This is a genomic window from Celerinatantimonas diazotrophica (genome assembly GCF_004339545.1).
GTDB classification, from domain to species: Bacteria; Pseudomonadota; Gammaproteobacteria; order Enterobacterales; family Celerinatantimonadaceae; genus Celerinatantimonas; species Celerinatantimonas diazotrophica.
This window is the reverse complement of record NZ_SMGD01000011.1, coordinates 1-230686: the sequence shown is the minus strand read 5'-3', so window position 1 is coordinate 230686 and position 230686 is coordinate 1. Positions and strand designations below refer to the sequence as shown.

The following is a 230686-nucleotide window of genomic DNA, read 5'->3' as shown; positions in this document are numbered from 1 at the left end:
TTAATCCTTTCACAACTGCAAGAAGCTGCCTCAGTCTTAGACCATTTTTTAAATGATCCGAGCAATATTGAAGCGATAGAAAATGCGGCCACTGTCATTGCTGATAGTTTTAAACAAGGTGGTAAAGTTATCTCTTGTGGCAACGGTGGTTCTCACTGTGACGCCATGCATTTTGCTGAGGAGTTAACGGGGCGTTATCGGGATAACCGTCCGGCTTATCCTGCGATTGCGATTTCAGATCCGAGTCATATTTCTTGTGTGGGGAATGACTACGGATTTAATGATATATTTTCTCGTTATTTAGAAGGCTTGGGAAACTCTGGTGATGTCCTCTTAGGTATTAGTACTAGTGGTAACTCAGCGAATATTATCAAAGCGATTGAAGTTGCACGTAAGCAGTCAATGAAAGTTGTAATTCTCACGGGTAAAGATGCTGGTAAAATGGCTGGTTTGGCTGATTGCGAAATTTGCGTGAAACACTTTGGATATGCAGACCGAATTCAGGAAATTCATATTAAAGTGATTCATATCTTAATCCAGCTGATTGAACAGAAAATGGCCGCTTAGGAGGTTTGCAGTTCGTGTGTGAGTTGTTAGGTATGAGTGCCAATGTGCCGACTGATATTTGTTTTTCGCTGACGGGGTTAGTGCAGCGTGGTGGTCATACTGGGCCTCACCGAGATGGCTGGGGCGTTACTTTTTATGAAGGTAAAGGGTGTCGGAGTTTTAAGGATCCGGCGCCTAGTGCCGAGTCCATTATTGCCAAAATGGTGTTGGATTATCCCATAAAGAGTTGTGCGGTTATTAGTCATATTCGCCAAGCTAATCGTGGTGGCGTTAGTTTAGAAAATACCCATCCATTTACCCGAGAGTTGTGGGGCCAAAATTGGACCTACGCTCATAATGGTCAACTGCGTGGCTATAAAAAACTTGATACAGGCTTTTATCGGCCTATCGGACAAACCGATAGTGAATGGGTCTTTTGTTGGATATTAGAGCAGTTGCGCAAGCGTTATTCTCGCCGACCAGGGCAGATGAATGCGGTTTTTTCATTTGTTGCTTCCTTAGCCGACGAGCTCAGAGCGCTGGGGGTTTTCAATATGCTATTGAGTAATGGTGATTACGTTATGGCATATTGCTCAAATAACTTGCATTGGATTACCCGTCGAGCGCCTTTTGGGCAAGCGCGTTTACAGGATGCGGATGTAACGGTTGATTTTCAAACCCAGACTACACCCGATGATGTTGTCACAGTTGTGGCAACGCAACCTCTGACGTGTAATGAAAATTGGCATAAAATGGTGCCAGGTGAGTTTGCATTGTTTCGCTTGGGCGAATTATGTCTTAGTCGGGTGATGAATTAACATTTAAGGCAAGGATGCCCTGAAATTAAATTTCAGGGCATTGATTTATTCAGCAGCGTATCCGTTTGGGCCTAAAGGATGATTGTCCAACCATGCTTTTTTATCGCGCATAATAAGCCTGTTTTCACAAAACCATTTGACCACTAATGGATAACTAGTGAGTTCTTGGCTGTTGACTCTTTGCGCTATTCGTTCAGCATCATCATCGGCGAAAATTGGCACTTTTGCTTGCAATATGATCGGACCACCGTCCAGCTCATCTGTGACAAAATGAATACTACAGCCACTCTCTTTATCACCATTATCCAAGGCTCGCTGATGAGTATTCAGTCCTGGATATTTAGGTAATAATGATGGGTGGATATTGAGCATTCGGCCATGATAAGTATTGACAAAATCAGTGCTCAAAATGCGCATAAATCCGGCCAATACCACCAAATCAACTGAGTAGTCGGCCAATAAATCTGCTAAAGCACGATCATAATCGATGCGTTCAGGATATTCTTGAGCACGGATAACAGCTGTATCGATTCCTGCTTCAGCTGCACGGGTTAAACCTTTTACCCGTGCTTTATTACTAACAACCAGGACGATTTCAGCATTGATATAGCAATGGTTGCAGGCATCAATTAGTGCCTGCAAATTACTGCCAAATCCTGAAATCAAAACAGCGATACGTTTGCTCGGTATCGGGTTAGGCAAAGACAACTTGTGCCTCTTCTTCGGCTTCTAAAGCTTGTATTTCACCTAATACCCAAGCTTTTTCGCCAGCTGCATGCAATGTGTCGATAGTTTGTTGAACTTTCGTTTGGGCAACGGCAACCACTAAACCTACACCGCAGTTAAAAGTGCGATACATCTCTTCTCGAGAAATATTGCCGTTTTCTTGCAGCCAGTTAAAGATTTCAGGCCATTGCCAGCTAGATTCATCAATCACTGCTTTGCAATTTTTGGGTAATACTCTGGGGATATTTTCCCAAAAGCCGCCACCGGTGATGTGCGAGAAAGCATGCACGTCAACTTGTTTAATCAAAGCTAATGCTGATTTGACATAAATGCGGGTGGGAGTAAGTAGCGTTTCGCCTAACGTAGTTTCACCAAAACTTTGAAGAGGATCTGCTCCGGAAACTTCCAGAATTTTTCGGATCAAAGAAAATCCGTTGGAATGAGGCCCACTTGAACCCAGCGCGATTAGAGCATCACCTGAGGCAACTTTAGAACCATCAATAATGTTTTCTTTTTCCACGACCCCTACACAAAAACCTGCAATATCATAGTCTTCACCATGGTACATCCCTGGCATTTCTGCAGTTTCACCACCAATCAAGGCGCATCCTGACTGTTTACAGCCGTTGCCAATTCCAGTGACTACGTCGGCTGCTGCATCGACATCCAATTTACCAGTGGCGTAATAATCTAAAAAGAATAGTGGTTCAGCCCCTTGGACAATCAGGTCGTTGACGCACATTGCGACTAGATCGATTCCGACGCTGTCGTGTTTCTTAAGGTCCATGGCCAGTCGTAGTTTGGTACCGACACCATCAGTACCTGCAACTAATACGGGCTCTTTATAACGAGCGGGGATCTGGCACAATGCGCCAAAGCCACCTAATCCACCCATGACTTCCGGGCGTGAGGTGGCTTTGCTGACACCTTTAATTCGCTCAACTAAAGCATTCCCTGCGTCAATATCGACGCCGGCATCCTTGTAACTTAGGGGGGGAGTTTGCTTACTCACAAAATTACCTGCTGCTTAGGGTTAGAATCTGGGGGTATTTTAGCAATGTTGTAAGGTCTAGAACAGTCATGGACGATTAACAGCGACATTTTCCTGTTTTCCTGTAAAATTAAACGGAATAATTAGATATTTAATGGGAGAGAAAGGATGAAGGTCGTCGAGGTTAAGCATCCCCTGATTCGACATAAACTGGGTTTAATGCGTGAAGCCGATATTAGCACGAAGCGGTTTCGTGAATTAGCAAAGGAAGTCGCCAGTCTGCTCACTTATGAAGCAACTTCAGATTTGGTCATGGAGCAGGTGACAATTGACGGTTGGGCTGGACCGGTCAATGTGGAGCAGATCCAGGGGAAAAAAGCGACCGTCGTGCCGATTTTACGTGCAGGGTTGGGGATGATGGATGGTGTGCTTGAGCATATGCCGTCAGCAAAAGTAAGCGTTGTCGGTATGTATCGTAATGAAGAAACGCTTGAGCCTGTTCCTTACTTTGAAAAATTAGTGGGACAACTTGACGAACGTTTGGCTTTGGTTGTTGACCCGATGCTAGCAACAGGTGGTTCTATGATTGCTACCATTGACCTATTAAAAGATAAAGGATGTAAAAAAATCCGGGTATTAGTCTTAGTTGCAGCGCCTGAAGGACTAAAAGCGTTAGAACAAGCTCATCCTGATATTGAGCTTTATACTGCCTCGATTGATGAAAAGTTAAATGCAGACGGTTATATTATGCCTGGGCTTGGAGATGCGGGTGATAAAATCTTCGGGACTAAATAATTTTTTATAACCATGAAAGAGGGCCGTATGCACGCGATGAAAAAAATCCTGTTTGTTTTGTTTGGATTCTGTTTAAGCCATGCGGCCTTTGCGATGCAATCTGTTGATCCATATCAGGTTACTGTTCCCGCTAGCGGTCAGTTAAGCCAAGATCAGCAAGCTGCATTTAAGCTTTTGATTGAACGTTTAACCGGTAATGATAAGGCCTTATCGAATCAAGCTATCGCAGATGCCCAATCTCACGCAGGGGATTATTTACAACAATATTCTTATCAAAATTCTCAAACACATCAACAGTTACAGGCCACCTTTAATCGCTCGCAAATAGAGACGTTGTTAACCCAATCAGGGGTTGCTTTCTGGGCTCAAGACAGGCCTATTATCTTGGTTTGGTTCGCGAGTGAACAGCAAAACCAGCGTCACATTGAGGCAGATGGTAGTGCCAGTGCGGTCGCTTTGCAAAAACAAGCAAAAGATTTGGCATTGCCGATGATTTTCCCAATTATGGATTTAGATGACTCAATGGCCGTGTCTGTCTCCGATATATGGGGGGAGTTTAATCAGCCTATCATTAAAGCGAGCCGTCGTTATGGCGCGGATATTGCGTTAACTGTTAAAAGCTATTCTGATAATGGTAGTATGCATTTAAATTGGCAAATTCTCGATGTGCATCAGGGTCAGCTGATTAATAGTGGCGAGCTCAGCGGTGATCTGTCAACGGATAGTGAGTCAAACCTGACCCATCAGATGCTTGAGCAGATAGCTAGCCAATTAGCATCACGCTATGCCGTTGTGCGGTCGGTCAAATCGGATAGTCATGTTATTTTAAGTTTTGCTCATATTGATAATTTCACCCAATATCAGCATCTCTATAGATTTTTGATGAGCCAGCCCAGCGTTGACGCAGCAAATCTGCAACAGGTGAAGGCTGATGATTACCAGTTTGAGGTACATTTAGTTGGCCCCTGGAAGTCACTCCAGTCGGCTTTGGAACTTGATGATCATTATACTTCGGTAGTCGGTGTGCCGTATCATTATGATGTCCAATAGAAATACCTAGCTGTTGTTTCTATCATGATGCCATGGTTATAATAATGAAGAATTGTTTAGAGTTGCTATTATCTGTTGACTAAATCACCACAGTTATCTCTGCCGGTTCATCTTCCTGATGATGAGCGGTTCGCAAGTTTCTATGCCGGCGAGAATTCACAGTTGCTTTCAGCGCTTCAGAACTTAGCGTTGGATCAGGGCGAGCGGATGCTCTATATCTGGGGAGCACCTGACTCTGGCCGGTCTCATTTACTTCATGCCAGTTGTGCTGAAATGAATAGTTGTAATATGGCAACAGCTTACCTTCCTTTAGATATGCATGCGATGATGGCTCCGGCTTATTTAGAAGGCTTAGAGTCTATGGCATTGGTGTGCCTAGATAATATTGATGCTGTTGCTGGCCATAAAGATTGGGAAACCGCTATTTTTGATTTCTATAATCGGCGTAAAGAGTTAGATGATTCAACGCGTTTGATTGTGACTGCCAATGCTCCGGCTAATCAGTTGGAGTGGGCTCTACCTGATCTGGCTTCGCGTTTGAGTTGGGGGGTGACTTATCGTCTGATTGAATTGTCTGATGCCCAAAAATTAAGTGCCCTGCAGCTGCGAGCTGAGTTGCGAGGTTTACGAATGCCCCTAGAGGTTGCTCGATTTTTAATCAAACGGATTTCCCGCGATATGCCGACGTTGCTCTCTACATTAGATAAGCTTGATCGAGCCTCTATTACCGAGCAACGCAAGCTTACGATCCCCTTTGTTAAAGAGACATTAGGATTATAGCCATCATCCTAATGTTGCGTTGGCTAGCTAAATAGCGTGTGAATGTTCTCAGGAGGACGGCCAATAACAGCTTTCTCACCATTGACAACTATGGGACGTTCTATCAGTTTGGGATGTTTGGCTAACACTTCAATCCATTGCTGTTCATTGAGAGTTTGGTTGGCTAATCCCAATTCTTTAAATAACTGTTCTTTACGTCTGACTAAGTCTTGTGCTGGAATTGCCAGTTTTGCCAATATCTCCTTGAGCATTGTACTATTGGGAGGTGTTTTTAAGTATTCAACAATGGCAATGTCCTGAGTGTGTTCTTTTAAAAGCTCTAACGTCTGACGTGATTTAGAGCAGCGTGGATTATGATAAATTGTGACGGTCATGGGTTCACCTTTGATTACAAATGTTGTAACTGTTCAAGTTGTTTTTGACTGGCTTTAAACTCTTTTATTCGGGCTTTTATCCGCGCTTTAGCTAAAGGATTAGAGGTCGTTCTCAGCGCATTTCTCAACTCATTAATTCCCTGAGTGTACTGGCCTCGCAGGGCAAAATATTCCCCACGGGCTTGCTGCATTTTGGCTGTTAAATGCTGGTGTTGATAGGCTTCAATGAGTGTTTGCCATCCCAACAGATCATTTTGATGTTCTCTTAAATAGCGATCCAACAGTTGTGATGCTTTAGCATCCTGTTTATTCGCCATATAGGCAGCAGCCAGGTTGATAATCACAATACGATTATCTGGATAACGTTGATAGGCATTCTGCAATCGTTTTACCGCTTTAGCTGTTTTTTTCATTGCAATATCGATATCAGATTGGGTATCGAGTATATACATACTTTGCGGATGCTTTTTAGCCAATTTTTCAATCAGTTCGTGTGCTTTTTCGTATCTTTTCTGGGCAAACAATGCCAAAGTGAGCCCGTATAAAGCTGCATCCTTGAGTCTATAATTATGATTTTCTAGCTGGTTATGAAACAAGCTGTATGCCTGATCCGGGTCTAGATCATCAAAACGAACCTGTATACGAGCCTTTGCCATCTGAAAATCGAGACTTGGCGCAATGTACTTATTTGGATATTGACTTGCTCTTGACTGAGCATCGGCAATACGCTGTGAGGTTAAAGGATGATCAACAAGCCAAGCAGGCGGCTTGCTGGAATAGCGATACTTGGATGCAAGCAAGCTAAAGAAATCGACCATCGCATGTGGGTTGAAACCACTACGATGTAAGACCTGCATTCCGATATGATCGGCTTCATATTCGTTCTGGCGGGTATAATTAATCTGATGCTGAATGCTGGCTGCCATGGTGGTTTGCATGGCTGCAATCCCCGCCATTGGATTGGCAATTGCGACAATAAATGAGCCGAGTAATCCAGCTAGGGTTAAGTGGCTGGCGGCAGCTGATTTTTCTAAGCTTCGGGCAATGTGACGTTGTGTTACATGGCTAATTTCGTGAGCCATAACCGATGCCAGCTGACTTTGAGTTTGGGCCATTACCACTGTTCCGGTATTGACCTTAACATAACCACCTAAAAAAGCGGCTGCATTAATACTACTGTCATTGACTAAAAAGAAATGAAAAGGCAGAAGGACGTTATCGGCATGGGCTACCAAGCGATGCCCTAGTTGGTTGATATAGTTTTCAAGCAGAGGGTCTTGTACAATCTGTGTACTGGCGCGCATAGCCCGCATGTAGGCGTCACCGTATTGCTTTTCTTGAGCAATGGAAAGTGCCTGGGAACCAACAATGCCAATCTCTGGCAGCGATGTGCTGTCTGCCCAGCTTTGCAGCGAAATGATGAACACCAATAATCCCAAGAATAGCTCTCTGGCTAAACCTCGAGCATGCTCACGATAAAATGTTGTGACGATCTTTATTCACCTTAATTCATAATATCAATTGCTTAATCATAACGAAATTAGTCTCAGCCGGACACTGCCATTCAAGCGTCTCGAGCTATCTCACTGATAGTATCACAAGCCAGCCGTGCCATCCGGTTAGGCCGGAGAAAATATTTATTGCTCAAAATCAGCGTGTGGCCTGTATTTTTTGCTATAAAAGAAATCAATGAGCAAAAATTTTCAGATATTCTAATACAATTAAATGATTGGTTAAAATATCCAATTTACTAGGGACTGTTGACCTTTGGTGGTTGAATTTTATTCAAATTAAACGCATTTTGAACGCGGCGCACCCTGCGTCGCTTAATGAGTGAAGCAAGCAGGGGGCAACAAAGTTCAGGATGCGTTTAAATGAACCCCAAGGGCAGTATCTGAGAGGAATTTATCCAGCGTTAAACGTTCTTTGTGGAGAATAACGACACGGCACAACGTTTGCCTTGCCTAAATCCCTCTCAGATTTCTGCAAAACTAATCACGAAAGGTCAACAGTCCCTAGATAGTGATGGTATAAATTCATACAGCGATGAAGGTCAAGCTATGGTAGTCTACGCCTTCTACTTTTGTTGAAAGGGTTATCAACTGCCTATGTTTAGCCTTTTTAAAGGTTGGTATCAGCGTAAATTCTCGGATCCGGAAGCCGTAGCGCTGGTATTTATATTGGTTGTGGGATTTTTAGTACTCTATTTTATGGGACACTTGTTAGCCCCATTGTTAGTTGCCGTGATCCTTGCATACCTTCTTGATTGGCCAATTATTCGTTTAGAAAAATTAGGTTTGGGTCGACGATGGGCCACATCACTGGTCATATTGGCTTTTGGTATTTTAGTGGTGGTGGCTGTGGTTCGGATTTTACCGACGGTCTGGACGCAGGGGGCTAATCTGATTACTGAGCTACCGACCATGTTTAACAAAGCTCAAACTTTTATGGATTCTCTGCCACAACGTTATCCCGATTTAATTGATCCAGCTTTCGTTGATACGGTCACTAAGGCTATTCAGCATCGCTTTTTAGGGATGGGTGAAAAAATGGTGCAGGCCTCCATCAGTTCGCTGATTAGTCTAGCAACACTCGCTATTTATTGTATTTTAGTGCCACTGATGCTGTTCTTTTTATTGGCTGATAAACACCGCCTGATCCGTTCAGCTTCGCGGTTTTTACCTAAAAATCGTATTTTGGTTGGTCAGGTTTGGCATGAGATGCACCAGCAAATTACCAATTATTTGCGAGGAAAAGTCATTGAGATCATTGTTGTTGGACTGGCTACCTACTTAGTTTTCTTTGTGATGGGGATGCGCTATTCAGCTCTGTTAGGCGTTGCGGTAGGGGTATCCGTACTTATCCCGTATATCGGGGCATTTGTGGTGACCGTCCCGGTGACGATGGTCGCGCTATTTCAGTGGGGACCCACTGCTGATTTTGGTTATCTGATGCTCGGGTATCTGATCGTTCAGGGGCTGGATGGTAACTTACTGGTACCATTGCTCTTTTCTGAAGCCGTTAATTTGCATCCATTAGCAATTATTATTGCCGTGATATTGTTTGGCGGTTTATGGGGATTTTGGGGAGTCTTTTTTGCCATTCCTCTGGCGACATTGGTCAAAGCTGTCCTTAATGCTTGGCCGTCAGATACGGGGAATAATGATCAACAGCTTCTAGAATAACAAGCAGGGCGTGCTCACTCACGCCCTGATTGCTTAATCGTATGTTTAACATACTTGGATTAGTTGTTATTTATGACTTCATGATGATCTTTGGTTTTGAATTTATTAGATATATGTTCGATTTTACCTGATTCATCGATTAAGAAACTGATTCGAACCACACCTATATTTTCTTTACCCATGAAGCCCACTCTTGGAAATATGCTAAGACATAAATTTTGACAATTATTAATAAAATCTATTTTTAACAGTGAGTTAGGTTAATAAATTCCTTTTTTTTTAACTCTAATTACAGCCGTTGTCATATTTTTTGGTAAATTAGACTAATTTTGACGCTTTTCCAAGTGCGAACTTGTCATAAAAAGTTTAGGCGATGTTATAAGATGAAGCTGATTATCATTGCGACAAAATAGCTCGGTGATCACAAGCATAACTTTGAGCCTGTAACTCATTTGTGGACAGAAGTTGCTTAGAGTTTCTACATAAATCAGAGAAAAAAGTATTATTTAAAATATGGTAAATACTGATATTCTTAGCTAGTTGCTATCTTTATTTATACGTTGTGACAAGAACTCAACAAATTTCTTCAACTGAGCTGGGATATATTTAGATTGAGGATATTGAGCTATCAGCTTGCCTTGATAATTACCCTCAATATGCCAGTTATCAAATAGTTCTATAACTTCTCCTGACTCCACATATTCACGTATCGAAAACTCTGGAAAGACAGAAATCCCTATCCCGCGCAAAACTGCCTCTCGTCTAATTTCACTATGATTTACATGTAATGTTCCTTGGACATGCACTGAGCATATTTGATCATTGAGTGTGAACTTCCAATATCTATCTTTTGGTTCTTCTCCCAAACACAAACAGTTGTGGTTACTTAAATCATTCGGATGAAGGGGAACACCTCGATTATCAAGGTATTTGGGGGTAGCACACATTATCAGTTTGCATTCAGTAAATATTCTTCCAACCAAAGACTCTATGGGGTGCTCTGTAATGTGAACTAATAAATCAATATCATCACGAATAACATCAACGTAGTTATCGGTCACTTTAAGTTGCAGTTCCACCTCTGGGTATTGAACCATAAAATCGAGAATTATTGGCGTCAAAATTTGCCTTGATAATGCTTTGGGCGCAGCTACTCTCAATTGACCTCTTACCTTCGAATCATCACTTTTAGCCATGCTTGATACACAGTTAGCCGCCGCCATTATGTTGTTACAAACCTGATAAATTTCATTCCCTTTGTTCGTTACTCGCATGTTTCTAGTTGTGCGCTCAAGCAATTTTAACTCTAAAGCACTTTCTAATCTCGACACTGAGCGACTGATTGAAGACGGAGAGACGCCGAGCTCTGTCGCTGTTTTAGTGAAGCTTTGTGATTCTACTACATGGACAAATATTGCCATTTCTGGCAGCAGAGAAATAATTTCATTCGTGTTCAAAACGCAAAAGTCCTTTGCATAATTAGCTAATTGTTTATTTGAGAATACTTTTAGATACTTTTCCGGTCAATTAACAAGTGGAATTAGCTAACAATGAACAAAAAAATTAGAAGTATTGATGATCCCGAATTTGTAGCAGAGTCGGTACACGATCTATTAACGATAATTTAGCTCACCGAGATGTACTTGTTATAGCGTTTACCCTGATGGAGGAATAAGTATGGAAGTGAGCAGAGTCCAAAGGAAATCCACAAGATTATCGATAACAGAACCTATGTTACTCCTAGTGGCTATTTTTTGGGGAACAAGTTATGGCCTCACGAAAGAAGCTTTACTCTTCACTAGTGTATTTCTATTTATCGCCATACGTTTTTCGCTAACTTTTATATTAATGCTACCAATATTAATCAATGACTTTCGACAGGGATTAAACAGGGATTGGAGAGTTGCTGTACCTACGGGAGTTATTTTGTCAGCAATATTTTTTTGTGAAGTTCTTGGTGTTTCGCAAACAACCGCCTCAAATGCCGCTTTTTTAATAAGCTTGTCAGTTATTTTAACTGCACTATTAGAAGTCATCATAAATAAACGAAATGTATCCATCTTGTTATATGTCCTAGCTATAGCGAGCATCACTGGCGTATTTATGCTTACAAGGAATACAAAAGAACAATTTTCTTTAAATACTGGAGACTATTTCATATTAATCGCAGCATGTCTTCGTGCAATTATGGTCACGACAACAAAACGTCTGGTGGTAAACAGAGAAATAGCGACAACAAGTCTTACAGCACTTCAATCTTTAATAGTTGCACTATCATCTTTAGTAATAACAGGGTTCTACTTACCTCTAGAAGATATCCATATCCCGAATAAGGTAGAATTTTGGTTTATAATTATGTATCTCGTCATATTCTGCACGTTATTCGCTTTCTTCGCGCAAAACTATGCAGTTCGACGAACGTCTCCAACGAGAGTATCACTATTGATGGGAAGCGAACCTTTATTTGGAGCATTATTTGCAGTAATTTGGTTACAAGAGTCGCTAAGCTTTATTCAAATGCTAGGAGGAGTCATTATAGTCGTTTGCGTTATTACAACTTCTTTGAAAGTAAAGTCGTAGATAATATTCATCTGATGCAAATGAAGTTTGTTTAATAATTTAAAAATCGAACGGCTTGCTACATTAGCGGCAGTAAGCGCCCCATAAACTCACGAGGCGCATACTACGCGACCATAAGGAGAAGTAAGGCAAACTAGGCTTGCTATGAGAACATGTCCACCTGAAATTTAGCTTGTTTGTTATGAAGCCCACGGGCTTCCAACCAAGTGTAGAATCGACTTCGAGAAATCGATACACCACGTTCGTTTAGTTGCCTAAGAACTTCAGTTTTGGAGGTCTTGGTGTCGAGAGGGTTCAATATAAACGCTGTATGCTAAATGTAGCTCACCATATGAGGCTATTTGGCCAATGGCACCTACTCACTCCATAGCTTTATGGCGACCCAACCGAGTGATATCTGATACAATGATGTTTTGTTGAGCGGAAATAACTTCCGCTCACTCAACTCTGTCTTGTGCAGACACGTGCTCTGCTATCCAATCCGTTATTTGTATGCCACTTATAGCAGCATACGCTTGATAGCTTCTTGGGGATTCGCCATCGGCTCTTCGTGAATCTGATACTCGAATGTCCCCAAGTTAACAGTTAATTGCTCATGGAAGCTTATTTGTTGTTTAGGTAGTTTAATACGACTTCATGATGATCTTTGGTTTTGAATTTATCAAATATATGTTCGATTTTACCCGATTCATCGATTAAGAAACTGGTGCGAACCACACCCATATTTTCTTTACCCATGAATTTTTTAAGTTGCCATACGCCATATTGTTCACAGACAAAGTGGTCTTCATCAGCTAACAGTGTAAAGTTTAAATTTTGTTTGTTGATGAAGTTGGTTAAGCGCTTAGGGCTGTCAGGGCTAATTCCTAAGACTACTACGCCTAAGTCATCCAGTTGTTCTTTGCTGTCTCTAAGACCGCATGCCTGAGTTGTGCACCCTGGAGTGGAGGCTTTGGGATAAAAATAGACCAATACTTTTTGTCCCTTGAAATCAGCCAAACTGACGCTTTTACTTTCCTGATTTAATAGCGTAAATTCTGGTGCCTTTTCACCTTCTTTAATCGTCGTCATATTCAAACTCCTTAAGGTTTGGGACTTTCTGCTCACTGTGGATAAATTTGTAACTCAGCCGATTCAGTGCAAAGTTTATGGCAGAGTGTTTCAAATTGTTCTCGCATTTTTTGGGGGGGAATGGTTTGCTCATCACTAATATAAGCGATCATTTCTAGCTCTAGTATCTGATGGTTTAACTGTGATCGTAATGACACCAGAGCTAAACCATGATCAGATATAAATTGAGTAAATTGACGAATAATTCCAGCACTATCGTTAATCTTAATTTTGAAATGAGCTCGTGCTGAATAGTTAGGTTGTTCATGTTCTGTGGTGCGTTTTACCACCGTAACCAGTTCTAACTCCTGACTTTTAAGTGGGAGACTTGTTTCGATACGGGTAATGGCATTCCAGTTGCCCGAAAGTAACATAATCAGCGTAAATTCCGCACCATATAAAGCCAGACGGCTATCAACAATATTGCAGCCGCAATCGCTAACGTGGCGAGTGAGTTGATTGACAATATTAGGTCGATCACGACCAACTGCTGTTACGACTAAATGATGCTCCATATATTTAAAAATCTATTGCCCTTATATGAAATTGAGCATACTCGTAACGATAGGGGATTTCCAGCTTTGCACAAGGGTGAACTCTGTTGGGAATAGAGTCATTATTCGCGATAAGCCCTCGAGCTTTAGCGTTCAAACCTTGAGTTTATTGCACTGGGTCAGTAGACTACTGGCCAGATTATAAATTCTTGATTGGAGCGTCGGCCCCTTGTTTGTTTCTTCTCGAGTTCGATTATTGATCGTTGGCAGCGTATCAGTATGGTTATCCGCATGTTCTTCTAATAGTCATCCTGGTCGAGCATTACATGGATTTGATTATTTAAATGCCAAAACTTCGGCTCCTCTGGTGGTTCCAGCACCGTATCCTAAGCCGCAAATAGCTCGAGATTATGAGATCCCAGCACTTAAACCGAACTATCGATATACTCAGTGGGTTGGTAGTAAAGTAAATATTCAACCGCCAGAGCAGATTATTGATCTGGTATCGGGTGAACTTCAGGTTCACAACCAGCAGCCTGCTTATATGTTTGAGCACTCATCCGCTCAATCGAAAGCTCAGACACAGCAATGGTTTATCACCATATTAAGAGCGTACACTCGACATTTTGGTGGGAACCTTGTTCAGCAGAAGGCTGATCCTCTGACATTTAGCTCTGGAATGCTCACAGAGAAACGTCATATTGATAATGGCTTTTTTGACAGCAAAGATATTGTCTTCAAGAGCAAATTCACTTATGAGGTGAACGTTTCACAAAGTGGTCGATCTGTGACATTGACACCACATCTGCTGTATTATCGACGCGACCCTCGTGAATATGAGCAATTGACGAATCAAATTAAACATCGCCTTGAGATTAAAGAGCTTAACCGTGTTATTGCCTTTGTGGCTAATTATCAACACACCCACAAAGCACGCACTATGCAATCAAAAGCAATGAGTGTCGCGATGAGATCCATAGATTTGCAGATGCAAAATAATGAAGGTGTTGCGACCTTAATTGCTAAAGCGAGTGTGCCTGAAACGATTCGGGCATTAGAAAAAGCATTGTCGGTTTTGGGCTTTAAAATTACAGCGTTTGTCTCTGAGGCCGGTAAAATGACCGTTGATTATGACCAGCCGTCAAGCAGTAAGCTTGCAGACTATGGCGTGAAACCCGTACAACTTGGGGAAGATAAATATTATCTGACGATTGGGGGAAATGATGGCAATACGCAAATTACTATCAGCGATGATGATGGTGTGCTAAGCCCTGCAAGACTCAATAAAATCTATCCGGCGTTGAAACATTTGCTCGCGACTATGAGTAAACCTCAATCGTAACTATTTTCTCATCTTTGATGGCAACCTGCTTAGGTTGCCATCATGACAACTCAAAATACGCCCGTTATGAATCATGTGAAATTAGTTCGTCGTCCAACTGTTGCGGCGACTGAATTAGGCAAGCTCCCTCAGGAAATACCACAAATCATTCGTCAAATTTATTTAAGCCGAGGAGTGAGCGTTAGTGATGAACTGGAGCGTAATTTAAGAGCATTACTCCCTTGGCAGCATCTTAATGGTTTAGATTCTGCTGTGGCGTTATTACTCGCTTATCAGCAACGCCGGATTATTATTGTCGGGGATTTTGATTGTGATGGCGCGACCAGTACTGCCCTGATGTTGCGCGGGCTCAAGTCTATGGGCTTTACTCAAGTCGATTTTTTGGTGCCAAATCGGTTCGAATATGGTTACGGTTTAAGTCCTGAAATTGTCAAGTTGGCTCAAGAGCGTCAGGGGGAATTAATTGTTACTGTTGATAATGGCATCTCTTCTATCAGTGGTGTGGCAGCCGCTGGAGATGCGGGTATCCCGGTTATTGTGACGGATCACCATTTACCTGGGCATGAACTACCTGATGCGGCTGCAATTGTGAATCCAAATTTAGCAGAGTGTGACTTCCCTAGTAAAAATTTAGCTGGTGTTGGTGTTGCGTTTTATCTGTTATGCGCGCTACGAGCAAAATTGCGTGAAAATGGTTTCTTTGCTAATTATCCTGAACCTAATCTGGCGCATTATCTTGATTTAGTAGCGTTGGGTACGGTGGCTGATGTGGTGGTACTTGATCACAACAACAGAGTATTAGTTCATCAAGGCTTATCACGCATTCGTGCTGGACGATGCTGTGCTGGGATTCAAGCGTTGATCGAAATCTCGGGTAAAAATCAGTCATCACTGACAGCCAGTGATCTTGGCTTTGCGTTGGGGCCGCGTTTGAACGCGGTTGGGCGCTTGGATGATATGAGCCTAGGGATCCAGTGTTTAGTCAGTGATGACCTGTTTCAGGCCCGACCAATGGCCTCGACGATGGACGAGCTCAATCGTGAACGAAAAGCAATCGAGCTAAGCATGCAGCAAGAAGCTGAGCAAAGTGTGGCTAAACTCTCTTTTGAACACCAAACCCTGCCTAACGCATTGGCTCTTTATCAAAGCGACTGGCATCAGGGTGTCGTCGGACTTGTTGCGTCACGAATTAAAGAAAAATATTATCGCCCTGTATTCGCTTTTGCCGATAGTGATGAACAAACGATTAAAGGCTCGGGACGTTCGATCAGTGGTGTACATATGCGAGATTTACTGGAGCGCATCGATACCCTAAATCCCGGATTAATTGATAAATTTGGAGGCCATGCAATGGCCGCGGGGCTCTCTTTGGCAAAAGCTAATTTTCCGATTTTTGCAGAGCAGTTAGAAAAAGTTGCCAGCGAGTGGATTCAGCCGGCACAGTTGACAGGATCATTACTCTCTGATGGTGAACTCTCAGGCGATTTATTGTCGCTAGAATTTGCGCAGTTATTACAAAAATCGGGACCGTGGGGGCAGGGGTTTAGTGAGCCTTTGTTTGATGGTTTATTTTGGTTATTAGATCAGCGTATTGTGGGGCAAAACCATCTAAAAATGACAGTGCAACCTGTTGCTGGTGGGCCAACATTAGATGCGATTGCATTTCACATTGATCGGAATTGCTGGCCTGATCAAAGCGTTCGCCAGGTGCAACTGGCTTATAAATTGGATATCAACGAGTTTCGTGGCCGTCGGAGTGTGCAGCTTTTGGTTCAGTTGTTAAACAAACAGGATATCAAGAGTGAATAATTGCCAGCATAATTCATCTAAGTATGTTTATTTCCCGCACAATTAGGTAAAATTAGCGCCCTTTAGTAAATCCTAATGACAGGTGAAAGCAATCATGTTTGAAGTCAATGCAATTCATCATATCCTCGCCGATATTAAAGAGCGTAGCGAACTGCTTCGGGGGTATCTTTGACTACGACAGTAAGAATGAGCGTTTAGAAGAGGTTACCCGGGAACTTGAACAACCAGAGATCTGGAATGAGCCGGAACGAGCTCAGAAACTGGGTAAGGAACGTGCGGCGTTAGAAGAAGTCGTTAATACCATTAATACCCTGGACCAAGGGATTGATGATGTGGAAGGATTGGTTGAGTTAGCTGTTGAAGCCGACGATGAAGAGACCTTCCAAGAGGCTGAGTCTGAAGCATCGGAGCTTTTAAAACAGCTGGAAAAATTAGAGTTTCATCGGATGTTCTCTGGTGAAATGGATCAAAGTGACTGTTATATCGATATTCAATCTGGTTCTGGTGGCACTGAAGCGCAAGACTGGGCAGCGATGTTGCTCAGGATGTATTTGCGCTGGTGTGAAGCGCATCATTTTAAAGCCGAAGTCATAGAAGAATCAGCCGGTGAAGTAGCTGGAATAAAAAGCGCCACAGTTAAAGTTCTGGGTGAATATGCATACGGCTGGTTACGTACCGAAACTGGCGTACATCGGTTAGTTCGTAAATCACCATTTGATTCCGGCGGGCGGCGTCACACCTCGTTTGCATCGGCATTTGTTTATCCTGAGATTGATGACAGCATTGAAGTCGATATTAATCCGGCCGATCTACGTATTGATGTGTATCGCGCATCTGGAGCCGGTGGTCAGCATGTAAACCGAACTGAATCTGCCGTGCGAATTACCCATTTGCCAACTAATACGGTTGTTCAATGCCAGAATGATCGCTCGCAGCACAAGAACAAAGATCAAGCGATGCGTCAGTTGAAAGCGAAGTTATATGAGCTTGAGCTGCAGAAGAAAAATGCTGAAAAACAGGCCAAAGAAGAAACTAAATCAGATATTGGTTGGGGCAGTCAGATCCGTTCATATGTGCTAGATGATTCACGGATTAAAGATTTGCGCACAGGAGTCGAGAATCGCAATACGCAAGCAGTATTGGATGGCGATTTAGATAAATTTATTGAAGCTAGCCTGAAATCAGGGCTGTAAAGAGAAGATAAAGGTTAAAGAATGACTGAACAGGTACATGACGAGAACAAGCTAATTGCTGAACGTCGAGCCAAATTGACCGAGTTACGTAAATTAGGTAAATCGAACGGCTATCCTAACGATTTTCGCCGGGATAGTTACGCTGCAGACTTAGAAGAAAAGCACGGCGATAAGACCACCGAAGAGCTCGAAGAACTGGGATTAGTGGTTAGTATCGCGGGGCGGGTCATGGCTAAGCGCGGTCCGTTCATTGTCATTCAGGATATGACCAGTCAGATCCAAGCCTATGCTTCCAAAGAGACGCAAAAAGCACTTAAAGCACTCGGTGGGCTTGATATTGGTGACATTATTGGCGTAAAAGGTGCTCTGCATAAATCAGGTCGTGGTGCTTTGTATGTGATGATGGATCATTTTGAGCTGTTGACGAAATCTTTGCGTCCGTTACCTGAAAAATTCCATGGATTGGCTGATCAAGAACAACGTTATCGCCAACGTTATGTTGACTTGATTGTCAATGAACAGTCTCGTCAGACATTTAAAGTCCGCTCGCAGGTGATGGCGGCAATTCGCCAATTTATGACACAACGTGATTTTATCGAAGTTGAAACCCCGATGATGCAGACGATTCCAGGGGGCGCTTCAGCACGGCCGTTTATCACCCATCATAATGCCTTAGATATTGATATGTACCTGCGTATTGCGCCTGAGTTATATCTCAAACGTTTGGTAGTAGGCGGGTTTGAACGTGTGTTTGAAATTAACCGCAATTTCCGTAATGAAGGTTTATCCCCTCGGCATAACCCAGAATTCACGATGATGGAATTCTACATGGCATATGCTGATTATCATGATCTTATGGATTTAACCGAAGCGTTGCTTAAATCGGTCACAGAGCAGGTTCTGGGTAGTAGTCTTGTCAAATATGGTGAAGAAGAGTTTGATTTTGGCTGCACTTATGCGCGACTTTCCATGCTTGATTCAGTGAAACAATTTAATCCTGATAATGAAGCTATTCAGCAGCTTGATCATGATAAAGTTCAGGATCGCTCTATCATGGAGCCTATTGCTAAAGCGATGGGCATTGAAATTGAATCGTATTGGGGTGCAGGTAAACTATTGACTGAAATCTTCGAAGAAACTGTTGAACATCGCCTGATTCAGCCCACGTTTATCACCCAGTATCCGGCTGAAGTGTCACCACTGGCTCGACGCAACGATGAAAATCCATTTATTACTGATCGCTTTGAATTCTTTGTCGGTGGACGTGAGATAGCGAATGGCTTCTCAGAACTGAATGATGCTGAAGATCAGGCTGAACGCTTTAAAGCGCAGGTTGCGGCAAAAGATTCTGGTGATGATGAAGCGATGTTCTATGACGATGACTATATCACTGCTTTAGAACATGGATTGCCTCCAACAGCGGGTCAGGGAATTGGGATAGATCGTTTGGTTATGCTATTTACTGATAGCCATACCATTCGTGATGTCGTCTTGTTTCCAGCATTGCGTCCGCAAAGTAAAGAGAGTTAAGTTTTCCTTTATTCGTTTTTTTGATATGACAACCGAGGCTATGATGCCTCGGTTTTTTTTATAAATGCTTTCAGTGCAACTGTTTTATGAGCAGTTGGAAAAGTTTATAGCTATAGTTGTTATTAACAGTAGTCCGCGAGCAGAGTTAAAACAATGAAGGTTATCGATGGAGATCTAATCACACTCGCTGAGCAAGGCTCATTTGATGTGATTGTACACGGTTGTAATTGCTTCAATGATATGAGCCAAGGAATTGCTGCAATGATAAAGGAGCATTTTCCTGAGGCATACATGGCTGATCAGAATACAATTCCAGGTGATCGCAATAAGCTTGGCACATTTACCAGTGCTTTGGTTGAGCGCAACGGCCACCGTTTTACAGTTGTGAACGCTTATACCCAATATGGACATGTAGGAGATGGTAATGTTGATTACGAAGCGCTGCATGTTGTTTTGGCACTGGTGAAGCAGCATTTTCATAACTTACGCATTGCTTACCCACTGATCGGCGCCGGAAGGGGAGGCGGTGACTGGGCATTACTTAAGAAAATTATCGAACAGCAGCTCGAAGGGGAAGATCACACTTTGATTCGCTATGCGTCAGCTTGATATAAACGAACGCAATTGCGTCCTTCGTCCTTAGCTTGGTAAAGGGCGTAATCGGCTTTTTCGATACCTTCTTCAAAGGTCTGAACGGACTCCGACAACTGTGCTAGTCCGATACTGACCGTGATAAACAGATGCTGATCTTCAACTATAATCGGGTGTTTACTGATCGTTTCTAGTGTACGATTGGCCCAAGTTAGTGCTTGTTCTGGTGTCTGATCTGGCATTAACACCAGAAATTCTTCGCCACCAAAGCGGGCAACTAAATCGCTCCTTCGTGTAATTGAGCTAATTAATTCAGCTATGACTCGTAATACCTGATCGCCGATCAGATGTCCGTGTTGATCGTTTACTTTTTTGAAGTAGTCAATATCAATCAGTGCTAAAAACGCATGGGGATGAATGCTACGCATGGTCTGATCCGCATATTCATACATCCCGCGGCGGTTGTATAAGCCAGTCACTTCATCGTGATTTGCATACTGCTGTATTTGATTTTGGAGTTTCTGTGCGGCGATGGCAGGAATAAATACGGCTGCTGTAAACAGATAAATTGTATCGAGAATAACTAGTGAAAGATTTGTCCAGTTATCGGCTTCAATAAATTGACTGTGTTGAGTCATGACATTTAAAAAAGTCCGAATCATCAACCCTAAAAATATAATACTAAATAAGATTGCCCAAAATTTTCTGGCGCTTTCAAAGTTTTCTAAACGCATGAAACCTAAATAAATCGTAATAAAAAGCTGCGCCAAGATAATAATATCAATTATGAATACTCGCTGTGTAAATGACGCATCATTTAGCAGGGCGACAATAATGACAAAGAAGGTAATAATGGGGAAACTGAAAATGAGTACAGCGAGTTTTGGGATATCTAATGAATGATAACGGTAAAAACCAAATGTGGTTAAGGCAATCGCAAGGCTGATTATGGTATTGCCAAACAGAATACTCACAGGCAGTGGGATCCAGAATCTGGTAAAGAGAAAAAGTAACCCAATCGCAATGCACCAATGACCTATTCCCCATAATATGACACCATGACATTGTTTTATAGAACGCAATAATAGTGTCAGAATCAAGCTGGAAACAATGCCAAGAGCAATGTCCATTATTAACAGAGTTGGTATATCAATGGGCAGCAAATTGAGGGCCTATTATAAGTAATGCCAGTCTTGACTAAAATAAGATTATTTTAGACACATTTAGTGAAATTTATTTTATATTTTTATATAAAATAACGATTAATAAAAATCATATTATAACTTCATATTTTAGCTGCAATTATGAAAAGTTGCTCCTAATTCCAGGAAAACTTCGAGTTAGGTGACGAGTCTGATCGATAAAATTCTCGGTCCATGGTTGCGACTTCTGTCGATAAGCTAAATACATGGTACGCCATAACCCTTGATTTCCCAAAGCAAGCATTTTGAGATCCAATGCCTGTCCGAGTTCTTGGACGACCCAACGGGGAAGAGCGGCGAGTGCGTCGCTTTGACTAACCTGTTGAAGCATCATTAATGGGTGACGAGTGTAATGAACGGTTGCAGGTTTAACTCCTGCTGGCTGAAGAAACTCACTGAATACATCGAGACGCTGTTCGGCGATCGGATAGGTAATAAGATGTGCTTGGCTTAGATGACTGGGTTGAAGATAGGGCTCTTTAGCCAGTGGATGGTGACTGCTGCATACGACTACCGTTTCATAATGAAAAAGAGGGGCATAATTTATCTGCTCGGTTGTTTGAGGATTGGCGCTCAAGACCCATTGTAATTCACCACTTTGCAGTGCACTTAGTGCATCAAAAGGGTGTTCATTAATCAGTTCCACATGAATTTCGGGCCATTGTTTGGAAAAGGCTTTTAATACTGGCAAAAGCCACAGATAACAGCTGTGACACTCTAAGGCGAGCGCTAATTCATTCGGAGGGATATCGGTGCGGTTACCCAGCCGTTGCTCCGCTTGATAGATTTTAGGGAGAATATCGCCTGCCAGTTCTAAAAGAATGCGGCCTGATTCAGTAAATTTTAGTGGCGTTGTTTTACGAATGAATAGCGTGCAACCCAGTCGCTGTTCCAACTCTTTGAGTTGATGTGATAAGGCTGATTGGCTGATATAGAGCTGTTCAGCAGCCCGACTAACCGAACCTGATTGGGCTAGTGACTGCAGTGTTCGAAGGTGGCGAATTTCTATCATCAATTTTACTCATGTTAATTATGAAAAAAATGATTTTTAATCATGTTAGCATGATGTCATATTTGTAGCCATCTAAACATCTATCCATCTAAAGAGGGCGTTATGGCTACACTGCACAACTTAGGTTATCCACGAATTGGTGAAGATCGCGAATTAAAGCGCGCCATTGAGAAATTCTGGCAAGGGAAAATTGACGAAGATGAACTGAAAAATATTGGGCAACAGTTACGTCGGCAAAATTATCAGACCCAACAATCGGCAGGTATTGATCTACTGCCTGTAGGCGATTTTGCTTGGTATGATCATATTCTGCAGTTAGCGCTGACATTTGGGGCTGTGCCTTCACGTCATCGCGGCAGCGGAAACTCTTCAGAGCTGACCAAGTTATTTAGTTTAGCGCGAGGCCACAGTGACGAACAAGGTAACCATGCCGCTTTGGAGATGACTAAATGGTTTGATACGAATTATCATTATTTGGTTCCTGAGTTTGAAGCCGAACAACAATTTGAGTTGGGCCACAGCCCGTTACTGGAACAAATCGACGAAGCTAACGCTCAATCGTTACCGGTGAAAGCTGTGCTGACTGGGCCATTAACATTTCTCTATCTCGGGCGGTTTGAGGGCCAGCAAAAATTATCGCTATTGCCCGCTTTGCTCAAAGGATATCAGCAACTACTGGCTAAGATTGCGGATAAGGGGATCGATTGGGTGCAGATTGATGAACCCATTTTAGCATTAGAATTAGATCCTGTTTGGCAACAAGCTTTTGCGGATACCTACCAGCAATTGGGACAGAACCCAGTTCAATTATTACTGACTAGCTACTTTGGCTCTTTATCTATTCCTTTATCTGATATTGCGCAATGGCCAGTTAGCGGTATTCATCTGGATTTGGTGCGCGCTCCATGGCAGTTGGAGGGAGCGGTAAACGAATGGCCAACTGACAAAGTGCTATCGCTTGGGGTCATTGATGGGCGAAATATCTGGCGCAGCGATTTAGACTACTGGTTTGATATTCTGCAGCCGGTGAATCAGGTGCGTGGCGATAGGCTCTGGCTTGCCCCATCTTGCAGCTTGTTACATGTTCCGGTTAACTTAGAACGCGAGGGCAAGCTTGATGCAGAATTAAAAAATTGGTTGAGCTTCGCCAAGCAGAAACTTTCAGAGTTAGTGGCGCTGGGCCATCAGCTGGATAACGAAGTGAGCGAAAAAGACCGTCATTATCTGTCACTAAGCAGACAGGTCGTCGTGAGTCGTAATCAATCGCTGCGTATTAATAACCCAGCGGTTCGCGCTCGAGTGGATGGGTTAACTGAAGATGATTTTCATCGTTCCAGTGAGTATGCTGAACGAGCAAAGATTCAGCGGCAAAGTCTAAAATTACCTTTACTGCCCACGACCACGATCGGTTCATTTCCGCAGACGTCGGATATTCGTGCAACCCGATCTGCTTTTGTCAAAGGCGATATTACTCAAACTGAATATGATGTATTTATAGCCGAACAGATTGATGAAGTGATTCAGCGTCAGGAGCAACTTGGTCTCGATGTCTTAGTACATGGTGAACCAGAGCGTAATGATATGGTGGAGTATTTTGCGCCTTATCTGAGGGGTGTGGAGCAGACGCAATATGGTTGGGTGCAAAGTTATGGAACTCGCTGTGTTAAGCCCCCCATTATTTACGGCGACGTCTGTCGAGCTGAACCGATGACGATTCATTGGAGTACATATGCACAATCACGCTCGAATAAACCAGTTAAAGGGATGCTCACCGGTCCACAGACCATTTTAGGTTGGTCATTTGTTCGCAGTGATATTCCGCGTGCAGATGTTGCTGAACAGATTGCCTTGGCTCTGCGTGATGAGGTTGATGATCTACAAAAAGCTGGAATTAGCATTATTCAGATTGATGAACCAGCATTACGTGAAGGATTACCTTTAAAACAAAGCCAGTGGCCGGAATATCTGAATCGAGCCGTGCGTGCTTTTCGTTTATGTGCCAGCGTTGCTGATGATGCCACGCAGATTCATACCCACATGTGCTACAGCCAGTTCAATGATATTATTGCTTCGATCGCACAGATGGATGCCGATGTGATTACCATCGAAACTTCTCGTTCGGCAATGAAACTGTTGGATGCCTTTCAAGATTTTAATTATCCAAATGAGATTGGTCCTGGTGTTTATGATATTCATTCGCCGGTTGTTCCTAGTTCTCAGTGGATAGAAAAATTGCTCGTGTTAGCCAGCGAGAAAATTCCACTTGAGCGGTTGTGGGTGAACCCAGACTGCGGACTGAAAACACGAGACTGGCCAGAAACCCTTGCGGCCTTGCAGGTTATGGTCGACGTTGCGCGCAAGCTGCGAGACAAGTTTAAAAATACAATTAACTAAACTTCGATTCCCCTGCATAGGGTGTAGGGGAGTTACTTCATTCGGCAAAGCTATCAGCTAAAGGGCGATTAGCCAGCACGACTCAAACATTAACTAAGAGAACTGTGTTTTTAATCGCGTCATAAAACCATGAAATGAGCGATCACGTTTTGCTGAAGTAGCGGATTTATTTTTTTATCAATTGGATGGTCAAGAATAAGCGTGGCTGGGCTATTTAAAGACTCAAATTTTCAGAAACTTTCTGAAAAAGGGTTGAGCTTAGCGCCAATTTCGGGAATCATTCATACTTCTAGAAATAACGGTGTCGCTAGGCAAGGATGCGATGCCATAAAATATTTCATTAAAGAGATATCCCCATGATTTTTGAAAGAGCCAGGAGAAACTGATGCTTAAGCGCGATATGAATATTGCTGATTATGATGAGGAGCTTTGGCAAGCCATGTCTGCAGAAGTTCGTCGTCAGGAAGAACATGTAGAATTAATCGCCTCGGAAAACTACACTAGCCCGCGAGTGATGCAAGCTCAAGGGTCTCAGTTAACCAATAAATACGCAGAAGGGTATCCTGGAAAACGTTATTATGGCGGCTGTGAATACGTTGATATCGTGGAAACTCTTGCGATTGAGCGGGCTAAAGAGCTGTTTAATGCTGATTATGCCAACGTTCAGCCTCATTCAGGCTCGCAGGCAAACGCGGCGGTATTCCAGGCGCTACTTGAACCTGGTGATACGGTACTGGGGATGAGTCTTGCCCATGGTGGACATCTGACCCACGGCGCAAAAGTTAGCTTCTCAGGTAAAATTTATAACTCTGTTCAGTATGGCATTAAGTCGGATACTGGAGAGCTTGACTATGAAGAAGTGGAAGCTCTGGCAAAAGAACACCAGCCTAAAATGATTATTGCTGGCTTCTCAGCATATTCAGGTATTGTTGACTGGCAGCGTTTTCGTGAGATTGCTGATGCTGTTGGTGCTTATCTGTTTGTTGATATGGCACATGTGGCTGGATTGGTTGCTGCAGGCTTGTATCCCAACCCGGTGCAAATTGCGGATGTTACCACCACTACGACGCATAAAACTTTAGCAGGCCCTAGAGGCGGTTTGATCCTTGCTAAAGCAAACCCTGAAATCGAGAAAAAACTGAATTCAGCGGTGTTCCCAGGGGGACAAGGTGGCCCGTTGATGCATGTGATTGCAGCGAAGGCTGTTGCTTTTAAAGAAGCAATGGAACCAGAGTTTAAAAGCTATCAACAGCGCATTTTAGATAATGCCAAAGCAATGGTGAAAGTTTTCCAAGAACGTGGTTATAAAGTGGTTTCAAATGGTACTGAGAATCATCTGTTTTTGCTTGATTTGATCGATAAAGACATTACCGGTAAGGATGCCGATGCTGCATTAGGTCAAGCGAATATTACGGTCAATAAAAACTCAGTTCCGAATGATCCTCGCTCACCATTTGTCACTTCAGGACTGCGTATTGGGACTCCGGCCATGACTCGCCGTGGTTTTACAGTTAAGGAAGCCGAATATCTCACAGGCCTTATTTGTGATGTGTTAGATGATTTGGAAAATGCAGAGAACATCAATTCAGTAAAAGCAAAAGTGATTGAATTGTGTAAAAAATTTCCAGTTTATGCTTAATTTAAGTCATTAAGCGACTGAATAAAAACGCAGCCATTGGCTGCGTTTTTTACTCTGGAGGTGAAAACACCAACTCAATATCTGAGTGATCGACCCAAAGAGGTAGTGGGCAGATTGACAACCAACACTAGTGAGCACTCACTGATCAAATCAGTTATTTAGTTAAATATCGGTCAATCGCCAGACAACCTGAACCGCTTACTATTAATGATGCACAAACGGCTAATAAGGCTAATGCATATTCAAAACCACCGTTCGATAGGAATAACCCGTGGCTGATGTGCACAGAAAAAATGGCAACCAGCATGGTAAATCCGGTAAAAAAAGCAGCTGGACGAGTCAGCAGGCCTAAAAATAAGAGCAATCCACCAAAGAATTCAGCACTACCCGAGAGTGTCGCCATTAGCAAACCAGGTTCTAATCCGACAGAAGCCATGAATTTAGCGGTACCGTGTAAGCCATAACCACCAAACCAACCAAATAGTTTTTGGCTACCGTGAGCCATAAAAATAATGCCTACTGGCAGACGTAACAAAAGTTGTGCGATACCAGCGTTGCTTTGCAACAGAGTCTTATACAAGGTCATGTCATTTTCTCTTTAATTTAGTATTTCTTGCTGTTATCTCTGTCGGACAAGAATAATGACAGAGTGCGTGTACTGAGATGCAGAATTTGACAAATTCCTCATAACTGAACAAGCTCATTGTCACTAAAAACATTGTTTAATAATATTTAACTATTCTTAGGTTGAATGTGTTTTTTGTGAACACAATTTGTGCTGGAATGGCGCTTGGCCTGCCTAAAATTGGGTAAAATTTCTGTAAACATCGACAGATAGCGCCGTTTCTAGGTAAAATGAACTCATTATTGAAACTAAATCGAGAACTCCCGTGCGTTGCCCTTTTTGTAATACCAATGATACGAAGGTGATCGATTCACGTTTAGTGAGTGAAGGTCACCAAGTTCGTCGTCGTCGTGAATGCGTGAATTGTCACGAACGTTTTACGACCTTTGAAACGGCTGAATTAGTCATGCCGAAAGTGATTAAAAGTAATGGCTCCAGAGAGCCGTTTAACGAAGATAAAATGCGTGCAGGCATGGCCCGTGCGCTAGAAAAAAGACCCGTTAGTGTTGAGGCGATTGAGCAAAGCGTCAACCATATAAAATCCCAGTTACGCGCTACGGGTGAACGAGAAGTACAAGCAAAATTGATTGGTCAGCTCGTCATGGAAGCGCTGAAAAAATTAGATAAAGTTGCATATATTCGATTTGCTTCTGTTTATCGGGCCTTTGGCGACATTCGTGAATTCGGCGAAGAGATTGCTCGTTTGGAGAAACCTTGAACAGAGTTTGTAATGGATGATTTTTCCGCGTTAGATTATGTGTATATGGCCCGTGCGATGAGACTGGCTGCAAAAGGGCGCTATACCACTCCGCCGAATCCCAATGTTGGTTGTGTATTTGTCAAAAACCAGCAGATTATTGGCGAAGGATTTCACTCTAAAGCCGGGCAAGGCCATGCTGAGGTGAATGCTATGGCTGATGCTCGGGCCAAAGGATACTCGCTTGAAGGGTCAACTTGTTATGTTACTTTAGAGCCTTGTTGTCATTATGGTCGTACACCTCCTTGTGCTCAAGCGCTGAGTGACGCGAAGGTTGCTCGAGTAGTCATGGCTATGCGTGATCCAAATCCGAAAGTGGCTGGTGGTGGCAAGTCGATGCTTGAGCAGGCTGGCATTACGGTACAAACCGGTTTGTTAGCCACGCAGGCAGAACAGCTTAATCCAGGATTTTTACTACGGATGCGTTTGGGGCGCCCGCGAGTTCGACTCAAAATTGCGATCTCTTTGGATGGTCGCACCGCACTGGCCAATGGTCAAAGCCAGTGGATTACAGGTGCGTTGGCTCGCTCTGACGTGCAACGTGAAAGAGCAGTAAGCCATGCAATATTATCAACTGCTCAAACAGTCTTAGCTGATAATGCTTCGTTAAATGTTCGTGTTAATGAATTGGGCTCTTTGGCAGAACAATTAGCTGTACCGCTGCGTCAGCCGATTCGAGTGATCATTGATCGTCGCCAACAATTAAGCGGTAATGAGCCACTGTTTCGACTATCGGGTCGAGTGATTCGGGTGATTGACCGTCCTGCTACCCACACTGTAGGCGAAACGCTACTTGTTAAGCAATGTGACAACTGGTTAGAAAAGGTGCTTTATGCATTGGCTCAACTTGAGATTAACGATCTTTGGGTCGAAGCGGGGGCGACTATGAGTGGGGCGCTATTAAGTGCTGGGCTAGTGGATGAGCTCATCGTTTACCAAGCCGCTGTGACTTTAGGTGACCAAGCCCGGGCGATGTTGCAACTTGATGATTTAACTGAATTGTCTGCAGCAAAACGTTGGGTTTTGACGTCTCAGTGCCAAGTTGGTCATGATCTGAAATTCGTATATCAGCCCAAAGAGGCCATATTGTAATGTTTACTGGAATCATTGAAGCGCGAGGAACGATTCAGGCGTTACGCAGACGCTCTGTCGATGTGCAGCTTAAAGTCGCCACTCATACACTTGATATGAGCGATGTCCATATTGGCGACAGCATTGCTGTCAATGGGGTCTGCTTAACCGTAGTTGAGTATTCTCAAGACCATTTTTGTGCTGATGTCTCCCATGAAACGTTGTCTCGCTCCAGCCTTGGGAAACTCAAGGTGGGTTCAAATGTTAACCTGGAAAAAGCGATGGCCGCCAATGGCCGTTTTGGTGGCCATATGGTCAGTGGTCATGTAGATGGTCTGGCCACGGTGAAGTCAGTGAGTCATCAGGGGCTCGGGATTGATATTTGGCTGGAATTTCCGGCTGAGCTAGGTAAATATATCGCTGAAAAAGGCTCGATTACATTAGATGGTATTAGTCTAACCGTGAATGAGCTTCGGCAAAGTCAGTTTCGTCTGACGATTATTCCACATAGCGCTGAACAAACGACTATTAGTGAGTGGCGAAAAGGTAGCCAAATCAATTTAGAAGTCGACGTTGTGGCCCGCTATTTAGAGCGTTTACTACAAAGTCCTAATTCAACGCATACTCGCAGTGATACGCTAAGCGAAGAAAAGCTTGCTGAATGTGGCTTTTTATCATTATCTCGAGGGTTATAACACTATGGCACTGAGTCCGATTAAAGACATTATTGATGATATTGCCGCAGGAAAATTTGTGGTTCTAATGGATGATGAAGATCGCGAAAATGAAGGTGATCTTATTATAGCAGCGGAAAAGATCACGCCCGCTGCTATTAATTTTATGGCACGTTATGGACGGGGCCTTATCTGTTTATCACTCACTGAGCAGCGTTGCCAGCAGTTAAATCTGCCATTGATGGTGAGCCACAATAGCGAGAAATTTGCTACTGCATTTACTGTTTCAATTGAGGCTGCGGAAGGGGTGACTACGGGAATTTCGGCAGCTGATCGAGCAACTACGGTTCAGGCCGCTGTCAAAGCAGATGCTAGTGCGGATGATATTGTGATGCCTGGTCATGTGTTTCCACTCATGGCTAGAGAAGGTGGCGTGTTAAGTCGGGCTGGACATACTGAAGCGGGGATTGATCTGGCCCGCTTAGCCGGTTTTGAACCAGCTGCTGTCATTGTTGAGATCTTAAATGAAGATGGCTCTATGGCACGCCGTGATGATCTGGAAAAGTTCTGCCAGCAGCATGAGATCAAATTAGGCACGATTGCTGATTTAATTGAGTATCGCAATATTCAAGAAACAACCATTGAAAAGGTTCAACAGTGTCAGTTGCCGACCAAATATGGCGATTTTGTATTAACGGCTTATCGTGACACTATCGCCGGGCAGATCCATTATGCACTGCGGCATGGCAATATTGACCCGCAACAACCTACTTTGGTCCGTGTTCATTTACATGATCCATTATACGATTTGTTTGGAAGTACGCGTGATGGACAGATGAGTTGGCCGATTGATCAAGCGCTCAGTCAACTGGGAAAAGAAGGCGGGGTTTTGGTACTGATCAATGAAACGGACCCGCAACAGGCGGTGCTAAATCGACTAGCGCATTATACTCAGGAAGAGCAGGGACTCACTCCAAAAATGAGACAGAACCAACGAGCTTCACGTAATGTTGGGATTGGATCGCAAATTTTGATTAGCGAGGGTGTGCAGAAGATGCGCTTGATGAGTTCCCCTAAACGCTATCATGCGTTGTCTGGATTTGGTCTAGAGGTCGTCGAGTTAGTCAGCCATTAACTTACAACCTTCCTGTAGTGTGTTAGAATAACGCGCTTTTTTATTATTTGGGATAGTTAGGGTAAATTATGAACGTGATCGAAGGAGTGGTACCGGCCCCTGAAGCCAAAATCGCCATTGTGATCGCCCGCTTTAATAGCTTTATTAATGAGAGTCTGTTAGCTGGTTCGATTGATACATTAAAACGTCAAGGTCAGGTTAAAGACGAGAATATCACTGTTGTTAAAGTCCCTGGTGCAGTGGAAATCCCGCTGGTGGCACAACAACTTGCCAAATCTGGTCAAGTCGATGCCATTATTGCCTTAGGTACAGTCATCCGGGGCGGCACTTATCATTTTGAACTTGTCTCTAATGAGTGCCACAAAGGATTGGGCCATATTATGCTTGAATATAATGTGCCAATTGCGTTCGGTGTTTTAACAACTGAATCGATCGAGCAGGCGGTAGAGCGAGCCGGAACCAAAGCCGGTAATAAGGGTACAGAGGCTGCATTAAGTGCCTTGGAAATGATTAACGTCATGAAAGAGATTGGTTAAGGAGTCTCAGTTTTGAAACCATCAGCGCGCCGGAAAGCCCGGCAGTTTGCCACCCAGGCCATCTATCAGTGGCAGATGACTGGCGATCATATCGATAATATTGAGCATCAGTTTTTAACCGAACAAGATATGAGTAAAGCCGACGTTAGCTATTTTAAACAGCTGATTGAAGGTATTGCTGTCCATCATGAAAAGCTGGATCAAATGATGTCTTCCTGCTTGGCTCGTCGTTTAGATGAGTTAGATTTAGTGGATCACGCCATTTTATTGATCGGTATGTATGAATTGACTCAGTGCAAAGATTTACCTCCTAAAGTTGCGATCAATGAAGCGATTGAGTTGGCAAAAATTTTTGCAGCTGATGACAGCCACAAGTTTGTAAATGGTGTCTTAGATAAATATTTCCATCTACAAGAGTTGAAAAAGTAATTTTTAATGGGCGAATTTGAGCTTATAGAGCGTTTTTTTGCAAAATCAGCAAAAAGATCCGATGTTGTTTTGGGAATAGGTGATGATGCTGCTTTGCTTACACCTCCTGACAATCATCAGCTCGTTGTTACAACGGATACGTTGGTTGAAGGGATTCACTTTTTCGCGGATATTCCTGCCAATGCCTTAGGGCATAAATCACTAGCGGTTAATTTAAGTGATCTCGCTGCCATGGGGGCTGAGCCTCGTTGGGCGACGTTGGCAATTACGTTGCCTTCGGCTCGTATGTCTTGGATGGAGCAGTTTTGTGAAGGCTTTTTTGAACTAGCTGAATACTATAATGTCACTCTCGTTGGAGGCGATACGACTCGAGGGCCATTGAGTTTAACAATTACTGCCCAAGGAGTTGTACCCAACGGACAAGCGTTGACTCGTTCTCATGGTCAGATTGGTGATTGGGTCTATGTGACTGGTTTTTTAGGGGGCTCGGCTCTGGGCCTAAAACATTTGCAAGGGCAGCAAAAATTAACCAGTGAGCAGCGAAGTACGTTGTTAAATCTTCATTATTATCCGCAGCCTCGGGTTCTTAGTGGCTATGGTCTGCGCGGTGTGGCTAGCAGTTGTATTGATATTTCTGATGGCTTGTTGGCAGATTTGGGGCATTTGGCGAAAGCTTCTGGATGTAGTGCCAAAATTCAGGTGGAACAACTTCCTGTTCATCCTCTGGTCGAATCATTATGTTCACCTGAAGAAGCTATTGCTCTGGCATTGTGTGGCGGTGAAGATTACGAACTATGTTTTAGTGTCTCGGAAGAAAATAAAGGGGCGCTGGAAGTTGCACTCTCATATAGCGGGGTGCACTATCATTGTATAGGTCAACTGGTTGCGGGCGATGAACCTGTTCGTCTTTATCAGGGAAAAGAAGACTACCATCTTTCTGGGTTTCGTAGCTGGGATCATTTTTACTCGAGCTAAAGGTCATTTATGGATCACTATTTGAAACGTTTATCAATGACTAACCCTATGCATCTGTTAGCGGTCGGTTTTGGTAGTGGGTTGGCTCCCAAAGCTCCGGGGACTTTCGGCTCTTTAGCTGCATTACCACTGGTGGTGTTATTGTCATGGTGGTTGCCACTATGGGGATATTTGTGCTTTTTAGTCATTGGTTTTGGCATCGGTGTGTACAGTTGCCAAGTTGCAAGTCGTGCGATGGGAATTCATGATCATGGCGGGATCGTCTGGGATGAATTTATTGGTATGGGCATTACCATGATTGCTGTTCCAATCAGTTGGCCATCAGCGCTTGTTGGATTTGTTTTATTCCGTCTTTTCGATATTACCAAACCATGGCCAATTCGTTGGTTGGATCAACATGTTAAAGGCGGCTTTGGCATTATGATCGACGATGTTTTAGCTGGAATTATGGCGTGGATTGTTCAGCTAATCTTATTTTCTTACTTGTAGTTTCCTGCTAACTGAGCCTGTTCTATCTTGTCGTTATAGTACGGCTACATCTTTGTTTTATTAATGTTGCATTAAGAATGTGACTTTTCGATAAAATAGTTTTTTTTAAATAAAAACTGTTCAATTATTCTGTTTCTTAAAATTTTATATAGATAATGTGCTGCATCCCCTTTACAGATTTGGTTAAACGTAATAATTTAGCCACTACTACTAAATTGTCTTTTTATTGATACTTTAGTTGTTAAAAATAGGGATATGCGGATTATCAGTACACGTGATCAAACGTCAATTAATTATAAAGATAATTTCGCTCACTACTACACAACATTTTGAACGGACAACGGTTTCAATCAACCGTTACTGACAGTGATGTTCAATGGAGCTAATATGAATAAAGGATTAGGACTCTTGTCCATAGCCCTTCTTGCAAGTGCTGTGGCAACTGGTGTACAGGCTAAAACCGAGACTTTGGTTTATTGTTCAGAAGCCAGCCCTGAAGGATTCAACCCGCAGTTATTCACCACTGGAACAACCTTTGATGCAAGTTCTCAAACTATTTTTGACCGTCTAGTCGAATTTAAACGCGGTACCACTGAAATTGAGCCGGGTCTTGCAACAAGCTGGGATGTCTCTGCCGATGGTAAAACGTATACATTCCATCTGCGCAAGGGTGTGAAATTCCAAACTATTAAAGGGAAGTTTACCCCAACTCGTGATTTTGATGCGGACGATGTTGTCTTTAGTTTTGAAAGGATGTTAGATAAAAAGAATCCATATCATGATGTCTCTGGCGGAAGCTATGAGTACTTTGATGGTATGGGGATGCCCAAATTGATCAAAAAAATCACTAAAGTTGATAAATATACGGTCAAATTTGAGTTGAGCCAACCCAATGCTCCTTTCCTTGCTGATTTAGCAATGGACTTTGCGTCAATTTTCTCAGCAGAACAGGCCAATCAGTTTTTAAAAGAAGGTAGACCAGAGCTGTTAGATCAAGATCCTTCTGGTACTGGTCCATTTATTAAAGTGGCTTATCGTAAAGATTCGGTTATTCGCTACATCGCGAATAAATCATACTGGCGAGGCGCTCCTAAAATTGATCGTTTAGTTTTCTCTATCACACCAGATGCGTCGGTGCGTTATGCGAAGCTTAAGGCAAACGAATGTCAGGTTATGCCTTTCCCTAACCCTGCCGATTTGAAAGAGATGGCCAAAGATCCAAATATCAAACTGATGCATCAGGCGGGTTTGAATGTAGGGTATCTGGCATTTAACGTTACTCACAAGCCATTCGGTAAGTTAAAAGTTCGCCAGGCTCTGAATCTTGCTATTAATAAAAAAGCGATTATTGACGCAATTTACCAGGGGGCTGGCGAAGTCGCTAAAAACCCAATCCCACCGACTATGTGGTCTTATAACAATAAAGTTAAAGACTATCCATATGATCCAGCCAAAGCGAAAGAACTGTTAAAAGAAGCAGGTGAGAGTCACTTTAATACCACGATTTGGGCAATGCCAGTACAGCGTCCGTATAATCCGAATGCGCGTCGTATGGCCGAGATGATTCAGGCCGACTGGAAAAAAGTGGGTGTTAACGCCAAAATCAAAAGTTATGAATGGGGGGAATACCTCAAACGTGCTCGTCAAGGTGAAGCTGATACGATTCTGATGGGTTGGACGGGTGATAATGGTGACCCAGATAACTTCCTAAATGTGCTGCTTAGTTGTGAAGCGGTTGGTAACTCAAACTATGCGCGTTGGTGTTACAAACCATTTGATGCAATCGTGCAAAAAGCTGCGCGTATTTCAAACAAAGCTGAACGCACCAAACTGTACGAAAAAGCACAAGTTATCTTTAAACAACAAGCGCCTTGGGTGACGATTGCGCACTCAGTTGTTTATGAACCTATTCGTAAAGAAGTGCATGGCTATAAAGTAGACCCATTTGGCAAACACATTTTCTATGGTGTTTCTTTAGGTAACTAATTCGTCAATTTTTTCAGGGCTTCGTTTCTTTCGGAGCCCTCCTATCAGGGGCTTTAGCCTAGACTTATAATTTATGTTGCAGTTCATTTTTAGAAGACTGATAGCGGTAGTGCCTACCTTTATCGGTATTACACTTTTGACGTTCGCGCTGATTCATGCAATCCCGGGTGATCCGATTGAAATCATGGCCGGGGAGCGTGGGATTTCAGCGGCTAGACATGCCCAAATGATGCATCAGTTGGGACTTGATCAGCCATTATATCTTCAGTATTTCCATTACGTGATTGGTATTTTTCATGGAGACTTAGGATTCTCTTTGGTCAATCATCAGCCGGTTTTAAGTGAGTTTGCATCACGATTTCCAGCCACAATGGAGCTTTCTATTTTTGCAGCGATTTTTGCGGTTGTCATCGGTTTGCCTTTCGGCATCATTGCAGCGGTAAAACGCGGTACTATTTTTGATCATGGTGTCATTGCGGTTGCTCAAGCGGGATATTCAATGCCAATTTTTTGGTGGGCATTGTTATTAATATTGTTTTTCTCTGTTCACTTGGGATGGACGCCTGTCTCTGGCCGTCTGGATGAGGCTCGATTCTGGATTGATCAGCCGACTGGATTTATGATGATTGATACGCTGCTTTCTGGGCAGCCGGGGGCATTTTTAGATGCATTACGCCACTTAATTTTGCCAGCAATTGTGCTGGGAACAATTCCCATGGCTGTGATCGCTCGTATGACTCGCTCATCAATGCTTGAAGTGCTTGGCGAAGATTATATTCGTACAGCACGGGCTAAAGGGATGGCCCCTTGGCGGGTGATTATTATCCATGCATTACGTAATGCGTTAATTCCAGTGGTTACTGTGTTTGGGTTACAGGTCGGGATTATGCTTTCAGGAGCAATTTTGACGGAAACTATTTTCTCTTGGCCTGGAATTGGCAAATGGCTGATTGATGCGATTTCACGTCGCGATTATCCAGTCGTTCAGGGAAGTATATTGCTAATTGCTACTATTATTATCGTGGTGAACTTGTTGGTCGATATTATCTACGGCATTGTGAATCCTCGAATTCGACATACCCGATAACTAGGAACCGAATTCATGTCTGAAGAACAAACTCTAATTCAGGATAATAGCCCTAAACCGATGTCACCGTTGCAAGAGTTTTGGTTTTATTTTCGCCAAAATAAGGGAGCGGTTGCTGGGCTTTTATATATCATCATTATCATTTTATTCGCATTGTTTGCTGAAGTGATTGCGCCGCATTCACCGATTCAACAGTTTCAGAATGCGTTTTTAACTCCACCATCTTGGCAGACTGGTGGTTCGACTAAATTTTTGCTTGGAACAGATGATGTCGGCCGAGATATTTTTTCGCGACTGATTTATGGGGCAAGATTGTCACTGGTTATTGGAACCATGGTAGTGACCATTAGCTTAAGCTGTGGTGTTTTATTGGGATTGATTGCCGGTTATACGCGCGGCATCCTTGATACAATTATTATGCGTATCGCCGATATTATGTTGGCCGTACCAAGCTTATTATTCGCGATTGCGATTGTTGCTATTTTAGGGCCAAGTTTGGTGAATGCGTCGGTGGCGATTGCTATTGTGTCTATCCCTCACTTCATTCGTTTAACGCGAGCTTCTGTGATTGCAGAAACCAGCCGTGATTATGTAACAGCTTCGCAGGTTGTTGGTGCAGGAGCGCTGCGTTTAATGTTTTTGACTATCTTGCCTAATTGTCTAGCTCCGTTGATTATTCAGGCAACATTAGGTTTTTCATCAGCGCTTCTTGATATGGCAGCGCTTGGTTTCCTTGGGATGGGAGCCCAACCCCCAACTCCAGAATGGGGGAGTATGTTGGCGAATGCTCGCCAGTATGTAACTCGAGCTTGGTGGGTTGTCACTTTTCCAGGAATTATGATTTTAACCACGGTATTAGCATTTAACCTGATGGGCGATGGCCTCAGGGATGCTCTAGATCCGAAGATGAAACGCTAATTAGGGCGAGATGAATTATGGCTTTATTAGAAGTAAATAACTTAAGCGTTGAGTTCGGTGATGAGGAGCGTCCGTTTCGAGCGGTTGATAACATTAGCTACCACGTTGAAAGAGGCGAGGTTGTTGGGATTGTCGGCGAATCGGGCTCAGGTAAAAGTGTTAGTTCGCTAGCAATTATGGGGCTGATAGATTACCCCGGACGAGTCGGGGCTGAGGCACTTGAACTTAACGGTCAAAAATTGCTTGAAATGTCAGATTCTAAACGCCGGAAAATTACTGGCTCAGATATTTCGATGATCTTTCAAGATCCGATGACAAGTTTAAACCCGTGCTATACAGTTGGTTTTCAGTTAACTGAAGCACTTAAGATTCATAATCACGAATTAAGTAAAAAAGAACTGCGTCAGCGTGTGATTGAATTGCTGAAGCAGGTTGGTATTCCAGCGCCTGAATCACGTATTAAATCTTATCCTCATCAGCTTTCTGGCGGGATGAGTCAGCGGGTCATGATTGCGATGGCAGTGGCTTGTAATCCAAAATTATTAATTGCGGATGAGCCAACCACAGCTCTGGATGTGACCATTCAAGCTCAGATCGTGGATTTGCTTTTGGAGCTGCAACAGCAAAAAAATATGGGGATGGTTCTCATTACGCATGATTTGGCATTGGTTGCAGAAGCAGCTGACCGAGTGATCGTGATGTACGCCGGACAAATTGTCGAAACGGGTCCCGCATCGGAAATTTTTAAACATCCGAAACATCCGTATACGCAGGCATTACTCGCTTCATTGCCAGAATCTTCCTCACATTCTGATCGATTACACGCATTGCCTGGAGTGGTTCCTGGCGCGTATGACCGCCCTAAAGGATGTTTGCTTAATCCGCGCTGCCCTTATGCGAGTGAACGGTGTCAGAATGAAGCTCCGGAGTCTATCGGACCCCGTGAGCGGCAGGTCAAATGCTTTTGGCCATTAGATGAAGCAGGGAGGCCAACTAAGTGAGTGAAGCGAAAAATAACATTTTATTTCAGGCGCATGAGTTAAGAAAACACTACCCGATCAAAGGTGGGATGTTTAAGGAAGACCAGCTTGTCAAAGCTTTGGATGGCGTTTCTTTTCAGCTGGAAAAAGGTAAAACGCTGGCGGTTGTTGGCGAGTCTGGCTGTGGCAAATCGACACTCGCTAGAAGCTTGACGCTAATCGAACCCCCAACCTCGGGAGAACTTCGTTTTGATGGTGAAGATATCCTTTCGCTGGGTCAGCATGCAGCTAAAGAACTCCGTAAACGTATTCAAATTGTGTTTCAAAACCCTTATGGCTCGCTGAATCCACGCAAAAAAGTCGGTCAGCTTCTCGAAGAGCCGTTAGTGATTAATACCGATTTGACTCGCTCTCAACGAGCTGAAAAAGCTCGGGCTATGATGGCATTGGTTGGGCTTCGCCCTGAACATTATGACCGTTATCCACATATGTTTTCAGGGGGGCAGCGCCAGCGTATTGCTATTGCTCGCGGGTTAATGCTAGATCCTGATATTTTGATTGCCGATGAGCCGGTGTCGGCACTGGATGTTTCTGTTCAGGCGCAGGTACTGAATTTGATGATGGACTTACAACAGGAGTTTGGTTTAAGTTATATCTTCATTTCGCATGATCTTTCAGTGGTTGAGCATATTGCGGATCAGGTTATTGTGATGTATTTGGGCAAAGTGGTTGAATATGGTAGTAAAGAGGAGATATTTGGGAATCCTCGTCATCCATATACAACGGCTTTACTCTCAAGTACACCGCGGCTAAATCCTGATAAACGGATTGAAAAAATTAAGCTTAAGGGTGAATTGCCATCGCCGCTTAATCCGCCATCCGGGTGTGCTTTTCACAATCGCTGTCGTTTTGCTAATGATCGTTGTACAGCACAAGTGCCAGAGCTTAAGTGGTATCAAGATACTCAAATAGCGTGTCACGCAGTTGAAGAAGACCGGATTTAGTCAGTTGATTGATTAATCCGCTACTTTTATCAAAGCCCCGTGGTTAAAACGGGGTTTTTTTCGTAACTTCTGCGTTAAGTTCTGGATTGCTATACTAGTGGTTTATCTTTTCGTCAGCGGTTATCGCTATGTTGCGTTCGTTTTTCATACTTTTTTTATTATGTAGTTGCTTACCGGTAAAGGCGCAATCCATTATTTGGGGGAGTTCCGAGGTCGTACGGTTTCACCAATTGCCCAAGGATCTTTCGTTATCAAGCCTTGCTGTTGGCAATTTACTGTATGATTCGTTATTTCGCATGGATAATTCCGGGCACCCTAAGCCGTGGTTAGTGAAAAGTTATCGGCAAGTTTCTGCTCGTCGTTATCAGTTTAATTTAAATCCGGGCGTTTCGTTTTCATCAGGTAATCCCCTAAATGCTCAAGATGTTGTCTGGAGTTTTGATAAGCTGCGCCAGCATCGCGCGTTCGCACAATTGTTTTCTGGCATCCAATCGGTCAAAGCGCTCTCCGCTGAACGCTTTGAAATTACTTTAACGCATCCCTATCAAGGGCTATTGTCTCAGCTCGCTTATTGGTTTGTTTTTGATAAGCGGTGGCTACTTGGTATGGGAAAAGGTCAAAAAGAGCTCGTTTCAGGTTCAGGTCCTTATCAAATTAGTGAAGATATTTCTGGCGTGAGGGCTGTGTTAAAACTTAAACCGCATTATTGGCGAAAGAGCCATGATGAAGGAAATGTAACTGAGTTAGAAGTCGTGCCTATTTTGCACGAACAAACCCGCTATAGCGCCCTACAGGGTAACGATGTGGATATTATCGATCATGTTTCACCGAGCCATATTGCAGCGCTAAATGCTTCATCTAATTTGGCCGCGGTGCGTATGACCGATATGGCTTGGCTTGGTATTATATTTAATCAGCAACATTCTTGGCTTACACAGAAAAAAGCGCGGGAGGCTTTATCTGTGGGCATTAACAACGCGATGCTCTATAGTTTGGTTTATGCTCCGTTAGGGCAGCTTTCCAGTCAGTTGGTGAGTGAAAAGTTTTATGACCGTTTAATATCCAAGAAAAATCAGTTTCTGAAGGCTTATCAATTACTACAGTCAGTGCGTTCTAATGATCAACCTTTGCGTTTAACGCTTGTTAGCCGCAAAGATAATCGATTCGATTTGGCTCAGACGTTAGCGATATTAAAAACAATGTTTGCCCGTATGGATATTGATCTAAAAGTGAAAGTCCTTTCTAGTGAAGATTTTGATCAGTCTTTAGCACACTGCAGTGCCAATTTATATTTAGTTTCAATTCGCCCTCAGCCAAATGACTTATCAGGTTTTTTAAAAGCAATGCTTAGTTCTTATCATGGTCATGTTGCGCGGCTACATTGTGCATTGGATAGGCACAATCTGAAAAGCCAATTTGCTCACATTAATACGCTTTCTGGTCATTCGCAAAAATCAGCTTATCAAGCTTTCCTATATCATTTGTCAAATCAATATGCTTTTAAGCCTTTATTTTGGCTTGATCAAATATGGGCTGTTAATCAAAAGATTTCATTAAAGGTGGTGCGTAATCGGCTGGGACTGATTTACTTTGATGAACTTAAAATCAATCGTAGCCGATAAGGCTAAGGCAACATTGTTGTTGCCGTGGCCTTTAATTGCTTAATCGTTGCTCAATTCCGGTACTGTCTAAGCCTAATTCAGCATAAACTTCGGCTTGAGTTCCTTGAGCAATAAATTGATCGGGCAATCCAAGCTGAATGAGTCTTGGGTGAGTTTCTCTTTGTACGAGGTGTTGGGCAACCGCTGAACCGGCTCCACCCGCAATTGCGTTATCTTCTAATGTCACTAGATATTGGTGCGTTTTTGCGAGTTCGTCAATGCAATCGGTATCAAGTGGTTTGATAAAGCGCATATCAACCACAGTGGCATCTAATGTCTCTGCAGCTTTTAAAGCCTCATATAGTAGTGGCCCAAAACACAAGATAGCCGTTTTTTGACCTTTTCGTCGGATCTTCGCTTTACCGATAGGCAAAACCTGAAGGGGTTGATCACATGGAGCATTGATTGCTCCACCGCGAGGATAACGCACAGCCGCCGGAGAGCCTAGTTTATATCCGGTGTACAACATTTGTCGGCATTCACTTTCATCAGAAGGTGCCATAATTGTTAAATTAGGGACACAGCGCAAAAAACTTAAATCAAATGCGCCTTGATGCGTTTGTCCATCCGCTCCGACCACGCCTGCCCGATCAATGGCTAGTAGAACAGGTAAGTTTTGAATAGCAATGTCGTGAATGAGCTGGTCATAGGCACGCTGCAAAAAAGTACTGTAAATCGCCACAACCGGATGTAAGCCAGCAATCGCTAGACCTGCGGCAAAAGTTAATGCGTGTTGTTCGGCAATCGCAACATCTACATATTGTTTAGGGAATCGTTTGGAGAATTCAACCATTCCCGAGCCTTCACGCATGGCTGGCGTGATCCCCATTAGTTTCTTATCTTGCTGGGCTATTTCACAGAGCCAGTTCCCAAACACTTTAGAGAAGGTTGTGGTGGTTTTCTTGGGCAGATTATCCTGAGAGGGATCGAATTTTGAAACAGCATGATAGCCAATTGGATCTTGCTCTGCTGGCAGATAACCTTTGCCTTTTTTAGTTAAAACATGTAGAAACTGCGGTCCCTTACGAGCTCGCATGTTTTTAAGTGTTTGAACCAGCGCTATCACGTCGTGGCCATCTACAGGCCCAATATAATTAAAGCCAAATTCTTCAAACAATGTTCCTGGTGGTGCAACCATCCCCTTGAGATGTTCTTCAGTGCGCTTCGCTAGTTCTTTAATTGGGGAGGGAGCTGAGTCCAATAATTTTTTACCACCTTCGCGAAACGAGGAATATGTTTGTCCCGACATCAATTTTGCCAGCGAATTGTTGAGTGCACCGACATTTTCAGAGATAGACATATCATTGTCATTTAATATCACTAATAGATCATCGGAGCAGGTTCCCCCATGATTAAGTGCTTCAAATGCCATCCCTGCCGTTAATGCACCATCTCCGATCACTGCTGCAACTTTTCGTCCTTTTTGTTCCTTGCTTGCTGCAACAGCCATCCCTAAGGCCGCACCAATTGAAGTGCTAGAGTGGCCGACACTTAGTGTGTCGTATTCGCTTTCGCCACGCCAAGGAAATGGATGTAATCCACCTTTTTGGCGAATGGTTGCCATCTGCTCTCGCCGCCCAGTTAGAATTTTATGGGGATAGGCCTGATGTCCAACATCCCAAACCAATTGGTCAAAGGGGGTTTGATAGACATAATGCAAAGCGACGGTTAACTCAACAACGCCAAGTCCCGATGCTAAGTGTCCACTCGATTGGCTCACTGTTTTTAACAAAAAAGAGCGCAGCTCTTGGCAGAGCTCGGGCAGTTTCGATAATGGCAACTGTCGCAGATCTGATGGATAATCAGCGAGAGCTAATAATGGATAATCACGAATATTTAGAGTCATAAATTGATTTTTGGCAACAGCTATTTATTGCGCTGAATAATGAAATCGGCAAGCGCAGCAAGTTTGTTTGTATTGTAGGGTAATGTGTCCAACTCGTGTAGTGCTTGATGTCTAAGATTTTGGCATTTCTGCTCAGCCTGGGCTAATCCTAATAGTCCCGGATAGGTACTTTTGTGGTGTTCAATGTCCGATCCTTGCGGTTTACCCAAGGTTTCGGTATCGGCAATGACATCCAAAATATCATCTCGTACCTGAAAAGCGAGACCAATGGCCGCTCCGTAGTTATCTAAAGCTTGTCGTTCGGCTGGTTTACTAATCCCTGCGGCTTGAGCTCCTAATTGAATTGCGGCTCTGATCAAAGCGCCAGTTTTGAGCCGATGCATTTGTTCCAGCTCTTCGAGTGACTGACGTTGGCCAGTTGCCATAATATCGATAGATTGCCCGGCACACATTCCTTGCAGACCAGCCGCTTGAGATAACGTCTGGACCATCGTTAGGCGTGTGTGAGCAGGAATTTGCTGCGCTTGGGTGAGTAAAGTAAAGGCCCACGATTGCAGAGCATCCCCAGCTAATATCGCGGTGGCTTCATCAAAGGCAATATGGCAGGTGGGTTGACCACGACGAAGCTTATCGTCATCCATTGCTGGTAGGTCATCATGAATTAACGAATACGCATGAATCGCCTCGACTGCGGCGGCGACATAATCGACTTGTTGAGTCGGGGCCTGATTCAGTTCTGCCGTTAAATAAACCAATACTGGACGAATTCGTTTGCCTCCCAAAACGAGAGAATAACGCATTGCATCACGTAAAACCGGGGCATTTGCTTCTAGTGAATTGAGTTGCTGAAGAATAAAAGTATCGACACGTTCACGATAGCTTTCTAAGATTGTTTGTAAACATTCACTCACAAAGCATCCCCTTTTGATAGCTCATCTAATGGTGCTTCAGGGGTATTTTCACGTAAGACTTTAATCTGTTGTTCAGCACTTGAGAGTTTTTGTTGACCGGCATTCGCCAGTGCAATGCCTCGTTCAAAATGTTTCATGGCTTGCTCTAAGGGCAGATCTCCCTGCTCAAGTTCTTTGACCAATTGCTCCAGTTCACTTAGTGATTCTTCAAAGCTCATATTTTCTGGTTTTTTGGCTGCCATTGAATCTCCTGAAAATTGACTAAAATTATGAATCGCGGCACAAGTAAAATTATCGCGTGTCTTCGTGCTAAGAATCAATGTGAATTTTACTTAGGTCAAATTCATGATGGTGCAATCAGAGCGGATCATAATGACATAAGCGACTAGCATTAAAGTATTTATTTTCTTAACCGATAGCTATTGTAGATTATTGTTCATAATGTATAAATGAGTTCGTTCAAATGTATGGGCGTGAATAACACTAAAGATCTTTAGAAAAGGAAGGGCGCTGTGGATTTAGCTACGCTAGTGGGCCTGTTAGGGAGTTTTGCTTTCGTACTGATGGCAATGGTGATGGGCGGCGACATAAGTGCGTTTGTGGATGTTCCATCTATTCTGATTGTGATCTGTGGGTCACTGTTTGTGGTCTTAATGAAATATAACCTTGGGCAATTTCTGGGTGCTGCAAAGATCGCTGCCAAAGCATTTTTATTTAAAGCTGATAAACCCAATGAGCTCATTCAAAAATCTGTCGAATTAGCTGACTCTGCCCGTAAGGGGGGATTTTTGGCCCTAGAAGAAGCGGAGATCCCCAATGCATTTATGGCCAAAGGGGTGGGGATGCTTGTTGATGGTTATGATGCCGAAGTGGTCCGTAGTACATTGAAAAAAGATATTGCATTAACGGTTGAGCGCCACGAAGTCGGCTCTAGTATCTTTAAAGCGATTGGTGATGTGGCACCTGCAATGGGGATGATTGGTACATTGATTGGTCTGGTTGCAATGCTCTCGAACATGTCTGACCCTAAGGCAATTGGTCCGGCAATGGCCGTGGCACTGTTAACTACATTGTATGGGGCAATTATGGCCAATATGGTGGCAATCCCTATTGCCAATAAATTGGATCTCCGTTCCGCTGAAGAGGCACTTAATCGCGCGTTAATTGTGGATGCGGTACTCGGTATTCAGGATGGACTGAACCCTAGGGTCATTGAAGGATTGCTGAAAAACTATTTGCAGTCCTCTAAGCGTGAAGTATCTGCAGAGTAATGAGGGGGTTTTATGGATGATGACGAGCAAGAGTGCAAATGTCCCCCCGGTTTACCTGCGTGGATGGCTACTTTTTCTGATTTGATGTCGCTGTTGTTATGTTTTTTTGTATTACTTCTGTCATTTTCAGAAATGGATGTGCTTAAGTTTAAGCAGATTGCTGGGTCAATGAAATATGCCTTTGGTGTACAAAATCAGCTGGAAGTGAAAGATATCCCTAAAGGGACTTCGGTAATCGCGATGAATTTTCGTCCAGGCCGACCTGAGCCAACACCGATTGAAACCATTATGCAACAAACGGTTGACATGACTCAGACCGAACTGGATTTTCAAAAAGGTGATGATGCTAAATCCGGTGGGAATGAGCGAACTTCTGCTAAGCAGGATGGTGGCCGGACACCACAGACGGATAAACGCCCTATTCCGGAAGCAACACAGTCTCAAAATGAGATGGCAAAACGGATTGCGGTTCAATTAAAAACAGAAATCAAAGAAGGGGCGTTAGAAGTTGAGTCGCTTGGCCAACAGATTATCATTCGGATACGAGAAAAAGGTTCGTTTCCTTCAGGGTCAGCCTTCTTACAGCCACAATTTCGGCCGATCATCCGTAAAATTGCGGAGGTGATTAAAGATATTCCTGGGATCGTCACCGTTTCTGGAAACACCGATAATCAACCTGCAGATTCTGAGTTGTATCGTTCTAACTGGGATCTCTCGGCACAACGAGCTGTATCGGTAGCGCAGGTGATGATTCAAGTCAAAGGGTTCAATCAGAATCGGTTGGTGGTGCGAGGTTTGGCGGATACTGATCCACTGGTCAAAAATGACACACCTGCTCATCGGGCTGAAAATCGCCGGGTTGAAATTAGTATTATGCAAGGTAAACCGAAAGTGTCTCGTCAGTTGCAGGTGACTCCGCTAAGCGATGATTAGTGCTAAGGGCATTAGCTAAAATGCAGGGATAGGCTAATGCGCATACACATTCTGAGTTGAGCAGTGTATAATCGGCGCGAATTTTTTAGCGCCGTAACCATCATGAAATTTATTATCAAACTATTCCCTGAAATTACTATAAAAAGCCGACCTGTCCGTCAGCGTTTTAGTAAAATGCTGCAGGGTAATATTCGCAATGTGCTCAATCAAATCGATGAAAATATCCGTGTTAGCCGCGATTGGGATCATCTGGTTGTCACAAGTCGTGAACCGGATAAACGTGATGCTTTAGTAGAAGCATTGAAAAGCACTCCTGGTATTCAGCATTTTTTGGAAGTGAGTAGTTTTGAGTTTACCGATCTGCATAATGCTTATGAATTAACCCATCAAGTATGGAAAGATAAACTTGCGGGTAAAACATTTTGTGTTCGGGTACGTCGGGTAGGTGAGCATGACTTCACCTCCGTTGAGGCTGAGCGTTATATCGGTGGTGGGCTAAATCAGTTTACCGATGCCGCTGGAGTGAAACTTAAACAGCCAGACGTAACGGTTCGACTTGAGATTGAAAATCAACATTTGTATGTGGTGACTCATCAGCATCAAGGTATTGGCGGTTTCCCTATTGCTACTCAGGAAAGTGTGTTGTCGCTGATTTCTGGGGGCTTTGATTCTGGGGTTTCCAGTTATGAATTGATTCGTCGTGGTTCACGTGTTCATTATTGTTTTTTCAATCTGGGGGGCGCAGCTCATGAGATTGGTGTCAAACAGATGGCGCACTACCTATGGCAAAAATATGGTTCATCACATCGAGTTAAATTTGTCACGATCGATTTTGAGCCAGTTGTCGCTGAGATCCTCACTAAAGTAGACGATTCCCAGATGGGGGTGGTTTTAAAACGAATGATGATGCGTGCTGCCGCGAAAGTTGCGCAACACTATGATATCCCGGCATTGGTTACGGGCGAAGCGGTAGGGCAGGTTTCAAGTCAGACCTTGACCAACTTATCGATGATTGACAAAGTTACAGAAACGCTCATTTTGCGCCCACTTATTGCTCGCGATAAGCAGGATATTATTGATAGTGCCAGACGTATTGGGACTGCCGATATTGCGGAGACAATGCCCGAATATTGTGGGGTGATCTCACGTAAACCAACGGTAAAAGCGGTTGAAAGTAAATTGTTAGCTGAAGAAGCTCATTTCGATACAACCATACTTGAGCAAGTGGTAGCGCAGGCTCGAATGGTTGATATTCGCGATATCGGTCGGCAAAGTAATGCTGAAGTGGTTGAGGTTGATACGGTTAATGAAGTTTCATCTGAGCAGATTGTAATTGATATTCGCTCCGATGAGGAAACCGAAAATAAACCTTTGGAAATAGATGGTGCGCAGATCTTGCATATCCCATTTTTTAAATTGGGAACAAAATTCCTCGAATTAGAGAAAGATAAACATTACTTACTCTATTGTGAGCGCGGTGTCATGAGTAAATTGCAGGCCTTGTACCTTAAAGAACAAGGCCATAGTAATGTTGGCGTTTATCGGAATCGTTGATCAATTCCCGCACATAGCATTGGCTCGGCAACTTGCCGGGCCAGCTCCTCACTGCCTAATTGGGCAAGCAATTCTAGAGCAAATTCAATCGCCGTTCCCGGTCCACGACTAGTAATTACGCGATGTTTGTGATCAACGACAACACGTTGTTCACTGCGATATTTTTCATCCAGATCAGAAAAGAAAGAAGGGTGGCTCGTCATAGTTGCTTGCGGGCAAATTCGATTAGCATGCAATACCAATGCAGGGGCTGCACAGATTGCGGCAATATATTTCGGGGGTTGGTAAAAGTCTTTAATAAACTCGATAAATTCTGGCGTATTACGCATAAATTCACTACCGCCAGCTCCGCCTGGTATCACTAAAAGCTGGTAATCATCAATATTGACATCGGTGAGTAATTTATCCGCGATGAGCCTAACACCTCGTGAGCAGGTGATTTCAAGCTCATCCCCTACACTGACTAAATCTACGATAAATTCTCCACGACGAAGCGTATCGACTAAACTAACTGTCTCTATCTCTTCGCTTCCCGGAGCTAGGGCTACCATGACATTAACCATCAGAACTCTCCTGTTGTTAGGTTCTTAACAAGATGCCTATTAAATGGAACATCCAGATTATAACGCTTGGCCATCTCTACAATATAACCATTAATCAGCTTAATTTCGGTTGGGCGGCGATAATAGACATCTTGCGCCATTGACGAATGATTCTTGGCTGTCTGTTTACAAACTTGTTGCACCAGTTGTTCTATTTCGCCACAGCTTAATGGTATTTGGCAAGCATTTGCAACTTGACTGATTTCATAACACAATTCGCGAATAACAGGTTGATAACTGGGGCTTAGAAGTTCGCCATTTAAACATTGGTCAATAGCCGTTAATGGATTAATAACACAGTTAATGGCTAGTTTACGCCAAAGGGCAATTTCTATGTTTTCATCGAAGATAACCTCTGGTAAGGCGTTGTTCAGATCGTCTAGCCAAGTCGGGCAGGGGGCCGTATGGTGATTTTTCGGATAACGTCCAATGGTAGTGATACCACTGCCATGATGAATAATATGGTTACTTTGGCGTTTAGCACCATGAGTCGTTGTGCCAGCCCAAAGAGAGTGGTCTGGATAACGATTCAGGATCTTCTGCTGAGGCCCCATGCCGTTATGCAGTGTGAGTAACTCACAGTTTTGAGTCAGATGAATGGTTTGCAGCGCGTCTAGAACTTGATAGCTTTTGGTGCAAATGAGCAATATATCGCAGTGATCTGTGGTCTGTTCAATCGGTAATTCAGCTTGATAATGGGTTTGCTCGTTTTCATAGGTCAGCTGCCGGAATGATTGCCCTTGTGAAAACTCGTTGCTCATCACGAGCGTCACTGGATATCCAGCATGGTAGAGAGACATGGCATATAATCCCCCAATTGCACCATCTCCTAAAATGCCCCAATGCATCATCCTCTCCTCTGTGCTGATGTCAGTGCTCATATAGAGAATAACCATTCAGCGATTTTAGCGGTAGCCATATTTTTATGGATAACATAATTAATATTAAAAATTAGTATTATTATGCTTGGTTTTTGAACGATGAATTGATGAAGGTCGCCACTATGAGTCAAGCCTTCAATGCTGTCATGTGAATGCTGTTAATGGCTTCGTGATGCTATTCGTTGTGCATTACTACTTCTGTTAACCGTCGTTGGTCATTGAATGTTAGTTGGGGGGAGACAAACAGAGAGTATAGCGGAGTCAGGTGATTAAACCTTATGTGAGTACTGTGATTAAAACTACTTACCCAATTGATTGCGATAATTTGCTGGCTCTACGAGAACTCGTTTTTATTCAGCAGCCATGGTCTAATGATTACTCATGTTATCCCAAGCTATTTTGATGTTAGTGATAGGCCTCCATCAACGACTAGTGTATGACCCACTATATAACTGGCCTGGTCAGATAATAGAAAGTCTACTGCGTTAACAATTTCTTCAATTTTCCCAAAACGTTTGATAGGGACAGCTTCTGATACGTCATCGCGGATATTAGGTGTTTTAAGTTGTCTTTCTTCCCAACGAGGTGTCCACGTGACTCCGGGAGCAACCGCATTAATTCGGATGCCAGAGCGAATACTTTCTAAAGCGACAGACCGAGTTAGTCCTTCAAGAGCATGTTTAGAAGCGCTATACATTGCTGCATTTGGGGTTGGTCTAACCCCATTAACGGAGCTGATATTGACGATGGATGCGCCAGATCCCATTAATTTTAGCTCAGATCTCAAGCATAAGACTTGACACCAGAAATCTACATGAAGCGTTTCTTTCAGTAGTGAGACTTCAACCTGAGGTAAATAACCACATGACACAATAGCCGGTGAGGCGTTATTGACTGCCATGTCTAATTTTTCGTAGTGTTCACGAATATAGTCAAATAGCCTTGCTAGTTGTTGCTCATCGGCAATATCTGTGCTCTGGTAGTCAACAACATTCAGCTCTGGAAATTCGTTAATCGAATTCAACCAGTTCTCTTTTGCGCGAGAACAAGTTACTACTTTAATTCCTTGCCTGACAAGCCGAAGCACCACGTGTAAACCGATGCCTTTAGAACCGCCAGTTACCAATGCCACTTTCAATTTAAGGTTCCTTTTTATTTATTATTGTAGTTATCTCAAAGAACTATCGCTGCATTTAAATACGATATTGCTGGCTTTGATGTCTGACCATTAGGGTTCGTATGTTGTTCATCATACTTAGGCTCAATATATGGCTTAATTGTTATCTCTTGGCGCCGAAGCCGGATGGTATTTGGCCAGAATTGGAATAAGAATTAAAGCGGGGATCCCAAGGATGGCGGTAAAAGTAAAGAAGTGACTGTAGCCCATCCAGTCGACCAAGTAGCCGGAAAACCCGGCTAAGAATTTAGGGAATAACAGCATGATTGAACTTAACAAAGCATATTGGGTGGCTGAGAATGCAACATTAGTTAAGGAAGACAAATAAGTTATGAAAGCAGCAGTTGCGATCCCTGCACCTAAATTATCGGCACTAATCACCACTGTCAGTAAACTGAGTGATGGTGGTTGTGTTGACATATAACTGTAGAGTAGGTTGGTACTCGCTGTGAGTAGGGCTCCGACAAAAAGAATACGCATGGTTCCAAGTCGATTGACCAAAATACCGCCTATACCCGTCCCGAGTAGGGTCATTATCACGCCAAAAACTTTGGATATACTGGCGACTTCATCTTTGCTGAATCCCATATCGACGTAGAATGTGTTTGCCATAACCCCCATGACAACATCAGCAATCCGATAGGTACTGATTAACGCTAAAATTAACACGGCAATCCAGTGATAGCGACGCCAGAAATCGATAAATGGTTCACAAAGAGCGGTGTAACTCCAGGCAATGAATCCGGCGAATTTCAAAGGGTAACCCCGGCGATGAAACTGACGGATCATGGTGATTGATGTTAATTTTCGATAAGGAACCTCTGGTTCTTTTGCTATTAGGCAACTTAATACGCCTACCCCCATTAACACAGCCATGCACAAATAGGTCAGTTGCCAAGCATGTGGCTGATAGCCTGCAGATGTACTAAATAATGCGGCCAGCCATAAAGCCCCTGCACCAGATGTGATCATGGCAAGGCGGTAGCCCGTCATGTAGGCAGCAGCCATCGCGGCTTGCAGGCGCTCCGGAGCCGATTCAATGCGAAAGGCATCGATAGCTATGTCTTGGGTTGCCGAACTAAAAGATACCATTAAAGCAAACAAACTCACTGCCATGAGGGAGTTTTGTGGGTTTAGCGTAGACATGCCGATCAGGCCAAGAATTATTCCTGCTTGCGCCAGCAACATCCAACTGCGACGCCGCCCTAAATGCCGACTGAGCCAAGGAATAGGCAGACGATCAACTAAGGGAGACCAAATCCATTTTAGGCCATAAAATAAGGCAACCCAGCTGATAAAACCAATTTCGGTGCGGCTGATTCCAGCTTCTCTTAACCAGAATGAGAATGTAGCAAAAATCAGCAAATAAGGCAGCCCGGATGAAAATCCGAAACTGAGCATCAGTAAAACTGGTTTTTTACAGTATAATTTTAAACTGCTTGTCCAGCTTTCTTTACTACTTATTTGATCCATCAGTCTTTAGGATCTTAATTGATTTGATGACGATTGGTTGAATGGGAACGTTTTTAAACTCTAGTTTATGGTCAAAATGGGTGGGGGTTCGTGATATTTTCATGACTACCTTCATGCCTTTGGTGACTTTACCAAAAACGGCATAGCCCGGCTGGTCATCATGGCCGTCTAAAAATATATTATCATGCACATTGATATAAAACTGGCGTGTTGCAGAGTCAGGGGCACTGGTGCGCGCCATTGCAATCGTTCCGGTTAAATTAGATAAACCATTATTGGATTCATTTGCGATTGGGGCAAATTCGCTGAGTTTTTCCCCTTGCTTATTGTATCCGCCCCCCTGAATCATAAAACCTTTAATGACCCGATGAAAAATGCTGCCGTCATAACTGCCATTTTTAACGTAGCGTAAAAAATTCCGACAGGTTAGTGGGGCTTTTTCACAATTTAGGGCAACATTAAAGTCGCCCATAGTCGTGGAAAATCGTACGGTTTCAGCTTGAACGCTTAAGCAGGTGAGTGCCAATGCTAATGTGAAATAGATGGGTTTCATGAGTTGTCCTGATCAAGCAGTTTATGGTCGGTAAGTAAGCCGGTTAATACAGCATTAAGAGTTTGATTTAACTGATTTTGCTGCTGGCTAATATCGACTTCAAGGCTGCCGCTGCTGCGTCGACTGGCGGTATATTGACGGACGACTTTACGATGTGCTGATTTAAATGTTGCTTTAAGAATAACTTGATCAATAGCGACATAACTGAATGGTTTTTGCTCAGCTTTACTACGTAGCGCCATGATATCGATCGTCAGATCGTTTGGGGCATTATCACTCAGTTTAATGCCACGATCCTCAAGATTGGTTTCGACCGCCTTATAAATGGCCTGGCGGACATTGTTGGCACTGGTGATGAGTTCTGCTTGTTCTTTACCTTCGTGGTGAATTGAGAGCAAAAAGCGTTGCGCGCGCAGGTCATTGACGCTCAGATGCAAACTAACTCCTGGCATCGGGCGGGCGCTCCCGGCCGAAGGATTTGGATCTAAATAAATTTGAGTCGGCTTAGATTCCTGGCTTGGCTGCGGCTTCTCTTTTGATTGAGTCGGCGTCGCGGACTTTGCTTGATGAGTCGTTTGCGTTACTGGCGCTCCGGAGTTGCTTTGTCTGGGTGTACTGCAGCCTGATAACAGCAAACTGAAAGCAGCAGCCATAATCCAAAAGACGGAGATTTTTGACAAAGACATGAGAACCTCAAATATTATTTAGTTGCTATCAGGATAACAAATTTTGCATTGGAAGCGAGAATCTTCACCGTCTGGAAGCTTTTTTTTAGCATTGGCCAATAAGGTAAATGGCGATTGGCTATCACGCAGAGTTGTCCTTGAGGAGTTAAACAGCGTTTTGCATCCGTAAACATTTGTCTGGCAATTGCTGTCGAGATAGTCTGCTGCTGGTGAAATGGCGGATTACATAAGATGAGATCGGCACATTCATTGGGTTGTTGACTCAGGCAGTGATCGGCCAACACCTGATAGCGGGGTGGCTGTTCTGGGAAATTACGCTTAAGGTTAGTTCGCGTGCTTTCTGTTGCCATCAATGATTCATCACAGCATGTGATATGTGCCTGTGGCCAACGGTCAAGGGCTGCTAGGCTTAAAAGTCCATTACCACAGCCTAAATCGATAATCTGTTTAAACTCGCCCTCAGGCATATGTTCTAATAAAAAGCGAGTACCGATATCGAGTTTGCCAAGGCAAAATACATTGGCATGATCGCTTAATTGCCATGGATAAGGGAGCGCTTGCCAGCTGCGGGGGTAAGGGCTCGGAGTGGGGGTTTTACTCAGTTGGGTAAAAATCAATCTGGCTTTGTATTTGGCCAATGATGTCGAAAGAGGCCCCAAATAGCGCTCGATTAATTTGAAAGTCCCTTTATTGAGATATTTGACCATTGCAGAAAGAATAATAGGTTGGTCTTTGTGAGCTTGCTCAGAGATGGTTGCGAGCTGATGCTCCAAATGCGATAGTGATTTGGGAATTTTAATCAGCCAGACATCGCAGTCTTGTTGCACCGCCATAGTTGAATAAGTGGTAATGGGGGATAAATGATTATCAGCACGATTACTCTGGACGCCTTGATGAGCAAGATAGGAGTCGCTATACCAAACTTGTTGATAGTCATCCAGAGCACAACTGAGAGCGCCAAATTCATCATTAAAAATGGCGACTGTTTGTGATGGATTAATATGTTGGATGACATGTTCTACTAATAGCGTATCTGCGCCATTCCAACCCTTAAGAGAATCATGACGTTGTTTGGGATAGCGTGAGATACTTAGGGTTGGTACAAATTGCTGATTGTCTATCGGGTTCATGGAATGTGTCTGAAATTTTTCGCAAATTTTAGCTGAACCTGTTGGATAATGCGAATATAAAAGCCTGGAACTTAAGTAATGTATCAGACTAAAAATAACACTCCAGAGCCAGAACGAATTGAGCTGAATCACGAAAGCTATCTACTCATCTATCCAAACTGGTCGCAACTTAACTACCAACTCCTGCGTAACAGTATTGCTTGGCAACAACATAGCATTCGCTTGTTTGGTAAACAGGTCAATGAACCTAGATTATCCGCTTGGATGGGGGATCCACAATGTGCCTATCGCTATAGCCAGCAATTACGTTTGCCAATCCCTTGGTGTGAGCCACTTAAAGAACTTCGTCAACAACTTAATCGTGAGCTGGGGACCTACTTTAATAGTGTCCTGGCTAATCTTTATCGCGATGGCGGCGATGCGATGGGCTGGCACAGTGATGACGAACCAGAGCTATTGAAAAATGCCATGATTGCATCACTGAGTTTTGGGTGTGAAAGGCGCTTCTTAATCCGTGAAAAAAAATCTCGAACTAAAGTTGGTGAGTGGGCACTGGGCAATGGTACTCTGCTGATCATGGCAGCCAAGACGCAGCAATATTATGAGCACTCGATTGCTCGGACAAAAAAAACGGTAGGTGAACGGATCAACTTAACATTTAGGCAGATTCATATTTCAGCTCAATAGATTGAAGCCTATTCCTGACAAATGAACGTTCTGTATTTATAATGCAGTCGATATTTACCTATGGAGCATTGTATGTCAGTTGCTGAACTTCTTGAAAATAAACTCCGTGAGCAATTTTGCGTTAATTTCTTGCAGGTCGTTAATGAAAGTCATCGTCATCACGTGCCACGTGGCAGCGAAAGTCATTTTAAGGTCACACTTGTTTCTGAGGCGTTTGCGGGGCAAAAGTTAATTGCCCGCCACCGGTTAGTCAATGAATGCTTAAACGAGCTTTTAGAAGGGCCTATTCACGCTTTAGCTTTGCATACATACACGCCAGAAGAATGGCAAAAACGCGCGGGCGAAGCGCCGAAAACACCAAATTGTGTTGGCAGTTAATAATCCGCTTGGTATGAACTGGACTATTCATTTAATCTGTCTAGACTTAGCATAGATATCAATCAATTAAGGAATCAATATTGATTGATAGTTGTTTATTATTTAATCATTATCGAAAGGTGTTAGCGGTAAAACGAGAATATACCCTTAAAATGAATGATTTATAATAGCCGAATGTTGATAATTGATGCTAACATAATGCCGTTTTATACAGGGTTGTAAGCTAAGTATCGTAATAGCTAACGGCTGTCACGAATTTGTTACCAGCATTAAACAATCACTCATCTTCCGACTCAATTAACTGTGTAAGAGAGTATGATTTCAATAAAAAAAGGATTGGATGTACCAATCACTGGTGCTCCAAAGCAGCAGATTACGGATAAAGTCTCTTGTGCTCATGTCGCTGTTCTTGGCGAGGAATATGTCGGTATGCGACCGACAATGAAAGTCAAAGTCGGCGATAAAGTTATCCAAGGTGACGTCTTATTTGAAGACAAAAAGAACCCCGGGGTTCTTTTCACAGCACCAGCTTCAGGTGAAGTTGTTGCAATTAACCGTGGTTCTCGGCGAGTTTTACAATCGGTTGTGATTAAGAAAAATGATCAACCCGGTAAAGACTTCGGGGCCATCTCAATGGAGCAATTGGGCTCTCTTTCTCGTCAACAAATTGTCGATAAATTAGTTCAGTCTGGTCAGTGGAGCGCATTCAAGAGTCGCCCATTCAGCCATATTCCTGCTATTGATGCTAAGCCTGCTGCCATTTTTGTGACAGCGATGGATACTAATCCCTTAGCAGCAGACGCGAAACCAATTATCGAGCGCAATGAGCAAGCCTATACCGATGGATTGCTGATTCTCAGTAAATTAACTGAGGGTGAGGTATTCGTTTGTAAAGGCGATTATTCATTACCGTCTGCAAACGCCAATAATCTTCGTGAAGAAACATTTGTTGGCCCTCATCCAGCAGGTTTGGCAGGAACGCATATTCACTTCTTAAAACCCGTTAGCCTCGCGCGGCGCGTCTGGGTCATCAATTATCAGGATGTCATTGCTTTTGGCAAACTGTTTACGAGTGGCAAAATTGATGCTGAGCGAGTTATTTCTTTAGCGGGGCCAGAGGTGAAGACGCCTCGTTTGGTGATCACTGAAGTAGGTGCGGCTTTGGATGAAATTTGTGAAGGTGAGTTGAAAATCGACGAGGGGCTCCTGCGTATTATTTCAGGTAGTGTCTTGTGCGGTACAACGGCTAAAGGCCCTCACGCATACTTAGGCCGCTATCATCAACAAGTTAGTGTGCTCAAAGAAGGAATTGAAAAAGAATTCTTAGCTTGGGCGGTTCCGGGGAAAAATAAATTTTCGCTAGCCCGCGTTTTTTCTTCTCATCTAAATCGTGCCAAAAAATTCGCTATGACAACCACTACCGGTGGCAGCGAACGAGCAATGGTACCTATTGGGTTATATGAACGGGTGATGCCACTAGATATTTTGGCGACCATGTTGTTGCGAGATTTGTTAAGTGGTGACACGGATAGTGCTCAACAATTAGGCTGTCTTGAGCTTGAAGAAGAAGATTTAGCCTTATGTTCATTTGTTTGTCCGGGCAAGTACGAGTATGGTGCTGTGCTTCGCCAGTGTTTAACCAAAATTGAAGCGGAGGGTTAAGCATGAGTCTGAAGCATTACCTTGAAAAAATTGAACCTCATTTTTTACCCGGTGGAAAATATGAAAAATGGTTTGCGTTGTATGAAGCAACTGCAACTTTTTTATATTCTCCAGGAACTGTTACTAAAGGTTTAACTCACGTTCGCGATAATCTTGATCTTAAACGGATGATGATTATCGTTTGGGCTGCGTTGCTCCCAGCATTATTTTTTGGCATGTATAACGTTGGTGCTCAAGCTAACCACGCCATCGCGGGGGGCTTGGCTCCTTTTGCAGATTGGCATACTTGGATATTGAACCTGTTTGACGTTCCTATGGGAGCGCATGCCGGTTGGATTGCGGATACGTTATATGGGGCTTGCTTTGTTGTTCCTATTTACGCGGTCACTTTTATCGTGGGTGGTTTCTGGGAAGTTTTATTCTCGATGGTCAGAAAACATGAGGTGAATGAAGGTTTCTTCGTCACATCGATTCTGTTCACGATGACGCTGCCTCCGACCATTCCTTTGTGGGAAGTGGCACTGGGGGCGACATTCGGCGTTGTGATTGCCAAAGAAGTATTTGGTGGTACAGGTAAAAACTTCCTTAACCCCGCATTAGCTGGTCGTGCGTTTTTGTTTTTTGCATATCCGATAAACATGTCAGGCGATGCAGTTTGGACTGCCGTTGATGGCTTTTCTGGTGCAACGTCATTAAGCGTTGCAGCAAGTGGTGGGTTGCCTGCTTTGGCTCATGCCGGAATCACATGGCCGGATGCCTTTTTTGGCTTCATGCAAGGTTCTGTGGGTGAAACCTCGACATTTTTGCTGCTACTGGGTGGCTTGGTCATTATGTATACGCGGATTGCTTCATGGCGAATCGTGTTAGGCGTCATGATTGGTATGATAGCCACTAGTACTATGCTTAATTTGATCGGTTCTAATACCAACTATATGTTTGCGGTTCCTGCATACTGGCATTTGGTGATGGGCGGATTTGCTTTGGGCATGTTCTTTATGGCAACAGATCCGGTTTCGGCATCCTTTACGAACAAAGGACGTTGGTGGTATGGCATTTTAATTGGTGCCATGGTGGTCTTTATTCGAGTTGTTAACCCAGCCTTCCCAGAAGGGATGATGCTTGCGATTCTGTTCTCGAACCTGTTTGCACCACTATTTGACCATTTCGTTGTTCAGGCCAATATTAAGCGGAGGATGGCACGTAATGTCGGGTAATGATTCACTAGGAAAAACCCTATCAGTTGTGATTGGTATTAGCCTGATCTGTTCGATTGTGGTTTCGGGTGCGGCTGTCGGGCTCAAAGGAATGCAGGATCACAACATAAAGGTCAATAAACAGAGCAATATTCTGCAAGTTTCAGGTGTGGATTATCAGGGTAAATCAATCACTGATGTCTATAACAAACGGATTGAACCAAAAGTTGTTAATTTGAATACTGGCGAGTATGTCCCGGCCAGTAAGATTAATCCGGTGACGTTTAATCAACGTGTGGCTGCGAAAGACCCATCGATGAGTATGGCGTTGAGTCAGAATCAAGATCTTGCTGGGATTAAACGGCGTTCTAATTATGCGACCGTCTATTTAGTTCATAATAAAGATGGCAAACTGGCTCGAGTTATTTTACCAATTCATGGACGTGGTTTATGGTCAATGATGTATGCTTTCTTGGCTGTTGCCCCCGATGGTAATACAGTGAAAGGGATCATCTATTATCAACAAGGTGAAACACCAGGACTCGGTGCTCAGGTTGAAAACCCAAGTTGGCGGGCTGAGTTTGTAGGTAAAAAGCTTTATAATGCCAATTACAAGCCCGCTTTAACGTTGATTAAAGGTGGAGCAAATCCAAACGCGCCATCGCAGGTTGATGCACTTTCAGGAGCCACATTGACCAGTAATGGTGTCAGAAATACTCTGAAATTCTGGTTAGGACCATTGGGTTATTCCAAATACCTAACCAAATTACGTCAAGGAGAACTGAATAATGGCTAATGCAAAAGAAACCAAAAAGATTCTCTTTGGACCAATTATTGCTAATAACCCTATTACCCTACAGGTATTAGGGGTTTGTTCGGCACTGGCTGTGACCAGTAAAATGCAAAATGCCTTTGTGATGGCGGTTGCACTGACAGCAGTAACAGCATTCTCGAACTTGTTTATTTCAATGATTCGTAACCATATTCCATCCAGTGTGCGAATTATTGTACAGATGGCAATTATTGCTTCGTTAGTTATCGTTGTAGACCAAGTTTTACGAGCGGTAGCTTATGATGTGTCCAAACAGTTATCCGTTTATGTTGGCTTGATTATTACCAACTGTATTGTGATGGGCCGAGCTGAAGCATATGCAATGAAAAGTCCGCCATGGGATAGTTTCCTTGATGGAATTGGTAATGGTTTAGGCTATGGCGCTATCTTAATGGTGGTGAGCTTTATTCGTGAGTTGTTAGGTTCAGGATCCATTTTTGGCTTAACAGTTCTACCTCTTATTTCGCATGGTGGCTGGTATCACCCGAATGGCTTGTTATTGCTTCCTGCGAGTGCCTTCTTTGTGATTGGTTTACTGATTTGGGCGGTGCGAACTTGGCATCCTGAACAGCAGGAACCCAAGGAGTAATAAACAATGGAACATTTAATTAGTATTTTTGTTAAATCAGTGTTCATTGAAAATATGGCACTGTCGTTTCTGTTGGGGATGTGTACATTTCTGGCTGTATCGAAAAAAGTTAAAACTGCTCTGGGGTTGGGGATCGCAGTGACTGTGGTGCTAGGGATTTCTGTCCCTGTCAACCAAGTTATCTATTTCCACTTGTTAGCCCCTGGCGCGTTGGCTTGGGCTGGTCTGCCAAATGTCGATTTGAGCTTCTTAGGGTTCATTACTTTTATTGGTGTCATTGCGGCTTTGGTTCAAATCTTAGAAATGATTTTGGATCGATATGTACCTGCGCTTTATAACGCATTGGGTATTTATCTACCGCTGATTACAGTGAACTGTGCAATTTTCGGTGGTGTGTCATTCATGGTTCAACGCCAATACGATTTCGTTGAATCGGTTGTATATGGCTTCGGGAGTGGTTTTGGCTGGTTGTTGGCAATTGTTGCTTTGGCCGGTATCCGTGAAAAGATGAAGTATTCTGATGTACCAGCTGGTTTACGAGGTTTGGGGATTACATTTCTCACTGCGGGCCTTATGGCTATGGGCTTTATGTCATTCTCTGGTGTCCAGCTTTAGTGTTAACAAACAAGGATTGAGTCGATGGAAATTGTTCTCGGCGTAGCGATGTTTACCTTGATCGTTCTCGTGCTGGTGGTTCTTATTTTGTTCGCCAAATCGAAACTGGTCAGTTCCGGTGATGTCAAAATTGAAATTAATGATGATCCTGACAAAATGGTGATTGCTCATCCTGGCACTAAATTGCTGGGGGCATTAGCCAATTCAGGTATTTTCGTATCATCAGCATGTGGCGGCGGTGGTTCCTGTGGTCAATGTCGGGTCGTCATCAAAGATGGCGGGGGTGATATTCTACCTACTGAGTTGGACCACATTAGCAAGCGTGAAGCGCGACAAGGGTGTCGTCTGTCTTGCCAAGTATCGGTTAAAAACGACCTTAAGATTGAGCTGCCAGAAGAAGTTTTCGGGATTAAAAAGTGGGAATGCGAAGTCATCTCTAATGAAAATCGGGCCACCTTTATTAAAGAACTGAAACTTAAAATTCCTGATGGTGAAAGTGTGCCATTTAGGGCAGGGGGGTATATTCAGATTGAAGCCCCTGCTTATGATATTGAGTTTAAAGATTTCGATATCCCTGAGCGCTTTCGTGATGATTGGGAACGTTTTAATTTCTTTGATCTTAAAGCTAAAACAGAAGATGAAACCATTCGCGCGTATTCAATGGCTAATTACCCCTTAGAAGAAGGGATTATTATGCTGAATGTGCGTATTGCCACACCACCCCCAAGAAATCCGCATGTGCCACCAGGGCGCATGTCATCTTATATTTTTAGTTTGAAACCCGGTGATAAAGTGACCATCAGTGGGCCATTTGGTGAGTTTTTCGCTAAAGATACAGATGCAGAAATGATCTTTATTGGTGGTGGCGCTGGTATGGCTCCAATGCGTAGCCATATTTTTGACCAGCTACGGCGACTGCATACCAAGCGTAAAATGAGTTTCTGGTATGGTGCTCGTTCGAGACGTGAAATGTTCTATGTTGAAGATTTTGATGAGCTTCAAGAAGAGAATGATAACTTTGAATGGCATGTAGCGTTATCAGATCCTATTCCAGAAGACAATTGGACGGGGAAAACGGGCTTTATTCATAACGTTCTTTATGAAAATTATCTTAAAGATCATGAAGCTCCAGAAGATTGCGAATATTACATGTGTGGTCCTCCGGTGATGAACGCAGCGGTTATTAAGATGTTGCATGATTTAGGCGTCGAAGATGAAAACATCCTTCTGGATGATTTTGGGGGCTAGTCATCATCGCTAGTAAAAAGCCAGTAACGTGTGCATGAAGTGCGGCAGGTTACTGGCTTTTTTTGTTTGTACTTGAGATGATATTTGCATCTGCTGAGTAGATTGGCGAAAATAAGCTTATAGTCTTGATGAATATTTCATCAGGCAGTTTTTTTAGTGGTGAATATATGACATATTTTTTGATCACATTTGTTGTTTTTTTAGTGATCATTGCGGCAATGTCGATTGGTTACATTATTCAACGCAAAACGATCTCTGGTAGTTGCGGGGGGATTGCAGCTCTAGGGCTGGATAAAGTTTGCGATTGTCCAGAACCATGTGAAAAACGTAAAGCAAGAATGGCTAGAGAAAAACATCTTGCGCAAATTAGAGAAGAAAACCGTATTATCTAAATGGTGACTTTTTATTCGTAGCTGCTAGAATAGCTGTATATCCATACAGCTATTTTTTTATGCGTAAAATCATTCACGTTGATATGGACTGCTTCTATGCGGCAGTTGAGATGCGAGATAATCCAGCTTTAAAAGAGGTTCCGATTGCAATTGGAGGCTCTAAGGAAACTCGTGGAGTAATTGCAACTTGTAATTATCCTGCTCGTCAATATGGTATTCATTCTGCAATGCCAACTGCTCAAGCGTTAAAATTGTGCCCACATTTGGTATTAGTTCGTGGCCGGATGGCCTTATATAAAGAGGTCTCTGCCCAAATCCGTGAGATTTTTCTCTCTTTTACCCCTTTAGTTGAGCCACTTTCTCTGGATGAAGCCTATTTAGATGTCACGAATGTCTCGTTATGTCAGGGCAGTGCTACCTTGATGGCTGAAGAGATCCGGCGACAAATTCTTGCTAAGACTGCACTGACGGCTTCCGCTGGTGTAGCACCTAATAAATTTTTAGCTAAAATCGCATCAGAAGAGAATAAGCCAGATGGTTTATTCGTGATTGCTCCGGAGCAAGCAGGTACTTTTGCTCGAAGTGTACAATTAAATAAGATCCCAGGCGTTGGGCCACGTACTTGGCAACGTTTGCAGGAATTCGGTTTGTTTACTGGGCAAGATGTTCTAGCTCATAGCCCCGAACAACTTAGTCAGTGGTTCGGCAAGTTTGGCCTAGTTCTATATCAACGCAGCCAAGGGATTGATGAGCGCAGTGTGGAGCCGACTCGAATTCGTAAATCGGTGGGGATTGAGCATACGTATCCGAGTGACTTTGCAACGTCAAGCCAGTGCTTAGATGCACTACTTGCGCAGTTACCCGAGTTGCGAGCCCGTCTTGGAAAACGTAGCTTTCATGGTGTTCAAGTTAAACTGAAGTTTACTGATTTTACTCAGACTACCGTTGCCTGTCGCAGCAGCGGTTTGTATCTGAATGAACTACAGGCATTGGTAGAGAAAGCCTATCAGCGAGGGCGGGGTAAAAAAGTGCGACTAGTTGGTTTATCTGTTTCTTTATGTGATGACCAACACCAGCAGCTTAGCCTGAGCTTTGACTGCTAAGTTAGATATAAAAAGAGGGCATTAAAACCCTCTTATATAGTATGACGAAAAAAGTTATTCGCCTTTTTGCGGAATGTTTTTCAACGTTGCTAGCAGCAATTGCCAGTATTTTTCAACGGTGACAATTTCTACTTGTTCATCAGGTGAGTGCGGGAATTGGATGGTTGGTCCAAATGACACCATATCCCAATGAGGGTAAGCTGTTTTGAACAAGCCACATTCAAGGCCAGCATGAATGACCATAATATTGGGGAGTTCACCGTAGAGGTTTGAATAGACATCCCGAACAACTTTCATAATGGGTGAGTTTGCATCGGGTTTCCAGCCTGGATATCCACCATCCGAGTAGATTTCAGCTCCCGCAAGATTAAACAGCGAAGCCAAAATATCTTCGACATAGTGGCGATGGCTGTCAACAAGAGAGCGAACCAAAAAATTCACTTTAATCAAACCATTATCAGTGGTTTCAACGACACCCATATTAAGAGAAGTTTCAACCACTCCTTTGATTTCATGACTCATGCTGATTACTCCATTTGGAGAAGCATTGAGCGCTTGAATAAAGCGAGTTGCAAAGGCAGGGGCAAAAACTTTTTGCACAGCTTCGGTAGTTTCAACAGCAATGGTCAGATTCGTTTCAATTGCACCCAGTTCGCTGTCTAAGGTTGCCTGAAATGTGTCAATAAATTGTTCCAGTTCACTTAACTTATCTTCACCAAGGACAATTGTACAATGTGCTTCACGAGGAATTGCGTTGCGTAGATTACCACCATTAAAGCTCTCTAATGCATATTCGCTTTGTTTGGCCAGCTCGCTTAATAAACGTGCTAATAATTTATTGGCATTTGCTCGGCCAGTATGAATATCTGCACCTGAATGCCCTCCTTTTAGGCCTTTAAGGCTAATTATGACAGCCTGACCTTTCGGCGCATCCTGATATTCGATCGCAAATTTGACATGGGTATCGCCGCCGCCAGCACATCCCATATAAATTTCACCTTCGGTTTCAGAATCAGTGTTGATTAAAATTTCGCCATTCAACCAACCTGGTTTCAACCCAAAAGCGCCATCCATGCCTGCTTCTTCAGTCATGGTTAACAGGGCCTCAAGAGGTCCGTGAGCGATGTGCTCAGCATCTAAAACAGCCAGAATACTAGCCAGACCAATGCCATTATCAGAGCCAAGCGTTGTCCCTTTGGCTTTAACCCATTCGCCATCGACATAGGCCTCGATTGGATCTTTGGTGAAATCGTGCTGGGTATCAGAATTGGCCTGCGGAACCATATCTAGATGGGCTTGCAGTATGGTTGGTTTCCGGTTTTCCATGCCTTTCGTTGCCGCTTTGCGCAGAAAAATGTTACCGGTTTCATCACGTTTTGCTTCAAGGCCTTTTTCTTTCGCCCAATTCATAATCCAGTCGGCGAGAGCCTGTTCATGGTATGAAGGATGAGGGATTGAGCAAATTTTCTCAAAAAACTGCCATAAGGGCTGAGGATTAAGTTCACTAAGCTTTGTCAAAATAGACCTCTTGATCGATGATAGATTGCTTTGATTCTAACTTCTTTTGCTAAGGATAACACTAGGGACTGTTGACCTTTGGTGATTAGTTTTGCAGAAATCTGAGAGGGATTTAGGCAAGGCAAACGTTGTGCCGTGTAGTTATTGGCCACAAAGAACGTTTAACGCTGGATAAATTCCTCTCAGATACTGCCCTTGGGGTTCATTTAAACGCATCCTGAACTTTGTTGCCCCCTGCTTTAACTCATTAAGCGACGCAGGGTGCGCCGCGTTCAAAATGCGTTTAATTTGAACAAAATTCAACCACCAAAGGTCAACAGTCCCTAGCGAGTGATGATTTTCCGTTTCACTGTGTATCATCGTTCAAGTGCTTTATTAGACTCGATAAGTGGACTGATATATATCGACATTTAACGAAAATAAATAATATTTTTATTAATAGTGGGTAGACTGAAATGACCAGTTTTGTCTAAATAATACGCAATAAGTTTTCAAACTAGCTGTCTTCTTTTCAAACGCGATTCATGTATGTCAAAAACTTCAGTGATTCATTGAATCAGCTCTAGTCAACCTATTCGATGGGATTTATAATACCGCGCTTTATATCCCCCCTTTCTACTGGTAGTCGGAGTACTGCTATATCGGTCCAATAATAGGAATAGGAATATGTTAGAAAAATTATTTAAACTTCGAGAGCACAATACTAATGTGCGAACCGAGGTGATTGCTGGGTTAACGACGTTTTTGACGATGGCCTATATCATTTTCGTTAACCCCTCTGTACTGAAAGACGCAGGCATGGATCAAGGCTCGGTCTTTGTCGCAACATGTTTAGCTGCTGCTGTGGGTAGCTTCATTATGGGATTTTGGGCCAATTATCCAATCGCGTTGGCTCCTGGCATGGGACTGAACGCGTTCTTTACTTATACGGTCGTGCTTCATCTGCACTATAGCTGGAATGTTGCACTAGGCGCAGTTTTCTTATCTGGTTGTATTTTCATTGCGCTGAGTTTGTTTAAGATCCGCGAATGGGTGATTAACTCAATTCCGCAAAGTCTGCGTTTGGGGATCGCCGCGGGGATTGGTTTGTTCCTTGGTTTCATTGCTCTGAAAAATGCGGGGATTGTTGTCAACAACGACGCAACTTTAGTGGGCATGAGCAGCATGAAAAGTCCTGAAACTTTGCTCGCTGCACTAGGCTTTTTTATTATTATTGCGCTGGATGCACTGAAAGTGAAAGGCAGTGTGCTGATTTCTATTTTAGCTATTTCAGTTATCTCTTTGCTGCTGGGTATGGTTCAATATCATGGTATTGTTTCTGCACCACCGAGTATTGATAAAACATTTTTACAACTTGATATTGCTGGCGCATTTAAAGTTTCAATGATTAGTGTAATTTTCGCTTTCTTATTTGTGGATCTATTTGATACTGCGGGAACTTTAATGGCGGTTGCTCAGCGCGGGAACCTTTTGGATGCTAAAGGCAACCTTCCGCGTTTGAATAAAGCACTGTTGGCGGATTCTTCTGCTACTGTGATTGGGACTATCTTTGGGACTTCAAGTACGACTAGCTACATCGAAAGTGGTTCGGGTGTAGAAGCGGGAGGACGCACAGGTCTTACTGCAGTTGTTGTTGGCTTTTTATTCATTCTGGCGCTATTGTTCTCTCCATTGGCGGAGATGATTCCAGAATATGCGACTGCTGGTGCACTGTTTTATGTTTGTGTGCTGATGGTTTCAAGTCTGTCTCATATCGAATGGAATGACTTAACAGAAGCAGCTCCTGCGGTTATTGCTGCGATTATGATGCCTCTTTCTTATTCTATCGCTGACGGGATTGCACTTGGCTTTATCTCGTATGCGGTGATTAAATTACTCAGTGGCAAATATAAACAAGTTTCTATTAGCGTTTGGTGTTTGGCGGTGATCTTTATCGTTAAATTCGCATTCGGTTAACGCAAATAAAAGGTAAGTACAATCTGGGGTCTTTATGACAGATAAATTTCACGTCTCGTGGGAGACGATGCAACGAGACGTAAGAATATTGGCGAAACGGCTGATGCCTGCAACACAGTGGACTGGCATTATAGCGGTAAGTCGTGGCGGGCTTGCACCGGCATCAGTGTTAGCTCGGGAACTAGGGATTCGTTATGTTGATACGGTTTGTATCTCTAGTTATGACCATGATAATCAGCGTGAGCTTAACGTTCTGAAAAAAGCTGAAACAGACGGTGAAGGCTTTATTGTTATCGATGACTTAGTCGATACCGGGGGTACCGCTCAGGCTATTCGCCAAATGTATCCTAAAGCACATTTCGTAACCGTTTATGCTAAACCACAGGGTAAGCCTTTGGTCGATGATTTTGTCAAAGAAGTCCCTCAGGGAACTTGGATTGAACAACCATGGGATATGGCTGAGATTTATGTGAAGCCGATTTGCGAACAAGAATAAATCGTGTTGATTCGCTTTGATCACCCTATAAAGCCATAGCATTGCTATGGCTTTATTGTATCTATAATTGACTAAATGTTAAAATAACTCATTCTTTGGGTACTCGCCGAAGATGAGTCATGGCTGAGTTTTCATCCATTCAAGGAGGCTTCGTGCTGACACGCTCAGAACAGTTGTTTCAACGGCAGCGTACAGTGCGTGAAACATCCACACTGGCAAATGCTGCTTGTATTAAAAATCTTCATTCTCAACCTAAAAATCTACTGCACACTCATGTTGAGCAGAGTCATTGGTATCGGATGATGTTGCGTGTTGAGTGGGCTTTTTTAGGGCTTTCCCCAGTTGAAATTGGAGCTATACTCGCCAACATTGCCAGTGCGACAGCTCCACGCAGTAATTATTTGCTTGATACTATTGTTGGTTATCGCCCTGGATGTTGGTGCTATGAGTGGCTGCGCTATAGTGTTAGTTTAGCTTCCAAGCAACAATTTCTAGCTGCGGCCATGGCTGCGTCGATCGCCGATTACCCTCATTTTCGTCAAGACCCATTGAGAGTGAAAGCCCGCCCACTGCTCAATAGTTATTATGAAGAAGCAATGCGTGCTCAAGAGGATGTTGAAAAATTTGAGCAGATTCAGGTTGAGGTCTCAGGGAAATCTGCCCGAGGTTACCTGCATTTACCAACAACTACCCGGCCTGTTCCGTTAGTGATTGTCTTTGCTGACTGGTCACAGCTCTATCCCGAATGGTTTGCGCTCTACCGTGAAGGGTTGGCTAAGGCCGGAATAGCGATGTTAGTCATCGAATTTTGTGGCAGCCATGGGCTCAGTGATTTTACCTGGCAACAGCATTCAGTAGCAGTTTATCAACGCTTTATTGAACTGATGATCGATTCCCCCTATATTATGAGTACACACATAGCGCTCATTGGTTATCGTTTTAGTGTTCCGACTGCCGTAAAAATAGCGCAATTAAACCCGGATAAAATCCAGAAACTGGTCTGTTTAGAACCCGCTGTCTCTAGTATTTTCTCCCAGGAGAATAGCCATCGGCAATTACCCCAGATGGTTCGCGATGGATTGGCTAGTTTTCTAGGAGGAGATAGCAGTCAGTGGCAATATGTTGCTGCTTTATTACAGCCGTTTTCTCTTAAGGTGCAAGGATTACTTAAACGGCACAGCTGGTCGGGCCAGTTATTGACGATTTATCATCACGATAGCCTGTTGGCAAGTAAAGATGATATTAAAGAGCTTTTGATGATGGCCGATACCAGTGAGAAAGTTATATTAAAAGGTCCCGATTTTAGTGATCAGCTTGCTCAAGTGACGAGAAGCGTTGTCCATTGGTTGAAAAATCAATTGAGCTATGTGTAAATAGGGATTCAGGATAATAAATTATTCAGCATAGGATGGATATATGAGCACGAATTGGCCTTCTCATGGAAGATTAATTAGCCGTTTCAATTCTCTTGGTCCTTATTTAAGAAAACCATTAAGTAGTGAAAAAGAGTATTTTTTTGATTGTTTAAGTGAATGTGCTAACACTCGTCTTGAACCGGAAAAACGCGAGTTCTATGGGTGGTGGTTGAAATTGAACGTCACTGAGCAGGGATGTTTCGAGTATCAATATTGGTATGGTTTTTTTGACCAGCAAGGCAATTGGAGTGAACAAGACATTCCAGAACAATATGATGAATCAGTCAAGAAGACATTGTTAGATTTTTATGCAAAATTGGCACAAGAAACCCAAGAATTAGAAATTGAACTGCTGCCATCACCGAGTCTTGACATTAGCCAGGTCCTTGCTGCCTAGATAATAGAAATTTATCACAAAGCGCTGTAAATACAGCGCTTGAATCCGGTACACTAGTTTCCTTCATTGTTTTTAAATCGTTATTTTCATGTCCAAAAAAACCATTGTCGTTAAATTGGGGACCAGTGTCCTAACTGGCGGAAAAACTCGCTTAGATCGTGCTCATATGATCGAATTAGTGCGTCAGTGTCAGCATTTGCATCAGCAAGGGCATCGAGTCGTGCTGGTTTCTTCCGGTGCAATCGCGGCTGGTCGCGAGCTGATCAAACTTGGACATTCTAAATTGAGTATCAGTGAGAAGCAGATGCTTGCAGCAGTGGGGCAGTGTCGGTTAATTCGGGTTTGGGACAATCTTTTTGCTTTGTATGAACTTAAGGTCGGTCAGTTATTATTAACTCGCGCCGATTTGGAAGACCGGGAGCGGTATTTGAATGCTCGAGATGCTTTGCAGGCGGTTCTTGAACATGGCATTGTTCCTATCATTAATGAAAATGATGCGGTTGCAACCAACGAAATTAAAGTCGGTGATAATGATAACTTATCAGCACGAGTTGCCATGCTCGCTGATGCTGACCATTTACTGTTGTTAACTGACCAGCGTGGCCTGTTTACAGCGGACCCTCGTAAGCACCCGGATGCCCAGTTGATTAAAGAGGTAAAAATTATTGATGATACATTGCGACGGTTGGCTGGGGATAGTGTTAGTGGCCTAGGTACGGGCGGGATGTATACCAAGTTGCAAGCAGCTGATATTGCTCGTCGCGCCGGAATCAATGTGACGATTGCGGCCGGACGGGCTGAGGCTGTGATAGAGCGAGTGATCAATGGTGAAGAGGTTGGAACGCGTTTTCCCGGTTTAGTCAATCCACTTGAGCATCGTAAGTTATGGATTTTGGCAGGTCCTCCAGCTCAAGGTAAAATAACTATTGATGAAGGGGCTTCTCGGGCCATATTAGAGCGGGGTTCTAGCTTGCTTCCTAAAGGGATTAAAGACGTCTCGGGAGACTTTCATCGAGGCGCGGTGTTAAATATCTATAATCCTGAACAGCAGTTGATTGCCCGTGGACTTAGCCGCTATAAGGCAGAAGATCTTCGAGTATTACAGGGACATCATTCTGATCAAATTGAGTCTTTATTAGGCTATCAATATGGTGATGTAGCGATTCATCGGGATGATCTAGTTGTGACACAGCTGGCAAATGATGGGGATATATTTAAATGAACTTAGAGACAATGGGGCAGCAGGCTAAATATGCGGCCAGTGTTTTGATGAAACTGGCAAATCAGCAGAAAAACCATGTATTAATTCAGATTGCTGATGCGCTTAAAGCGAACGCTGAACGGATTGTTAAGGCTAACCAACAGGATTTAGAGAATGCCCGTGCTCAGGGGATGAGTGATGCAATGTTGGATAGGTTAGCGCTCAATGAAACGCGACTAATGGCGATTGCAGAAGATATTCGTCATGTCACTCAACTAGATGATCCGGTTGGGTGTGAACTTGAAAGCCGAGTTTTAGACAACGGGATGCGTTTGACCCGTCGTCGTGTTCCACTTGGTGTGGTTGGGGTCATTTATGAAGCACGTCCCAATGTGACGATTGATATTACGGCGCTTTGTCTTAAAACCGGGAATGCGGCAATTTTACGTGGTGGTAAAGAGACGTTGCAAACCAACTTAGTGATTGTTGATGTGATTCAACAAACTTTAGCACAGGCGAATTTACCCAAAGAAAGTATTCAGTATATTGATGATCCCGCACGGGAACGGGTTGCTGAATTTTTGCGGATGGATCAGTATGTTGACATGATTATTCCGCGAGGCGGTGAAGGTTTACACCGGATGTGCCGAGAAAATAGTACCATTCCGGTGATCATCGGAGGTTTTGGTATTAGTCATATTTTCGTGGATGAAAGTGCAAATCAGCATAAGTCGTTGGATGTGATTGAGAATGCTAAAACTTCTCGGCCTTCGACGTGTAATTCTCTGGATACGCTGTTGGTGAACGCTGCAATTGCGCCAGAATTTTTGCCAAAACTGGCTGCGCGAATGAACCAAGCGGGAGTGCAGTTAGTTGCAGAAACGAAAGCATTTCAATATTTGCAAACGGCTCATAATGTGCGTAAGGCCAATGAGCAGAGTGATTTTGATACAGAATGGCTGTCGTTAGTTTTGTCGGTCAAAATCGTGGCTAATATTGATGAAGCGTTAAGCCATATGCGTGAGCATAACGCTAGCCATTCAGATGCTATTTTAACCGAATCTTTGAACCAGGCGCAGCGCTTTATGAACGAAGTCGATTCTGCTGCTGTCTATGTGAATGCTTCGACCCGGTTTACCGATGGGGGGCAGTTTGGTTTAGGGGCCGAAGTGGCTGTATCGACACAAAAACTGCATGCTCGCGGTCCGATGGGGTTAGATGCTTTAACCAGCTATAAGTGGATTGGGGTGGGAGATTACCTAACTCGCAGTTAGCTATGATTTCGTTATGTTCTATTAACAACAAGCCATGGTGTTTGCCATGGCTTGTTATTATGGTTGTCTGCGTATTCGAGGCAGTCAGTCATAGGACAGCATAGCGACTGACTGACAGTCGCTTAGATGCTAAAAATTAATTGCTATGTATGGATGCACTTTTAACTCGTTCTCTAACGGACTGGTTCGCTCCCAGACAACAAGCGGCGGTAAATAATGCATCGGTTGAGCTATTGAGCGCTGTTTCTGCTGAATCCTGAATGACACTAATGGTCATACCTACAAACACGACTTGCATCGCAATATCATTGTGAATGCCAAATAAGTTACAGGCTAGTGGGATGAGTAATAACGAACCCCCGGCAACTCCAGACGCCCCACATGCAGAGATCGTCGCTACAACGCTAAGTAACAGTGCAGTTGCAAAATCAATTTGGATACCTAGTGTATGCACTGCAGCCAATGACAACGTTGTAATTGTAATTGCAGCTCCAGCCATGTTGATGGTGGCGCCTAGTGGAATCGAAACTGAATAGGTATCTTCATCCAATTCCAGGGAACGACATATTTCCATATTGACAGGAATGTTAGCCGCAGAACTACGAGTGAAAAAAGCGGTGATCCCACTTTCACGCAAACAGCGAAATACTAGTGGGTAGGGGTTTTGACGCAACCGAAAGAATACAATCAAGGGGTTAATAATCAATGCGATGGTGAACATTGCCCCTAATAATACGCCAATCAAATGGGCATAGTTGTAAAGTTCAGCAAAGCCTGTAGTGGCAATGGTATTGGCGATAAGGCCCATAATCCCTAGTGGCGCTAATCTAATAATTGTACGAACAATCGCCGAAACACCCTCAGCCAGATCACTAAGCACATCCCGAGTTGTCTGTTGGCCTTTACGTAATACCAGACCAATTCCAATTGCCCAGCCAAGAATTGCAATATAGTTGCCAGAACTCAGTGCTTGAACAGGATTCTGTACCAATTTAAACACTAAATTATGCAGTACGACACCAATGTCTTGTGGGGGTTGATGACTTGTATCGGCAAGTCTTAAGCTTAAATGTGTCGGGAACATATAACTGAAGACAACCGCAGTCAGAGCGGCTGCAAAAGTACCAAATATATAAAGTACTAGCACTGATTTAATATTAGTCTCACTGTCATGGCGATGGTTTGCAATGGCAGACATGACCAGAATAAACACCAAAATTGGAGCAACAGCTTGTAAGGCTTTGACAAACAATTCACCGAGCATTGCTAAATCATTTTTAGCAAAATTGGGCGATAGCGAGCCGATGGCGGCTCCGAAAATGATACCAATTAAAATTTGGACGATTAGATTAGATTTGAGCATCCTGCTTAAGGTGGGCTGTTGTGTCTGTTTCATTGTGGTGTTTCTCGAATTATTTATTATTGAGTGATAAGTTATGTTTGTTTTAAAAGAATGCCCATGAACACAAACAAGGACAGCGCTCCAGCTGTCCTATCATTAGGCATTGTTTGAATTAAATGAGGGCTATAACGCCCTGTTATTTCACTTCAACTCCCTGTGCCTGTAAGTCGGCATGATAGGAAGAGCGAACTAAAGGTCCACAGGCTGCATGGGTAAAGCCCATTTCTAATGCCTGCTGTTTAAGCTGTTCAAATTCCCCCGGTGTCACATAACGTTTCACCGGCAGGTGATGACGACTGGGTTGCAGATACTGCCCTAAGGTTAGCATTGTGACGCCGTGGGCACGCAGATCTTTCATGACCTGAAGAATATCTTCATTGGTTTCGCCAAGGCCCATCATCAATCCAGATTTGGTTGGAATTTCGGGATGACGTTTTTTGAACTCTTCAAGTAGTTTTAATGACCACTGATAGTTAGCGCCAGGGCGTGCCATTTTGTAGAAATGAGGCGCAGTTTCAAGATTATGGTTAAATACATCAGGAATAGCTTGGTCGATCGCATCGAGTGCTTTATCCATCCGTCCTCGAAAATCAGGAACGAGCGTTTCGATACGAATATCTGGACTTTTTTCACGAATTGCCCGAGTACACTCAGCAAAATGGCTAGCACCACCGTCTCGTAAATCATCACGGTCAACTGAAGTAACCACAACATAGCGTAACTTCATATCGGCAACAGTTTGTGCAAGTTTTGCAGGTTCGTTGGCATCGGGCTCTAATGGTTTCCCGTGGCCAACATCGCAAAATGGGCACCGCCGAGTGCAAATATCTCCCAAAATCATGAAGGTGGCTGTGCCATGGTGAAAACACTCGGAGAGGTTTGGACAAGCAGCCTCTTCGCAAACCGAGTGAAGATTGTTTTTGCGCATTGCTTGTTTGATTTCATCAATGCGGGCAGAACTTGAAGGGAGTTTAACCCGCATCCAGTCAGGTTTACGCAGTGGTGCGTTGTCTTCTGCGATAACCTTTACCGGTATGTAAGCCATTTTATCAGCGTCTCGCAGTTTAACTCCGGCCTCTAAATGCTTCTTTGTTGTACTCATGATATGGTTCCTAACTGTTCTTCGCTCAATGTTGCGCCTAGCAAGCCGACTAATATTGGCAAAAAAGTCTCGCTGGCCTGAGTGACCGTGGTCGGTCCACCTAAATCACTGGTCTGAGTCATCTCTAGACCAGCATATCCGCAGGGATTAATCTGATGAAACGGATTTAAATCCATATTCACGTTTAACGCCAACCCATGGAATGAACAGCCGCGGCGAACACGAAGGCCTAATGATGCTATTTTAGCATCATTGACGTAGACGCCCGGGGCATCGGCTTTCGGGTAAGCCGCTATGTGATATTGCGCAAGGGTATTCACAACTGCTTGTTCCATAATCGAAACTAAGGCGCGTACGCCTAGCTTTCTACGGCGCAGATCAAGCATCAAATATGCGATCATTTGACCTGGACCGTGGTAGGTGACTTGGCCGCCACGATCTGCCTGAAAGACTGGAATTTGTCCAGGGTTGAGCAGATGCTCTGGTTTTCCTGCTTGCCCTTGGGTAAATATCGGTGGATGTTCAACCAACCAGATCTGATCTTGGGTTGTTTCATCACGTTGCTCGGTAAATTCATGCATCCGTTGATACATGGGCTGATAATCAACCAGTCCCCAGCGAACGATTTTAATGTCGGTACATTGTTTGGTCATTATAGAACGTGACGCACATCATCAATGGCGCCTAACTGTTGATAGAGCTGTTCGATATGTTCTTTACTTGTGACCCGGATACTTAGGGTTAAAGAACGATAATTGCCTTTGGTACTCAAACGACTTGACGGTGAATAATTTCCGGGAGCTAATCGCTGCACAACTTCGAGTATTTCGCTCTCAAGTGTATCAGTAGCAACGCCCATGACTTTAAATGTAAAAGCGCATGGGAACTCGAGATATTCATCAAATTTGGTATTCATAATTGACTACGTGATCTGGTGAAACGCCGGCTTTAAGGCCGGCGCACTATCAAAACTGTCATTTTAAACGTAAATGGCCCGTTTGTCTCTAATTGCGTTAGAACCAACGAGCGAACAATTGACGAATATAATCCATCAGCTGCTTGAAGATCCCACCTTTATCAACATTTTGCAAAGCAACTAATTGATAATTGCCAACATTTTTACCGTCTAAGGTGAAATGTAATGTTCCAACAACCGCACCTTTTTTCAGCGGGGCTTCTAATGTTTTGTTTAAATCGTAGCTTGCTTTGAGGTTTTTAGCCTGGCCGCGTGGAATGGTGATCGCAACATTCTTATCGACACCTAATTCAACGTGATTAACTTTACCTTTCCAAATGCGAGCTTTGACGAAACTATCGCCAGCTTTATAGGGTTGAACGGTGTTATAAAAACGGAAACCCCATACGAGCAGTTTTTTACTTTCTGCTTCACGTGCATATTTACTCGGTGTTCCCATGACCACGGTAATTAAACGCATACCTTTATCAGTTGCTGAGGTCACCAAGTTATAACCTGCATGGCTAGTGTGGCCTGTTTTAATGCCATCCACATGCAAACTTTTATCCCATAGCAACGTGTTGCGGTTGTATTGGGTAATTCCATTGTAAGTAAATGATTTTTCAGAGTAAATTTTATACTCGTTAGGGAGGTCTTTAATCAGGTGACGAGCCAGTATAGCCATGTCACGAGCGGTAACATAGTGTTTGGGATTGTCTAGACCATCGGGGTTAACAAAGTGGCTTCCGGTCAGTCCTAAGCGCTGCGCCCAGTTATTCATCATCTGTGCAAAGGCGTCACTGCCTCCGGCAATGTAATCAGCCATAGCTACACAGGCATCGTTACCTGAATCAACGATGATCCCACGATTTAACTCCGCAACAGTGACCTGAGTATTAATTTTGAGGAACATTTTCGAGGAATCAGGAAAGTTAACAGACCATGCATCGCGACCAATCGTCACTTTATCACTATTTTTAATTGTTCCATTTTTCAGTTCCTGGCCGATGATATAACTGGTCATCATTTTGGTCAGGCTGGCTGGGGCTCTGCGTTGGTCAGCATTTTCCTCAGCAATGATTTTCCCTGAGTTGTAATCCATTACAACATAGGCCTTAGCTGAAATAGCTGGCGGGTTAGGAACAATATAGGATGCAGCAAAAACGCTGCTTGATGCGATAGTTAATGCGCATCCGACAGCCGAATATTTGAGTTTGGCGATTAATTTATTTTTCATCATCTTGCTTATTAGTCAATTAAGTTGCATTTACAGACAAGTGATACAATGATACCTGAACTTGCCTCACGATGTAGAATTATCAATGTGTATGCTTTATTTCAACAATAAAGGCATCCTTATACTGGCTTTGACGCATCTTCGCTCTTACTCGCTCGGCTAATTTGCGATTGGAATATGGACCAATCCTTAATTTTTGCCACGCGCCTGAATGAACAACAACTGCCTGATAACCTTGTTTGACAAGTGCTTGGCGTTGATGCTCTGCAATCACAGTGTCCTTAAAAGCAAGTAATTGTACATAAAAGTTGTCCGGTTGCACGAGTGTTCGTGCTTTTTTCTGCGAACTTTCTTTTTCTTTGTCTTGCGAATCTTTCCGAAGTGGACTCAACGCGACCTTTTTCACGGCTTTAGGCGCACTTGGATCAATCAATGTCACTCTCACTTTCGCCGTTCCGTGCGAGAGAATACCCAGCTTGTAGGCTGCCGCATAAGATAGGTCAATAATGCGGTTACTATGAAAGGGGCCGCGATCATTCACTCGTACAATGACCGATTTATTATTAGATAAGTTCGTTACACGGACATAACTTGGCAGTGGCAGGTGTTTATGGGCGGCACTCATCGAATACATGTCATAAATTTCACCATTAGAGGTTCGATGTCCCTGAAACTTTGCGCCATACCATGAAGCCATTCCGACTTGTTGGTAATGTTTTATCCCCACCCATACCTTATAGCGTTTGCCATTGACGGTATAATCTTTATTGCCTGCTCGACTCAGTGGTTCGACATGAGGATAAGCATCTTCGAGTGAACTTAACTTGGGGGGATTTGTTGGATAGGCATCTCGACTCATTGAGTAACGTGATGGTTTACTGGCGCAACCGACCAATAACAGCGCTAGCAGGGCGAGAATGCAATAATCACGGTTTATACGCATGTTTTAATTTTTGACTCAGTTGATAGACGGCCATCGCATACAACGGGCTGGTGTTGTAGCGGGTAATGACATAAAAATTATGAAAAGTGAGCCAATATCCGTCTTGGTCAGCTTGGGTTTTTAAGGCCAACACATTTACGGGCGTTGTTGGAGCCAGTTGTTGGGCACTGATTGCGCCTTTTTGGGCAAGCTCGCGCCATTGGTAGGGTGTTTCCCGTTTGCGATTAGCTAGATTTGTAAGTTCTTTACTTGCATTATCTAGTGGTTCAACCACCGGCTGCTGGTATTGCCAGTGATGCTGATGAAAATAGTTAGCAACACTGCCGATGGCATCAGTGGGATTATGAATAATATCGCGTTTACCATCTTTGTTAAAATCAACGGCGTAGTGCATATAACTGCTAGGGATGAATTGCCCATAGCCCATTGCCCCAGCATATGAGCCATCGATTGTGCGCAAATTCCATCCTTGTTGGTGACTTAACTTAACAAACGATGCAAATTCGCGACTAAAAAATTTACCGCGTCTGGGGTAGTGAAAACCGAGGGTGTAGAGTGAATCGAGAACTGGGTATTGGCCCATAAATCGCCCATAGCGGGTTTCGACGCCAATGATAGCAACAATAATTTGCGCAGGGACTTGGTAGGTTTTTTCGGCCCGAGCTAAAGTTTGAGCATGTTCTTTCCAGAATTTAACGCCTTGTTCGACTCGAGAATCAGTCACGAATAATTTCTGATAACGATACCAGGGTTTTGCTTCGTAGGGGCGATTAATAGCTTTGATCACACCCGGATCCTGTTTGGCTTGGGCTACCGCATCGCTGAGTACTTTTAAAGGGACTTTTGTTTGTTCACTCAGTGTTTTCAGGCGAGCGAGCGTTGCATCATCTATCGTTGCTGCTACAGCCGTTTGACTAAGCCATAGCGAAGCTGTCGCTAGAGCCCAGAAGCATTTTCTCATACACTACTCCTGTTACAGTTATTGCGCGTAAAATTTCTTGTGGGTCTGAATAGACATCAACATGCCAAATCCGGCTAATAAAGTTACGATCGAGGTTCCCCCGTAACTTACCAGAGGTAAGGGAACACCTACAACGGGTAATAATCCACTAACCATACCTATATTAACAAAAACGTAGACAAAAAATGTCAGAGTGATACTACCTGCAAGTAATCGTTCAAAGGCATTTTGTCCCTGAATTGCAATGTACAAACCGCGGCCAATAATATAAAAATAGAGTAATAACAGGATGCTAACCCCGATGAGGCCAAATTCTTCAGAAAAGACAGCGAAGATAAAATCAGTATGGCGCTCTGGGATAAAATCAAGTTGGCTTTGTGTTCCATGCATCCATCCTTTCCCGAAAATTCCACCAGAACCAATGGCGATTTTCGACTGGATGATGTGATAACCAGCCCCGAGAGGATCACTTTCTGGATGTAAAAATGTCAGCACTCGTTGGCGTTGATACTCATGCATCAAGAAAAACCACAACACTGGAATAAATGATGCGACAGCAACAAGGGCAGCCAAAACTAATCGCCAGCTCATACCGGCTAAAAACAACACAACTATTCCAGATACAGCAACTAAAAGAGCGGTTCCCAAATCCGGTTGCTTGGCAATAAGTAAAGGCGGAGAAAGCGCAATCGCTAAACCGATTAACAAATTTTTAAAGCGAATCGGGAGGGGATGTTGACTGACGAATCGCGACACCATTAATGGCACTGCAATTTTCATAATTTCAGATGGCTGAAATTTAAATAATCCTAGATTCAGCCAGCGTTGTGCCCCTTTACCAATATGGCCAATAATTAACACTGCAACCAGCATCATGAATCCGGCAAGAAAGAGCGGAGGAGCCCAGCGACGGTATGTATCTGGCGGAAACTGGGCTAAGACAATCATTACTACGATAGCAAGCAGAATACGCATCCCTTGCCGAGTCACCATGGCTCGGCTTTCACCACTGGCACTGTATAAAATGAATCCGCCCAAAATCAATACCGCTAAAAGGCCAATAAGTAATGGCCAATCGATATGCAATTTCCACCAAATAGATTCGCGTTGTTTGGTTGTGGCTTTACTCATGGCTAGTTGACTCCGGGTTACGTGCAAAATAGCTATCAAAAAGGCGACGGGCAAACATAATTGCAGGATAACTGCTACCGGCGTTCTGAAGAGCAACCGAGGCAATGATCTTTGGATGTTTAAATGGTGCATAGCCGACAAACATTCCGTTATCGCGGTGACGTTTAGCTAAGTCTTTTCGAATAGCCTCTCCATCGGCTCGGCTAACTAACTGTGCTGTCCCGGTTTTACCTGCAGCCACATAGTCGGCACCTAAAAATGCGCGATGCGCTGTTCCGTGTATGTCATTGACGACGGCATACATACCATTTTGCGCAATAGTCCAGTTTTTGGGATTATGTAACTTAATTGGTTTTCGAATATCTGGCGGGACTTCGATTTTTTGGCCATTGGCGGAAACACTATTCAATATCCTTGGTGTAATAACTTTGCCATTATTGGCTAAGATATTAATCGCTTCAGCTAATTGAAGGGGGGTTGCGGTCCAGTATCCCTGACCAATTCCAACAGAAATGGTATCCCCTTGCCACCAAGGTTGATGGTAGCGCATGTGTTTCCACTGACGACTCGGCATATTGCCTTTACTTTCTTCATGGATATCAATTCCGGTGTATTGGCCAAATCCAAATTTACTCATGTAGTTATGGATGGTATCTATACCAGTGTTGTAGGCTAGCCAATAAAAGTAGGTATCGACACTTTCTTCAATCGCTTTATGCACGTCTACCCAGCCATGTCCCCAACGTTTCCAATCTCGGAATTTTCGCTTGGTATTCGGAATTTGGAACCACCCAGGGTCAAAGATTTTCTCAGTCGGGGTGATCTTGCCTGTTTCCAATCCCATTATCGCGAGTAATGGCTTAACTGTTGACCCCGGTGGATATGTGCCTTGTGTGGCACGATTAATCAGTGGCCGATTTTGTGATTTTAGTAACTGATTATAGGCTTTAGAGCTAATTCCGTTCACAAAGGCATTCGGGTTATAGCTTGGACTGCTGGCCATAACCAAGACACCACTATCTTTGGCATCTAAAAGAACAATTGCACCGCGTTTACCCTTAAGCATCGACATCGCTTGTAATTGCAGATTAATATCAATATTTAAATACAAATCTTTGCCTGGTACCGGTGGGACTACTTTTAAAGTACGAATAATACGGCCCCGATTGTTCACTTCAACTTCTTGGTAACCGGCTTTGCCGTGTAAAAGCTGCTCATAGTATCGCTCAATGCCACGCTTACCAATGTTTCGAGTCGCTGTGTAGTTACTGAGTTGACCTTCGGCATCAAGGCGTTGCAGATCACTGGTATTAATGCGCGAGACGTAGCCAACAACATGGGTAAGTGCATCACCATAAGGATAATAGCGAGTCAGGTGAGATTCGATACTAACTCCGGGGAATTGATACTGATTGACACTAAACTTAGCCACTTGTTGGTCATTAAGTTCACTCATCAATACCACTGGTTTGAAACGTCGGGTGTGCTTAAGGTCTTTGTAAAACTGGGTGACCTCATCATCAGGAATATTTAGTAGCTTATTCAGTTTATCGACAGTGTCATGAATATTCTTGACGTCTTCCGGGATTAACTGTAGGTCAAAGGAGGGCCGATTTTCTGCTAGCAGATACCCATTGCGATCATAAATTAGTCCGCGAGGTGGAGCGATAGGTAACACATTAATTCGATTATCATTAGAACGTGTAGTGTACTGTTTGTATTGTTTTACTTGCAGGTAATAAAGATTGGCAAACAAAACGCTCAGTAAAACGATCACAAAGATCAGACAGAATAACACGCGGCGCATAAATAACGCCGACTCGGCACTATGATCTCGAAGGGCTATACGCTTTTTTAGCATACGCGTAGGCTACTCCCGATGATATGGATGGTTAGCAGTAAGGCTCCATGCGCGATACAGACTTTCTGCCACAACAATCCGAACCAACGGATGCGGGAGTGTCAAATTAGATAATGACCAGTGTTGCTCCGCAGCATTAATACATGCCGGAGATAACCCCTCTGGGCCACCAATTAGCAAACTGACATCACGGCCATCCATTTTCCAGCGTTCCAGCTGTTTGGCCAGTTTGGGAGTATCCCAGGCTTTGCCTAGAACTTCCAGACAGACGATACGGTTGCCTTTTTTAATGGCCGCCAAAGTCTGTTCCCCTTCTTTTTCAAGAATGCGCCGAATATCGGCATTCTTTCCACGTTTGCCAGCATGAATTTCAATAAGTTCTAACTCAAGATCCTTCGGAAAACGTCTTGCATATTCCTGATAGCCCTGTTCGACCCAAGCTGGCATCTTGGTACCGACAGCAATGAGCTGTATTTTCATCCGACCTGTGACTCAGCTTGTGGTTTCCATAATTTTTCTAATTGATAAAAGTCACGGGTATCATCTTGCATAACATGCACGACAACGTCACCTAAATCAACCAGAACCCATTCGCCTGCATCGGTTCCTTCGCTGCCAATAATGTGTACATCTGCTTGTTTGGCCTGCGATAAAATATTATGGGCAATCGATTGGACATGACGTTTTGAATTACCACTACAAATCACCATATGATCGGTGATAGAAGATTGCTGTTGAACATCTAAGACTGCGACATCGCGGCCTTTCATATCTTCAATTTTATCGACGACAAATTTGACGAGTGCTGTTGTCTGCACCTAATAAACTCCATGGTTAATATGACCGTTTTAGTATATCACGGGTTAACTTTAATCGTTAACCCGTATTCAATGACAGATATTTACTGAATTAGTTCTAAATGAGTTCTGTTTTTAATGGTGATTATCTAGGGACTGTTGACCTTTCGTGATTAGTTTTGCAGAAATCTGAGAGGAATTTAGGCAAGGCAAACGTTGTGCCGTGTAGTTATTCTCCACAAAGAACGTTTAACGCTGGATAAATTCCTCTCAGATACTGCCCTTGGGGTTCATTTAAACGCATCCTGAACTTTGTTGCCCCCTGCTTGCTTAACTCATTAAGCGACGCAGGGGGCGCCGCGTTCAAAATGCGTTTAATTTGAACAAAATTCAACCACCAAAGGTCAACAGTCCCTAGGCGCTGTTGCGCTTTTCAGTATGCTTTGAACAAATCTCAACCGCAAAGCTCAACAGTTCCTAGTCAGTTACAAATAAAGATGGTGCTGTTGGATATAGTCAAAAACGCTAGAGGGTAAGGTTTTCTTGGCATTGTTTGGATCGCACTGTAACTGCTCGCGAATAGATGAAGAAGCCATATCAAAAGGTTCTAATTCGGTCAGCCATATTTTGCCACAAGGCAGCTTGGTTAGTTGCTCTTTATTATCTGCCTGATGAGCATGATAAAAATGAGCGACAGATTGATTGAGCATCAGTTTATAGCCGGGCCGAGCAAATACAGCTAAATGGGCGTGAGTGGTTAGCTGCTGCCAGTTTGCCCATTTATCCAGCGCTTGAAAAGAATCCATTCCCATCGCAAAGATAATTGAGTCCTGTGGGTAGCGTGCTCGAAAAGCAGCGAGAGTCTGGCTGGTATATGAAGGGCTAGGGCGTTCGATTTCATAGCGTTCTATTTGCAGGTTTGGATACTCCTGAATGGCCAGTTCTAGCATTTCCAAGCGATGTTTGTCCAAAGTGTTGGTTTCATCTTTAAGAGGGGAACGCCAAGCTGGCATTAAGAAAGCTGTATCTAACTGCAATCGCGTACGAAGTTGTTCTAAGCTATTTAAATGGCCGTGATGGATGGGGTCAAATGATCCTCCCAAATATAAGCGAGAATTAGGCACTACGAGGGCTCCAAGTGGGAGATAGAAAAATAAGTAACAATGCTACAAATTGATTCCAACTATCGCTGTGATGGACGTCTTTAATGGCTTTATCAAGCGTGGCAAGCTGCCATCGCGCAGATTGAATTTGACTGATATTCAAGTTTTGCGCTGCTTTTAAAAGCAGAGGCTGGCGTTTATTCCAAATTTTATAGTGTTTGAAAATGAGGGCAGCTGGATGGCCTTGCTTGATTTTTTCAATCGCCTGCAGGTCTTTATCGAGCAACCAATTAAATAAAGTGAGTTCATCACCTTGCTGATTGATTTGTCGAGCAATTTGTTCAGCACGGTTAATATCTCCCATCAGCAAAGTATCGACTAGTTGATATTGGGTAAATTGACCTGAGTTAATGAGCGTCTGTTCAACCTGCTCAACACTAGTCTGACCATCCGGATAAACCAAATGAAGTTGCTCAATCACCTGATTGAGAGCCAGCAGATTACCTTCGTAGTAACTGAATAATAATTCGCTAAGTTCGTTACAGGGGCAAAGTTGATAGCCATCTAAACGGTTCTTAATCCAACGTTTAAGCTGTTGGCCTTGGGGGGTATTAGTTTGAACAATTAAACCGTATTGATCTACCCAACGAGCCCAGTTTTGTTGGAGCTGATTTTTCTTAAGTGCAGGGGTCATCAGTAATAGACAGATATCCTGATGAAGGATGTTGCTTAATTCATTTAACTGCTGTTGGGCTGTTTTGTCTAAGCTCTTTTCAAAATGGATTTCTAATAGTTTAAGTGGGCTAAACAACGAAAGTTCTTGAACCTGACTAAAAATATGTTCCCATTGAAAATCGCTGTCATAAAGAAACGATAACCGTTCGACATTTCCAGCTGCGAGTACGTGTTGACGGATCGTTTGCGCTGCTTCTTGTGATAACAAACTATCGTCACCACAAACTAAATAAGCCGGAACAACTTGTTTGAGTTGTCCGGCTAATTGTTCCGGATAGACTTTCATATCAACTAATGAATAGCGGCCAACTGGCGAATGATCTGCTCTGCAGCCATATTAGTCATTTCCTCGCTGATCAAATCCTGTTCGCGCATTTTCGCTAAAGCTTGTTCAGAGTCTTTGGTAAAGTCGCGATGCAGTTGAACTTGAATAGGGTATTGCTGATTATTTGGCATCGTTACAGTACCACTGACTTCATAACTGAGTTCACTTTCAGCATCACTACCATCTGAATAAACCGATACAACTCGGCTTGAACGCTTAGGTGAGCCCAGACTAAAAATAGGGACATTAGCACTTGGGTTATTCACCAGTTGCACATTATTACTTTTAAGCTTTTCTTTTAAAGCAAGTGTTAAGGCACTGTATGGATCTGGGCTGGCCAAATAAAGTTTATGAAATTTAGTATTAATCAAATAGTTATCACGCAGATGAAACCCACAGGCCGATAACAATATAATACTTAACGCCAATATCCCTAATTGGCTAATCCGTTTTGCCAGATGACTTACAAGTGCCCCAGAAGGGCACTGATTAACGTTACTCATTGAGCTATATCTCGCTTAATTGGCTACGATATTCAGAAGCTTACCTGGAACGTAGATGACTTTGCGAATCGTTTTTCCCTCGATAAAGCGAGCCGCGTTTTCGTCTTCCATGGCTAGTTTCTGGACGGTGTCTTTGTCTGCATCTGCCGCGACGGTCAGCTTCGCCCGCAGTTTCCCGTTGACCTGAACAATAACCAGCTTGGTTTGTTCAACCATCGCCTCTTTGTCAGCAACAGGCCAAGGCGCGGTTTCAATTGAATCACTGTGGCCGAGCTCTTGCCATAATACATGACAAATATGAGGCGTAATGGGGCTCAACATTAAAATGACTGCCTGCATTGCTTCATATCCAATCGCTCGAGTTGTAGCATTGCTGTAATCTTGTTTAGTAATTCGGTTCATCAACTCCATAATAGCAGCAATTGCTGTATTAAAAGTTTGACGGCGACCAATATCATCACTGACTTTTGCAATGGTTTTATGGAGTTCACGGCGCAGCTCTTGCTGGTCTTGGCTTAATGCTGTTACATCATAAGCTTCATTGCTGCCGGCGCTGGTTAATTCATAGCACTGACGCCAAATACGACGTAAGAAACGGTGTGCACCATCGACAGCTGAGTCTTGCCATTCCAGCGTTTGCTCTGCAGGAGCGGCAAACATCATAAACAGGCGAACGGTATCTGCGCCATACTTTTCGACCATCAATTGTGGGTCAATACCATTATTTTTCGATTTGGACATTTTACTCATGCCCGCATATTCAAGTGATTGACCGGTCTGCGCATGGGTTGCTTTGGTGATACGCCCTTTGTCATCGCGCTCAACCTGAACATCTAATGGTGAAATCCAATTCTGTCCGTTTTTTTCGTCTTCAAAATAGAATGCGTCGGCTAATACCATGCCCTGTGTCAGCAGCCGTTTAAACGGCTCATCAGATTCCACTAGACCTGTATCACGCAGTAATTTATGAAAGAAACGAGCATAAAGCAGATGTAAAATTGCGTGTTCAATTCCACCAATATATTGGTCCACTGGTAACCAATAGTTTGCGGCTTTCGGATCGAGCATCACTTCGTCACTGGTTGAGCAGAATTTTGCATAATACCAGCTCGATTCCATAAATGTATCGAAGGTATCGGTTTCGTGAAAAGCTTTTTCGCCTTTATAAGTCGTTTCTGCCCAGCTTGGATCTGCTTTGATTGGCGATTTAACACCGTCCATTTCCACATCTTCAGGTAAAATGACGGGCAGTTGGTCTTCAGGAACTGGAACGACATCGCCATTTTCCAAATTTAGCATAGGAATGGGAGATCCCCAGTAACGTTGCCGCGAAACGCCCCAATCACGTAGTCGATAGTTTACTTTTTTCTCACCCTTGCCCTGAGATTTTAACTCTTGAGCAATGGCATCAAAGCCTGCTTGAAAGTCTAAACCGTCAAATTGACCTGAATTAAATAGTGTTCCTTTCTCGGTATAGGCCTGTTCCGACAAATCGGGGGCTTGACCTTGCTCATCAAGGATCACTGCTTTTAATGGCAGATTATATTTGTTGGCAAATTCAAAATCGCGTTCGTCATGAGCTGGCACGGCCATAACAGCACCTGAACCATAATCCATCAATACAAAATTTGCGACCCAGATTGGCACTTCCTCGCCTGTGAGCGGATGAATTGCTTTCAGGCCAGTATCCATCCCTAGCTTTTCCATCGTTGCCATATCTGCTTCGGCAACCTTGGTGTTTTTACAATGCTCGATAAATTCAGCCAGTTTTGGGTTAGTTGCGGCTGCTTTTACGGCCAGTGGATGGCCTGCGGCAACACCGACATAGGAGACACCAAAAATTGTATCTGGGCGAGTGGTGTAGACTTCAAAAGAGTCTTGTTCGCCAGCAACAGTAAATTTGATTTCAACCCCTTCGGAGCGTCCAATCCAGTTACGTTGCATGGTTTTGACCTGTTCAGGCCATTCATCCATTTGGTCTAAATCGTTCAGTAACTCTTCAGCATAGGCGGTAATTTTGACAAACCATTGTGGGATCTCTTTTTGCTCGACGAGCGCTCCTGAACGCCAACCTCGACCATCTACGACCTGTTCGTTAGCCAAAACCGTCTGATCAACTGGATCCCAGTTAACCGTGGCCATCTTTTTATAAACCAGCCCTTTTTCATAAAGCTTGGTGAAGAACCATTGTTCCCATCGATAATACTCTGGTCGACAGGTCGCAATCTCACGATCCCAGTCGTAACCAAAACCCAGCTGTTTGAGCTGTTTTTTCATGTAATCGATATTTTCGTAGGTCCATTTTGCCGGTGCCGTTTTGTGCTTAATTGCAGCATTTTCGGCAGGCAAGCCAAAGGCATCCCAACCCATCGGTTGCAGAACATTTTTGCCCTGCATCCGTTGATAGCGAGAAATGACATCACCCAGTGTATAGTTACGCACATGCCCCATGTGTAATCGACCACTTGGGTAAGGAAACATACACAGGCAATAAAATTTTTCTTTACCGGGTTGTTCGGTGACTTTAAATGTCTGTTCTTGTTCCCAATTTTTTTGGACCTGGGGTTCAATGTCGTGCGGGTTATATTGCTCTTGCATGGGTGTTCATTTCCGGAAATTTAGATTGTTCAAAATGAATCTGGTCATAAGCCCTATAGGATACTGGCTCCTTGCCCAGACAACAATAGCTACAGGTTCTACTGGTACGATAATCTGCTTCTTTTGCTGTAATTTGCATCAGTAGTGAGGCTAATCCAACCTGTTTTGTGGTGAATTTTTCACACGTTTAGCCGCCATCCAATAGCCTATAAGCGCGATGATAAATAAAATGTAAATCGGCCACAGACCAATACGTTGATAGATACTTTGGCCTGTCGCTGGGATAATGGTGCCATTGAGAGCTAATGTTTTAAACATCGGCAATTCTGCACTAATTTCTCCATGGCGATTAATTAATGCGGTTATTCCTGTATTAGTCGCCCGTACGACCGGGCGTTGAAACTCAATGGCTCGCATCTGTGCTATCTGCAAGTGTTGCGCTGGACCAATGGAGTGACCAAACCAAGTATCATTACTGATGGTTAAAATCGTATCAATATCTGGCTTCATCATGGCATTTAGCTCGGTGCCAAAGGCAATTTCGTAACAGATAGCGGACAGCCAATGGTGACCTTTGACCTCTATCGGTGGTTGGTCTGGTTTGCCCCGCGAAAAATTGGACATCGGCAGATCAAAAAGCTTTGCCAGAGGTCGCAATATAGAGGCAAATGGGACAAATTCGCCAATTGGTAATAAATGGCGTTTGTAATAACGGTCTGGACCGTTGTATTGGTATGGCTGACTCTTGGCGACATCTGCTGTTTTTTGGCCCAGTACAACCAGCGCATTGTAATATTGTTGCGTTTGTTGATTCTGATGGATAATACCGGTGATGAGGGTTTGATGTCGCTGGGTCAATATGTGATCCATTGTTTTAAGGTAATCTTTAGCCTCGTATTCGGTAAATGGTAGTGCCGATTCTGGCCAGACCACGATATCTGCTTTGCTATCCCGTGTCATTTTCCAGTAACGATTTAGAGTCGGGATGCGATTGGGCGCCGCCCATTTTGTCGCAATTGATTCATTCCCCTGTACCAGCGTTACGGAGAGCGGTTTTTCCGCGTGAGTCAATGTCACATTTTTCAGTACGGTGCCCAAGGCAAAAGCAACAACAATGATGCTAAGGGCGATGAGTCCTTGACGCCTACTAGTGGATTTTGTAAATGAACACAAAGCGCTATAGAGCGCAGCTGCAACCCATAAAACGATAACACTCACACCATAAACGCCCACAATACTGGCAAAGTTTGCCAGAGGTGTACTCACCTGACTATATCCGGGCATCAACCATGGAAAACCAGTGAGTAGACGAGCTCTTAACCACTCTCCAACCATCCATGCGGCAGGAAAAGCCAAATAGCGAAAAGCAGCGGAGCGAGGGTAAGGCCATTTACAGGCTAAATAACAAGCCAGTGCCGGGAACAGCGCTAGATACAATGCCAGCACAAAAACTAACAAGTAACTAACCGTCAGCGGAATGCCACCAAATAGATACATACTGACATGGACCCAGCGCAAGCCAGTACAAAAAAGGCCTAAGCCGAAGAATAAACCAATCCGAAAAGGTGCTTGCGAGTGCTCAAGGCAGTATATGAGCCCGGCAAAAGAGACAAATATGATTGGCCACAACTGATAAGGTGCAAAAGAAAATGAAGCAATTGCCCCGGCAATTAATGCAATAAGGCAGGCCGGTAAAGTTTTCAGCACGACAACTGTTCCTCTTTAGATAAGATAAAGTGCAGATGAGTCTAACCGAGAAAGGCAGGTAAATGCCAATAATTGCGAAAAGTTATGAGATGAAAAAGCCTAAAGCAACGGGCGATGCCATGCGTTAGGCTTGGTCTATCGATTTGAGTCTTTAACTATCAACCGATGAATGTTTGACTAGTTCAGGAATCGTGACCTGAATCTGAATCACGCGGCGGCGATCAGCGCTACTTACTTTAAATAAATAGCCATCGATCGTTATTTTTTCGCCTCGGGCGGGGAGGTGGCCAAAGGCGTGCGTGACGAGCCCACCGATTGTGTCAACCTCTTCATCCGCTAACTGCGCGTTAAAAGCCTCATTAAAATCTTCAATGCTAGTCAGGGCATTGACAGCAAATGTACTGCTGTTAATTCGCCGGGTGTTCTTTCGCATCTCTTGGGCTTTAACAAACTCATCTTCGATATCACCGACAATTACTTCAAGAATATCTTCAATGGTAACAAGACCGGAGACCCCTCCAAACTCATCAACCACAATCGCCATATGGTAACGCTCTGAGCGAAACTCTTTGAGTAATTTATCTAAGCGTTTACTCTCAGGGACAACTACGGCTGGGCGTAGAATTTTAGATAGTTCTAGTTTGTGGTCGTGCTGGTCAAAGCCATAAAGTAGCAGATCTTTGGCTAGCAAAATTCCTTCGATGTGGTCTTTATCTTCATTTATGACCGGAAAACGAGAGTGGCCAGCATGAATTATAATCGGTAAAAATTGTTCAACCGTATTGGTAATATCGATAGTGATCATCTGTGAACGAGGGATCATAATGTCCCGAACCCGAAGGCTGGCAACTTCTAAAACTCCTTCAATCATTTCAGTCGTGCTTTGATCGATTAAATCACGCTCGTTGGCATCCTGAATGACGTCCACTAACTGTTGTTTATTTTGCGGTTCGCCTTGTAGCCACTGGCCAACTTTATCAAGCCAAGATTTGGCAGAACCGCTTCCAGAATGAGAATTTTCGTCGCTCATCAGTGACTATAATTCCTTATCAAGCAAATCTTCATAGGGATTTGCAATTCCAAGAGTGGCTAAAATATCGACTTCTAACGATTCCATCTGTTGTGCTTCATCATCTTCTATATGATCATAACCTAGCAGATGCAAACAACCGTGTACAACCATATGTGCCCAATGATGTGATAATGGTTTTAACTGTTCGTCTGCTTCGGACTCGACAATGACCTTACAGACCACTAGGTCCCCTAACAGGTCAGTTGTAATTCCAGCAGGAGCGGTAAACGGAAACGACAATACATTGGTAGGTTTATCTTTGCCCCGGAACTGAAAATTTAGGCTTTGACTTTCATTCGGTTCAACAATACGAACTGTCAGTTCTCCTTCGACCTTGCATGCTTTTAAAGCTTCACTAGCCCAAAGAGTAAGTTCTTCTTCTGCGGGAATATACCCGTTTTCTTCGCAGGCAATTTGCCTGTCTACAATTGCGTTCATTTAACGGTCATCTTGTTGCTGATTGTCACGTCGTTGGGATTGATCGAAGGCTTCATAGGCTTCGACTATTTCCGCAACCACAGGGTGGCGCACGACATCAGCTGATTTAAAGAAATGGAAACTTAATGAATCTACATCACGTAATACTCGAATGGCATGACGTAGCCCAGAACTTTGGTGCCTTGGCAGGTCTATCTGGGTGATATCACCAGTAATGACTGCTTTGGAGTTAAAGCCAATGCGAGTTAAGAACATTTTCATCTGCTCAGTCGTGGTGTTCTGGCTTTCATCAAGGATGATGAAGGCATCATTGAGGGTGCGTCCACGCATATAAGCGAGCGGTGCGATCTCAATGACCGAGCGTTCAATTAACTTTTCAACGCGTTCAAAACCCAGCATTTCAAATAAGGCATCATAAAGTGGGCGTAGATAAGGGTCGACTTTCTGACTTAAATCGCCGGGAAGAAATCCCAGTTTTTCGCCGGCTTCGACCGCTGGGCGAGTTAATAGAATGCGGCGAACTTCTTGGCGTTCTAGGGCATCAACTGCGCAGGCTACCGCCAGATAAGTTTTGCCGGTCCCAGCTGGGCCAATGCCAAAGGTGACATCATGATTTAAGATGCGGCCAATGTAGTCAGCCTGATTGGGGGTTCGTGGCTTAATAACACCGCGTTTGGTTGTAATCGTGGTCTGTTTTTCGTGGTAACGAGTTTCCTGAGCCTGCTCTAACACACCACTTTCTTTAATTGCCAGATGAACTTGCTCTGGTTCTAGATCTGGTACGCCGTGTCCCTTCATCGGCTGTGTATCAACATATAACTGTTTTAAAATGGATTGGCCCGCTTCGGCGTGAGTCGGTTGCCCCACAAGCGTGATATGTTCATTGTGATAGGTGATTTCAAGGCCCAATCGGCGCTCTATTTGGCGCAAATTGTCGTCAAACGGGCCAAATAAGCTGGCCAGGCGTTTGCTGTCGGCTGGTTCTAAATTAAATTCGAGAGTCTTTAAGTTTTTCGTCAATGTTTATCAAAGCCGTTTCGGCATTGCTCCTAAGCTTATAATAGAGATGCCGTTATATGGCATCTCTGATAAGTTATGGGGTAAAAGTAGTGACCCCTAGTTCATTGGGTTGCTCAGTGGTATTTTTATTGATGATCGCATTTGGCGTCGTATGTACGCGTAAGTCCATTTGCGATTCATCCCGCACCAGCTTACCGCGTAATGAATTAGGAAACACATCCGTAATTAACACATCTACAAACTGACCAATCAGTTCGGGATGACCTTCAAAGTTTACAACCCGATTATTCTCGGTTCGACCACGCAACTCCATCGGATTTTTCTTGGATGGTCCTTCCACCAGAATTCGCTGCTCGCTATCAAGCATCCGGCGACTGAACTGCATTGCATGCTGGTTGATGCGGTCTTGAAGAATGTACAACCGCTGCTTTTTGGTCTCTTCGGTAACGTCATCGGGTAAATCTGCAGCCGGTGTCCCAGGACGAGGGCTGTAAATAAAGCTGAAACTCATATCGAAATTAACTTGCTCGATCAGTTCCATTGTTTTGGCAAAGTCTTCGTCGGTTTCCCCGGGGAATCCAACAATAAAATCAGAACTAATTTCGATATCCGGACGTGCCTTACGTAATTTACGGATAATCGATTTATATTCTAATGCGGTATGAGGCCGCTTCATCAGTGTTAAAATCCGATCAGAGCCACTTTGTACCGGCAGATGCAAAAAACTGACTAGTTCTGGTGTGTCTTTATAGACTTCCACAATATCGTCAGTAAATTCAACTGGATGGCTGGTGGTATAGCGAATCCGGTCAATCCCATCGATGCTCGCAACATAGCGTAACAGCTCTGCAAAACTACAGATGTTGCCATCGTGCATGGTGCCACGATAGGCGTTCACATTTTGCCCCAACAGGTTGACTTCACGCACGCCTTTCTCGGCTAATGTAGCTATTTCATAGAGCACATCGTCCAGTGGCCGACTAATTTCTTCCCCGCGAGTGTAGGGGACAACACAAAATGAGCAGTATTTATTGCAACCTTCCATGACCGAAACAAAAGCCGAAGGGCCTTCAGCTCGTGGCTCTGGCAGACGATCAAATTTTTCGATTTCCGGGAAGCTGATATCTACAACTGAACCATGTTCTTGACGGACTTTTTTAATCATCTCGGGTAAACGATGTAAAGTTTGTGGTCCAAAGACGATATCGACAAATGGGGCACGTTCGCGAATAGCCGCACCTTCTTGAGAGGCAACACAACCCCCAACACCGATGACGAGTTCAGGGTTACTTGCTTTTAAATTTTTCCAGCGTCCCAACTGATGGAACACTTTTTCCTGAGCCTTTTCGCGGATGGAACAGGTGTTGAGCAACAGCACATCCGCTTGCGCGGGATCTTCTGTGAGCTCATAGCCGTGAGTTGCATCCAGCAGTTCTGCCATTTTGGATGAATCATACTCGTTCATCTGGCAGCCCCAGGTTTTTATATGCAGTTTTTTGGCCATGCTTTCACTCAGTTTGTTTATAGGTCGAAAATGGAGACGTATTTTACTTTTTTCAAGTCCCACTGACTAGGGAATGTTGTTCTTTTGTGATTCTTTTTGCAGCAATCCGAGGCGGATTTTAGGCAAGGCAGACGTTTGCAGTGTAACCATCAGCCAAAAAATAACGTATAACGCTGGATAAGTTTGCTTCAGATACGGCCCAGCGAGTTGACTTAAATGCACTTTGAACTTTGTTGTCTGTTTTGGCTTAATGCATTAAACATCCTCAGAATACGATCCGTTCAAAATGCATTTAATTTGAACAAAATTTAACCGCTAAAGCTCAGCTTTCCCTAGAGACAAAGCCATGTCACTTGCTAAGCTTATGAAGTTTAAACCAATATCATATTTTGTTGATGCTATTGTAAATGTGAATGCCCTCAGTTTGTCGCATATAGATGAAAAAGATAGCGTTGGGATATGTGACCTATCGTAGTAAACTAATAGCTATCAACCATTTGTTCCAAAGATTATGCAACAATACGATATCGTCGTGGTCGGTGGCGGAATGGTCGGCGCCGCCATCGCTTGTGGATTTGCCATGCAGCAGCGTAAAGTGGCAATGATTGACCCTTCAACTCCGGCTGCGTTTGACCCACACTCGAGGCCAGATTTGCGTTTATCCGCTTTTAGTTTAGGTAGTGAGCGGTTACTTCGTGAACTTGGTGCTTGGCCATTTATCGAAAAGATGCGCCTGACGCCATATATCGGGTTGCAAACTTGGGAAGCGGGACAAACTGATAAACTTAAATTTGACTGCCACGAGGTCGGGCAGGATCACTTAGGCTACATGATTGAAAATCGCATCGTCCAATTGGCTCTATGGCAGCGCTGTCGCGAACTTGGGGTAACGCTATTGCCATGGAATGATTGGCAGCTGACTCAGACACCAACGCATGCCACTTTGACCTATCAGCAGCAGTCAATCCGAGCATTGCTGGTAGTTGGCGCTGATGGAGCTAAATCTACCGTTCGACAGCAGACGGGGCTTGGTATTACCGGGTGGGATTATCGACAACGCTGTTTAAGTATAAATGTGAAGTTCGCTAAGGCTCCAGAACGCATTACCTGGCAGGAGTTTTACCCTAGCGGCCCTCGCGCATTGTTGCCATTGTATGATGATTATGGAACCTTGATTTGGTATGACCAGAGCGCTCGGATTAAATCACTGCAAGGGTTAAAGGCAGATGCTTTAAAAACTCAGATCCAAGCGGCTTTTCCAGCGCTTGAAGGTGAGTTTGAACTGCTTGATTGGGCTAACTTTGCATTGGTTCGTCGGCATGTTCATCAATATTTTAAAGGCCGAGTGGTTTTAGCGGGTGATAGTGCGCATACAATTCATCCGTTGGCAGGGCAGGGGGTGAATATTGGTTTTAAGGATGTTGCAACTTTGCTTCGCATCTTTAAAGAGCACTCTTTAAATGAGCCCTTTGAAACTTTGCTTGTGAAGTATCAACGTCAGCGTAAGTGCGATAATTTATTGATGCAGTCGGCGATGGATCTATTTTATAAGGGGTTTTCTCATCCACATTCACTCGTTAAAACAATTCGTCGTGCGGGGATCATTGTTGCTGAGCATGCTGGCGTGGCTAAGACTAAGGCACTGCGTTATGCCTTGGGGATCAATTGATTGAATGAACGTATATGGATAAGGTGCAATGAGTTTAGTGCCTTATCTTAAATAATTTTGATAAAAAATATAAATAATTTAGAGAAATAAAAAAGCCTGTCATAAACAGGCTTTTTTAAAAAATGGTGGCAGGGGTAGCTGGACTCGAACCAACGAATGACGGAATCAGAATCCGTTGCCTTACCACTTGGCTATACCCCTACAGGACTCTTGCGAGATGCCGATTGGCGGAAATTATAATCATCACGATTTGCCAGTCAACCGGTTTTCAAATTTTGAATTTTATCAAACAACTGTGCTACATAATGGTGGCTATGGCGGGACTTGAACCTGCGACCCCAGCATTATGAGTGCTGTGCTCTAACCAACTGAGCTACATAGCCAGTTTGGCAGGGGTAGCTGGATTTGAACCAGCGCATGACGGGATCAAAACCCGTTGCCTTACCACTTGGCTATACCCCTGTATAAAAAAACCCCTAAATATTTCACCAGGAGTATGGCAGGGGTAGCTGGATTCGAACCAGCGCATGACGGGATCAAAACCCGTTGCCTTACCACTTGGCTATACCCCTACAGCCTCTGAAAATGGTGCGGAAGGAGAGACTTGAACTCTCACACCTTACGGTACTAGAACCTAAATCTAGCGCGTCTACCAATTCCGCCACTTCCGCATTTTCAGTATGTTGTTTAACTTTTTCAAGTTTGGTGGCTATGGCGGGACTTGAACCTGCGACCCCAGCATTATGAGTGCTGTGCTCTAACCAACTGAGCTACATAGCCAACAACATTTCACAGCGACTTCTCCGTTGCTGCGGCGCGTATTATGCTGATATGACCATCGAGCGTCAACCTCTTTTTTGGCAAAAAAATGCAAATTCAGCCCGTTTGGCTGAATTATATACCAAATGACGAATTAATGATCTCTTTTGATGGTAAATTCAGCATAACTTGATTTTCCTGGCGCTTATTCGTTTGTTGAGTTGTACTTTTAACGATATGTCCATTGTTTGACAAGAGGTTTTAGCCAACAATGGCTCAGCGACTCGCGTGTGGCGCCAATAGATAAAAGAGAAATCGTTTGAGAGTTGGATTGTTAAAACACCTAACTCTTCTTATCTACTCGAGGCGGTTTTACCTTTTAAAAGACAAATAAAACGATAGCAAATAATTTGGATCAATCAGTTGGAGAGATTATGAGAGATGTAACGATTCGCCCCGCCAGGTTTGATGATGCAGCGACAATTTTGGGTTTAATTCAGCAACTGGCTGATTATGAAAAGCGTCCAGCAGATGTAACAGCAAGTATTAGTGATATAGAGCAGAGTTTATTTTCTAAAAGTGCGACGGCCCATGCATTGATCTGTGAAGTGGCTGGTGAAGCGATGGGGTATGCCGTGTATTTTTATAATTATTCAACATGGCTCGGTAAAAATGGCCTTTATTTAGAAGATCTTTATGTCTCGCCACAGTGCCGAGGACAGGGGGTTGGTAAAGCCTTGATAAAACATGTTGCACAAATTGCAGTGGCCAAGAGTTGCGGACGTTTTGAATGGTGTGTATTGGACTGGAATCAGCCAGCGATTGATTTTTATCGCTCAATTGGTGCAAAAGCGCAAGATGAATGGGTGATCTATCGACTTGATGGGGATGATCTACTTCGTTTTGCCAATCAGTGAGTAGAAATGGTGAGAGCTGCATTTGTGATGATGAAATATTTTCATAATTCAGATAATAGTTTAAATTACCATTAACAGACGTCTAGCCATCTAATATGATGAGTGCAATATCACTCAAAATGTAAGAGGAATTTTTCATGGCTATTCGCCCTCCATTTCGCTCTGATGTCGTCGGGAGTTATTTACGCCCAGATTACCTGCATCAAGCTCGTAAAGACTTTAGAGCAGGCCACATCTCTAAAGAAGAATTGGCTCGTGTTGAAGACTGCGCAATCAACGAATTGGTTGAACAGCAAAAAGCCGCTGGATTAAAAGTGATTACTGATGGTGAATTTCGTCGTGGTTTCTGGCATCTCGATTTCATCGAAAGCTTAAATGGAATCGAAGGGTTCGTTCCTACGCAGGGATACAATCAAAAATTCCATGGTAAAGCGGCACCTTCTTATAACATTCGGGTGATTGATCAAATTTCATTTAATGCAAATCATCCTTTCTTGACGCATTTTGCATATTTGAAAAAAGTGGCCGAAGCGGATGGTCAACATACGGCTAAAGCAACCATTCCTAGCCCAACGATGATTTTGCGTCAGGAACTGCTGGCAAATGATGGGTCATCAAAAGTGGCTGAAATCTATCCTGACTTAGCTGATTTTTATGCGGATCTGGTCACGACTTATAAAGATGCTATAAGAGCCTATTACGCCGCTGGTTGTCGTTACTTGCAGTTTGATGATACCAACTGGGCGTTCTTAGCTGATGCGAACAAACGTGAAGAGTTAAAAGCCAAAGAGATCGATGCTGATAGCATCGCGGAAATCTGTGCCCAAATTATCAATGACGCGCTTTGCGATAAACCCTCTGATATGGTTATCACGACACATGTATGTCGGGGAAATCATGCTTCATCTTGGCTATTCTCTGGTGGCTATGAGCCAATTGCTCAAGCGCTGTTCGCAACTAACTATGATGGCTACTTTTTAGAATATGATAATGATCGTGCAGGGGATTTTGCGCCGCTTCGTCACTGGCATCATAACAGTAGTCGGATTGTCTTAGGTTTAGTTACTTCAAAATTTCCGGAGCTGGAAGATAAAGACCTAATTAAGGCGCGTATTAAGGAAGCAACTGAGTATGTGCCTTTGGCTAATCTATGCTTGAGCCCACAATGTGGCTTTGCTTCAACAGAAGAAGGCAACAAACTGAGTGTCGATGACCAATGGAATAAAATCCGTCTGATTAATGACATTGCCGCCGATATTTGGAAAGATGCCTAAAACTATTTAGTCTAAGAAAAGGCTGGCAATTGATGGTGCTGGCCTTTTTATCTATTCGCTTAGTTCAATAGTTCATCACCTAAATTGTGATTTATCAGGTGCAGAAAGCTTCAAACTGAGCCGAATCGCCTCAAGGAATCTTCTGAGCGCAAAATATGTTGTCGATGCACCTTTCTTAATACACTCTAAAATTGCAAAAGCGCACTATCGATGACCTCTTTCATCACAAAAAAAGTGCGAATTTGTCGAACGGCTGGCAGTGCAATCAGTTGTTTGGCGTGTAGATCGTTAAAATCTTCAATATCTTTAACCCGCACACGGAGTAAGTAGTCAAATTCTCCAGCGACTAATTGACAGTCTAAAATCATTGGTAATTGAGTAATTGCTTGTTCAAAATCAGCAAAACTCTGGGGCGTAGAACGATCTAAGACGACTCCGACAATTACTAGCGTCCCCAAGTTTACCGCCTTCGGGGCAATCTGTGCGTGTACCGAACGAATCAACCCGCTTTCAAAGAGCCGATTGACTCGACGATGACAGGTTGCTTGACTGATATGGACTTTTTCAGAAAGTTCTGCGTTGCTTAATCGACCATCATCCTGCAGCAAGCGTAGTAACTGACGATCGATTTTATCTAAATCTACCATCGAAATAATCTTTCATTTTAATATTGAATATTATTAATTTTTATCAAAAATAATAGTTAAAAGAAATAAAAATTAAAAAATTATTAAAAATAAGAAAGCACATTTCATTTTATAGAAGGTAGGCTAATAATCGATGAAATTAACCATGTGACGTAAAAGGAATCGATTATGTTGGAAAAATTTGAACGCTATCCACTTACATTTGGTCCGACTCCAATTGAAAAGCTCAGCCGTCTATCTGAACATCTGGGTGGAGATGTTGAAATTTATGCCAAACGTGAAGACTGCAATAGTGGGTTGGCTTTCGGTGGCAATAAAGTTCGCAAATTGGAATATATTGTTCCAGACGCTATTAAACAAGGCGCTGATACACTGGTGACTATCGGTGGTGTTCAGTCTAACCACACTCGCCAGGTGGCAGCTGTTGCCGCTAAAATTGGGATGAAGTGTCGATTAGTTCAGGAAAGCTGGGTTCCTTTTAATGATGCTGTTTATGATCGCGTCGGTAATATTTTAATGAGTCGTGTATTGGGGGCTCAGGTTGAATTGATTGATGAAGGGTTTGATATCGGCATTCGTCAGAGCTGGGAAAATGCCCTTAAAGATGTGGAAGCTAAAGGCGGAAAACCTTATCCAATTCCAGCTGGTGCATCTGAACATCCATTAGGAGGGCTAGGTTACGTCAATTTTGCTCAGGAAGTTCGCGAGCAAGAGGCTGAACTCGGGTTTAAGTTTGACTACATTGTTGTCTGCACAGTGACAGGTTCAACGATGGCTGGCATGGTCGTCGGGTTTGCCGCGGATGGCCGTGCGAAGCATGTCATCGGCATTGATGCCTCAGCAACGCCAGAGCAGAATCACGCGCAGGTTTTGCGGATTGCCCAACAGACTGCAGATTTAGTCGAACTGCAGCAACCCATTACTAAAGATGATGTGGTCATTATCGATGACTATGCGTATCCTGCCTATGGAGTGCCATCGAATGAAACAAACGAAGCGATTCGGCTGAGTGCTCGATTAGAAGGGATGATGACTGACCCTGTCTATGAAGGTAAATCAATGCAAGGGTTGATTGACTTAACTCGTAAAGGTTTTTTCCCTAAAGGTTCAAAAGTTTTATATGCCCATTTAGGCGGGGTCCCAGCGATTAACGGTTATAGTTATTTGTATCGCAACGGCTAGCAAGTTTAATGTGATTGCTCACTAAACCACGTGACTTTACCATTCTCTGAGTTTAAACGAGAATGGTTTTTTTATTATAAGATTTTGATTATTTAAAGAAATCTTGGAGTGTGTTGATCATTGGCTGATATCTTGATGGCTATCTGATTCATTACTATTCATGTGCTCGATAATGAATTGACAAAATGAGCTAACCGCTTTAGGCAGAGTCCGTCCTGCTAATATCTGTACCTCCAAATTACGAATGCCCATTCCTTTGTCACGGATCGGGATGGCCTTAAAGAGGTTTTGTTCGACTCTTTTGCGGACCGATATCTCGCCAGCTAAAGAGATCCCTGCACCCGAAATGGTAAATTGGTTAAGCGCCGACATGTAATTGCTAACAAATGCAGGGGTGTAAGCGAGTCCTTGCTGACTGGCACAAATATCAAATAGCTGCCTGACGGTTGTATCAGGGTAAGGCAATGCGAGTGGATAGGCACAAATTTGCCGAAGACTTACTCGTTTTTTATTCGCCAGTGGATGGTGATTGGGGATGAGCGCCAAAATTGGCGCAGGCTGTGAATGGATGACACGGATGTTGGAGACTGGGGTTAAACTGAATGCCAAACCAATGTCAGCGTCCCCATTCTGTACTGCTTTAGAAACCTCATGAGGTGCAAATACTTCCACCTGAAAGTAAATTCCCGGAAATGCCTTTTGATAATCTCTGATACAAAAAGGCAAAAATTCCATACTAAATCCTTCAGTAGAAGCAACCGTTACTTTGCCTTTTTCTAATCCTTCCAGTGCGGCAATTTCATCAATAACGCGGTTTGTTTCTAATGTGACCTTTCTGGCATAAGCAGCTAGCAATTCTCCTGCTGCACTTAACATCATTCCGCGAGGTTTTCGCTCAAATAATGGCGTGTTTAATTGCTCTTCTAGGGATGAAATCTGACGGCTAATTGCACTGCTTGCCACATTAAGGTGCGCAGATGCTTCACTGATTGAACCAAACTTTGCAACGTCTAAGAAGTAGCGCAGCGCGGGTGCTGTTAGATGATGAAACGATGCCATTTTAATCTCCAAGAAACTCACCAAATGAGTGCCCAAAAATGAAGCGATATCATTGCCAATTTGGCAACTTTTTATTGCTAAATTACTAATTGTGGCAATGTTTTTAATACCATAGCATGGAATATAAGTGATTCGCTAAAGCTATCTTTATTGACATGTAATTAATTGTTTTTATAGATTTTTTTTGTTTCACTTGATAAGTTCTCGGCAAGCGCTGGTGGTGAATTAAGAGAGTTGAACTTGTAACTTTATCAAAAGTGCTTGAGGGATGATTTCACCAGAATGAAAGATAAGGAAATACTTATGTCTTTGGTTAAGCACGGACTCTCATTATTAGTTGCCTCAACTCTTGCTGTCAGTTCCACCAGTGCCATTGCTGGTAAATCCGACGATACACTGGTATACGCCTCAAACAGTTGGCCTGAGAATATCAGCCCCTATCATAATAACCTGCGTGAAGGCGTTATCTTAGGGCATCTGGCATGGGACACTCTCATATATCGTGATCCAAACACGGGTAAATATAAACCTCAGCTGGCAACCCAGTGGAAGTGGAAAGATCCAACACATTTGGTCGTGCATCTACGTAAAGATGTGAAATTTCAAAATGGCGACCCATTTAGTGCCGATGATGTGGCATTTACCTTTAACTATGCGTTAAAACCCTCTTCTAAAGTGGTTACGCTGCAAAATATTAGCTGGATAAAACATGTTAATAAATTGGGTAAATACACGGTTGAGTTCGTCTTGAATAAACCTTTTCCTGCAGCGATTGAGTATTTAGCTGGCCCGTTACCGATTTATCCAGCGAAGTACTTTAAAAAAGTGGGGTTGAAAGGTTTTGACAAAGCCCCTATAGGGACCGGCCCTTATCAGATTGTCAAAGTGATTAATGGCCAAGAAGTGGATATGGTGAAAAATCCACATTATTTCAAAGAGAGCCCGCTGGGCCAGCCTCATATAGGGAAACTTAAATTTGTCGTGATCCCTGATTCGGATACGCAAGTGGCACAACTTATGACAGGTCAAGTGGACTGGATTTGGCGAGTGCCATCGGATCAAGCAGATCAACTCAAAAAGATGCCCAATATCACCGTGCTCTCCAGCGAAACGATGCGCGTTGGTTTTTTAACCATGAATAACATTGGCTCGAGTCCAGCAAGTGCGCCATTTCGAAAACTCAAAGTGCGTGAAGCGGTGAACTATGCGATGAATCGTCAAGGTATGGCGGAATCGATGGTCCGTGGTGGCAGCCATGCGCTGAGTGCTCCATGTTTCCCATCTCAGTTTGGCTGTGAGCAGCAAGATGCTGTTAAGTATCCTTATGATCCCAAAAAGGCGAAAGAGTTGTTAGCTCAAGCGGGCTATCCCAATGGCTTTACAACTGATATTTATGCTTATCGCAACCGTGACTATGTGGAAGCGGTGATTGGCGATCTTAGAAAAGTTGGTATTAAAGCGCGGTTACACTTTATGACTTATGCCGCACTACGCGATAAACAACGAGCCGGTAAAGTGCCAATTTCGTTCCAAACTTGGGGGTCATACTCGATTAACGATGTCTCAGCGATTATCAGTGTCTATTTTAAAGGCGGAGCAGACGACGAGGATAAAGATCAACAGGTTATTAAATGGTTATCTGAGGCTGATACGTCAGTCAATCCCACCCGGCGCAAAGAACTCTATGGTAAGGCGATTCATAAAATTACCAAAAATGCCTATTGGGCTCCGTTATTTACCTATTCAAGTAACTACGCGTTCACTTCGGAGCTGAAGTTTAAAGCTTATCCGGATGAACTGCCTCGTTTTTGGCAATCAAGCTGGAAATAATTGCGCTGTATTAAGCTAACAGAGGTTGATATGTTGAAATATATGCTACGCAGATTATGCATGGCGCTGGGGGTTGCCCTCACGGTATCTATGGTCTGTTTCATGTTGTTACATTTATCGGGGGATCTGGCAACGTCCATTGCCGGGCCTGAAGCGACTGCTGAACAGGTTGCTAAAATTCGCGTTCAGTTTGGCTTAAATCAACCTATCTTTGTGCAATATTTTCACTGGTTATGGGGAGCGTTGCACTTTGATTTTGGTAACTCTTATTATTTCCCTGAATCGGTCAGTTCGCTCATTTCACAACGTCTTCCCATTACTATGACGCTGGGCGGTATTGCTCTTGCAGTGGCGACTTTTATTGCCATTCCGTTGGGTGTGATTGCTGCGATTAAACAAGACACTTGGATTGATCGGCTAGCGTTACTCGTGGCTGTGTTTGGTCAAGCTATGCCGAGCTTCTTTTTTAGCTTGGTCTTGATCATCGTATTTGCAGTGACGTTGCACTGGTTACCCGTAGCTGGCAATGGTTCGTGGCGGAATTTCATCTTGCCCGCCATTGCTCTGGGTTATTACGCTACGCCATCAATTATGCGCTTGACCCGCACCGGCATGTTGGAGGTGCTAGGTTCTGATTACATCCGAACCGCGCGAGCAAAGGGGATTAGTGAAACCAAAGTCATACTTAAACATGCATTGCGCAATGCAGTTATTCCTGTGGTGGCCTTATTAGCTGTTGAACTTGGTTTTATGTTAGGTGGCTCAGTCGTGGTTGAATCGATCTTCTCATTGCAGGGGCTGGGCCAGTTGGCTTGGGATTCAATCTCACGTAACGATTATCCAGTGGTCCAAGCTATCGTTCTTATTATCGCCCTGTTTTATATCGTGTTGACATTTTTAGCCGACATGCTTAATGCCTTGCTCGATCCTAAATTGCGAATTGCATAACGGAGGCCCTATGTCTACAACCGCAATGAATGCCAATCAGTCAGTTTTGCCGGAGATCCCGATGTGGCGTAAAACGTTAAAACGGGTACTAGGCCACCATAGTTTAATGCTGGGTAGTGTGCTGTTATTGATGATTGCACTGTGTGCATTGTTCGCTCCCATTCTCGCTCCACATGACCCCTATGCTCAAGATATAAGTCAACGGATGATCCCACCGGTATGGCACGCTAAAGGGTCATGGGAACATATTTTAGGAACGGACAAATTAGGTCGCGATTATCTGAGCCGATTATTATATGGCGCTCGAATCTCACTGATTATAGGCATCGCAGCTGCGTTTATCTCAGGGTTAATTGGCACTACATTGGGCATTATAGCTGGTTATTTCGGAGGTAAAACCGATTCAGTGATCAGCTACTTGATTACTACTCGTCTGTCGATGCCCGTCATTTTAGTGGCTTTGGCGATGGCCTCGTTGGTTGGGGGATCACTGCCGATCATTATTACCTTGCTTGGCGTACTGTTGTGGGACCGATTTGCCGTCGTTGCTCGGGCCACCACCCAACAATTGCGTGAATCAGAATTTATTGCATCAGCTAAAGTGCTCGGGGCATCAACGCCTTATATTTTATTGCATGAGTTATTACCTAATATTTTAAGCCCACTGATTGTGGTTGCGACATTGGAGATGGCCCATGCGATTTTGCTCGAAGCGACTTTGTCATTTCTTGGGTTAGGCGTACAGCCGCCGCTACCATCCTGGGGATTAATGGTGGCTGAGGGCAAAGCATATATGTTCTTCCAGCCTTGGGTGATTGCGATTCCGGGGATTGCGTTAATGGTATTGGTGATGGCGATCAATTTGGTAGGTGATGGGCTGCGCGATTTGAATGCACCACAGAATCGCAGTTAATCAGGAGCTAAAAAATGCAAGAGACAATCTTGAATGTCGAAAACTTACAGGTAAGTTTACCGACTGAAAATGGCCCTCTGAATGCAGTGCGGGGGCTAGATTTTACAGTTAATCGCGGTGAAATGCTCTGTATTGTAGGCGAATCAGGCTGTGGTAAATCAATGACTTCTATGGCACTGATGGATTTATTACCGAAAAAGGCGCAGTGCCAGGCCGATAAGTTTGAGTTTCTGGGGCAGGATTTGCTGCATATGCCGAAAAAAACACGTAGCCGTTTGCGTGGATTAAATATGTCGATGATTTTTCAGGAGCCGATGACCTCGCTCAATCCATCATTTAAATTAGGGGATCAGCTCACTGAAGGAATCATGACACATCAACATATTTCTAGAAAAGAGGCTAACGAGCGGGCAATTTATTTGCTTAATCGAGCGGGAGTGCCATCTCCTGATGAGCGGTTAAACCAATATCCACATGAATTATCTGGTGGGCTTCGACAGCGAATTATGATTGCCATGGCATTAATGTGCGAACCTGACCTAATCATTGCTGACGAACCGACGACGGCACTGGATGTGACGATTCAAGCACAGATTTTAGTGCTGATTCGAGAACTCCAGCAGGAATTTGGGATGGCGGTGATCTTTATCACCCATGACTTAGGTGTAGTGGCACGCATTGCTGACCGTGTGGCGGTAATGTATGCGGGACAATTTGTTGAAATGGCAAGTGTTAAAGCGATCTATAGTCGTCCACAGCATCCTTACACCCGAGGATTACTTAATTGTATTCCGATTCCGGGGAAAACCCAGTCTGGGCAAGAGTTGGCAACGATTGCCGGAGTTGTGCCGAGTCTAATTGGTACACCGCAAGGCTGTGCTTTTGCTAATCGCTGCGAACTCGCTAAGAAGCAATGCTGCGAAACGATCCCAGCTCTAGAGCAACGTGAGGGACAACATTGGGTGCGCTGTCCTGTGACCCTTTATCCGGTGAAGGAGGCTTCATAATGGCATTGGCACTAGAACTGTGTGATCTCACTCGCCACTTTGATATCAGTCAGGGGCTATGGAAAGAAAAACGTCAATTTACCGCTGTTAATGGTGTCAGTCTGCGGATCCAGGCCGGAGAAGTGTTGGGGTTAGTTGGCGAATCTGGCTGCGGGAAAAGTACTCTGTCCAAGATGATTCTTGGTCTTTTACAACCGAGCGAAGGGAATGTGTTGATTCATGGTAAAGAGATTGATTTGAGTAAGCGCATGGCCTTGGCCAGAATGATCCAACCGGTTTTTCAAGACCCATATTCATCGCTTAATCCACGCAAACGCATTAAGGACATTATTCGTCTGCCATTATTACTACATAAAATCGGTACAAAATCGGATCAAAAGCGCCAGGTTGTTGATATTGCTAGGAAAGTTGGTTTGCCTGATCGACTGCTAGAGATGTTTCCTGGCCAATTATCTGGTGGCCAGCGTCAGCGTGTTGCCATTGCGCGAGCACTGATTCTTCACCCCCGTATTTTGATCTGTGATGAGCCAACTTCTGCGCTCGATGTATCGGTTCAAGCGCAAATTTTAAACTTGTTGATGCAGCTGAAACAGGAGTTTGGCCTGACGTACCTATTTATTAGTCATAATTTAGCTGTAGTTGAATATTTATCAGATCGTGTGGCAGTGATGAATCAGGGCTGTATTGTCGAGCAGGGCACGCGCGAGCAGATCTTTGAACACCCTCAGCATCCCTATACGCAAACGTTGTTGGCCTCTATTCTTACTCCCGATCCGGATTTAAGTCTACCGGATCTGGAATCATTCGCGTGGTCTAAAGCCGGTTAGAGAGCTGTTTTCATCTTTATATTGAGAGGATGCTTGCCTTTTGAGCAAGGTCGGGCATCTGTGTGCCAAAAAAGGAGTTGTTATGAGTCGTCAATTAGCCATGGATAGTATCAACGAGTATTTTGAATCCGGCGAGTTTTTTAAATTATTGAGCGAACGTGTTGCGGTGCGCTCTGAAAGCCAAACCCCTGAAGGATATCCGCAATTATCGGTGTATCTTCACCAGCATATGATCCCTTATCTAGAGCAAATGGGTTTTACCTGCGAAGTGATCGCTAACCCTGCTGCGGATGATCCCAACGCCTGGCCGCTGTTATTAGCGGAGCGAATTGAGGATCCGAGTCTTCTGACGTTATTAACCTATGGTCATGGTGATGTGGTGCGAGGCTATGATAATCAGTGGAAAAAGGGGTTATCACCGTGGCAAATGATCGCCGATGGTGACTTATGGTATGGCCGAGGAACCGCTGATAATAAAGGCCAACATAGTGTTAATTTAGCCGCACTCAAAAACTTATTGGAAGTCAAAGGGGAGCTTGGGTTTAACGTAAAAGTACTATTGGAAATGGGGGAAGAGACCGGTTCTCCGGGGCTCGATCTATTTTGTCAGCAGTACCAAGACCGCCTCAAAAGCGATCTCTTCATTGCTTCTGATGGGCCTCGCGTCGGAGCCCAGTACCCGACGTTATTTTTGGGTTCGCGGGGTTCAATGAATTTTGACTTAACGATTCGAGCCCGAGAAGGTTCGCATCATTCCGGCAACTGGGGCGGCTTATTATCGAATTCAGCCACCCGATTGATGAATGCTTGGAGTTGTCTGATTGATGGCAAGGGCAAGATCTTAGTTCCTGAGTTATTGCCAACACAGTTGCCTGAATCCTTGCGCGAAGCGGTGCAAGATATTCCGGTGGGGACAGGTGAATATGATCCCGAATTATCCCCCGACTGGGGTGAACCGGGGTTGACGCCAGCAGAAAGGTTATTTGGTTGGAATACCTTAGAAATTTTGGCTTGCCATGCTGGCAATCCCGACGCCCCAGCTAATGCAATTCCCGGTTCGGCCGTCATTCATGCCCAGATGCGCTTCGTGGTTGGTAGTCAAAATGAGCAGTTTCTTACTATTATTCGTCGCCACCTCCAAGCCAATGGTTTTGAGGATGTCGAGGTGACTCCTGCCGCCGCTGTGATGATGGAAGCGACTCGCCTTGATCCAGACGATCCCTGGGTTCATTGGGCGATGAATTCGATAAAAGAGACGACTGGTTATGCTGCTTCCCTAATCCCTAATTTGGGCGGTTCTCTGCCCAATGCTACCTTTGCCAATACGCTCGGCTTGCCGACTTTGTGGATCCCTCATTCATATCCAGCTTGTTTACAACATGGTCCTAATGAGCATTTTTTGGGAAGCGTGGCGAAACAATCCTTACAAATCATGACTGGTATTTTTTGGGATTTAGCCGAGCAGGGGCTCTCGATCAAGGAACATCGCCAATGAATGAACAACTTATAAGTTTTGTTTCGCAATGGTTAACGGAGCAGCAAGAGCCAATGACTGCGCTTTTGCAAGAGTTGGTCAATATTGACTCGTACAGCCATAACCAAGCGGGGCGGTTGCAAATAGCTCAGCACTTGCAGCGAGATTTGTCGCGAGAAGGCATTACTGCTGAGCTGTTACAGGAGCACGACACTTATGCGGTGAAAGCATTGGTGGGAAATGTTGATGGGCCTTTGATTGTATTATCCGGGCATATGGACACAGTGTTTGTGACCGGAGAGGTCAAAAAACGGCCATTTACTCAAGAAGGGGATAAGGCATTTGGCCCAGGGGTTGCAGATATGAAATCCGGTTTGGTGATGAACTGTTTTATTTTAAAAGCATTTCACTATTATCAGCAAACTTACGCTCAGGCATTGCCATTTCAAGTGATGTTGTTAGCCACGAGTGATGAAGAAATTGGTTCTCCCAATGGCCGTAAGGTGATTGCTGAACAAGCCAAAGGTGCGGTGGCGGTATTTAATGCCGAACCGGGACGAATTTCTGGCAATGTAGTGAATGCCCGAAAAGGAGGGAGTACTTATCAGTTTGATATTACCGGGCGTGCATCGCATGCCGGGGTGAGCCATCAAGATGGCATTAGTGCCATTGGGATCTTGGCCAAACTGATTACCAATATTCATCAGTTAACCGATTATGAGAGAGGTATTACAACCAACGTTGGGGGGGTGACCGGTGGTACCACTCCGAATACGGTTGCACAAAAAGCCACTGCCAGTTTAGATGTGCGCTATTTAACTGTTGACCAAGGAGCATGGCTAGAGGCACAAATTACCCAATGTGTCGCGGATGCGTCGGTTGCTGGCGCGAGTATTCAGTGGCACAAAAAGGTAGGTTTTGTGCCATTCGAGCAAAAGATGAGTCAAGATTTGCTCAAAGTCTATCGTCAACAAGCTAAAGCAATAGGCTTTGAAATTGATGGGGAGTTTACCGGTGGTTGTTCGGATGCGGGCTGGACTAGTGCGATGAATATTCCAACGTTATGTGCCACTGGGCCAGTAGGGGGATATACTCATACTGAACGTGAGTTTTGTGACTTAACCACATTGACGACTCGCGCGTTAATTGTAGCGCGTTGCTGCTGTGCTATTGGTTGCCCCTTAGATACAATCCGGCGTTAAACAATACTTAAACTCTAATGACAGTGAATATCAGCAGTTGATGAAAGAGATTGCAGCGATTTTAGAAGGATAACTATTTCTCGGATCTATAAGTCCGCTAGCGTATCTGTTGAGAAAACCTGAGCAGAGTATGGGGCTGGTTTTTATTTTGCTAAAAGCTGCTCAATGGCGTGGTTACGTGCTTGTAAGTATCGGACGCGAGCCTGATTGATAGTGCTTTCCTCCAATTGGTAGTGCTGCATCAGCCGTACGGCATTATAAAAGTCGTGGGCATTCCCTAGTTGCTCCTGCATTTTTTTTAATTGTTGGATTCGTTTAGCCTTGCCCTTTTTTGCTATTTGTTCATAAAGCTCAAGCATATAGCGGTAGTTTTTAAGTTTAATTCGAACTTTATGAAATGTTTCAGGTTGCTCGGCTAGTTTGTTCAAAGACTGTTTAAATCGATCACGAGTCTTTTTACGCTGAACGTTAGCGTGTGCTCGGATTTTTTTCTGTTGGTTATTTTTCTTACAACAGGTTTTTATTTGGGGTATTGCATCGGGGATATTAAGCGATTGAACTATCGGGATGAATTGATGTTGATGATGCTTAATGTCCATTTCAAGTCGCTTGGTATAATCATTAAGGTCAGCAGGATATTCATTTGATTGGGTTTGCAGCGAGCGAAATAGTTCTGCTTGTACTTGTAGGTCTCGGATTTGTGAGAGGGTTTTAAAAAGAGCGATTAAAACATCGCGCGATTGGCACAATTGTTGGCGTTTTTTGGGGCTATGTTGTTCTTTGATGAGGAGCTGTAAACCGGGTCTGATGCGGCGAATCAATACTCGTAACTGATGAATGTTTTCACCATCGTTCGGTTCCCTAAGCAACTGTTGATAGTTTGCTGCGATAACCTCGAGTAATGACAAAATATACGAATTGAAACTTTGATGCACCATCGCTTTTACCTACTGTTGATGTTGAGTTGTTTGTTCTGTAAACAATAGGAGCTTGATGAGTATAGAAGCCACAACAAAGCAAATCTGAACGTTAGTTCACGAATTACTTTTTAATCTAAGCAGATGATTAACGTTTAACGAGTGTTCTGACAGGCTAAGCTCAGAGGAGTGTTGACTCCATTGCATATACAGAGCAATGCCGTGACCCACGCAAGATTTAATTCACGCAGAGCTAACTACAAAGTATTTATCTATAAAATACATAAAGGTCAGAGTGATATCTGCTGAGCTAAAGCAGAGTAGTCATTGACTAACCAGATGGATCGCATGAGCCAAGGTGCGATATAAGTAAGTTATCGGTACACCACTGACCAGAGCTGCTACAATTGCCCACTCTTTAGTTGAACCGTTTGCCCGACCACAGGAATCACTTTGCAATCCAATACAGAATTTAGCCAGTTGGCACTTAATCCGTCTTTGTTAAATACACTCGCTGAGTTAGGTTTTACAAAGATGACACCGATTCAAGCGCAAGCTTTACCGGAAGTTTTAGCGGGAAAAGATCTACTGGCTCAGGCCAAAACAGGCTCAGGAAAAACAGCTGCGTTTGGTTTAGGCATCCTCAACCAGTTAGATGTCAAACTATTTCGCGTTCAGTCTCTAGTCTTGTGCCCAACTCGGGAACTTGCTGACCAAGTAGCCAGTGAACTGCGGCGGTTTGCCCGAGGGATCCATAATATCAAGATCCTCACTTTATGTGGTGGTGTTGCGATAGGACCGCAGATTGGTTCGCTTGAACATGGTGCCCATATTATTGTTGGAACGCCTGGACGTGTTTTAGATCATCTCAATAAGGGGCGGTTACATCTTGAATATATTCAGCAATTTGTTTTAGACGAAGCTGATCGAATGTTAGAGATGGGATTTAGTGAAGCACTGGAGACCATTACTGGGTTTATGCCAGCGAAATGTCAGCGTTTATTATTTAGCGCAACGTTTCCAGAGAGTATTGCTGTAATCGCTAAAAAGCAGATGGTCGACCCGGTTTCGATTAAGGTTGAGCAGAGCGATGATAAGGCGAATATAACCCAACAATTTGTTGCGGTGACTGACACGGGGAACCGTCAACATGCAACTCAACGAATATTACTTGCAAAGCAGCCGAAGAGTGCTGTGGTGTTTTGTAATACCAAACGAGAAACACAAGAAGTTGCAGATTATCTTAAACATGCTGGATTTGATGTTAAAGCTCTACATGGTGATTTAGACCAAAGAGAGCGTGACCAGGCATTGGCGTTATTCGCGCTTAAATGTGTCACAGTGCTGGTTGCCACTGATGTGGCGGCACGTGGCTTGGATATCGATGCACTAGATTTAGTCGTTAATTATCAATTGCCTCATGATAGTGACACTTATATTCACCGGATTGGTCGCACCGGGCGAGCCGGGGAGCAAGGTAGTGCGATAACCCTGATTGGCACAAACGATGATTACGGCTTTGCGCTATTACAAGATAAAATTGGTCCACAAGCCGTGGTTGAAATTGCCAAAGGCACTGGATTAGGGACTCATGTTGTTGAGGCTGAAATGAGCTGCATTCGAATTGATGGCGGGAAAAAGAACAAGCTTCGTCCCGGCGATATTCTAGGTGCGCTTACTGCGGACAATGAGCTGTCGGGTCAGCATGTGGGGAAAATTCAAATTCACGACATCTGGTCATATGTTGCGGTAAAACGTTCGCATATTAAATTAGCCTTGGCTAAACTGAATCGCGGCAAACTAAAAGGTAAATCTTTTCGCGCTCGAATTATGTCGTAAAAAAGAACTCTAACCATCCAATAGAGAACTCTCTGGTTAAAAAATAACTGAGCAAGATCTTGCCCGCTGGCCAACTTTTTGCTCAGTGTTCATTGCTTCTCACCTATTCCATATAATTAATCACTATTTTAGCAGGCGTAATGTTAAGCGGGCATACACAATACGCGGATATTTCTCAGCACAGGTAATTGACTACGACGAAGTCGACAACCAACTGGAAGAGCAAAAGATTTAACCCTGCTGCATCAAACAATATGACCAATTGCTGATATGAAGCGAGTACTAGAGCGGATGCCTTCAACTTGCCTTCATTGCGACAAGCTGCTAACTTACCTCTCCTAATTGATTATATTAATAATAAGTATCGCTTTGCGATTGCGATTATTGGTTCGGCGTCCGGCTTGAATTTTGATGCCTAGGACTATTCACAATAGCTACAGCGTTATTTCCTATTAGTGTTAGTTTGCTGCACGGGTTGATGCCAGTGCAGTTTCAGGTTTGTGAGAAGTCTTCATTATGTTCAAAAAATTACTTATGGCGTTATTGCTGCTGAGCTTTGCTGGCTCAGTTGTTGCTAAATCGGATCCCCTTGTGGGCCGCTATCAGCTCATTAACCAAATGGAAACGGTGTCTGTATTGGTGCTTAAACCAGATCATTCCTTTAAATGGGGTATGATTGTGGGCAGTGCTGATCTCAAGGCTCACGGGACTTGGTCTGTTGATCATGATGTGTTGCAGTTGAAAACCCCTGAGCCACCCCCATTGTCTGGATCGCCTAAGTTCACGCCGTTTTCTGAGAACGATATGAAACGGGTGCGACAGATCCCGAGTAACTTTTGGCAAGTGGCCGTTATGGTTAAAAAGGTAGGCGGTGTGCCAGATATTGCTGTGGTGGTGGAAACCGCATCGCACAAGCGCTATAAAGCGACAACGGAGCATAATGGTATTGCGCGGGTATTCAAGCCTAAAGGGGGGCAATTGGCTCGCGTTGGCTTACGTTGGGTAAACGATTCTGCGGGCTATCACTGGTTTGATGTGCCAGCCATTCAAGCTGCTAAAAACACAGCGGCTTTTTGGGTGCAAGATCCCAAGTGGGCGGCCAAGCAACCATTTGAGAAGCTGACGTTTACTATTGAAGGCGATTTACTGATTTCCAACGCCGAGCAGATGACGTATCGCAAGGTGCAGGCACAGTAGGTTAGCCTGTTACTCATGAATGCGAGAAGATACGAAAATAAACAGATCAGCCCCCTTATAAAGCCATTATTCATGCGGTTCCCCTAAAATATAGAGGGAGCCAAATGGCCGGGAGTTTTACTCTGAATCTTGATGGAACTTGCTGGTAAAGTTGTTATCACCCCCGATTAATTTGAGCTAAATTAGGAAAGAAAGGCTAAAAGCCCTGTTATGACGGGGGTTATAAAGTGGTGGCTTGGCTAATTTTTTTATTTATCTGGTTCATATGAATTCCCATCATATGATCGCTCAGAGTCTGGTCAATAGTTTACCGCAGCTTCAAGTGAGTCACGATACGAAACGTTGCTGTCAGATCGATGCGAATTTATTCTTCAGTTGAAAGTGACATTTTCTACTCCTTTGTCACCAATACCCGGGAATAATGTTCCCGGGTTGGGTTGAGGATTTAGCTTTTTGGCATCAGTGCTTTGATATCTGCTTCGGTCAGAGCTGGCATGTTATATTTTTTTAGCAGTGCTTTATATTCAGAGCTCTTACGGTACTTTTTAATTGCCGCTATTAATGCTTTACGCACTTGCTCGTTACCTTTCTTCACACCAAAGCCATGCAATACAGGGTCCAACAATTTGTCGGATGAAATGGTGATGCGTGATCCCATCCGCTGGACAACCCCTGCGGCAACCGCCGAGTCGGTGATTTGTGCGTCAACTGCGTGAGCGAGCATGGCTTGGGTTGCTTGTGGGTCAGTTGGGTACATTCTGACTTTAATGGGTTTTAAACCTTTTTTAACGCAATAACTTTTCGATACATTTTGCACTTGTTTGAGCCAGGCTGTTCCGGCCATAGAACCAATAGTGTGACCGCAAAAATCTTGCATTGTTTTAGGTTGATAACTAGCACCTTTTATCGAGAGGATAGATTCGCCACTTTTCGAGTAGGGGATCATATCGATTACTTTTAGACGGGGTGCTGTGATGTACATTGACGAGTTGATCAAGTCAAAACGGTCACCGCGTAAACCTGGAATTAGGTTCGCCCAGCGCGTGTCAATATTGCTTGCTTTACGGCCCATGATTTTTGCCAGACCATCTAGATATTCAATATCAAAACCAGCTGGTTTGTTGTTTTTCATATATTCATAGGGATAAAACGTCATATCGGACCCTGCGATGATTTTCCCTGGTTGTTTAAATGCTGCTAGAGCACTTAAACTTGAAAATGAGAAAACAACGCCGACCAGGCTCGTCGTAATGAGGCGGGCTTTAGAACGTTTAGTACGGGCTGAAAACATCATCATAATTCCTCTTATCGATTGATAGATCAGGCACTAGCCTGGTTTGTTTCGCAAAGAACGACGCCCCTTTGGGTTTTTGAGACAGTCGTAATTTATTCGGAGTTGAGCGAATTTCGCCGCTTTCGACGCCACAGCCCAACGTTTGTGCGTGAATGCTGGGCAGCCGATTATCTGCCAGCGGTAGGGCGTCTTCGGTGGCATAAACGCTAATAAAGAGTGTTCGAGGTGCACCGGTATGGTTTGGCTTTGAGGCATGCAGCAAGCGAGTGTGCATGAAGCAAACGGAACCCGCTGGTTCAAAACACGAGACTGACTGCTGGCAGTTTTCTTGTTCAACCCAACTGTCAAAATCCTTTTGCAGTGCGCTAATCTGGTCGCTGGAGAGGATATCTTCAACAATCAAATAACCTCGTTTTTGGTATTGATCGATCTGCCATTGCTCAATCATGAGTTACTCCTGAAAAATCACTTATGAAGCCAAGTTGACATCTTTTAGAAACGTTGTAACTCGGGTGCTATCGCCGTTGCGAAGTACTTGCGGTGTATCGTCACAGATCACTCTTCCCTGTTCCATAAAGATGATTCGATCGGAGACTTTGAAGGCGAAATTCATCTCATGGGTGACAATTACCATGGTGATCCCTTCTTTTGATAAATCTTCAATGACCTGCAGTACCTCGTTGACTTTTTCAGGGTCTAAGGCCGAGGTGGGTTCATCGAATAACATAATTTGTGGGCGCATCATTAAGGCTCGAGCGATTGCCACTCGTTGCTGTTGCCCACCGGATAACTGATGCGGATGTTTCCAAGCATGTTCTAACATGCCAACTTTATCTAATAACTGATAAGCCTGTAGTTTTAGCGTTTCTTTATCGCCCATGTGATGATAATTTGGCGCTAACATTAGGTTGTGTAACACATTTAGATGCGGGAATAAGTTAAAGCTCTGAAAGACCATACCAATATTGTTGCGATGTTCTGGATGTTCGATAAAACGAGATTTATCAGGGCCGTAGTGCAGACGCTGTAAAAAGGGGTTGCCATTGAGATGAATTTCACCATTATCCAACTGCTCTAACCCATTGAGTAAGCGGATCAAAGTTGTTTTACCTGATCCAGAAGGCCCTATAACTGAGACCACTTCGCCAGAGTTAACCGTCAAGTTCACTGAGCCCAATACTTCAATGTTGTTATAGGCTTTATGTAGTTTGGTCGCCTCAAGAGCTGGGCCGTCAAATTCGGTGGTCGGTGTCAGCTGTACTGGTGGGGCACTTTTGACTTTGTCGATAAGCTCGTTGGGTAACTGATGAGATTTTTTACTTTGTGTGACATCTAGATAGACTTCTAAGCGTTTGAGTAAAAAGTCAAATACCGTCACGATCATGACATAATAAATGGCGACGGCAGTCATGGTTTCCATGACTAAAAAGTTTTGAGTATAAAGTTGCTGACCAACCAGCAAAATTTCAGTGAGTGAAATCACCGATACCAGCGAGGTGAGCTTTACAATTGAGATATATTCGTTGGTCAGGGCCGGAAGAGCAACCCGGATGGCTTGTGGAATAACGACTAACCATTGAATACCGACAAAGCGGATCCCTAATGCTTGGGCCGCTTCTTTTTGTCCTTTAGGGATGGACAACAGCCCTCCGCGGTGAATTTCTGCAACATAGGCGCTTTCACACAATACCATTGAGATGAGTCCTGACCAAAATGGATTGGAAAGAACTGAACTGCTAAATGGCAACATTTGTGGAATGTTGTAAACGAAAATTAGCAGTACTAATAAAGGCAGACTGCGAAAGAACCAGATATAGATTTTGGCTGGAACATTTAAAATAACAAAACGAGACTGTTTCGCCAATGCCAGTACAAAGCCAAACACAATACTTAGCAACCAACTTGCAACGCTAAGTTTTACAACTGTCCAACTGGCCCACCAAAAATCGTGGTACTCAAATAGGCTGAACAGATAGTCCCAGTGAAACGTCATAGAGTGTGTACCTTTGTTAAACAAATTAATGAGAGACTGATTTAGATCAGAACATGTATATCTCAAATATGTTTAGCCACTATGGATGGATTGCTGGATAACTAGCAATTACTTTTTTTTTGCCTTTTAGTTTAAAAAAAACTATCTAATCGACATGCTCCTAAATCAGGCACAGCATCTTTCCCAGCAGGCCTGATATCACTTCGTCAATGCCCCAAAAAAGATCACAATTGCCCCAAATAAAGCATATTCAAAGTGGTTATACCGATACGGTCACTTTTACTGCGATAAAAATTCTATATCTGACAACGGGGTATCCCCGATTGTTACTTAAATGAGTGGCTGTGGTATGCGCTTTGCTAATAAAAAGTTATGAAGATGTGGTTTTAAGTTATATTTTTTCAATAGGTGGTGGGTAATGAGATATTTTACATTAAAACAATTGCATTATTTTTCGACCGTAGTTCAGACTGAAAGTATTGCACAAGCTTCAAGAAAGCTGCATATTGCTCAGCCATCGATTTCGATTGCTATTAAGAATCTTGAAGATTCGTTTGGTCAGCAGCTCCTTATTCGACACCATGCACAGGGCGTTTCGTTAACGCCCAGTGGTCGGCGATTTTATGATAAAGCTGTTGAGCTGCTGCGTTTATCTCATGAATTTGAGCAAAACACATTGGCCAATAGTGAAATCACCAGCGGTAAAATATCGATTGCCAGTTTCGAATCTGTTGCCCCTATGTATATTCCGCAGCTAATTGCCGGATTTAAGAAAAAATATCCGGATATTGAAATTCAACTGCACGATGGTGAACAACATGAGCTGATGGTCGGGTTGCATCGCGGCCAGTTTGATCTCGCTCTTTTGTATGATTTAGATCTAGACCATTCCATTTGCAAAGAGGAGTTAAATGCGCCGTATCGGCCTTATGCCTTGCTTCCTGCAAATCATCCTTTAGCGAGTAAAGGGCTGGTATCTCTAGCTGAGCTGAGCCGCGAGCCCATGATTTTGCTCGATATCATTCCCAGTCGAAATTATTTTTTAAGCATTTTCACCGAAAAGGGGTTACATCCTGAGGTTGCTTATGCTTCTCCCTCAATTGAAATGGTACGTTGTATGGTTGGTCAGGGGCAGGGGTTTTCGTTGTTAGTCACAAGGCCACATTCAAATATCACTTACGATGGTCAAGAGTTAGCTTGTGTGGAGATCAGTGATGAAATGGAAAGCTCGAGGTTGATTATGGCCTACCTGAAAACGAATGAGCCGACTAAACCAGCGCAGTTATTTATGGATTATTGTCGCCGGTGCAACTTTGATGTAAACATTAATCGAAGCCAGAATGAACCGATGAGCAAGCGGTTATCCGCTTAAATTAATGACTAAGAGGTGATATTTTTTCTATGTAGATCGTAAATTTATACTAATTTACGCCATTTATTTTGTGCCATAAGCTGAATTTAATCCTTCAGGAAATAATGAACTCAGTATGAAAGGCGCAGATAAATGAGCAAGAATATAACACAAATCGATACCCTCGTTGTGGGAGGTGGGCAGGCTGGTATTGCTATGAGCGAGCATTTAAGCCGCCTAGATGTTCCACATCTAGTTTTAGAAAAGCATCAGATAGCACATACCTGGCGTGACATGCGCTGGGATTCATTGGTTGCTAACGGTCCAGCTTGGCATGATCGCTTCCCGGGGATGGAGTTTGCGCATTCTGGTGCCGATGAATTTGTGCCCAAAGAACAGATTGCTGATTACTTCAATGTATATGCCGAGCAATTTAATCTACCGATCCGCTCTGGGGTCGAAGTAAAAAAAGTAACCAAAAATATTGGAAGCAATGGTTTTAGCGTTGAAACCTCTGAAGGCATGATTCACGCACAGCACATTGTTTCTGCCACGGGAGCGTTTCAAATCCCGACGATTCCAGCTATTGCCCCCGAAGACTCTGAACTTTATCAGATCCATTCAGCGAATTATCGAAATCCAGAGCAATTGCCTGAAGGTGGGGTGCTGGTGGTCGGTGCTGGTTCTTCGGGCGTGCAAATTGCTGATGAATTACAGCGTTCAGGCAAAGATGTCTATCTCTCTGTTGGGCCGCACGATCGACCACCACGCAGTTACCGTGGTCGTGACTTCGTTTGGTGGTTGGGGGTGTTAGGGCTGTGGGAAGCTCAAGCAAATGAACCGGGTAAAGAGCATGTCACAATTGCTGTCAGTGGTGCTTATGGCGGTCAGACCATCGATTTTCGACGATTAGCGGCTCAGGGATTAAACCTACTTGGGCGAACCGAGTCGTTTGCTGATGGCACTGCCTATTTTCGCAATGATTTAGCGGAAAATATTCGTATGGGAGATGAGAATTATCTGGCATTGCTTGATCAAGCTGATGAGTATATAGCGCGTAATGGACTTGATTTGCCGCCAGAGCCAGAGGCTCGTGAGTTTTTAGCGGATCCGCAATGTATGACCAAGCCGACGTTAGCGCTTGATTTAAAACATAACAATATCAATTCGATTATATGGGCAACAGGGTTCAGCTCAGATTATAGCTGGCTGCCAGCCGATGTATTAGATGATAATCTGATGCCGCAACATCAGCGTGGTGTAGGCAGTGAACCCGGCATTTACTTCTTGGGGCTTCCCTGGTTGTCTCGACGCGGGTCAACCTTCATCTGGGGCGTGTGGCATGATGCCAAATACATCGCCGACCAAATTGTTATTCAACGACAATATCAACACTATTGTGCACAAAACTAAAGCAGGAGTCGTTATCATGCCGACACATACTCGCATTCGTATGTTTAATACTAAAGAAACTTACCCTAATCAAACGCTCGATAATGATCTATGTCAGGCTGTTGTGGCAGGTAATACTGTGTATGTTCGTGGTCAAATTGGGACAGATTTTGAAGGAAATTTAGTCGGGTTAGGTGACCCTCGGGCGCAGGCTGAGCAGGCGATGAAAAATGTAAAACAGCTCTTAGACGAAGCCGGAAGCGATCTGTCTCATATCGTTAAAACAACGACTTATATTACCGACCCACGCTATCGCGAGGCGGTGTATCAAGAAGTTGGGCGTTGGTTAAAAGGTGTGTTTCCGATCTCAACAGGGCTGGTGGTTTCAGGGTTAGGACAACCTGAGTGGCTAATGGAAATTGATGTCATTGCTGTGATTCCAGAGGCTGAATAAGGGGTGTATGGATGACCATTTCTATAGCAGGATTTTGTGCTAAGACAGGCCAGTTAGGCATCGCAATTAGTTCTTCTAGTATTGCCGTCGGTGCGCGTTGTCCATGGTTACAAGCGGGAATTGGGGCGGTTTCTAGTCAAAATATTACGTTGCCTTCATTAGGCCAAGATATTTTAGAGCAGCTGAGTGATGGTAAAAGCGTTGAGCAAGCGTTAAATATTGCGATTTCGAGGGATGAATTTAATGACTTCCGTCAGGTGAGTGTGCTTGATATTCACGGCGACGCAGCTTGTTTTAGCGGCAGTAAAACATTGGGCATTCACCACAGTGTTAAAGCGCAGAACTGCATTGCTGCTGGAAATATGCTGGCTAACCAGCAAGTCATTGACGCCATGGCAAGTGCATTTGTAAACTCAACGGGTGAGCTAACAGTGCGTTTGATCGATGCGCTTAAAGCAGGGCTTGCACAAGGCGGTGAAGCAGGGCCTGTTCACTCAGCAGCGGTGAAAGTGGTCGATAGCCAAAGTTGGCCGCTGGTCGATTTACGAGTGGACTGGGCTGAGGTTGAGCCTATCGATGCACTGGAAAAGCTCTGGCTCGATTATCAGCCACAGATGATGGATTACGTAACGCGCGCGCTTGACCCTCGTAAGGCTCCGAGTTACGGGGTGCCCGGTGATGAGTGATTGTGACGAGCTTAGCCCCGAGCTTAGAGCGCATCTCCGTCAATTATTAGCCTTTGATACCACCAGCCGCGAATCGAATCTGGCATTGATTGACGCAATTGCCGATTATTTCGAAAAATTGGGTATCGCAGCAACTCGCGTTTATAACCAAGAGCGCACTAAAGCAAATTTATACGCACGGCTTGGCCCCGCGGGTAATGGCGGGGTGATGCTCTCAGGGCATACGGATGTGGTCCCTGTTGATGGCCAAAATTGGTCGGTCGAGCCATTTCAATTAACCGAGCGTGACGGCAAATGTTATGGTCGCGGCAGCGCTGATATGAAGGGCTTTCTTGGGTGTGTATTGACAGCGCTTCCGACATTTGTCAGCGCCAATCTGCGGATGCCGTTGCATCTGGCGTTTTCTTATGATGAAGAAGTTGGGTGTTTGGGAGTGCGCAGCTTAATCGCTCATTTAAATGCTTCGGTTGAAAAACCTGCAATGTGTATCATTGGTGAGCCAACCAGCATGCAACCGGTATACGGCCATAAAGGCAAAATAGGAATGCGCTGTAAGATCCATGGTTATGCTTGTCATTCGGCGTATGCGCCAAATGGGGTGAATGCCATTGAATATGCCGCCAAGTTGATTGGTAAAATCACTGAACTTGCCGAACCACTTAAAACGCAATGTGATGAACGTTTTGACCCACCATATAGCACGTTGCAAACAGGGGTGATTCAGGGCGGAAGTGCGTTAAATATTGTCCCGCAATATTGCCAGTTTGATATGGAGATGCGCTATCTGCCTAAAACGGATGCCAGTGTCACTTTTTCTGCGCTTAAGCAATATGCTCATAACAGTTTGCAGCCGCTCATGCAGCAGGTTCATGAGTCAGCTCGTGTTGAGTTCGAGCCATTATCCGCTTACCCGCCATTATTAACCGATCCTCAATCCGAGTTTGCCAGCTGGCTAAGTCAGTGGAGCGATAGTTCAGGGTTTGGCACGGTTGCCTTTGGCACTGAAGGTGGATTATTCGATGAAGCGGGGATTACCACTTTGGTTTGTGGACCAGGTAGCATGGAACAAGGTCATAAAAGTGATGAGTTTGTGACCGTCAAACAGCTTAATCGCTGTATGGCGATGCTTGATAACCTTCGGCAGTGGATGAGTGCCGATTAAAGTTTTTACCTGCTTTGATGGTTTTGTATAAAAGGAAAATCCAATGGGTTTTCCTTTTTTAATGTTCTGTTTATACATTACGGGTTTGGATCAATCTCTGTTGAGATAGCGGTTTGTCCCAATGATGGCCTGTGCTAAAAAGAGCGAATCTTTATTAAAAAGGCACGAGACATTAATGACCCAGAGTATTCACGGCCACGAAGTGATGCAAATGATGCTAAGCAGTGAGCAATCGTATACCAAAGAAAGCCTTTGTGCGGAGATCATTGCCAAATACGGACAAGACAGTCGATTCCATACCTGCTCTCAAGAAAATATGAGCGCAGAGCAATTAGTGGACTTTTTACAAAGCCGCGGTAAGTTTGTTGCAACCCAAAACGGTTTTACCACATCGGCAGATAAAATCTGCAACCACTAAAAGTAGAAACCCCAATTGGCTGATGAAAATAGGGTAGATATCCGCTTGGGTCGTGCCGTTGTAATGATATTTTAATCGGGTAACTTGCGGCCTTCTTGGTATTGAGGCAGCGCAGAGGTTATTTCATCCCAGTTTGATTTATAATCGGTGAAAATATGCGCATCAATTTGTACCGGAATATCCTCATCGAATAAGGCTAAAGCTAACTCAATTTCTGATAACGAGCAGCCTTTGGAGCGAAAGCCAATACTGGAACCACAATGTGAGCAAAATGTTCGGGTGGTGCCGTTTGGCGCAACATATTCTTTAAGCAACTCTTTGCCCGAAAGCCAAGTTAACTCGTGAACTTTTGCGAGTGTTCCATAAGCACTGCCGTGAAACTTTCTGCACATACTACAGTGGCAATGCGCAATATGTTGTTCAAATCCGTGCACTTCAAATGAAATCTCTTTACAAAGACAACTTCCTTTATATGTTTCCAGTGTGTGTTTCATCATTTTGTTTGCCCAATGTTAAGCGAGATTAAATGGTGATGAGTAGAGTGCCATAAACTTCAATAGCTCCTAACCTTGTTGATTACTATAAAGCTGCTGATTTGATATTACCTTAAGCAGTCCATAGAATGAACGAATGTAAAGGAGAATTAGAACTAATTCCCTTAGCATACTCGCACTGTCGTCTAATTAATTTGAGTAAATCCTATGAAGCAACGGTATGTGGCCTTACCTGACTCTTTATATCAAGTCATTCAACCCAGCAAGGTCGAAGATCCTAGCCTTTTGCTATTTAATCAGTCGCTGGCAGCAGAGCTGGATTTACCACCCCAACTGCTGGGCAAAGATGCGGCAGAATATTTCTCGGGGAATCAGCTGATAGCGCCACAATTAAGTCTCGCGCTTGGTTATTCTGGACATCAGTTTGGATCTTATAATCCCCAGTTGGGTGATGGTCGTGCTCATATGCTTGGGCAAATCAACGGTTATGATTGGCAGCTGAAAGGCTCAGGTTTAACAAAATATTCCCGTGGTGGTGATGGGCGTTGTGCTCTTGGGCCTGCGGTGCGCGAATACATCATGAGTGAAGCGATGCATATTCTTGGGGTTCCGAGTATGCGTACACTCGCTGTGACCACAACTGGGGAAGCGGTGTATCGACAGCAACCTGAAGTGGGGGCGGTCGTCAGTCGCATCGGTCGCAGTCATCTGCGCATAGGCAGTTTTCAATACGCTTCTTCTTTAGGTGTGATTAAAGAACTGGCTGATTTTGCCATAGGCCAACTTTGCCCTGAAGTGCTGGATGCTGACAATCCTTATCTGGCGCTTTATCAAACGGTTCAACGTACTCAGATTAATACCTTAGTCCACTGGTATCGGGTTGGTTTTATTCATGGCGTTATGAATACCGATAATGTTGCTTTAAGCGGCGAAACATTCGACTTTGGGCCCTGCGCCATGTTGGGTGAATATAAGCTAGAGCAGGTTTATAGTTCAATCGACCAACAAGGCCGCTATAGCTTTGATAACCAAAAAGGGATCATGCAATGGAATCTGGCGCGTTTTGCCGAAACGTTGATTCCTCTGATCTCTGAAAATGAACAAGAAGCGATTACTGTGCTAACGCAAGAACTGGAAAGTTTTCCAAACGCGTTTGAGCAAGAGTATGCCAAGATGTGTGCCCATAAATTGGGGTTTGATCAGAGTGACCATCCTTTGATTGCTGAGTTTTTTGAGTTATTACGAACTCATGCATGGGAGTACACTCAGATTTTTAATCAGCTCTATGATTGGCTTAACGGCGATAACGTTCAATTACCGGATGAATTATCCGACTGGTCACAGCGGTGGCAAGATGCCATTAATCACCAGCAGGCTTTGCTGCTGATGAGAACTACAAATCCTAAAGCCATCCCTCGAAACCACGAAATCGAAATGTTAATTGATGCTGCTGAAAATGATCAGAAAGATATTCAGCAACAAATAGATAACTATTTCAACCACTTAAAAGGTAACGTGGTTCCAGGTACGTCGTGGGGGAATCCTAATATTGAATTTGATCATCACTATCAAACCTTTTGTGGCACTTAAACAAGGGCTGATGATTGACCCATGACATCTAAGTTTGATTAAAACCCGATATGTACGGCAAGAACATTTAAAAGTAAGTTAGATTGTGACTGTGGCAGCATAGCCGTTTGGTGATTATAACTGACTAAAATATAAGCTTTTGTGTACAATGAAGAGAAAGGCAGTGGGTCCCCTGGTAAGTTACTGATCATGTTATTTTGTTCTTTAAGGCGATGGAATGTTGTTTTCAGTCGCCATGCGATTGTCGCCTACCAATAGTAGAGGAGAGGACGGATGGCCAAAGTTGTATCGGTGAGTAAAAGTCACAAGCATGTGTTTTCAAAAGAGACAGTTAAGTCAATTATGCTGATTCAAGGTGAAGGTGTTGAGGGGGATGCGCATCAAGGGAAAACGGTTCAACATCGTTCCAGAGTCAGAGCTAACCCGACACAGCCGAACCTTCGTCAGGTTCATTTAATTCATCATGAATTATTCGATGAACTCTATGCCGACGGATTTACCGTTGAACCGGGCTCTTTGGGTGAAAATATAACGACTCAAGGTCTCGAGTTATTATCTCTACCTAAAGGGACTATTTTAACGTTTCCAAGTGGTGCTCAAATTGCAATAACTGGTCTGCGCAATCCTTGCTCGCAAATTGAACACTTTCAAAACGGGTTGTTTGATGCGGTATTAAGCCGTGATAACTCGGGGCGCTTGGTTCGCAAGGCGGGTGTTATGGCTATTGTGCTAACCGCAGGGCAGGTCAATAGTGAAGATGATATTGCTGTCACTTTTCCTGAACAGCCCTTTGAGCCTCTTCGAGTGGTTTGAATAAAAAGTTTAGAGACGTAGTGAGCGAGCCTTGCTTTGGTGTGCAAAGAAGATTGCCGTGAATTCTGGTTTTCCTCTCTTTAAGATGAATCATTGTTTTTTAAGTCATCGGGATTGTATAAATACGACGTTTGCCTAGTGGATAGGCCATGTTAAGCTCAAACCCCGCAACAAAAAATATATGAAGGGATCTGAATTGATAAGTTCTATAGCGGTTGAAACCGAGCGGTTAATGATGGTTCCTATTACAATTAAAGAACGAGCCTTGTTTGAGCGATTGCAGACGGATCCTGCCGTGATAGAGCTATGTTTCGACCGACCAAGTGATGCGCAATTAGATGCAAAATTTCGTTCAAAATTAGTACCTTGGCAGCCTAATCAAGACAACTGGCTTTGTCTGGTGATGACCAATAAAGAGAGTCAACGAGCCGTTGGAATCACTGGCTTTTCGCTTTGTGAAGGTGTGGCTGAAGTCGGGTATTTGTTATTGCCTGAATTTCATGGTCAGCATTATGGTAGTGAATCATTGCAGGGATTAATAGATTGGGCTGTGAGTGAACATCAAATTTATGAGTATCAGGCGGTGGTCACACAAGGTAATATTGCTTCTGAACGCGTTTTGCACAAATGTGGATTTCGACTCGAACAGGTTAGAATGGATGCTTATCAGATTGGCTCAAAATTATATGACGATCATATCTATCGATTGTCGTTCAACCAAAGTGTTTAAAATAAAGGGACTCAGGGTGCTGTGATGCAAAATATTTTAATTTTGGTTGATGTCCAAAATGTCTATTACACGACGCGGCAAACATTTGCTAAGAACTTTAATTACAATAAGTTTTGGTCGCAAGTGACGCATGCTCGTCATGTTGTCAAGGCGATTGCTTATGCCGTGGATAAAGGTGATAAAAAGCAGCAAGAATTTCAGAATATTTTACGAGCCATTGGTTTTGAAGTGAAACTCAAGCCATTTATCCAACGTGCTGATGGCTCGGCAAAAGGGGATTGGGATGTCGGGATCACCATTGATGCGCTCGAATATTCCGCGCCAGCTGATGTCGTCGTATTAGTTTCTGGAGATGGAGACTTTGCCATATTAGCGGAGCATTTGCGCCATAAAAAAGGTAAACAAGTTGAGGTTTATGGTGTTGCTCATTTGACGGCTGCGGCCTTGTGTCATGCAGCTGATCGATATATTCCAATTGATAAAGAACTGTTGCTCAATTAATCGGCCAATAACCCCCATTGATTGCTTTGAGGGTAAGACAGGCAGTGAATATCCCTTTTGTATTTCTTGCTATTGCGGCAGACTTTTTAACAAAAGCCCGGTAGGATTGCCTCAAGGATAGCTTTGGAGAGATTGATGTCTGACCAACACGTTCGCTGGGCAATCGCAGGCCTTGGTAATATTGCCCACCGTTTTGTCAAAGATCTACTTAAACACGTTCCTAATGCTCGATTAGAAGCCGTGGCCGCTCGCCAATTGTCACGCGCGAAGCAGTTTGCCCAAATTTATCAAAGTCCCAAATATTACGGGTCATACCAGCAACTTGCTCAAGATCCGGATGTTGATGCGGTCTATATTGCCAGTATTCATCCACAGCATCGGGTGATGGCCAAAATTTTTTTAAATCATGGCAAGCACGTTTTAGTAGAGAAGCCGGCGTTTACGACAGTTGCTGATTGGGACGCAATGGCAGCTTTGGCGCAGAGTCAAAAACGATTGTTAGTTGAAGCGATGAAGTCAGTGACATTTCCGGCTTATCGGCAATTCAAAGAGTTTATTAAGCTTAACCAGATTACCCTTGACTCCATCGAAGCCAGTTTTGGCAATGCCAATCCATTTGATGCACAAAGCCGATTATTTGATCCGCAGTTGTGCGGTGGGGCAACGCTCGATGTGGGCGTCTATCCTCTATGGCTGTATGCTGATTTGTGCGCATTGATGGGAATTTCGCTCCCAGAACCTGTCGTTACTCATGTTCAGAGCAACCCTAAGGTTCGTGTCGATGCGACGGTTGAATATCGTTTTTCTGGCGCTATTCGCGGTTTGCTCGGCGCATCGATTAGCACTGATTTACCGCGTCAGGCCAGGATTAAGGGGCCTGATTTTACAGCGACTATCCATGATAAATGGTGGAACCCGAAAACGATAGATATGATCTATCGGGGGCAAAACTATCAAATTGTCACCCCTGAACGGGGCGGCGGTTTTGAATATGAGATTGAACATATTTCATCACTTATTTTAGCCGGTCAGGAGCAGTCAGATCTTTTGCCTGGAGCAACCACCCGTAAGGTTATCAATTCGATGCAACAAGCATTAACCTCAATTGGCTTGCAATCGTTATTGCAGGTAAATTAGGCCGAATATTGAGGTTATATCCAGTCATTTTGTTTAAAGCGATCTTTTTTGTTAACGCATGAACTTTGACGCAGATGGATCGTTGCTTCAGTAATCATAACTTTCTGCTCAATGGCGATGCCATTGATAGACTGTTTAATCACTTTAAAGATATCTTCGGCCAATTCTATCAGTGGTATATCTGCACTGCTGATACTCGGGTATAAACTCTGAGCAAGATCATGGCTGCCAATACTGGCGATGGAAAGGACTTCTGGGATCTTTATTTTTCGGCGGAAAGCTTCGCAGATTAGGGCATTGACCATATGCATATTACCACACAGTATTAGTTCGGTGGTTGGCCAGCGTAGCAAGATTTCAGGCAATAGAGATGATGCTTTGGTATAGGAAAAATCTTCGGTTAGGCTCAAAGTTTTATCTGGATTTAACCCATAGTTAATCATGGCACGTTGCCAGCCAATTATCTGCTGCTTACTCTTCCAGTTCTCATGGTTCTCACTGATAAAACAAATTTGTGAATATCCCTGCTTAATGTGTTCACAAGTCAGTTCGTAAATTGTTTTTTGCTGAGAAATACCAATATTAATATCGATGGGTACGGGAGTTTGCGAGAGTATTTCAATGACTGGAATATTTAAGTTTTTCAAAAGGGTGACGGTTTCACCATTATGTGGAGCAGACGATAAAATAACAAATTCGGGTTTGAGTAACGCAAGTGTTAGTAACTTATTATATTCTTCATTACTATTGGTGATTGATGCATCAATAATAAAATCTATGTTAGCTGCTGTTAGCAATTTTTTTAAGGCTAAGAATAGTTGACTATAAGATAGATAATCAGAGGCATAAATTAACATTAAGCCGGTTTTGTGCTCCGATTGATTATGAATAGGAATTTGATATCCCAACTCTAAAGCAACTTTCTCGATTTGCTCACGCAATTCTGCTGAGACTTTTTCTGGGGTACGAAAAGCTCTGGAGACAGTCATGCTGCCAACACCTACAATCTTGGCAATATCGGCCAAAGTGACATTTTTTTTTCGATTCAGTTTTTTATCTTCCACAGGGCATCTCACAACTTTAGAGAATATGATATGTATATCACATATCTGATATAAACAGGGTGATTTATGTTATAGCTAACACAAATCATACTATTTTAGTGACTTTGGTCACAATAAATACTGCATTCGCCGTTAATAATGTTAAAAAGACGTTATTAAGGACACCTTATGCTGACTTCTATTTTACCTAAATCAAGAATTGTTTTAATTGATTCTGTAACCGACTGGCAAGATGCTGTCAACTTATCTCTACAACCGTTATTAGATGATGGATGTATTAATGAATCTTATAAGCAAGCTATTTTTAGAATGCATCATGAAATAGGGCCTTATTATGTGTTAGGCCCCAAAATCGCCTTGCTCCATGCTCGTCCGGAAGATGGTGTCAATCAGTTGTCATTGGGCATGACCATTATTAGAGATGGCGTTTGTTTTGGCTCTGAAGATAATGATCCCGTTTATTTGATTGTGACGTTAGCGGCAACGGACAAAAACTCTCATATCGATATTATTGCGAGTGTCTCAGAACTTTTTTTAAACGAAGAAGATATAAACCAGTTAATTAAGTGCAAAGAAGTTAATGAAGTCTATTCCATTATAAAAAAATACTGAAAGAGGGAACCGTTATGAAAATTACAGTTGTTTGTGGAAATGGGTTGGGTAGCAGTCTGATGATGGAAATGATGATAAAAAAAATATTGGATGCTGAAAATGTTCAATATGACATTGATCATGTCGATTTATCATCTGTGCATGGCACTCGTTCTGACATTTTTATTGGAACAAAAGATATTACTAGTCAGTTTTCCACTGATTCTGGAGTCGTTGTATCGCTTGATAATGCAGTGAATCAGGAGGCAATGAAAGAGAAAATCTTAGCGGCCATTGACCAGCTTAATTCATAGGAGGGTAGGATAATGGGCTCATTTTTTCACTTTATTATTTATGACGTCTTATCGGTTCCTGCGGTGTTGGTCGGTTTAATCGCTCTGATTGGTTTGGTCGTACAGAAAAAATCAATCGATGAGTGTATTAAAGGGTCAGTTAAGACCACTATGGGCTTTTTGATCATTGGTGCTGGCGCAGGAATTGTCATTGCATCACTGGGAGATTTTTCGAAAATTTTCCAATTTGCGTTTGGAATTCATGGGGTCGTTCCAACGAACGAAGCAATTGTTGCCATTGCCCAGAAATCCTTTGGTAAAGAGATGGCATTAATTATGTTTTTTGGGATGATCGTCAATATTATTATTGCGCGGATTACTCCTTGGAAATATATTTTTCTGACCGGACATCATATATTGTACATGGCCGTGATGATCGCTGCTATTTTAACAGCAGCCGGCATGAGTGGCGTGTCTTTGATTGCGCTTGGTGCCGCGGTGCTGGGGGTGATTATGGTGCTAATGCCCGCTATAGCACAGCCTTATATGCGTGAAATCACTGGCTCAGATGACATTGCACTAGGACATTTTTCGACTATTTCATATGTGTTATCTGGGTTTGTTGCTAAACGCGTTGGCAACAAAGCCAAATCGACAGAAGATATTTCGGTACCAAAATCGCTAATGTTTTTACGTGACACGCCGGTTGCTATTTCCTGTACGATGGCTGTGATCTTTTTAGTGTCATGTGCTTTTGCAGGCAAAGATTATGTCAATGGCGTGAGTGGTGGACAGTACTGGGTTGTATTTTCGCTGATTCAGGCTATCACGTTTGCGGCTGGGGTTTACATCATTCTGCAAGGGGTTCGGATGTTAATCTCTGAGATCGTCCCTGCGTTTAAAGGGATCTCAGATAAATTGGTCCCCAATTCTAAACCAGCACTGGATTGCCCTATTGTTTTTCCTTATGCTCCTAATGCCGTTTTAATTGGTTTTATTAGCAGCTTTACTGCTGGATTAGTGGGGATGTTCATCTGCTATATCACCCATATCACCGTTATTATTCCAGGTGTCGTGCCGCACTTTTTCATTGGCGCGACAGCGGGAGTTTTCGGTAATGCAATGGGAGGACGTCGAGGTGCAGTTATTGGCGCATTCTGTGAAGGACTCTTGATTACCTTCTTACCAGTCTTCTTATTGCCCGTACTTGGAAACCTTGGTTATTCGAATACGACTTTCAGTGATTCTGATTTTGGTGTGGTTGGTATTTTACTGGGCCATATCGTACAAGTTTTCCATTAACTATAGTGAAAACAATCTATAAGCCTGCCATGCTTCATGGTAGGCTTTTTTGCGATAAGCGTATTGCAGTTGGATTGATCTTTAGCTTTTTATATCTGATGACTCACATACTATCATAGCCAAATTAGGGCGCGATAATATTGAATCTTCTGCTCAGTATTTAGCTTAGATCAGCGAAACCCTACCTAAGCTACGTAAAATGGCCTGCCTAATAGAGTTATTCAGGTGTGGTTTTGTGAGTTGTAGTCAGTTTGAGTTACTTGCTCCTGGTGGAGATTTAGAGTCGATTAAAGCGGCTATTGTCGCCGGTGCCGATGCAATTTATTGTGGCTTAGAGCGTTTTAACGCGCGTTCTAAAGCCTCGAATCTATCTTTCGATGAACTGAAAATAGTATTAGCGATGGCCCATCGGCATGACTGTAAGGTTTATCTGACCCTTAATATTATTTTGCTTGAAAGTGAGATTCGTGCGGTTGTTCGGTTGCTCAATAAACTGGTTCATACCAATCTTGATGGCATTATTATTCAAGATCTCGGGTTGGGGTATATTCTGAAAACGTATTTCCCGATGCTAGAGGTCCATGGTTCCACACAACTTAATACCCATAATGAAGGACAACTGGATTTTTTAGCAAACCTTGGCGTGCATCGGGTGAACTTATCGAGAGAGCTTGATTTAGCGCAGATTACTTCGTTAAGTGAATATGGCAAAAATCTCAATATACAGACTGAAGTGTTTGTTCATGGTTCGCATTGCATTGGTTTTTCAGGCTTGTGCTACATAAGTTCAGCGCGTAATGGCGCCTCAGGTAATCGTGGTCGCTGCAGCCAGCCTTGTCGTGATCGGTATCAAACCACGCAAGTGGGGGTAAATTTTCCGCTTAACCTTAAAGATATCAGTGTATTTGATAAATTCGATCAACTTGCTCATTCAGGCGTTTATTCGCTGAAAATAGAAGGGCGGATGAAGCAATCTCACTATGTTTATAACGTGGTTGAAAAGTGGCGCGAGCAGATTGATCATTTTGAGGCGAATGAACCTCTAAGCTGTGATTTAACACCTTTGTATCAGGTTTTTAATCGCGATTTTTCAGCTGGTTACTTAAACGGTGAAATCTCCAAGCTGATGTATATCGATGATCCACGAAACCATGCGCCTTATTATTTTGCGGCGCAGGCTCAGGCAGTGACTGAGGATGAACGGTATCAGATTAAACGGCAGGTTTATGATGACAACACTCAGATTATTCAAGCCATGCAGACACAGATTCAACGCCTTGAGCATCAGCAATATGAGCCTGAGCGAAAGCGACATAAGATTGCTGATATTCGGGTGCCAGTGATTAAACGCGATTATTCGCGAAAAATTGAATCCCCTCGGCTCAATATTTTAATCTCGCAAATTCAAGAAATTGAGACTTACGCAGACATTGATGCAGCGCTGTATTATCAGCTACCCAATGCATTGTATAGTCGTGTTGAACAGCTTATTGAGTTGTTCAAAACTCATACTATGCTGATTCCGTGGTTTCCTGCGGTGTTAATGGCGCAAGATTACAGTGCTGCAAAGCGTTTTTTAAGCGAAGTTCAGCCTGCTTTTATTGTGACGGATAATTCTGGCGTTGGTATGTTTGCCAAGACGTTAGCAATCGATTGGATAGCGGGCCCTCAAATGAATTTGAGCAATTCATATGCCTTACTTTGTTTACAGCAGGAATATGGCTGCAGTGGTGGGTTTATTTCTTCTGAAATTTCAGCGCGGCAGATGAAAACAATCGCTGCTACTAATGAGTTCCGGCTGTGCTTTAATATTTACCATCCGCTGAATTTACTGACCTCTCGGCAGTGTCTATTTCAGCGAACGATAGGATGTCGTAAAAAACAGATCACCCGAAGTTGTCTACCCAAATGCCAAAAACATGCCGATATTATAAATCTCAACACTCAGGCGTATATCATTGATAAACAACCAGGGGAATATAACTGCCTTTATCACCCTTATCATTATTTAAACTTAGCATTATTCGATGAGGTGGATCATTTGTATTCAGATCTGTTTATTGATCTGAGAAATATTCAAACTCAGACCCAGCTAAAAATAGACAAACACGAACTTGCCCAACAGTTTGCTGCATTTTGCGATGACCAGCAGCGTGACAAAGCCCGGCATATTTTATCAAACAGTGTTACCCCTACTACCCATGCCCAATTTATTAATGGTTTGTAAAGGCCCGTGCTGATCAGCCTCCTTATATAAAATTAGTTTGGCCTTATGCCGGTTAGACTAACTCTTGGTGATTACAGGCAGTGACCCATCATGATATTGATGGCGCCGTTGCCAGTTGTCATCATCCATCAGGTAATCACTAATATCTCATTTTATTTCGCGAAAAGATAAATTACTCATTTTAGTATCTATTTGGATTATAAGCTGTGGAACTCATCGGCTAAACAAATAAGCAAAAATCTCGGCGATTCATTCTCACTTTAAGGCACATCTTATTTCTGCTTCCTCGAGGATGAAAAATGATCTGTATTCATCATTGCTTTTTGTCATCATCTTCTTCCTTTTATGGTGAACAGAGCTAAATTTTGGCGGAGTGACAGAATAAGGATTAGAATAGATACAAAATTAACAATTTGTTAACAATTAAAAAAATTATGTGATATTAATCACAATATATGCCTGTGATTAAGATCTATTTTATTCATTGATTGTTTTTTGATCTTATTTTTATAGATATTCATCACAAAAATTCATTATTAAGTGTTTAACAATCAAACCATGACAAAATAAGGAGAAACCTATGAAAATTGGTATCGTGATTAGTGGCGGAGATGGCGCCGGTATCAATAACTTTATATTTCAGGTGGCTAGACTGTCAGGTGCTGATATCACCATTTTTAATGGCGGCATACACGGGTTGCTTAACGGTAGCAAGATCGATATTAGCTATCGCGATTTGATTGACTACTCAATTTCTTCAATGCCGATTATTTCATCAGGTCGTTCAGAGCGGTATTTAAATCCCAAAGAGTATGACCTTATTGCGAGTCGTTTGAAGAAAGAAAAAATATCCGTGCTTATTTTGGCTGGTGGTGATGGTTCGATGAAATTTCTTCATCAACTCAGTCAATACGGGGTGAACTGTTTTGGCGTCGGAATGACAGTTGATAATGATTTGGCAGGATCTGAATATACAATTGGATTTTCAACTGCTTGTGAAGAAGTTTTACATGAGGTCACAAAATTAAGAAATACCGGTCGGGCTTTGCCGAATCGAGTATTTTTGGTTGAAGTGCTTGGTGCATATTGTGGGGAACTAACACTCCAGTCTGCGATAAAATCTAATGCTGATTTTGCACTGATTCCTGAGTATATAATTCCGACTGAAGAATTAGCCAACCGGGTTAACAATAAGTTAGCCATTCAAAATAGCGTCATTATTTTATGTGCTGAAAGTTATACCCATGAATATACTCCAGGATTTCAAGGAGCGATTGATACAGTTGCAGAACAACTAGAACCTTTAATTGGTATTAGAATAAGAAAAACAACATTAGGTTTTGGTTTAAGAAATGGAAATCCGACTACGGAAGAAATTTATCAAGGTACGATTGCTGCTAGTGAAGTTGTACGTTGCATTAAAAGTGGAATGACTAACAAAGTCATCGTTATCAACGCTAGTAATAAACCAATACCCGTTAACCTTAACACGATGCAAAACCGGATCATTGATAAAGAAGGTCACTATTTTAAACTGGCAAAACAATTAGAGATCATATAAAACATAGTGTGACATAAGGAGGATTGCTATTTTAATTTATAAAAAATACTTATAAGTCATATTGAAATGCAGTATGACTTAAGAAAGGAAACTATTTAAATTTTTAAAATAATTAAAAAATATAATATGACATAGTGAAAGATAGAACATTAAGAGGGATTAACTCATGACTTATAATATATGGTGTGTATGCGGTTGTGGTTTGGGCTCTAGCTTTGCGTTAGAAATGACAGCAAAGCCCATATTAGAAAAACTTGGTATTGATTTTAGTTTAAACCATACAACTGTATCTGAAGTTTTAGCACTAAAGCCAGATGCGATTATTACCTCAAGTTCATTCTCTGATGCAATCAAAGCAAGTGCATCTCTCGAGGATGCTGAAAAAATAATTACTATTCAAAAATTCACAGACAGTAATGAAATGGAAGAGAAATTAAATAAATTCTTTAACCATAAGTAATAACATTTCTCTACTTATTTTATTTATATAACCTACAACAAACATAGCTTAATAAAAAATTAAGCTATGGGTACCCTATTCATTTTTAATGGAGCGCATATTATGAGCGCCTTTTTTGAATTTATTGTCAAAGACCTATTAGGTCAGGCATCGATACTGATTGCATTTATTGCAATGATCGGCTTGATTTTACAGAAAAAAACATACGGTAAAACTTTCGAAGGTACATTTAAAACCATGCTCGGCTTTTTAGTCATGATGGCTGGTATTAATATTATTGTCGAAACCCTCACCTTTTTAAACCGAATATTTACCACGGGATTTGGGATGACGGGTTATATTACTGATGTTGCAGCCATTGCCGGTGTTGCTAACAAACAGTTAGGCAGTGAAGTTGCTTTAACACTCATCGTGATATTTGCTACCAATATACTGATTGCCCGATTTACGCCATGGAAATATATATTTCTCACCGGTCAGGCGCTGTTATGGATGAGTACCATTGGTGCAGTCATTGGCTATAAAGCTGGGCTAACCGGACTCCCCCTGATTCTGACCGGCGGGATCTTTGGTGGCATTATGGCTGTCGCGATGCCCGCTATCGCACAACCTGTTGTGCGGCGCATCACAGGAAACGACAGTATTGCACTAGGGCACTTCTGCACTATTGGTTATATGGTTCAGGCCGCGGTGGCCAAAGTTGTCGGCAAAAACTCCAAGTCAACCGAAGACATCCAACTGCCCAAAGCATTCTCTTTCTTGAATGACACCTACCTGTCAATGGCCGTGGTGATGATCCCGATGTATCTCATTCCTGCAATTGCAGCTGGCCCAGAATACATTGCGAAATATTCGAACGGAGTGAACTACTTGATGTATGCATTCATGCAGGCGATGGTGTTTGTCGCTGGCGTCTTTGTCCTGTATTCCGGGGTTCGCTTGTTACTGCAAGAGTTAGTTCCTGCATTCCAAGGCATCGCGATGCGTTTGGTACCCAATGCAAAGCCTGCATTAGATTGTCCGGTGCTGTTTCCTTATGCACCCAATGCCGTCATTTTGGGCTTCCTGTCCACCACGGTGGGCACTGTGATTGGGATGCTACTGTTCCCAGTATTCGGACTTGCCATGATCCTGCCAGGATTATTAACCAACTTCTTCGCCGGTGGTACGGCTGGTATTTTCGGTAATGCGATAGGCGGCAGACGTGGAGCAATTATCGGTGGCGTAGTCCACGGTTTGTTCATCACTTTTTTGCCCGCAATCCTAATTCCGCTTCTTGAATCCTATGGATTTGTCGGTGTGACCTTCAGTGACTCCGATGTCATTTCATCAGGTTTGCTGCTCGGTAACGCCTTTAACGGCAATTGGGGATTTGTGGCGACATTCATCGTGTTTGTCATCGCGATTACCTATTTCGTGAACAAATCACTTTCTCGCTCTGAAGATAACAAGGATATCACCAATGAAACTGCTTAATTTCAAAGAACTCTTGCCTATTGCACAACAGCGTGGTTTTCATGCTGTGGGGTCATTTAACGTGCACTGTATTGAAATGCTTCCCGCTTATTTCGAAGCAGCGCTCGATACCAACTCACCATTGATGCTCCAAATTTCAACCGGGACTGCGGAATATTTAGGTCGCGAGTTACTGGTGGCCTCAATCAAAGCCTTGGCGCAAACGCATGATGTGCCAACCTGTTTACATCTGGATCACTGCTCCAATATCGATGACATTAAAAAGTCCATCGACAGTGGTTTCAGTAGTGTGATGTACGATGGCTCTCATTTGCCACTTAATGAAAATATCGCCAATACCAATATCGTCATTGATTATGCCCGTCAGTTTAATGTCACCGTCGAGGCGGAATTAGGTGCCATTGGGGGGGCGGAAGATGGGAAAGCCATTGCAGATAGTGGCATCGCTTTTACTTCGGTGTCAGAGGCCACGCAGTTTGTCAGTCAGGCTGACGTCGATATGCTGGCGGTCAGCATTGGGACGGTGCATGGTTCCTACACGGCTAAAACCAATATTCAGCACGCACTGTTGGAAGAGATCCATAAAGCTGTAGACAAATCACTGGTTCTCCATGGTGGCACTGGCGTCAGTGATGGAGATATGCGTGATGTCATTCGTCACGGCATGGATAAGGTCAATGTCGGCACCGAGATGAATGTTCAGTGGGTCAAACACTGCCAAGATACGTTCTCGAGCGGCAAAGTCGATGACTCAGTGCGTAAGTTTTTTATTCCGGCGCGCAAAGCAGTCAGAGAAGTGATTGCTGAGAAAATGCGCTTATTCTCTTAAATTAATTATATGGCTTACAGCCCCGCTTCGGCGGGGCAATTGAGGGGGCACGTATGCAATTTTTGAAAAAGTTATTCGCTAATCATACAGATCATCATGCAGACAAGCAGGCCACTCAAAGTCAGGCCGATGCGATACATCAAGATATTCTGCAACTGGAAGAGCGTTATGCCGCAGAACCGGATGATGTCGCTCTCCAGCAAATACTGTTGGTGAAATACACACAAGCAGCCTCAGTTTATTCGCAAGTTCCGTCATACAAAGATAGTGTCAACGATGTATTTAACAAAATGAATGAGCTGAGAAATACGGCGCGAAAAAATTTCTGAAAAGGAAACACTATGCTGAAAGAGCTTTTAGTTGAAGCCGATGCAATCCAATTACAAGTGGAAGTGAAAGATTGGCAAGATGCTTTCGATATCGCAGCTCGCCCACTGTTAGAGCATCAGTTTATTAATCTTGCTTATTTAAATGCGATTAAAACCGCGACTGAAAAAACCGGCCCATATTACGTTTTCGAAGACGAAAGGTTTGCATTGCCACATGCACGACCTGAGGACGGTGTGAACCGGCTTGGTTTTAGTTTAGTGACACTCAAGCATCCAATTACCATTCAATCAAGCCCTGAAGTTGATTTCATTATCATGTTATGTGCTTTAGACGGTCGAAGTCATATTGAACAGGGACTCCGACCGATTTTTGAACGGCTCAGTGATGAAAAGACGCGAGCGCAATTAAAACATGCGACCACGAAAGAAGAGGTGCTGAATTTACTATGAAAACTGTCATTCTTGTTAATGGAATTCCAGCTTCAGGCAAAAGCACGACAGCCATCAAAATTGCAGACTATTTTACATGTCCCTATCTGTCGCTCGATACCATTAAAGAGCCGTTTATGGAATTGTATCACGATGTGGACCGAGACTTTAATCGCAAACTCGGTAAGGCTGCTTATCAAGCGATTTGGAATACAATTGCTCAGTCCCCAGACGAATGTGTGTATGTAGTCGATGCCTGGTTTGGTTTCCGTCCCAAAAAAGAGCTACTCCAGTATATTGAGCAATCCGATGTTCACCATGTGATAGAAGTATGGAACCAAGTGTCACCGGAGACCGTCGTTGAACGTTATAAGCAGCGCTTACCCTACCGGAGGAAAGGTCATCCGGGGGCTGAATATTTGTCCGAACTTGAAACGTTAGCCCAGAAAGCCCAACCGATGGATATTGGGGAACTGATTTGGTTGGATCAAGATGATGCATCGAGTCACGCGAATCTGTTGCTGGAGGTCACCACCCTGATGGCAACTTTGTCCCCGGTCAAAAAAACATCAACTATTAAATGAACTATCGCTAAATGCCCTGCATCCGTAGGGCATTGACACGAAATAAGTTGACGGAGCAATCCACGCATCAGTTTTCATTACTAGGTCATATAGTTTTGTCGATATTGGCTTGGGGGACACCCGCTGGCAAGTTTAAAACAATTAGAAAAGTGCCCCAATGAACTGAAACCACAATCCCAATCATGGTAGCCCCGTTAAAATCGTCTCGTCACAGTTAATATAAATACAATGATATGATCAACGATTCACTATATATCATGACAATCCTTATATGGGGACCATCTGGTTTGCGATTGCGCTACAAACAGACGAAGTACCAGCTAGGTTTCTGTTTTTTATCGCTTTGTAATTGTTGCCTGTTTATTGATTGGCATCTAAAAAGTCAAAGCAGCACAGATTTGTGCTGCTGATGGATGCTATTTATTGGCTTGACCGATGCGATCCGTTTCTAAGATGGCTTCAATGAATTTTTCTTTAGTTGGGGTTCCGGGTGCGACTTGCCACTCAATGACTGATTCGGCTACGTTTGCGACGGTGGCTAAGTCATCTCGAGTTAGGCCGATTTCAGCCATCGTGGTGGGTAAGCCAAGAGATTTATTAAAGGCTGAAATACGTTCAAATTCGGCATCATTCTGATCGTATTTTAATAGACATAATACGCCAAAGGCGACGATTTCTCCGTGCAGATGGGATTCACAAGCACTAATGCGTGAACTGCCATAGTAAACGCAGTGTGCCAGTGAGCTGTTGTAGTAATATTGGTCTTGTTTTGGAATTTGCGAGCTAATATGAACTGCACAGTTTGATACAATCCCGGTCAACATCACAATATCTAATACAACTTCTTCAAGCTCGGCAGAGACTTGATTATGGCGGCAATCTTCCAGTGCTTTGTGAGCATGCTTAAGCAGTGGGGCTGTACAAGTTTTAGCAATTCCTAAGCCTAATGATGGCAAATGAGAGAGTTTCTTCTCTCGGCAGCAATATTCAACTTCGTACTCTTTACTTAGTGCATCGCCAATCCCTGCCCAAAACATTTCTGCAGGCGACTCGGCAATAATTCCGGTATGAATAAAAGTGTGCAGTGGTGGTTGATCTTCGTAGAAATATTCTTTAAATGAGCCATCACTGTTGTACATGACACTGAGCGATGTACATGCGGCACAGTTGGATGCAAGTGTTGGGAAGGTGAAAACAGGTTTATTGATTAATGACCCTAGGGTTTTTACGGCATCACAAGCTCGCCCGCCACCAACAGCAAATAGCATCTGTGCTTTTTGGACCTGTGGATGATTTTTGAGCTTTTCAACATTTTCATCGGTGGCATTTCCGCCATACCAAAGAAAATCCAGTAGGGTTAAATCGGAGCCTTGAATCGCTGTTTCAAGTGCTGATTTGGTTTTAGCTAGTGCTGTTTGGCCGCCAATGGCAATAGCTTTCGTTCCATAGGCTTTCGTTATTTCGGCAACTTTGGTGTAAGCATCTTCACCAACCGTATAGTTAGGAAGATAAATGGTCTGGTTTGACATCGTGTTCTCCTTGTTATTTCTTATTTTTTTGATGTGTTTTTTCCTGATTTGAATCGCCGATTAGCATCATTTTATGGAGGCGTTTATTGTTTAGTAAAACGTCTTTTCCGAGAACTAAGACTAAGCGAAATGAAACGGAAATTAGTTTAAGGAAATGATCAGAGCATTGTCCATAACTCTTGAATATGGCTTGTTGGTGTCATATTGGCTTAGATAGGGCACAAGTTGACTGGTTTTCCCATAAAAGTAAAAACCGTATAACAATCGCTACCAACTGACAAATCTTTTATAGAGCATTTTGAGTCAATCAAAGCTCAGAAAGGGAGATTGTGTTATTTTAGCTGGGAGAATTCGGTATTATAGCGCCGCTTTTTTATATCTGGTTTAGCAGCATAACCTATTAATAAGTATTAGAAATGTACCTAGGTTGGTGGAAATGATTGAACAGGCATTAAAGCAATATTTTGGCTTTGACCATCTCCGTGATGGTCAGCGTGAGGTCATCGACAATATCTTAAACGGCCAGTCAGCGGCCGCGATATTTCCAACTGGATCCGGTAAATCGCTCTGTTATCAACTAAGCTCGGTACTTTTGCCGCACCTGACATTAGTCATCTCACCTCTTTTGGCTTTAATCAATGATCAACTCAACTTCTTGCGTACAAAGGGGATCGCGGCCGCCAGTATTGATTCGACGCAAAGTCGAGAGCAGACCCAGCAGGTTATGAGACAAGCTCGAAGTGGTGAATTGAAGATACTGATGATTTCTGTTGAGCGCCTTAAAAATGAGCGGTTCCGTGAATTTATCTCTCAAGTTCCCATTTCACTGCTGGTGGTCGATGAGGCGCATTGTATCAGTGAGTGGGGGCATAATTTTCGCCCCGATTATTTAAAGCTACCTAATTATAAAGCCGAGCTGAGTATCCCTCAGGTTTTGTTGCTGACTGCTACGGCAACACCGGCGGTGATTGCTGATATGTGTAGCAAGTTCGCGATTGCGCAATCGACTGTCACTGTGACCGGATTCTATCGTGCTAATTTGCATCTCAGTGTGATGCCTTGTGTTGAATCTCAAAAAGAGGATGCTTTAGCAAGGCTAATTCAACAAGCACCGACAGTCGCAACCATTGTTTATGTCACTTTGCAAAAAACAGCCGAGCAAGTGGCTGAAAGTTTGATAGCTAAGGGTATCCAAGCCGTGGCTTATCATGCGGGCTTAAAGAATGATCTTAGGCAGAATATTCAACAGCAATTTATGCAGGGGAATGCCACTTGTATTGTTGCAACTATCGCTTTTGGTATGGGCGTTGATAAAGCGGATATTCGTCGAGTGATCCACTACGACTTACCTAAATCGATGGAAAACTATTCTCAGGAAATTGGTCGAGCAGGGCGCGATGGTCTTCCGGCTCAATGTATCTGCCTGGCAAATACGGAACATTTAAATGTGCTAGAGAATTTTGTCTATGGTGATACGCCCGAGCAGTCAGCTATCGAACAAGTGATTGATGAAATATACAGTTGTACTGAGGACTGGGAGGTGGTTTTAAACCAATTATCGCGAACGAGTTATATTCGTCAATTGCCCCTTAAAACACTATTGGTCTATCTTGAACTTAAAGGCGTGATTGCGTCTAGTTATAGCTATTTTGCCTCTTATCGGTTTAAGTTGATTAAAAGTGTCGACGCGATTGTTAGCCAGTTTAGTGGTGAGCGACAAACTTTTGTGCGAGCTATTTTTAACAGTGCGATTCAAGCCAGAACTTGGTATAGCTTAGATTTTGAGCAGCTGTGGCACCATAGCCACTCTCCTCGGCATCGTGTCGTTGCCGCACTTGACTATTTTCACGAAAATGGTTGGATTGAGCTACAAACCAAGCAAAGTACCGACGTCTATAAAGTAGTTAATCGTCAAATGCCTCGTGATGCCCTGACAGAGGAAATTTTCCAGCTTTTTAAGCAAAAAGAGCAGAGTGAAATCAGTCGAATTCACGCGATGGTGGCGTTTTTTCAAAGTTCACAATGCTTGAGTTTTCAATTAGCTCAGTATTTCTCAGACGAAAATGCACCACGCCATTGTGGCCAATGTAGCGTGTGCAAAGGACGCATTGCTAAGTTAGAACCTCCGCATTTGCCTGCCGTGACAGCGGCACAAATTAAAATTTGGTTGCAGCCGTTTATATCCGCGTGTCCTAACTCTGTCAGTAGTGATGCGCTCACCCGCTATTTGTGCGGTATTACCCATCCGCTGAATAGCGAACTAAAAGCGAATAAAATGGCAGGGTTTGCACGGCTGGAACGTTATCCATTTCAGTGGGTAAAAAACCAAGTGGACGAGTTATTAACTCACAATCCATTCGGTGACTGACGGCTGTTGATGGAGAGAAGTAAATCGGATCTGAGAGCCTTAAATAAGCACAAATGAGCAATTTTAAGTCGCATGATCGAGACTGTTACTTTTTATTATTCATTCTAGGAACTGTGATGAATAAATAGCCGATTTAGATAAATAATATATTAATTTCAAATAGTTATGTTAACTTTCTAACTTTTTAAGGAGCTTTTTGATATCTTTTTTCCTTCCTGTTTCAGCGATGATATGAGCCGGTGATATTTTTAAAGTGAGCGCCCGTTTTAAATAGGTAATAGCTTGTTTTTTATGGCCTTGCTGAGCTAAAAAATCAGCAAAAAAATAGAGAGTAGTTAAGTTATTTGGATGAATCGAAATCGCTTTTTTTAGATATTTTGCGGCTTTTTTATTATCCCCAAAACTAATGGGCCATCCTGGTGCACGATAGTAGAGCGCTCCTAACATGACGTATGAAGCACTATCTAGTGTGCTTGGATTAATACTGATGACATGTTCGATAAGATCTTTTGCTTGGCGGATTAATTTTAAAGGATCTGGGGCATCGTCCACGCCTGCAAGTGAAGCTAAATTGATAGCGAGCAAGAGTTGCAGGGTCAAATCTTTTTTATTTTGAGCCCGTAATTGCTTTATTCGTTTAATTAAGTGTGTATAACATTTTATCTGTTCAGTATTTGGGGATGCTTGGTATTCGCAGATCGCCCACCGCTTTTCGAGTGCCTCGGGGGAATAATTGGCACAATAGCCAGAAAAACTTGTTACTAGTAAAAAACTTAATAAAATTTTCATCTTCATGCCGCTTTCTCTCATTTCATGCTGATTTTTGTCAGCAGTTGTTATTATGGGATGTCAATGATGACATTAAGATGAAACACTCGAAGCCTTCGTTTTTAATATTTAAAAAGGCTTCGGGTTATCCTAAGGCTTGTTGCCTTTTTATCAGGTCAATTAGTGAACATAATACATGAAACATGTTTTATACTGTAGATAGAGTTGTATCTTAGTAAATGCTCAAAACCTTAAGACTCTTCGTGCATATATTTATCAAAAGCAGTTTTAAAATCTGGATGCCAGCGTGAGAGTGCTGGACGGTTTTTAATTATGTCGTCTTGTCCCCATTGGATCCGTTTTAAATCGGTCATATGATCGACCTCATTATCTGGACATAAAATATAAAAATCGTTTTGCGCCAAGCCCTGAAATAAATAATCAACAACTTGTTCAGGGCTCCATGCCCCATCAGGTTTTTCACTCATACCTTTTGCTTTGGTGAATCCGGTATAGGTAAAACCTGGGATCAGCAGATGGGCACTTATTTGTTCGGCACGCTGCTCGATTAACTCGTGAGCAACTGATTCAGCAAATGCTTTTAGACCAGCTTTGGAGACATTATAAGCGTAGTCCCCTGGGGGAAGGGTGATACCCTGTTTGGAGCCAGTGAAGATAATTGCTGCCGGTTGCTTATGGGCGATTAACTCGGGTAGAAAAATCTGGGTGATATTGATTGCGCCCAGTAGGTTGGTTTGGATTGTTTTTAGCCAGATCTCCGGTTCAGCAAACAGTTCGCCGCCACCTTCTCGTCCAGCGTTAGACATGATAATTGAGATCGTTCCCATTTGCTCAGCAAAGCGTTTGGCTGCTTCGACTTGGTTCCGATTCGCAACATCCACTACGAAGGTTTGAACATCAAGATTCTCTATTTTGAATTGCTGACGAGCCTGTTCAAGTGCAGCACTATTGATGTCGGTTAACAATACTTGCATTCCCTGTTGGGCAAATTTACGTGCAGAGGCAAGGCCTATACCACTGGCCGCTCCGGTTATCACTGCGACATTACCTGCTTTAATGGCTTGATGTGTCATGGTTATTTTCCTAAGTTGAATCAACTTCAGTTCGCCTGTTAAGTTATCAAATTAACTAAAGTTCGCCAATTGCTCTGCACATTTGTCAGGCCGATTCTGTTATAGTTCTATCACCATAAAGCAGCTTTGCCAGAGATGGCATGTAAAGAGTCAGGAATGAAACCGGAACAACCGAACAATCCATTACATGGATTAACACTTGAAAAAATATTAACCCGTTTGGTTGAACATTATGGATGGGATGGCTTATATCAAAAAATTAAGGTGAACTGTTTTGGCCATGATCCATCCATTAAATCTTCACTTAAATTTTTGCGCAAAACACAGTGGGCTCGCAGCAAGGTTGAAGATCTGTATCTGGCAACTTTTGTAAAATAGGATTTGACTCGCATTAATATAGCTTTCTCTTTAAATATCCAGCATATTTTAAAGTGAATAGCTATAATTTAGTCTCCAGAGGAGACAATATTCTATGAATGAGTTTGATAAAATGATTTCAGGGGATTTTTATTATCCCTATGATGACACTTTAAATAAGATGCGAGCCGATGCTAGAGCACTATTTGAAAAATATAACCAAACGAGCCATGAGCAATCCCAAATAAGAGAAGAGTTAATTAAAAACCTATTCGGAGCAATCGGGAAAAACTTTTTTATTGAACCTACCTTCCAGTGCGATTACGGAAAGAATATATTCATTGGTGATCACTTTTTTGCTAATTTTGGCTGCGTTATTTTAGATTGTGGTCGGGTTAGTATTGGTGATCATTGTTTTATAGGTCCTCAGGTTGGTATTTATACGGCATGTCATCCCCTTGCTCCGGCTAAGCGGGATAGAGTGATCGAGTTTACTAAGGCTGTAACGATTGGGAATAGTTGTTGGATTGGGGGGCATGCCACCATTAATCCCGGTGTGACATTGGGGAATAATGTAGTCGTAGGCTCTGGTGCTGTTGTGACCAAAAGTTTTGGCGATAATGTGGTTATTGCGGGGAATCCTGCCTCTGTGATTCGAACAATTACCGCGGACAAATGAAATACATACTTCTCGTTGCGCGTACCCGCCTTGGCAGGCTTAATTTGAACAAAATTCAACCACCAAAGGTCAACAGTCCCTAGTCGTCCTGTCAGAACTTGGGTCAAATCATCTGTTGTTTCCGGGCGGCGTCAAAGTCTTATGTTCATAAGTTGAAATATATTTTTTAATGATTGAAATGACTTTTCGGTGAATCGATGAACGGGAAACAGGGCCGGCTTCTTGACAGACAAATGCTGCATTTTCTTGTGCCAGAATGCTAATCGCTTGAGGTTTGCAGATTTGCATAAAACTAAAATGGGATGCTCCCTTGATTTCTGCATAGTGGATTTGCTGGATGTTTTGAGTTAAGTAAGGTTTTAACTGCAATTTGGGAGGGACATGTCTATCTAGCTGTGCTGCAATGACCAGTGGATGCCCATGTAATTGATTGAAACTGCTAGGCACTATAGCGGGTACAAACCCTGGTGTTATTGCGATTGTTCGAGTGACTCTTGGATCGGAATAATTGCTAGATATCATTTTCTGGTCTTGGGTGGATAATCCTTTGAAAGCCTTTTTGAAATAGCGGCAAGAAGCATCTTGGTTTTGACTGCAATAACTCTGGTACCTGTTGATATCTAGTCGGGCTCCACTTAATGCTAATGCGCTATAGCCGCCTAATGAATAACCAATTACCGTGATATTGTGTTTATTGATAAACTGAGCATATTTTCCTGACAGTACCTGGTCAATTAAAAATGAAACATCACGGGGTTGTTCCCACATCCTTAGCACTTTGTCTGGCGTCGCTTGTCCGGTGGTGTAACCGGGATAATCGGCACTGATAACGAATGCTCCTGATTGTACTAAATCATTTCCTAACCAAGAGAGATTCTTCCAGTTGCCTGAAGTGCCATGAACGAGGATATAAAGCGGCAGATTTTTTCCTTGTAAAGGGGCATTTTTAATGGCTTTAAAACCTTTAAATGCTGGGTTGTCTGCAAATAGTTGTTTGGTCTTCTGCGCTGCTGTCGGATACAGCAATTTTGCTTTTATGATGCGTTGTCTTTGTGAGTCATGATAAGTTTTTGCCACTATAGCGGTGTTTGCCGCCAAAGATATGGGGCTAATAATACATAGGCTTAATGCAATGAGTGGACGCATGGTTGGTTTATAGGCAAAAATTAAGTACTTATTTTATTAAGTATATCTCAATTGACTCAAATATTTTTGTTATTTTGGGGTATTTTTAACCATCCCCACAATTTTTAAACAGCCTTTAATATTTTTGTAAATATGTGCTCAATGGCATCCTGAATAGGTTCGTTTTTTCTACACTTATTAATAAGGCAGTGAGATTTTATATTTATGTATCTCATCTGCTGGTTTGCCGAATTGATGTTGATATAAGGACGCTTACAATGAAAAATCATTATGCGGAACCATTCAACCCAGTCTGTGACTATATTGTACAATCGATTAATTTTAATGCTAGAAGAGGGCAGCGAGTACTCTCGTATAGTGAAGCTTGCGAGATTTTAAAGGATTCTTTTCCGCACTTTATCTCACCACATGAGTTGGACAATGCCTCTGATGAGCAGTGGCAATTGCTTTGTGATCAATTGACGCTTTGTTTAAATCGGGAAGTTTCAGTCAATGAACTTCGTCAGATCTTAAGTGATTCGCTGTTCCAAGTTGATGACATTATATAGCTCATACTCATGAAAAACTGCTGATAAAGCGGATCGGATATAGCCGATTTGCTAGAGTGGCTGGCATACTGAGCGATATGATTTAAATCTAGGGTGATGTCGGTCAGGTTTATCTATGAATAATGATTACGTCCTAGAGCATTGGTCTATTTTATTGACCTGCTATCAGACAGAGCACTCGAAATGATTTATACTGAGTGCTTTATTTTGTGTGGGATAGTTTTGAAAATATCACTTAAACCAGTACAACCATCTCAGCGATATGTGATTGATAATCTTTTTCGTTATTATGTTTATGAGATGTCGGGGTTTTTAAAACTAAGTCCCAATAGCGATGGGCAATATAGTTTTAACCCAGCTATCTTAGATCCTTATTGGGAAGAATCTAAAAACTTTCATATTCCCTATTTTATTTATGCTGAGCAAGATATTGCCGGGTTTGCTTTGGTTAGACGTTACCCTCAGCAATCGGAACTTTGGGATATGGGGCAGTTTTTTGTGTTGAGAAAATATGCGTCTCAAGGGATTGGACATAAAGCTTTTAAACAGGTTTGTATTGAACATCCTGGATATTGGCAGATCCGAGTATTAAAAGAGAACCACAAAGCGTTATGTTTCTGGAAAAGCGCTGTCCAGCAGTTCAGTGGCGGCGTTTTTACCCATACACAAGAGCTTGATATCGACTTAGAGATGCACTTTTTACGCTTTGAATTTAAAACATAAAGTGACCGATTTAACTGAGTCGATACAGAAAATTGTCCCCTAATACTTTGAATTGGAACGATGGTTTATGCTCATGGAAAGTCCTAATGACTATAATTTAGAGCTGGAGTTTTTGGCTCAGGCTTCTATTGGTCGGTGGCGTGGCCGAGAATTGATCGAACTAGACGCATTTTGTGAACTTCGTGATTATCTGTGTCGATGTGCTGTACCATTAAGAGAAACGAGCATGATTTCCAAACAGATCATCGATACCATGCTGCAAGCCTATGAGGTGCTAAAGGGGGCAGAGCATATGGATTTAGCTGATGAATTTATGCAATTGTTGTCCACGATGGCAAAAAATTAGCCCTATGGGGATCGCTAAAATAGTGTTGTGTGAATCCGTTAACCGATAAACTATATGCCATTTAAATCTAAGAAGAGAATGCTATGCATAGCTGTGAGCACGACCACCATCACCCACATTATGAGCATGATATGCATGGGGTTGAACATAACGAAATTCCTTGGGAAGAGGTAGTTGCAATTCATACCTATAAAATTGCGCTGGCGAAGAAAACATTAACCTATCTGACAATTGATTTCACGAGTGGTGAGTATTTGGAATTTGTTGATGGTCATGATGATTTTGAAGTGGTGATTGAGCTGATTGAAACTTATTATCCGACCTTATTAGGCCTCAAGGAACGCTTAGCAAAAATCAACCACACGAGTGTGGTTGATTTGTATGTCAAAGAATGACCCTCGTCTAATGATTTGTCGAGCGAATAACCATCAACACGCTGATCGGAGAAGATGTGAGTCTATATCGCATCATTTCCCTTTCAGCTTGGTTAGTCGTCGCCCCAACTGGTCGTGATCAGCGCACGGAAGAGGCTTCTTCGTGAGGCTGTCCAGCGAGATTTAACGATTTTAATCACCTATCAAAGTCTTTTTGTTGACTGAATTTAATGCTATTTCGTTGGCCAAAGGCTGCTGAACGACTATTTGTCTACGAATCTAAGAACGCTGATAATTCCGCATATTTTTGTTGATAGGGGGCTCGTAAGCGAAGGTTGGCAGCACCATCTTCACTTTCTATCACCACTGGCTTAGCATGTGTAAAGCGTCTAAAACCATGAATGCCGTGATAGGCTCCGATACCAGATGCGCCAACTCCTCCAAAAGGCAGCGTATCGATGGATGCGTGAGTCATTAAATCGTTAATTACTAAAGCGCCTGATGTGGTTCTTTGAGCAAATTCGTGTTGTCGATCGCTATTTTGTCCAAAATAATAAGCGGCTAATGGGCGCGAATGTGCATTGATATAATCAATCGCTTCATCGATTTGTTGGTAAGTCTTAATCGGTAACAATGGCCCGAATATCTCCTCCTGCATGATTTTCATCTCATCAGTTACATTTAGTACTAAATGTGGTGCAATCTTGCGAGTTTTAGCATCAAAAGCCGCTTCGTGTTCTGGTGCCAGAGCGATAATATTAGCGCCTTTAGCTTGGGCATCTTCGAGTAATGATATGAGTCGATCAAAGTGTTTTTGGCTAATAATCGATGTGTAATCGGAATTGTCCACAATGCTTGGAAAGCTTTTAACCATAAACTGGCGGGCAGCGCTGACAAATGCTTCGCTATCTGTATCTGGCAACATAAGGTAATCGGGTGATATACAGATCTGCCCAGCATTAAAGGTTTTTACCGTCATGGTGCGAATAGCGGTTTGTTGGATATCAGCATCCTCAGCCATCACTACTGGGGATTTTCCGCCAAGTTCCAAGGTTATTGGCACGAGATTTTCGCTAGCAGCTCTCATCACCTGTTTGCCGATACTGCTGCTACCGGTAAAGACTAAATGGTCAAATGGCAGAGCGCTAAATGCCTGTCCGACATCAGCATCCCCCAACACTACAGTGAGTTCATCTGGTTTAAAGTACTGAGCCACCAATTTTTGCAGTAGGGCTGAGGTCTGCGGTGTCAGCTCCGAGGGTTTGAGCATTGCTGTGTTGCCAGCTGCGAATACTCCGGCTAAAGGGCCAAAGGCTAGATTGAGTGGAAAATTCCAAGGGCTGATGATGCCGACGACCCCTACGGGTTGCTGTTGGATAAATGTTTGCATTCCCTGTTCTGGCGCAGTTACGACCTCTGGTTGCATCCACTGTTCCAGGTTTTCTGATGCAAAGTTAAGGGCATTGATGCTGCTAGCAACATCCGCAAGTAATGATTGATAAGTACTGCGATGACCAAAGTCATGACTGATGGCTTCAGATAGCTGTTCGCGGTTATCGTGCAGTAGGGCAATCGCTCTTTGCAAGCGATCGCGGCGTAATTGAGCGTTGGCTGGGCCTTGCTTGAGATGAGCATCTTTTAAACGGGTTAAGGTCTTTAATAATTCAGTATGCGGTTGTTGTTGATCGTTCATAGGACTCCTCGGTCATCAAGAATGATGGATGCAAAACAAAATTTCGCCGTATACAGCGGGCTCTTTTTTTAGCTGGTTAAGAGTATGGCACAATGGTTTAAAAGCGATAACAATGCTATTTTAGTAGGGGTATAAAAATTTTTATGGGTGGTTATGTCGCTGGTCAGACTTAGAACATTTATTGAAGTTTATCGACAGCGCTCAATCAGTGGTGCGGCTCGAATGCTCAATTTAACTCAGCCGGCCGTGTCTCAGCATATCGCCGGGCTAGAAATGACTATTGGTCGACCACTATTTGCGCGACAAGCGAGTGGTGTAGTGCCAACTTCGGCTGCTGACGAGTTAGCCGCCGATATAGGCGATAAGCTAGATGCAGTTGAAGCGGCTTTAGCATCGGCGCGGGCCCGTTCACGAAATGTTCCGGGGGCATTACAGTTAATTGGTCACGCTGACTTTATGGCCGAAAAATTGGCGCCGCAGCTCGCGCCTCTTCTCGAAGCAGGGATTCGACTGCGAATGCATACCGGGGATGGCCCTTTGGTGACGCAAATGTTGCTTGAGGGGCATTGTGATTTAGGGATCTCAGCTCATCCTGTCACCGATAACCGTTTAAGAAGTGAGACGATATTGACCGATAAGGTGGTTGCTGTGGCTGCCCCGGCAGTGGTTGAACGTCTTACGAAAGCCGCTGATTTTGCAAAAGCATTATTGCAAGAGCCGCTATTGGCTTACAATCTTGAATTATCATTGGTAGACGATTGGCTTGAGCATAATCGGCTGCTGACTCCAGAGCTTCTCCCCGCTATGGTGGGGCAGGATTTACGGGCCCATCGCAGTTTATTGGTACAAGGGGTCGGCTGGTCAGTCATGCCAAAATTCTTATGCCAAAAGCAACTTAAACGGGGTGAATTAAAGTTAATTTCTCCACCTCGTTCGCATACTGATATCAACTATTATCTTATCTGGCTACCTAGTGCCCTTAGGCAACCCCGTGTCGCGCATGCCAAACAGATGCTTTTGGCACGCGTTCAATAAGAGTAATGGTTCAATGATGGCTATTTATAGCCACCTTTCATGTAACGATAAAATGCAGGATTGACCCAAGTTTTAATGGTTTGGACTTGCATCTTAGGCGTATCGTTTTGAATGTGCCTGGTTTGAGCTTGAGCATCTTCAGGTAGAACCATTAATTGTGCCTGATAATTGCCAATTGCAATGCGGTTCTCCATCAACACTTTGTAGCCTTTCATCGGTGTATATGAACGATAGAATGGTTGCCACCAAGCTTCATAAATTAAGCCTTTTTCATTTTTACTATCTTTTTTCGCATATTGATTAATCAGAGCCATGAACTGAGCTTTGCGCTGTACGCTTTTAAACTCAAAATCAAGATTATACTCTTTGGCTATAGCGATCATTTTGCCGCTAGGAAGTGTCGTCACGGGATAGGTTGGTTTACCCCATTTCGCCAAATATAGAAATGCGGATGATTTTACACTCAGTTGTACTTTTGGATCGAAGCCCTTCATACGCATTAGATAGATCAATTGGTCGGCATGGCGAATATTATTGTGACCATATCGAATCATTCGTAGCGAATTAAAATGAGAAAGATCGTCTTTATCGATGATGTTATAGCCGGTGGTGTAGCCTTTGTCGATAAATTGATTCAACTGTGCTAGGACGTTGTCATTATTGATGACATCAGCATATTTCCAAGCGTGGTTAATCCGCGCAACAATATTTTCATCATCGACGTTGCCTAGGGACTGTTGACCTTTGGTGGTTGAATTTTGTTCAAATTAAACGCATTTTGAACGCGGCGCCCCCTGTGTCGCTTAATGAGTTAAGCAAGCAGGGTGCAACAAAGTTCAGGATGCGTTTAAATGAACCCCAAGGGCAGTATCTGAGAGGAATTTATCCAGCGTTAAACGTTCTTTGTGGAGAATAACTACACGGCACAACGTTTGCCTTGTCTAAATCCCTCTCAGATTTCTGCAAAACTAATCACCAAAGGTCAACAGTCCCTAGATAATTTTCAGCGGTATCGAGTTGATCATGTACAAATTGCGTCAATTTTTGACTTAAGCGATGGGGGTGGTTTAAATCCTCAATATCGATCACTCCCAGATCGATCATTAAAGCATCGGCTTTGGAGCGGCTTTGTTTATGAGTCGAGTTCACCACTTGGGCATGGCTAAGGGTATTGGCTAGTTCTTCAAGATGCAGTGATGTCACGGCTTGCTGGGTTGTCATCGGGGCCGCGTTTACTTGTGTTGTCCAGCTCAGCAGGGTCATGAGCGCGAGAATTTTTAGTTGATGTAGATTCATAACCATTCCTTGGTGTTCAGAAAGTAGCAGGTCAGTGTCTAAAAACTTGAGTTAGTCTAGGATGTTCCAGGTTCGCTGGCGCTTTAAGCACTATACGAGCTATTATTTGTTAGGTGCAACGTTCTACCACGGATACCTTCTGTCGCCACTGTGTTTGATGAAATATATTAAATTGAGTGCCTCTTGCCGATGGGTTGAAATTTATCACAATTTTTTTCAATGGATTCAATCATATTTTAATAGCGTGATTCCCCTTCATTGTTGTTTCTTAATAGATAATATGAGGCAGAATAGTTTTCTTTAATGAGCTTATTCAATGAGTGATTATAAATTTTGTGTTTGTGTGATACCTGAGCGTTATTCGTTCAAAAAAAGCAAATTTGATATAGAAGTCAAGATGCCGTTGCACCCATTAAATCAATAGCAGCTCTATTGGCTAGCTCTGCTAGAGCACATAGTCTTAGACGTTAGTAAAAATTAATTTTAGCCCTATGGAAATAGAGTGATTCTATGCAACTTCAATTTTTAGGTACATCAGCCGGCGTTCCGACCCGGAGACGAAATGTCACGGCTCTTGCCGTTCTTTGTTCGCAGGGTAAAGGATGGTTTTTAATCGATTGCGGTGAAGGTACTCAGCATCAAGTTTTGCAGACATCACTATCGCTAAATCAATTACAGGGGATTTGTATCACGCATATGCATGGCGATCACTGCTATGGATTACCCGGACTCCTTTCAAGCGCGGCAATGAATGGTCGTAAAGCGCCTCTGACTATTATCGCTCCCAAAGGAATCCAACAATGGATAGAAGCAACTGCGTTATATAGTGAATTTAACTTGGGGTATGAACTGAGTTTTATTGAGGTCAACTCTCAACTCCATCATCGTGTCGGGGCCGTTACCATTGAAGCGGCTAAATTGTCACATCGAGTGCCATCACATGCTTATAGTTTTACTGAAAAAACTGCAGATTTTAAGCTAGACGTTGAAAAACTCATTCGTGATGGTGTTCCTCGAGGGCCGTTGTGGGGGCAGATCAGTAAAGGGATATCCGTGGCAGTGAATGATCGACAGATTAGTGCCCAAGATTACTTGATTGCCAATCACGAAGCAGAAAAAATTGTAGTCGGTGGTGATAATGACACACCTTCATTACTTGGTGAGATTTGTCATGGTTGTCAGGTGCTGGTTCATGAGGCGACTTATACTGAAGATGTTGCCCTTAAGGTGGGGAGTGATGTGGGGCATAGTTATGCACGTTTGGTGGCGGAATTTGCCCAACAAGCACAGATCGCGAATTTAGTGCTCACTCACTTTAGTCCTCGTTATCAGGACCATTTAAAAGCGGCTCATTGTATTGACGATATTCGCCATGAAGCGCAGCAGTTTTATAAGGGAAATCTATTTTTAGCACGTGATTTTGCAACGTTCGATTTAGATAAACAGGGACAGTTAAGCCTGATGAGCCGTGATTTGTAAAGAGCATCATGAGATAGGGAATGTAATGATTACAGTTGATTATAATTATCACGATGAAAATGCTCAGGTCGTTAATCGCCAATATCAGGTGAATTCTTATGCTGAGTTGCAAGAACGGATTCATCAATACCCTTGGCAACATGAGATAGAGCAGTTTGAGCGAAGTGATGAAGGTGGTGGAATTTCGATAACAAACCAGCAAGATGAGTCGGTTGTGGTGAATTATTTACTGGTGCCTATTGAGTCCGATATTGCAGGTTTATATGTTGATGTTTGCCTTTCAAGGGGATGGTTGGATTGGCCGCCAATCTGTGAGTTATAGCTATCCGTCACTTTCGCTTCGCGAGGCGGTTGGTATTTTAAAAGAGGTTATTGTTTACTCACCAGAGTCTCTGTATCAACAATATCGACTTAAGAAAAAACAATAGCGGACTATTTTTATTTAAATGACAGCCATTGCTGTCTGATTCATGTAGCAGGGGCTTGCCATAATCTAACGTCATCGATAAAGCGTCGATGCGATAAAAAATTTAGCGAGGGTCTATAGCTAATATACTCGCTAATCGGTTGAACTGATGGACTATCTTTCGTTTGCGTATTTTTGGCTATTGATCGCTAAAATTTAAGGCATGACTCATTCACAACTTCCAATATTGCCCATCCAATGAAATTGATAAACAAACCCCAATAATGAAACAGCGGTGATTGATTTGGTGATAATAATTGGCATATATTAATAATTGTATCAATATAGCTTTCTGTTTTTAATAATACAGCCTCTATTCGTAAGTGGTTGGTGGTTGTGCTTATGTTTTTTATCGAGATTATTAGACTAAGGATATGATCATGCGAATGGATTTCATCAGGCGATATGTCATTACAGTGTTGGGAGCGCTTGTGATTGGGTGGGCCGGATGTGCGCAGGCAGTCAATACAGGAGGCTTTTCCAATACGATGGGGGGCGATAGTTATCCTGCAAAGACCGTTAGCACTTTAGCTGAGCTTAAGTCTGCTGTGGCTGCAGGTTCGCATCATATTATTGTCAGAGGTACTATCTATGGTGGCCCTTCGTTGACGACCCTTACCTTTGCTTCAACACGAAACAACAATACAACGGTGGAAGGCGAGCGCGGTGGGCAGGCAGTTTTAGAGAATATTCAATTGAAGTTTGATGGTGAGAAACTTGCACTGGGTACCAATGTTGAGAACATTAAGGTTTCGAACATTACCTTTTATGGCAATATCTCAGATTTACAGCATCTGCCAACACAAGTTTATGGAACTGCAAATAATGCTGGAATTAATTATGAAGGAGTTTCATTGCGCCGGGTCACCAATGCCTATATCACGCACTGTACTTTTTATAATACCAGTGATGACTTATTGAGTGTGACCTTGTCATCAGATTATGTGACTCTCTCATTCAACCATTTTTATTTTTCTAGAAGTTGGGCCTATATGAGCCCAGATCCAGTTTGGAACTGGGTTGGTTCATACACTGATTTAGCGGGCGAACGTTTGGCAATGGTGATTGGCGCTAATTCATCCGATTCTTATGTTGCGACTGGGGCTTTACATGTCACAGTGCACCATAACTGGTTTGGTCCTTATATGCGTGGGCGGCCATTATTTCGGGGATGGGTACATCTTTACAGCAACTATTTCGATAACCATCCCGCATTGTCAGGGAGTCGCACGGCCAACGATGGTCACCGCTACCCACTGCAGCAATATAATGCAATCCAAATAAATAGTGGAAGTGTTGTGGTGTCAGAATCGAACTATTTTTATCACACCAATAATACGAATAACATCTCCACAGATTCCAGCGGCAATATTTATAAGTTTTACGAACGTAACAATGTTTATAACAACACAACCGGCAGTTCAGCATCAGGCTCTAATTTTGGCACTTCGCCAGTGGGTTACAGTTATACCATTACTGCTGCTTCTCGTGTGCCTGACTTTGTGCAGCGGAATGCAGGTCCACAATAGAACTAAGCGTTAAATCGAAGCAACCTCTGACGATAGTTTATCGTTTTGTCACAAAATTCTTATAAAGTATGAGGCTGAGGCACAAGTGATATTGATCTTTAGAGCACCCTGATATGTGCAGAGAGAGTTTTCCTTGCAAAATATTAATGATCTATATCAAATTTTGATATTTTAAGGCGTCTTAAAGCTAACGCGAATATGGTTTTGCTCTTCTCGGTTATTGAGACTGAACTCTGTTGCGTTACAGTATTAGAACCAATCCAATATTATTGACCCGCATTCTAATTTTAAAGGTGAAATATGAATCAATATATGGTTCAAATTGCAGCGATTGAAGTACAGATGATTGACCCTGAAGACGATCTGTTACCCATGCGTAAAGCGATTGCTAACGTATTAAAAAAAGCCCACCGGAGATTAAGTGCAGGTGCGTTTGCTAAATTACTAGACCAAGCAGTGCCTGCGCTAGTTAAGTATTGTGGTTGTGCTGAAGACTTTGAAAAGTTAGAGCATGTTTTAGATGACCTATATGATCATCAAGTCATTGACTCAACAGGGTATAAAGAGATTGAAACGCATTCTGCCTGCAATCGCTGGTTGTAATGTTCGTATTGAGTTTTTTGTATCGTTACCATCGTTGATATGAGCGACGTTACAAGGATAGAGAAACAGGGGGAATGGTTGGTAGAGTGTTTGGGCGGATTGTGGACGTCAGTCTTGCCAAAAACGAGGTTATCAATGGGGAGCCTCCCAACCATAGGAAATCGTGCTGCAATAGTGAGTCGTTACCCACAGGACACTTGTTCAATTGCTAACTCGCTACTTAGTATGAATGCCCAGATCATCATGGTCTTATGACTACCGGTCCAAGGCTTAGCCATTCCATTCAGGGATGGCTATATTTCCATATCAGAGATACATTGAAGGACTTAAACTAACTTAAAGTTGATTACTGATTTTTTCAATTTCCTCCTGCCATTGCTTTTGCAGGTCTGGCTTTTGATGTTTGGGTTTTCGCTGTCGGTCAGCTGCCAGTAATGATTCGAGGTGTAGCAAACGCTCTAACAGTTGCTCCTCTTCTGTATCCTCATGGTCAGCGTGTAAAGCCGTCCCTTTCTCTATTGGCTTGGCATGTTGCGCAGAATACTCAGCGTGTTCACTCAGTTGCAGATAGACCTCTTCAGCTGATAAGTACTCACTCAGCCGCCCTTGTTGAATCAGCCAGAATCGATTACAACTTTGTTCGATTAGGCTGCGATCATGACTGACCAAAACAGCAGCGCCTTCGAATGCATTTAGCGTTTCTATCAGCTCTTCTTTGCCTTCCATATCCAAGTGGTTGGTCGGTTCATCTAAAAATAACAGGTGATACCTTGCCAGCGTTAACCCGACAAATAGCAGTCGAGCTCGTTCCCCGCCACTGAGCGATTCGATCTTTTGGGTATGTCGGGCATACTCAAATCCCGCGCTGATTAATGCACGCTTGCTTTGTTCGTTACTGATTGCGGCAAAATGACCTAATGCATCGGTTAACGTATCTTGATCAGCTAGCTGTGCGAGTGATTGATCGTAATAACCTAATCGGCAACGGTCATGGAAGATCACTGAATCATCTTGGTGCTCTAAGAGCGCAGCTTGTCCTGCCTCTTGTTGCAGATAGAATCGATGGCATAGATTCAGTAATGTTGATTTACCACAGCCATTACGTCCCAACACGGCAATTCTGTCACCGCTTTTAATCCGCATGTCGGGCATCTCAAACAAAGCCGGATAGTTTGGCGCAGGTTTGACGGCAAGCGCAGACACTTCCAATAAGCGGTTTGCGGGTAGTGCTTCGCCATGCAGTTCTAAACACCACGGCGCGCCTTCGCTCAGTTCAGTTTGTTGCTCTTCCAAGCGCTCTTTTCTGGCAAACATGGTTTTGGCTTTGCGTGCTAAATCTTCATTGTCGTAAACCTTGCCCCACACCGCCAGTCGCTTCGCACTTTTCTCGATGCGGTCGATCTCCTTCTGTTCACTGTTATGACGCGCTTGATCTTGTGCATCTTTTTCTTTGAGGGCTTGCCTTGCCTGTGAGCAGGGCAGCGCAAAATGATACAGTGACTGATCGCGCATCACCCAGGTGGTATTGGTAACAGAATCCAGCAAGGTCTGGTCGTGAGACACCAACACAAATGTTCCCTTCCAGTGACTCAAAAATTGCTCTAGCCACATCAGTGACGGAAGATCTAAGTGGTTGCTGGGTTCATCGAGTAACAATAAATCAGGTTCATTGATAATAGCTCTGGCGAGTAGCAGCCGCATCTGCTGCCCGCCGCTGCAATTTTTCATAGCCATCTGCCAATCGGATTCTAAAAATCCTAATTCTGATAAAAGCATCTCGGCCCGCCAATGGCCATCGTCGCTTAGCGTTTCAGTTAATGCTGCGAGAACAGTTCTAGAGTGTAAGGGTTCAGGAAGATGTTGTTCCACATAACTCATCAAACATTGTTTGGCTTTCGCAATATGTCCTTCACTGGGCTCAATTTGTCCACTCAACAGTTTGAGCAGTGAGCTTTTGCCACAGCCATTGTGACCAATCAGGCCGACTTTATCGCCGCGATTAATGGTGACATTCAGCGATTTGAACAATGCAGTAGAGGTGAAAGAAAGGGTAAGGGATTTTGCTGTTAAAAAAGTACTCATAGTCGTCTCAAGAATTTTTGGGAGCGTAACTCCATTGTCAGAGTTGACAATAATTCTTCGAGCTTGAGAGAAAGTACTCGAGTGACGTTTTCCGTCGAAAGGTAATTATTCGCTCAAGTCGAGATTATCGCAACGCGATATCAATCACTCTTGAGCAAGTTTTAGTGCCAAATAAGCGTGGGTTAAGCGAACACCACATAGACATAAAATTCTCCTTAGATTCGTTGTGAAAATGTTGCCATTTTCGGTTGATCGGTCGTATAAATTTTAGCGTTGTCTTGGACAAAGTAAAGAATTTAAACTAATTGTCTGCCACAAAAAATAATTTTCGCTATTGTCTTATGTCGTGGTTTTAAATTCACCAGTAACGATTGCTGTGTTTGTTCAATAGTACCGAATAAAGGTGCTTATAATGGCTCCTTTTTACCAATATTTGCTTAGCAAAAAGTGGACTATCTTGGGAACTCTAACCTTACTGTACACTGGAATATTTAATGAAAAATCATAAGAAGTGACTATTATTCATGGGAAAAGATATCCCAAAAACAGTTTTTAACGCGTATATAGTTGAGTATTTTAGTTAGGTATTTGGGCTTTGTATCAGTTAATGAAATCGCTGTCAGGGCCTTTTTTGTGCGTTGTTTAATTTGTACATTTTTCTTCAATAAAAACGGGGTTTCAATTGAATGATTTAGTCAAAAAAGGTAATACTTATATGGTGGGTAGATAAAGAAGGATGCATCAGTTCTATTTCTTTGATGATTCGTTATACGATTGAAGCGACTATTCTTAAATTTTTGACTTAAGAGCGTTGCTCTATGCAGACATCTATGTGCTGTGTTTTTCCTTTGTATGTTGTGCATCCCTTTGTTATGTCACAGAAATGGTCAGCATTGCATGTAGAATCAGCGGGTCAGATTTGTTAGTGCATAATGACATGAGCCAATATGGAAAAACCGAGTTTAGTTATAGAGGTGATATGAGAGAATATGGAATTTATTCTATATAGTTCAACCAGTTCAGAGCGTTCACGATGTGTTGAATGGGCATTAAATTACAAAAATATTGATTATCAGCGCATTGAAATTGAACCTGATGAGCAGATGTCGAGCTATTTGCGAATCAATCCTTTTGCGTCTTTACCTACCCTTGGCGCTGATGGCTTTTATATTAAGGAGCCATTAGCCATTTTAGAGTATCTAGAAGAGGTTTTTCCATCAAAGCCCCTACTGGGGCGAAATGTGTTTGATAGAACCTATATTCGTCAGATTTGTGAATATGTCATCACCACAATTCAGGCCCCTATGCGGCGTTCTGTCATAAAAATGCTTTACGAAGATATGAGTGAAGAGCAATTGGTTGAATATCGCCGCAACTGGGTGTCTGAATGTTTGGTCAAGCTTAAATCACAATTATGCAATCAGTCTGATTTTATGGTGAGTTATTATTTTTCTCTTGCTGATATATTTTTAGCTGTGACGTATCAACAAGGGCAGTTGTTGGGGATCAACCCCTTACCATTTTATGAGCGCCATCAGCAATGGCTGGATCAAATCCCTCGTATTAGCTCCTCTGAACCTACTAAGTTAGCTAGGTAATAGGTCGATTCGGATCAGTGTCAATTGGCCCACTTTCCTATTTTCTGAAAAGGTGACTTATAGTCAATTTGACCCTATAGTGTGAATTTTTAATTCACAGGCTTTCTATGCAAATCAAATCTATCAGTGCGCAGCAGACTTTAGCCATTCGCCATCAAGTTTTATGGCCTGAACAAAGCATTGAATTTTGCTGTTTGGACGATGATCTTGAAGGGATGCACTATGGTGCGTTTGAAGAGAGTAAGCTGGTTTGTGTCGCTTCGGTTTTTATCCATAATAATGCCGCCAGATTACGCAAGTTTGCTACGCTTGAACCGTTTCAGAAACAGGGGATTGGCAGCGCCATGCTAAGACATATGATTGCTGATTTGCAAGCCCAACAGGTGAGTACTTTTTGGTGTGATGCGCGCCAAAGTGCGCAGGCCTTTTATGCCAAGTTTGGATTTAAGGCAGAGGGTAAGCTTTTTTATAAACAGGACATCGCTTATTCTCGTATGTCATTAGCTCTTAGCTGATTCATTATACCTGAAGTTAAAGGGACTCATTATCTATTGCGCGTAAAGTAAACTCATTTCCCACTCATTCAGTGGTCAATATTGTGGCCGCTGTTACCAATATCGAAGCTGAACCGATGGCAATGTTTAAGAGCTGCGAGTTCTTAAGATACAAAACGGTTTGTTTATAGCAATGTGTAATCGAGTTGGTAGAGAAGGGCCAATGGGTTTAGTGGCAAATCATGACTGGTTGATCCTGATAGTCAAGTGGGGCTCAAGGCTGATGAATTAATAACAGCCTCTTGATGCACAGCTTGATATAACCAAGGTCGGGTGCAGTTAACGAAACCGTCCCTCTTTGGCGTTGCGCTGCCCTGATATGAATCAGCAATAGGTGTTGATTCCTCCTCAAGGTTGCATCTTGAGCCATTTCAGCTGATGATAGGTCGGTTCTGATGTGGATGAAGTGGAAAAAGATGACGGTTCCGGCGAAAAAAAGTCTTTATAAATTACTCGAAGAACGGGTAATTGCAGGTGAAAAAAAAGCGGATATTTATGCTCCGTTTGCCCGAATGCCAGAGGCGAAACGAGTGGCTCGCATTCTAGCTCAAATTCCAACGCCGCAACGGCGTGCTCAATTTAAACGGTTAAACCAAATTTTGATGGTAGTGATTGCGGTGTTGGCACTGATTAAGGCTCTTTCTGTCTTTTTGTACGTGCACCAAAATGCCATGCCCTATGGCGGGTTATACATTTTAATGGCACCCATTCTAAATATCGTTTTAATTTGGGTTATAGGTAAATACCGTGGAATTGGTTATTTGTTGATTGTGTTATTAGGGATCACTGCTTTGTCTAATGTGATTCAGAGCTTTGCACTGCAATTTTCTGGTTTAGGTTCGTTTATCAATGTGATTAATTTGTTTGGCGTGATAGCTTCTATGGCGTTGTCCCTGATTTTATTAAAGAATTTATTACCTCAAACAAACTTCCTTCTTGCACCCAAAAAGGATGCTCAAGGAAATCCAACGTTCGAAGAGTAACTTATTCATTCACTGGGCGTTGTTGCAAGTGTTGCATCACTTGTGCTAATAAGGCAATGCCCGGTTCAATTGCCTCTGGGGCAATCGCATGAAATCCTAACCGAAAGTAATTCGATGGGGCCTCATCTTCAAGAAAATAATTTCGCCCCGGTTCTATTAAAATACTCTTATGGGCCGCCCGCCAAGCGAGTGTCTCACAATTGATCTCTTTAGGGGCTTCAATCCAAAAAGCGGTTGCTCTGGTTTGGGTATAGCGGCACGTTGGTAGATATTTATCGAGTGCATTTTTGAGGAGACTCCATCGATAAGCTGAATTTTCTCGATAGTGGCGTAAAAAGCTTTCGTAATATCCCTGAGAGAGGAAGTATGCGAGTTGGTATTGGATGTAAGTCGGTGGGTGGCGATAGTTCAACCGTCGTAAGGCTCTCAGTTCATCGATTAGCTCAGCGGGTGCCACAATGTATCCTAGGCGTAAGCCGGGAGAGAACGCTTTTGACAAACTGCTCATATAGATCACCCGACCACTTTGGTCATGGGCTTTGAGTGCAGGGCGAGGGTGTTGTTCGATATTGGTGTCTGAGTCAAAATCATCTTCTAAAATAATTTGGTCGTGTTCAATTGCGTGTTGTAATAACTGCTGGCGACGTGCATTGCTCATGCATACTCCGGTTGGGGCTTGATGACTCGGAGTGACATAAAAATACTCACATTGATTTGAAAATTCATTGAGTTGCATTCCTTGTGAGTCGATAGAATGCGGATAGATACGCTGAGTCTGCAGTTTAAAGGTATTGACGGCTTCAAGATATACGGGAGATTCAACACCAATGGCTGTTTGTTCACTAAATAAGAGTTGGGAGACCAGACTGAGCGCATTTTGCGTTCCCAGAGTGATGAGTATTTCACTGGGTTGAGCAATAATGCCACGTTTGGGCAGAACATGGTTGCGCAGCTGATGAATAAGCTCTGTATCATCTTGATCGATCCGATCTAACAACCAATCATGAGGGCGCATATTGCTGGTAATTTTCCGTGCTGCCTCTCGCCACTTATCCATAGGAAACAGATTGGCATCTGGTTGCCCGTAGATAAACGGGTAGGTAAATTTCATCCAGTTAGATGGTTTATGGATTGTTAAAAACTGGCTTGGGCTATTTTTGAGCAATTTGTCCCAATTCGGTGCACTTAAGTTTTCACAAGTCACTTCAACTGGCGTATCTTGACCGAGATAATCTGGGTCATATTGCGGGGCAATATAATAACCACTACGGGGACGACTGATCAGATAGCCATCTGCACATAGACCTTCATAAACCAGTGAAACCGTATTGCGTGAGATATTTAATTGGTCACTTAAACTGCGACACGACGGTAAGGATTCATCTTTGATAAATCGTCCTGATAATATACTTGTAACAAGAACTTCGCGCAGTTGTTCCTGTAATCCACGGTCTTTATCAAGGCCTGTTTGTAAGCAACATTCGATCATTCCCTGACTCCTTTGCAATATCGCTCTTAGGTCTTTGCAATATTTATGCCTTAACAATTTAATCTGTCCCATTTTTTCCATCTAACTGGCACTATCCTAATGGATGTGATCTCGTTAATAGTGAAAAAGAGCATTTGTGAATGTTTCAAATAACAACTCATTTAAACAACAGTGGTCAATCGCAATTAAAGGTGAAATGAATGGATCTCAAATCAATGAAGCTAATTAAATTATTAGCAACAGCAATGGCTTTAACTCTCATGTGTTATTCTATTGTTGCCAAGGCGGCCGATTTACCAGAAATTGAAAAACGCGGGGTATTAAAAGTTGTTACCGAAGACAACTATGCACCTTTTAATTTTATGAAAAATGGCAAACCAGATGGTTTTCATAAAGATATTTTGATTGAACTTAAAAAATATGCGAAAGGAAAATTTAAAATCCAGCAGAGTATTTTACCTTGGACTGGTTTATTAGCGGCTGTTTCATCAGGTCAGTATGATGTAGCGATTACCGGTGCTTTAATAACGGATGACCGTCTAAAAGCATTAAATTTTGTTGCTCCTGTGGCATCGGCTCAGGATTTTTATGTCAAACGAGCAGGTGATAATCGTATTAAAAGTGTTGCAGACTTAAGTGGTAAAACTTTAGGGATCCAAGCCGGGAGTGCCTTATTAGCGCGTCTGCCTGAGCTTGAAGTGATGCTCAAGAAGACAGGTGGTAAAATTGGCAAAATTGTTCAATATCAATCATATCCTGAAGCTTATGCTGATTTGGCAAATGGCCGTTTAGATTATGTGATTAACGCGGTTATTTCAGTGAACGATTTGGTGAAAAAGCATCCTAATACTTTTGCAAAAGGGCAAGCTGTTTCGGGACATGGTTTCGTTGCTTGGCCAGTTTCTAAGACAAGTCCAAAGTTACTGAACTACTTAAGTGGTTTTGTTAAACATCTAAAAGAAACTGGGAAATTAAAAGAGCTTCAGATTAAGTGGTTTGGTCAGGCCTTTAATAATCTTCCAGATCAACCTATTACAACCGTCAAAGAGTTCCATGAATTAGCAGGAATTAAATAAATGCAGTCAAACTAGCCTTATTATTATGGCTAGTTTGTAATACCACTAATGTGTATTTTTTGAGGGGCGCCATGAATTTTGAAGCTTGGATATTATTACTTAAAGGTGCTTGGACGACATTATGGATATCGGGATTAGCAATTATAATTGGTGTCTCAGCAGGGCTATTGATTGCTTTAATTAGGCAAAAGAAAATCCCTGTTATTGAACAAATTCTCGTTTTTTACATCAGTATTGTTCGTTCGACGCCTTTAATTACACTCGTGTTATTTTTATTCCTCTCCTTACCCGCATTGGGAATTCATTTAGAAAAACACATTGCGGCTATTTTATCACTGGCTATTAACACCGCAGCGTTTAATGCTGAAATTTGGCGCTCTGCTATTCATAATTTTGCCAAGGATCAACGAGAGGCTGCCTTATCGGTAGGGATGACACCATGGATCTTTTTCCGTCATATTATGTTGCCACAAATTGTGACGGTGAGTTTACCTCCACTGGTTAATGAGATGTCTTTTCTTATCAAAGGAAGTCCGGCGATTGCCATTATTGGGCTGGTGGATTTAACTCGTGTGACAAACCGAATTGCCGCCGTAACATATCAACCTCTTTATCCTATTTTAGGCGCAGGATTAATTTATATGGTGATTGTTGGGGTACTGGTCCGTTTACAGTATATAGCCGAACGTCAGGCACATCGCTTAGCGGTGTAGGAGTATCGTGATGAATGAATGGGCTGATATCTGGAAAGCCAGAGATATTTATATCAATGGTTTTTATGAAACACTCTACTTATTTGTTGTTTCGTCCATTTTGGCATTTTTATTAGGATGTGTATTTTTATTTATTTATGAAGGGAAGTGGCGGGTTACTAATCATATTTTGATTGGCTTTGTGAGTATGATGCGGACCCTCCCATTTTTGATTCTGGCGTATTTGATGTATTACGGTCTCCCTCAGTTTGGGATCCGTTTTGATGCGACGACGGCTGGGGTATTAGCGCTTTGGTTTTACCATGGGGCCTATTTTTTTGAGATATTTAGAGGCCAACGGATTGTGATGCCCAAAGGGCTGATTGAAGCGGCTGTGGCACATGGATTTCGCCGGCACCAAGTCTTTATCCATATTATTTTGCCCTATGTGTCGATGAGTTCGTTACCACTGCTGGGCAACCAGCTTATTATCTGTCTGAAAGATACCGCCTTTTTGTGCATTATCACGGTGCAAGAAATTACTGCGGCGGCTAATAGTGTACAGGCTACGTATTTCATACCGCTAAAAGCATTTTTAGTGGCTATCGCATTATATTGGGTAATTGGATTAGTGCTGGAATTTAGTGTGCGCAAATTACGGTTATTCAGTCGAAAAAGAGGATTTACCCATGTCTAATGAAGCTGCGATTCGAGTGACTCGACTATCTAAACAATTTGATGGTGTTGAAGTTCTAAGAGACATTAATTTAGATATAAATAAAGGTGAAGTGGTTAGTATTTTAGGGTCATCTGGATCGGGTAAATCTACCCTTTTACGCTGCATGAACTGGCTTGAAGAGCCCGACCGAGGAAAAATTTACCTCGGTGATGAACGTATTGGCATTGACGAACAAAAAGACCGGCCAATGAGTAACAAGCAATTAGCCCAATTACGTGAACGAATTGGCATGGTCTTTCAAAGTTTTAACTTATGGCCACATCTCAATGTGTTACAAAATGTGGTGGTGTCTTTGGTGCATGTCAAAAAGATTACAAAGGCCAAAGCGCATGAGATAGCGCTCGAACAATTAGAAAAAGTTGGCATGTTGGATAAAAAAGATGTTTATCCTATCACGCTTTCTGGTGGTCAAAAGCAGCGGGTAGCTATTGCCCGCTCTTTGGCGATGAGTCCAGAAGTATTGTTGTTTGACGAGCCGACTTCGGCACTTGATCCTGAGCGTGTCGGCGAAGTTTTAAACGTAATGAAGAAACTCTCAGTGGAAGGTTATACCATGGTGGTGGTGACTCATGAAATGGAATTTGCTCGCATGGTTTCTAATAAAGTTGTGTTTTTAGAACAGGGCAAGTTGATCGAAGAAGCCACACCTGATGATTTTTTTAATCGACCTAAATCAGAGCGTGTACAACGATTTTTAACCACCTTTGGTAATTGATCCTACCCAGCTAAATAGGATTGAACAAAAGTTTATTGATAGGGATTTAATTTCATAAGCAAATGCTGATTGAGAAATAACGACAAAGTTGCAAACCGCTATCATTTTACACTGGCATGCTAGTTTAAAAATGGTGATACTCATGGCTTAATTCTTTGTGGTACAAGTGCTGGAGCCGTGTTGATGTTCGGGATCGAGAATTTATGGTTGTTTGTCCTTTCGGGGCTTTTGCTTAATATGGTACCTGGGCCAGATTCGCTACTTATTGCCGGCCGTGCAGCAGGACAAGGGTTTAAGGCTGGAAGTGCGGCAGCACTGGGTATTGGAAGCGGTACGCTTGTTCATATAACAGCTGCCGCTGTTGGCTTATCTGCTATTTTAGCGACCTCTGCTACTGCTTTTATGGTGGTTAAAGTTCTGGGGGGGATTTATCTGTTGTATATGGCATTTGGGGCATTGAAAGCCAGCTTTAGTGAATCCAGAACAACGACCAAACCATTGCAGCCCAAGTCTTTAAAACAGATCTATATGCAAGGATTTATCACTAATTTATTTAATCCCAAAGTGGCGATATTTTTTCTCTCTTTTATGCCGCAATTTATCAATCAAAGTAGTGATCACAAAGCGTTAGCGTTTTTACTGCTAGGATGCATTTTTAATTTTAATGGAATGATCTGGTGCCATTTTATCGCGTGGAGTTGTTCTTGCGTTGGTCAAAAACTATCGGTCAGTCCGAAAATTAAAAAGTGGTTGAACCGATCAGTCGGCGGATTATTTGGCTTTTTTGGGATTAAATTATTGATGTCGACTCAGCGTTAACCATTGGGTTTAGCATCAGGTTTATGATCGTGGCTATTACCATTTGCAAATACAGTCACACGAAAGCCAAATGTTTTGGCAACGTATGTCAGTACCGTTCATATCTTGAATTCCCAGCATTTTTCACCAGTACAGGTTGCCGCATAGGCTTGTTTAGAATTTGACTTACTTACGTGGCACTCTCGCATGAAAGAACTTCAACTTTGTATCGCTGAAATTGACGGGGTTATTGTTGGTTACAGCGATCTGCCAGCTTATTTTTACAATTCGTAGCTATTCAGAGCGTTGCTTTGAAGGCGTTGCTGATATTGGATGTCATTGTTGAATGCCTTTGAAGTTAGTAGCAATACGTTTTGTGACAGTATCAAATTCGCTCTAAATTAAGGCATGTTCAATGTAAATAGCGCCATCATGGTGCGTAGTGCTTTTTTATGGTTACTCTCATTGTCAAAGATCCCTAGACTATTCCCACACATAATGCGTAATTAATTGATTTTTAAAGTTAATTTTTTTGATAAAAATTTTGGAATAGTCTATGCAAATGTTCAGACAAACCGTGATACAGGTAAGTTTACGTACGCTTGATTTAGGACTCTTTAATGCATCTTGTGCTGTCAGATGTATTAAAACTCAATGTTTTAAACATGAACAATGAGTGGACTAAGTAGCCCTTATTATTTGGCGTTAAGGATTTTTGGGTTAACAAAGGAGATTTAACCATGAAGAGATTGTCTTCAGCGCTAATGTTTAGCTTGCTGGCCGGGACACCTGCGATAGCGCTAGCTGATACTCCGGTTACTGCCGCTGCTGTGCAAAACCACTTGAATTTTGTGTGGACATTGATCGCCGCCTTTTTAGTTTTCATTATGCAAGCTGGTTTTGCATTGGTGGAAATCGGTATGTGCCGAGCAAAAAATGCAGCTAATATTTTGATGAAAAACGTGATGGATTTTTGCATCGGGTCACTTGCGTTTTGGGCAATCGGTTTTGGATTGATGTTTGGTGTTTCCAATGGCGTGTTTGGAACAACTGATTTCTTCTTTAGTGGTGCAGGTGGCGATGGTGGCGCTTGGAACTACGCGTTTTGGATGTTCCAAGTGGTATTTTGTGCTACCGCTGCAACAATTATCTCTGGTGCTGTTGCTGAACGGACTAAATTTAGTGCTTATTTAATCTATTCGGTAGTTGTTTCAGCTGTGATTTATCCTGTCTTTGGCAGCTGGGCTTGGGGAAGTCTCTACCATGGCGGCGGTTGGCTTGAAAGCTTAGGCTTTATCGACTTCGCAGGATCAAGTGTAGTGCATTCGATGGGCGGTTGGTTAGCTTTGGCCGGTGCGATTGTGGTTGGGCCTCGTCTGGGGAAATTTGATAAGAAGGGTAAAGCCAAAGCAATCCCAGGACATAATATTCCGCTGGCTGGTTTAGGTGTTTTCTTGTTGTGGTTTGGTTGGTACGGATTTAACCCGGGTTCGACTACTACAGGGGATACTTCTATAGCGGAAATTGCGGTTACAACAACGCTGGCTGCAGCTGCAGCATCGATTTCATCCATGGGCTATACTTGGATGCGCTATGGCAAGAGCGATGTCGGAATGACCCTTAATGGTGCTTTAGCTGGACTTGTTGCTATTACAGCTGGATGTGCCAATGTTACCCCTCTTTCTGCAGTGATTATTGGTCTAATCGCCGGTGTCGTGGTCGTTGTTTCTGTATTGTTCTTTGATCGCATTAAAATAGATGATCCGGTTGGTGCTGTTTCTGTTCATGGTGTTTGTGGTGCTTGGGGGACTCTGGCAGCAGGCATCTTCGATAAAAGCGGTTTCTCTTGGAGTGTCGTAGGCGTTCAGGCTGTTGGTGTGATTGCTTGTTTCTTATGGGCATTTATCACAGGGCTTATTCTCTTTAAAGTAATCGATGTGGTTATCGGCATGCGGGTTACCAAAGAAGAAGAAATGGCAGGCCTTGATTATTCAGAACATGGTGCTAATTCATATGCTGATTTCCATGTTGTGAACATGTCTTCAGGCACTCATATTAGTAGCTCAACAACAGGTGCTCATGAATCTGTAGCAGGAACAGGGAAACATGCTGATGCTTGATGGTATTGCTAATTGGTGATAGCACAAGAATTCTTGATAAAAGTGCCCGGACATTGTTTCGGGTCTTTTTTATCCATATGTAATAGAAGAAATGGCGTCCCCTGCGAGATTTGAACTCACGTCTAAGACTTAGGAGGTCCTTGTTCTATCCAACTGAACTAAGGGGACGCTGATAAGACTGGGCCTGAGTATACGAATTTATCTGCTTCGAGTGAAGCCCTAGACGGCATAACCGCTTAAGAATTAAACTGTTTGAGAATAAATTTATTAAGATAAAAATCATGATTACAGAAATGAGCGATTTGTTGCAAGTTTTGTGATTCTGAGTGGCCCCATGAATACAGATAACTATTGAGGGATTATGCAATACGATTTTGATGAGATGATTGACCGCGAAAATACCAATAGCGTGAGTGTCGATGGCTGGCGAGCTCGGATATTTAAACGACACCAACACGAGCATTTTCCCTTTGATGATATAGGGTATATTCGTATGTGGGTGGCGGATATGGATTTTGCTACTCCTGAGGTTGTGCTGGATGCAATTCGTGACCGTCTGAATAAAAGAATTTTGGGCTACACACAGGTTTACGAACAAAAGTACTACGACGTGCTGCAAAGTTGGTTTCAACGCCGCTATGGTGTGACAATTGATACTTCAAAAATGGTTTTTTCTCCCGGTGTTGTTCCAGCGCTTAAACAGTTGGTTCCCTTAATCATGAAGGATGATGAGTCGATCCTTATCAGTACCCCCTCGTACACGCCATTTAAAGTTGCAGGAGATTATAATCAGCGACGGGTTCTGTATTCAGCACTGGTTAATCATAATGGCTATTATGAAATGGATTTTGCCGATCTCGAGGCTAAAATAGCGGATCCACAAAATCATATTTCGCTGTTTATTTTATGTAATCCCCACAATCCAACAGGGCGCGTTTGGTCTGAAGAGGAGTTGACTCGGTTAGCCCAGATTTGTGTTAAATATGATATTTGGATCATTGCCGATGAAATTCATTGTGATCTGTTACGCAGTGGTTTGCAGCATCATTCAATGGCAAACATTATGCCTGATTATCAAAAACTTATTCTTTGTACCGCACCAAGTAAAACATTTAACTTAGCCGGAAATCTAGTGTCACATATTTTTATTCGTGATTCGTCAGTGTTGGCTCGCTGGAAAAATCGCTATGCAGATATGCATTCACCGCTGAGTGTCGCAGCTGCACAGGCCGCTTATGAGAAGGGGGAAGATTGGCTTGAAGCGCTTAAGCGCTACCTGGATGATAATCTGGCGTTTATGGCTGAATTTGTCCAAACCAAGCTACCGTTGGCGAAGTTTACGAAACCAGAGGCTACTTATTTGGCTTGGGTTGATTTAACCGCTTATCAACAACGACTTGGCGAAGCTGAAGGCTGGGCATTTTTCTTCGCTAAAAATGCTGGGGTTGTATTAGAAGATGGGCCGATGTTTGTCGACAATGGGCAAGGCTTTGTACGACTTAATATTGCTTGCCCTCGTTCGGTACTTGGTAAGGCCCTTGAGCGCATGGCTGAGGCTTTGATTGATTAACGTTGATTGGCGCGTCATTCATATAATGGCCAACTCATCGATACCTTTGTTAATTTTTCGGTGCAATAGCAATAATACCGCAGATGCAGGGTTGGTTGGTCGCTATGGCTGTTATTTTAAGCTGGCTCATTTTTAATGGCGCAATCTTAATGACATCCCAGCTTGCTAGTTGCACATCTAGTGCAGAACCTTGGACGTGGATTGCGCCAGTCGCTGCTATGATAAAGTAGAGTGTGTCTGCGACTAGAGTTATATCTAGGTATTCGTCTTTTAACCAGCTTACATTCACATCGAAATGTGGGGCATAGATGACATTGAAATCACGCAGAGCACGCCCATGTAGTGTGCAATAAGTGTCAGCTTTACCGGCAAAGGTAAAGGTTTCGAATGCTCTCAGGGACGGGCTGTCATAACCATCGACATTCAGCGTCATACTATCACCGCTTAAGATCGAAATATTGCGTTGATAGTTATCAAACTTAGAAAATGGACCACTTTGGTTGACTTCAGCGATGGATAAGCGCCACAGAAATTCGTCACTGTGATCAGCTTTGGTGAGCTTATCAATTTCGTAGGTATAACCTTGACCGTTTTTCCAAGGCACTTTTAAAAATTCGGTTTGGCGAATGATGGTGTGTTTCAGCATAATTTAAAACCAGTGTTATGGTGTGTTCTTAGCCTACCATCTCTTGGTTATAACGCTAACTATGAATGAAAAACCAGCACAATAATGTGATGGTTTTTCATGGCGGTAGAGATTTAGCTGATGTGTTGGCGCTGATGAGGCGCGTTCAAGTCTATTTCCGGCCCAACGGGGACAATCTGAGTCGGATTAATCATATCGTGGCTTTGATAGTAATGGCCTTTGATATGGTCAAAATGAATAGTCTGGGCAATGCCGTCCATCTGATAGAGTTCACGCAGATATCCAAATAGATTTGGATAATCACTAATTCGGCGAATATTACATTTAAAGTGGCCATAGTAAACGGCATCAAAACGCACCAATGTCGTGAATAACCGCCAGTCAGCCTCAGTTAATGTGTCTCCAAGCAGATAACGATGCGTTGCTAATCGTGCTTCGAGTTGATCAAGCGTCTTAAACAGTGGATAAACCGAATCCTCATATGCTTGCTGAGTAGTCGCAAATCCTGCTTTATAAACACCGTTGTTGACGGTGTCGTAGATCTGGTTGTTTAATTTATCAATTTCACCACGAAGCGCTTGTGGATAATAATCACCAGCTTTGGCACCGACTTCATCAAAGGCACTATTGAACATGCGTATAATATCCGCTGATTCATTAGAGACGATGGTTTGACGTTCGCTATCCCAAAGAACAGGTACAGTGACTCGGCCGCTGTAATTGGGATCAGCTTTTAAATAAAGCTGGTAGAGGTAATCAAGACCATAGAGTTTATCGCCAGTGACATCCGTGCCTGGTGCGAAAGTCCAGCCATGCTCTGCCATAAACCAGTTGACCACGGATACATCAATCAGCTCGTTAAGCCCCTTAAGCTGACGAAAGATCATGGTCCGATTAGCCCAAGGACAGGCATGAGAAATATACAGATGGTAACGACCAGCTTGCGCTTTAAACCCGTTAACTCCGCTGGGACCGGCACTACCATCGGGGGTGACCCAGTTTCTAAATTGTGCTTCACTGCGTTTGAATTGACCTTGGTTTTCAGCTGTGTTGTACCATTGGTCATGCCATTGACCATTGATTAAACGTCCCATAAAACCTCCTAGAGTGGCTTAAAAGCGATTAGCGCGAAAGTCTTCAAATGCTTGATAAACTTCTTCTCGAGTATTCATCACAAAAGGCCCACCCCATGCGATTGGTTCACGAAGTGGTTTGCCAGTAATGACCAGCACACGTGAATCGGTTTTTGCCTGAAGTGTTAATTGACTGCCTTCGCTTAAAACTCCTAATTGATAGGCTTTGACTTGATGCTCGCTGCCAACCACAGTGACATCGCCACTAATTGTGTAAACAAATCCCACATGCTCAACCGGGATGGGTAAGCTGACTGATTTTTCCGCAACTAATGAAATGTCAAAATAACTAGCCTGGGTCTGCTCTGTTTGAATCGGACCTTGGGTCCCTTTCGCGCTTTGGCCCGCGATCACTCGAATAATGTTGCCATTTTCATCAATGTCGCAGGGGATTTCGTCACTGCTGTGTTCCTGATAGTGTGGCTGACTCATTTTGTCTTTGGCGGGTAGATTAACCCACAATTGAAATCCTTTGAGTAAGCCTTCTTTTTGCTCAGGCATTTCTGAGTGAACAACGCCTCGTCCGGCGGTCATCCACTGTATGCCACCTTCTTCAATAACGCCTTCATGGCCTTGATTGTCTTTGTGCCGCATTCGGCCATTAAGAATATAGGTGACTGTCTCAAATCCACGATGGGGGTGACTTGGAAAACCCGCCAGATAATCATCAGGTTGATCCGATTCGAAGCAATCTAACAGTAAAAATGGGTCGAGGTGATCAAGTTGTCCGGTTCCAATCATTCGAGTTAACTTTACGCCCGCGCCATCGCTAGTGGGTTGGCCGGGAACCACTTTAGTAATTGTGCGTTCTTGACTCATGATATTCCTCAAATGTGGTTTTGATTTACTAAGAGCTTAACTATAATCTTTTTTGCAATAAACAGTCTTTTTTGGAAATCATTGTTGCTAAAAAAAGAACAATGATAGGAGGCAGCATGGGCCAGATTGAACAAATGAAGATTTTTGTGCGGGTAGTTGAATCCGGATCGATAAGTGAAGCTGCCAGACAGCTGAATATGGCCAAATCGATGGTGAGCCGACAGTTATCTGAATTAGAAAAGGATTTAGGGATTGTACTGGCTAAACGAACCACGCGACGAATAACCCTTACAGATGTTGGACGCCATTATTATCAGCAAAGTTTGGGAATCATCGATGAAGTGGAACGACTCAATCAGCAAACGCGTCAAGATGGTTCACAAATCGCAGGACCACTGCATGTTGCAGCTCCAGTGAGTTTTGGAACACTGCATCTGTCTGCAGCAGTGAGCGCTTTTGTGAAAAAATATCCTAATATTCAACTGCATCTAAGTTTATCCGATAGTCAGCATCATTTGGTTGAAGAAGGGATAGATGTTGCTTTGCGAATTGCTCAGCTGGAGGACTCAAGTCTTAAAGCACGCTATTTAACCCCGATCCGTTTTATGTTGGTGGCAAGCCCAGATTATTTAAGTCAGCATGGTCCGATGAATACTCCTGAGGATTTAGCTGGAAAAGATATTCTGCATTATAGCTTTCAGCAAAGTACCCGCTGGCATCTGTATCAAGGTGAACGTAGTGAAACGGTTGACTATCAGGCCATGTTTAGTGCTGACAATGGGGAAATTTTGCGAGATTTGGCGATTGCCGGACAAGGTGTGACGATGTTGCCGACTTTTATTTGCTGGCAAGCCATTGTAACCGGCCAACTGGTGAATATTTTAAGTGATTATCAACCTGCCAGTCTTGATGCCTGGCTAGTCTATCCCAATATGCGCTATCAGTCTCGTCGCGCTAGAGTGTTTATGGATTTTTTACTGGAGCGATTTTCGAATAATCCATATTGGGATCAGGCGCTTCGCCATTCTAGGGACTGTTGACCTTTGGTGGTTGAATTTTGTTCAAATTAAACGCATTTTGAACGCGGCGCCCCCTGCGTCGCTTAATGAGTGAAGCAAGCAGGGGGTAACAAAGTTCAGGATGCGTTTAAATGAACCCCAAGGGCAGTATCTGAGAGGAATTTATCCAGCGTTAAACGTTCTTTGTGGAGAATAACGACACGGCACAACGTTTGCCTTGCCTAAATCCCTCACAGATTTCTGCAAAACTAATCACAAAAGGTCAACAGTCCCTAGTAATTAGTGAATAAGATTCTGGAGGTTAGATTAACTATGATTGTGCTCTCCAGTGATACCTAAAAAATTCAGTATGTTGACGCAAAGAGTGAATCATTTTCTCATCGATTTGCCATTACTCGCATACATTTTTGAGGTACGTTATAAGACAAATTTCCTGAATGTAGGGAAATGATTATACTCAGTTCTATTGACAATTTAAGCGAATGAGGGATGTATGGGGCGAACGAAGATTCCACGGAAAATATGCGGACGAGCTGCCAATAGCTGTTTTAAGCCCAATGGCGTGCCGATGGCTCAGTTGGCCCAACAGATTTTAGCTGCCGACGAATTTGAAGCGATGCGTTTGGTTGACTGGCAAGGGTTGCAGCAGCAAGAGGCCGCGAGTGAGATGAATATTTCGCGGCAAACATTGGCGAACCTTGTCAAAGCTGCGCGCTTTAAGGTTACCGACTGTTTGTTACATGGCAAAGCACTGATGATTGATCAGCATCATAAAGATCCACCTTTGTTGCTTTAAGTGAGCTATTTTATTTGGCATATGCCAAATAACTCCTTAATATTTAGCATATGCTAAATATTAAGGACGAAAGATGAAAATTGCATTTCCATTTCAAAAAGACAAAGTAGCGAATCACTTTTCTAAAGCGGAGGCATTTTGTTGTTGGGATCTTGAGGTGCCCGGACAGCGTATTGAGTTTGCCAATCCTTCAACTGATGAAGGCTGTGCGGGGCACCAACTCATTGTGCAGAGAATGGTGGATTTTGGCGTCTCGAACATTATTGTTCGTCAAATTGGTCAGCGTATGTTGTCGCGTTTACTAAGTGCATCTATTCGTGTTTGGCAATTAAAAGGCCCGCTATCGGTGGATGATATTGACTTGTATCAGCAGAACTGGGCACAAGTGGCCACTGAGTTGACAGAAGCGGAACAAGGTCGAGAATCAGTTAATTTCACGAAAAAACATTCACAATGTGCAAGCCAATGTCAGACCGAGAAGAAGTGCTGCGAAACCGGTCACCATCAAGGTCGTGGGCATTGCCACTGTTCCCATCACCATTAGGAACAATGTTGTGGATGCTATTAAATCCCACCGGAACTGTATCGCATGTTCAGAGCATCATTTAATTCCTTCACTGGCGTTGCATTTTGATTGGCTGGATAAGCTGAGGATGCATAGCCGCTTTTTTATCAAATCAGACTATCAAGGCTATGAGGGGTTATTACATGGTGGTGTTGCGAGTACGTTACTTGATGCGATAATGACGCACCATCTGTTGGCGCGCAACATCATGGCTCTGACCGGTTCTCTTAAGCTTCGTTTCCATCAACGTGTTGAGGTGAATCAGTGGGTTGATTTGTATGCCCGAGAGCAGTCTTTTCGCCATGGTGTATATAGTATGCGTGCAACATTACTATTGGCTAATCATGACTTAGCCATTGAAGCAACAGCTCATTTCATGCCAGTGGCCGAAGCAACTATTAAATAAGAGTAAGATAGATAAGTCAGGAAGTTTTAAACTAGATTAGAAATGGTGGAGGGGGACGGATTCGAACCATCGAAGCTTGCGCGGCAGATTTACAGTCTGCTCCCTTTGGCCACTCGGGAACCCCTCCACAAGTGCGAAGCGCATATTATCTGGGTGGGCGATCTTTGTAAATGCTCTCTTTAAAAAAATGACTGATTTTTTGTTTATTTGCGTAAAATATACTCATTTGCAATGCTTTTTAGTTGGCATAACTGAAGTTTTCAACATATTTGCCGTTAACAACAACAGATTCTGTTTTGTTGTGAGGCGCTATGCTTGCCAATTCGATTCGCCAATCGGTTTATTGCGATGAATTACAGCTGGGAAGTTGTTTAAATCATTGTATTGAATCGGGGCATCAGGCAACATTTAGTTTATGGTTAAGTTTGTTAAGCCCGGATGTCTGTGATCAGCCACAGTTCGATTTTGTGCCTGAGTCGTCTGAGCAAGCAGCAATTAATTGGCGAGTTTATTTTCAACTGGATAGTGGACAGTCACTGTATGCGAATGACAAAGAGTGGGCATCAGAGATAAAGCGTAAGGATTACGTTCAGAATGGCTCGTTGGTTGCGCTGCATTTGGATAAAGCACTTAAACAGCCGTCATTTTGTTATGAGAAGCCTCCTCATATAGATCTTGAAGTGATCAACAACTTATCGTTATTAGCACAGCTCAAATATCGTCAACGCCATCAGAGTGATGAGAGCGTTGCGCACCAAGATGATGTAGAACAGATAAAACCCGCAGCGATGGTTCATGTGTTAGAAGGTTTCGATTATTCTAAACCACTCACACTCGCTACGGCTTAATCTTCAGTACTAACTTAACGAAATACGACCGTACGGTTCCCGGTCACAAACACGCGTTCTTCAGTTACAAATCTAAGAGCGCGGCTCAGTACATATTTTTCAACATCACGCCCCGCACTAGCCATTCGTTCAGCACTGTAGGTATGATCCGTATGGATAACATCCTGTTCAATGATGGGACCTTCGTCTAAATTATTGGTGACAAAATGTGCTGTTGCACCAATCATCTTGACGCCTCGGTCAAATGCTTGCTGATAAGGCCGGGCACCAATAAATGCTGGTAAGAATGAATGATGAATGTTGATGATGCGATGTGGGTAAGCAGCAACCAGTTCAGGAGTTAAGATCCGCATATATTTAGCAAGCACGACGTAGTCTGGTTGATAGTGAGCTATTTGCTCCTGGATGAATTTTTCGTGTTCACTGCGAGAGAGCCCTTCATGACTAATCAAGTGAAAGGGGATCGAAAATTTCTCCGTTAGATTTTGCAATGTGTCGTAGTTACCAATGACCGCTGCAATTTCAACGTTCAGATCGCCATAAGATGCTTTCATCAGAATATCACCCAGACAATGGGCTTCTTTGGTTACGAGTATCACAATTCGTTTGCGACCATTATCAACCAACCGATATTGTCCACCTGCGGGGAGATGCGCCTTTAGTTCACTTTCAAATGCGTCGTCATCAAGCTCTCCGGCGAGTTCGGTTCGCATGAAAAATCGGTTGTGACTATCATCAACAAATTCATTATTTTTTATAATGTTGAGATGATGTTGGGAACAAAGTCCGGTAATTCTTGCGATTAACCCTTTTTCATCGGGGCAGTCGGTTAACAAAATTTTATGTTGCATAGTGCTCTCAGTTATAAATTATGTTCGTTGGTGCTCATTAGCTTGTTTTGCGGCTGAGACAACATTGCTTGAATTTTCTTCCACTTTGACAAGGGCATGGATCATTCCGGCCAATCGCTTTGGGATTCATTTCTCCTGTTGTATAAAACCAGCGTTCATCTTGTTTGATAAATTCAGACCGCTCATGCAAACATACGCGTGTATCGCTGTTCTGATACCAAGCTTTAAATTCGACAACACCAAAGTGCTCATCGGGAGAAATGGCTTGGAAAATTATCTTCAGCTTTATCCATGTCACATCTTGCTGACTTAACTGCTCAATCGTTAATCCTTGGCGATAGTCAGGGTGGTGAGTTTGATAAAGATACTCCCCTAATCCTAATACGAAGGCACTATAACGAGAGCGCATCAAAGCCGCAGGCGTTGGCGCGACTAGTTCTGCTTGATGATAACGCTGGCAGCATTGTTCATAAGTCAAGCCACTGTGGCAGTAACAGGTTTGCATGGTTTTCACTAGGCCAGTATTTAAGGGGGGTTAATGTAGCGTTTTGAGCTATAAATTCAACTATGATTATAACTGACATTACTTATTTTTATGAAAACAAAAGGATATAGATCGCATCTATTGGTCAAAAAATTGTCAATTTATCAGTAGAAGGTTACCATGCATTATAGTTGTTGCGTCTGTTTGGACTGTTATAAGTTAAAACAGACTCTCTATAAATAGGAGGTTATTGTGTCTATATCACGAACCATCCAATTGCCCGATGGAGCTGAAATTCCTGCCTTGGGGCAGGGAACTTGGTGGATGGGCGACGATGCTGATTTACGTCATCAAGAAATAGAAGCCTTACGCCGTGGTGTTGAGCTTGGATTAACCGTTATTGATTCGGCCGAGATGTATGGGGATGGCAAGTCGGAAGCACTTGTTGGTGAAGCGATTGCGGGTTGCCGGGAATCGGTATTTCTAGTCTCGAAGTTTTTACCAAATCATGCTGCGGGCAAAGAATTACAGCAAAGTTTAGAGCAGTCACTACAACGATTAAATACTGATTACCTAGATCTCTATTTATTACATTGGCGTGGACATACACCTCTGCAGCAAACGGTGCAAGATCTTGAGCAATTGTGCGCTGAAGGTGTTATAAAACGCTGGGGGGTTTCTAATTTTGATGTTTGCGATATGCAAGAACTGTTGGCCTGTGAAGGTGGTGAGAACTGTCAAGTGAATCAGGTTTTGTACCATCTTGGCTCCCGTGGGGTCGAGTTTGATCTCAAACCTTTTCTAGTTGAGCATCATATCCCTCTTATTGCTTATTCACCATTGGCTCAGGCTGGGCGACTTCGTGAAGAAGTATTGGCCAGTGATACATTGCGTCAAGTGGCCGATGAGCATGATGCAGATCCGTTTCAAATTATGTTAGCGTGGAGCATCCGTGATCATCATACGTTAGCGATTCCTAAATCAGCTAATGTGGTCCATGTTGAACGGAATGCTAAAGCAGGCCTGATTGAGCTTAGCGAGACTCAACTACAAATGCTAGATCAGGCTTTTATGCCACCTAGTCATAAGATGCCATTAGATATAATTTAGTTGGAATTTCTTAATCATAGCGTAATAATCAAATATATCGCAGATGGTTAGTCGGAGTGAATTAGACTTGTTTAATCGTATAAGGGGTCATGGACGAAACTAGTATATGGGTGCATCTGACCCTTGAGTCAACGCTCTCTCGCATTGTTGCAATTATTTACACACTACTGATTTTTTCGGTAGTGTTTCGTGTCATCATGCGACGTCGTGAGATTGGCTTTTCCTTAGCATGGCTTGCTTTGATTATGGGCATTCCTCTTGCCGGCGTTATTCTATATGGCTTGTTCGGCGAGCTAAAGTTAGGTAGTCGCCGTGCCGAGCAAAGTCGACTGATGTATCGGCCTTATAAGTCATGGTTAAAATCTAATACCTATCAAAGCGATACTCAAGCATCGATACTCGCAGCCCCCATTGCGAACTTGGTTCGCGTGCGAACAGGGATGCCGTTTCAAAGTGGTAATCGCATTGGGCTTTTAAGTGAGACGTCACAAATTATCAGCCAGCTCATAAAAGATATTCAGCATGCCAAAGAAGAGTGCTTGTTTGAGTTTTACATCTGGTCCAATGGCGGGATGGTGGATCAGGTCAATGAAGCATTATTAGCGGCGGTGGCCCGTGGCGTGGATTGTCGAATTTTGCTTGATTCGGTCGGCAGTCGAGAATTTATGCACAGCGATTGGGCTAAACGGCTTCGTGAAGGCGGGGTTCATATTGTTGAAGTTCTACCCGTTGGCACGTTACGGTTACTATTCCAACGGCAGGATTTACGTATGCATCGTAAAATGGTCGTGATTGATCGCCAAATCGGTTACACCGGTTCGATGAATATGGTTGATCCGCGTTACTTTAAACAAGAGTCGGGGGTTGGACAGTGGGTGGATGTGATGACTCGATTGCGAGGCCCGACAGTTGACTCAATGTGGATCACTTTTAATTGGGATTGGGAGCTTGAAACGGGCGAACGGTTACTTCAGCCCGTGAGTACCGTCTATCTACCACAAACGCAGGGCAGCCGTTCTCAGTTAATTCCATCAGGCCCAAAATTTAGCGATGATATGATCCCGCAGATTTTGTTGCAGGCGATTTATAATGCGCGTTCTAGTATCTGTTTAACCACACCTTATTTTGTTCCTGAAGAAAGCTTAGCTGGTGCATTAAAGTCGGTTGCTCAACGGGGTGTAAAAGTCGATATTATTTTGCCAGAGCAGAACGATTCAAAAATGGTTAAATATGCCAGTCGGGTGTTTATGGAAGAACTGATGAATGCTGGCGTCGAAATTCATCAGTTTAAGGGCGGATTGCTCCATACCAAAAGTGTTTTGGTTGATAAAAAAATGGTGTTGATTGGCACTGTGAACCTTGATAGACGTAGTTTTTGGTTGAACTTTGAGGTGACGTTATTAGTGGATGATAGTCAATTTGCCAAGCAGGTTGTTGCCTTGCAAAGCAGTTATCGAGAGCGCTCAAGCCAGATCGTTCTAAATCATTGGCGCAGTCGTCCATTAAAAGAACGATTACTAGAAAACCTCTTTTATCTACTTAGCCCGCTATTATAGATATGATAATGTCAGTAAGGACATCTAACATACTAAATTGTTATCAAAGGCAAGTAATGTTAGGCTCTTATCTGAACCTGGCCTTGAAACTTATGGGTTGATGATTAATTTAATAACATATATAGGAAAACATATGAAACAGGGAGCTGGGCTAATTAGCGCATGTTTGGTCTGTTTTGGATTGCTTAGCGGTTGTAGCTCACAAACGGCTACAAAGACTGATTCGGTTAAGCAACCCACAAGTGATGAAGCGATGGAGCAATGTTGGCAACAGGTCGCAGCACGTTCTGAACTGGCTAGCTGTTTACAAAAAGTGCTCTCTAAAGCTGGCGCAGAGGCTGATAAAGCAGAGAAAAAAGCGGCTCGACAGTCTCATACATTGGATATGACAACCAGTGCAGATATTAAAGCGCAGCGGAATTTCCTAGCCGCAAAGCGGAGTTTTCATCAGTTCAGAGAGCGTTTCTGTCGCTGGCATGAGTCAATGACTGTCGGTGGTGGTAGCGGCGCTGGAGATAGCTATCGAGCTTGCTATGTTGAAACCACTCGTTGGTGGACGGCTTTGCTGAATCGTCAGACTAATTCGGATTAATAAAAATAATGTATAAAACGGCAGTTTATGCTGCCGTTCAATTGTGCTTATTCGTTTAAGTACTACCGCTATCCCCGTCTATATGTCACTTAGAAAATCAATCTATAGATACACCACTGTTAATTAGATATAGCTATTGTTCCGTTTGGATGATAGAGATGAGTATGACCAAGCTCATTGATTTAAATTAATCTTCGGTATGCCATAACCTCTATTCAGGTAGCCAAATTCACTATGCTACCAATAATGGCGGATGTATTGCTCGTATTAAGGGCTTTATTACTGCGCTTTGCTTTGTAACTATCTTTTTGATTTATTTATAGTTAATCGATACTGATATGGATAGTGTTCAGCGAAAAGAGATTTTTATCGCAATGGAAGGTCAAATGGTTACATACCAAAGATTAATAAAAGCCCCCATATGGGGGCGATCAAAAGTAGTGGCTTAATCAGGGAATAGGTTAATTTAGGTAGCGATTTCTTAAATGTTCTCTGAAATATTGAGGATTAAGTGTTTCACCTGTCGCTTGTCTAACTAATTCATCTGTCGTTAAGAGGCTCCCTTTACTCCAAATATTGTCAGATAACCAAGTGGAAATAGGTGTCAGGTCACCACCTTGAATGGCATTCTCAATGTTGACTGTTTTTTGCATTGAGGCCATAAATTGAGCGGCATACATGGCTCCTAGCGTATAGCTCGGGAAATAGCCGAAACTGCCGTCTGTCCAGTGAATGTCTTGCATACAACCATCACGATAATTTCCTGCCGTGGAAAGCCCTAAATATTTCTGCATCAGCTCATCCCACATTTGAGGAATATCATCTACCTCAATTGCGCCACTAATGAGATCACGTTCAATCTGATAGCGAAGCAGAATATGTGCAGGATAGGTAACTTCATCTGCATCGATGCGAATATAACTAGGTTCTACTTTTAAATAATGTTGGCAAAGCTGAGTAAGACTAAGTTCTGGTACGAGTTCTTCGCGTAGCCAAGGAAGGATCTGTTGTAAAAATGATGGTTGTTTGGCTAGCTGCATTTCAAAAAACAGGCTCTGGCTTTCGTGGATGCCCATGGAACGTGCTTGACCGACTGGTAGAGTGCGCCATTGCTGTGGCAAATTCTGTTCATATCGGGCATGACCAGTTTCATGCACAATTCCCATTAAGCTTCGAGAAAAATCATCACTCTCGTAACGGGTTGTAATACGCACATCTTCTGCCACACCGCCACAGAACGGGTGCACGCTAACATCAAGTCGACCATGGTTAAAATCAAATCCTAGATATTCCATGATTTTCAATCCGACGCGCTTTTGTGCTGCGGCGTCATAATGACCTGGTTTGAGTCTTTGCCAGCTCTTTTGATGCGCTTGCACTTCGCTAATCAGTTCGGGTAGCCATTGGTTCATTGGTAAAAAAAGTTGATCCAGACGTTGTTGGGTCATCTCTGGTTCATACTGGTCGAGCAAAGCATCATAGGGAAGCATACCTGTCATAGAAGCGCGGATATTTGCTTCTTCGCGACTTAATGTAACCACTTCTTTAAGCAGTGGCTTAAACCCTTCCCAGTTATTATTACGGCGTTGTTCTCGCCAAGCGTGCTCACAGCGGTTGCCAGCAATACTTTTCGCTCTGACGAGTTCCGCGGGCAACATCGTAGCTTGTTGCCACTGATGGCGCATCTCCGTTAACGACTGTTGCTGGGGGATATCAAGGGATTCTTCTGCAGCGCAATCAAACCATTCATCAAGAGCAGACAATTTGTAGGCTTGGTGAATGGTGATAGCTAATTCTGATAATGCGTTGCTTCGGGCTTCATTACCTCCAGCCGGCATTTGTGTAGCCTGATCCCATCCAACAATAGCCTGCAGGTGTTGCAGATGATAGATACTTTTAAAATGCTCTGTAAGTTTTTGGTAAAAAGATGTGGCCATAGTGGCTCCCTTATCGTATCAATTGTTGGGATGATTAACTTAAGTGGCGAGCGTGATGTTCTTGGTTATCAATTTTTCTCTCAAGACTTTTACGTAGAAGTACATAAATAGCACCGTAGCCACCATGCATCGGTTGAGCCGTATGCAGCGCTAACACTTCATCTAGCTGTGGTAACCAGTGACAGACATAACTTTTCATTCGTGCTGGAGGGGTTGATTTTTCACCTTTGCCATGAATGATTAATACACAACGATGACCATTGGATTGACTTTGGTGAATAAATTTTAAAATTTGTAGCCGAGCCTGTTCAATGCGAAGCTTATGTAGATCGATTCTGTCACCGATTGAATATTTTCCTAAACGCAGTTTTTTAAACACACCTTCTTGGATACCTGATTTCTTATAACTCACTAAATCATCAGGCTTGAGCTGCGGAGGCAGGGTATCCGATAAACCATCTTTTACATCATCCAGCTGCGCACATGCAGAGGCTCGTCTGGCGAGCTGAGCATCGCTTGGTTGGCTGGGTGTATGGTATGATAAATGGCGGTCTTGTTTGATGGGTGCAACACCTTGTAGCTGTTGTCTAAACAGGTCTAATTCGTCTGTCATCGCAACCTCCTGCAATCGCTTCGGTGACATTACAACTCATTTAATGGTCAGTTAAATGATCTTTTTGAAGTATAAATTTACTGCATTAAATATTGTGATTTGTATTTCATCACAAATTTGTATCGTCATTTTATGCACTTATCTTTTTGACTTGATACCCCGCCTTCTGTAGTAAACGAACAAGCCCATCAGGGCCGCCTAAATGCAGGGCTCCAACCACGACAAATTGTCGCCCGGGTGTTTTGATTTGCGTTAGTTTTCGCAGCCACTGACGGTTACGTTGTTTTAAGATGTCATTTGAGAAATCTTTAGCAATATTCGATGGATCCTCATTCAAAAGCTCGATCAATTTTTCTTCTTGGCCACTTCGCCAAGCATGCACTATCTCGTGCAACGTTTTTTTCATGGCATGATGAGTTTCTATACTTTGATGGAGCAATTGAACCTGATCTTTTCTTAGTTTAGCTAATACTTGAAATTGTGCTGTTACACTTTCAAGTGAACGCACTGGTTTGTGTGTTTGACTGGCAAGGGATAGAAAATAATGATCAATACCTAGCGAGCTATCGTAGCCAAGCTTTTGATAAAACTGTTGGTTTAATATAATGCTAATATACCATGGTGCGATGGTATCCAATTGTGTCATCGATAAGTGTAACTGTTTTGCTTTGGTTTGGAGTCTTTGATACAACGATGTTGGAATGATTTGAGCAAGTTTTTGACCCGGTTTCAGATGAATTAACTCTTTAATTTTGCCTCGAGTGCGTGCAGATATGTGGCGCGTATCTACCTCGACCCATAATTGGTGACTCTGCTTAAAAGCTTCGAGTGCTTTTTGCGGCAATGGATAAAGTTTTTGCGTGCCAATATGAATGGAACCAAATAAATAGAGCGTCTGATCATCGCGTTGGGCTTGCCAAAGAGCTGGCTTTGCCTGGGCGACTAAGGGCAGACACACTAAGAATAGTGTTAGCCAGTTCCGGTAAGGGAGTACTTTCACTATACGCCTCCTTTTAGCAGAACTCGATCCAGCCAGCGCGTTGGTAAAATTCGCCGAGCTATACCGGTAAAGATGCTGGCGCGGGTGACATAATAGCGTGGTTTAGGTGAGGCATGGGTGAGAGCCTTCAGTAGCGCTTGGGCAACAGCTTCTGGTTCCAGTGTATGAGAATTAAGTGGTTTATCACTAGCAAGACGCGTTAACGTTGCCTGATAGTTATCTCGATGGCGTGAAGATTGCCAATCAATCGTATTCAAAAACACGGTTTTGGCATTGTGTCGAAATTGACTATTAATGGGACCCGTTTCAATCAGTGATATTCGGATGGGGGTATCGGCTAATTCCAAACGCAGGGTATCGGTATACCCCTCTAAAGCAAATTTAGATGCGCTGTATGCCCCGCGAAAGCGTAATGCTGCTAAACCCAATACAGAACTGTTCTGGACAATGCGTCCATGACCTTGGACAAGCATTTTTTTGACGGCTAACTGGGTCAAATGGTGCCAGCCAAAAAAGTTACTTTCAAATTGGGCTTTAAGATCACAGGTTTTAAGGTCTTCTAGCGCACCTGTTTGCCCATATGCACCATTATTAAAAAGGGCATCAATACGCCCATCTAATAGCTCTAAGGCCTGGGTAAAACCTCGTTCTATGGAATCGCAATTTGCCAGATCAAGAAGGACAGTTGGTATATTTTGTTGTCGAAGACGCTCTACATCACTGCGTTTTCGGCAACTTGCTACAACCTGATAGCCTTGCTCTGCTAGTCGTTGCGCGCAGTGGTAGCCGATCCCACTGGAACAGCCAGTTAAAAGAACATGAGATACATCGGCCATAATCATTCAACAACTATTATAATTATCTTTTGACTATACCACTAACATGTCAGTTACTTCTACGTCCAACGGGGTAAAAGCTAAATTGTATTATTATCTGAAGTAATCCGAGATGATTAGAATTTTCAGATTGGGTCTGGGGGCCGGCACGCTTATAATCGCAGCCACTTAACTCCCCCTGGATTGGTTCATTATGTTGATTTACATTATTAATGTCTGCGTGAAGTTCTTTTTCATGTGTGCCCCGTTTTTTGTATTGTCAACCTACATTGCGATTACGCGGCGTTGGGAAGATAGCGTACGCCGTAAGTTAGCGATCAAGGTCATGATCGCCAGCATATTTATGTGCGTGATTGTATATATGGGGGGCGATTTTATTTTTTCGCTATTTGGCATAAATATTCACTCGTTTCGGATTGGCACGGGAGTGATTTTATTGTTGACTGCGATACAACTTTCGACTGGTGGAGATAGTGCCTCGAAAGTGAGTGCTGATGTGACGCCAAGTGATGTGATGATTGTGCCATTAACGACTCCGGTCATTGTCGGGCCGGCGATTCTTGGGGCGATCGTAGTGATGGCTGCTGAAGCACATTCGGTTGGAACTCGTATTGCCGATTTAACCGGGATTACAGCCGCTATGTTGTTGATTGGTTTTATTTTGTATATCAGTTCAACCGTCGAACGTCTTGTGACTAAGCAGGGGATCTCAGTGATGACGAAGATCAGTGGTTTGATTTTGTCAGCTATTGCCGCGCAGATGATTATGACTGGTGTGAAAGCTTTTATTGATTAATACAATACAGGGCAGCAGACCGCTGCCCACTGTCACTCACTGAAATTTAAAGTCTGTGAGCTCCATTGCGCTCCATTGTTTGCCTTTACGAAGTACTTGTAATTTTATCAGTTGATAATCAAGTTTAGGGGCCAGCCACATATAAGTCTGACGATCCCCGTTTTGGATACGTTTGAGCCGTATGGTTTTAAATGTCCCTGCCGGGACTTTTAATGTTTCTGTTCCATCAATTTTAAATTTGTAGTCTTTTATTTTATCCCCTTCCACATAATGGTAGTGAAAGCTGGTTTGTCCGGATTTAACATCATTTTGGAACTGAATTTGAAATGCAGTAGAGTCGAGAGTGTTTCCCCAACTGCCTGCTGGGAAGTGTTTGGTTTTATTATCGCTTTTGACAATTAACCCCCCCTTACCATCGGCTTTGCCAGTAATGGTTGTTGAACCTAGGAACACTCGCTTATAACGACTGAACTTTTCGGTCACAATCTTGTGATCTTTATAGCGAAAATAGCTGGTATCGTCATAACTCATGCCCACACCACCTAAGACTTTGGCTGTGCTTGTTGCTTCGTAGTTGCCATTAGATTTTGCCTCTAATGTGCGAGAACCATGACCAATAGCCGCATTTTTAAAGTAGGCCTTATAATCAGCCTTGAAGGGTTTAACTGGTTGCCATGATTGAGCCTGGGCAGTATTGGCTATCCCAATCGTTAATAGTGCTGCAATGGTAACCACAGGTTTTAGCATAGTGTCACGTCTGTTTTTTATCATACTATCAGTATGCCAAATCTTACTTAAAAACAAAATGGCCCCGCATTAGCAGGGCCATGAAGTACAAGCAAGTAGCTAGGTTGATTATTTAGCAGCTACTTCTTTTTTGCTGCGACTAGCAGATTTAGGCGCTTTTTTTTCAGCAACTGGTTCTTGCTCCTGTTCTTCTTCACGTTCATATGTTTCTACGTAGTGGTTTCCGTAGAATGAATCGATGAGGATCTGTTTCAGTTCGCTAATTAATGGATAACGAGGGTTCGCTCCAGTACATTGGTCATCAAATGCTTCAACTGCAAGTTGGTCAATTTTTGACATGAAGTCAGCTTCAGATACTCCAGCAGCTTGAATAGATGTTGGAATATCCAATTCAATTTTTAATGCTTCTAACCAATCCAGCAGTGCATCGATTTTATCCTGAGTACGACCTTCACGGAAACCAAGATGTTCAGCAATTTCGGCATAACGAGCCCGCGCTTTTGGACGGTCATACTGAGAAAATGCAGCCTGCTTGGTTGGCAAGTTAGTGGCGTTGTAGCGAATAACGTTAGTGAGTAACAAAGCGTTAGCTAAACCATGTGGCACATGGAACATCGCACCTAATTTATGTGCCATTGAGTGACAAATTCCCAAGAATGCTTGTGCAAATGCGATACCGGCAATGGTTGCCCCGTTGTGCACTTTTTCGCGAGCAATTGGATCTTTGCTGCCATTATGATAAGCACTTGGTAGATATTCTTTTAACAAGCTCAAGGCCTGTAAAGCCTGTCCATCAGAGAACTCATTAGCCATGATTGATACATAGGCTTCCATCGCATGAGTCACGGCATCATAACCACCAAATGCAGTGAGCGATTTAGGCATATTCATCACTAAGTTCGCGTCAATGACTGCCATGTTTGGTGTTAATTGATAGTCGGCCAGAGGGTATTTTTTACCTGTATAATCATCAGTAACGACGGCAAAAGGAGTCACTTCTGAGCCTGTTCCTGAAGTGGTGGTAATTGCAACCATAGTTGCTTTCGCACCCATTTTAGGGAATTTGTAAATACGTTTACGAATATCCATGAAACGAAGTGCTAGATCTTCGAAATGAACTTCTGGATGTTCGTACATAACCCACATGATTTTGGCAGCATCCATTGGTGAACCACCACCTAATGCGATAATTACATCGGGTTTGAACTGATTAAGTAGGTCAGCCCCTTTACGAACGATGCTTAAAGTCGGGTCGGCTTCAACTTCATAGAAAACTTCAGTTTCCATGCCTTTTTCATGCAGAATCTCAATCAGTTCATCTGCGTAACCGTTGTTGAACAAGAAACGGTCAGTTACAACACATGCGCGTTTTTTGCCAACTAAATCGTCCATTGCTTCTGGTAGACAGCCGCGACGGAAGTAAATTGATTGAGGAAGTTTATGCCATAACATGTTTTCTGCCCGTTTTGCGACTGTTTTTTTGTTGATCAAATGTTTAGGACCAACGTTTTCAGAAATGGAGTTCCCCCCCCATGAACCACAACCTAAGGTCAGAGATGGTGCCAGAGCAAAGTTATAAAGGTCGCCAATCCCACCTTGAGAGGTTGGAGTGTTGATCAAAATACGAGCGGTTTTCATTTTTTCGCCGAAGTAATTGATGCGATCTTTATTTAAATCTTGATCAGTATATAAAGCAGATGTATGGCCAATCCCACCGATGTTAACCATCTCTTCAGCTTGTTCGACTGCATGTGCGAAGTCTTTGGCAACGAACATTCCTAAAGTCGGAGAGAGTTTTTCATGAGCAAATTCATCAGCTGCATCGACATGAAGGCCTTCACCAATGAGTACTTTGGTCCAAGCTGGAACAGAAACCCCAGCCATTTCAGCAATTTTACTTGCTGGTTGTCCGACGATTTTGGCGTTCAATGCACCATTGATCATTAATACTTTACGAACTTTGTCGGCTTCTTCTTTAGAAAGGATATAACCGCCATAGTTTGAGAAACGTTCTTTAACTGCCTCGTAAACATCCTGGACAATAATGACGGCTTGTTCTGATGCGCAGACAACCCCGTTATCGAATGTTTTAGACATTAAGATTGAAGAAACAGCACGTTTGATATCTGCAGTTTCATCAATAACAACCGGAGTATTCCCAGCGCCCACACCAATGGCAGGTTTGCCTGATGAGTAAGCTGCTTTAACCATGCCTGGGCCACCAGTGGCTAAAATCAAGTTAATGTCGTTGTGGTGCATTAATGCATTAGATAATTCAACTGATGGTTCATCAATCCAGCCAACGATATCTTTGGGGGCACCAGCAGCAACAGCCGCATCAAGTACAATTTGAGCCGCTCTATTTGTTGATTTTTTAGCGCGTGGGTGAGGGGAGAAGATAATCCCATTACGAGTTTTTAAACTAATCAACGCTTTGAAAATAGCGGTTGAAGTCGGGTTAGTCGTTGGAACAATCCCGCATAGTAAGCCAATGGGTTCAGCGATAGTAATCGTCCCCATTTCTTCGTTTTCGTCTAGGATGCCGCAGGTTTGGTCGTCTTTATACTTGTTATAAATGTATTCAGAAGCAAAATGGTTTTTAATCACTTTATCTTCAATGATCCCCATGCCTGATTCCGCAGCCGCCATTTGTGCTAATGGAATGCGTTCATCTGCAGCAGCTAATGCCGCAGCACGGAAAATTTTGTCAACTTGTTCCTGGCTATAGGTCGCATAAACCGCCTGAGCTTTTTTAACTCGTGCGACTAGAGCATCAAGTTCAGTAACATTGGTGACAGTCATAAATCTCTCCTTAAGTTTAGAAAGCTGTTTAGCAAGGGACGTATAAGCAGTGTAGTATGAAACACCCACATTTGGTCGCCACAGCATCCTTGCTAACCAACCTTCGGTGCCTAGTATATGAATAGTCTAAATAACAAAACTTGACGTGGATCAGTTGTTGTTTAGTTACAAATGAAATTTCAAAATGAGATCAAAATTACTCTTTTAGGTCTTTGTAACGCACTATTTTAGTTTTTTAACGTAAAACGATCGCTGTCAATATTACATTTTGTTGCAAACTTACAAAATATTCTATCATCCCTTTTATCCACTCTAAATGCCGTTGAGCCTATTCAATATATAGCGTTTGTTGCTTTATTGATTGTGACTTGCCAAGAGGCTCTTTATCTGTAGGATATGTGCCGTTTTTTATGTCAGTTTTTAGATACAGATGATGTAAATCAACATAATTATTCTGAAAAATTGATTTTATATGGTAGTTAAATTTTTGTAGGTATCACATTGACGAATAATTGTTTGTCCAAGTCAGCCCATAGATGTACAATCCATGGTTGATTGTCCGTCAAACAGGATAATTATCTGTTTAGTGATGATTTAATTAGAAATAATAACCGTTCACAAAGTGACTATTTTAGCACTATTTTCCGTTTGGGATGCTCTTATAAAAATGGAGATTTGTTTGAATGAATTTAAATAAGAAAATGCTTAGCTCGCTCATTGTTTCAGCGATGCTAAGTGCAACCACAGCATATGCAGCGACAGTTCCAGCCGGAACAAAGCTTGCGAAAAAACAGGTCATGGTCATTAACAACGGGGCTGAACCTGGATCGTTAGATCCACAATTGGTTCAAGGTGTACCCGGGCAGCATCTCGCGCAGCAGTTGTTTGAAGGTCTTGTTTCTCAAGATAGCAACGGTAAAACTGTTCCTGGTGTTGCTAAAAGCTGGGATAATAAAGACAACAAAGTCTTTACGTTCCATCTGCGTGATGATGCAAAATGGTCAAATGGTAAACCGGTAACGGCTCAGGATTTTGTTTATGCTTGGCGTCGCCTGGTCAATCCCAAAACTGCATCTCCTTATGCATATTATTTACAGTTAACTAACATCCTGAACGTTGATGGTATTGTTGATGGTAAAAAAGATCCGAAAACATTGGGTGTTAAAGCCTTAAATGCGCACACTTTGCAGGTGACATTGTCTTCTCCAGTACCTTATTTTGTAAAAATGATGGCTAACGCATCTGTATTTCCGGTCTATCCGCCCGCAATTAAAAAGTGGGGAGATAAATGGACGCAGCCGGGACATATGGTTTCCAACGGTGCTTATAAACTCGTCAAGTGGGTTGTTAACGGTCGTATTGTCATGACCCGTAATGATCAATACTGGGATAATAAGCATACCGTTATTAATAAGGTTACTTTTTTACCTATTTCCGATCAAGTCGCTGCCATGAACCGCTTTATGGCCGGGGGAATCGATATGACTTATGAAGTGCCAAACGAACAGTTTAAGCACTTGAAAAAAGATTACCCGCAAGATCTGAAAGTGACACCATACCTGTGTAACTACTACTACGATTTTAACAACAAAAAGCCACCATTTAATGATGTCCGTGTTCGTAAAGCACTCTCTTATGCGATTAACCGCAATATCATCACTAAATTTGTAACCGGTAAAGGTGAAAAACCTTTATATGGCTTCGTTCCTAATGGCGTTGAAGGTTTCCATACTCCGAAAATTGCCTATGCAGAAATGACTCAAGCACAACGCTTAGCGAAAGCGAAAGCGCTGATGAAAGAAGCCGGTTATGGTAAAGGTGGTAAACCTTTAGATGTTTCTATTTTGTATAACACCAGTGCTAACCATAAGAAAATTGCACTGGCAGTTGGGCAAATGTGGAAAGCGATTGGTGTCAATGTCACATTAGAAAATCAAGAATGGAAAACATTCTTGCAAACGCGTCAGAACCACAATTTTACCGTTGCTCGTGATGCATGGTGTGGGGACTATAATGAAGCATCGACCTTCATGACGTTGTTGATGACTGGCAATGCCCAAAACAACGCTGATTACAGTAATCCTAAATATGATGCGATTATGAAAAAAGCGTTAGATACAGCTAATGATGCAGCTCGTAATAAGCTGTATGAGAAAGCAGAAGAAATTTTCGCTAAGGATATGCCAGTTGCGCCTGTTTACTCTTATGTAAATGCACGTTTGGTAAAACCTATCGTTGGTGGCTACCCAATGCATAACGCACTGGATTACTACTATGTGAAAAATTTCTATCTGAAAGCGAAATAATTCAGTCGTAAGATTTGACTGATACGTGCGGGTGCTGACTGGCCCTCCCCAGCAGCACCTTTTATACACTTAAGTTGTGGTAACGAATCTCGAACGAGACTAGTTTATGTTAAAGTTTATTTTCAAGCGTATATTGGAAGCGATTCCGACTTTGTTGGTGCTGATTACGGTATCATTTTTTATGATGCGGTTTGCACCAGGGAATCCGTTTTCAAGTGAACGTGAATTGCCTCCTGCCGTCGAAGCAAACCTGAATGCAAAATATGGCTTAGACAAGCCTCTTGTCGTGCAATATTTCAATTACATGAAAAACATGTTGCATGGTGATTTAGGTCCTTCATTTAAATACAAAGATAAGGATGTTACATCTTTGATTGAACAATCTTTACCGGTATCAGCACGAATTGGAATTTATGCTTTTATCCTCGCTGTTGTTATGGGTGTTGTTGTCGGGACGCTATCAGCGCTTAAACAAAATACATGGCTTGATTATACGACCATGTCGACTGCAATGATTGGGGTTGTGATGCCCTCATTCGTCATTGCACCAGTATTGGTTTATATATTTGCATTATGGTTGAAAATTCTACCAGCTGGAGGGTGGAATGGTGGAGATTTTCGGCACATGGTTCTGCCCGTGGTGGGGATGGCGCTTTTGTATGTTGCGACATTTGCAAGGATTACCCGCGGTAGCATGATTGAAACGTTGCACTCTAACTTTATTCGGACCGCTAAAGCCAAAGGGATGCCTTATTTACGGGTGGTCTTAAAACATGCTTTAAGACCTGCATTGTTGCCTGTGATCTCATACATGGGGCCTGCTTTTGTCGGTATTATCACCGGATCTGTTGTGATTGAGACTATTTTTGGTCTTCCTGGAATCGGCCAGTTATTTATTAACGGAGCTCTAAACCGTGACTATTCGTTAGTTCTTGGAGTAACAATTGTCATTGGTGTTTTGACTATTTTCTTTAACGCTATTGTTGACATTTTATTAGCGTTAGTCGATCCGAAAATTCGAATATAGGGAGCCGGCAAGTTTATGTTGTTATCTAAAAAATCCAGCAAAGCGGTTAGTGATAACTTGGCTGATCAGCTGGAAGTAGAAGGGCGTAGCCTTTGGCAAGATGCGTTTCGGCGTTTTCGACGTAATCATGCGGCGATGACCAGTCTGGCTATTCTAATTTTTATCATTTTATTTGTATTGATTGGACCTTATTTCTCTCAATACCCATATGATGCGACGGATTGGGCCCATATGTCTTCACCACCTTCGTTTGCAACTGGGCATTATTTCGGAACTGATTCCCTAGGCCGTGACCTATATGTTCGTTCTTTACTGGGTGGGCGTATTTCGTTACTGGTTGGCGTTTTGGGGGCTTTTGTTGCAGTCGTCATTGGTACTCTTTATGGGGCGACTTCCGGCTTTATCGGCGGTGGCGTTGACCGAATCATGATGCGTATTCTGGAAATTTTGTACTCTATTCCGTTTATGTTTTTAGTGATTCTGCTCGTGACTTTTTTCGGACGAGATATCATGCTGATATTTGTCGCGATAGGTGCAGTATCTTGGCTGGATATGGCAAGGGTGGTGCGCGGTCAGACCTTGAGTTTGCGTAACAAAGAGTTTATTGAAGCAGCCGAAGTGTGTGGTGTTTCTCGTTGGAATATTATTACTAAACACGTCATTCCTAATGTACTGGGAATTGTCGCCGTGTATGCAACGTTATTGGTGCCAAATATGATTCTTCTTGAATCTTTCTTAAGTTTCTTAGGACTGGGGGTTCAAGAGCCGATGACTAGCTGGGGAGCGCTATTACAAGATGGTGCTCAGAATATGAACATTGCTATTTGGCAATTGTTAGTCCCTGGCATCTTTATGGTCGTAACGCTGTTTTGTTTTAACTATATTGGCGATGGTTTGCGTGATGCTCTTGATCCAAAAGATCGTTAAATCAGCAGCTCGGTAACGAAGGAATAACCATGAATTTATTAGAAGTAAAAGATCTGCGAGTTGAATTTTCAACGCCGGATGGCACGGTTACCGCAGTGAATGATTTAAATTTTAGCCTCAAGGCTGGTGAAACCTTAGGAATTGTAGGTGAGTCTGGTTCCGGTAAAAGCCAGACCGCATTTGCGCTGATGGGATTACTTGCTTCCAATGGGATCATCTCTGGTAGCGCTAATTTCGAAGGACGGGAGATTTTGAATCTCCCAGAAAAGAAACTAAATAAGATCCGTGCTGAAAAGATTGCAATGATCTTCCAAGACCCAATGACAAGTTTAAATCCTTATATGAAAGTAGGGGAGCAACTCATTGAGGTATTAAAATTGCACAAAGGTATGGATAAACGCACGGCATATGCTGAATCAGTCAAAATGCTAGATGCGGTAAAAATGCCTGAGTCACGTAAGCGCATGAATATGTATCCGCACGAATTTTCCGGGGGGATGCGTCAGCGCGTCATGATTGCAATGGCGCTATTGTGTCGTCCGCAGCTATTGATTGCTGATGAACCGACTACCGCATTGGATGTGACAGTGCAAGCACAGATCATGCAATTGTTGAATGAGCTAAAAGATGATTTCAACACAGCAATTATCATGATTACTCATGACTTAGGTGTGGTTGCCGGTATCTGTGACAAAGTGCTGGTGATGTATGCTGGCCGGACGATGGAATACGGGACTTCTAAGGAAGTATTTTATTCTCCTTCACATCCATATAGCGCTGGTTTATTAAAAGCTATTCCTCGGCTTGATTCACAGGGGGATATTTTGCCAACTATCCCGGGTAATCCGCCTAATTTATTGCGCTTACCTAAAGGGTGCCCTTTTCAGGAACGTTGCGAACGAGTCATGCCCCAATGCTCTCGCGAAACTCCAGAGCTACTTGAGTTTGATCATGGTCGGCAACGAGCGTGTTTCTGGGATTGGCATGAGGAGAGTTGCAAATGAGCGATAAGAAAGTTTTATTAGATGTCGAAGATTTGAAGGTGTATTTCGACATCAAAAGTAGTCGGGGCTGGCCGTGGGCGAAACCTAGTACACTAAAGGCTGTTGACGGGGTTTCGGTTCGTTTGATTGAAGGTGAAACACTCGGTGTCGTCGGTGAGTCTGGTTGTGGTAAGTCAACTTTTGCTAGGGCTATTATTGGTCTAGTGGGAGCTCGAGGTGGTAAAGTCGTTTGGTTAGGGCAAGATTTGACCAAAGTTAGTGCTAAAGCGCTTCACCAAACCCGTAAAGATATTCAGATGATTTTTCAGGATCCGCTGGCGTCTCTGAATCCGCGAATGACCATCGGTGAAATTATTGCTGAGCCACTTAAAACCTTTCATCCAAATTTGTCAAAACGTGAAGTGAAAGACAAAGTGAAGTCGATGATGATGCGAGTTGGTTTGCTTCCTAACTTGATTAACCGTTATCCGCATGAGTTTTCAGGTGGCCAATGCCAGCGTATTGGGATTGCTCGAGCGCTGATTCTCGAACCGAAAATGGTGATCTGCGATGAGCCCGTTTCTGCCCTTGATGTTTCAATTCAGGCGCAGGTTGTGAACTTACTCAAAGAAGTTCAGCAAGAGATGGGATTAAGTCTCATCTTTATTGCACATGATCTGTCAGTCGTGAAGCATATTTCTGATCGCGTTTTAGTGATGTACTTAGGTAATGCGATGGAAACTGGGACGTCAGCAGAGTTGTTTGATAATCCGACACACCCTTATACTAAGGCGTTGATGACAGCTGTACCTATTCCAGATCCTGATTTGGAGCGAGGTAAATCAATTGAATTGCTTGAAGGTGAGTTACCATCACCGATCAATCCGCCTTCTGGATGTGTATTTAGAACACGTTGCCCGATTGCTACAGATGAATGTGCTAAGGAAAAGCCAAAATTGAAGGGAACTTCTCATCAGGTTGCATGCTGGCGTGTGAGTATCTAAATATTTTTCGCGATAAGCTTGAAGTCTTAGGGCGTGTTGACCGAAACAGGTTAATGTTAGTCACCTAGAACCAAATGCTGACGATAGTTGAGTTAACTCATCGGAAGTATTAAAGTTTTAGAGTGTGTACACATCATCCTTCTGATTAGTAGGCGATTGTTCAGAATCTAAGGTGATAGCGCATCTATCATGTTTAAATGATCGCTTAATCGCTGGAAAACCATCAGTGATGGTCAACACGGCCCCTAAATAGCTGGGGCTTTTTATTTTGGGTGACATGGGGAGGCCGATTGCAACTAAAGCGTCCTTTGAGATGGCTAGGTGTGACTGTTTTAATGGTTATGGTCATCTTGGTCGGTATTGATCAATATATGCGCTGGTCAACTCAGGCATTTGTGTATAAGAGCGTTAAAAATGTACCGGCGGAACCCACGGCTTTGGTCTTGGGAACCTCGAAGTATGTCGGTAAACGATTAAATCCGTTTTATATGAACCGAGTTCTAAAGGCGGTTGCTTTGTACCGGCAAGGGAAAATTAAACATATCCTAGTGAGTGGTGACCGGGCATCTCGTTACTACAATGAACCCCGGACGATGTATAATGATCTCGTCAAACGAGGTGTTCCCGGCAATATCATCGAAATCGATAATGCTGGTTTTCGAACGCTTGATTCGATAGAGCATGCCAAAATGGTGTTTGGTCAAACCCATCTTATTATTATTTCCCAGCGGTTTCATTTGGCAAGAGCATTGTTTATTGCGCGCTATTTTAAACTTGATTGCGTTGGATTAATTGCTGCAGATGCGCCATTTGACTATTACTGGCGTACACGTCTAAGAGAAGTACTGGCTCGAACATGGGCAGTCGTTGAGCTATACATTCTCCGGCCATGGCGTGCCATGTTTAATTAACTCACTTAAAACTATAGCAATTTGCAAATTTATCCCGGCTTTGTAATTGCAAATTGCAACATGTAAATATTTAACATCTTTCTGTTAAAACACGTTTTAGATAAATTAATTATTAAAAATTATCGATAAATAAGTAAGTTATAACTATTTATGAAAATTTAATGAAATTTGGCATGACCTTTGTATCTATAAGCTCAGAACCTGCGATGAGGTAGATGGATATGATGGACTGGAATAATTGGCTAAACGATGGGTGTCAGGCGTTGGGTATGCAAAGCGGTATCGTGACCGTTTGTTGTGGGCGTCATCTGACCGTTGTGCATCATGCTGACCGTTGTGATTTAGTCGTCTCTGGCGATAGTTATGACCGTTCGAATACATTTTGTAATCAGGTCATGGTTGAACGCAACTGTGTCACTTACAATGCGCCAGCTGGCTTTCGGGAACAATTTCGCCTGGGCAATATAGAAATTGCAACATCTATCCAGGCTTATATTGGCTTCCCTCTCATCGTACGCGATGCGGTGTTTGGAACATTGAGTTTTAGTTCCACTGAGCGTAAAAGTGAAGGATTTTCAGCTCATGATCTGTTCTTGGTGGAAATGATGGCCGGAGATTACGTTCACTATAACTTATCTCCCGATCAGGCTGATTTATGATGTTAGATCTTGCGTAATGCGAGATGTCCCTAGCTTGCCCGGTCATTTTGGCCGGGCTTTTTTATCCAAATAAACGTTGATGTAGTTTAAGTGCATAATCGTCGGTCATTCCGGCAATATAATCTGCAATTACTCGGTAAGGATTATCCTGCTGAGCTTTTAACCACCGTTCTTGGGTATTTAAAGGGAGTAGCCGCAAGGGATCGCTGCTAAAGGCTTCAAAAAGCTCCATTACTGTTTGTTGTCCGCGATAACGGATTTGCTCGATATCTGGTGTGCGAATGACATAATGCAGGACAAACTGTTTTAAATAATTCAAACCACTGCAGTATGGTTCTCGTAATTTAGCTTGGTAAGCCAGCAGAGGTTCCTTAACCGCTTCATCATAAGCGATATCGATTGCAGTGATGAATGCATTAACTAAGGCTCCTATTGCATTTTTCTGTGCATAATGGTGGCCACTGAACAGTTGTGCGGTCATTTCATCAATATGTTCGCTGAGCCAACATGGCCCTATAGATTTTATATTATCAACGACATGTTCTTGCCAAAGCTCGCGGTTCAATAGATTCATAACAATTGCGTCTTCTAGATCATGAACCCCATAAGCAATATCGTCAGCTAGTTCCATAATGGAGCAGTCGAATGATTTATGGCACGTTTTCCGATGTGTTGTTATGCCATCACCACGGACCATCTGCAGGTAAGCAAGGTCGGTTGGTTCAAGGGGAGTGATCAGCCAGTCGTATTGGGCATTATCATCTTGATAGAGCCCTTTAGCCGGAAGCCAGTCAGAGGCTTTAAGTTGGCGAAAGTTGGCAACTGCACTTGGAGGATTTTTTCGAGTCAGTACATCAATAGATACCGGATATTTACACACTCCGAGCAATGTCCGCCGAGTCAAATTCATCCCATGCTCTTTAGTATATGGTTCAAGCTTGGTTAGGATCCGGAAAGTTTGTGCATTTCCTTCGAAACCACCGTGATTGCGCATCATGTAATTAAGAGCAATTTCGCCGCCATGGCCAAATGGGGGATGCCCAATATCATGAGCTAAGCAGATACCTTCAATTAATGCCGGATCGGCTAACGGCACTGCTGAATCAGGCATCTGCGCCAACTGACTGATGATTCCGGTACCAATCTGGGCCACTTCCAATGAATGAGTCAGGCGGGTTCGATAAAAATCGTTATAACCGATACTTAAAACTTGTGTCTTATTTTGTAATCGACGAAAAGCGGCTGAATGTAAAATTCGTCCTCGGTCTCTTTGCCAAGGGCTTCGAGGGTCATGCTCACGAGGTGGCAGACTTTCGTTAAATCGATGTTGCCAAGCAACAGTTTTATCATCTACTACCATGAATTGGCCAATTAAAATCGCTCATTATCCTAATTTAGAAGTGCTGGTGGTGATGCGTCAAGCAAAATCAATTGCTTTAGACACTGCCTTCGAAGAGGGAAATCCGTATAATAGGCTCAAATGCTTGATTAATTGATGGAGGTTCCATGGCTGAGCAACTGCCTGTCGTAATTACTGTTGATGGGCCAAGTGGCGTAGGGAAAGGAACGTTATGTGCGAGAATTGCCAGCAAGCTTGGGTATCACTTACTTGATAGTGGTGCAATTTATCGAGTTTTGGCATTGGCTGCTTTGCATCACAAAGTCAACATTGATGATGAAGACTCGCTTTGTCTAGTAGCGGCTCACCTGGATGTTCGTTTTGAGCGTACCGATTCGCTGGTGCGGGTCATCCTTGAAGGGGAAAATGTTTCTGATGAGTTACGCTTGGAAAAAACAGGTGAAACGGCATCTAAAATTGCTGCATTTCCACGGGTTCGTGAAGCCTTATTACGTCGGCAACGAGCATTCCGCCAGCCCCCAGGGTTAGTTGCTGATGGACGAGATATGGGAACGATTGTGTTCCCTGAGGCCAGAGTAAAGATCTTTCTGGATGCTAGCCCAACCGTGCGAGCAAAACGTCGCTATAACCAGTTGCAAGCGAATGGCATTAATGTTAACGTTGAAAGCCTTTTAAATGATATTAAGATAAGAGATGATCGTGATCGCAATCGAGCTGTTGCTCCGTTAGTGCCAGCAGCAGATGCATTAGTGATCGATTCTTCTAACCTTAGTATTGAGGATGTCGTTACACAAGCTTTTGCTTTTATCGACTCAAAACTAACCCGATAATTTTTCGGGAATTGGAAACTTGCAAAATGGATTTTGCAAGTTGTTGAAATAACCCCATTTAGCGGGATAGCTAGATGGTCGTTTTTATATATGTAAAATTAAACATGACTGAATCTTTTGCTCAACTCTTTGAAGAATCTCTTCACGATCTGGAATTTCGTTCTGGTTCGATTGTTAAAGGTACTGTGGTTGCCATTCAGAACGGTATGGTTCTGGTTGATGCAGGCCTGAAATCCGAGTCTGCAATCCCTGCAGAGCAATTCAAAAACAGCGCCGGCGAACTGGAAGTTGAAGTTGGTCAGGAAGTTGATGTAGCTCTGGACGCGGTGGAAGATGGTTTCGGTGAGACGATTCTGTCTCGCGAGAAAGCTAAACGCCATGAAGCTTGGGTACAGTTGGAAGCTGCATACGAAGAGCAAGCGACTGTTACTGGCGTTATCAACGGCAAAGTGAAAGGTGGCTTTACTGTTGAAGTAAACAATATCCGAGCATTCTTGCCTGGTTCCTTGGTTGATGTTCGTCCTGTACGTGACACATCTCACCTGGAAGGCAAAGAGCTAGAATTCAAAGTTATCAAGCTGGATCAGAAACGTAACAACGTCGTTGTATCTCGTCGTGCTGTAATTGAAAAAGAACACAGTGCAGAACGTGAACAGCTACTGGAAAATCTGCAAGAAGGCCAAGAAGTCAAAGGTATCGTTAAGAACCTTACTGATTACGGCGCATTTGTTGATTTGGGCGGCGTAGATGGCTTGTTGCATATTACTGATATGGCTTGGAAACGGGTTAAACACCCAAGTGAAATCGTTAACGTTGGTGATGAAATCAATGTTAAAGTTCTGAAATTTGACCGTGAACGGACTCGTGTATCGCTGGGTCTGAAACAACTGGGTGAAGATCCATGGGTAGCAATTGCTAGCCGTTATCCTGAAGGTACTCGTCTGGAAGGTCGCGTCACTAACCTGACTGATTATGGTTGCTTCGTTGAAATCGAAGACGGTGTCGAAGGCTTAGTTCACGTTTCAGAAATGGATTGGACTAACAAAAACATCCACCCATCTAAAGTTGTTAACGTTGGTGATGTGGTTGAAGTCATGGTTCTGGATATCGATGAAGAACGTCGTCGTATCTCTTTGGGCTTGAAACAGTGTAAAGCTAATCCTTGGGATTCATTTGCTGAGAATCACGCTAAAGGCGACCGTGTTAGTGGTAAGATTAAATCAATCACTGATTTCGGTATCTTCATTGGTTTAGAAGGCGGTATCGATGGCTTGGTTCACTTGTCAGATATCAGTTGGAACACTCCAGGTGAAGAAGCCGTTCGTGAATACAAAAAAGGCGACGAAATCGAAGCTGTTGTCCTGCAAGTTGATGCAGAACGTGAACGGATTAGCCTCGGTGTTAAACAGTTAGCTGCTGACCCATTCAATAACTATCTGGATAATTTGAAAAAAGGTGTTATTGTTGAAGGTACAGTTAGCGCAGTTGATGCTAAAGGTGCTACAGTTGAATTAGCTGATAGTGTTGAAGGCTACATTCGAGTTGCAGATCTTTCTCGCGAACGTGTTGAAGATGCTTCAACTGTTTTATCTGTCGGTGACAGCGTTAACGCTAAATTTGTTGGTGTAGACCGTAAAAACCGTACCATTAGCCTGTCTATCCGTGCGAAAGACGAAGCTGATGAAAAAGAAGCAATGGCTAGCCTGAATGCGCAGGATGATGCGCAGATTGGTAATGCTATGGCCGAAGCGTTTAAAGCAGCCGCAAAAGGCGAATAAACGTGAAAATTCAGGGGGATCTTGGATCTCCCCTGATTCCATTCTAAACTGAGAGTAGTTCTTTAATCATTGCTTTCGGGGTGCATATGACCAAATCTGACCTGATAGAACGGCTAGCAACAAAATATATGAATCTTTCTGCTAAAGATATTGAGTTAGCTATTAAAGAGATTCTCGAGCAGATGGCAAGTTCATTGCAAGATGGGGATCGTATAGAAATTCGAGGTTTTGGCAGTTTTTCTTTACATTATCGAGCTCCGCGTGTTGGCCGTAATCCCAAAACTGGAGAGAAGGTTGAGCTTACAGGCAAATATGTTCCACATTTTAAGCCTGGCAAAGAGTTGCGTGAGCGTGTAAATCTTAATACGACACCGCGATAATTTAACCGGTTTCCACTTTGCCCAGCGATGAAGGTGAACCGGGTTTATTCTTGGGAGAGCGTCATTGAAGGCATTAGTTATTCTGGTGGTAGTGATCGTCTTTTTTGTTTTAGCTTTAGCAATTGGGGCACAGAATGACCAATTAGTTTCTGTTCACTATTTGGTTGCAAGCTCTGATTTGCGAGTATCTTGGCTAATGGCGATCATGTTTATTATTGGATTTGTTATTGCTTGCCTTGGATTAGGCTTTTTCTATACAAAAACTCGCCTGCAACTTTTGTCTTTACGGCGTAAACATCGTAAACAGCAGCGTGAATTAGAACAAGCGAAATCTATTCAGAGCGGAGACTAATATTCCGTGTTTGGATTGTTGTTCTTACTGTTGCCTGTTGCAGTTGCTTATGGTTGGTATATGGGGCAACGTAGTGTTAGGCAGCAGCGCAAGCGTAAGTCTAACCAGTTATCCCGACAATATGTTACTGGCTTAAATTTGCTGCTATCTGATCAATCAGATAAAGCAGTTGATTTGTTTATCGACCTCTTGCAGGTTGATTCTGATACGATTGAAACTCATTTGGCATTGGGAAATTTGTTCCGTCAGCGGGGTGAGGTCGACCGTGCCATTCGTATTCACCAAAATTTAATTGCCCGTCCCAATTTAGATGTAGAGCAGCGGCAATTAGCTTTGTTACAATTATCGAAAGATTATCAAGTCGCTGGTTTATTTGATCGAGCTGAGAGCATACTGCTTGAATTAACCAACGAACCAGAGCACAGTGAAAATGCGCTCAAAAATTTACTTTTTTTGTATCAGCAGACTCGAGAATGGCGCAAAGCCATTGGCATTGGCGAGCAGATCTCTCCTCAATGGATAAGTAATATCCAAACTCAAATTTCCCATTTCTACTGTGAACTCGCTTTAGAAGAAGAAACTTCTGGTAATTTCAAGCGTGTCCAAGGTTATTTAAGAAAAGCACTCCAACATGATTCGCGTTGTGTGCGGGCAAGACTGCACCTGGCTCAGTTTTTAGTTGAGCAGCAACGTTATAAAGAAGCTTCTCGCTGGATCGACGATTTGCCAGAGATTGATGTCGATTTACTTAGCGATTATGTTCCGTTAGTTGAACAAATATACGAAGGATTAGTGGACGAGCGTGGCTTTCGTGAATATTTAGAAAGAGCGATGCGCCTAGGGGCTGGGGCCTCGGTGACGCTTAAGTTAGCGACGTTGATTGAACACGAAAATATTGGTAGCGCTCAACGCATGGTTTTAGATGAACTGAAGCGTCGGCCTACAATGCGAGGTTTTCATAAATTAATTGATTACCACGTGCAGCAAGCCGAGCCCGGGCAGGCTCGACAGAGTCTTCAGGCGCTCAGAGATTTAGTGGCTCGGCAAATGTTAATTAGGCCCCGTTATCGTTGCCAGAAATGCGGCTTTTCGAGCCACGCAATGTATTGGCACTGCCCTTCATGTAAAAGTTGGGGCACCGTAAAACCTGTTCGTGGTTTAGATGGAGAGTAATAGTGATAAAAGACCCTAAAGTGATCATCGCACTAGATTTTGACAAAAAAGAGCAGTGTCTTGATTTTGTTCATCAGCTTGACCCTAAAGCATGCCGGCTAAAAATAGGGAAAGAGATGTTCACTCGTTTTGGACCAGAACTGGTTGAATATTTGCAGTCACTGGGATTTGATATTTTTTTGGATCTTAAATTTCACGATATTCCTAATACAGTGGCTAAAGCAGTTCAATCAGCAGCTGATTTGGGGGTTTGGATGGTAAATGTTCATGCCAGTGGTGGGCGGCGTATGATGACGGCTGCAAAAGAGGCCCTTAAAGCATACGAGAAACCTCCCAAGTTGATAGCTGTGACAGTCTTAACCAGTATGGAGTCTCAAGATCTTCAGGAGGTTGGCTATACAAGCGATGTTGCTGAACAGGTCAAACGCTTAGCGACACTTTCGGTTGATTGTGGTTTAGATGGGGTGGTTTGTTCAGCTCAAGAGTCTCATTTACTTCGGCAGTACTGCCCAGATGAATTTTTATTGGTGACGCCGGGAATTCGCCTCAATGATAGTGCTAGCGATGACCAGCGGCGAATTATGACCCCAGAGAAGGCGCTCGCCGAAGGTTCGAGTTACTTGGTTGTTGGTCGTCCCATCACACAGAGTGAAAACCCTGTTCAGGTTCTTAATGCAATTAATACGTCATTAAATTAGCCCTTATGACTCAAGGCCGGTGGAAGCTGGCCTTGATAGCGTAGGCCAGTTTGATCAGTATAAATAACCCTATAGCCACAATTACAAATGTTCGGTGAACAGCGGTTGCAACGGGCATTCCCAGGAGCTTTTGATCCCCTAGACCCGCTGGGTGAAAATATTCTAAAGTGAGTTTAATTGCCGTTGCAACAAGCAATAACGACGACTCTATTTTGTGCCTAGGGAATTGCTTTAATAAAGCATAAACAAATAATCCATGTAATAACCCGGAAAGCCCTACATAATCACTAAGATGGCTAAAATACAGCAATGCTGTGTTACTGATAGTGATCAAGGCAATGATTAAAGTTAGCCACTGCCAGGGACTAAACAGTTTCGCATATAAAAGAGTAATCACGGCCAACGCAATCAAGTTAATTGCACAGTGTAGCCAGTTGGCATGGACTAACACTCCGGTTGCCAAACGCCACCACTGGCCATGCTCAATGGCTAGTTTATTCCAGCTTAAGACGTTAACCCATGGTTGTGTAATCAGTGCCGCGATTGCCACCACAGCACTGATCCACACACTCTGAGAATTGGATAATCTCTTAATCTTCATACTCCAGCGGATCAACCTGACCATTTTTAGCGAATGCTTCGAGGCGCTCTTGACATGCACCACAGCGCCCACATGCTTTCTCTCGGCCGTTGTAGCAGGTCCAGGTTTGGCTATAATCCAGCCCCATTGTTAAACCATCTTTTAGAATTTCAATTTTGCTTTGGTGTAAATAAGGGCTGACAATTTCAACGGGGTCATAGTTGGCAATCTGACTGACCGCATTCATTTTATTAACAAATTCAGGTCGACAATCCGGATAGATGGCATGGTCGCCTGAATGAGCACCGTAGTATACTTTGTGTGCCCCAATGGAAACGGCATAACCGATCGCTAGTGAGAGCAAGATCATATTACGATTAGGGACGACCGTCGATTTCATACTCTCTTCAGCATAATGACCTTCGGGAATATCGATATCGGAGGTAAGAGACGAGCCCTGCAATAATTGGTTGATTGCTGTAATATCAATTACTTTATGTTTAAGTCCTAATTTTTGGGTTACGCGACGGGCAACGTCAATTTCTTTTTTATGGCGTTGACCGTAATCAAAAGTTAATGGATAGGCATCATACCCTTCTTGTAATGCTTTATTTAAAACAGTGTAGGAGTCCATGCCTCCTGAGTAGATAATGACAACTTTTTCTTTCATGTGGGGTTGCGCTTCTATTTGCTATTGTCTATAAACAACGGATTTTCGCTCAAATAAGTCTAGGTGACAAATGTCTGATGTAATTTATCGTGTCAATGAGGTTTTTGAGACCATTCAAGGGGAGGGTTTTTACAGTGGAACGCCAGCTGTATTTATCCGCATGCAAGGATGTGATGTTGGATGCCCATGGTGTGACACAAAGCATACATGGACTGTAGCGCTCGATGATGAACGTTCATTGGCAGAGATTAATCAACCTAGTGGTGATCGGCAACGATGGGCTCAGGCAAGTGCTGATGAGCTTTTAGTATTGATCCAATCCTATCAAGCAAAGCATATTGTTATCACGGGTGGCGAACCATGTTGGTATGATTTAAAACCTTTGACGGCAAAACTTCATGATCAAGGTTATATGTGCCAGCTTGAGACGAGTGGTACCTATGACATCCAAATTGATGAACGTTCATTTGTCACTGTTTCACCTAAGATTAATATGCGTGGTAAGCGGGATGTTCTAGCCAGTGCTATGCAAAGAGCTAATGAAGTGAAGCATCCGGTCGGGCGTCAAAGCGATATAGATGCACTTGATGCATTGCTCGTTCATTGTCCCACAGAAGCTCAAATCGCTTTGCAACCGATCAGTCAGCAAAAACGTGCGACTGATTTATGTATTCAAACTTGTATTGACCGAAATTGGCGTCTTTCGGTTCAATTACACAAGTATATAGGGGTGTTGTAAGTTTCTATTACATCGTAGATAGTGGTTTAGCGAAAGACTCGGAATTATTTATTTAGAAAATAGCTAAGCTAGAAGCATTAATAAATATGAATGAGTAAGCAATGCAAACTGTTTTTATTAACAAAATGGTTTTTATAACTGACCTTATGCGTCAATCAGATATTGAGTAGGAGCATAAAAGGTAAGGGAATTGATAAACATCAATAAGACTCGAGATTTGAGTTGTAAAAGATGTTAATTTTTTGATTCTTGGGTTATTAGATTGGTTAATAAAATAAAAAAGTCGGCAAAAAGCCGACTTTTTGGGATCTAAATGACTAGATTAGAAAATCGTCTTTAGATTTACCTTCATTATCGATTGCGTGTTGGATAACTGCTGGTGTCCGTCCTTGACCTGTCCAAGTTTTTTCCACGCCATCTTCAATATAACGATATTTAGGAGGCAGAGGCGCGCGTTTACGACGACCAGGAGTAGCAGCTTTCGATTCGAAAACTTCTACTAATTCTGAAGGATCAATTCCATCCTGTTCCATCATTTCTTTATATTGTTTGAGTTTTTCAAGTTTAGCTTGCTCTTGAGCTTGACGAGTTTGTTCAATATCACGACGTTCTTGAACAATTGCTTCCAATTTACCCAAGGTTTCTTCCATTTGTTCCAAAGACAATTCTTTAGTGGCAGCTTTTAAGCTGCGTGCGTTTAAGAATGTTTTCAGGAAATCACTCATAGTTGGTTCCCACTGTTGATTAGTTACATTTGGCGCTAATAATTAAAATCCTGATAATTTTTATTCATTAAATCTTTTTTGTCAAATTATCTTATAAAAATTTAATGTTTTATTTGTATTTATTAATAGTAATTAATAGAAAAGTTATTCTATAACTAAAAGACTTGAATTTCTAAATTTAGGCGTTAGGATGGCAGCCTAATCTTACATGTAGAGGTGCAACTGCAATAAGTAGGGCTCTTGAGGGTGATTCCGAAGACGGAGTTTGAAAGGTGTTGTTGCCGAAGTTAAGAGATGAGATCAACCATCCTTAGCTGGTCATATAGCTGAATAAGCATGTGACTGTCATAGTACAATGGACTATGGAGAGCTACTAAAAGATATATTTGTTTATTCTTTAAGTAGATCTCCTTTTAAATTTATAGAGAGATCATGGTGTTAACTTCTTATTCAGATTCTATATACTCTTTGCTTCCCCCAGCAGTTGCCTTATTGATGGCAATATTGACGCGCCGGGTTCTACTATCTCTTGCCTGTGGAATTATTTTAGGCGCCGTGTTATTAACTCAGGGAAATGTCATTAACAGTGGCCAGTATATAGTAGGGATTGTAAGTGGGTTAGTCTGGAGCGATGGACACTTAAAAAGTAGTAATGTCAATATATTAGTGTTTTTATTGTTATTAGGTGCAATGACCGGCTTAATGCAAATAAATGGGTCGACTCATGCCTTTGCGACTTGGGCTCGGAAACGAATAAAAACACAAAAAGGTGCGTCGTTATTCACTGCTTTATTATGTTTTATCATTTTTATTGATGATTATTTTCACAGTTTGGCGGTAGGGAGTATTGCTCGCCCATTAACGGACCGAGCTCATGTTTCACGAGCTAAATTAGCTTACTTATTAGATTCAACAGCTGCTCCTATGTGTGTGATCATGCCAATATCGAGCTGGGGAGCTTATATAATTGCGCAAATTGGTGACATTTTGCAGCATCATGGGGTCGATAATATCACGCCATTAAATGCCTTCCTTAATATTATCCCATTAAATTTTTATGCAATATTTGCTCTTACTTGTGCATTTGCTGTGGCCTACTTCAATATAAATATTGGCAGTATGGCAAAGCATGAACAAAATGCTGACCAAGGTCAGTTATATGATTTAGCTAAGGGAGAACCTGCCGGAACATCCAGTGGGTTCGATGCCGTTATTGATGGGTCACCTTTGGGGTTAATTCTGCCATTAATTATATTGGCTCTTGCGACATTTGCTGCTTTTATCGTGACCGGATATCAGGGACTTGCTGTGGATACCCCCGTATCATTTTTGAATATTTTAAAACAGACGGATGTGCCAAGCTCATTAGTTATGGGTGGCTTAGGCGGTCTACTCACTTCAATTCTTTTTAGTTTATATCTTAAAGCACGATTTAGTATTGTCAGTCGAACTGTCGTAAAAGGTGCTTATTCGATGGCTGGCGCTATTTTAGTTTTGTTTTTTGCCTGGACGATTTCGCAAGTGATTCATCAAGTCAATACAGGAATTTATTTATCTAATATTGTTAAGTCAGTGCATATTGCTGGGGCTTGGCTTCCGGTGATTTTATTTATTATTGCTGGAGTTATGGCATTTGCGACAGGAACGAGTTGGGGAACGTTTGGTGTGATGTTACCGATTGCTGGTGACATTGCAGGGGCTGCGTATCCTGAGCTGATGTTGCCTGTTTTAGCTGCAGTTTTGGCAGGCTCTGTATTTGGCGATCATTGCTCACCCATATCGGATACCACCATCCTTTCTTCGACCGGGGCGGGGTGTCATCATATTGATCATGTGACGACTCAATTTCCATATGCATTTTTTACTGCGGCGATAGCGGCGATTGGATACGTGATTGTAGGGTGGACTTCTAATGTATTTATCGCGCTACTTTGTGGGTTGGTCTTGTTAGCCGCAGGTCTGGTATGGTTTAATCTGCGCTCCAACCACCAGAGCGTCTCGACTTTGGCACAGTATGATCAATAGATTAAACTAGTTGGCTTATCTCATTCTAAATTAAAGGATTGTCATGGCGTCTCTTCATTATAAATATGCCGCAATGAATTCGGGGAAATCGACACAGTTGATTCAGGCTCATTTTAATTATTTAGAGCGCGGTATGACGCCTTTGGCAATGATTCCTGCGATTGATGATCGAGCTGGGAAAGGAATCATTTCGGCACGTATAGGCCTGTCTTTAGCTGCCTACTCTTTTAATGCAGAAGAAGATTTATATGACTTAGTGTGTCATTGGCATGAAAAACTTGATGTTATTATTGTTGATGAAGCGCAGTTTTTAACAAAAGCCCAGGTGTATCAGCTTGCCCATATTGTGGATGAGCTGAAAATTCCGGTAATTGCCTATGGCCTTAAAACAGATTTTAAGTGTGAGCTGTTTGAAGGTGCATATTATCTATTGTGTCTGGCGGATAAATTTGAAGAACTCAAGACGATATGCTGGTGTGGTAATAAAGCACATTTTAATGCCCGTGTTGATGAATGTGGAAATATTTTGCGAGATGGGCAGCAAGTCGAGATAGGGGGAAATGAACGCTATATTTCTTTATGCCGTAAGCACTTTATGCAAGGACAAGCCGTTCCGCCCCGTGATATGCCAATAAAATAATAGTTATAGTTCGGTAGAGCTATTTCACTTCATCTATTTTCTGATAATCTTGTTGTCAAAATCACCAGCGTTTTAAAAGAGTATATTTGATGAATTGGCAATGTTCGTCTGCTTCCCCGCGTTTAGGGATCGCTTTAGGTAGTGGTGCTGCCAAAGGATGGGCTCATATTGGTGTTCTTGATGAATTGGTTAAGTTAGGGATTCAACCTCACTACATTGCTGGATGCTCTATTGGTGCATATGTGGGAGCCGCTTTTGCGAATGATCGTTTGGATGAACTCGGACAATGGGTGCAGACATTAACAAATTGGCAAGTGGTGAAATTGCTTGATCTAGGGATTCACCACGGGGGATTACTTCTAGGGAAAAAAGTGTTTGCCGTGACAGAGGCCTTGTTAGGCTCGCGTCGAATTGAATCCTCTCGATTGCCTTTTGCCGCTGTTGCAACCGAATTGTATACAGGCAAAGAAGTATGGTTAAAGCGCGGTAACATGCGTCGCGCCGTTCGTGCTTCTTGTGCAATGCCTGGCTTATTTTCTCCGATTCGTTGGCATGGACGTTGGTTGATTGATGGCGCTATTTCAAACCCTGTACCGGTGTCATTGTGTCGAGCGATGGGTGCCAGCCATGTGATTGCCGTCGATCTGCAAGCGAACCGCATTAGTCAAAATGCTATGGCCAATACACCTATCCTATTAGAAGATCGTCGGGTTCCTACGGAAGAGCTTGCGCGTCAGGAATCTTTATTTGCTCGAGCGATGGGCGTTGGTCAGGGGTATTTTCATTCGGTCGTCGATAGAATTGGTCGTCATAAAAAGCCAAAAGATCTGACTAAACCAAATATGATGGCAGTTATGTCGGGTGCGCTTGATATTCTTGAAGACAAATTAAAGCGTTCGCGTATGGCCGGGGATCCGCCAGAAGTTTTAATTACGCCCAAAGTTGCAGATATTGGATTAATGGAATTCTTTCGTGCTCAAGAGGCTATTGAAGCGGGGCGTCAGGCGGTACGTAAACAAGCCGAAGTGCTAGAGGTTTTTTGTACCAGAGGGTAATTTCTGTTTGATAGTTGTTGATTTAGATCAATATGTAATAGTGCTATCTGGATTGTTTTGCTGCATTTAATCCAGCAGAGCGTATAGTTAGAATCAGTTTGATTTTTGTAAATAAGAGAGGTGGTTTTATGAAATCTCAAGCAGATGAATGTTTAGCTTGTAGCTGTGTTGAGATCGGCAGTGTTATCGATGGTTCCGAATGCAGTACGCCTATTGATAAGACTTTTGATAGTCGGGATGAAGCTGAACAAGCTCTAGCGCTATTAACCACTAAAGTTCGTAAAGCTGAAAACGAACCCGCCCAAATTGATGTTGAAATTACAGCTAAGGGCGATCAGTTCCATCTTAATGGACAGGTTGTGTTTAGTTGTCAGGCTGAAAACTTAATTTTTCAAATGTCGCTGCGTTGATTCAATTTGAGTCAATGAGTTGGCTTATAAAAAGCCGAGGTCATTTGAATTGAACCCCAATAGTTGGATCCAACTATTGGGGTTTTTGTATCTAAAGACCGTGGTAAATAGAGAATGTTTTAGCAAAATGTTGTTTGAGTCATACTTGGGCCTTTAATCAAACAACGTTTAACGCTGGATAAATTCCTCTCAGCTACTGCCCTTGAGGTTCATTTATACGCATCCTGAACTTTGTTGCACCCTGCTTGCTTAACTGATTAAGCGGCGCAGGTTGAAGCGCGTTCAAAATGCGTTTAATTTGAACGAAATTCAGCCACTAAAGATCAACAGTCCCTAGTAGCTTTTATGAAAACCTATTAAAGACCTAGTTCGGGTTTAATCTGTTCAACCCATTGATTAATACGTTCTGGCGTTAAGTCAGCTTGATTATCTTGATCGATGACCAATCCGACAAACTCTTTGCTCTCATCATCGAGCGCCCCTGAACTGGTAAATTCATAACCAGCTGATGGCCAACTGCCGATCATGGTCGCGCCAGCATCAGCGAAAATGTCATAGAGCTCACCAAGCGCATCGACAAATTCATCTGCATACCCCATCTGATCGCCTAGACCAAACATTGCGATTTTTTTGCCGCTAAAATCGGCGTCATCCATATGTTGATCAACAAATTCTTGCCAGCTTTCAGTTTCAGCTTGAGCATCTAATCCTGGTAATTCGCCATCACCTAAAGTTGGCGTCCCCAGAATGAGTACATCATAACCCATTAAATCGTCTAAAGAGACGCGGTTGATATTGATAGGTTTAGCAACTTGTTCGTCATTGAGCGCTTTGTGGATCCATTTAGCTACTTTTCGTGTATTGCCGGTGTCAGTTCCGAAGAAAATGCCTACTTGGGTCATAATGTATTACTCCTTCACATTCTGTAAATTTGAAACAGTTTTGTTATTTAGAATTAATCTTCATCATCGTCGTCGTCATCTTCATCGTCGCTTACTACGCGTTCGATAGGACGATATATTTCTACTCGAGCACCATCTGTCACTGGTGTGTCCAGCGAACAAATTTTGCCGAAAATTCCTACTTTGCATTGCTCAAAATTTAGCTCTGGAAAGTCATTTAAAACATTTGAACGGACAATGGCTTCTTGCACATTGATTGGGTCAGTAACCTCTAGCGCAACCCATTTGCCTTTATTACCGGCTGCATGCGCGACTGAAATCTTCATGATGCCGACTCCATTGAGGTTCGACTAACCGCTTGTTTGCGCTTTGCCACTAGCTTATCAACCAATCGGTGACCAACAATCAGCAGCCCTAGGAAGAAGAAACCGCCACTTGGTAAAATCGCTGGCAAAAACCCTTTGTAGTGAGGCAGAACGGTGATTTCCATCCAAGTGAAATGTGCCCCTAAGAGTAAATTTGCATGACTAAATAGCGTGCCTTGACCGATAATTTCGCGGGCTCCACCAAGGAGCACTAGCGCGAAGGTGAAACCAATTCCCGTGGCAAAACCATCGACTAATGATGGAACGGGTGAGTTTTTCGACGCGTAACTTTCAGCACGACCGAAAATGGCACAGTTGGTAACAATCAATGGAATGAACAGACCCAGAATTTTATGCAGATCATGAACCCAAGCATTCATCGCTTGGTCAACTAATGTCACCAAAGCTGCGATAATAATGGTAAAGACGGGGATCCTTACTTGCGGGGTCACTAACCCTCGAATCATAGAGATACATAAGTTAGAGAGCATGATAACCACGAGCGTTGCCAGCCCCATGCCTAACCCATTGGTGGCTGAGCTTGTTACCGCAAGCGTCGGGCAAAGAGCTAATGCCTGTTTTAATACGACGTTATTAGGCCATAATCCTTCGTACACTTGGCCTAGATATTCTTTAATTGCCATCAGCTACCTCCTTATGGTGAATAAATACAGTGCTGTTATGACGGAACATTTCTAATGTCTGTCGAATCCCTTTCACAACGCCACGAGGTGTGATCGTTGCTCCAGTAAACGCTGAGAAATGCCCACCATCTTTGGTGACTAACCATTGTGATTCGGGCGGTTTTTTAAGTGATAATCCTGCAAATTGTAAAATCCAATTGCTTTTATCTGCTTCAATTTTGTCGCCAAGCCCAGGCGTTTCGTTGTGTGCTAAAACTCGCACACCAGTTAACACACCATTTGGTTTAATCCCTATCATCAACTTAATGGGACCAGAGTATCCTTGGGCGATACTGTTAAAGATAAATGCCGAAGGTGTGCCATTTTTGGTTGCTAGGAAATAATCCACTGTTTGACCATCGGCCAACGTTAACTTGATTTCATGTTTGCTTGGGTCATTGTCATAAAGTGATTGAGGCAGAACCTGTTGAATCTTGTTTAACTGGTCGTTGTGTTCCTGAATCTTAATGAGTGGGCCAATCCAACGATTAGAGAGCATGACTAACAGTGCTACGATCAATGCAAAGATGGCCAGAGTGAGAGCCTGAGTGTGGGCCGGTTTAATGGTCGTTGTATCGGTCATAATTTTCTCCGCGGGGTGTTGTGTCCATAGATAACTGGGCGGGTGTAATGCTCAATCAGCGGATTTATGCCGTTACATAACAAGATTGCGAACGCAACACCTTCAGGGTAATTGGCAAATTGGCGAATTAGCCAGACTAGTAATCCGAATGTTCCGCCATAAATCCATTGTCCCAAGCGTGATGAAGGTGCTGTTACCGGGTCTGTTACGATAAAAATTGCGGCAAAAACAAGTGCGCCCGATGTAAGTTGCTGCAATGGTGGGAGGGTGTGCGTAGGCGCAAATAGGTACATCAACGTTGCGGGGATCATACAGCCCAATAGGCTGGATATGACCAGTGGATATTCGATCACTCGCTTATAGAACAGATAAGCCCCGCCAATCACCAATGCCACAATGGATGTTTCCCCCATACTTCCGGCGGTATCCCCAAGCAGTAACTTAGTCAGTTTAACAATGTGATAGCCGGTTTCGTGGGCAAGTGGTGTGGCTGCAGTGATCGCATCAGCGCCCATCATATGCCAGCTATGTAACGATGGTTCAGGCCAATGGGTCATTTCGACTGGAAAAGCGATGAGCAGAACAACACGAGCGAACATTGCCGGGTTAAATAAATTCTGTCCTAACCCGCCATAGCATTGTTTGCCAAAAGCAATGCCCAGAGCACTGCCTAGAGCCCCCATCCAAACGGGCGCATGGGGTGGTAGACTCATTGCTAGAATAATTGCGGTTACGATAGCCGAGCCATCGCCTAAGCTACCTTGGCAGTTCGAATTGATTTTATGGCAGAGCCATTCTGTGACCACTGCTGCAATAACGCATCCTGCTGAGAGCATTAATGCGGGTGGGCCAAACAGGTAAATTGAAAATAACCAAGCTGGAGCGAGCGCATACAACACATAACGCATCATTTGCTCAATTCGCACCCCAAGGTGAGTAAATGGGGCTTGCAAGATCATATGGTTTCCTCCTGCGCAGGACTATTTCGCCGAGATTTACGTTTCGCTGCTTTAGCCGCCTTGGCTGCCTTTTTCGCTTCAGCTTCAGCTGCTAGACGCTGCTGATGGTCGGCTGCGCGCTGACGTGTTGTTTCAGATTTCGTAGTCATGTAACGCTGTTTTTTAAGTTCAAATTTGCCCCAGTTGAAACTGGCTGTTAGCGGCAGCGATGCCGGACAGACATAAGCACAAGCCCCACAAGATAAGCATTGTGAAAGGCCATGCGTTTTAGCTTCGTCGAATTGCTCATGCTGGACTAAAGGAAGTAAATGAAGGGGTTGTAATTGCATTGGACAAACTTGCGCGCAGCGACCGCAACGCAAGCAACTTGAGGGAACTGAAATATTACTTTCAGTTTCATCCAGCATTAATATTCCACAAGTGCCTTTGACAATTGGCTGATGGACACTGGTAATCATTCTGCCCATCATCGGACCCCCCATAATTTGTTGTGTTGGCGTCTGAACTAATCCTCCACATTGGCTGATCAAATGGGAAATAGGGGTTCCAATGGGGGCGAGAATATTTCGTGGCTGAGTGACTGCTCGGCCACTGATGGTGACGACTCGGTGGGTCATAGGACGGCCAATGCGAATCGCTTCAAAAACAGCAATGCAACTAGCAACATTATGGACAAGAACGCCATAGCTGGCTGAACGACGTCCTTCAGCTAGTTGGATCCCCGTCAGAGCTCGAATGAGCTGTTTCGATGAACCTAATGGATACAAGGCCGGAAGCGGATGAACATGAATATTCTCATCTTCACTGGTTGCCGATGTCATCGCATCAATTGCTTCGGGTTTATTTTTTTCAATGCCAATGATGGCTTGTTTAGCTTTGGTTATCTGCATTAGCAGACGAATTCCCCCGACGATCTGAGCCGATTGCTCGCGCATCACTCGGTCATCACAGGTCATGTAAGGTTCACATTCACTGCCATTAATCAGCAGTGAGTCGATGTCGTATTTGTCACATAATTCGAGCTTATCGTACAAAGGAAACATCGCTCCCCCCATGCCAACGATTCCGGCGTTTTTTATTAGCTCAAGCATCAGTGCTGGCTCATGGGGCGGTGTTTCTTTAATCGGCTGTGGCGGCGGTGGGATTTGAACTCTATCCGGTTTAATTTCAATTTGTTGTTCATCTACACCGACCACGCGACCATTTAAAGGCGCATGGACAGGGGCACTAAATCGACCATTTGCTGATGCTATTAATTGTCCTGCGGAAACTGCATCACCTTCGCGAACAATCGCCAATGCTTTGGCTCCTGGGTGCTGTTTCAGTTGTAGATACAATCTTGGTGGAAGCTCATTCAAACGCTCGATAGGCTGATTGCGAGTGAGTGATTTCCCATCATCTACCGGGTGAATTCCACCAGCAATATTTTTCGCAAAATTAAACATGATTTTCTTCCAATTGCAGCGAATGAAGGGAAGGTTTGGGCAGTGGGTTGATAAGATGAGGATCTTGATACAATGCAATGCCATCATGAGGACATATAGCGATACATTGTTCACACCCCGTGCATGCCTCAGACACGATGCCATGTAACTGTTTAGGTGCGCCAATAATGGCATCAAATGGGCACTGTTTTAGGCAACGTCCACAGCCATCGCATTTTTCAGTGTCAATCCCTGCGACCATCTCTACCGATTTATCACCATCAGTGCTCAGTGTGACCCCTAACTTTTCGGCAATTTGGTGATTAACCATTGAGGAGCAAAGAGGGCAACCGTTTGCTGGTAGTTCATTGGCAACCATTGCTTTGGCAGCTTCTGAACAGCCCGGAAAACCGCATTGACCACACTGTCCATTGGGCAGTAAGTCGGTGATTTCGGCTTCAAGTGGGTTTTTCGCAACATACCAACGAATCGCTGCAATCCCGAGAAGGTAGCCAACAATTGCAGCCAATAGTGGAAATGCAAGTAAATTTAGCATCGCAACTCTCCTTATTTGGCCATTCCTGCAAACCCGGTAAATGCCATTGCCAGTGTGCCTGCGGTGATAAATGCAATTGGATTTCCAGCAAAAATTTTCGGGACTTCACTTAACGATAAGCGCACGCGCAGACCGGCAAACATGACAATCACTAACGTAAAACCAACCGCGCTGGCAAAGCCATACATCACTGTTTGAATGAGTGTCAGTTGTTCCTGGACAATTAACAATGCAACCCCTAAAACTGCGCAGTTTGTGGTGATAAGCGGTAAGAAGATCCCCAACACACGGTGTAGTGCTGGACTTTGTTTGGCAATATATAGCTCAGTCAACTGAACCATCACGGCAATGACCATAATTAGGCTCAGCAGACGAAGATATCCCAGTCCGAGAGGCTCAAGAACGCCATATTCTAATAACCAAGTTGCGATTGAGCTCATGGTTAAAACGAAGGTCGTGGCTAGCCCCATACTAAAAGCAGAGTTGATATCGCGACTGACTCCCATAAATGGGCAGAGTCCTAGAAAGCGTGCAAAAATAACGTTATTCACCAATACATTTGCAACAAATAACAGCAGCAAGGTTTGCATGATTCATCTCATTTAGTGACCCCGAATGAATTCCATATTGCGAAACTTATGCCAATGATAAAGTGCACAGTAAAAGTGCAATTTTGGTTAAAATTGAATCAATATAGAGCAACTTTTAATCGATAAATCAGGTAGAAACGACCAAACACCTATATATAGTGTGGTTTTAGTAAGGGCGCGGTTTATGCATTAATTCGCTATGGCCGATGAGCGTTTCCGGCTAGCTCTAACAAATTGTCAGGTTTCGTACAGTGTCATTCAAGGAGGTCTTTATGGCAGATGTGATGCAACCAACCTATCGTTCGATAGATTGGGCTAAGCAATTTGGAGAACTGCTTAGCAGTGTGCCAGAAGGATTATTTTTGCAAGTGGTAGAGCAGGCCCCAATTGCGATTTCTATTACTGATTTAAACGCGAATATCTGTTATGCCAATCAGCGTTTTTCTCAGCTAACTGGTTATTCCTTAAAAGAGCTAAAGGGACAAAATCAGCGCATGTTGTCCTCTCATCAAACGCCCAAAGAGTGCTATCAAACACTGTGGAAGCAAATCACCTCTGGTAAAGTATGGAGCGGAAAGCTAGTCAATCGTACTCGCGGTGGAACTGATTATTTAGCTGAAATTACGATTGCTCCTGTTTTTGATTCCGAAGATGCAATCAGTCATTTTATTGGAATTCAAAGAGATATTAGCCAGTCTTATCAGCTTACTCAGGAGCTGAGTAATCAAAAAGCAGATTTTGAGTCAGTCCTCAATGCCACCGATAGTTTAACGGTTGTGTTTGATGAAAATGAAAAAGTTATTTTAGATAATTTAGCCTATAAAACCATGCGCACTGACTTAAGTGGGAGCGAACCACTGAGTTTTATTGCTCAGCAGATGCAACAACAGTTGCAGATGCCGCTTAGCGACTTACAGGCTTCGCACGAGCCAGTCACAATTGAATATTGGGTGCGTGGCGAAAAGAAATGGTTATCCCTCAGTTGCCAGCCATTAGCGCATGTCAATGAACAAGCCAGCCATTATTTTAGCCATGATACGAAGCGCTTGTATGTGTTAATTGCTCAGGATTGTACTGCCGATCATCAGCTTTTGGTGCAAAATCACTTAGAACAGCTACAAGGGCAGTTATCTGATAGCAAAATGTTAGCCGCTATTCGCGAGACACTGCAGACCGCTGCTTATCAGTTAAGCCAACCGATTAATTTGCTTTATGCGATGGTGCGATTAAATCATCCTTTTAGTGACAGATCGAGTGACCCTTCCAAAGCCTTGAATGAAATTCTAAGAAGTGCTGAGCAAGCGTTAACCACTATTCAAGGCAGTATGCCGCGCCTCAAGCCCGAAATGCCAGTTTGTTTTGACATGAATTCATTGATTGAAGACTTAACGCTGCTTGCCAATAGCCGCGCCCGCCGTTTGGGGGTCATGGTACAAATTGGTGGACGGATTGATACCCCATTATTTGCACCCAGAGTTCGGATTCTAAGTGCATTGGATCTAGTGGTCGAGCATGCCTTAGTTGCCGCCGTCAAAGGTGGCCACGATCAAGAAAACCATCAACCTATAGTGAATATTGCGTTTAGCACTGATGAAGGCCAGGTCAGTGTGCGTATTGATGATAATGGGCCGCTACTTTCCAAAGAGGCTTGTCACCGCATTATGCAGCCATTTTATAACCGGGAGTTGTTGCGCAATGAATTTGGTTTAGGGTTGTGTCTGGCAAGGGATGTGATTTTGGAAAACGGTGGAACGATGGATGTTGTTCCAGTCAACAACGGGGGAAGTCGAGTTATTTTGACGTTACCTGTTAAAAAAGAAAGGGAGGCTTTTGATGACCGTGAACTCGATAGGACATGAATTTTCTTCACGTCAGCAATTAATTGCGTTACAGCGTTTAAGTCTGGTTATGAGTAGAACGCTTAACTTAGAAGAGGCTCTTTCTCAAATGCTAGCATGCCTACAAGAACAAGTATCTATGCAGCTTGGAATGGTTGCTCTTTATAACCCTGATCAACAGGCGTTGATGTTGGAGAAACTGTATGGTGTGTCTGCTGAAGTGAGTAAAGATGTCTCGCAAATTCGCTACCGTTTAGGCGAAGGAATATTGGGGCAGGTGATGCGCCAAGGCGAGGCAGCGGTTGTCGTTAAACTCGAGAATGAACCGCGCTTTTTAGACCGACTTAATGTCTATGACTATCAGTTGCCGTTTATTTGTGTGCCAATTTTGGGCCCTGATGCCAAACCATTTGGTGTATTGGCTGCGCAGCCGATGGCGAATCGACCCGAAGAACTGTCGGCTAGAACGCGATTTTTAGAAGTTGTGGCGAATTTGGTTGGGCAAACCGTGCGCTTAGTTGGTCAGGCTAAATCGCAACACGAAGGGTTAATTGAAGAGCGTGATCAACTGCGCCGTAAAATTCGTTCTCAGTATGGTTTTGCCAATATGGTGGGCAAAACCCCCGCTATGCGGCAGGTCTTTTCGACAGTTCGACAAGTGGCTAAATGGGATACGACGGTGCTAATTCGTGGTGAAAGCGGCACAGGTAAAGAGCTGATTGCCAATGCGATTCACTATAATTCACCGCGCTCTAATCAGAGCTTTGTGCGCTTAAACTGTGCGGCATTACCGGAAAACTTATTAGAAAGTGAACTGTTCGGTCATGAAAAAGGAGCCTTTACTGGGGCGATGCGTCAGAGAAAAGGTCGTTTTGAACAGGCCGATGGGGGAACCATTTTTTTAGATGAAATCGGTGAGATCAGTCCGTTATTTCAAGCCAAGTTGTTGCGTGTTTTACAAGAGGGGGAGTTTGAGCGAGTGGGTGGCAATGAAACTCTTAAAGTGGATGTTCGAGTGGTGACGGCGACTAACAAAGATCTTGAGAAAAAAGTGCGCGACGGAGAGTTCCGAGAAGATTTGTATTATCGACTCAATGTGATGCCCATTGAACTGCCACCGCTTCGCGAGCGAATTGAAGATATTGATTCATTAGCCGAATTTTTATTGGATAAATTGAGTAAGAAACAGCACCGTAAATTGCATATCAGCGAAGGGGCCATAAGGCTGCTGATGGCACATACTTGGTCGGGAAATGTGCGAGAATTAGAGAACTGTTTAGAGCGAGCGGCGGTATTAAGTGAATCGGGTTTGATTGATCGCGATATGATCATTTTAGAAAAATCGCCGATGCAACCAAAGCCACAATCAAGTGCAAGCGTTGCAACCAATCCTATTTCGCATTACAGCAGTGCGGTTTCGCCGCAAGATGAAAATTTAGATGAACGTCAGCGAGTTATCGCAGCACTTGAAGCTAGTGGTTGGGTTCAAGCTAAAGCCGCGCGTATTCTGGGCATGACACCGCGCCAGATAGCTTATCGTATTCAGGTTATGGATATAAAAATGAGGCATCTGTAAGATCTGCGACAATGTTGGGATGATGCGCGACAAAAGTTATCTACAAAGCAAGCTGAAATGATAAAAATATAATAAAAACAGTAAATTATAAAAAATCCTGAGCGGCCTATGATTTGCAGTACTTAAAGATAGACAAAGATCAGTTTATGTTAAGGAGATATAATGGGGTCATGTTCAGGAAGCTGTCATCCCGAATCGGGACATCTGCCAACGTTGTCACGAGCAATGAGCGAGCGAGTTGCTAATCACCCATGTTATTCATCAACGACTAGCCACCGATTTGCCAGGATGCATCTGGCGGTGGCTCCTGCATGTAATATGCAGTGTCATTATTGTAACCGTAAATTTGATTGTTCGAATGAATCCCGTCCTGGGGTTGTTTCTGAATTATTGACACCTAAACAAGCGTTACATAAAGCACTACATGTTGCGGCGGCACTGCCCCAATTATCAGTCATTGGGATTGCAGGGCCTGGCGATCCACTGGCTAATCCACAAAAAACATTTCGCACGCTAGAGCTCATTAAACAGAATTTACCTGATATTCGTTTATGTCTATCTACAAATGGATTAGCTCTGCCTAAATATGTGGATAGGATTGCTGATTTGGGAGTGGATCATGTCACTATCACCATTAATACGCTGGATGCGCATGTTGCTGCCGATATTTATGAGTGGATGGCATACGAAGGACGCAGCTATAAAGGATTAACTGCCGGACAACTCTTGATTGACCAGCAGATGGAAGGGATGCGTAAACTAGTTGAAAAAGGCATCTTAGTTAAAGTCAACTCGGTGTTCATCCCTCGTTTAAACTCTCAGCATTTGCCTGAGCTAAGTCGAGAACTGCAACGCCAGAAAGTCTTTTTACATAATGTGATGCCGCTTTTGGCTAAGCCTGAATACGGCACCCATTTTGGTTTGAATCATGAGCCAGAGCCGACTACTGAACAGTTGACCGAAGTCCGTCAGCAATGTGGCCAGAGTATCGTCCAGATGACTCATTGTCAGCAATGCCGAGCAGATGCAATTGGCTTGTTAGGCGAAGATCGCAGTCAGCAATTTAATTTAGCCGATTTGTCAGACAAAGCTCCGGATTATCAGCAAGTGTTGGTTAATCGAACCAAAATTCAGGCTGATTTAGTCAGTGCAGGCGCGGCTGAGGATGAAGATGCTATGTTAGTTGCGGTAGCCAGCACAGAGCAAATTGCGATCGATCAGCACTTTGGTCATGCTCAATCCTTTTTGATCTATTCAGTGAGTTCTGAAGGCGTATATTTCGTTCAGCATCGCCGGGTTCCACAATATTGTACTGGTGATGAGCAGTGCGATGAATCATCTGATGTTCAAGCCGTCTTGCAAATTCTTGAAGATATTGATGCTGTTTTCTGTGCACGAATTGGGATGGCCCCATGGCGTAAGCTCGAAGCTCAACATACGACTCCTGTTGTCGATTACGCGTGGCAGCCGATCCATCAGGCTATTGCCCAATGGTGGCAACTAAATAAGCCTGAGTTACTCGCGCGTAGCGAGGTGAGCTAATGGTTGAAGTTGAAACAAAATTATTTTCTTGGTGTCAATTATTGTTAAAACGGCAGCGGCAGGGATTTGGTATTTTAGGCGAGCATCTGCAGCTGTCACCTCAAATGTACGCTCAGTTGCTGGGCTCTGGTGAAGCGACCCCGTTAAAAAATCCTGAACATGATAAGCTGAAAGCGCAATTGCTCGGTTTGCAAAAACAGCGCCGCGCGGATGAGTTTAGCGAATTGTATGAATGGTTAGCTCGTTTTCAAGTACATGAGCCTTGGGATATGGCAATGATCGTTGCCAGCGCTAGTTTGGGGTTTCACCATTTGTGGCAAGATTTAGGTTTGCCTGAGCGTCCAATGCTAACCCAATTGATGAATGATTGTTTTCCAGAGCTTGGGGCGCGAAACCATCCCGCGATGCGCTGGAAGAAGTTTTTTTATCGCCAACTTTGTTTAGGACAAGGAGCCTTGGTTTGTCGCTCTCCAACGTGTGAACAGTGTTCATCTTATTCGGAGTGTTTTGAATAATGCGCGCTGTTAAATTTAGCATCGATGAGTAAAGTTTGATTATCACCAGAGTCGAGATTCTCTATATACCCAGAGCACACAACAGTCGAACGATTGATTATTGTGTTGCAGGTGCTTTAATCCGTCAGTGATCGCGACCTTCCCCCTCTTTTATTGAGCAATCGCCAGTGTTTGCATGATCTCCTTGAGTTCTTCGAGACTATCCCTTTTTTGTCATCACATTCGCTTATTTTTCTATATTGCTATCTTCAGTTTGTTTTGTTGGTTTGTCGGCTCTACGACAATCGGGCTGATTTTGTGGGGGTTAGTACGGTGAGTTTTTTCTTTGAAACAAATAAAAGCAATAAAAATCATATAGATAATTGCATCGGCGAGGTTTGGTACAAACTGTGCACATCTATTGCTGTACTCATTGATTAAAGGAGAAACAACATGGCAATGCGTCAATGCGCCATTTATGGCAAAGGTGGGATTGGTAAATCAACAACGACTCAGAACTTGGTAGCAGCTTTAGCGGAAGCCAATCAAAAAGTGATGATTGTCGGTTGTGACCCTAAAGCGGATTCTACTCGCCTTATGCTTCACGCGAAAGCTCAGAACACCATTATGGAAATGGCCGCTGAAGCAGGTTCGGTTGAAGATCTTGAACTAGAGGATGTGCTAAAAGTTGGCTACGGCGGGGTGAAATGCGTTGAATCAGGTGGCCCAGAGCCAGGTGTTGGTTGTGCTGGTCGTGGGGTTATCACAGCGATTAACTTCCTCGAAGAAGAAGGCGCTTACGATGATGACTTAGACTTTGTTTTTTATGACGTACTAGGTGACGTTGTATGCGGCGGGTTCGCAATGCCTATTCGCGAAAACAAAGCGCAAGAAATCTACATCGTATGTTCTGGCGAAATGATGGCGATGTATGCGGCAAACAACATCTCGAAGGGGATTTGCAAATACGCAAAATCAGGAAGCGTTCGTCTGGCTGGTTTGATTTGTAACTCTCGTAATACTGACCGTGAAGATGAACTCATCATGGCTCTGGCTGAAAAATTAGGCACTCAGATGATCCACTTTGTCCCTCGTGACAACGTTGTTCAACGTGCTGAAATTCGTCGTATGACGGTTATCGAATACGACCCAACCGCTAACCAGGCCAATGAATATCGCACCTTAGCTAAAAAGGTCATCGCGAACACTAAATTTGCGATTCCAACTCCAATCACCATGGATGAACTTGAAGAATTGCTGATGGAATTTGGTGTGCTCAAAGAAGAAGACGAAAGCATCATCGGTAAAGCCGCAACCGTTGCTTAACCTTAGATAGGTCGGTGGCAAGCAGGAGTACCTCTTATGACAGACAGAACAGCTGAACAGAATCAGGCGCTCATTCAGGAAGTCCTTGAAGTTTATCCTGAAAAAGCGCGGAAAAATCGTGCCAAACACTTAACGACAAGTGATCCCAAAAGTGACGGCAAATGCGTCGTCTCAAACCGTAAATCAGTTCCTGGGGTAATGACCATTCGTGGTTGTGCTTATGCAGGTTCTAAAGGGGTGGTGTTTGGTCCTTTAAAAGATATTATCCATATTTCTCACGGTCCAGTCGGTTGCGGTATGTATTCAACCAATGGTCGTCGAAACTACTTAACTGGAGTTTCTGGGGTCGATAGTTTTTCTAACTTGAATTTCACTTCAGACTTCCAAGAACGCGATATTGTGTTTGGTGGCGATAAAAAACTGACCACTATTTTGGAAGAAGTAGACACTTTATTTCCTATGAATAAAGGCACCACTGTGCAGTCTGAATGCCCCGTTGGGTTGATTGGGGATGATATCGAAGCTGTCGCCAAAGCCAATAAAAAACGGAATGGTAAAACTTGTATTCCGGTTCGTTGTGAAGGCTTTCGCGGGGTTTCGCAATCATTGGGTCACCATATTGCCAACGATGCAATGCGTGACTGGGTTTTAAGTAACCGTGATGGTGATGATTCTTTTGAAACAACCGATTATGACGTTGCCATTATTGGCGACTATAACATCGGTGGTGATGCTTGGAGTTCACGTATCTTACTTGAACAGATGGGGCTGCGAGTTATTGCTCAGTGGTCTGGGGATGGCACATTATCAGAAATCGAAAATACGCCAAAAGCGAAATTAAATCTGGTTCACTGCTATCGTTCAATGAACTATATCGCTCGGCATATGGAAGAAAAATACAATATTCCTTGGATGGAATACAACCTCTTCGGCCCAACTAAAATTGCTGAATCTTTGCGCACAATTGCGGCATTCTTTGATGAAAATATTCAACAGAAAGCCGAAGCCGTTATCGAATTATATCGCGCTGAATATCAAGCAGTTATCGATAAATATCGTCCTCGTTTAGAAGGCAAAAAAGTCATGTTGTATGTCGGCGGGCTGCGCTCTCGTCACGTGATTGGTGCCTATGAAGACTTAGGGATGGAAATTGTCGGTGCTGGTTATGAATTTGCGCATGCGGATGACTATGACCGTACCGTCGGAATGCTCAAAGAAGCAACTCTGTTGTACGACGATATCACCAGTTATGAACTTGAACAGTTTGTTAAAAATGTGAAACCGGACTTAGTCGGTTCCGGGATCAAAGAAAAATACATATTCCAGAAAATGGGGATCCCTTTCCGACAAATGCACAGCTGGGATTATTCGGGGCCATATCACGGCTACGATGGCTTCGCTATCTTTGCCCGTGATATGGATATGACATTGAACAATCCATGCTGGTCATTGACGACTCCACCATGGTTGAAAAAAGATGTTAGCGAATCTGAGCCTGCTCACGAGGAACAAGTCGCTTAAGTTAAGGAGAAGATCATGGCGCAAACAATTGATGAAATAAAACCCGGATATCCTCTGTTTGAGCAAAGCGAATATCAGGATGTCTTTGCCCGTAAAAAGGCTGATTATGAAGAAGCTCCAACACCGGAAAAAGTGCGAGAAGTGTTTGAGTGGACGACCACTAAAGAATATGAAGACCTTAACTTTCAGCGTAAAGCTCTGACCATTAACCCGGCTAAAATGTGTCAACCGCTAGGCGCTGTTTTATGTTCGCTTAGTTTTAAAAATACATTGCCATATGTGCATGGTAGTCAGGGCTGTGTTGCCTATTTTCGGACCTACTTTAACCGGCATTTTAAAGAACCAATTGCTTGTGTCTCTGACTCAATGACAGAAGATGCTGCGGTATTTGGTGGCCATAAAAATATGAGCGATGGTTTACAGAACGCTTATGCGCTTTATAAACCAGAAATTATCGCAGTATCGACTACCTGTATGGCTGAAGTGATCGGGGATGACTTAAACGCGTATACGTTGAATGCGAAAAAAGATGGTTTTGTTCCTGAAGAACTGCCATTGCCATTTGCCCATACTCCTAGTTTTGCCGGTAGTCATGTTACGGGTTGGGATGGCATGTTTGAAGGGTTTTGTCGCTGTTTTACCGCTAATAGCATGGAGGGTAAAAAAGCAGGCAGTAATGGCAAAATCAATTTAGTGACCGGTTTTGATACTTATCTTGGTAACTATCGTGTTCTAAAACGAATGATGGATAACATGAATGTTGATTATTCATTGCTTGGCGATCCGTCTGAAGTTTTAGATACTCCTGCTGATGGTGAGTACCATATGTACGCTGGTGGTACGACCCAGGAAGAAATGAAAGATGCACCTAATGCTATAGATACGCTTCTTTTACAGCCCCATGAGCTCACTAAAACTCAGAAATATATCAAAACAAACTGGGATCAGCCTTTAACTAGTGTGCGCGTGCCAATTGGTTTAAGGGCAACGGATGAATTGCTGATGGCGATTAGTGAACTCACTGGCAACCCCATCGGTGAGAAACTGACCAAGGAACGGGGCCGTCTAGTCGATATGATGACTGACTCACACACTTGGTTGCACGGCAAACAGTTTGGTTTATATGGCGACCCTGATTTTGTAATGGGCTTGTCACGGTTTTTGATGGAACTGGGCGCTGAACCAACGGTAATTCTGTGTCATAACGCCAACAAACGTTGGAAAAAAGAGATGGATCAAATCCTCTCAGAATCACCATTCGGACAGAATAGTGAAGTGTTTGTCGGTAAAGACTTATGGCATTTCCGTTCATTGATGTTTACTCGCAAACCAGACTTCATGATCGGTAATTCATACGGCAAATTTATTCAGCGCGATACCTTAGCTAAAGGTAAAGAATTTGAAGTTCCACTGATTCGTCTTGGTTTCCCTCTGTTTGACCGTCACCATTTACATCGTCAAACCACTTGGGGATATGAAGGCGCCATGCAGATCCTAACTACTCTAGTGAATGCAGTACTTGAAAAACTAGATGAAGATACCATGGGAATGGGAACAACAGACTACGCGTTCGATTTAGTTCGTTAAGTTTAGTTCAAGAACAGGTGCTGATTTGGCACCTGTTTTTCGTTTTATTGATAAGGACGGCCTATGCCAAACGTGATACTTCGTGAACAAGCCGACGGTTTGTATTGTTATATCGCCAAACGTGACCTGGAAGCTAAGATTGTCGATATTGAATTTGACCAGCCAGATTGTTGGGGTGGCCGACTTGAGCTTGCAGATGGGCAAGCCTGGTATATGGCACCGCAGACGGCAATTCCTAAATTTCCATTTAAAGTGCGTTTGTCCCGTGCAAGCTAAATAGGGAGTTGTGTTATGTCTTCACCGGAACAAACCCAATTACTATTTCGCCGCTATCAATTGGCGGAAATTTTTCATATTCCGCTTCGGGATATTAATTTAAAAGCACTGTTAGATAGTGATTTCACAACCATTGCTGATGATCTGGGTATTAGTCTAAGTGAATTAGAGCAAGTGTTGGCTGAGCCGCTTGATGAGCGCTGGCAGTTACTTGAAAGACGAACTCCGTTACCCGCTAATACACTTCGTTGTGCTGTCGCAAGTATGGATGGCGAATGGATTAATGGCCATTTTAGTCGCTGTCCAATCATGTACGTTTATGATGTCAGTGAGTCAGGCACTTCGATTGTTGGTCTTCGTAAGATGCCAGAAGAAGCAGGTGAAATGGGTCATCAAGGGCGAGTGAACGCTATTAATGACTGTCAATTGCTCTTTGTTGCTGCCATTGGCGGGCCGGCTGCTGCTCGGGTGATTCGTGCTGATATCTATCCGATGAAAGTACGCAATGTAGAAGCAATTGAGCAAACCTTGGAGCGGCTTTGTGAACGGTTAAGTTCAGGTTCTTTACCGCCTTGGCTTAAAAAAGTAATGGGGCAGTCATGGCAGATGGAGGATTGGTCTGCATGAGATGACATTTTGTGTTGTTTGTTGCAAAGCTGACAGCTATCAATGCCCGTCTCACGCACTTGTAGGGTTAGAACAGTCTATGCATAGGTTAGTAATCAAAAGCAAATAATAGTAACGATGTTTTGTTTTAACGATGCAAGTTGCGTTGAGGAGGTTATATGAAGCAAGCGACGCTAAAAGTTCTCATGGATGAACCGTTATGTGAGCATAACAATAAGGGGAAAACTGGCTGTCAGCCCCCGAAACCCGGAGCAACTGCTGGTGGGTGTGCGTTTGATGGGGCGCAAATTGCATTATTACCTATTGCTGATGTCGCCCATCTAGTGCATGGCCCCATCGGTTGCGCGGGTAGCTCTTGGGATAACCGAGGCAGCTATTCAAGTATTCCTGGTCTGTTTCGTTTGGGGATGACCACGGATTTAAGTGAGCCCGATATCATTATGGGGCGAGGTGAAAGCAAGCTAGTTGCCGCCGTTGGGTATATCAAAAAACACTACCATCCTGAAGCTGTTTTTATCTATAACACCTGTGTTCCTGCAATGGAAGGTGATGATATAAATGCCTCGGCAAGGCTTGCCAGCGAACGGCATCAAATTCCAGTGATTGTGGTTGATGCGGCCGGTTTTTATGGGAGTAAAAATTTAGGCAACCGCATCGCTGGTGAAGTCATGGTCGATAAAGTGGTCGGTACCCGAGAACCAATCCCCGGGCCAGAAGGTGTGCATGACATTGCTCTTATCGGCGAATTTAATATTGCCGGAGAGTTTTGGTCGGTCCAAAAACTGTTTGATGAGTTAGGGATTCGCGTTCTCGCTTCGCTTTCTGGAGATGCTCGGTTTAAAGAAATTCAGACGATGCACCGCTCTGAGCTCAATATGGTGGTGTGTTCACGCTCCATGATGAATGTGGCGCGTAAGCTCCAAGACAGTTATCAAACTCCGTGGTTTGAGGGCAGTTTTTACGGATGTCGCGCTATTGCGCAGGCGCTTCGCACCATTGGTGAAAAAATTGCTGACCCGGATTTAATTGAGCGTACTGAAGCATTGATTGAGCGCCAAGAACAAGCTATTGCGGCACCGCTGGCAGAATATCGCCGCAAACTACAAGGCAAACGGGTATTACTTTATACCGGTGGCGTGAAATCGTGGTCGGTAGTTTCAGCTTTGCAGGATTTAGGCTTAGATGTAGTTGCAACCAGCACACGCAAATCAACCGAAGCCGATAAAGCCCGCATTCGGGAATTAATGGGTGATGATGCGTTAATGTTGGATGATTCTAATCCGCGCCATTTGTTGGACATCTGCTATCACTATCAAGCTGATGTGATGGTAGCTGGTGGTCGTAACCGTTATACCGCACTCAAAGCACGGTTGCCATTTCTAGATATTAACCAAGAACGTGAACATCCTTATGCAGGCTATGAAGGGTTGCTTGAGCTAGGTCGTCAGCTCTGCTTAACGCTAACTAGCCCTATCTGGCCACAAGTGCGAAATCGGGCAAGTTGGCAGAATCCGCAAGGGGGGGTGATGCATGGCTGAGGTTATAAAAATCCGCAAACCGCTAAGCATATCTCCGCTTAAAACCGGGCAAGTATTGGGCGCGACGATTGCTGCTTTAGGACTCGCCGATAGCATGGCATTAATGCATGCCGCACAGGGGTGTAGTTCATTTGCCAAAGCTTTTTTTGTCCGCCATTTTCAAGAACCAGTTGCCTTGCAGTCTACCGCCATGGATCCAATTTCGACGATTATGGGCTCAGATGGCAATGTCAAAAAGGCATTGGATCATTTGGCTAAAAATAGTGCTTTGCACTTAGTCGTGGTGATGAGCAATGGCTTAAGTGAAGCGCAAGGTGCTGATTTAAAACGGGCGATACGTGAATTTCGAGTCGAATATCCACAGCATGAAAAACTCACCGTTTTAACGGTTAACACGCCTGATTTTTATGGATCTTTAGAAAATGGATATGCCGCAGTCATTGATGCGGTGGTCAATCAATTAGTCGAAGAAAAACGCTCCGCTCAGACCCGCAAAAAGCGGATCAACGTGTTGTTGGGCCATAGTTTTACGGCTGGTGATGTCGAAGCTGTGCAGCGCTTGTTTGAAGCATTTGGGCTCAAACCAACGCTATTGCCCGACATCAGTGAGTCGTTAGATGGTCATTTAGGTGAGCAAGATTACTCAGCAGTTTCATTAGGTGGAACAGGTTTGAGTGATATTCAGCGAATGGGGGAGAGCATCGCCACGGTCGCACTTGGTTACAGTTGCCACAGCGGCGCTAAATTGCTGGCTCAAAAAACAGGAGTACCCAGCTACTACTTTGACCATTTGGGCAACATTGAACAGTGTGACCGTTTAATTGAATTGTTGATTGAGTTAACCGGACGGCAGGTTCCAGATTATATAAATCGCCAGCGTCGCCAACTGCAAGATGCCATGCTCGATTGCCATAATGAGCTCAATGGTGTTCGGATTGCATTGGCTGGTGAGCCTGAATTACTCGGGTATTGGTTGGCTATTGCCCGGCAAGTTGGTTTGGATGAGCAGGTTGTTGTTGCGCCTGCTCAACAGAGTCAACTGATAGAAATGCCGACAGAACAGATACTGCTAGGTGATTTTAGTGATTTGCGCGAGCAGCTTAAGGTCACACCAGCGGAGGTTTTAATCGCTAATTCACATGGCCAGATGCTAGCACAAGAGCTGGGCATGTCGCATATTTTAAGTGGTTTCCCGATTTTTGATTATTTTGGGGGCTTTCGCCAGCACCGTCAGCTTTATGCTGGTATCCGGGATACGTTGTTTGAACTGGGGAACATCGTTCATCAGCGTCATGAACACCGTGATATTTATCATAGCCCGCTTAAACAACATTGGCCGGAAGCGGCCAGCCAGAGAGCTTAGGGGGTAAACGATGGAAAGCGCAAAAGTTTGCCGACAATTGCAGTTAGCCAATGCGTCGGACAATTTTTTTTCAGTAGCCTTTGCCAGCAGTGATCAGCATCAGGTCGATCAGCATTTCGCCAGTGCGTCACGATTTGCTGTGTATGGTATTGGTGAAAAACAACTGCAGTTAATGAAAATCATTGAAATGAGTGAGCTTCCGTCAGGACATCGCCAGGACAATATTGAAATGCGTTTGGATTTATTAGGCGAATGTCTGGCAGTTTATGTTGTTGCTGTTGGTGATGCGGTCGTTCGTCAATTATGGGAGCGAGGCATCAGACCGGTACGTGTTGCCCAAGGTAGCTCAATATTGGCTTTGTTAGGTGAACTGCAGCGTGAATTAACTCGTCAAAGTAGTCCACTTCGTCGGCAGATGAGCAACCGGCAGACACCAACTGATGAAAATTGGCAAGAGTACTAAGATGACTATGAAGGAGAATAAATATGGTAACGGCAGTAACAGCTGACGGAAGCCCTTGGGAGCCGCAGTTTATTCGGGCTGTTGACAGTAGCGAGTGCATCGGTTGTGGGCGTTGCTACAAAGTTTGTGGGCGTGATGTGTTCGAATTAATCGAGAATGAAGATGATGATGGCGATGATGATTACTCTGATGATGTCCGAATGGTCATGACTGTGAGTCATGCTGGTGACTGTATTGGTTGTGGTGCTTGTGAACGAGTTTGTCCCAGAAATTGCCATCAGCATTAAATGTAAATAACCCAAAAGTGGTGTTCGTGTCGTAGATTTGGGCCATATTTTCATGGCCTTTTTTGTTTGTTTTTCTTTTTATCTCTTTGTCTAGGGCGTGTTGATCTTTGCTGTACATATTTTATTCAGCAATACATCGGTAGCCACATTATCGTAAATGCCAGTGATACCATACTGACGTAATTCCTTGCTAACTTGTCATATCTCGTTGATATAGAACGAAAGTGCTTAATCCTTGCGAAAGCATTCTCAACCAGATGTCGATACTTATAG

General features: G+C 43.2%; 224 protein-coding genes, 8 tRNA genes, 5 pseudogenes and 1 riboswitch (1 of these 238 cut by a window edge). Of the genes and pseudogenes, 144 read left to right on the top strand and 93 right to left on the bottom strand.

Going from position 1 to position 230686, the window contains the following annotated elements:
- Positions 1-567 carry the 3' portion of a D-sedoheptulose 7-phosphate isomerase gene (lpcA, locus tag EV690_RS04200; protein ID WP_131911683.1) on the top strand. The gene continues 12 nt to the left of window position 1, outside the view, so only the last 567 of its 579 coding nucleotides appear in the window; its start codon lies off the left edge, out of view; it ends in the stop codon at positions 565-567.
- 14 nt (positions 568-581) lie between these two features.
- Entirely contained in the window at positions 582-1364 is a 783-nt protein-coding gene (locus EV690_RS04195; protein WP_131911682.1) for a class II glutamine amidotransferase, read from the top strand.
- A 45-nt stretch (positions 1365-1409) separates the two neighbouring features.
- On the opposite strand, the gene purN is transcribed toward EV690_RS04195, so the two are convergent.
- Positions 1410-2072, bottom strand: coding sequence for a phosphoribosylglycinamide formyltransferase (gene purN / locus EV690_RS04190; protein WP_224054891.1), 663 nt, complete (start codon positions 2070-2072; stop codon positions 1410-1412).
- Positions 2059-3102 (bottom strand): phosphoribosylformylglycinamidine cyclo-ligase, encoded by a 1044-nt coding sequence (gene purM / locus EV690_RS04185; protein ID WP_131911681.1) that lies wholly within the window; start codon positions 3100-3102, stop codon positions 2059-2061. The genes purN and purM overlap by 14 nt, the downstream gene beginning before the upstream one ends.
- Before the next feature lie 147 nt (positions 3103-3249).
- On the opposite strand from purM, the gene upp reads away from it, so the two are divergent.
- The 3 genes from upp (at position 3250) to hda (ending at position 5706) form a co-directional block, all read left to right on the top strand.
- Positions 3250-3876, top strand: a complete 627-nt coding sequence (upp, locus tag EV690_RS04180) for a uracil phosphoribosyltransferase (RefSeq protein ID WP_131911680.1) — start codon at positions 3250-3252, stop codon at positions 3874-3876.
- Between the two features lie 27 nt (positions 3877-3903).
- Positions 3904-4926 carry a DUF2066 domain-containing protein gene (locus tag EV690_RS04175; protein WP_165872656.1) on the top strand — a complete coding sequence of 341 codons (1023 nt, stop codon included), beginning with the start codon at positions 3904-3906 and terminating at the stop codon, positions 4924-4926.
- 75 nt (positions 4927-5001) lie between these two features.
- The gene (hda, locus tag EV690_RS04170) at positions 5002-5706 is read left to right on the top strand and encodes a DnaA inactivator Hda (RefSeq protein WP_131911678.1); all 705 of its coding nucleotides are present in this window, start codon (positions 5002-5004) and stop codon (positions 5704-5706) included.
- A gap of 23 nt (positions 5707-5729) precedes the next feature.
- On the opposite strand, the gene arsC is transcribed toward hda, so the two are convergent.
- Together arsC and bepA are read right to left on the bottom strand one after the other, a co-directional pair.
- Complete coding sequence (arsC, locus tag EV690_RS04165; RefSeq protein ID WP_131911677.1) at positions 5730-6080, bottom strand: arsenate reductase (glutaredoxin); 351 nt, start codon at positions 6078-6080, stop codon at positions 5730-5732.
- 14 nt (positions 6081-6094) lie between these two features.
- Complete coding sequence (bepA, locus tag EV690_RS04160; RefSeq protein ID WP_131911676.1) at positions 6095-7507, bottom strand: beta-barrel assembly-enhancing protease; 1413 nt, start codon at positions 7505-7507, stop codon at positions 6095-6097.
- A 681-nt stretch (positions 7508-8188) separates the two neighbouring features.
- On the opposite strand from bepA, the gene EV690_RS04155 reads away from it, so the two are divergent.
- Positions 8189-9265, top strand: coding sequence for an AI-2E family transporter (locus EV690_RS04155; protein ID WP_131911675.1), 1077 nt, complete (start codon positions 8189-8191; stop codon positions 9263-9265).
- Between the two features lie 59 nt (positions 9266-9324).
- Here the strand turns inward: EV690_RS04155 and EV690_RS18365 are convergent.
- Together EV690_RS18365 and EV690_RS04145 are read right to left on the bottom strand one after the other, a co-directional pair.
- Positions 9325-9450: pseudogene (locus EV690_RS18365) on the bottom strand (thioredoxin-dependent thiol peroxidase); the annotation flags it as partial.
- 351 nt (positions 9451-9801) lie between these two features.
- Positions 9802-10722: a LysR family transcriptional regulator gene (locus EV690_RS04145; RefSeq protein ID WP_131911674.1), complete on the bottom strand. Its 921-nt coding sequence runs from the start codon at positions 10720-10722 to the stop codon at positions 9802-9804.
- Positions 10723-10936: 214 nt separating this feature from the next.
- On the opposite strand from EV690_RS04145, the gene EV690_RS04140 reads away from it, so the two are divergent.
- The gene (locus EV690_RS04140; RefSeq protein ID WP_396022829.1) at positions 10937-11845 is read left to right on the top strand and encodes a DMT family transporter; all 909 of its coding nucleotides are present in this window, start codon (positions 10937-10939) and stop codon (positions 11843-11845) included.
- Positions 11846-11987: 142 nt separating this feature from the next.
- Here EV690_RS04140 and EV690_RS18595 read toward each other — a convergent pair.
- The 3 genes and pseudogenes from EV690_RS18595 to EV690_RS04125 all read right to left on the bottom strand — a co-directional run bounded on the left by EV690_RS18595 (position 11988) and on the right by EV690_RS04125 (position 13470).
- Positions 11988-12414, bottom strand: a pseudogene (locus EV690_RS18595) (hypothetical protein).
- 34 nt (positions 12415-12448) lie between these two features.
- Positions 12449-12916, bottom strand: a complete 468-nt coding sequence (gene bcp, locus EV690_RS04130; protein ID WP_131911672.1) for a thioredoxin-dependent thiol peroxidase — start codon at positions 12914-12916, stop codon at positions 12449-12451.
- Between the two features lie 32 nt (positions 12917-12948).
- Positions 12949-13470, bottom strand: coding sequence for a glycine cleavage system transcriptional repressor (locus EV690_RS04125; protein WP_131911671.1), 522 nt, complete (start codon positions 13468-13470; stop codon positions 12949-12951).
- 208 nt (positions 13471-13678) lie between these two features.
- Between EV690_RS04125 and bamC the strand changes: the two genes are divergently transcribed.
- From bamC to EV690_RS04100, 5 genes are all read left to right on the top strand, one after another.
- A complete protein-coding gene (gene bamC, locus EV690_RS04120) occupies positions 13679-14791 on the top strand; it encodes an outer membrane protein assembly factor BamC (RefSeq protein WP_165872655.1) in 1113 nt (370 codons plus the stop codon).
- Between the two features lie 66 nt (positions 14792-14857).
- A complete protein-coding gene (gene recJ / locus EV690_RS04115) occupies positions 14858-16600 on the top strand; it encodes a single-stranded-DNA-specific exonuclease RecJ (protein WP_131912122.1) in 1743 nt (580 codons plus the stop codon).
- A gap of 94 nt (positions 16601-16694) precedes the next feature.
- A protein-coding gene (gene prfB / locus EV690_RS04110; RefSeq protein ID WP_131911669.1) for a peptide chain release factor 2 occupies positions 16695-17793 on the top strand; the annotation gives its coding sequence in 2 pieces (ribosomal slippage) (positions 16695-16769 and positions 16771-17793; 1098 coding nt in all).
- Between the two features lie 21 nt (positions 17794-17814).
- Positions 17815-19323: a lysine--tRNA ligase gene (gene lysS / locus EV690_RS04105; RefSeq protein ID WP_131911668.1), complete on the top strand. Its 1509-nt coding sequence runs from the start codon at positions 17815-17817 to the stop codon at positions 19321-19323.
- A 153-nt stretch (positions 19324-19476) separates the two neighbouring features.
- The gene (locus EV690_RS04100; RefSeq protein ID WP_131911667.1) at positions 19477-19932 is read left to right on the top strand and encodes a macro domain-containing protein; all 456 of its coding nucleotides are present in this window, start codon (positions 19477-19479) and stop codon (positions 19930-19932) included.
- Here the strand turns inward: EV690_RS04100 and EV690_RS04095 are convergent.
- Together EV690_RS04095 and EV690_RS04090 are read right to left on the bottom strand one after the other, a co-directional pair.
- Positions 19917-20888 carry a GGDEF domain-containing protein gene (locus EV690_RS04095; protein ID WP_165872654.1) on the bottom strand — a complete coding sequence of 324 codons (972 nt, stop codon included), beginning with the start codon at positions 20886-20888 and terminating at the stop codon, positions 19917-19919. The two genes, EV690_RS04100 and EV690_RS04095, sit on opposite strands and share 16 nt — an antisense overlap.
- 328 nt (positions 20889-21216) lie before the next feature.
- The gene (locus tag EV690_RS04090) at positions 21217-22128 is read right to left on the bottom strand and encodes a LysR substrate-binding domain-containing protein (RefSeq protein WP_131911665.1); all 912 of its coding nucleotides are present in this window, start codon (positions 22126-22128) and stop codon (positions 21217-21219) included.
- Positions 22129-22230: 102 nt separating this feature from the next.
- Between EV690_RS04090 and metE the strand changes: the two genes are divergently transcribed.
- Together metE and glyA are read left to right on the top strand one after the other, a co-directional pair.
- On the top strand, positions 22231-24522 hold the full coding sequence (metE, locus tag EV690_RS04085; protein ID WP_131911664.1) for a 5-methyltetrahydropteroyltriglutamate--homocysteine S-methyltransferase: 2292 nt from the start codon (positions 22231-22233) through the stop codon (positions 24520-24522).
- A gap of 385 nt (positions 24523-24907) precedes the next feature.
- Positions 24908-26161, top strand: coding sequence for a serine hydroxymethyltransferase (glyA, locus tag EV690_RS04080; protein ID WP_131911663.1), 1254 nt, complete (start codon positions 24908-24910; stop codon positions 26159-26161).
- A gap of 154 nt (positions 26162-26315) precedes the next feature.
- Here glyA and EV690_RS04075 read toward each other — a convergent pair whose 3' ends face one another.
- Positions 26316-26747 (bottom strand): DoxX family protein, encoded by a 432-nt coding sequence (locus EV690_RS04075; RefSeq protein ID WP_131911662.1) that lies wholly within the window; start codon positions 26745-26747, stop codon positions 26316-26318.
- 304 nt (positions 26748-27051) lie between these two features.
- Between EV690_RS04075 and nrdR the strand changes: the two genes are divergently transcribed.
- The 14 genes from nrdR (at position 27052) to EV690_RS04005 (ending at position 40449) form a co-directional block, all read left to right on the top strand.
- The gene (gene nrdR, locus EV690_RS04070) at positions 27052-27504 is read left to right on the top strand and encodes a transcriptional regulator NrdR (RefSeq protein ID WP_131911661.1); all 453 of its coding nucleotides are present in this window, start codon (positions 27052-27054) and stop codon (positions 27502-27504) included.
- 12 nt (positions 27505-27516) lie between these two features.
- Positions 27517-28635, top strand: coding sequence for a bifunctional diaminohydroxyphosphoribosylaminopyrimidine deaminase/5-amino-6-(5-phosphoribosylamino)uracil reductase RibD (gene ribD, locus EV690_RS04065; RefSeq protein WP_131911660.1), 1119 nt, complete (start codon positions 27517-27519; stop codon positions 28633-28635).
- The gene (locus EV690_RS04060; RefSeq protein WP_131911659.1) at positions 28635-29309 is read left to right on the top strand and encodes a riboflavin synthase; all 675 of its coding nucleotides are present in this window, start codon (positions 28635-28637) and stop codon (positions 29307-29309) included. The genes ribD and EV690_RS04060 overlap by 1 nt, the downstream gene beginning before the upstream one ends.
- 4 nt (positions 29310-29313) lie before the next feature.
- Positions 29314-30423 carry a bifunctional 3,4-dihydroxy-2-butanone-4-phosphate synthase/GTP cyclohydrolase II gene (ribBA, locus tag EV690_RS04055; protein WP_131911658.1) on the top strand — a complete coding sequence of 370 codons (1110 nt, stop codon included), beginning with the start codon at positions 29314-29316 and terminating at the stop codon, positions 30421-30423.
- 68 nt (positions 30424-30491) lie between these two features.
- Positions 30492-30959 (top strand): 6,7-dimethyl-8-ribityllumazine synthase, encoded by a 468-nt coding sequence (gene ribH, locus EV690_RS04050; protein WP_131911657.1) that lies wholly within the window; start codon positions 30492-30494, stop codon positions 30957-30959.
- A 12-nt stretch (positions 30960-30971) separates the two neighbouring features.
- Positions 30972-31388, top strand: a complete 417-nt coding sequence (nusB, locus tag EV690_RS04045) for a transcription antitermination factor NusB (protein ID WP_131911656.1) — start codon at positions 30972-30974, stop codon at positions 31386-31388.
- Between the two features lie 6 nt (positions 31389-31394).
- Positions 31395-32363, top strand: a complete 969-nt coding sequence (thiL, locus tag EV690_RS04040; RefSeq protein WP_131911655.1) for a thiamine-phosphate kinase — start codon at positions 31395-31397, stop codon at positions 32361-32363.
- A 9-nt stretch (positions 32364-32372) separates the two neighbouring features.
- On the top strand, positions 32373-32852 hold the full coding sequence (locus tag EV690_RS04035) for a phosphatidylglycerophosphatase A family protein (protein WP_131911654.1): 480 nt from the start codon (positions 32373-32375) through the stop codon (positions 32850-32852).
- Positions 32853-33239: 387 nt separating this feature from the next.
- Positions 33240-34838: an ABC transporter substrate-binding protein gene (locus EV690_RS04030; RefSeq protein ID WP_131911653.1), complete on the top strand. Its 1599-nt coding sequence runs from the start codon at positions 33240-33242 to the stop codon at positions 34836-34838.
- Positions 34839-34911: 73 nt separating this feature from the next.
- Positions 34912-35925 carry an ABC transporter permease subunit gene (locus EV690_RS04025; RefSeq protein ID WP_131911652.1) on the top strand — a complete coding sequence of 338 codons (1014 nt, stop codon included), beginning with the start codon at positions 34912-34914 and terminating at the stop codon, positions 35923-35925.
- A gap of 15 nt (positions 35926-35940) precedes the next feature.
- Positions 35941-36843, top strand: a complete 903-nt coding sequence (gene dppC / locus EV690_RS04020; RefSeq protein WP_131911651.1) for a dipeptide ABC transporter permease DppC — start codon at positions 35941-35943, stop codon at positions 36841-36843.
- 17 nt (positions 36844-36860) lie between these two features.
- Positions 36861-37844 (top strand): dipeptide ABC transporter ATP-binding protein, encoded by a 984-nt coding sequence (dppD, locus tag EV690_RS04015; protein ID WP_131911650.1) that lies wholly within the window; start codon positions 36861-36863, stop codon positions 37842-37844.
- Complete coding sequence (locus tag EV690_RS04010; protein ID WP_131911649.1) at positions 37841-38827, top strand: peptide ABC transporter ATP-binding protein; 987 nt, start codon at positions 37841-37843, stop codon at positions 38825-38827. Before dppD ends, EV690_RS04010 begins: the two co-directional genes overlap by 4 nt.
- 296 nt (positions 38828-39123) lie before the next feature.
- Complete coding sequence (locus EV690_RS04005; RefSeq protein ID WP_165872653.1) at positions 39124-40449, top strand: ABC transporter substrate-binding protein; 1326 nt, start codon at positions 39124-39126, stop codon at positions 40447-40449.
- Between the two features lie 31 nt (positions 40450-40480).
- Here the strand turns inward: EV690_RS04005 and dxs are convergent, their stop codons facing one another.
- Genes dxs through xseB form a run of 3 tightly spaced genes read right to left on the bottom strand, consistent with a single transcriptional unit; the run spans position 40481 to position 43487 of the window.
- Complete coding sequence (gene dxs, locus EV690_RS04000; RefSeq protein WP_131911647.1) at positions 40481-42334, bottom strand: 1-deoxy-D-xylulose-5-phosphate synthase; 1854 nt, start codon at positions 42332-42334, stop codon at positions 40481-40483.
- A 20-nt stretch (positions 42335-42354) separates the two neighbouring features.
- The gene (gene ispA, locus EV690_RS03995; RefSeq protein WP_131911646.1) at positions 42355-43245 is read right to left on the bottom strand and encodes a (2E,6E)-farnesyl diphosphate synthase; all 891 of its coding nucleotides are present in this window, start codon (positions 43243-43245) and stop codon (positions 42355-42357) included.
- Positions 43242-43487, bottom strand: coding sequence for an exodeoxyribonuclease VII small subunit (xseB, locus tag EV690_RS03990; RefSeq protein WP_131911645.1), 246 nt, complete (start codon positions 43485-43487; stop codon positions 43242-43244). Before xseB ends, ispA begins: the two co-directional genes overlap by 4 nt.
- A 270-nt stretch (positions 43488-43757) precedes the next feature.
- On the opposite strand from xseB, the gene pomA reads away from it, so the two are divergent.
- The 3 genes from pomA (at position 43758) to thiI (ending at position 47003) form a co-directional block, all read left to right on the top strand.
- Entirely contained in the window at positions 43758-44516 is a 759-nt protein-coding gene (pomA, locus tag EV690_RS03985) for a flagellar motor protein PomA (RefSeq protein ID WP_131911644.1), read from the top strand.
- Between the two features lie 12 nt (positions 44517-44528).
- Positions 44529-45449, top strand: coding sequence for a flagellar motor protein MotB (locus EV690_RS03980; RefSeq protein WP_131911643.1), 921 nt, complete (start codon positions 44529-44531; stop codon positions 45447-45449).
- Between the two features lie 102 nt (positions 45450-45551).
- The gene (gene thiI, locus EV690_RS03975) at positions 45552-47003 is read left to right on the top strand and encodes a tRNA uracil 4-sulfurtransferase ThiI (protein ID WP_131911642.1); all 1452 of its coding nucleotides are present in this window, start codon (positions 45552-45554) and stop codon (positions 47001-47003) included.
- Here thiI and EV690_RS03970 read toward each other — a convergent pair.
- The 7 genes from EV690_RS03970 to EV690_RS03940 all read right to left on the bottom strand — a co-directional run bounded on the left by EV690_RS03970 (position 46988) and on the right by EV690_RS03940 (position 53505).
- Positions 46988-47566, bottom strand: a complete 579-nt coding sequence (locus EV690_RS03970) for a DJ-1 family glyoxalase III (protein ID WP_131911641.1) — start codon at positions 47564-47566, stop codon at positions 46988-46990. The two genes, thiI and EV690_RS03970, sit on opposite strands and share 16 nt — an antisense overlap.
- Positions 47566-48456: a ketopantoate reductase family protein gene (locus EV690_RS03965; protein ID WP_165872652.1), complete on the bottom strand. Its 891-nt coding sequence runs from the start codon at positions 48454-48456 to the stop codon at positions 47566-47568. The genes EV690_RS03970 and EV690_RS03965 overlap by 1 nt, the downstream gene beginning before the upstream one ends.
- A gap of 424 nt (positions 48457-48880) precedes the next feature.
- Positions 48881-49624, bottom strand: coding sequence for an SDR family NAD(P)-dependent oxidoreductase (locus tag EV690_RS03960; RefSeq protein ID WP_131911639.1), 744 nt, complete (start codon positions 49622-49624; stop codon positions 48881-48883).
- Positions 49625-49759: 135 nt separating this feature from the next.
- Complete coding sequence (locus tag EV690_RS03955) at positions 49760-51136, bottom strand: AmpG family muropeptide MFS transporter (RefSeq protein WP_131911638.1); 1377 nt, start codon at positions 51134-51136, stop codon at positions 49760-49762.
- Complete coding sequence (locus EV690_RS03950) at positions 51120-51689, bottom strand: peptidylprolyl isomerase (protein ID WP_131911637.1); 570 nt, start codon at positions 51687-51689, stop codon at positions 51120-51122. Before EV690_RS03950 ends, EV690_RS03955 begins: the two co-directional genes overlap by 17 nt.
- Positions 51686-52375, bottom strand: a complete 690-nt coding sequence (locus tag EV690_RS03945; protein ID WP_131911636.1) for a YajG family lipoprotein — start codon at positions 52373-52375, stop codon at positions 51686-51688. Before EV690_RS03945 ends, EV690_RS03950 begins: the two co-directional genes overlap by 4 nt.
- 14 nt (positions 52376-52389) lie before the next feature.
- The gene (locus EV690_RS03940) at positions 52390-53505 is read right to left on the bottom strand and encodes a methyltransferase (protein WP_131911635.1); all 1116 of its coding nucleotides are present in this window, start codon (positions 53503-53505) and stop codon (positions 52390-52392) included.
- 78 nt (positions 53506-53583) lie between these two features.
- Between EV690_RS03940 and EV690_RS03935 the strand changes: the two genes are divergently transcribed.
- The 10 genes from EV690_RS03935 to dinB all read left to right on the top strand — a co-directional run bounded on the left by EV690_RS03935 (position 53584) and on the right by dinB (position 62204).
- Entirely contained in the window at positions 53584-54192 is a 609-nt protein-coding gene (locus EV690_RS03935; RefSeq protein WP_131911634.1) for an alpha-ketoglutarate-dependent dioxygenase AlkB family protein, read from the top strand.
- A gap of 72 nt (positions 54193-54264) precedes the next feature.
- Positions 54265-54570: a BolA family protein gene (locus EV690_RS03930; protein ID WP_131911633.1), complete on the top strand. Its 306-nt coding sequence runs from the start codon at positions 54265-54267 to the stop codon at positions 54568-54570.
- Positions 54571-54885: 315 nt separating this feature from the next.
- Positions 54886-56232, top strand: a complete 1347-nt coding sequence (locus EV690_RS03925; protein WP_131911632.1) for a Na(+)-translocating NADH-quinone reductase subunit A — start codon at positions 54886-54888, stop codon at positions 56230-56232.
- 2 nt (positions 56233-56234) lie between these two features.
- The gene (locus EV690_RS03920) at positions 56235-57446 is read left to right on the top strand and encodes an NADH:ubiquinone reductase (Na(+)-transporting) subunit B (RefSeq protein ID WP_131911631.1); all 1212 of its coding nucleotides are present in this window, start codon (positions 56235-56237) and stop codon (positions 57444-57446) included.
- Positions 57436-58221 (top strand): Na(+)-translocating NADH-quinone reductase subunit C, encoded by a 786-nt coding sequence (locus EV690_RS03915; protein WP_131911630.1) that lies wholly within the window; start codon positions 57436-57438, stop codon positions 58219-58221. Before EV690_RS03920 ends, EV690_RS03915 begins: the two co-directional genes overlap by 11 nt.
- Positions 58214-58846 carry an NADH:ubiquinone reductase (Na(+)-transporting) subunit D gene (locus tag EV690_RS03910; RefSeq protein ID WP_131911629.1) on the top strand — a complete coding sequence of 211 codons (633 nt, stop codon included), beginning with the start codon at positions 58214-58216 and terminating at the stop codon, positions 58844-58846. Before EV690_RS03915 ends, EV690_RS03910 begins: the two co-directional genes overlap by 8 nt.
- Positions 58847-58852: 6 nt before the next feature.
- Complete coding sequence (gene nqrE / locus EV690_RS03905) at positions 58853-59461, top strand: NADH:ubiquinone reductase (Na(+)-transporting) subunit E (RefSeq protein ID WP_131911628.1); 609 nt, start codon at positions 58853-58855, stop codon at positions 59459-59461.
- Positions 59462-59485: 24 nt separating this feature from the next.
- Positions 59486-60709 carry an NADH:ubiquinone reductase (Na(+)-transporting) subunit F gene (gene nqrF, locus EV690_RS03900; protein WP_131911627.1) on the top strand — a complete coding sequence of 408 codons (1224 nt, stop codon included), beginning with the start codon at positions 59486-59488 and terminating at the stop codon, positions 60707-60709.
- 167 nt (positions 60710-60876) lie between these two features.
- A complete protein-coding gene (nqrM, locus tag EV690_RS03895) occupies positions 60877-61101 on the top strand; it encodes a (Na+)-NQR maturation NqrM (protein WP_131911626.1) in 225 nt (74 codons plus the stop codon).
- A gap of 59 nt (positions 61102-61160) precedes the next feature.
- On the top strand, positions 61161-62204 hold the full coding sequence (gene dinB, locus EV690_RS03890) for a DNA polymerase IV (protein WP_131911625.1): 1044 nt from the start codon (positions 61161-61163) through the stop codon (positions 62202-62204).
- A 54-nt stretch (positions 62205-62258) separates the two neighbouring features.
- On the opposite strand, the gene EV690_RS03885 is transcribed toward dinB, so the two are convergent.
- Positions 62259-63722 carry an aminoacyl-histidine dipeptidase gene (locus EV690_RS03885; RefSeq protein ID WP_131911624.1) on the bottom strand — a complete coding sequence of 488 codons (1464 nt, stop codon included), beginning with the start codon at positions 63720-63722 and terminating at the stop codon, positions 62259-62261.
- A 666-nt stretch (positions 63723-64388) separates the two neighbouring features.
- Between EV690_RS03885 and EV690_RS03880 the strand changes: the two genes are divergently transcribed.
- The 6 genes from EV690_RS03880 (at position 64389) to EV690_RS03855 (ending at position 70461) form a co-directional block, all read left to right on the top strand.
- Positions 64389-65678: an NCS2 family permease gene (locus tag EV690_RS03880; protein WP_131911623.1), complete on the top strand. Its 1290-nt coding sequence runs from the start codon at positions 64389-64391 to the stop codon at positions 65676-65678.
- Positions 65679-65712: 34 nt separating this feature from the next.
- Positions 65713-66174 carry a xanthine phosphoribosyltransferase gene (gene gpt / locus EV690_RS03875; RefSeq protein WP_131911622.1) on the top strand — a complete coding sequence of 154 codons (462 nt, stop codon included), beginning with the start codon at positions 65713-65715 and terminating at the stop codon, positions 66172-66174.
- Positions 66175-66293: 119 nt separating this feature from the next.
- Positions 66294-67547, top strand: coding sequence for an alpha/beta hydrolase (locus EV690_RS03870; RefSeq protein ID WP_131911621.1), 1254 nt, complete (start codon positions 66294-66296; stop codon positions 67545-67547).
- Positions 67548-67590: 43 nt separating this feature from the next.
- Positions 67591-67986, top strand: coding sequence for a sigma factor-binding protein Crl (gene crl, locus EV690_RS03865; protein ID WP_131911620.1), 396 nt, complete (start codon positions 67591-67593; stop codon positions 67984-67986).
- A gap of 88 nt (positions 67987-68074) precedes the next feature.
- Positions 68075-69208: a glutamate 5-kinase gene (gene proB, locus EV690_RS03860; protein ID WP_131911619.1), complete on the top strand. Its 1134-nt coding sequence runs from the start codon at positions 68075-68077 to the stop codon at positions 69206-69208.
- Positions 69205-70461, top strand: coding sequence for a glutamate-5-semialdehyde dehydrogenase (locus EV690_RS03855; protein ID WP_131911618.1), 1257 nt, complete (start codon positions 69205-69207; stop codon positions 70459-70461). The genes proB and EV690_RS03855 overlap by 4 nt, the downstream gene beginning before the upstream one ends.
- Before the next feature lie 136 nt (positions 70462-70597).
- On the opposite strand, the gene sstT is transcribed toward EV690_RS03855, so the two are convergent.
- From sstT to miaB, 20 genes are all read right to left on the bottom strand, one after another.
- Complete coding sequence (sstT, locus tag EV690_RS03850; protein WP_131911617.1) at positions 70598-71857, bottom strand: serine/threonine transporter SstT; 1260 nt, start codon at positions 71855-71857, stop codon at positions 70598-70600.
- A gap of 142 nt (positions 71858-71999) precedes the next feature.
- Positions 72000-72965, bottom strand: coding sequence for a lipoyl synthase (gene lipA / locus EV690_RS03845; protein WP_131911616.1), 966 nt, complete (start codon positions 72963-72965; stop codon positions 72000-72002).
- Entirely contained in the window at positions 72962-73618 is a 657-nt protein-coding gene (lipB, locus tag EV690_RS03840; RefSeq protein ID WP_131911615.1) for a lipoyl(octanoyl) transferase LipB, read from the bottom strand. The genes lipA and lipB overlap by 4 nt, the downstream gene beginning before the upstream one ends.
- Positions 73618-73884: a DUF493 family protein YbeD gene (gene ybeD / locus EV690_RS03835; protein WP_131911614.1), complete on the bottom strand. Its 267-nt coding sequence runs from the start codon at positions 73882-73884 to the stop codon at positions 73618-73620. Before ybeD ends, lipB begins: the two co-directional genes overlap by 1 nt.
- Before the next feature lie 94 nt (positions 73885-73978).
- A complete protein-coding gene (locus EV690_RS03830) occupies positions 73979-75157 on the bottom strand; it encodes a serine hydrolase (RefSeq protein WP_207907511.1) in 1179 nt (392 codons plus the stop codon).
- 82 nt (positions 75158-75239) lie between these two features.
- Positions 75240-76100, bottom strand: coding sequence for a septal ring lytic transglycosylase RlpA family protein (locus tag EV690_RS03825; RefSeq protein ID WP_131911612.1), 861 nt, complete (start codon positions 76098-76100; stop codon positions 75240-75242).
- A complete protein-coding gene (gene mltB / locus EV690_RS03820; RefSeq protein ID WP_131911611.1) occupies positions 76084-77061 on the bottom strand; it encodes a lytic murein transglycosylase B in 978 nt (325 codons plus the stop codon). Before mltB ends, EV690_RS03825 begins: the two co-directional genes overlap by 17 nt.
- Before the next feature lie 18 nt (positions 77062-77079).
- Positions 77080-78192, bottom strand: a complete 1113-nt coding sequence (gene rodA / locus EV690_RS03815) for a rod shape-determining protein RodA (protein ID WP_131911610.1) — start codon at positions 78190-78192, stop codon at positions 77080-77082.
- Entirely contained in the window at positions 78185-80053 is a 1869-nt protein-coding gene (mrdA, locus tag EV690_RS03810) for a penicillin-binding protein 2 (RefSeq protein ID WP_131911609.1), read from the bottom strand. The genes rodA and mrdA overlap by 8 nt, the downstream gene beginning before the upstream one ends.
- A gap of 9 nt (positions 80054-80062) precedes the next feature.
- Entirely contained in the window at positions 80063-80533 is a 471-nt protein-coding gene (gene rlmH, locus EV690_RS03805; protein ID WP_131911608.1) for a 23S rRNA (pseudouridine(1915)-N(3))-methyltransferase RlmH, read from the bottom strand.
- Positions 80530-80871 carry a ribosome silencing factor gene (gene rsfS, locus EV690_RS03800; RefSeq protein WP_131911607.1) on the bottom strand — a complete coding sequence of 114 codons (342 nt, stop codon included), beginning with the start codon at positions 80869-80871 and terminating at the stop codon, positions 80530-80532. The genes rlmH and rsfS overlap by 4 nt, the downstream gene beginning before the upstream one ends.
- 464 nt (positions 80872-81335) lie before the next feature.
- Positions 81336-81974, bottom strand: a complete 639-nt coding sequence (nadD, locus tag EV690_RS03795) for a nicotinate-nucleotide adenylyltransferase (RefSeq protein ID WP_131911606.1) — start codon at positions 81972-81974, stop codon at positions 81336-81338.
- Positions 81967-82974, bottom strand: a complete 1008-nt coding sequence (gene holA, locus EV690_RS03790; protein WP_131911605.1) for a DNA polymerase III subunit delta — start codon at positions 82972-82974, stop codon at positions 81967-81969. The genes nadD and holA overlap by 8 nt, the downstream gene beginning before the upstream one ends.
- A gap of 5 nt (positions 82975-82979) precedes the next feature.
- Positions 82980-83516, bottom strand: a complete 537-nt coding sequence (locus EV690_RS03785) for an LPS-assembly lipoprotein LptE (protein WP_131911604.1) — start codon at positions 83514-83516, stop codon at positions 82980-82982.
- Positions 83517-83531: 15 nt separating this feature from the next.
- Positions 83532-86114 carry a leucine--tRNA ligase gene (gene leuS, locus EV690_RS03780; RefSeq protein WP_131911603.1) on the bottom strand — a complete coding sequence of 861 codons (2583 nt, stop codon included), beginning with the start codon at positions 86112-86114 and terminating at the stop codon, positions 83532-83534.
- A gap of 150 nt (positions 86115-86264) precedes the next feature.
- Entirely contained in the window at positions 86265-87821 is a 1557-nt protein-coding gene (gene lnt / locus EV690_RS03775; protein WP_131911602.1) for an apolipoprotein N-acyltransferase, read from the bottom strand.
- 151 nt (positions 87822-87972) lie between these two features.
- Positions 87973-88851: a CNNM family magnesium/cobalt transport protein CorC gene (gene corC, locus EV690_RS03770; protein ID WP_131911601.1), complete on the bottom strand. Its 879-nt coding sequence runs from the start codon at positions 88849-88851 to the stop codon at positions 87973-87975.
- A gap of 6 nt (positions 88852-88857) precedes the next feature.
- The gene (gene ybeY / locus EV690_RS03765; protein WP_131911600.1) at positions 88858-89331 is read right to left on the bottom strand and encodes an rRNA maturation RNase YbeY; all 474 of its coding nucleotides are present in this window, start codon (positions 89329-89331) and stop codon (positions 88858-88860) included.
- Positions 89332-90351, bottom strand: a complete 1020-nt coding sequence (locus tag EV690_RS03760; protein ID WP_131911599.1) for a PhoH family protein — start codon at positions 90349-90351, stop codon at positions 89332-89334.
- 73 nt (positions 90352-90424) lie between these two features.
- Positions 90425-91855 carry a tRNA (N6-isopentenyl adenosine(37)-C2)-methylthiotransferase MiaB gene (miaB, locus tag EV690_RS03755; protein WP_131911598.1) on the bottom strand — a complete coding sequence of 477 codons (1431 nt, stop codon included), beginning with the start codon at positions 91853-91855 and terminating at the stop codon, positions 90425-90427.
- 511 nt (positions 91856-92366) lie between these two features.
- Here miaB and EV690_RS03750 point away from each other — a divergent pair.
- Positions 92367-93524: an FAD-dependent monooxygenase gene (locus tag EV690_RS03750; RefSeq protein ID WP_131911597.1), complete on the top strand. Its 1158-nt coding sequence runs from the start codon at positions 92367-92369 to the stop codon at positions 93522-93524.
- Between the two features lie 126 nt (positions 93525-93650).
- Here the strand turns inward: EV690_RS03750 and EV690_RS03745 are convergent.
- From EV690_RS03745 to EV690_RS03720, 6 genes are all read right to left on the bottom strand, one after another.
- Positions 93651-93725: transfer RNA gene (locus EV690_RS03745), tRNA-Gln, on the bottom strand.
- A 105-nt stretch (positions 93726-93830) separates the two neighbouring features.
- Positions 93831-93907: transfer RNA gene (locus EV690_RS03740), tRNA-Met, on the bottom strand.
- Positions 93908-93911: 4 nt separating this feature from the next.
- Positions 93912-93986: transfer RNA gene (locus EV690_RS03735), tRNA-Gln, on the bottom strand.
- A 35-nt stretch (positions 93987-94021) separates the two neighbouring features.
- A tRNA-Gln gene (locus EV690_RS03730) sits at positions 94022-94096 on the bottom strand.
- Between the two features lie 14 nt (positions 94097-94110).
- Positions 94111-94195: transfer RNA gene (locus tag EV690_RS03725), tRNA-Leu, on the bottom strand.
- A gap of 32 nt (positions 94196-94227) precedes the next feature.
- Positions 94228-94304: transfer RNA gene (locus tag EV690_RS03720), tRNA-Met, on the bottom strand.
- A gap of 413 nt (positions 94305-94717) precedes the next feature.
- On the opposite strand from EV690_RS03720, the gene EV690_RS03715 reads away from it, so the two are divergent.
- Together EV690_RS03715 and EV690_RS03710 are read left to right on the top strand one after the other, a co-directional pair.
- Positions 94718-95200, top strand: a complete 483-nt coding sequence (locus EV690_RS03715) for a GNAT family N-acetyltransferase (protein ID WP_131911596.1) — start codon at positions 94718-94720, stop codon at positions 95198-95200.
- A 137-nt stretch (positions 95201-95337) separates the two neighbouring features.
- Positions 95338-96474, top strand: coding sequence for a 5-methyltetrahydropteroyltriglutamate--homocysteine S-methyltransferase (locus EV690_RS03710; protein ID WP_131911595.1), 1137 nt, complete (start codon positions 95338-95340; stop codon positions 96472-96474).
- Positions 96475-96659: 185 nt separating this feature from the next.
- Here EV690_RS03710 and EV690_RS03705 read toward each other — a convergent pair whose 3' ends face one another.
- A complete protein-coding gene (locus EV690_RS03705; RefSeq protein ID WP_131911594.1) occupies positions 96660-97121 on the bottom strand; it encodes an Lrp/AsnC family transcriptional regulator in 462 nt (153 codons plus the stop codon).
- A 168-nt stretch (positions 97122-97289) separates the two neighbouring features.
- On the opposite strand from EV690_RS03705, the gene EV690_RS03700 reads away from it, so the two are divergent.
- On the top strand, positions 97290-98303 hold the full coding sequence (locus EV690_RS03700) for a 1-aminocyclopropane-1-carboxylate deaminase (RefSeq protein ID WP_131911593.1): 1014 nt from the start codon (positions 97290-97292) through the stop codon (positions 98301-98303).
- Between the two features lie 117 nt (positions 98304-98420).
- On the opposite strand, the gene EV690_RS03695 is transcribed toward EV690_RS03700, so the two are convergent.
- On the bottom strand, positions 98421-99362 hold the full coding sequence (locus EV690_RS03695; protein ID WP_131911592.1) for a LysR family transcriptional regulator: 942 nt from the start codon (positions 99360-99362) through the stop codon (positions 98421-98423).
- Between the two features lie 303 nt (positions 99363-99665).
- Here EV690_RS03695 and EV690_RS03690 point away from each other — a divergent pair, with 303 nt between their 5' ends.
- The 7 genes from EV690_RS03690 to EV690_RS03660 all read left to right on the top strand — a co-directional run bounded on the left by EV690_RS03690 (position 99666) and on the right by EV690_RS03660 (position 107563).
- The gene (locus tag EV690_RS03690) at positions 99666-101192 is read left to right on the top strand and encodes an ABC transporter substrate-binding protein (RefSeq protein WP_224054888.1); all 1527 of its coding nucleotides are present in this window, start codon (positions 99666-99668) and stop codon (positions 101190-101192) included.
- A gap of 30 nt (positions 101193-101222) precedes the next feature.
- On the top strand, positions 101223-102140 hold the full coding sequence (locus EV690_RS03685) for an ABC transporter permease (RefSeq protein ID WP_131911590.1): 918 nt from the start codon (positions 101223-101225) through the stop codon (positions 102138-102140).
- A 10-nt stretch (positions 102141-102150) separates the two neighbouring features.
- Positions 102151-103053 carry an ABC transporter permease gene (locus EV690_RS03680; protein WP_131911589.1) on the top strand — a complete coding sequence of 301 codons (903 nt, stop codon included), beginning with the start codon at positions 102151-102153 and terminating at the stop codon, positions 103051-103053.
- 14 nt (positions 103054-103067) lie between these two features.
- Positions 103068-104060: an ABC transporter ATP-binding protein gene (locus tag EV690_RS03675; protein ID WP_131911588.1), complete on the top strand. Its 993-nt coding sequence runs from the start codon at positions 103068-103070 to the stop codon at positions 104058-104060.
- Positions 104060-104887 carry an ATP-binding cassette domain-containing protein gene (locus EV690_RS03670; RefSeq protein WP_131911587.1) on the top strand — a complete coding sequence of 276 codons (828 nt, stop codon included), beginning with the start codon at positions 104060-104062 and terminating at the stop codon, positions 104885-104887. The genes EV690_RS03675 and EV690_RS03670 overlap by 1 nt, the downstream gene beginning before the upstream one ends.
- Positions 104888-104969: 82 nt before the next feature.
- Positions 104970-106382, top strand: coding sequence for a M20 family metallopeptidase (locus EV690_RS03665; protein WP_131911586.1), 1413 nt, complete (start codon positions 104970-104972; stop codon positions 106380-106382).
- A complete protein-coding gene (locus tag EV690_RS03660) occupies positions 106379-107563 on the top strand; it encodes a M20 family metallopeptidase (protein ID WP_131911585.1) in 1185 nt (394 codons plus the stop codon). The genes EV690_RS03665 and EV690_RS03660 overlap by 4 nt, the downstream gene beginning before the upstream one ends.
- Before the next feature lie 143 nt (positions 107564-107706).
- Here the strand turns inward: EV690_RS03660 and EV690_RS03655 are convergent, their stop codons facing one another.
- Positions 107707-108501, bottom strand: coding sequence for a CHAD domain-containing protein (locus EV690_RS03655; RefSeq protein ID WP_131911584.1), 795 nt, complete (start codon positions 108499-108501; stop codon positions 107707-107709).
- Between the two features lie 432 nt (positions 108502-108933).
- On the opposite strand from EV690_RS03655, the gene dbpA reads away from it, so the two are divergent.
- Both dbpA and EV690_RS03645 read left to right on the top strand, forming a co-directional pair.
- Positions 108934-110319, top strand: coding sequence for an ATP-dependent RNA helicase DbpA (gene dbpA, locus EV690_RS03650; protein ID WP_131911583.1), 1386 nt, complete (start codon positions 108934-108936; stop codon positions 110317-110319).
- A gap of 516 nt (positions 110320-110835) precedes the next feature.
- Positions 110836-111516, top strand: a complete 681-nt coding sequence (locus EV690_RS03645) for a hypothetical protein (protein WP_131911582.1) — start codon at positions 110836-110838, stop codon at positions 111514-111516.
- Between the two features lie 445 nt (positions 111517-111961).
- On the opposite strand, the gene EV690_RS03640 is transcribed toward EV690_RS03645, so the two are convergent.
- From EV690_RS03640 to EV690_RS18690, 4 genes and pseudogenes are all read right to left on the bottom strand, one after another.
- Positions 111962-112807: an ABC transporter substrate-binding protein gene (locus tag EV690_RS03640; protein WP_131912120.1), complete on the bottom strand. Its 846-nt coding sequence runs from the start codon at positions 112805-112807 to the stop codon at positions 111962-111964.
- Positions 112788-113138 (bottom strand): annotated as a pseudogene (locus EV690_RS03635) (hypothetical protein); the annotation flags it as partial. The pseudogene EV690_RS03635 and the gene EV690_RS03640, both read right to left, overlap by 20 nt.
- Before the next feature lie 141 nt (positions 113139-113279).
- Positions 113280-114041: pseudogene (locus EV690_RS18695) on the bottom strand (amino acid ABC transporter ATP-binding protein); the annotation flags it as partial.
- An 83-nt stretch (positions 114042-114124) separates the two neighbouring features.
- Positions 114125-114803 (bottom strand): annotated as a pseudogene (locus EV690_RS18690) (amino acid ABC transporter permease); the annotation flags it as partial.
- Between the two features lie 418 nt (positions 114804-115221).
- Between EV690_RS18690 and EV690_RS03625 the strand changes: the two are divergent.
- The 6 genes from EV690_RS03625 to EV690_RS03600 all read left to right on the top strand — a co-directional run bounded on the left by EV690_RS03625 (position 115222) and on the right by EV690_RS03600 (position 120266).
- Positions 115222-116175 (top strand): LysR family transcriptional regulator, encoded by a 954-nt coding sequence (locus EV690_RS03625; RefSeq protein ID WP_131911580.1) that lies wholly within the window; start codon positions 115222-115224, stop codon positions 116173-116175.
- Positions 116176-116307: 132 nt separating this feature from the next.
- Positions 116308-117567 (top strand): flavin-containing monooxygenase, encoded by a 1260-nt coding sequence (locus EV690_RS03620; RefSeq protein ID WP_131911579.1) that lies wholly within the window; start codon positions 116308-116310, stop codon positions 117565-117567.
- A 16-nt stretch (positions 117568-117583) separates the two neighbouring features.
- The gene (locus tag EV690_RS03615) at positions 117584-118000 is read left to right on the top strand and encodes a RidA family protein (RefSeq protein WP_131911578.1); all 417 of its coding nucleotides are present in this window, start codon (positions 117584-117586) and stop codon (positions 117998-118000) included.
- A gap of 11 nt (positions 118001-118011) precedes the next feature.
- Positions 118012-118686: a DUF1028 domain-containing protein gene (locus EV690_RS03610; protein WP_131911577.1), complete on the top strand. Its 675-nt coding sequence runs from the start codon at positions 118012-118014 to the stop codon at positions 118684-118686.
- On the top strand, positions 118679-119848 hold the full coding sequence (gene argE, locus EV690_RS03605; RefSeq protein ID WP_131911576.1) for an acetylornithine deacetylase: 1170 nt from the start codon (positions 118679-118681) through the stop codon (positions 119846-119848). Before EV690_RS03610 ends, argE begins: the two co-directional genes overlap by 8 nt.
- A 175-nt stretch (positions 119849-120023) precedes the next feature.
- Positions 120024-120266, top strand: a complete 243-nt coding sequence (locus EV690_RS03600; RefSeq protein ID WP_131911575.1) for a YecH family metal-binding protein — start codon at positions 120024-120026, stop codon at positions 120264-120266.
- A gap of 71 nt (positions 120267-120337) precedes the next feature.
- Here EV690_RS03600 and EV690_RS03595 read toward each other — a convergent pair whose 3' ends face one another.
- Positions 120338-120763 carry a GFA family protein gene (locus EV690_RS03595; RefSeq protein ID WP_224054886.1) on the bottom strand — a complete coding sequence of 142 codons (426 nt, stop codon included), beginning with the start codon at positions 120761-120763 and terminating at the stop codon, positions 120338-120340.
- Positions 120764-120967: 204 nt separating this feature from the next.
- On the opposite strand from EV690_RS03595, the gene EV690_RS03590 reads away from it, so the two are divergent.
- The 5 genes from EV690_RS03590 (at position 120968) to EV690_RS03570 (ending at position 125531) form a co-directional block, all read left to right on the top strand.
- Positions 120968-122350 (top strand): protein adenylyltransferase SelO, encoded by a 1383-nt coding sequence (locus EV690_RS03590; RefSeq protein WP_131911574.1) that lies wholly within the window; start codon positions 120968-120970, stop codon positions 122348-122350.
- Positions 122351-122623: 273 nt separating this feature from the next.
- A complete protein-coding gene (locus tag EV690_RS03585; protein ID WP_131911573.1) occupies positions 122624-123163 on the top strand; it encodes an MOSC domain-containing protein in 540 nt (179 codons plus the stop codon).
- 181 nt (positions 123164-123344) lie between these two features.
- A complete protein-coding gene (locus EV690_RS03580; protein WP_131911572.1) occupies positions 123345-123893 on the top strand; it encodes a GNAT family N-acetyltransferase in 549 nt (182 codons plus the stop codon).
- A 24-nt stretch (positions 123894-123917) separates the two neighbouring features.
- Positions 123918-124394: an NYN domain-containing protein gene (locus EV690_RS03575; protein WP_131911571.1), complete on the top strand. Its 477-nt coding sequence runs from the start codon at positions 123918-123920 to the stop codon at positions 124392-124394.
- A gap of 135 nt (positions 124395-124529) precedes the next feature.
- A complete protein-coding gene (locus EV690_RS03570) occupies positions 124530-125531 on the top strand; it encodes a Gfo/Idh/MocA family protein (protein ID WP_131911570.1) in 1002 nt (333 codons plus the stop codon).
- A gap of 14 nt (positions 125532-125545) precedes the next feature.
- Here EV690_RS03570 and EV690_RS03565 read toward each other — a convergent pair whose 3' ends face one another.
- On the bottom strand, positions 125546-126595 hold the full coding sequence (locus EV690_RS03565; RefSeq protein WP_131911569.1) for a LacI family DNA-binding transcriptional regulator: 1050 nt from the start codon (positions 126593-126595) through the stop codon (positions 125546-125548).
- A 168-nt stretch (positions 126596-126763) separates the two neighbouring features.
- On the opposite strand from EV690_RS03565, the gene EV690_RS03560 reads away from it, so the two are divergent.
- The 11 genes from EV690_RS03560 to EV690_RS03510 all read left to right on the top strand — a co-directional run bounded on the left by EV690_RS03560 (position 126764) and on the right by EV690_RS03510 (position 136676).
- The gene (locus EV690_RS03560) at positions 126764-127207 is read left to right on the top strand and encodes a PTS sugar transporter subunit IIA (protein WP_131911568.1); all 444 of its coding nucleotides are present in this window, start codon (positions 126764-126766) and stop codon (positions 127205-127207) included.
- Positions 127208-127221: 14 nt separating this feature from the next.
- Positions 127222-127500, top strand: coding sequence for a PTS sugar transporter subunit IIB (locus tag EV690_RS03555; protein ID WP_131911567.1), 279 nt, complete (start codon positions 127222-127224; stop codon positions 127498-127500).
- 12 nt (positions 127501-127512) lie between these two features.
- The gene (locus EV690_RS03550; RefSeq protein ID WP_131911566.1) at positions 127513-128781 is read left to right on the top strand and encodes a PTS ascorbate transporter subunit IIC; all 1269 of its coding nucleotides are present in this window, start codon (positions 127513-127515) and stop codon (positions 128779-128781) included.
- A gap of 235 nt (positions 128782-129016) precedes the next feature.
- Positions 129017-131008, top strand: a complete 1992-nt coding sequence (locus tag EV690_RS03545; protein ID WP_131911565.1) for a peptidase U32 family protein — start codon at positions 129017-129019, stop codon at positions 131006-131008.
- Between the two features lie 580 nt (positions 131009-131588).
- Positions 131589-132569 (top strand): 6-phosphofructokinase, encoded by a 981-nt coding sequence (locus tag EV690_RS03540; RefSeq protein ID WP_131911564.1) that lies wholly within the window; start codon positions 131589-131591, stop codon positions 132567-132569.
- Positions 132570-132735: 166 nt separating this feature from the next.
- Entirely contained in the window at positions 132736-133029 is a 294-nt protein-coding gene (locus tag EV690_RS03535) for a PTS sugar transporter subunit IIB (RefSeq protein WP_131911563.1), read from the top strand.
- A 102-nt stretch (positions 133030-133131) separates the two neighbouring features.
- Positions 133132-134505: a PTS sugar transporter subunit IIC gene (locus EV690_RS03530; protein WP_131911562.1), complete on the top strand. Its 1374-nt coding sequence runs from the start codon at positions 133132-133134 to the stop codon at positions 134503-134505.
- Positions 134492-135334 carry a class II fructose-bisphosphate aldolase gene (locus tag EV690_RS03525; protein WP_131911561.1) on the top strand — a complete coding sequence of 281 codons (843 nt, stop codon included), beginning with the start codon at positions 134492-134494 and terminating at the stop codon, positions 135332-135334. The genes EV690_RS03530 and EV690_RS03525 overlap by 14 nt, the downstream gene beginning before the upstream one ends.
- A gap of 53 nt (positions 135335-135387) precedes the next feature.
- Positions 135388-135663 carry a hypothetical protein gene (locus EV690_RS03520; RefSeq protein WP_131911560.1) on the top strand — a complete coding sequence of 92 codons (276 nt, stop codon included), beginning with the start codon at positions 135388-135390 and terminating at the stop codon, positions 135661-135663.
- Positions 135664-135675: 12 nt separating this feature from the next.
- A complete protein-coding gene (locus EV690_RS03515) occupies positions 135676-136113 on the top strand; it encodes a PTS sugar transporter subunit IIA (protein ID WP_131911559.1) in 438 nt (145 codons plus the stop codon).
- Positions 136110-136676 carry an AAA family ATPase gene (locus EV690_RS03510; protein ID WP_131911558.1) on the top strand — a complete coding sequence of 189 codons (567 nt, stop codon included), beginning with the start codon at positions 136110-136112 and terminating at the stop codon, positions 136674-136676. The genes EV690_RS03515 and EV690_RS03510 overlap by 4 nt, the downstream gene beginning before the upstream one ends.
- A gap of 416 nt (positions 136677-137092) precedes the next feature.
- On the opposite strand, the gene EV690_RS03505 is transcribed toward EV690_RS03510, so the two are convergent.
- The gene (locus EV690_RS03505; RefSeq protein WP_131911557.1) at positions 137093-138205 is read right to left on the bottom strand and encodes an iron-containing alcohol dehydrogenase family protein; all 1113 of its coding nucleotides are present in this window, start codon (positions 138203-138205) and stop codon (positions 137093-137095) included.
- A gap of 436 nt (positions 138206-138641) precedes the next feature.
- Between EV690_RS03505 and EV690_RS03500 the strand changes: the two genes are divergently transcribed.
- Complete coding sequence (locus EV690_RS03500; RefSeq protein WP_131911556.1) at positions 138642-140573, top strand: RecQ family ATP-dependent DNA helicase; 1932 nt, start codon at positions 138642-138644, stop codon at positions 140571-140573.
- Between the two features lie 168 nt (positions 140574-140741).
- Here EV690_RS03500 and EV690_RS03495 read toward each other — a convergent pair whose 3' ends face one another.
- Both EV690_RS03495 and EV690_RS03490 read right to left on the bottom strand, forming a co-directional pair.
- Positions 140742-141362 (bottom strand): tetratricopeptide repeat protein, encoded by a 621-nt coding sequence (locus tag EV690_RS03495; RefSeq protein WP_165872651.1) that lies wholly within the window; start codon positions 141360-141362, stop codon positions 140742-140744.
- A 230-nt stretch (positions 141363-141592) separates the two neighbouring features.
- Complete coding sequence (locus EV690_RS03490; RefSeq protein WP_131911554.1) at positions 141593-142435, bottom strand: SDR family NAD(P)-dependent oxidoreductase; 843 nt, start codon at positions 142433-142435, stop codon at positions 141593-141595.
- Between the two features lie 156 nt (positions 142436-142591).
- On the opposite strand from EV690_RS03490, the gene EV690_RS03485 reads away from it, so the two are divergent.
- Both EV690_RS03485 and EV690_RS03480 read left to right on the top strand, forming a co-directional pair.
- On the top strand, positions 142592-142813 hold the full coding sequence (locus EV690_RS03485; RefSeq protein ID WP_131911553.1) for a VF530 family protein: 222 nt from the start codon (positions 142592-142594) through the stop codon (positions 142811-142813).
- A gap of 94 nt (positions 142814-142907) precedes the next feature.
- Positions 142908-143471, top strand: coding sequence for a sugar O-acetyltransferase (locus EV690_RS03480; protein ID WP_131911552.1), 564 nt, complete (start codon positions 142908-142910; stop codon positions 143469-143471).
- A gap of 108 nt (positions 143472-143579) precedes the next feature.
- On the opposite strand, the gene EV690_RS03475 is transcribed toward EV690_RS03480, so the two are convergent.
- Positions 143580-144569 (bottom strand): alpha/beta hydrolase family protein, encoded by a 990-nt coding sequence (locus EV690_RS03475; protein WP_207907504.1) that lies wholly within the window; start codon positions 144567-144569, stop codon positions 143580-143582.
- Between the two features lie 305 nt (positions 144570-144874).
- Between EV690_RS03475 and EV690_RS03470 the strand changes: the two genes are divergently transcribed.
- From EV690_RS03470 to EV690_RS03455, 4 genes are all read left to right on the top strand, one after another.
- Complete coding sequence (locus tag EV690_RS03470; RefSeq protein ID WP_131911550.1) at positions 144875-145165, top strand: hypothetical protein; 291 nt, start codon at positions 144875-144877, stop codon at positions 145163-145165.
- A gap of 222 nt (positions 145166-145387) precedes the next feature.
- Positions 145388-145888, top strand: coding sequence for a GNAT family N-acetyltransferase (locus tag EV690_RS03465; protein ID WP_131911549.1), 501 nt, complete (start codon positions 145388-145390; stop codon positions 145886-145888).
- Between the two features lie 73 nt (positions 145889-145961).
- Complete coding sequence (locus EV690_RS03460) at positions 145962-146234, top strand: hypothetical protein (protein WP_131911548.1); 273 nt, start codon at positions 145962-145964, stop codon at positions 146232-146234.
- 83 nt (positions 146235-146317) lie between these two features.
- Complete coding sequence (locus EV690_RS03455) at positions 146318-146629, top strand: hypothetical protein (protein WP_131911547.1); 312 nt, start codon at positions 146318-146320, stop codon at positions 146627-146629.
- Positions 146630-146879: 250 nt separating this feature from the next.
- Here EV690_RS03455 and EV690_RS03450 read toward each other — a convergent pair whose 3' ends face one another.
- Entirely contained in the window at positions 146880-148301 is a 1422-nt protein-coding gene (locus tag EV690_RS03450; RefSeq protein WP_131911546.1) for a coniferyl aldehyde dehydrogenase, read from the bottom strand.
- A 153-nt stretch (positions 148302-148454) separates the two neighbouring features.
- On the opposite strand from EV690_RS03450, the gene EV690_RS03445 reads away from it, so the two are divergent.
- Positions 148455-149336 (top strand): LysR family transcriptional regulator, encoded by an 882-nt coding sequence (locus EV690_RS03445; protein WP_131911545.1) that lies wholly within the window; start codon positions 148455-148457, stop codon positions 149334-149336.
- Between the two features lie 20 nt (positions 149337-149356).
- Here the strand turns inward: EV690_RS03445 and EV690_RS03440 are convergent, their stop codons facing one another.
- Positions 149357-149974, bottom strand: coding sequence for a hypothetical protein (locus EV690_RS03440; protein ID WP_131911544.1), 618 nt, complete (start codon positions 149972-149974; stop codon positions 149357-149359).
- A 334-nt stretch (positions 149975-150308) separates the two neighbouring features.
- Positions 150309-150632, bottom strand: a complete 324-nt coding sequence (locus EV690_RS03435; protein WP_131911543.1) for a hypothetical protein — start codon at positions 150630-150632, stop codon at positions 150309-150311.
- A 510-nt stretch (positions 150633-151142) separates the two neighbouring features.
- On the opposite strand from EV690_RS03435, the gene EV690_RS03430 reads away from it, so the two are divergent.
- The 4 genes from EV690_RS03430 (at position 151143) to EV690_RS03415 (ending at position 154709) form a co-directional block, all read left to right on the top strand.
- On the top strand, positions 151143-152111 hold the full coding sequence (locus EV690_RS03430; RefSeq protein WP_131911542.1) for a ribonuclease Z: 969 nt from the start codon (positions 151143-151145) through the stop codon (positions 152109-152111).
- 25 nt (positions 152112-152136) lie between these two features.
- Positions 152137-152433: a hypothetical protein gene (locus tag EV690_RS03425; RefSeq protein WP_131911541.1), complete on the top strand. Its 297-nt coding sequence runs from the start codon at positions 152137-152139 to the stop codon at positions 152431-152433.
- A gap of 524 nt (positions 152434-152957) precedes the next feature.
- Positions 152958-154106 carry a pectate lyase gene (locus EV690_RS03420; protein WP_224054885.1) on the top strand — a complete coding sequence of 383 codons (1149 nt, stop codon included), beginning with the start codon at positions 152958-152960 and terminating at the stop codon, positions 154104-154106.
- Positions 154107-154406: 300 nt separating this feature from the next.
- Entirely contained in the window at positions 154407-154709 is a 303-nt protein-coding gene (locus EV690_RS03415) for a hypothetical protein (RefSeq protein WP_131911540.1), read from the top strand.
- 336 nt (positions 154710-155045) lie between these two features.
- Here EV690_RS03415 and EV690_RS03410 read toward each other — a convergent pair whose 3' ends face one another.
- Positions 155046-156791, bottom strand: a complete 1746-nt coding sequence (locus EV690_RS03410) for an ABC-F family ATP-binding cassette domain-containing protein (RefSeq protein WP_131911539.1) — start codon at positions 156789-156791, stop codon at positions 155046-155048.
- 989 nt (positions 156792-157780) lie between these two features.
- Here EV690_RS03410 and EV690_RS03405 point away from each other — a divergent pair.
- The 3 genes from EV690_RS03405 (at position 157781) to EV690_RS03395 (ending at position 159926) form a co-directional block, all read left to right on the top strand.
- Complete coding sequence (locus tag EV690_RS03405; RefSeq protein ID WP_131911538.1) at positions 157781-158389, top strand: glutathione S-transferase family protein; 609 nt, start codon at positions 157781-157783, stop codon at positions 158387-158389.
- A 107-nt stretch (positions 158390-158496) separates the two neighbouring features.
- Positions 158497-158904 (top strand): GNAT family N-acetyltransferase, encoded by a 408-nt coding sequence (locus EV690_RS03400; protein WP_131911537.1) that lies wholly within the window; start codon positions 158497-158499, stop codon positions 158902-158904.
- A gap of 440 nt (positions 158905-159344) precedes the next feature.
- Positions 159345-159926, top strand: coding sequence for a hypothetical protein (locus EV690_RS03395; RefSeq protein ID WP_131911536.1), 582 nt, complete (start codon positions 159345-159347; stop codon positions 159924-159926).
- Position 159927: 1 nt separating this feature from the next.
- On the opposite strand, the gene pdxR is transcribed toward EV690_RS03395, so the two are convergent.
- The gene (gene pdxR / locus EV690_RS03390; protein WP_131911535.1) at positions 159928-161415 is read right to left on the bottom strand and encodes a MocR-like pyridoxine biosynthesis transcription factor PdxR; all 1488 of its coding nucleotides are present in this window, start codon (positions 161413-161415) and stop codon (positions 159928-159930) included.
- 215 nt (positions 161416-161630) lie between these two features.
- Between pdxR and EV690_RS03385 the strand changes: the two genes are divergently transcribed.
- The 6 genes from EV690_RS03385 to EV690_RS03360 all read left to right on the top strand — a co-directional run bounded on the left by EV690_RS03385 (position 161631) and on the right by EV690_RS03360 (position 167555).
- Positions 161631-162491, top strand: coding sequence for a transporter substrate-binding domain-containing protein (locus EV690_RS03385; RefSeq protein WP_131912114.1), 861 nt, complete (start codon positions 161631-161633; stop codon positions 162489-162491).
- Between the two features lie 71 nt (positions 162492-162562).
- The gene (locus EV690_RS03380; RefSeq protein ID WP_131911534.1) at positions 162563-163204 is read left to right on the top strand and encodes an amino acid ABC transporter permease; all 642 of its coding nucleotides are present in this window, start codon (positions 162563-162565) and stop codon (positions 163202-163204) included.
- Positions 163205-163214: 10 nt separating this feature from the next.
- On the top strand, positions 163215-163880 hold the full coding sequence (locus EV690_RS03375; RefSeq protein ID WP_131911533.1) for an amino acid ABC transporter permease: 666 nt from the start codon (positions 163215-163217) through the stop codon (positions 163878-163880).
- A complete protein-coding gene (locus tag EV690_RS03370) occupies positions 163873-164637 on the top strand; it encodes an amino acid ABC transporter ATP-binding protein (protein WP_131911532.1) in 765 nt (254 codons plus the stop codon). Before EV690_RS03375 ends, EV690_RS03370 begins: the two co-directional genes overlap by 8 nt.
- A 183-nt stretch (positions 164638-164820) precedes the next feature.
- The gene (locus EV690_RS03365; RefSeq protein WP_131911531.1) at positions 164821-165456 is read left to right on the top strand and encodes a LysE family translocator; all 636 of its coding nucleotides are present in this window, start codon (positions 164821-164823) and stop codon (positions 165454-165456) included.
- A 719-nt stretch (positions 165457-166175) separates the two neighbouring features.
- Positions 166176-167555 carry an ammonium transporter gene (locus EV690_RS03360; protein ID WP_131911530.1) on the top strand — a complete coding sequence of 460 codons (1380 nt, stop codon included), beginning with the start codon at positions 166176-166178 and terminating at the stop codon, positions 167553-167555.
- A gap of 92 nt (positions 167556-167647) precedes the next feature.
- Here the strand turns inward: EV690_RS03360 and EV690_RS03355 are convergent.
- Positions 167648-167723, bottom strand: a tRNA-Arg gene (locus tag EV690_RS03355).
- A 193-nt stretch (positions 167724-167916) separates the two neighbouring features.
- Between EV690_RS03355 and EV690_RS03350 the strand changes: the two genes are divergently transcribed.
- Positions 167917-169125 carry a MalY/PatB family protein gene (locus EV690_RS03350; protein WP_131911529.1) on the top strand — a complete coding sequence of 403 codons (1209 nt, stop codon included), beginning with the start codon at positions 167917-167919 and terminating at the stop codon, positions 169123-169125.
- 49 nt (positions 169126-169174) lie between these two features.
- Here the strand turns inward: EV690_RS03350 and EV690_RS03345 are convergent, their stop codons facing one another.
- The 3 genes from EV690_RS03345 to EV690_RS03335 form a co-directional block, all read right to left on the bottom strand.
- Complete coding sequence (locus EV690_RS03345; RefSeq protein WP_131911528.1) at positions 169175-169771, bottom strand: HutD/Ves family protein; 597 nt, start codon at positions 169769-169771, stop codon at positions 169175-169177.
- A 113-nt stretch (positions 169772-169884) separates the two neighbouring features.
- Positions 169885-170865, bottom strand: a complete 981-nt coding sequence (locus EV690_RS03340) for a glutathione S-transferase family protein (RefSeq protein WP_131911527.1) — start codon at positions 170863-170865, stop codon at positions 169885-169887.
- Positions 170866-170883: 18 nt separating this feature from the next.
- On the bottom strand, positions 170884-171723 hold the full coding sequence (locus EV690_RS03335; protein ID WP_131911526.1) for a pirin family protein: 840 nt from the start codon (positions 171721-171723) through the stop codon (positions 170884-170886).
- 116 nt (positions 171724-171839) lie between these two features.
- Between EV690_RS03335 and EV690_RS03330 the strand changes: the two genes are divergently transcribed.
- From EV690_RS03330 to EV690_RS03315, 4 genes are all read left to right on the top strand, one after another.
- Positions 171840-172763, top strand: coding sequence for a LysR family transcriptional regulator (locus EV690_RS03330; protein WP_131911525.1), 924 nt, complete (start codon positions 171840-171842; stop codon positions 172761-172763).
- 472 nt (positions 172764-173235) lie between these two features.
- Positions 173236-173538, top strand: coding sequence for a DUF134 domain-containing protein (locus EV690_RS03325; protein WP_131911524.1), 303 nt, complete (start codon positions 173236-173238; stop codon positions 173536-173538).
- Between the two features lie 73 nt (positions 173539-173611).
- Positions 173612-174082 (top strand): NifB/NifX family molybdenum-iron cluster-binding protein, encoded by a 471-nt coding sequence (locus EV690_RS03320; RefSeq protein ID WP_131911523.1) that lies wholly within the window; start codon positions 173612-173614, stop codon positions 174080-174082.
- A gap of 10 nt (positions 174083-174092) precedes the next feature.
- Positions 174093-174509, top strand: a complete 417-nt coding sequence (locus EV690_RS03315) for a PaaI family thioesterase (protein ID WP_131911522.1) — start codon at positions 174093-174095, stop codon at positions 174507-174509.
- Positions 174510-174552: 43 nt separating this feature from the next.
- On the opposite strand, the gene EV690_RS03310 is transcribed toward EV690_RS03315, so the two are convergent.
- A tRNA-Tyr gene (locus EV690_RS03310) sits at positions 174553-174636 on the bottom strand.
- A gap of 184 nt (positions 174637-174820) precedes the next feature.
- Between EV690_RS03310 and EV690_RS03305 the strand changes: the two genes are divergently transcribed.
- Entirely contained in the window at positions 174821-175357 is a 537-nt protein-coding gene (locus tag EV690_RS03305; RefSeq protein ID WP_131911521.1) for a VC2046/SO_2500 family protein, read from the top strand.
- Positions 175358-175371: 14 nt separating this feature from the next.
- Here the strand turns inward: EV690_RS03305 and purU are convergent, their stop codons facing one another.
- Together purU and EV690_RS03295 are read right to left on the bottom strand one after the other, a co-directional pair.
- Positions 175372-176208 carry a formyltetrahydrofolate deformylase gene (gene purU / locus EV690_RS03300; protein WP_131911520.1) on the bottom strand — a complete coding sequence of 279 codons (837 nt, stop codon included), beginning with the start codon at positions 176206-176208 and terminating at the stop codon, positions 175372-175374.
- Positions 176209-176245: 37 nt separating this feature from the next.
- A complete protein-coding gene (locus EV690_RS03295) occupies positions 176246-176713 on the bottom strand; it encodes a YchJ family protein (RefSeq protein ID WP_131911519.1) in 468 nt (155 codons plus the stop codon).
- A gap of 231 nt (positions 176714-176944) precedes the next feature.
- On the opposite strand from EV690_RS03295, the gene EV690_RS03290 reads away from it, so the two are divergent.
- From EV690_RS03290 to EV690_RS03280, 3 genes are all read left to right on the top strand, one after another.
- Entirely contained in the window at positions 176945-177802 is an 858-nt protein-coding gene (locus EV690_RS03290) for an aldo/keto reductase (RefSeq protein ID WP_131911518.1), read from the top strand.
- Between the two features lie 89 nt (positions 177803-177891).
- A complete protein-coding gene (gene cls, locus EV690_RS03285) occupies positions 177892-179358 on the top strand; it encodes a cardiolipin synthase (RefSeq protein WP_131911517.1) in 1467 nt (488 codons plus the stop codon).
- 133 nt (positions 179359-179491) lie between these two features.
- Positions 179492-179950: a lysozyme inhibitor LprI family protein gene (locus EV690_RS03280; RefSeq protein WP_165872649.1), complete on the top strand. Its 459-nt coding sequence runs from the start codon at positions 179492-179494 to the stop codon at positions 179948-179950.
- A gap of 461 nt (positions 179951-180411) precedes the next feature.
- Here the strand turns inward: EV690_RS03280 and EV690_RS03275 are convergent, their stop codons facing one another.
- The 4 genes from EV690_RS03275 to EV690_RS03260 form a co-directional block, all read right to left on the bottom strand.
- The gene (locus tag EV690_RS03275) at positions 180412-181887 is read right to left on the bottom strand and encodes a carboxypeptidase M32 (RefSeq protein WP_131911515.1); all 1476 of its coding nucleotides are present in this window, start codon (positions 181885-181887) and stop codon (positions 180412-180414) included.
- A gap of 34 nt (positions 181888-181921) precedes the next feature.
- Positions 181922-182500 (bottom strand): DNA endonuclease SmrA, encoded by a 579-nt coding sequence (gene smrA, locus EV690_RS03270; protein ID WP_131911514.1) that lies wholly within the window; start codon positions 182498-182500, stop codon positions 181922-181924.
- Between the two features lie 130 nt (positions 182501-182630).
- Positions 182631-183500, bottom strand: coding sequence for a TraB/GumN family protein (locus tag EV690_RS03265; RefSeq protein WP_165872648.1), 870 nt, complete (start codon positions 183498-183500; stop codon positions 182631-182633).
- A complete protein-coding gene (locus EV690_RS03260; RefSeq protein ID WP_165872647.1) occupies positions 183500-184336 on the bottom strand; it encodes an SDR family NAD(P)-dependent oxidoreductase in 837 nt (278 codons plus the stop codon). The genes EV690_RS03265 and EV690_RS03260 overlap by 1 nt, the downstream gene beginning before the upstream one ends.
- Positions 184337-184529: 193 nt before the next feature.
- Here EV690_RS03260 and EV690_RS03255 point away from each other — a divergent pair, with 193 nt between their 5' ends.
- The gene (locus EV690_RS03255) at positions 184530-185132 is read left to right on the top strand and encodes a MarC family protein (RefSeq protein WP_131911511.1); all 603 of its coding nucleotides are present in this window, start codon (positions 184530-184532) and stop codon (positions 185130-185132) included.
- A 36-nt stretch (positions 185133-185168) separates the two neighbouring features.
- Here EV690_RS03255 and EV690_RS03250 read toward each other — a convergent pair whose 3' ends face one another.
- A complete protein-coding gene (locus EV690_RS03250) occupies positions 185169-185879 on the bottom strand; it encodes a DUF3108 domain-containing protein (protein ID WP_165872646.1) in 711 nt (236 codons plus the stop codon).
- A gap of 108 nt (positions 185880-185987) precedes the next feature.
- Positions 185988-188681, bottom strand: a complete 2694-nt coding sequence (gene adhE, locus EV690_RS03245; protein ID WP_131911509.1) for a bifunctional acetaldehyde-CoA/alcohol dehydrogenase — start codon at positions 188679-188681, stop codon at positions 185988-185990.
- Between the two features lie 683 nt (positions 188682-189364).
- On the opposite strand from adhE, the gene EV690_RS03240 reads away from it, so the two are divergent.
- The 7 genes from EV690_RS03240 (at position 189365) to EV690_RS03210 (ending at position 196498) form a co-directional block, all read left to right on the top strand.
- On the top strand, positions 189365-190987 hold the full coding sequence (locus tag EV690_RS03240; protein WP_131911508.1) for an ABC transporter substrate-binding protein: 1623 nt from the start codon (positions 189365-189367) through the stop codon (positions 190985-190987).
- A gap of 106 nt (positions 190988-191093) precedes the next feature.
- On the top strand, positions 191094-192014 hold the full coding sequence (oppB, locus tag EV690_RS03235) for an oligopeptide ABC transporter permease OppB (RefSeq protein WP_131911507.1): 921 nt from the start codon (positions 191094-191096) through the stop codon (positions 192012-192014).
- A gap of 15 nt (positions 192015-192029) precedes the next feature.
- The gene (oppC, locus tag EV690_RS03230) at positions 192030-192941 is read left to right on the top strand and encodes an oligopeptide ABC transporter permease OppC (RefSeq protein ID WP_131911506.1); all 912 of its coding nucleotides are present in this window, start codon (positions 192030-192032) and stop codon (positions 192939-192941) included.
- Between the two features lie 29 nt (positions 192942-192970).
- The gene (gene oppD, locus EV690_RS03225) at positions 192971-193945 is read left to right on the top strand and encodes an ABC transporter ATP-binding protein (protein WP_131911505.1); all 975 of its coding nucleotides are present in this window, start codon (positions 192971-192973) and stop codon (positions 193943-193945) included.
- Positions 193942-194928, top strand: coding sequence for a murein tripeptide/oligopeptide ABC transporter ATP binding protein OppF (gene oppF, locus EV690_RS03220; protein WP_131911504.1), 987 nt, complete (start codon positions 193942-193944; stop codon positions 194926-194928). Before oppD ends, oppF begins: the two co-directional genes overlap by 4 nt.
- A 290-nt stretch (positions 194929-195218) precedes the next feature.
- Positions 195219-195839, top strand: coding sequence for a SanA/YdcF family protein (locus EV690_RS03215; protein WP_131911503.1), 621 nt, complete (start codon positions 195219-195221; stop codon positions 195837-195839).
- 221 nt (positions 195840-196060) lie between these two features.
- Positions 196061-196498, top strand: coding sequence for a GAF domain-containing protein (locus EV690_RS03210; protein ID WP_165872645.1), 438 nt, complete (start codon positions 196061-196063; stop codon positions 196496-196498).
- A gap of 61 nt (positions 196499-196559) precedes the next feature.
- Here EV690_RS03210 and EV690_RS03205 read toward each other — a convergent pair whose 3' ends face one another.
- Positions 196560-197858, bottom strand: coding sequence for an anti-phage deoxyguanosine triphosphatase (locus EV690_RS03205; protein WP_131911501.1), 1299 nt, complete (start codon positions 197856-197858; stop codon positions 196560-196562).
- A 146-nt stretch (positions 197859-198004) separates the two neighbouring features.
- Here EV690_RS03205 and cmk point away from each other — a divergent pair, with 146 nt between their 5' ends.
- The 6 genes from cmk (at position 198005) to pyrF (ending at position 203069) form a co-directional block, all read left to right on the top strand.
- Positions 198005-198688 (top strand): (d)CMP kinase, encoded by a 684-nt coding sequence (gene cmk, locus EV690_RS03200; protein WP_131911500.1) that lies wholly within the window; start codon positions 198005-198007, stop codon positions 198686-198688.
- Positions 198689-198792: 104 nt separating this feature from the next.
- A complete protein-coding gene (gene rpsA / locus EV690_RS03195) occupies positions 198793-200466 on the top strand; it encodes a 30S ribosomal protein S1 (protein ID WP_131911499.1) in 1674 nt (557 codons plus the stop codon).
- Positions 200467-200552: 86 nt separating this feature from the next.
- On the top strand, positions 200553-200846 hold the full coding sequence (gene ihfB, locus EV690_RS03190; protein WP_131911498.1) for an integration host factor subunit beta: 294 nt from the start codon (positions 200553-200555) through the stop codon (positions 200844-200846).
- 64 nt (positions 200847-200910) lie between these two features.
- Positions 200911-201198 carry a LapA family protein gene (locus EV690_RS03185; RefSeq protein WP_165872644.1) on the top strand — a complete coding sequence of 96 codons (288 nt, stop codon included), beginning with the start codon at positions 200911-200913 and terminating at the stop codon, positions 201196-201198.
- Positions 201199-201204: 6 nt separating this feature from the next.
- Entirely contained in the window at positions 201205-202371 is a 1167-nt protein-coding gene (gene lapB / locus EV690_RS03180; RefSeq protein ID WP_131911496.1) for a lipopolysaccharide assembly protein LapB, read from the top strand.
- Positions 202371-203069, top strand: a complete 699-nt coding sequence (gene pyrF, locus EV690_RS03175; protein WP_224055054.1) for an orotidine-5'-phosphate decarboxylase — start codon at positions 202371-202373, stop codon at positions 203067-203069. The genes lapB and pyrF overlap by 1 nt, the downstream gene beginning before the upstream one ends.
- A gap of 10 nt (positions 203070-203079) precedes the next feature.
- Here pyrF and rrtA read toward each other — a convergent pair whose 3' ends face one another.
- Positions 203080-203670: a rhombosortase gene (gene rrtA, locus EV690_RS03170; RefSeq protein ID WP_165872643.1), complete on the bottom strand. Its 591-nt coding sequence runs from the start codon at positions 203668-203670 to the stop codon at positions 203080-203082.
- Positions 203660-204319: a 7-cyano-7-deazaguanine synthase QueC gene (gene queC / locus EV690_RS03165; RefSeq protein ID WP_131911494.1), complete on the bottom strand. Its 660-nt coding sequence runs from the start codon at positions 204317-204319 to the stop codon at positions 203660-203662. Before queC ends, rrtA begins: the two co-directional genes overlap by 11 nt.
- Before the next feature lie 70 nt (positions 204320-204389).
- On the opposite strand from queC, the gene queE reads away from it, so the two are divergent.
- Entirely contained in the window at positions 204390-205058 is a 669-nt protein-coding gene (gene queE, locus EV690_RS03160) for a 7-carboxy-7-deazaguanine synthase QueE (RefSeq protein WP_165872642.1), read from the top strand.
- Positions 205059-205375: 317 nt separating this feature from the next.
- Here the strand turns inward: queE and EV690_RS03155 are convergent, their stop codons facing one another.
- Positions 205376-205783: an H-NS family histone-like protein gene (locus tag EV690_RS03155; protein WP_131911493.1), complete on the bottom strand. Its 408-nt coding sequence runs from the start codon at positions 205781-205783 to the stop codon at positions 205376-205378.
- 203 nt (positions 205784-205986) lie between these two features.
- Positions 205987-206164, top strand: a riboswitch (Lysine riboswitch).
- Between the two features lie 51 nt (positions 206165-206215).
- On the opposite strand from EV690_RS03155, the gene EV690_RS03150 reads away from it, so the two are divergent.
- The 4 genes from EV690_RS03150 to EV690_RS03135 all read left to right on the top strand — a co-directional run bounded on the left by EV690_RS03150 (position 206216) and on the right by EV690_RS03135 (position 209913).
- On the top strand, positions 206216-207808 hold the full coding sequence (locus tag EV690_RS03150) for a Na+/H+ antiporter NhaC family protein (RefSeq protein WP_131911492.1): 1593 nt from the start codon (positions 206216-206218) through the stop codon (positions 207806-207808).
- Between the two features lie 43 nt (positions 207809-207851).
- On the top strand, positions 207852-208448 hold the full coding sequence (locus tag EV690_RS03145) for a thymidine kinase (RefSeq protein ID WP_131911491.1): 597 nt from the start codon (positions 207852-207854) through the stop codon (positions 208446-208448).
- 89 nt (positions 208449-208537) lie between these two features.
- Positions 208538-209503 carry a patatin-like phospholipase RssA gene (gene rssA, locus EV690_RS03140; RefSeq protein WP_131911490.1) on the top strand — a complete coding sequence of 322 codons (966 nt, stop codon included), beginning with the start codon at positions 208538-208540 and terminating at the stop codon, positions 209501-209503.
- A gap of 128 nt (positions 209504-209631) precedes the next feature.
- A complete protein-coding gene (locus EV690_RS03135; protein ID WP_131911489.1) occupies positions 209632-209913 on the top strand; it encodes a YfcZ/YiiS family protein in 282 nt (93 codons plus the stop codon).
- A 356-nt stretch (positions 209914-210269) separates the two neighbouring features.
- Here EV690_RS03135 and EV690_RS03130 read toward each other — a convergent pair whose 3' ends face one another.
- Genes EV690_RS03130 through rsxA form a run of 8 tightly spaced genes read right to left on the bottom strand, consistent with a single transcriptional unit; the run spans position 210270 to position 215975 of the window.
- Complete coding sequence (locus tag EV690_RS03130; protein WP_131911488.1) at positions 210270-210815, bottom strand: flavodoxin; 546 nt, start codon at positions 210813-210815, stop codon at positions 210270-210272.
- A gap of 53 nt (positions 210816-210868) precedes the next feature.
- Entirely contained in the window at positions 210869-211141 is a 273-nt protein-coding gene (locus tag EV690_RS03125; RefSeq protein ID WP_131911487.1) for an RnfH family protein, read from the bottom strand.
- A complete protein-coding gene (locus EV690_RS03120) occupies positions 211138-211824 on the bottom strand; it encodes an electron transport complex subunit E (RefSeq protein ID WP_131911486.1) in 687 nt (228 codons plus the stop codon). Before EV690_RS03120 ends, EV690_RS03125 begins: the two co-directional genes overlap by 4 nt.
- Positions 211814-212446, bottom strand: coding sequence for an electron transport complex subunit RsxG (rsxG, locus tag EV690_RS03115; protein ID WP_131911485.1), 633 nt, complete (start codon positions 212444-212446; stop codon positions 211814-211816). The genes EV690_RS03120 and rsxG overlap by 11 nt, the downstream gene beginning before the upstream one ends.
- On the bottom strand, positions 212443-213405 hold the full coding sequence (locus EV690_RS03110; RefSeq protein WP_131911484.1) for an RnfABCDGE type electron transport complex subunit D: 963 nt from the start codon (positions 213403-213405) through the stop codon (positions 212443-212445). Before EV690_RS03110 ends, rsxG begins: the two co-directional genes overlap by 4 nt.
- A complete protein-coding gene (gene rsxC, locus EV690_RS03105) occupies positions 213402-214850 on the bottom strand; it encodes an electron transport complex subunit RsxC (RefSeq protein WP_131911483.1) in 1449 nt (482 codons plus the stop codon). The genes EV690_RS03110 and rsxC overlap by 4 nt, the downstream gene beginning before the upstream one ends.
- The gene (locus EV690_RS03100) at positions 214843-215385 is read right to left on the bottom strand and encodes an RnfABCDGE type electron transport complex subunit B (protein ID WP_131911482.1); all 543 of its coding nucleotides are present in this window, start codon (positions 215383-215385) and stop codon (positions 214843-214845) included. Before EV690_RS03100 ends, rsxC begins: the two co-directional genes overlap by 8 nt.
- Positions 215386-215396: 11 nt before the next feature.
- Positions 215397-215975 carry an electron transport complex subunit RsxA gene (gene rsxA / locus EV690_RS03095; protein WP_131911481.1) on the bottom strand — a complete coding sequence of 193 codons (579 nt, stop codon included), beginning with the start codon at positions 215973-215975 and terminating at the stop codon, positions 215397-215399.
- Between the two features lie 272 nt (positions 215976-216247).
- Here rsxA and nifL point away from each other — a divergent pair, with 272 nt between their 5' ends.
- From nifL to fdxB, 13 genes are all read left to right on the top strand, one after another.
- Positions 216248-217834 carry a nitrogen fixation negative regulator NifL gene (gene nifL, locus EV690_RS03090; RefSeq protein ID WP_131911480.1) on the top strand — a complete coding sequence of 529 codons (1587 nt, stop codon included), beginning with the start codon at positions 216248-216250 and terminating at the stop codon, positions 217832-217834.
- Positions 217809-219389 carry a nif-specific transcriptional activator NifA gene (nifA, locus tag EV690_RS03085; protein WP_131911479.1) on the top strand — a complete coding sequence of 527 codons (1581 nt, stop codon included), beginning with the start codon at positions 217809-217811 and terminating at the stop codon, positions 219387-219389. The genes nifL and nifA overlap by 26 nt, the downstream gene beginning before the upstream one ends.
- A gap of 162 nt (positions 219390-219551) precedes the next feature.
- Positions 219552-220931: a nitrogenase cofactor biosynthesis protein NifB gene (gene nifB / locus EV690_RS03080; RefSeq protein WP_131911478.1), complete on the top strand. Its 1380-nt coding sequence runs from the start codon at positions 219552-219554 to the stop codon at positions 220929-220931.
- On the top strand, positions 220931-221446 hold the full coding sequence (locus EV690_RS03075) for a nitrogen fixation protein NifQ (RefSeq protein WP_131911477.1): 516 nt from the start codon (positions 220931-220933) through the stop codon (positions 221444-221446). Before nifB ends, EV690_RS03075 begins: the two co-directional genes overlap by 1 nt.
- A 432-nt stretch (positions 221447-221878) precedes the next feature.
- Positions 221879-222751 (top strand): nitrogenase iron protein, encoded by an 873-nt coding sequence (gene nifH, locus EV690_RS03070; RefSeq protein WP_131911476.1) that lies wholly within the window; start codon positions 221879-221881, stop codon positions 222749-222751.
- Between the two features lie 36 nt (positions 222752-222787).
- The gene (gene nifD / locus EV690_RS03065) at positions 222788-224272 is read left to right on the top strand and encodes a nitrogenase molybdenum-iron protein alpha chain (RefSeq protein ID WP_131911475.1); all 1485 of its coding nucleotides are present in this window, start codon (positions 222788-222790) and stop codon (positions 224270-224272) included.
- Between the two features lie 15 nt (positions 224273-224287).
- Positions 224288-225859, top strand: coding sequence for a nitrogenase molybdenum-iron protein subunit beta (gene nifK, locus EV690_RS03060; protein ID WP_131911474.1), 1572 nt, complete (start codon positions 224288-224290; stop codon positions 225857-225859).
- Between the two features lie 63 nt (positions 225860-225922).
- Positions 225923-226135, top strand: a complete 213-nt coding sequence (gene nifT, locus EV690_RS03055) for a putative nitrogen fixation protein NifT (protein WP_131911473.1) — start codon at positions 225923-225925, stop codon at positions 226133-226135.
- A 15-nt stretch (positions 226136-226150) separates the two neighbouring features.
- Complete coding sequence (locus EV690_RS03050) at positions 226151-226762, top strand: NifB/NifX family molybdenum-iron cluster-binding protein (RefSeq protein ID WP_131911472.1); 612 nt, start codon at positions 226151-226153, stop codon at positions 226760-226762.
- 158 nt (positions 226763-226920) lie between these two features.
- Positions 226921-228300 carry a nitrogenase iron-molybdenum cofactor biosynthesis protein NifE gene (gene nifE, locus EV690_RS03045; protein WP_131911471.1) on the top strand — a complete coding sequence of 460 codons (1380 nt, stop codon included), beginning with the start codon at positions 226921-226923 and terminating at the stop codon, positions 228298-228300.
- Positions 228293-229663, top strand: a complete 1371-nt coding sequence (gene nifN / locus EV690_RS03040) for a nitrogenase iron-molybdenum cofactor biosynthesis protein NifN (RefSeq protein ID WP_131911470.1) — start codon at positions 228293-228295, stop codon at positions 229661-229663. The genes nifE and nifN overlap by 8 nt, the downstream gene beginning before the upstream one ends.
- Positions 229664-229673: 10 nt before the next feature.
- On the top strand, positions 229674-230126 hold the full coding sequence (locus tag EV690_RS03035; RefSeq protein WP_131911469.1) for a NifB/NifX family molybdenum-iron cluster-binding protein: 453 nt from the start codon (positions 229674-229676) through the stop codon (positions 230124-230126).
- A 23-nt stretch (positions 230127-230149) separates the two neighbouring features.
- Positions 230150-230413, top strand: coding sequence for a ferredoxin III, nif-specific (gene fdxB / locus EV690_RS03030; RefSeq protein WP_131911468.1), 264 nt, complete (start codon positions 230150-230152; stop codon positions 230411-230413).
- A 125-nt stretch (positions 230414-230538) separates the two neighbouring features.
- Here the strand turns inward: fdxB and EV690_RS03025 are convergent.
- On the bottom strand, positions 230539-230686 hold a 148-nt coding region (locus EV690_RS03025), incomplete at its 5' end, for a transposase (RefSeq protein WP_165872641.1).

What these genes read in the sequence shown, in the direction of transcription:
- upp (WP_131911680.1), top strand. Translation starts at nt 3,250, where the DNA reads ATGAAGGTCGTCGAGGTTAAGCATCCCCTGATTCGACATAAACTGGGT.
- EV690_RS04175 (WP_165872656.1), top strand. Translation starts at nt 3,904, where the DNA reads ATGCACGCGATGAAAAAAATCCTGTTTGTTTTGTTTGGATTCTGTTTA.
- arsC (WP_131911677.1), bottom strand. Translation starts at nt 6,080, where the DNA reads ATGACCGTCACAATTTATCATAATCCACGCTGCTCTAAATCACGTCAG.
- EV690_RS04155 (WP_131911675.1), top strand. Translation starts at nt 8,189, where the DNA reads ATGTTTAGCCTTTTTAAAGGTTGGTATCAGCGTAAATTCTCGGATCCG.
- bcp (WP_131911672.1), bottom strand. Translation starts at nt 12,916, where the DNA reads ATGACGACGATTAAAGAAGGTGAAAAGGCACCAGAATTTACGCTATTA.
- EV690_RS04125 (WP_131911671.1), bottom strand. Translation starts at nt 13,470, where the DNA reads ATGGAGCATCATTTAGTCGTAACAGCAGTTGGTCGTGATCGACCTAAT.
- recJ (WP_131912122.1), top strand. Translation starts at nt 14,858, where the DNA reads ATGAATCATGTGAAATTAGTTCGTCGTCCAACTGTTGCGGCGACTGAA.
- lysS (WP_131911668.1), top strand. Translation starts at nt 17,815, where the DNA reads ATGACTGAACAGGTACATGACGAGAACAAGCTAATTGCTGAACGTCGA.
- EV690_RS04100 (WP_131911667.1), top strand. Translation starts at nt 19,477, where the DNA reads ATGAAGGTTATCGATGGAGATCTAATCACACTCGCTGAGCAAGGCTCA.
- EV690_RS04090 (WP_131911665.1), bottom strand. Translation starts at nt 22,128, where the DNA reads ATGATAGAAATTCGCCACCTTCGAACACTGCAGTCACTAGCCCAATCA.
- metE (WP_131911664.1), top strand. Translation starts at nt 22,231, where the DNA reads ATGGCTACACTGCACAACTTAGGTTATCCACGAATTGGTGAAGATCGC.
- glyA (WP_131911663.1), top strand. Translation starts at nt 24,908, where the DNA reads ATGCTTAAGCGCGATATGAATATTGCTGATTATGATGAGGAGCTTTGG.
- EV690_RS04075 (WP_131911662.1), bottom strand. Translation starts at nt 26,747, where the DNA reads ATGACCTTGTATAAGACTCTGTTGCAAAGCAACGCTGGTATCGCACAA.
- ribD (WP_131911660.1), top strand. Translation starts at nt 27,517, where the DNA reads ATGGATGATTTTTCCGCGTTAGATTATGTGTATATGGCCCGTGCGATG.
- EV690_RS04060 (WP_131911659.1), top strand. Translation starts at nt 28,635, where the DNA reads ATGTTTACTGGAATCATTGAAGCGCGAGGAACGATTCAGGCGTTACGC.
- ribBA (WP_131911658.1), top strand. Translation starts at nt 29,314, where the DNA reads ATGGCACTGAGTCCGATTAAAGACATTATTGATGATATTGCCGCAGGA.
- ribH (WP_131911657.1), top strand. Translation starts at nt 30,492, where the DNA reads ATGAACGTGATCGAAGGAGTGGTACCGGCCCCTGAAGCCAAAATCGCC.
- thiL (WP_131911655.1), top strand. Translation starts at nt 31,395, where the DNA reads ATGGGCGAATTTGAGCTTATAGAGCGTTTTTTTGCAAAATCAGCAAAA.
- EV690_RS04035 (WP_131911654.1), top strand. Translation starts at nt 32,373, where the DNA reads ATGGATCACTATTTGAAACGTTTATCAATGACTAACCCTATGCATCTG.
- EV690_RS04030 (WP_131911653.1), top strand. Translation starts at nt 33,240, where the DNA reads ATGAATAAAGGATTAGGACTCTTGTCCATAGCCCTTCTTGCAAGTGCT.
- EV690_RS04025 (WP_131911652.1), top strand. Translation starts at nt 34,912, where the DNA reads ATGTTGCAGTTCATTTTTAGAAGACTGATAGCGGTAGTGCCTACCTTT.
- dppC (WP_131911651.1), top strand. Translation starts at nt 35,941, where the DNA reads ATGTCTGAAGAACAAACTCTAATTCAGGATAATAGCCCTAAACCGATG.
- dppD (WP_131911650.1), top strand. Translation starts at nt 36,861, where the DNA reads ATGGCTTTATTAGAAGTAAATAACTTAAGCGTTGAGTTCGGTGATGAG.
- EV690_RS04005 (WP_165872653.1), top strand. Translation starts at nt 39,124, where the DNA reads ATGGATAATTCCGGGCACCCTAAGCCGTGGTTAGTGAAAAGTTATCGG.
- dxs (WP_131911647.1), bottom strand. Translation starts at nt 42,334, where the DNA reads ATGACTCTAAATATTCGTGATTATCCATTATTAGCTCTCGCTGATTAT.
- xseB (WP_131911645.1), bottom strand. Translation starts at nt 43,487, where the DNA reads ATGGCAGCCAAAAAACCAGAAAATATGAGCTTTGAAGAATCACTAAGT.
- EV690_RS03980 (WP_131911643.1), top strand. Translation starts at nt 44,529, where the DNA reads ATGGATGATGACGAGCAAGAGTGCAAATGTCCCCCCGGTTTACCTGCG.
- thiI (WP_131911642.1), top strand. Translation starts at nt 45,552, where the DNA reads ATGAAATTTATTATCAAACTATTCCCTGAAATTACTATAAAAAGCCGA.
- EV690_RS03970 (WP_131911641.1), bottom strand. Translation starts at nt 47,566, where the DNA reads ATGGTTAATGTCATGGTAGCCCTAGCTCCGGGAAGCGAAGAGATAGAG.
- EV690_RS03965 (WP_165872652.1), bottom strand. Translation starts at nt 48,456, where the DNA reads ATGATGCATTGGGGCATTTTAGGAGATGGTGCAATTGGGGGATTATAT.
- EV690_RS03955 (WP_131911638.1), bottom strand. Translation starts at nt 51,136, where the DNA reads ATGGATCAAATAAGTAGTAAAGAAAGCTGGACAAGCAGTTTAAAATTA.
- EV690_RS03950 (WP_131911637.1), bottom strand. Translation starts at nt 51,689, where the DNA reads ATGAAACCCATCTATTTCACATTAGCATTGGCACTCACCTGCTTAAGC.
- EV690_RS03945 (WP_131911636.1), bottom strand. Translation starts at nt 52,375, where the DNA reads ATGTCTTTGTCAAAAATCTCCGTCTTTTGGATTATGGCTGCTGCTTTC.
- EV690_RS03940 (WP_131911635.1), bottom strand. Translation starts at nt 53,505, where the DNA reads ATGAACCCGATAGACAATCAGCAATTTGTACCAACCCTAAGTATCTCA.
- EV690_RS03935 (WP_131911634.1), top strand. Translation starts at nt 53,584, where the DNA reads ATGTATCAGACTAAAAATAACACTCCAGAGCCAGAACGAATTGAGCTG.
- EV690_RS03930 (WP_131911633.1), top strand. Translation starts at nt 54,265, where the DNA reads ATGTCAGTTGCTGAACTTCTTGAAAATAAACTCCGTGAGCAATTTTGC.
- EV690_RS03925 (WP_131911632.1), top strand. Translation starts at nt 54,886, where the DNA reads ATGATTTCAATAAAAAAAGGATTGGATGTACCAATCACTGGTGCTCCA.
- EV690_RS03920 (WP_131911631.1), top strand. Translation starts at nt 56,235, where the DNA reads ATGAGTCTGAAGCATTACCTTGAAAAAATTGAACCTCATTTTTTACCC.
- EV690_RS03915 (WP_131911630.1), top strand. Translation starts at nt 57,436, where the DNA reads ATGTCGGGTAATGATTCACTAGGAAAAACCCTATCAGTTGTGATTGGT.
- EV690_RS03910 (WP_131911629.1), top strand. Translation starts at nt 58,214, where the DNA reads ATGGCTAATGCAAAAGAAACCAAAAAGATTCTCTTTGGACCAATTATT.
- nqrE (WP_131911628.1), top strand. Translation starts at nt 58,853, where the DNA reads ATGGAACATTTAATTAGTATTTTTGTTAAATCAGTGTTCATTGAAAAT.
- nqrF (WP_131911627.1), top strand. Translation starts at nt 59,486, where the DNA reads ATGGAAATTGTTCTCGGCGTAGCGATGTTTACCTTGATCGTTCTCGTG.
- nqrM (WP_131911626.1), top strand. Translation starts at nt 60,877, where the DNA reads ATGACATATTTTTTGATCACATTTGTTGTTTTTTTAGTGATCATTGCG.
- dinB (WP_131911625.1), top strand. Translation starts at nt 61,161, where the DNA reads ATGCGTAAAATCATTCACGTTGATATGGACTGCTTCTATGCGGCAGTT.
- EV690_RS03880 (WP_131911623.1), top strand. Translation starts at nt 64,389, where the DNA reads ATGTTAGAAAAATTATTTAAACTTCGAGAGCACAATACTAATGTGCGA.
- gpt (WP_131911622.1), top strand. Translation starts at nt 65,713, where the DNA reads ATGACAGATAAATTTCACGTCTCGTGGGAGACGATGCAACGAGACGTA.
- EV690_RS03870 (WP_131911621.1), top strand. Translation starts at nt 66,294, where the DNA reads ATGGCTGAGTTTTCATCCATTCAAGGAGGCTTCGTGCTGACACGCTCA.
- crl (WP_131911620.1), top strand. Translation starts at nt 67,591, where the DNA reads ATGAGCACGAATTGGCCTTCTCATGGAAGATTAATTAGCCGTTTCAAT.
- proB (WP_131911619.1), top strand. Translation starts at nt 68,075, where the DNA reads ATGTCCAAAAAAACCATTGTCGTTAAATTGGGGACCAGTGTCCTAACT.
- EV690_RS03855 (WP_131911618.1), top strand. Translation starts at nt 69,205, where the DNA reads ATGAACTTAGAGACAATGGGGCAGCAGGCTAAATATGCGGCCAGTGTT.
- sstT (WP_131911617.1), bottom strand. Translation starts at nt 71,857, where the DNA reads ATGAAACAGACACAACAGCCCACCTTAAGCAGGATGCTCAAATCTAAT.
- lipA (WP_131911616.1), bottom strand. Translation starts at nt 72,965, where the DNA reads ATGAGTACAACAAAGAAGCATTTAGAGGCCGGAGTTAAACTGCGAGAC.
- lipB (WP_131911615.1), bottom strand. Translation starts at nt 73,618, where the DNA reads ATGACCAAACAATGTACCGACATTAAAATCGTTCGCTGGGGACTGGTT.
- EV690_RS03830 (WP_207907511.1), bottom strand. Translation starts at nt 75,157, where the DNA reads ATGAAAAATAAATTAATCGCCAAACTCAAATATTCGGCTGTCGGATGC.
- EV690_RS03825 (WP_131911612.1), bottom strand. Translation starts at nt 76,100, where the DNA reads ATGCGTATAAACCGTGATTATTGCATTCTCGCCCTGCTAGCGCTGTTA.
- mltB (WP_131911611.1), bottom strand. Translation starts at nt 77,061, where the DNA reads ATGAGAAAATGCTTCTGGGCTCTAGCGACAGCTTCGCTATGGCTTAGT.
- rodA (WP_131911610.1), bottom strand. Translation starts at nt 78,192, where the DNA reads ATGAGTAAAGCCACAACCAAACAACGCGAATCTATTTGGTGGAAATTG.
- mrdA (WP_131911609.1), bottom strand. Translation starts at nt 80,053, where the DNA reads ATGCTAAAAAAGCGTATAGCCCTTCGAGATCATAGTGCCGAGTCGGCG.
- rlmH (WP_131911608.1), bottom strand. Translation starts at nt 80,533, where the DNA reads ATGAAAATACAGCTCATTGCTGTCGGTACCAAGATGCCAGCTTGGGTC.
- holA (WP_131911605.1), bottom strand. Translation starts at nt 82,974, where the DNA reads ATGAAAGTCTATCCGGAACAATTAGCCGGACAACTCAAACAAGTTGTT.
- EV690_RS03785 (WP_131911604.1), bottom strand. Translation starts at nt 83,516, where the DNA reads ATGAGTAACGTTAATCAGTGCCCTTCTGGGGCACTTGTAAGTCATCTG.
- leuS (WP_131911603.1), bottom strand. Translation starts at nt 86,114, where the DNA reads ATGCAAGAGCAATATAACCCGCACGACATTGAACCCCAGGTCCAAAAA.
- corC (WP_131911601.1), bottom strand. Translation starts at nt 88,851, where the DNA reads ATGAGCGACGAAAATTCTCATTCTGGAAGCGGTTCTGCCAAATCTTGG.
- ybeY (WP_131911600.1), bottom strand. Translation starts at nt 89,331, where the DNA reads ATGAACGCAATTGTAGACAGGCAAATTGCCTGCGAAGAAAACGGGTAT.
- miaB (WP_131911598.1), bottom strand. Translation starts at nt 91,855, where the DNA reads ATGGCCAAAAAACTGCATATAAAAACCTGGGGCTGCCAGATGAACGAG.
- EV690_RS03750 (WP_131911597.1), top strand. Translation starts at nt 92,367, where the DNA reads ATGCAACAATACGATATCGTCGTGGTCGGTGGCGGAATGGTCGGCGCC.
- EV690_RS03715 (WP_131911596.1), top strand. Translation starts at nt 94,718, where the DNA reads ATGAGAGATGTAACGATTCGCCCCGCCAGGTTTGATGATGCAGCGACA.
- EV690_RS03710 (WP_131911595.1), top strand. Translation starts at nt 95,338, where the DNA reads ATGGCTATTCGCCCTCCATTTCGCTCTGATGTCGTCGGGAGTTATTTA.
- EV690_RS03705 (WP_131911594.1), bottom strand. Translation starts at nt 97,121, where the DNA reads ATGGTAGATTTAGATAAAATCGATCGTCAGTTACTACGCTTGCTGCAG.
- EV690_RS03700 (WP_131911593.1), top strand. Translation starts at nt 97,290, where the DNA reads ATGTTGGAAAAATTTGAACGCTATCCACTTACATTTGGTCCGACTCCA.
- EV690_RS03695 (WP_131911592.1), bottom strand. Translation starts at nt 99,362, where the DNA reads ATGGCATCGTTTCATCATCTAACAGCACCCGCGCTGCGCTACTTCTTA.
- EV690_RS03690 (WP_224054888.1), top strand. Translation starts at nt 99,666, where the DNA reads ATGTCTTTGGTTAAGCACGGACTCTCATTATTAGTTGCCTCAACTCTT.
- EV690_RS03685 (WP_131911590.1), top strand. Translation starts at nt 101,223, where the DNA reads ATGTTGAAATATATGCTACGCAGATTATGCATGGCGCTGGGGGTTGCC.
- EV690_RS03680 (WP_131911589.1), top strand. Translation starts at nt 102,151, where the DNA reads ATGTCTACAACCGCAATGAATGCCAATCAGTCAGTTTTGCCGGAGATC.
- EV690_RS03675 (WP_131911588.1), top strand. Translation starts at nt 103,068, where the DNA reads ATGCAAGAGACAATCTTGAATGTCGAAAACTTACAGGTAAGTTTACCG.
- EV690_RS03670 (WP_131911587.1), top strand. Translation starts at nt 104,060, where the DNA reads ATGGCATTGGCACTAGAACTGTGTGATCTCACTCGCCACTTTGATATC.
- EV690_RS03665 (WP_131911586.1), top strand. Translation starts at nt 104,970, where the DNA reads ATGAGTCGTCAATTAGCCATGGATAGTATCAACGAGTATTTTGAATCC.
- EV690_RS03660 (WP_131911585.1), top strand. Translation starts at nt 106,379, where the DNA reads ATGAATGAACAACTTATAAGTTTTGTTTCGCAATGGTTAACGGAGCAG.
- EV690_RS03655 (WP_131911584.1), bottom strand. Translation starts at nt 108,501, where the DNA reads ATGGTGCATCAAAGTTTCAATTCGTATATTTTGTCATTACTCGAGGTT.
- EV690_RS03645 (WP_131911582.1), top strand. Translation starts at nt 110,836, where the DNA reads ATGTTCAAAAAATTACTTATGGCGTTATTGCTGCTGAGCTTTGCTGGC.
- EV690_RS03640 (WP_131912120.1), bottom strand. Translation starts at nt 112,807, where the DNA reads ATGTTTTCAGCCCGTACTAAACGTTCTAAAGCCCGCCTCATTACGACG.
- EV690_RS03625 (WP_131911580.1), top strand. Translation starts at nt 115,222, where the DNA reads ATGAGATATTTTACATTAAAACAATTGCATTATTTTTCGACCGTAGTT.
- EV690_RS03620 (WP_131911579.1), top strand. Translation starts at nt 116,308, where the DNA reads ATGAGCAAGAATATAACACAAATCGATACCCTCGTTGTGGGAGGTGGG.
- EV690_RS03615 (WP_131911578.1), top strand. Translation starts at nt 117,584, where the DNA reads ATGCCGACACATACTCGCATTCGTATGTTTAATACTAAAGAAACTTAC.
- EV690_RS03610 (WP_131911577.1), top strand. Translation starts at nt 118,012, where the DNA reads ATGACCATTTCTATAGCAGGATTTTGTGCTAAGACAGGCCAGTTAGGC.
- argE (WP_131911576.1), top strand. Translation starts at nt 118,679, where the DNA reads ATGAGTGATTGTGACGAGCTTAGCCCCGAGCTTAGAGCGCATCTCCGT.
- EV690_RS03600 (WP_131911575.1), top strand. Translation starts at nt 120,024, where the DNA reads ATGACCCAGAGTATTCACGGCCACGAAGTGATGCAAATGATGCTAAGC.
- EV690_RS03595 (WP_224054886.1), bottom strand. Translation starts at nt 120,763, where the DNA reads ATGATGAAACACACACTGGAAACATATAAAGGAAGTTGTCTTTGTAAA.
- EV690_RS03590 (WP_131911574.1), top strand. Translation starts at nt 120,968, where the DNA reads ATGAAGCAACGGTATGTGGCCTTACCTGACTCTTTATATCAAGTCATT.
- EV690_RS03585 (WP_131911573.1), top strand. Translation starts at nt 122,624, where the DNA reads ATGGCCAAAGTTGTATCGGTGAGTAAAAGTCACAAGCATGTGTTTTCA.
- EV690_RS03580 (WP_131911572.1), top strand. Translation starts at nt 123,345, where the DNA reads ATGAAGGGATCTGAATTGATAAGTTCTATAGCGGTTGAAACCGAGCGG.
- EV690_RS03575 (WP_131911571.1), top strand. Translation starts at nt 123,918, where the DNA reads ATGCAAAATATTTTAATTTTGGTTGATGTCCAAAATGTCTATTACACG.
- EV690_RS03570 (WP_131911570.1), top strand. Translation starts at nt 124,530, where the DNA reads ATGTCTGACCAACACGTTCGCTGGGCAATCGCAGGCCTTGGTAATATT.
- EV690_RS03560 (WP_131911568.1), top strand. Translation starts at nt 126,764, where the DNA reads ATGCTGACTTCTATTTTACCTAAATCAAGAATTGTTTTAATTGATTCT.
- EV690_RS03555 (WP_131911567.1), top strand. Translation starts at nt 127,222, where the DNA reads ATGAAAATTACAGTTGTTTGTGGAAATGGGTTGGGTAGCAGTCTGATG.
- EV690_RS03550 (WP_131911566.1), top strand. Translation starts at nt 127,513, where the DNA reads ATGGGCTCATTTTTTCACTTTATTATTTATGACGTCTTATCGGTTCCT.
- EV690_RS03540 (WP_131911564.1), top strand. Translation starts at nt 131,589, where the DNA reads ATGAAAATTGGTATCGTGATTAGTGGCGGAGATGGCGCCGGTATCAAT.
- EV690_RS03535 (WP_131911563.1), top strand. Translation starts at nt 132,736, where the DNA reads ATGACTTATAATATATGGTGTGTATGCGGTTGTGGTTTGGGCTCTAGC.
- EV690_RS03530 (WP_131911562.1), top strand. Translation starts at nt 133,132, where the DNA reads ATGAGCGCCTTTTTTGAATTTATTGTCAAAGACCTATTAGGTCAGGCA.
- EV690_RS03525 (WP_131911561.1), top strand. Translation starts at nt 134,492, where the DNA reads ATGAAACTGCTTAATTTCAAAGAACTCTTGCCTATTGCACAACAGCGT.
- EV690_RS03520 (WP_131911560.1), top strand. Translation starts at nt 135,388, where the DNA reads ATGCAATTTTTGAAAAAGTTATTCGCTAATCATACAGATCATCATGCA.
- EV690_RS03515 (WP_131911559.1), top strand. Translation starts at nt 135,676, where the DNA reads ATGCTGAAAGAGCTTTTAGTTGAAGCCGATGCAATCCAATTACAAGTG.
- EV690_RS03510 (WP_131911558.1), top strand. Translation starts at nt 136,110, where the DNA reads ATGAAAACTGTCATTCTTGTTAATGGAATTCCAGCTTCAGGCAAAAGC.
- EV690_RS03505 (WP_131911557.1), bottom strand. Translation starts at nt 138,205, where the DNA reads ATGTCAAACCAGACCATTTATCTTCCTAACTATACGGTTGGTGAAGAT.
- EV690_RS03500 (WP_131911556.1), top strand. Translation starts at nt 138,642, where the DNA reads ATGATTGAACAGGCATTAAAGCAATATTTTGGCTTTGACCATCTCCGT.
- EV690_RS03495 (WP_165872651.1), bottom strand. Translation starts at nt 141,362, where the DNA reads ATGAAAATTTTATTAAGTTTTTTACTAGTAACAAGTTTTTCTGGCTAT.
- EV690_RS03490 (WP_131911554.1), bottom strand. Translation starts at nt 142,435, where the DNA reads ATGACACATCAAGCCATTAAAGCAGGTAATGTCGCAGTGATAACCGGA.
- EV690_RS03485 (WP_131911553.1), top strand. Translation starts at nt 142,592, where the DNA reads ATGAAACCGGAACAACCGAACAATCCATTACATGGATTAACACTTGAA.
- EV690_RS03480 (WP_131911552.1), top strand. Translation starts at nt 142,908, where the DNA reads ATGAATGAGTTTGATAAAATGATTTCAGGGGATTTTTATTATCCCTAT.
- EV690_RS03470 (WP_131911550.1), top strand. Translation starts at nt 144,875, where the DNA reads ATGAAAAATCATTATGCGGAACCATTCAACCCAGTCTGTGACTATATT.
- EV690_RS03460 (WP_131911548.1), top strand. Translation starts at nt 145,962, where the DNA reads ATGGAAAGTCCTAATGACTATAATTTAGAGCTGGAGTTTTTGGCTCAG.
- EV690_RS03455 (WP_131911547.1), top strand. Translation starts at nt 146,318, where the DNA reads ATGCATAGCTGTGAGCACGACCACCATCACCCACATTATGAGCATGAT.
- EV690_RS03450 (WP_131911546.1), bottom strand. Translation starts at nt 148,301, where the DNA reads ATGAACGATCAACAACAACCGCATACTGAATTATTAAAGACCTTAACC.
- EV690_RS03445 (WP_131911545.1), top strand. Translation starts at nt 148,455, where the DNA reads ATGTCGCTGGTCAGACTTAGAACATTTATTGAAGTTTATCGACAGCGC.
- EV690_RS03435 (WP_131911543.1), bottom strand. Translation starts at nt 150,632, where the DNA reads ATGAATCTACATCAACTAAAAATTCTCGCGCTCATGACCCTGCTGAGC.
- EV690_RS03430 (WP_131911542.1), top strand. Translation starts at nt 151,143, where the DNA reads ATGCAACTTCAATTTTTAGGTACATCAGCCGGCGTTCCGACCCGGAGA.
- EV690_RS03425 (WP_131911541.1), top strand. Translation starts at nt 152,137, where the DNA reads ATGATTACAGTTGATTATAATTATCACGATGAAAATGCTCAGGTCGTT.
- EV690_RS03420 (WP_224054885.1), top strand. Translation starts at nt 152,958, where the DNA reads ATGCGAATGGATTTCATCAGGCGATATGTCATTACAGTGTTGGGAGCG.
- EV690_RS03415 (WP_131911540.1), top strand. Translation starts at nt 154,407, where the DNA reads ATGAATCAATATATGGTTCAAATTGCAGCGATTGAAGTACAGATGATT.
- EV690_RS03410 (WP_131911539.1), bottom strand. Translation starts at nt 156,791, where the DNA reads ATGAGTACTTTTTTAACAGCAAAATCCCTTACCCTTTCTTTCACCTCT.
- EV690_RS03405 (WP_131911538.1), top strand. Translation starts at nt 157,781, where the DNA reads ATGGAATTTATTCTATATAGTTCAACCAGTTCAGAGCGTTCACGATGT.
- EV690_RS03400 (WP_131911537.1), top strand. Translation starts at nt 158,497, where the DNA reads ATGCAAATCAAATCTATCAGTGCGCAGCAGACTTTAGCCATTCGCCAT.
- EV690_RS03395 (WP_131911536.1), top strand. Translation starts at nt 159,345, where the DNA reads ATGAAGTGGAAAAAGATGACGGTTCCGGCGAAAAAAAGTCTTTATAAA.
- pdxR (WP_131911535.1), bottom strand. Translation starts at nt 161,415, where the DNA reads ATGATCGAATGTTGCTTACAAACAGGCCTTGATAAAGACCGTGGATTA.
- EV690_RS03385 (WP_131912114.1), top strand. Translation starts at nt 161,631, where the DNA reads ATGAAGCTAATTAAATTATTAGCAACAGCAATGGCTTTAACTCTCATG.
- EV690_RS03380 (WP_131911534.1), top strand. Translation starts at nt 162,563, where the DNA reads ATGAATTTTGAAGCTTGGATATTATTACTTAAAGGTGCTTGGACGACA.
- EV690_RS03375 (WP_131911533.1), top strand. Translation starts at nt 163,215, where the DNA reads ATGAATGAATGGGCTGATATCTGGAAAGCCAGAGATATTTATATCAAT.
- EV690_RS03370 (WP_131911532.1), top strand. Translation starts at nt 163,873, where the DNA reads ATGTCTAATGAAGCTGCGATTCGAGTGACTCGACTATCTAAACAATTT.
- EV690_RS03365 (WP_131911531.1), top strand. Translation starts at nt 164,821, where the DNA reads ATGTTCGGGATCGAGAATTTATGGTTGTTTGTCCTTTCGGGGCTTTTG.
- EV690_RS03360 (WP_131911530.1), top strand. Translation starts at nt 166,176, where the DNA reads ATGAAGAGATTGTCTTCAGCGCTAATGTTTAGCTTGCTGGCCGGGACA.
- EV690_RS03350 (WP_131911529.1), top strand. Translation starts at nt 167,917, where the DNA reads ATGCAATACGATTTTGATGAGATGATTGACCGCGAAAATACCAATAGC.
- EV690_RS03345 (WP_131911528.1), bottom strand. Translation starts at nt 169,771, where the DNA reads ATGCTGAAACACACCATCATTCGCCAAACCGAATTTTTAAAAGTGCCT.
- EV690_RS03340 (WP_131911527.1), bottom strand. Translation starts at nt 170,865, where the DNA reads ATGGGACGTTTAATCAATGGTCAATGGCATGACCAATGGTACAACACA.
- EV690_RS03335 (WP_131911526.1), bottom strand. Translation starts at nt 171,723, where the DNA reads ATGAGTCAAGAACGCACAATTACTAAAGTGGTTCCCGGCCAACCCACT.
- EV690_RS03330 (WP_131911525.1), top strand. Translation starts at nt 171,840, where the DNA reads ATGGGCCAGATTGAACAAATGAAGATTTTTGTGCGGGTAGTTGAATCC.
- EV690_RS03325 (WP_131911524.1), top strand. Translation starts at nt 173,236, where the DNA reads ATGGGGCGAACGAAGATTCCACGGAAAATATGCGGACGAGCTGCCAAT.
- EV690_RS03320 (WP_131911523.1), top strand. Translation starts at nt 173,612, where the DNA reads ATGAAAATTGCATTTCCATTTCAAAAAGACAAAGTAGCGAATCACTTT.
- EV690_RS03305 (WP_131911521.1), top strand. Translation starts at nt 174,821, where the DNA reads ATGCTTGCCAATTCGATTCGCCAATCGGTTTATTGCGATGAATTACAG.
- purU (WP_131911520.1), bottom strand. Translation starts at nt 176,208, where the DNA reads ATGCAACATAAAATTTTGTTAACCGACTGCCCCGATGAAAAAGGGTTA.
- EV690_RS03295 (WP_131911519.1), bottom strand. Translation starts at nt 176,713, where the DNA reads ATGCAAACCTGTTACTGCCACAGTGGCTTGACTTATGAACAATGCTGC.
- cls (WP_131911517.1), top strand. Translation starts at nt 177,892, where the DNA reads ATGGACGAAACTAGTATATGGGTGCATCTGACCCTTGAGTCAACGCTC.
- EV690_RS03280 (WP_165872649.1), top strand. Translation starts at nt 179,492, where the DNA reads ATGAAACAGGGAGCTGGGCTAATTAGCGCATGTTTGGTCTGTTTTGGA.
- EV690_RS03275 (WP_131911515.1), bottom strand. Translation starts at nt 181,887, where the DNA reads ATGGCCACATCTTTTTACCAAAAACTTACAGAGCATTTTAAAAGTATC.
- smrA (WP_131911514.1), bottom strand. Translation starts at nt 182,500, where the DNA reads ATGACAGACGAATTAGACCTGTTTAGACAACAGCTACAAGGTGTTGCA.
- EV690_RS03260 (WP_165872647.1), bottom strand. Translation starts at nt 184,336, where the DNA reads ATGGCCGATGTATCTCATGTTCTTTTAACTGGCTGTTCCAGTGGGATC.
- EV690_RS03255 (WP_131911511.1), top strand. Translation starts at nt 184,530, where the DNA reads ATGTTGATTTACATTATTAATGTCTGCGTGAAGTTCTTTTTCATGTGT.
- EV690_RS03250 (WP_165872646.1), bottom strand. Translation starts at nt 185,879, where the DNA reads ATGCTAAAACCTGTGGTTACCATTGCAGCACTATTAACGATTGGGATA.
- adhE (WP_131911509.1), bottom strand. Translation starts at nt 188,681, where the DNA reads ATGACTGTCACCAATGTTACTGAACTTGATGCTCTAGTCGCACGAGTT.
- EV690_RS03240 (WP_131911508.1), top strand. Translation starts at nt 189,365, where the DNA reads ATGAATTTAAATAAGAAAATGCTTAGCTCGCTCATTGTTTCAGCGATG.
- oppB (WP_131911507.1), top strand. Translation starts at nt 191,094, where the DNA reads ATGTTAAAGTTTATTTTCAAGCGTATATTGGAAGCGATTCCGACTTTG.
- oppC (WP_131911506.1), top strand. Translation starts at nt 192,030, where the DNA reads ATGTTGTTATCTAAAAAATCCAGCAAAGCGGTTAGTGATAACTTGGCT.
- oppD (WP_131911505.1), top strand. Translation starts at nt 192,971, where the DNA reads ATGAATTTATTAGAAGTAAAAGATCTGCGAGTTGAATTTTCAACGCCG.
- oppF (WP_131911504.1), top strand. Translation starts at nt 193,942, where the DNA reads ATGAGCGATAAGAAAGTTTTATTAGATGTCGAAGATTTGAAGGTGTAT.
- EV690_RS03210 (WP_165872645.1), top strand. Translation starts at nt 196,061, where the DNA reads ATGATGGACTGGAATAATTGGCTAAACGATGGGTGTCAGGCGTTGGGT.
- EV690_RS03205 (WP_131911501.1), bottom strand. Translation starts at nt 197,858, where the DNA reads ATGGTAGTAGATGATAAAACTGTTGCTTGGCAACATCGATTTAACGAA.
- cmk (WP_131911500.1), top strand. Translation starts at nt 198,005, where the DNA reads ATGGCTGAGCAACTGCCTGTCGTAATTACTGTTGATGGGCCAAGTGGC.
- rpsA (WP_131911499.1), top strand. Translation starts at nt 198,793, where the DNA reads ATGACTGAATCTTTTGCTCAACTCTTTGAAGAATCTCTTCACGATCTG.
- ihfB (WP_131911498.1), top strand. Translation starts at nt 200,553, where the DNA reads ATGACCAAATCTGACCTGATAGAACGGCTAGCAACAAAATATATGAAT.
- rrtA (WP_165872643.1), bottom strand. Translation starts at nt 203,670, where the DNA reads ATGAAGATTAAGAGATTATCCAATTCTCAGAGTGTGTGGATCAGTGCT.
- queC (WP_131911494.1), bottom strand. Translation starts at nt 204,319, where the DNA reads ATGAAAGAAAAAGTTGTCATTATCTACTCAGGAGGCATGGACTCCTAC.
- queE (WP_165872642.1), top strand. Translation starts at nt 204,390, where the DNA reads ATGTCTGATGTAATTTATCGTGTCAATGAGGTTTTTGAGACCATTCAA.
- EV690_RS03155 (WP_131911493.1), bottom strand. Translation starts at nt 205,783, where the DNA reads ATGAGTGATTTCCTGAAAACATTCTTAAACGCACGCAGCTTAAAAGCT.
- EV690_RS03150 (WP_131911492.1), top strand. Translation starts at nt 206,216, where the DNA reads ATGGTGTTAACTTCTTATTCAGATTCTATATACTCTTTGCTTCCCCCA.
- EV690_RS03145 (WP_131911491.1), top strand. Translation starts at nt 207,852, where the DNA reads ATGGCGTCTCTTCATTATAAATATGCCGCAATGAATTCGGGGAAATCG.
- rssA (WP_131911490.1), top strand. Translation starts at nt 208,538, where the DNA reads ATGAATTGGCAATGTTCGTCTGCTTCCCCGCGTTTAGGGATCGCTTTA.
- EV690_RS03135 (WP_131911489.1), top strand. Translation starts at nt 209,632, where the DNA reads ATGAAATCTCAAGCAGATGAATGTTTAGCTTGTAGCTGTGTTGAGATC.
- EV690_RS03130 (WP_131911488.1), bottom strand. Translation starts at nt 210,815, where the DNA reads ATGACCCAAGTAGGCATTTTCTTCGGAACTGACACCGGCAATACACGA.
- EV690_RS03125 (WP_131911487.1), bottom strand. Translation starts at nt 211,141, where the DNA reads ATGAAGATTTCAGTCGCGCATGCAGCCGGTAATAAAGGCAAATGGGTT.
- EV690_RS03120 (WP_131911486.1), bottom strand. Translation starts at nt 211,824, where the DNA reads ATGGCAATTAAAGAATATCTAGGCCAAGTGTACGAAGGATTATGGCCT.
- rsxG (WP_131911485.1), bottom strand. Translation starts at nt 212,446, where the DNA reads ATGACCGATACAACGACCATTAAACCGGCCCACACTCAGGCTCTCACT.
- EV690_RS03110 (WP_131911484.1), bottom strand. Translation starts at nt 213,405, where the DNA reads ATGATCTTGCAAGCCCCATTTACTCACCTTGGGGTGCGAATTGAGCAA.
- rsxC (WP_131911483.1), bottom strand. Translation starts at nt 214,850, where the DNA reads ATGTTTAATTTTGCGAAAAATATTGCTGGTGGAATTCACCCGGTAGAT.
- EV690_RS03100 (WP_131911482.1), bottom strand. Translation starts at nt 215,385, where the DNA reads ATGCTAAATTTACTTGCATTTCCACTATTGGCTGCAATTGTTGGCTAC.
- rsxA (WP_131911481.1), bottom strand. Translation starts at nt 215,975, where the DNA reads ATGCAAACCTTGCTGCTGTTATTTGTTGCAAATGTATTGGTGAATAAC.
- nifL (WP_131911480.1), top strand. Translation starts at nt 216,248, where the DNA reads ATGGCAGATGTGATGCAACCAACCTATCGTTCGATAGATTGGGCTAAG.
- nifA (WP_131911479.1), top strand. Translation starts at nt 217,809, where the DNA reads ATGACCGTGAACTCGATAGGACATGAATTTTCTTCACGTCAGCAATTA.
- nifB (WP_131911478.1), top strand. Translation starts at nt 219,552, where the DNA reads ATGGGGTCATGTTCAGGAAGCTGTCATCCCGAATCGGGACATCTGCCA.
- EV690_RS03075 (WP_131911477.1), top strand. Translation starts at nt 220,931, where the DNA reads ATGGTTGAAGTTGAAACAAAATTATTTTCTTGGTGTCAATTATTGTTA.
- nifH (WP_131911476.1), top strand. Translation starts at nt 221,879, where the DNA reads ATGGCAATGCGTCAATGCGCCATTTATGGCAAAGGTGGGATTGGTAAA.
- nifD (WP_131911475.1), top strand. Translation starts at nt 222,788, where the DNA reads ATGACAGACAGAACAGCTGAACAGAATCAGGCGCTCATTCAGGAAGTC.
- nifK (WP_131911474.1), top strand. Translation starts at nt 224,288, where the DNA reads ATGGCGCAAACAATTGATGAAATAAAACCCGGATATCCTCTGTTTGAG.
- nifT (WP_131911473.1), top strand. Translation starts at nt 225,923, where the DNA reads ATGCCAAACGTGATACTTCGTGAACAAGCCGACGGTTTGTATTGTTAT.
- EV690_RS03050 (WP_131911472.1), top strand. Translation starts at nt 226,151, where the DNA reads ATGTCTTCACCGGAACAAACCCAATTACTATTTCGCCGCTATCAATTG.
- nifE (WP_131911471.1), top strand. Translation starts at nt 226,921, where the DNA reads ATGAAGCAAGCGACGCTAAAAGTTCTCATGGATGAACCGTTATGTGAG.
- nifN (WP_131911470.1), top strand. Translation starts at nt 228,293, where the DNA reads ATGGCTGAGGTTATAAAAATCCGCAAACCGCTAAGCATATCTCCGCTT.
- EV690_RS03035 (WP_131911469.1), top strand. Translation starts at nt 229,674, where the DNA reads ATGGAAAGCGCAAAAGTTTGCCGACAATTGCAGTTAGCCAATGCGTCG.
- fdxB (WP_131911468.1), top strand. Translation starts at nt 230,150, where the DNA reads ATGGTAACGGCAGTAACAGCTGACGGAAGCCCTTGGGAGCCGCAGTTT.